Origin of the sequence: Pseudomonas sp. NFPP02 (assembly GCF_900119355.1) — a bacterium.
GTDB lineage: Bacteria > Pseudomonadota > Gammaproteobacteria > Pseudomonadales > Pseudomonadaceae > Aquipseudomonas > Aquipseudomonas paracarnis.
Window position 1 is genome coordinate 170724 of record NZ_FPJI01000006.1, and the last position, 161902, is coordinate 332625.

The following is a 161902-nucleotide window of genomic DNA, read 5'->3' on the forward strand; positions in this document are numbered from 1 at the left end:
ACCGGTCCGGTAACGCCCCGATATCTCAAATACCTTGCTCGCCCCCGACTCGTCGGTAAGGCGCACTAACTGGCGCAGCACTCCCTGGCTGTCGGTTACTCGATAAACACCCAACGTGTCGCGAGGCGCGTTCTTTATCAGCTGTTCACCCTCCGGGACGGCATATTGCGCCATTGGAATGAGTGAACGGGATCTGGGGAGTGGGGCGTTAACGGAGTCGCTAACCACAGGGGTGCCTGTGGACGTCCCAGGTTGTGGTTCGCGAGCGTTTGCCCTGGGGAGAGGCTGGGGCTTAAGGCGCGGCAGTTCTTTTTCTGCGGGCAGTGCAAAAGGGTCTTCCGGCACAGCACTGGCACCGTAGGAAAACACTGTATTGAGTAAGCCATCGAACGCTTTGGAGGCGCCCTCATCCCGCTCTGTCACGGTGTCGCCAGACGAGGTTTTTTCTGCCCCTAGCGCCACCTCGGTCAACCCGGCCGCCACCGCTGCGGCGGCTACGGGCGCGGCGATGGGCGCGAGTTTGACCAGCAGGCCGGCGGCTACGGTGATGTCGTTCAGCCACGTATCGCGAATCACCTCGCTGTCGGACTTGATGACTACATCGGCGTCACTGTTCATCCGCTCTTTGGCGGCCGTCGCCAATGTGGAAAAAACGTCGTCTTTAATGGCAGCGTGGCTGCGGTCAATCGCTGACCCCTTCAACTCACCACTGGCCATTTTCGCCAAGAGGGTGTCCAGGCCATCCTTCTTTTCGCCCACATGGGTGAACCACAGAATGGGCATCAGTACTTTTGCCGCGCGTTCAGCAAAGCTCTTGGTCTGGTCCTGGCGATAGATCATCGGGAAGTGAGCCGCCAGTGCTTCGCGTTTTGCAGGGTCCTTGGCTTGCTCGAGCAGCCACTGATCCAGCTTCTCAATAGAATCAAAGCGCAAGAATGCGGGTTCGGCGCCCGGTATATAGAGCACCTGCCGGCCACCGTCCGCAGCGCTGAATCTCACTATATCGCTGGACGTAACCCCGTGGAGGCTCAGGGCATGCGCTTGAACGTTGCCGTTTGCCGGTGCTTTGGCCTTGAGTTGTTCCACGGTGATCGGGGCGTTTTCATCGAGCGTAAGGTTGGACACGGCACCCATCACCAAACGGTAGTCGTCACGGGTGAACTGGTGCTCGGGCGCTTGCAAGGAACGTTCAAGAGGGGGTCTGCTCTCGGCGCTTTTCAATTGCTTGCGGGCCTGGAAGATGAATTCACCTTTGATCGTCGTCTCATACTCGTCGTTATGCGTGCTCCAGAAGTGGTCAATCTTCTGGGTCATTTGGGTCTGAAAGTCGGTTTTCCAGCTTTCATGCATCACTTGGGACGGCTTGAGGTCGATTTGATTGTGTTTGCCGTAGCCGTCTTTTTCGCTTTGCCCAGCAGGCTGGGTATACAGCCCCGCTTCCAGGTCCAGGTTGCCGGGCACCCAGTCGTGCTCGGAGAAGTTCTTCAGCAAGGCGTCGGGCAAGCGCAGCGAAGACCAGGGTTCTTGAAAGGTGTGTTCCCAGCCGGTCGCCGTGTCTGCGCTTTCGCCACCTTTGAAACGGTTCAAGTACACGGTGTCGGAGTCGATAGGTTTGCCCGTGAGTTTGAGCAGCAGGTCATCCGCCCACTTTTTGGCCTCTGCCCGCGTATTGGGCAGGTTGTCGGCGACGTCAACTGCCATGCGCTTGTAAGCCAAGGCTTGTGGTGCGGTGCTGTAGTAGTTGGCGGCGTTGTGTTTTTGCACCTGCAGCGCCTGTGGCGAGCGGCTGCTGGCAGGGCGCAGGCGGTCATCGGCGGGGATAGGATCGAAGGTGTCTTTGTGTTCCAGGTGCCTTATTTGTGTTCGAGCCTGTGACAGCTTTTGGGGAAGGGGCACACCTTCAAAGTTGGCCACCACTTTTGCGCTGACCTTGATGGAGTCCTTGCGCAGCCTCACACGTAAATCACCGTTATTTCCAGGGGCGATAACTTTTGCGGCGTCCAGCAATGGTCCTGAAATTTGTCCCCAGCCTGATGAATCCGAGAGATGGAAGGTTTTAGTTTTGCCCTCGACCTTGGCGGACAAGGTACCTGTAGACGGGTTGATTGAAAGCAAGGTGTCCGGGGCGAAGTGTTGTTCCTGCAGCCAGCCTTGTACCACGGCGTTTTCCAAATGCATGCGATACAGCCCAAGCCACTGGCCCAGAGTGCTCTGGGGCGGCACGGTTATAAGCCCGGCATTGCCGTATAACACCTTACGTTGTGCGGCCTCGAGATAGGCCTTGAGCAGTGCTGTTTCGTCGGGGTGGGCGGTTTTTGCAGCGGGCGGTGTCGCCTGCGCTTGAATGGCCGACGTCGGTTTGGCGACTACGAGTGGCAGCGATAACCTGTGGATTGGATTGAGTGACAGGGACATAAATTCGGCTCTCATTGTATGAATAAATGCCAGCACATCCCTGGTAGCTATGGCAGTAATGAGTCGTGGAAGCCGGGCACTTGATTCCTGCGAGATGTACTGCTGGATATGACGTGGCGCTAACGCGCAAAAAAAAGGCGCAAGCCCCGTGGGGTTGCGCCGTTGTCCTGTCTAAAAAAGTTACTGTAAAACTTCGATCACGCCGTCGGCGCTCATGTTGACCTGGCTGGTGCCGGCTTCCACTTCAGGCGTCGGTGCTGAATCGGCCATGGCGGCTTTCATCATCATGCCGCCATTGCGGGCGTAGGGCATCGGGTAGCCATTAGTGTTGAAGTTCAGGTTGACGATCTTGTAGCCCTTGCCACCGAGTGCATCGGTAGCCAGTTGCGCACGCGCCTTGAATGCAGCCACGGCATCTTTGAGCAGCGCATCTTCGCTGGCCTTGCGCGTGGCATCGGCGATGGCGAAGTCCATGCTGTCCATCTTCAGAGTGTTGAGCAGCTCGCCGGTAAGTTTGGACAGTGCCGGGAAGTCCGCGCTTTCCATACGCAGTTCTGCACGTTCACGCCAGCCAGTGATCTTCTGGTTCTTGCTGTCGTAGATCGGGTAGCTGTTGCGGCTGCCCTGGCGCAAGGTCACGCCTTTGACTTCGCGAGCCTGGCCCAGCGCCTGGTTCAGGGTGGTGGTGATTTCGGCCGCGAGCTTGGCCGGGTCGGCGTTTTGCGATTCGGTGTAAAGGGTGACGATCATCTTGTCGCGGGCCACTTCCTGGCTGACTTCGGCGCGCAGGGAGATCTGGTTGTAATTCAGTGCATCGGCGGCCATAGCCGGCAGGCTGGCCAGGGCGCTGGCGCTGAGGGTGAGAACAACTGCACTGCGAGTGAAACGAGACATGGAAGCTCCTGGGGATATTCGTGTTCGGTAAGACTGTAGACGTAGCCTTGGGGTTCGTCGGGTTTACCCAATACAAATAAATTTCAGCGTGGCGTGCGCTACCCTCACGCCACGCGAGGACCCTGTTACAGGGTGGCCCCTTTTGGAGTAAACGTCACAGGCTTGTAGCTGAAATTCCACCATTTGAACGGGTGATCGAAAATCGAATACGGGTTGGTCTTCACCGGCTTGAATTCTTTACCCGAAACGCCATCGTCGGGACTGGGATGATCGAAGGTTACAGGGGGTTTGCCACTTTCGTAGATTGTCTGGTTATCTCCCAGGATCTCTTCGGGCGAGTACCTGGCAGTCAGTTCACCTACATAGCCTTTCACTGGGCGTCCGGTGAGCCGCTGAAATTGAGCGGCGAAGGAGTTCTCGCCCTGCGCCCCGGAGTAACAGCTCAGAATGCGAATATTGTCATAGCTCTCCGGGAAGATGCCATTGCGCTTGAGCGTGTTGTACAACCCCTGCGGGGTGTGTTTGCCACCTTTGTAATAAATATGGGTGCCATCGCCATGGCCAATGATGTTGAGGCGATGCTCCAGGCCATTTTTATTCATGTCGGTGAAAATGTGCAGGTTGTCTTCGACTTTGACCAGGTTATCCTTGGTGCCCGTGAGGGTGACCAACTTACCGTCCGTCGACAGTGTTTCGGAGACCGGCGCCACAGGTTCCGATTCGGGGAGTAAGGAGGCAAAGTTATTGTCGACGTTAAGGTCGACCGAGGGCTTGCCCGGATGGGCATCAGTCACTGGCTGCCCAACAGGGCGTTGCGAACTGGCCGAGGCCCCTTCTTCCACCACTGTACCGGCCTGGGACACCAGGCGTGTGGCTACAGGCAGCGCGGCATTGAGCACGCCAAAAATCAAATGACCGACGCCGCCGGGTTTGCCCTTGGCCAAATCGTCGGCGCCAATGCCTGCTTCGGTGATACCCGAGGCGATGTACAGCCCATCCAACGCCAAAGCCACTTCGGGCACGGCGATGGCCACCGGGGCAAAGAGCATCGCGATCATGGCTGCCTTGCTGAGGCCCGACAGGATATTGGCTTTGGTGACGTCGGCATCGGAGGTGATCTGCGACTTGGCGTCGTCGAACGACCGATCGTATTGGCGTTGGCCGATCTGTTGAAAGACATCGGCGGTGGCGTCGATATCAGGGCCGGTATTTGAACGCCCGGTGGCGTTGAAGCGCTGGAGGCTCAAGGTCGTTGCAGGAGGCCAGGTACGGTGGTGCGCATATTTGGGCCACACGGCCATCCCTTTGAGCATTTCACGCACGCCGCTTTTGAACGGGCCGCTGTTCAAGTCCTTGAAGGTGAAGTGTCCTTCCAGTGCCTTGAGTTTTTCCGGGTCTGCGGCTTGGCTCGCCAACCACTGCTTCATTTGCTCTACGCTGTCAAAAGCGTGGATTGGCGAAGAGTTGCCCGGGATGACCAGCAGTGTGCGGTTGATCGGTTTGCCATCGGCACCCTGGCGGGTGTTTTTGTCGGTGATCACCATCAGGTCGGTGGATTTGTATTGCCCTACGCTCAACAGGCCTACGTCTAGTCCAGGATCGGGCCGCGTCGGGCGTGTGAGGTCGTTGAACAGCGTATCGGCCCAGGCCAGGGTGTTGCCAGGCAGCCCCGCTGCGCGCAGGACCAGTTGTTTGTCTTCCTGCGTCAGGCTGCCCTCCTGATGTTGCGAGTGTGCAGCTTTGACGAGTGCCGCCTTGGCCACAATAGGGTATTGACGGTCGTGCTTGTCCCAGAAGTCGTTAAGGAACTCGATGTAGGGGCGCTGGAAGTCGGTGGCCCAGACTTGCTCCTTGAAGTCCTTTGGCGACACTGACAGCTGGGTTGAAGGCGCATAGACCTGCGGGGTGCCGGGCGTGGAGGCGGTATAAATGCCTTGGTAGGTGTGGGTAATGTGGGCCGACTCGCGATTGGGGTTGAATCGGTCGGCGACGTCGAATACGCCTGGTGCAATATGGGGCAGGTGATCGACCAGCCTCACTGCTGGGCCGCCGGCATAATGAGGAACCAGCGCCCCCCTTCCTTCGGGCGTAGTCTGGCTGTTTTTTACCAGGGCGTCCGTCAGCGTAATCTGTTCGACCAGCTTGGCCGGGTAGGGCGGCTTGCCGGTAGTGTTGTAGTTGAACGTCGTCAGATACGTTCTGTCCGGGTCGATGTCCAGGTTCCACTTGTCTTTGAACAGTTGCTTGACCGTCTGCGCGGCATCTTGCGTTACCGACTTGAAGGCCAAGGCCAGGTTCTCGGCATTGCTGGCGCTGTCGATATTGATCCCCACATCCACGGGTACAATTGTTTTGTCATGGGCTCCCACCGTCTTGCCGGGGTCGTGGTTCACGCTGACGAGTTCGTAACCGTCACCACCGTTATTGGATAAATCCCTGCGCACGCTTTCCACGAGGTATTGCTCGTTGTTTGGGCTCTGGTCTATCGCACGTCGCTGGCGGCTAAGAGTGGCACCCGATGGCGGTTCAGCGGTGTAAGGCCTTTGAGTGGGGAGTGCGTTATTCATCTGCATGAAAGCGTTCCTGCGTGGCGAGGCATGATGATGCCCATCGGTGGGCGGTAGGCCTCTGGGTGGTCCGATGCTCACCTTGGTTCCTGTAAGTAATGCGCCAAATTATGTGGGCAGGAGAAGGCCGCGCTGTGGCAGTTTGCCGCATAAGCCCTGCCGTCCTCGTGTCTTGGTTATACTCGGTGCGATATACCTGCAGCGCTCATCAGGAGAGCTCATGCTCGCCGCCGTAAAACTGACTTCCGCCACCCGCCAGAACCTTTGGCGCCTGACGTTCATTCGCACCCTGGTATTGGCCGCACAGGCCGGTTCCGTCGGGCTTGCCTATTGGTTCGACCTGCTGCCGCTGCCCTGGCTGCAATTGGCCGTGACCCTGGGGTTCTCCACCGTATTGTGTGTGTTCACCGCCATTCGACTGCGCACCACTTGGCCTGTGACCGAGCTGGAATACGCCCTGCAACTGGCCTGCGACCTGTTTATCCACAGCGTGTTGCTGTACTTCTCCGGTGGTTCTACCAACCCCTTCGTCTCCTACTATCTGGTGCCTTTGACCATCGCTGCCGTCACCCTGCCGTGGCGCTATTCGGTGGTGCTGTCGGGCATTGCGCTGACGCTGTACACCCTGCTGTTGGCGCAGTTCTACCCCTTGCAGACATTCCCCATCGCCCGGGAAAACCTGCAGATCTACGGGATGTGGTTGAGCTTCGCCCTGTCTGCGGCAGTCATTACCTTCTTTGCCGCGCGCATGGCCGAAGAATTGCGCCGCCAGGAAGAACTGCGCGCCATTCGCCGTGAAGAGGGCCTGCGTGACCAGCAACTGCTGGCCGTTGCCACCCAGGCCGCTGGCGCCGCCCATGAGTTGGGCACGCCGTTGGCGACCATGAGCGTGCTGCTCAAGGAAATGACCCAGGACCATCACGACCCGGCCCTGCAAGATGATTTGAGTGTGCTGCAGGAACAGGTCAAGCAGTGCAAGTTGACACTCCAGCAACTGGTGCGCGCCGCCGAAGCCAACCGCCGTCTGGCGGTCGAAATGCAAGACGTCACCCAGTGGCTCGATGAGGCACTCAACCGCTGGCACCTGATGCGTCCCGAAGCCAGTTACCGTTTCAACCTGCTGGGCCAAGGCAGCGTACCGCGCATGGCGCCACCGCCGGACCTGACCCAGGCGCTGCTCAACTTGCTGAACAATGCAGCCGATGCCTGCCCTGAAGGCCTCGGGGTGCAGTTGGACTGGGACGCGGAAAACGTCACTATCAGCATTCGTGACCACGGCGCGGGCGTGCCGCTGGCCATTGCCGAGCAAATCGGCAAACCCTTCTTTACCACCAAGGGCAAAGGCTTCGGCCTGGGCCTGTTTTTGAGCAAGGCCAGCGTGACCCGCGCGGGCGGCTCAGTGAAGCTCTATAGTCATGAGGAAGGTGGCACGCTCACCGAGCTGCGCCTGCCCCGTGTCGCACGAGGAGATATCGATGAGTGACGAGATCCAAGTCGAAGGCGAAGAACTGCCGCACCTGTTGCTGGTAGATGACGACGCGACCTTTACCCGCGTGATGGCGCGCGCCATGAGCCGGCGCGGTTTTCGCGTCAGCACCGCAGGTTCTGCCGAAGAAGGCCTGACCATCGCCCAGGCCGACCTGCCGGACTACGCCGCCCTCGACCTTAAAATGGACGGCGACTCGGGCCTGGTGCTGCTGCCCAAGCTGCTGGAACTCGACCCGGAAATGCGCGTGGTGATCCTCACCGGTTACTCCAGCATCGCCACCGCCGTCGAGGCGATCAAGCGCGGCGCCTGCAATTACCTGTGCAAGCCAGCGGATGCCGACGATGTGCTGGCCGCCTTGCTGTCCGAGCATGCCGACCTCGACACCCTGGTGCCGGAAAATCCGATGTCGGTGGACCGCCTGCAGTGGGAACACATCCAGCGCGTGTTGACCGAACACGAAGGCAACATCTCCGCCACCGCCCGCGCCCTGGGCATGCACCGCCGCACGCTGCAACGCAAGTTGCAGAAGCGCCCGGTACGACGCTGAACGGCGACTGAACAACTCGCTTCAGGCTGCACGGACGCACGAACCGATCACCTATGATCGGTTCAAACGCCTGTGACTTTTTCCTACCGAGCCTGAACGATGAATCAGAATGCTGAATATCGCGCGGTCAACGACGCGGTGCGTGGGCAATTCTTCCGCCGAACCTGGGCGATGATCACACCCTATTGGTGCAGTGAAGAGAAGGGCAGGGCCTGGCTGCTGCTGGCCGCAGTGATTGGCCTGTCGCTGTTCAGCGTGGCGATCTCCGTGTGGATCAACCACTGGTACAAAGACTTCTACAACGCCCTGGAGAAGAAAGACACCGCGGCCTTCTGGCAACTGATCGGCTATTTCGGCGGGATCGCGGCGGTGGCGATACTCGGCGCGGTGTACCGCCTTTACCTGACCCAGATGCTGACGATTCGCTGGCGCGCCTGGCTCACCGAAAAACACTTCAGCCGTTGGCTGGCCCACAAGAATTATTACCAGCTGGAGCAGGGCGGCTACACCGATAACCCGGACCAGCGGATTTCCGAAGACCTTAACAACTTCACGTCCGGTACCTTGAGTCTGGGCCTTGGGTTGCTGCGTAACGTGGTCAGCCTGGTGTCATTCTCGATCATCCTGTGGGGCGTCTCGGGTAGCATCGAAGTGTTCGGCGTCACCATCCCCGGTTACATGTTCTGGTGTGCGCTGCTGTACGCCGCTGTGGGCAGTTGGCTGACGCACTTGATCGGCCGGCGCTTGATCGGCCTGAGCAATCAACAGCAACGCTTCGAAGCGGACCTGCGTTTTTCCATGGTGCGGGTGCGTGAGAATGCCGAAAGTATTGCCCTGTACAACGGCGAGCCGAATGAAAGGCAACGCCTGAGTTCGCGCTTCGGCAAGGTCTGGCAGAACTTCTGGGACATCATGAAAGTGTCCAAGCGCCTGACCTTTTTCACCGCTGGCTACAGCCAGATCGCGATCATCTTCCCCTTTATCGTCGCCGCGCCGCGCTACTTCACTGGCAAGATCGAGCTGGGCGAGCTGATGCAAATCAACTCGGCGTTCGGCAACGTACAAGAGAACTTCAGTTGGTTTATCAACGCCTATTCGGAGCTGGCGACATGGCGCGCCACCAGCGACCGTCTGCTGAGTTTCCAGCAGGCCATGAGCGACAACGAGCAACGCACGCCGGCGATCGACGTGCGCCCTGAAGGCGAGCGCCTGGTGATCAAGGACCTGGGCATGGACCTGGCCGACGGCCGCCATTTGCTCACCGACGCCCACATGACCGTGGAGCCTGGCCAGCGCGTCATGCTCAGCGGGCGTTCCGGCAGCGGCAAGAGCACTTTGCTGCGGGCGATGGGGCATCTGTGGCCCGCCGGTCATGGCAGCATTCGCTTGCCGGCGACGCGCTACCTGTTCCTGCCGCAAAAGCCTTACCTGCCGATTGGTACGCTCAAGGCCGTGTTGAGTTATCCACAGGACGACAGTGTCTATTCACCAGAACGTTATGCACAGGTGCTGGAAACCTGTCGCCTGCCCCATCTGGTCAGCCGCCTGGATGAAGCCAACCACTGGCAACGCATGCTCTCGCCCGGCGAGCAACAGCGCCTGGCCTTTGCCCGTGCGCTGTTGTTTGCACCGCGATGGCTGTACATGGATGAGGCTACCTCGGCCATGGATGAAGAAGACGAAGCAACCTTGTACCAGGCGTTGATCGATGAGTTGCCGGGGTTGAGCATCGTCAGCGTCGGCCACCGCAGCAGCCTCAAGCGCTTTCATGGGCGGCATGTGCGCATCGACGGTGGGCGGTTGCAGGAACAACAACTCACTTGAGTGCCTGCTCGCTCAATGTGGGAGCCGGGCTTGCCCGCGATGGCGGAGTGTCTGAGGCAGGTGTGTCAACGGGCACACCGCTATCGCAGGCAAGCCAGCTCCCACAGGGGCATGGTGTTGTCTGATGGTTCAGGCACCCAACAAAAAGCCCGGCAGATCATCGATCAGCCGGGCTTTTTGTTGCTCGAAGATGACTTACTTCTTCAAGCCGTAATGCTCATCCAACATGCCTGGAGCGTTCGGCGTCTTTGGCGCGTAGTCCCGTGGTGGCTCCTGGTTTTCCCGAGGCGGGGTCAGGCGTTCCCGTGGGGTTTGCGGTGCATCGGAATGCAGCGCGGCCAGCAGGCGCTGGCGGGTGATGTCGTCGAGGGCCAGGCGGTTAGCGCCATCGGCGAGGTGATCCTGTACTTCCTGGTAGCTCTGGGTGAGCTTCTTGACCAGGGTCGCGGTGCTGTTGAAGTGGGTAACAACCTCGTTCTGATAACTGTCAAAACGTTCCTGAATGTCATCCAGCTGACGCTGCGTGCGGTTAGGCGCGGCATTCGGCAGCAGGCGGGCAACCAGGAAACCAATGGCGACACCGGCAACCAGGGCAAGAGTCGGCAACAACCAAACTAAGAGCGAGTGTTCCACGAGTCCTTCCTCTATAAACGGCTTTGCTTTACGTTAACGGCTCAAACCTGCGCTGTATACCGCGATTAAGCTCGCAATGATGCCATGCACAGACTTTTAGCTAGACGAGTCGACCCCTTGAGAGGTCACGGAGTTCATCCTTGCTCATGCGTGAAACCCCCGTTTTGATCGATGGCCCGGTGGGCCAATTGGAAGCCTTGTACCTGGATCACCCCGAACCACGTGGCCTGGCGCTGGTTTGCCACCCTAACCCGGTGCAGGGGGGGACCATGCTCAATAAAGTCGTCTCGACCCTGCAACGCACTGCCCGCGATGCGGGTTTGATTACTTTGCGCTTCAATTACCGTGGCGTAGGTGCCAGTGCCGGTACTCACGATATGTCCACCGGTGAGGTCGACGATGCTGAAGCGGCCGCCACCTGGCTGCGGGAAAAGCACCCGGACCTGCCAATCACCTTGCTCGGTTTTTCTTTCGGTGGGTATGTGGCCGCCAGCCTCGGCGGCCGCCTGGAAGCCAAAGGTGAAAAGCTCGCACACCTGTTCATGATTGCCGCTGCGGTGATGCGCCTGCGCGATACCGACGCGTTACCGCTGGGCTGCCCGTTGACCCTGATCCAACCGGAAAGCGACGAAGTGGTTGACCCGCAGCTGGTCTACGACTGGTCCGCCGCCCTCAAACGCCCCCATGAGTTGCTGAAAGTGGCAGAATGCGGACACTTTTTTCACGGCAAGCTGACCGATCTCAAGGATCTGGTGCTGCCACGCCTTTCGAATTGATGACAAGCGATCACCCATGACGACCCGTACCCGTATCCTCACCGGCATCACCACCACCGGCACGCCGCACCTGGGCAACTACGCCGGTGCGATTCGCCCGGCGATCCTCGCCAGCGAAGACGCGAATGCCGATTCCTTCTACTTCCTGGCCGACTACCATGCCCTGATCAAATGCGATGACCCGCAGCGCATCCAGCGCTCGCGTATGGAAATCGCCGCGACCTGGCTGGCCGGTGGCCTGGATGTGAACCGGGTGACCTTCTACCGCCAGTCGGACATCCCGGAAATCCCCGAGCTGACCTGGCTGTTGACCTGCGTTGCCGCCAAGGGCCTGCTCAACCGCGCCCATGCCTACAAGGCCTCGGTGGACAAGAACGTGGAAAACGGTGAAGACCCGGATGCGGGCATCAGCATGGGCCTGTACAGCTACCCGGTGCTGATGGCAGCGGACATCCTGATGTTCAATGCGCACAAGGTGCCGGTGGGCCGCGACCAGATCCAGCACGTGGAAATGGCCCGCGACATCGGCCAGCGCTTCAACCACCTGTTCGGCAACGGTAAAGAATTCTTCACCATGCCCGAGGCGCTGATCGAAGAAAGCGTGGCCACCTTGCCAGGCCTGGATGGTCGCAAGATGTCCAAGAGCTACGACAACACCATCCCGTTGTTCACCAGCGCCAAGGACATGAAGGACGCGATCTCGCGGATCGTCACCGACTCCCGCGCGCCAGGCGAAGCCAAGGATCCGGACAATTCGCACCTGCTCACCCTGTACCAGGCGTTCGCGACCAAGGCCCAGGAAGCCCAATTCCGTGGTGAGCTGCTAGAAGGCCTGGGCTGGGGCGAGGCGAAGAACCGTCTGTTCCAACTGCTCGACGGCCAGCTCGGCGAAGCGCGCGAGCGTTACCATCAACTGATGGAGCGCCCATCGGACATGGAAGACCTGCTGCAGGTCGGCGCCAAGAAGGCCCGCGCTGTGGCGGCACCGTTCCTGGCCGAGCTGCGTGAAGCGGTGGGCCTGCGTTCGTTCGTCAACCAGGCGGCGGTGCCGGTCGTCACCAAGAAAAAAGCAGCGAAGGCTGCACGGTTTGTGAGCTTCCGTGAAGACGATGGCAGCTTCCGCTTCCGCCTGTTGGCGCCTAACGGTGAACAGCTTCTAGTTTCGCGCAAATTTTCTGATGGTAAGTTGGCAGGCGCTGCAACTAAAGATCTTCAGTCGGGTAAGGCACTGGATATTCGCGAAGAAGGAACCACCTTCAGCGTCTGGCTGGAAGGCTACTGCATCGCAGATGGGCCTTTCTTCGAAGAGATTTCATCTCGCGATGCCGCCATCGCCGCTTTGCGCGCTGCGTTAACCCCAATCGAGGATTAACCCGACCAAGGGTTGATTGCCATTATCCAGGGCCGTCGTTACAGTGTCGGCCCGTTTTTGTTGCCTTGCTAACGAAATTATGACGCCCCTAGAACGATATCAAGCTGATCTGAAACGCCCCGAGTTCTTCCACGACGCGGCCCAGGAAAATGCCGTGCGTCATTTGCAGCGCCTGTACGAGGACCTCGTGGCCGCGTCGCAAAGCAAGCCAGGGATGTTCAGCAAGCTGTTTGGCAAGAAAGACCACACGCCGGTCAAGGGCCTGTATTTCTGGGGCGGCGTGGGCCGTGGCAAGACTTACCTGGTAGACACCTTCTTTGAAGCGCTGCCGTTCAAGGAAAAGGTGCGTACGCACTTCCACCGCTTCATGAAGCGCGTGCACGAAGAGATGAAGACCCTGCCGGGCGAGAAAAACCCGCTGACCATCATCGCCAAGCGTTTCTCCCAAGAGGCCCGGGTGATCTGCTTCGATGAATTCTTCGTCTCCGACATCACCGACGCCATGATCCTTGGCACGCTGATGGAAGAACTGTTCAAGAACGGTGTGACCCTGGTGGCCACGTCGAACATCGTGCCCGATGGCCTGTACAAGGATGGCCTGCAACGTGCGCGCTTCCTGCCGGCCATTGCGCTGATCAAGCAGAACACCGATATCGTCAACGTCGACAGCGGCGTCGACTACCGCTTGCGTCACCTGGAGCAAGCCGAGCTGTTCCACTTCCCGCTCAACGAAGCGGCGCACGAAAGCCTGAAGAAAAGCTTCCGTGCGCTGACGCCGGAATGCACGCAAGCGGTGGAAAACGACAAGCTGATGATCGAGAACCGCGAAATCATCGCGCTGCGCACCTGCGATGACGTGGCCTGGTTCGAGTTCCGCCAACTGTGCGATGGGCCACGCAGCCAGAACGATTACATCGAGCTGGGCAAGATCTTCCACGCCGTGATCTTGAGTGGTGTGGAACAGATGGGCGTGACCACCGACGATATCGCCCGACGGTTCATCAACATGGTCGATGAGTTCTACGACCGTAACGTCAAGCTGATCATCTCGGCGGAAGTCGAACTCAAGGACCTCTATACCGGCGGCCGCTTGAATTTCGAATTCCAACGCACCCTGAGCCGCCTGCTGGAAATGCAGTCCCACGAGTTCCTGTCGCGCGGCCACAAGCCTTAATCAATCTCCGGCTCAATGGAGATCTAATGTGGGAGCCGGGCTTGCCCGCGATGGGGGTGTATCAGTCAACTTTAGGCAGGCTGATACACCGTCATCGCAGGCAAGCCAGCTCCCACAATGGTTTGTGTTGGCCTGGAGTCAGGCGGCCTGCTGAAATTGCTGGCGATACTGGTTGGGCGACAACTCCGTGTGCTGCCTGAACAACCGCGCAAAGAAACTCGCATCGTCGTAACCCACCTCGTAGCTGATGGTCTTGATGCTCTTGCGGCTGCCCGAGAGCAGGCCCTTGGCGGTCTCGATGCGCAGGCGTTGCAGGTAATGCAGCGGCTTGTCACCGGTCGCGGTCTGGAAGCGGCGCATGAAGTTGCGGATGCTCATGCCGTGTTCCCGGGCGACGTCTTCAAAGCGGAATTTGTCGGCAAAGTGCTCTTCAAGCCAATGCTGGATCTGCAGGATGATCACGTCCTGATGCAGCTTTTGCCCGCCAAACCCGATCCGCCCCGGTGAATAGTTGCGCTGCACCTCATAGAGAATGTCGCGGGCCACCGCCTGGGCGATGTTGGCGCCGCAGAAGCGTTCGATCAGGTAGATATAAAGGTCGCAGGCCGACGTGGTGCCACCGGCGCAATACAGGTTATCGGCATCCGTGAGGTGCTTGTCCTGATTGAGCTGCACCTTGGGGAAACGCTCGCTGAAGGCATTGAAGAAGCGCCAGTAGGTGGTCGCCTCCTTGCCATCGAGCAGCCCGGCTTCGGCCAGCCAGAACACCCCGGTGGCCTCGCCGCAGAGTACGGCGCCGCGGGCGTGCTGTTCGCGCAGCCACGGCAGCACTTGCGGGTAGCGCGAGCACAGGGCATCGAAGTCGTCCCAGAAAGCTGGCAGCACAATGATGTCGGCGTCTTCGAGGCCGCCGTCCACCGGCATGATCACATCGCTGAAGCTGCGCACGGACTGGCCGTCGGGGCTGACCAGGCGCGTTTCGAACCCTGGGGTCAGGCCCAGGCCTTGCTGTTTGCCATGGCGCAGGCTGGCGAGATGGAAGAAATCCTTGGCTTGCATGAGGGTTGAAGCGAATACCCGATCAATGGCCAAAATGCTGACGCGCCGCAACGGCGTGGAGATTTGGTTAGACATAATTTCATTTATTCTTATAGGGGAAAGTGGTCACCAGACGGCTGGATCGTCTTATTTTTTGTCGCATGTGTCCAGTGTCCCGTGACGCCTTCGGGGCATAGGCTCTGTGGGCTCGTCCTTGTCCGACAATCCACGCAGGTGACCCATGATCCCCAGAACCTTGTTCAGCTCGGAGCACGAACTCTTCCGTGAGAGCGTGCGCACCTTTCTCGAAAAGCACGCCGTGCCCTTCCATGGGCAATGGGAAAAGCAGGGCTATATCGAACGTAACCTGTGGAACCAGGCGGGGGAGGCGGGCATGTTGTGTTCCCACCTGCCAGAGGAATATGGCGGGCTGGGCGCGGATTTTCTCTACAGCGCGGTGGTGATCGAAGAAGTCAGCCGCCTGGGTTTGACCGGCATCGGCTTTTCCCTGCACTCGGATATCGTCGCGCCTTACATCCTGCATTACGGCAGTGAAGCACTGAAGCACAAGTACCTGCCCAAGTTGATCTCCGGGGAGATGGTCACGGCCATTGCCATGACCGAGCCGGGCGCCGGTTCTGACCTGCAAGGGGTCAAGACCAGCGCAGTGCTGGACGGCGATGAGTATGTGATCAACGGCTCCAAGACCTTTATCACCAACGGCTACCTGGCTGATCTGGTGATTGTCGTCGCCAAGACCGATCCCAAGGCTGGCGCCAAGGGCACCAGTCTGTTCCTGGTGGAAGCCGACACGCCGGGCTTCGACAAGGGCAAGCGCCTGGAGAAAGTCGGCATGAAGGCGCAGGACACCTCGGAGCTGTTCTTCCAGGATGTGCGCGTGCCCAAGGAAAATCTGCTGGGCCAGGCGGGCATGGGCTTTACCTACCTGATGCAGGAACTGCCACAAGAACGCCTGACCGTGGCGATTGGCGCGCTGTCTTCAGCCGAAGCGGCGTTGCAATGGACCCTCGAGTACACGCGAGAGCGCAAGGCGTTCGGCAAGGCGATTGCCGATTTCCAGAACACCCGGTTCAAGCTGGCGGAGATGGCCACCGAGATTCAGATTGGCCGCGTGTTTGTCGATCAGTGCATGGCCTTGCATCTGGAAGGCAAGCTGGACGTGCCCACGGCGGCGATGGCCAAGTACTGGGCCACGGACCTGCAATGCAAGGTGCTCGATGAGTGCGTGCAGTTGCATGGCGGCTACGGCTTCATGTGGGAATACCCGATTGCCCGGGCCTGGGCGGATGCGCGGGTGCAGCGCATTTATGCGGGGACCAATGAGATCATGAAGGAGATCATTGCGCGGGCACTTTGATTGTTAGGTGCTCTTGATTGATCGTTCCCACACTCCGCGTGGGAACGCCTCATGTGACGCTCCGCGTCACGACTCTGAAAGCGGACGCAGAGCGTCCAAGGCGGCATTCCCACGCAGAGCGTGGGAACGATCAGTGCGGATCAATCAAGGTGCTGGATTCGGATGATCCTTCTGAATCGCCTCAATCCCTTCCAGCACCTCTTTCGACAATTTCAGTTCGGCACTGGCGATGTTGCTGTCCAGTTGTTCCAGTGATGTGGCCCCAATGATATTGCTGGTCACAAACGGCTGCTGTGTCACAAACGCCAGCGCCATCTGCGCCGGGTCCAGGCCATGCTTGCGCGCCAACGCCACATATCGGCTGCACGCCGCTTCCGATTGCGGGTTGAAGTAGCGGCTGAAACGGCTGTACTCGGTCAGGCGCGCCTTGGCCGGACGTGCGCCGTCTTCATACTTGCCACTGAGCATGCCGAACGCCAAAGGCGAATAGGCCAGCAAGCCGCACTGCTCACGAATGGCAACTTCCGCCAGGCCCACTTCAAAGCTGCGGTTGAGCAGGTTGTAGGGGTTCTGGATCGACACTGCACGCGGCCAGCCGCGGGCTTCGGCCAGGGCGAGGAACTTCATGGTGCCCCACGGCGTTTCGTTGGACAGGCCAATGTGGCGGATCTTGCCGGCCTTCACCTGTTCATCCAGGGCTTCGAGCGTTTCCTCCAGTGGCGTGAGGTCGTCTTCGTCCTTGTGCTTGTAGCTCAACTGGCCGAAGAAGTTGGTGCTGCGCTCCGGCCAATGCAGTTGGTAGAGGTCGATCCAGTCGGTCTGCAGGCGCTTGAGGCTGGCGTCGAGGGCTGCGCCGATGTGCTTGCGGTTGTGGCGCAGGTGGCCATCGCGGATGTAGTCGATGGTGTTGCCGGGGCCGGCGATTTTGCTGGCAAGGATCCAGTCGGCGCGGTCACCACGGCTTTTGAAGTAGTTGCCGATGTAGCGCTCGGTGGTGGCGTAGGTGTCGGCCTTGGGCGGCACCGGGTACATTTCTGCAGTGTCGAGGAAGTTGATCCCCGCGGCCTTGGCCCGTTCGATCTGCGCGAAGGCCTCTGCCTCGCTGTTCTGCTCGCCCCAGGTCATGGTGCCCAACGCGATCGCGCTGACATTCAGATCGGTGCGGCCCAGCTGTCGGTAATCCATCGGGTACTCCTTCGGGGGAAAACAATCATAAAAGCAGGTTGAATTTTTTTTCGCAATCTGCATAATTGCCCACCTCTTTCTGCAGTGGAAGTGATGCGCCGCCTGCCGAAGAATCTTGCCGTTGAACGGACGCGCCGACCCGAGCCCCCGATAGCGTCTGTATCCGGCTGCCTTTGACCTTGTCAAAGTACGCACTATTCAGTAAGATCCGCCGTCTAAATTTACAGGCGGCCCCTGAGGCTATTAAAGAATGACAACTTTTACTGCAAAACCGGAAACAGTTCAGCGCGACTGGTTTGTCGTCGACGCCGCTGGTCAGACCCTGGGTCGTCTGGCCACTGAAGTCGCCAGCCGTCTGCGTGGCAAGCACAAGCCTGAATACACCCCGCACGTTGATACCGGCGACTACATCGTCATCATCAATGCTGAGCAGGTTCGTGTAACCGGCAACAAAGCAAGCGACAAAATGTACTACCGTCACTCCGGTTTCCCAGGCGGTATCAAGTCTTCCAACTTCGAAGGCCTGATTGCCAAGAAGCCTGAAGCCCCGATCGAAATCGCGGTCAAAGGCATGCTGCCTAAGGGCCCACTGGGTCGCGATATGTTTCGCAAGCTGAAAGTCTATGCGGGCGCTGTACACCCTCATGCTGCTCAGCAGCCCCAAGAACTGAAGTTTTAACGGAATAGTTCATTATGTCGGCGACTCAAAATTACGGCACTGGCCGTCGCAAAACCGCAACCGCACGCGTTTTCCTGCGTCCGGGCACTGGTAACATCTCGATCAACAACCGCTCCCTGGACAACTTCTTCGGCCGCGAAACTGCCCGCATGGTAGTTCGTCAGCCGCTGGAATTGACCGAGACCGTTGAAAAGTTCGACATCTACGTCACCGTTATCGGTGGCGGTGTAAGTGGTCAAGCTGGCGCAATCCGCCACGGTATCACTCGCGCTCTGATGCAGTACGACGAAACCCTGCGTGGCGCTCTGCGCAAAGCTGGCTTCGTGACTCGCGATGCTCGTGAAGTTGAACGTAAGAAAGTCGGTCTGCGTAAAGCGCGTAAGCGTCCGCAGTACTCGAAGCGTTAATTCGCTTTACGTTCCACAAAAACGCCCAGCCTCCTCACGGAGCTGGGCGTTTTTTATTGCCTGTGATTTATGCACATTTTTCGCCGTGACAACTTGCCACATCCGTAGACCCCCTATACTACAAGGCCTGGAGACGGAGCCCCGGGCAATTCCCTTGTCATACGTGGGGCTTTTCATTACCATCCGTCAAAATTTTTATAAGTAAAGATTCAACACTTAGTAGACGCCTGATTTAACAGGCCAAAAAGCTGATGGGAGAGGACTGAATGAGCAATGACGGCGTGAATGCAGGCCGGCGTCGCTTCTTGGTAGCAGCCACATCCGTGGTGGGTGCTGCAGGAGCGGTGGGGGCTGCGGTCCCGTTCGTGGGGTCATGGTTTCCCAGTGCCAAGGCGAAAGCCGCAGGTGCACCGGTGAAGGTGAATGTCAGCAAGATCGAGCCAGGCCAGCAGATGATTGCTGAGTGGCGCGGCCAGCCGGTTTTCATTGTTCGTCGTACCGAGGAAATCCTGGGGAATTTGAAGAAGATCGAAGGCCAGCTGTCTGACCCGACATCCGAAAAGTCCGACCAGCCCGCCTACGCCAAGAACGAAGCACGTTCGATCAAACCAGAGATTCTGCTGCTGGTTGGTCTTTGTACCCATCTGGGTTGCTCACCTACCTTCCGCCCGGAAGTGGCGCCTGTCGATTTGGGCAAAGACTGGGTCGGCGGTTATTTCTGCCCGTGCCACGGTTCCCACTATGACCTCGCGGGCCGCGTCTATAAATCCCAGCCCGCCCCCCTGAACCTGCCGGTTCCTCCTCACAATTACGAATCTGACGACATCATTGTCATTGGCCTCGACAAGGAGAACGCGTGATGAGCAAGTTCATGGATTGGGTGGATGCGCGCTTCCCCGCCACTAAAATGTGGGAAGACCATCTCAGCAAATATTACGCGCCGAAAAACTTCAACTTCTTCTACTTCTTCGGCTCCCTGGCCCTGTTGGTGCTGGTCAACCAGATCGTAACCGGCGTGTGGTTGACGATGAGCTACACGCCGTCGGCGGAAGAGGCGTTTGCCTCTGTCGAATACATCATGCGTGATGTCGAGTACGGCTCGATCCTGCGCCTGCTGCACTCCACCGGCGCGTCGGCGTTCTTTATCGTCGTCTACCTGCACATGTTCCGCGGCCTGCTCTACGGCTCGTACCAGAAGCCCCGTGAGCTGGTGTGGGTCTTCGGCATGTTGATCTATCTGGCGCTGATGGCCGAAGCCTTCATGGGCTACCTGCTACCTTGGGGCCAGATGTCTTACTGGGGCGCCCAGGTGATCATCTCGCTGTTCGGCGCAATCCCGGTGATCGGCAACGACCTGACCCAGTGGATTCGTGGTGACTACCTGATCTCCGGCATCACCCTGAACCGCTTCTTCGCCCTGCACGTGGTGGCCTTGCCGATCGTGATCCTGGGCCTGGTGGTATTGCATATCCTGGCGCTGCACGAAGTGGGTTCCAACAACCCGGATGGCGTGGACATCAAGAAGCACAAGGACGAAAACGGCATCCCGCTGGATGGCATTCCGTTCCACCCGTACTACACCGTGAAAGACATTGTCGGCGTGGTCGTGTTCCTGTTTGTGTTCTGCTCGATCGTGTTCTTTTTCCCGGAGATGGGTGGTTATTTCCTGGAGAAGCCTAACTTCGAACAGGCCAACGCCTTCAAGACACCTGAGCACATTGCCCCGGTCTGGTACTTCACGCCGTTCTACGCGATCTTGCGTGCGATCCCCGACAAACTCATGGGCGTGATCGCCATGGGCGCGGCCATCGCGGTGCTGTTCGTGCTGCCGTGGCTCGACCGTAGCCCGGTCAAGTCAATGCGCTACAAAGGCTGGCTGAGCAAGATCTGGCTGTGGGTGTTCTGCATTTCGTTCGTGATCCTGGGTGTGTTGGGTGTATTGGCGCCCACCCCTGAACGGACCTTGCTGTCGCAGGTCTGCACCTTCCTGTACTTCGCCTACTTTATTCTGATGCCGTTCTATACCCGGCTCGAGAAGACCAAACCGGTTCCGGAAAGGGTGACTGGCTGATGAAAAAATTACTCGTTGCATTCGTGCTTGCGGCGCTGCCGCTACTGTCCTTCGCTGCCGAACATGGTGCGCAGCTGGAAAAAGTCGATATCGATGTGTCTGACAAAGCCGCCATGCAGGATGGGCTGCGTACATTCACCAACTACTGCATGGGGTGCCACAGCGCCAAGTTCCAACGGTACGAGCGCGTTGCCGATGACCTGGGAATTCCCCATGAGGTGATGCTCAGCCATGCTGTGTTCACAGGCGCCAAGATCGGCGACCACATGAACATCGGCATGCAGCCGGCCGACGCCAAGACCTGGTTCGGCGCCGCGCCCCCCGACCTCACCCTGGTGGCTCGTGTGCGCGGTACCGACTGGCTCTACGGTTACCTCAAATCCTTCTACGAAGACCCTGCACGCCCCTATGGCGTGAACAACAAAGTCTTCCCGAACGTCGGCATGCCGAACGTTCTGGTCGGCCTGCAGGGGCGCCAGGTGGTAGGATGCAAACAGGTTCAGGTCGTTGAAGACGGCAAGAAGCAATATGATCCGTTGACCGGCACGCCGCTGACCCATGAAGCGTGCGATCAACTGACCATCGTGCCCAAGACCGGTACGCTGAACGAAGAGCAGTTCGACGAGAAGGTCAAGAACCTGGTGACCTTCCTGGCCTACTCGGCCAACCCGGTCAAACTGCAGCATCAGCGCATCGGTACCTACGTCTTGCTGTACCTGGCTTTCTTCTTTGTATTCGCTTATTTGCTCAAGCGTGAATACTGGAAGGATGTGCATTGATCCAACCGTAAGCAATTGCTGTTAATCTTGCGCGCCCAGCGGCATCTCTGAACACGTAGCGTCGGTTTGAACCGGACGTTACAGGGATGCTTTCTGGGCGCGCTCGTTTTTGAGCTTTCGATAATTTCAACAAGCGAGGAGGACCGCCATGGGCGTGACCAACCGGTTGGCCTGTTACTCCGACCCCGCCGACCACTATTCCCACCGAGTACGCATCGTGCTCGCAGAGAAGGGTGTCAGCGCCGAGATCATCAGTGTGGAGGCGGGCCGTCAGCCGCCGAAGCTGATCGAAGTGAACCCTTACGGCAGCTTGCCCACCCTGGTCGATCGTGACCTGGCGTTGTGGGAGTCTACCGTGGTGATGGAATACTTGGATGAGCGTTACCCTCATCCGCCTTTGCTGCCGGTGTACCCGGTGGCGCGTGCCAACAGCCGCCTGCTGATCCATCGGATCCAGCGTGACTGGTGCGGGTTGGTGGATGTGATCCTGGATTCGCGTTCCAAAGAAGCCGCTCGTGTGCAGGCGCGCAAGGAATTGCGCGAGAGCCTCACCGGCGTTTCGCCGTTGTTCGCCGATAAACCTTTTTTCCTCAGTGAGGAACAAAGCTTGGTGGATTGCTGCCTATTACCCATACTCTGGCGCTTGCCGATTCTGGGCATTGAACTGCCACGGCCGGCCAAGCCGTTGCTTGATTACATGGAGCGCCAGTTTGCGCGTGAGGCTTTCCAGGCGAGTCTGTCTGGTGCCGAACGTGATATGCGCTAAGGCTTAAGGAGCCGTTGATGAACTCCAGTCGACCTTACCTGGTCCGCGCGCTCTATGAGTGGATTGTGGACAACGATTGCACCCCGCACATGCTGGTCAATTCCGAATTTCCTGCGGTTCAGGTACCCCAGGGTTTTGCCAGTGACGGACAGATTGTGCTGAACGTATCGCCCAGTGCCGTGCGCCACCTGCACATGGACAACGAAGCGGTGAGCTTCGAAGGGCGTTTCGGCGGTGTGCCCCATACGCTGTTCGTGCCCATCGGTGCCATCCTCGGGATCTACGCCCGGGAAAATGGCCAGGGCATGGTGTTCGATCTGGAGTCGCCTTTGGAGGATGACGAAACGATCGAAGGCGAAGACGGTGATGATGTACCGCCACCGGATACCGAGCCGCCGCGCCCTAGCGGTCGGCCAAGCCTGAAAGTGGTGAAGTAGGCGGATTTCGCTTACACACCCGTCTGAAAAATGCCCCGACGTCGGTCGGGGCATTTTTTTTGCGTGAAGGATATGGATGAAAGTCGCGCCAGAACGGTGATCGTACAACCACCATGGGCTATGATGCGGTCTTTAGTTCGTCGAGAAAGATGGTTCATCATGGAAAACGCCAGCGCCGCCCCACGTCTTCCCCGCAAGCGCCGCAGCCTTGCCCAGGAATTGGTCACGGTGTTGTCCGAGCAGATCCGCGATGGCCAGCTCAAACGCGGCGACAAGCTGCCGACCGAGTCGGCGATCATGGACGCCCATGGCGTCAGCCGGACGGTGGTCCGTGAAGCCATCTCGCGCCTGCAAGCGGCGGGGCAGGTCGAGACTCGCCACGGTATCGGCACCTTCGTGCTGGACACGCCAAGCCCCAGCGGTTTTCGCATAGACCCGGCCACCGTGGTGACCTTGCGCGATGTGCTGGCGATTCTGGAGCTGCGTATCAGCCTGGAAGTGGAGTCTGCGGGCCTCGCGGCGCTGCGTCGCAGCGATGAGCAACTGGCGGCCATGCGTGCGGCCCTCGATGCCTTGAATGAAAGTGCGGCCCACGCCGGCGATGCGGTGGCGTCGGACTTTGCTTTCCACCTGGAAATTGCACTGTCTACCGGCAACCGCTACTTCACCGACATCATGACCCACCTGGGCACCAGCATCATTCCGCGTACCCGCCTGAATTCGGCGCGCCTGGTCCATGATGATCAACAGCACTACATGAGCCGCTTGAGCCGCGAACACGAAGAGATCTACGAGGCGATAGCCCGCCAGGATTCGGATGCGGCGCGGGCTGCGATGCGCTTGCATTTGACCAACAGTCGCGAACGACTGCGCCATGCCCATGAAGAGGCAGAGGCGCAGCGGGTCTGATCGTTCCCACGCTCTGCGTGGTAACGCCTCTATGGACGCTCCGCGTCCCGATGCGCGTGAATTTCTCAAGCCCTCGCAGGGTGACGCGGAGCGTCATAGGCTGTATTCCCACGCAGAGCGTGGGAACGATCATGCCAGCCGTTAGTTGACGGGTTGGTTTGGCTTGTAGTCTTTAAGCAGCAAGTACGTACTCCACCCCCACCAATCATTGGTCCAGTGCTTGTCGTTCAAATCGTTGACGTCCTTGCGCCGCAGCACCTTGTCCCCCTCCATCTTGAACAGCGGCGAGAAGTTATTCGCCGGGTTTTGCGCGGCGTTCAGGTCGGGCACATACAGCGGTGCCTTGAACTCAGCCGGGGAGGGCGCGATACCGCTGATGAAGGTTTCGAAGATTTCATCTGCCGAGGCCTGTACCGCCCGTTTGACCTGCACGCGATTGTCGGCGTCGATGCTGTCGAAGTAGCGCTTGTCGCCGTAGGCATGCCACTGAGCGCCCATGGCATTGCGCACCTTGAGCCCGAATTTGCTGTCTTCATCGTGCATGAAGCGGCTGATCAGCGAGCCGAGTTCTCCAGGCGTCACGACCGCTGCCAGTTGTTTGCGCGGTACCCGCAGGTGGCCGGCGGAAAACAGGTCGGTCAAAAAATGATCGGCAAAGCTGTTCATGGCGTAGGCCAATTCCAGGGCCTGGTCGGTGCCGGTCTGATGGGCCACTACTGCCTGTTGCAAGGCTGCCGTATGGCCGGCCAAGTAGGCGGACAGGGCCCATTCACCGAAGTGGTCGGCGTTGTCCGCTGCCAGCTTCAGGTAGCGGCCCAGCGGCACGAGGGCCGAAACAGCACTGCCCCCACCGGTAATACGGTTCCACTCCTCCGACAACGTATCTCCCAAGGCGTCATAGGCTTCATGAGGCTGTTTGCCGTCCTTGATCGCCTGGTTGACGGCGTTGATCTCCTTTTGCATCACCGCCAGGATCTTCTGCGCTTCTTCCCGTGAAGCAGGCAACACGGCAAGAGAATTGAAGGCCGCGGTGAAGCGTTGCACGCGCTCGGCCGGAGAATTGCCCTCGCTGATCGGTTGGCCGGGGATGCCATAGAAGTCGCCGCCCATGGCGATCACTTGGCCATAGGTCAGCGCAAGCCCGTTGGGCAGGTGCAGTTCGACTTGGCGCGCAGGAATGGCCGGGGCGTCCTTGACGAAGCGAAGCAGGGTGTCATCGCCGATGGCGGTGTGTTCACCGCCTTCGAAGCGCAGGGTAGGTGGTGTTTTTTCGGGTGCTGCGAGTTCAAGACCTGACATGTTAGCTCCTTGCTATGTCGTAGGAATCTTCCGTGATAACTGTATATGCATACAGCTTTCTGAATCATAGGTGAGAAATTTCCTACGTCAAGAGCCGCGTCTTAAGCCTTCGCGGGATGACGCCGGATGAATTGCAGTTGACGAATCTATTTATAGTTGTACGATGACGTACGACATCATCAAAACCAACAACAACCTTTCGTTAGAAAGTCTTCGCCCAGGGTGTTCGAATAATGAATCCACAAGAACTGAAGTCCATCCTCTCCCACGGTCTGCTGTCTTTCCCGGTGACCGATTTCAACGCCCAGGGTGATTTCCACCAGGCGGGTTACATCAAGCGCCTGGAATGGCTGGCCCCTTATGGCGCCAGCGCCTTGTTCGCCGCAGGTGGCACAGGTGAGTTTTTCTCCCTGGCGGCCAGCGAATATTCCCAGGTGGTGAAAACCGCCGTGGATACCTGTGCGTCCAGCGTGCCGATCCTGGCCGGTGTGGGCGGTGCTACCCGCCAAGCCATCGAGTACGCCCAAGAGGCCGAACGCCTCGGAGCCAAAGGGTTGCTGCTGCTGCCGCACTACCTCACCGAAGCCAGCCAGGACGGGGTTGCCGCCCACGTTGAAGCCGTGTGCAAGTCGGTCAAGATCGGCGTGGTGGTGTACAACCGCAATGTCTGCCGCCTGACCGCACCGCTGCTGGAGCGCCTGGCCGAGCGCTGCCCGAACCTGATCGGCTACAAGGATGGCCTGGGTGATATCGAGCTGATGGTGTCGATTCGCCGTCGCCTGGGCGACCGTTTCAGCTACCTCGGTGGCTTGCCGACCGCAGAGGTTTACGCCGCAGCCTACAAGGCCCTGGGCGTGCCGGTGTACTCCTCGGCGGTGTTCAACTTCATCCCCAAGACGGCGATGGATTTCTATCACGCCATTGCCCGCGAAGATCACGCCACCGTCGGCAAGATCATCGACGATTTCTTCCTGCCGTACCTGGATATCCGTAATCGCAAGGCCGGTTACGCGGTGAGCATCGTCAAGGCCGGTGCGAAAATCGTCGGTTATGACGCCGGCCCCGTGCGCACGCCACTGACCGACCTGCTGCCGGAAGAGTACGAAGCCCTCGCCGCGCTGATCGACAAGCAAGGCGCGCAATAAATTATCCACAAGGCCGCTGAGCAATCAGCGGCCTTTTGCGTCAGGAGAAGATTCGTGTCCCAGGCAAAGCGTTTTGAGAACTACATCAATGGCGAATGGGTAACCGGCGCCGACTACTGCACCAACATCAACCCCTCGGATGTGTCCGACGCCATTGGCGAATATGCCAAAGCCGACGTGGCCCAAGTCAACGCGGCCATCGACGCTGCCCGCGCCGCGTTCCCGGCGTGGTCCACCTCCGGTATCCAGGCGCGTCACGATGCGCTGGATAAAGTCGGCAGCGAGATTCTCGCCCGTCGTGAAGAACTCGGAACCTTGCTGGCCCGCGAAGAGGGCAAGACCCTGCCCGAAGCCATTGGCGAGGTGACCCGCGCCGGCAATATCTTCAAATTCTTCGCCGGTGAATGCTTGCGCCTGTCGGGCGATTACGTGCCGTCGGTGCGCCCGGGCGTCAACGTTGAAGTGACCCGCGAAGCCCTCGGTGTGGTGGGCCTGATCACCCCGTGGAATTTCCCGATCGCCATCCCCGCGTGGAAAATCGCCCCGGCCCTGGCCTACGGCAACTGCGTGGTGATCAAGCCTGCCGAGCTGGTGCCGGGCTGCGCCTGGGCCTTGGCCGAAATCATCTCCCGCGCCGGTTTCCCCGCCGGTGTGTTCAACCTGGTGATGGGCAGTGGCCGTGTGGTCGGCGACGTGCTGGTCAACAGCCCGAAAGTCGATGGCATCAGTTTCACCGGGTCTGTAGGTGTTGGGCGTCAGATCGCCGTCAGCTGTGTATCGCGCCAGGCCAAGGTGCAGTTGGAGATGGGTGGCAAGAACCCGCAGATCATTCTCGACGATGCCGACCTCAAGCAGGCCGTCGAGCTGTCGGTACAGAGTGCGTTCTACTCCACCGGCCAGCGTTGCACCGCGTCGAGCCGCTTGATTGTCACCGCGGGGATCCACGACCAGTTTGTCGCCGCCATGGCCGAGCGCATGAAGTCGATCAAGGTCGGCCACGCTTTGCATAGTGGTACCGACATTGGCCCGGTGGTGTCCCAGGCCCAGTTGGATCAGGACATGAAATACATCGACATCGGCCAGAGCGAAGGCGCCCGGCTGGTGAGCGGTGGCGGCCTGGTCACCTGCGACACCGAAGGCTATTACCTGGCGCCCACACTGTTTGCCGACAGTGAAGCGGCGATGCGCATCAGCCGTGAAGAGATCTTCGGCCCGGTGGCCAACGTGGTGCGCGTGGCGGACTACGAGGCGGCGCTGGCCATGGCCAATGACACCGAGTTCGGCTTGTCGGCCGGCATCGCCACCACCTCGCTCAAATATGCCAACCACTTCAAGCGCCACTCCCAGGCTGGGATGGTGATGGTCAACCTGCCGACGGCGGGGGTGGACTACCACGTTCCATTTGGTGGCCGTAAGGGCTCATCCTACGGTTCGCGTGAGCAAGGTCGCTATGCGCAAGAGTTCTACACCGTGGTGAAAACCAGCTACATCGGTTCGTAACACGCAGCACCCTCTCTGTAGGAGCGAGCTTGCTCGCGAAAAACTCAAATTCACCGCGTGCATCCTGAATGCCCGCGTAATCGTTGAAGTTCTTCGCGAGCAAGCTCGCTCCTACAGGGAGGCGCAACCAGGCAATACAAAATCATTACCCGCAAAAAAAATAATTAGTGGGAGTACTTCTACATGCAAGCGACCAAGCCGACCCACGTCCGCTATTTGATCCTGCTCATGCTGTTCCTGGTGACCACGATCAACTACGCCGACCGGGCCACCATCGCTATCGCCGGCTCCAGCCTGCAAAAAGACCTCGGTATCGACGCGGTCACCCTCGGTTATATCTTCTCTGCATTCGGTTGGGCCTACGTGGCCGGGCAAATTCCCGGTGGCTGGCTGCTCGACCGTTTCGGCTCGAAAAAAGTCTATGCCCTGAGCATCTTCACCTGGTCGCTGTTCACCGTGCTGCAAGGCTATGTCGGTGAGTTTGGCGTCTCCACTGCGGTGGTCGCGCTGTTTATGCTGCGCTTCATGGTGGGCTTGGCCGAGGCGCCGTCGTTTCCTGGAAATGCCCGTATTGTTGCGGCGTGGTTTCCTACGGCTGAACGCGGCACTGCGTCGGCGATCTTCAACTCGGCCCAGTACTTCGCCACGGTGTTGTTCGCGCCGTTGATGGGCTGGATCGTCTATCGCTTCGGCTGGCAGCACGTGTTTATCGTGATGGGCGTGATCGGCATTGTTTTCTCGCTGATCTGGCTGAAAGTTATCCACAGCCCGCGCCAGCATCCGATGATCAACGAGGCCGAGTTCAATCACATCGCCGCCAATGGCGCGATGGTCGATATGGATCAGGACAAGGGCAAGGGTAAGAAAACCGACGGGCCGAAGTGGGATTACATCCGCCAGCTCCTGACCAACCGCATGATGCTCGGCGTCTACCTGGGCCAGTACTGCATCAACGGCATCACCTACTTCTTCCTGACCTGGTTTCCGGTGTACCTGGTGCAGGAGCGTGGCATGACCATCCTCAAGGCCGGCTTCATTGCCTCGTTACCGGCGATCTGCGGCTTTATCGGCGGAGTGCTCGGCGGGGTGATTTCCGACTACCTGCTGCGCAAAGGCCATTCGCTGACCTTCGCACGCAAGGCGCCGATCATCGGTGGACTGCTGATTTCCAGCAGCATCGTGGCGTGCAATTACGTGGACATCGAATGGATGGTGGTGGGCTTCATGGCCTTGGCCTTCTTCGGCAAAGGCGTTGGCGCACTGGGTTGGGCGGTGGTGTCCGACACCTCACCGAAACAAATCGCAGGCCTCAGTGGCGGCTTGTTCAACACCTTCGGTAACCTGGCCTCGATCACCACGCCGATTGTGATTGGCTACATCATCAGCACCACCGGCTCGTTCAAATGGGCGCTGGTGTTCGTGGGCGCCAACGCGCTGGTGGCGGTGTTCAGTTACTTGGTGATTGTCGGCCCGATCAAGCGCGTGGTGCTCAAGGAGCCGCCTACCCAGGGCCCTGAGTTGACCAACCTTTCTCAAGCGCATTCCTGAGGTTCGTGTGATGCAGTTGATTGAACATGCCGACTCGCCGCGCTCGATCCGTTTGCACGAGCGCGACAATGTGGTGATCGTGGTGAACGATCAAGGGGTACCCGCCGGTACCGAGTTTCCCGACGGCCTGGTCACCGTGGATTTCATCCCGCAGAGCCACAAGGTGACGCTGGAAGACATCCCCGAGGGCGGCCAGATTATTCGCTACGGCCAGACCATCGGTTATGCCCTGGCGCCGATTCCTCGCGGCAGTTGGGTGCAGGAGGACCAGTTGCGCATGCCCACCGCACCGCCGCTGGACAGCTTGCCGCTGTCCACCGAGGTGCCTGAAACCCAGGCGCCCCTGGAGGGGTTTACCTTCGAGGGCTATCGCAATGCGGACGGCACCGTGGGCACGCGCAATATCCTCGGCATTACCACCACCGTGCAATGCGTGACGGGCGTGCTGGACCATGCGGTCAAGCGCATCAAGGACGAGTTGCTGCCCAACTACCCGCATGTCGATGACGTGGTGGCGCTGACCCACAGCTACGGCTGCGGCGTGGCGATTACGGCGACGGATGCCTATATCCCCATCCGCACCGTGCGCAACCTGGCGCGCAACCCCAACCTGGGCGGCGAGGCCTTGGTGATCAGCCTGGGCTGCGAAAAGCTTCAGGCAGGGCAGGTGATGCACGATAACGACAGCTCCGTGGACCTCAGCGAGCCATGGCTGTATCGCTTGCAGGATTCCAGCCACGGCTTTACTGAAATGATCGAGCAGATCATGGCCCTGGCCGACGTGCGCTTGAAAAAACTCAACCAGCGTCGCCGCGAAACCGTGCCGGCCTCCGAGTTGATCCTGGGCATGCAGTGCGGCGGCAGCGATGCGTTTTCCGGCATCACCGCCAACCCGGCGCTGGGGTATGCCTCGGATCTGTTACTGCGTGCCGGCGCGACGGTGATGTTTTCCGAAGTGACTGAAGTGCGCGATGCGATTTACCTGCTGACCTCACGCGCGAAGAACCCGGACGTTGCCCGCGAGCTGGTCCGGGAAATGGACTGGTATGACCGTTACCTGGCCAAGGGCGAGGCAGACCGCAGCGCCAATACCACGCCGGGTAACAAGAAGGGCGGGCTGTCGAATATTGTCGAGAAGTCGTTGGGCTCCATCGTCAAATCCGGCAGCAGTGCCATCAACGGCGTGCTTGGCCCTGGCGAGCGCTTCAAGGAAAAGGGCCTGATCTTTTGCGCCACACCGGCCAGTGATTTTGTCTGCGGCACCTTGCAACTGGCGGCGGGGATGAACCTGCACGTGTTCACCACCGGGCGCGGCACGCCGTACGGGCTGGCGATGGCGCCGGTGGTGAAGGTCTCCACCCGCACCGAGCTGGCCCAGCGTTGGCCGGACCTGATCGATATCGACGCCGGGCGCATTGCCACGGGGCGGGCGAGTATCGAGGAGTTGGGCTGGGAGCTGTTCCACTTCTATCTGGATGTGGCCAGCGGCAAGAAGCAGACCTGGGCAGAGCGGCATAAGCTGCATAACGACATCACGCTGTTCAACCCGGCGCCGATTACCTGAAACCAGGCGCTAACCTGTGGGAGCTGGCTTGCCTGCGATAGCGGTGCATCAATTATGATTGCATCGGCTGACATATCGCCATCGCAGGCAAGCCAGCTCCCACATTTGAATGGCGTTGCCCACACGAACCCGCTCGGACTGGCTTATCATTAGCCAACTAACGACGCCCACCAAGGTTCTCCCCGGCATGCTGGCAATCTTCCTCACCACCCTCACCATCACCGCGCCGGTGTTTGCCATGCTGTTCCTGGGCGTGTTTCTAAAGCGCATCAACTGGATCAATGACAACTTTATCCACACCGCATCGTCCCTGGTGTTCAACGTCGCCATGCCGGCGCTGCTGTTCCTTGGCATTCTGCATGCCGACCTGCACTCGGCGCTCAAGCCGGGCCTGCTCATCTACTTCTGCGTTGCCACCCTGGTGAGCTTTGCCGTGGCCTGGGGTTGGGCGATCTTTCGCTGCAAGCGCGAAGACCGAGGCATCTACGCCCAAGGCGCGTTTCGTGGCAATAACGGGGTCATCGGCCTGGCGCTGGCGGCCAGTATGTACGGCGACTACGGTATATCGCTGGGCGCGATCCTCGCCGCGCTGGTGATCCTCTTTTACAACACGCTGTCGACCATTGTGCTAGCGGTCTATAGCCCGGTGATCAAGTCCGACCCGTGGAGCATCTTCAAAAGTGTATTGGCCAACCCGCTGATTATCAGCGTGATCGTCGCTACGCCGTTCGCGTACTTCCAGATCGGCGTGCCCGGTTGGCTTGAGAAATCCTTGCAGTACCTGTCTGATACCACGCTGCCGCTGGCGTTGATTTGCATCGGTGGCACCTTGTCCATGGCCGCGCTGCGCAAGAGCGGCAACATGGCGTTGAGCGCGAGCCTGATGAAGATGATCTGGCTACCGGTGATCGCCACCCTGGGCGCGTGGTTGCTGGGGTTCCGAGGGCCGGAGTTGGGGATTCTGTTTCTGTATTTCGGCGCGCCGACCGCCGCCGCAAGCTTTGTGATGGCTCGGGCGGCGCAGGGTAATCATGAGCTGGCGGCCGCTATTATCGTGATCACCACGCTGATGGCGGCGGTGACCACGAATATCGGGATTTTTGTGTTGCAGGCGGGTGGTTGGATCTGAAATCGGCGGGCAGCTTGAGGCCCCATCGCAGCGATGCGGCGACCCGACAAGCCAGCTCCCACATGTGGACGTGTGAATACCCTCAAGTGTGGGAGCTGGCTTGCCTGCGATAGCTACAGGACAGTCACTGCTGATCGGCCTGATACGCCTCAATCACTTCCTGCGCCGCCCGAAACGCATCAATCGCCGCCGGCACCCCGGCATACACCGCGCAATGCAGCAGCGCTTCGCGGATCTCCTCCACCGTACAGCCATTATTCAGCGCACCGCGCACATGGCCCTTGAGTTCCTGCGGGCACTTGAGGGCGGTGAGGGCGGCGAGGGTGATCAGGCTGCGGGTCTTGAGCGGTAACCCTTCGCGGTTCCAGACGCTGCCCCACGCGTGCTCATTGACGAAGTCCTGCAGCGGTTGGGTGAACGCCGTGGCATTACCCAGGGCGCGGTCGACGAACGCATCGCCCATGACCTGGCGACGTACTTCAACCCCGGGTTTTTTCTGTTCGGTCATTGCGATTCCCTCTTGTGTTGGCGGTGCCAGGCGCGCAGTGAGGTGAACAACAGCAGAGCCCCTAACGCTGGCAGGACGTAATACAGCATCAATTGTTCAAGCTTGTTGGCCAGCGGCATGCCAGTGGTGAAGGCCATGACATGCAGACCGTACGCCAGGTACAGCCCCAGCAGCACCAGCCCTTCGATACGTGTTACCCGATAGCCGGTATAGAACACCGGCAGGCACAGGATGATGGCGCCGAGCATCACCGGTAAATCGAAGTCCAGGGCGTTGGGCGAGACCGACAGCGGCGTCGGCGCCACCAGTGCGGTAAAGCCCAGCACGCCGAGCAGGTTGAACAGGTTGCTGCCGATCACGTTGCCCACGGCGATCTCCCGTTCGCCACGCAACGCGGCGATCAGCGATGTGGCAAGGCACGGCAGCGAGGTGCCGACGCCGATCAACGTGAGGCCGATGACGCGCTCCGACAATCCGAGATCGCCCGCTACATCCACCGCTGCGCCGAGCAACAAATGCCCGGCCAGCACCAGCACCAGCAAACCGCCGAGCATCAGCAGCACACTGCTCAGCCATGGCGCCTTCGCCACGGTGTCCAGAGTGCGCGGGCGGCGGGAATGACGCGTCTGATAATGCAATACGCCAAGGTAGGCCACCAGCGCCACCAGCAGCACGGCGCCATCGAAGGGCGTCAGCATTTCGTTAGCCGCCAGGATAAATACCAGCAGGCCGGCGACGATCATCACCGGGATATCTACGCGCACCAGTTGCCGCGAGACCCGCAACGGAATGATCAGTGCGGACAAGCCCAGGGTCACGAGGATGTTGAAGATACTGCTGCCGATGACACTGCCCACAGCGATATCCGTGTTGCCGGCCAGCGTGGCCTGAAGGCTGACGGTCATCTGCGGCGCACTGCTGCCGAAGGCGACGATGCTCAAGCCGATGATCAGTGGCCGCACCTTGAGGCTCGCCGCCAGGCGTACCGCGGCGCGTACCAGGATTTCAGCGCCGATGATCAGCAAGATCAGGCCACCCACCAGTTCGAGCAGGCTCCAGGGTGAGAGGGCGTTCAATCCGAAAATGCTCAAGGCTGCCTCGATCAGTTGTTCAGGGCTTGCACGCGTACCCGTGCGGTACCGCTGCGCAGCATGCGCAGTTGCTCGGCAGCCTTGCGTGAAAGGTCGATCAGGCGGCCACGGGTATGCGGGCCGCGATCATTGATACGCACCACGACAGAACGGTTGTTGTCGAGGTTGGTCACCTTGACCTGCGTGCCGAAGGGCAGGCGCCGATGGGCGGCGGTCAAGGCGTTCTGGTTGAAAGGTTCACCGCTGGCGGTTTTCTTGCCATGGTGCTTGGCGCCGTAATAGGACGCGGTGCCGGTTTCGTCGTAGCCGTTGGGGTCGATGAGGCCGCTGGCGCAACCGGCCAGCAGGGAGGACAGGGCCAGGAGGCCGAGTAGACGCTTCATTTCAAGATGTCCCCGTTGGATCGTTCCCACGCTCTGCGTGGGAATGCAGCTGGTGACGCTACGCGTCACAAAAGCGGACGCGGAGCGTCCCGTGAGGCGTTCCCACGCAGAGCGTGGGAACGATCATGGATCAGCCTTCGAGCTTGCTTTTGAGCAGTTCGTTCACCTGTTGCGGGTTGGCTTTGCCCTTGGAGGCTTTCATCGCCTGGCCGACAAAGAAGCCGAACATCTTGCCGCGCTTGGCTTCGTCTGCGGCGCGGTATTGCTCGACCTGTTCGGCATTGGCCGCGAGCATTTCATCGAGCACGGCCGAGATCGCGCCGCTGTCGGTGACTTGCTTGAGGCCACGCTTCTCGATGATCTCGTCGGCATTGCCTTCACCGGCGGCCATCGCTTCGAACACGGTCTTGGCAATTTTGCCGGAGATGGTGTTGTCCTTGATGCGCAGCAGCATGCCACCCAGTTGTTCGGCGGTGACCGGCGCGTCGTCGATTTCCAGGCCCTGTTTGTTCAACAGGCTGCCCAGCTCGACCATCACCCAGTTGGCCGCCAGCTTGGCGTCGCCGGCAATGCTCACGACTTTTTCGAAGTAGTTGGCTTGTTCACGGCTGGAGGCCAATACGCTGGCATCGTAGACCGACAGGCCGAACTGCTCCTGGAAGCGCTCGCGTTTTTGCTGCGGCAGTTCCGGCAGGGTGGCGCGGATGTCATTGAGGAACGAATCCTCCAGCACCACCGGCAACAGGTCCGGGTCGGGGAAGTAACGGTAGTCGTTGGCTTCCTCTTTGCTGCGCATGGCGCGGGTTTCGTCTTTGTTCGGGTCGTACAGGCGCGTTTGCTGGATCACCTTGCCGCCGTCTTCGATCAGCTCGATCTGGCGACGTACTTCGCTGTTGATCGCTTTCTCGATGAAGCGGAACGAGTTGACGTTCTTGATCTCGCAGCGGGTGCCGAACTCGACCTGGCCCTTGGGGCGGATCGACACGTTGCAATCGCAACGCAGCGAGCCTTCGGCCATGTTGCCGTCGCAGATGCCCAGGTAGCGCACCAGCGCGTGGATGGTCTTGACGTAGGCCACGGCTTCCTTGGCGCTGCGCATGTCCGGCTCGGACACGATCTCCAGCAGCGGCGTGCCGGCACGGTTCAGGTCGATACCAGTGGCGCCCGGGAATTCTTCGTGCAGGCTTTTGCCGGCGTCTTCCTCCAGGTGTGCACGGGTGACGCCGACGCGCTTGATGGTGCCGTCTTCCAGGGGAATGTCCAGGTGGCCCTTGCCGACAATCGGCAGTTCCATCTGGCTGATCTGGTAGCCCTTGGGCAGGTCCGGGTAGAAGTAGTTCTTGCGCGCAAACACGTTGTGCTGGCCGATTTCGGCGTCAATCGCCAGGCCGAACATCACCGCCATGCGCACCGCTTCCTGGTTCAGCACCGGTAGCACGCCGGGCATGCCCAGGTCTACCAGGCTGGCCTGGGTATTGGGCTCGGAGCCGAACGTGGTGGCGCTACCGGAGAAAATCTTCGATTGGGTGGCGAGCTGGGTATGAATCTCCAGCCCGATCACAACTTCCCATTGCATAGTGTTCTCCTCAGAAGCCGGTAGGGGTGCGGGTGTGCCAGTCGGTGTTCAACTGGTACTGGTGCGCCACATTGAGCAGGCGGCCTTCCTGGAAATATGGTGCGAGCAATTGCACGCCCACCGGCAGGCCATCGACGAAACCTGCGGGCATGGACAAGCCCGGCAAGCCCGCGAGGTTGGCGGTGATGGTGTAGAGGTCTTCCAGGTATTCGGCGATCGGGTCGCCGGTCTTGGCGCCGATCTTCCACGCCAGGTTCGGCGCGGTCGGGCCGAGGATCACATCGACTTCTTCAAAGGCGGCCATGAAGTCGTTCTTGATCAGGCGACGGATTTTTTGCGCCTTGAGGTAGTACGCGTCGTAGTAGCCGGCCGACAGGGCGTAGGCCCCGACCATGATCCGGCGCTGCACTTCACTGCCGAAGCCTTCGCCACGGGAGCGTTTGTACAGGTCGGTGAGGTCTTTTGGGTTCTCGCAGCGGTAGCCGAAGCGCACGCCGTCGAAACGCGACAGGTTGGAAGAGGCCTCTGCTGGCGCGATCACGTAGTAGGCGGGAATCGCGTGCTGGTTGTTCGGCAGGCTGATTTCCTTGATCACGGCGCCAAGCTTTTCCAGCTCTTTGATGCTGTTTTGCACCAGTTCGGCGATACGCGGGTCGAGGCCAGCGCTGAAGTATTCCTTCGGCACGCCGATGCGCAGGCCCTTGATCGGGGTGTTCAGGCTGGCGCTGTAGTCCGGCACTGGCTCATCGATGCTGGTGGAGTCCTGTTTATCGAAGCCTGCCATGCCTTGTAACAATATTGCGCAGTCTTCAGCCGTGCGTGCCAGGGGGCCGCCCTGATCGAGACTTGAGGCGTAGGCGATCATGCCCCAGCGGGAAACGCGACCGTAGGTCGGCTTCAGGCCGGTCAGATTGGTGAAGGCGGCTGGCTGGCGGATCGACCCGCCGGTATCGGTGGCGGTAGCGGCCGGCAGGAAGCGTGCGGCCACGGCCGCAGCCGAACCACCGGACGAACCACCCGGGACGTGTTCCAGGTTCCACGGGTTTTTCACCGCACCGTAGTAGCTGGACTCGTTGGCCGAACCCATGGCGAATTCGTCCATGTTGGTCTTGCCAAGGGTCACGGCGCCGGCGGCGGCCAGCTTGGCGACCACAGTGGCGTCGTAGGGCGCCTTGAAGTTGTCGAGCATCTTCGAGCCGCAGCTGGTGCGAATGCCCTGGGTGCAGAACAGGTCCTTGTGGGCGATCGGTGCGCCGAGCAGCGCGCCGTTCTCACCGTTGGCGCGACGGGCGTCGGCGGCCTTGGCCTGGCTCAGGGCCAGCTCCTCGGTGAGGCTGATGAAGCTGTTGACCTTCGGATCGAGCGCGGCGATACGCGCCAGCAAGGTCTGGGTCAGCTCTTCGGAAGAAAACGATTTGTCGGCGAGACCGCGGGCGATCTCGGCCAGAGTCATGTGATGCATGAAAGGCTCTTTCCCTTTAGTCGATGACTTTCGGAACCAGGTACAGGCCGTTTTCGACCGCTGGCGCGATGGACTGGTAGGCCTCGCGATTATTGCGTTCGGTCACGACGTCTGCGCGCAGGCGCTGGCTGGCTTCCAGTGGGTGAGCCAGGGGCTCGATGCCGTCGGTATTCACGGCCTGCATTTGGTCGACCAGCCCGAGAATGCTGTTCAGGGCTGCGGTGGTCTGTGGAAGATCGGCATCATTAAGGCCAAGCGAGGCCAAATGTGCGATTTTTTCCACGTCGGAGCGTTCAAGCGCCATGGGATTCTCCAGTGGAAAACAGAACGGAGGGCGTCCGTGTGTTAGATTGTCGGAACACTACCGCATTTCTACGGTCATAAGGCCGCGATTGTGGGGGTTGGTGCACAGAAAGTCGGCCAATTTAGCACATTGGCGCCTTGCCCAAAATCCCTGTCGTTGTTAGAGTTTGCCGCACTTTTTTACCCACGCGTTGCCTAGGGTCCTTTCCCCATGTTCAAGAAACTGCGTGGCATGTTTTCCAGCGATCTCTCCATTGACCTGGGCACTGCCAACACCCTTATTTACGTGCGCGAGCGCGGTATCGTTCTGAATGAGCCATCGGTTGTGGCCATTCGGACCCATGGTAATCAGAAAAGTGTCGTTGCCGTTGGCACCGAGGCCAAGCGCATGCTCGGCCGTACACCAGGCAATATTGCTGCCATTCGTCCGATGAAGGATGGCGTGATCGCCGATTTCAGCGTCTGCGAAAAGATGCTGCAGTACTTCATCAACAAAGTTCACGAAAACAGTTTCCTGCAGCCCAGCCCTCGCGTGCTGATCTGCGTTCCGTGCAAGTCCACCCAGGTGGAGCGTCGCGCCATCCGTGAATCGGCCCTTGGCGCCGGTGCCCGTGAAGTATTCCTGATCGAAGAGCCAATGGCGGCTGCGATCGGTGCTGGCCTGCCGGTGGAAGAAGCGCGCGGTTCGATGGTGGTGGATATCGGTGGTGGTACTACCGAAATCGCCCTGATTTCCCTGAACGGTGTGGTGTATGCCGAATCCGTGCGCGTGGGCGGCGACCGCTTCGACGAAGCGATCATCACTTATGTGCGTCGTAACTACGGCAGCCTGATCGGCGAATCCACCGCCGAGCGCATCAAGCAGGAAATCGGCACCGCTTACCCAGGCGGTGAAGTGCGCGAAGTCGATGTGCGCGGTCGCAACCTGGCCGAAGGCGTTCCACGTGCCTTCACCCTGAACTCCAATGAAGTGCTGGAGGCTCTGCAAGAGTCCCTGGCCACCATCGTTCAGGCGGTGAAAAGTGCCCTGGAGCAATCGCCGCCGGAGCTGGCTTCCGATATTGCCGAGCGTGGCCTGGTACTGACCGGTGGTGGCGCCTTGCTGCGCGACCTCGACAAGTTGCTGGCCCAGGAAACCGGCCTGCCAGTGATCGTCGCCGAAGACCCGCTGACCTGCGTTGCCCGTGGCGGTGGTCGTGCGCTGGAAATGATGGATAAACACACCATGGACCTGCTCTCCAGCGAATAAGATTGCCTGGATGGTTCATGCTTCGTCGGCAGGCAGCACTTTGCAGTGCTGCCTGTTGGCGTTTATCTTCTTCAATCTGCATCCAGGCCGGTTTGATGCCGTATGAATAAAGAGAACATTTGCCTGGGAGGAGCGGCTTATTAAACCGCTTTTCGCCAAAGGCCCCTCATTGGGTGTGCGCTTATTGGTGCTGACCGTGCTTTCGGTCGCGCTGATGGTGGTCGATGCCCGCTTTGCACTGCTCAAGCCGGTGCGCAGCCAGATGTCGCTGGTGTTGATGCAGACCTACTGGATCACCGACCTGCCGCAACGTCTCTTCCAAGGCGTGTCCAGCCAATTTGGCAGCCGCACCGAACTGGTCGCCGAGAACGAAAAACTCAAGACTGAAAACCTGCTGTTGCAGGGGCGCATGCAAAAGCTGGCGGCCCTCACCGAGCAGAACGTTCGGCTGCGCGAGTTGCTCAATTCTTCCGCGCTGGTCAACGAAAAGGTCGAAGTGGCCGAGCTGATCGGCATGGACCCCAACCCCTTTACCCACCGCATCATCATCAACAAGGGTGAGCGCGACGGTGTGGTGCTTGGCCAGCCGGTGCTCGATGCCCGTGGCCTGATGGGCCAGGTGGTGGAGTTGATGCCCTACACCTCGCGGGTGCTGTTGCTGACGGACACGACCCATAGCATTCCGGTACAGGTCAACCGTAACGGTTTGCGCGCGATTGCCAGCGGCACCGGTAACCCGGAACGCCTGGAACTGCGCCATGTGGCCGACACCGCTGACATCAAGGAGGGCGACCTGTTGGTCAGCTCTGGCCTGGGCCAGCGCTTCCCGGCGGGTTATCCGGTGGCGACGGTCAAAGAGGTGATCCACGATTCCGGCCAGCCGTTCGCTATCGTTCGGGCGGTACCGACTGCCGCGCTGAACCGCAGCCGTTACCTGCTGCTGGTGTTCAGCGACAACCGCACCCCGGAAGAGCGCGCTAACGACGCTGCCCAGGCCCAGGAAGCGGAGGACCAGCAGAATGGCACCGCGCCTATCGTGCCGGCCACGGTGCCAAAACCTGCTTTTGTTGGCCCACCTGCACCCGCCCCAGCCACGTCACCTGCACCGGCAGCTGCAGCACCTGTGGCAACGCCGGCCAAACCTGCCGCGCATAACGCGCGCCCGGCTAAACCGACCGCCGCTCCGGCCACCACACCGCAGAGGGGGGACTAATGGCGGGTACTCATTCACGCAATGGCTGGATCGTCTGGCTGACCTTCGCCATCGGCTTGCTGCTCAGCGTCTCGCCGCTGCCGCAGTTCATGGAAATCCTGCGCCCGCTCTGGCTGGCCTTGTTGCTGGCGTTCTGGTCATTGAACCTGCCGCACAAGGTGGGCATGGTCACGGCCCTGTGCCTGGGGTTGGCCGAAGATGTGCTGTATGGCACCTTGCTGGGCCAGAACGCGTTGATCCTGACCCTGATTACCTTTCTGGTGCTGTCGCTGCAGCAGCGCTTGCGCATGTTCCCGATGTGGCAGCAGTGCCTGGTGATCCTGGTGATATTCGGCCTGGCGCAGTTGGTGCAACTATGGCTCAGCGCGTTGACCGGCAACCGCCAGCCGACCCTGGCCTTGGTTCTGCCGGCGCTGGTCAGCGCCTTGTTATGGCCCTGGATCAGTTTTGGCCTGCGTGGGCTGCGTCGTCGCTATAAAATCAATTGAATGGATTGCGAGGCTCTGCCTGGTTATCGAACCCCACAGGGAGAGTCTGCAATGAATTCGCTTTATCTGGCCTCGGGCTCCCCGCGGCGACGTGAACTGCTGGCCCAGATCGGTGTGCCCTTCACCCTGGTCAGCGCCGCTATTGATGAAACTCCCCTGAACGACGAACCTGCCGTTGCCTATGTCGAGCGCCTTGCGCGGGGCAAGGCGACGGCAGGTTTTGTCGCGCTTGGCCACACCTCGGGCACCTGCGTACTGGGGGCCGACACGGCGGTGATTGTCGATGGGCGGATCCTGGGCAAGCCGGTGGACCAGGCTGATGCACTGGCCATGCTGATGGCCCTTTCCGGTCGCGAGCATGAAGTGCTCACCGCCATCGCCCTGACCGACGGCCAGCAATGTGAAACCCGATGTGTCAGCAGCCGTGTACGTTTCCGCGAGGTTTCTGTGCGGGAGGCTACCACCTACTGGCACAGTGGCGAACCGCAGGACAAGGCCGGCGGCTATGCTATCCAAGGGCTGGGCTCGGTGTTTGTGGCCGGGCTGAATGGCAGTTATTCCGCCGTGGTGGGCCTGCCAGTCTGCGAAACCGCGCAACTGCTCGCCCAATTCGGCATACCCTGTTGGCAAAACCTTACCGTGTGCTGAACGCCGTATTCCAGCGCCAAGCCTTAAGCGAACGGTCACTATTGTGAAAACGCCTGAACGAGACCCAGCCATGAGTGAAGAGATTCTGATCAATATCACGCCGATGGAATCGCGCGTGGCGGTGGTAGAGAACGGTGTTCTGCAAGAAGTGCATGTCGAGCGCACCCAGAAGCGCGGGATCGTCGGCAATATCTACAAAGGCAAGGTGGTGCGCGTATTGCCGGGCATGCAGGCGGCCTTCGTCGACATCGGCCTGGACCGTGCAGCGTTTATCCATGCCTCGGAAATTTCCTTGCGCGAGGGCCCTGCGGTGGAAAGCATCAGCGCTCTGGTGCACGAGGGCCAGAGCCTGGTGGTGCAAGTCACCAAGGACCCCATCGGTTCCAAGGGCGCCCGCTTGACCACCCAGCTGTCGATTCCCTCGCGCTATCTGGTGTACATGCCGCGCACCGCCCATGTGGGCATTTCCTTGAAGATCGAAGATGAAGCCGAGCGCGAGCGCCTGAAGAAGGTGGTCAGCGACTGCGTCGCCGCCGAGGGCATCAAGGAAGCGGGCGGGTTTATCCTGCGCACCGCCGCAGAAGGCGCTGGCGCTGACGAGATCCTCATGGATATTCGCTACCTTCGGCGCCTGTGGGATCAGATCGACGCGCAGATCAAGACCATCGGCGCGCCCAGTGTTATTTATGAAGACCTTGGCCTGGCGTTGCGCACGTTGCGCGATCTGGTCAGCCCGAAGATCGAGAAAATTCGCATCGACTCGCGGGAAACCTTCCAGCGCACCACGCAATTTGTCGCTGAGTTGATGCCAGAAATCGCCGATCGCCTGGAACACTACCCCGGCGAGCGGCCGATATTCGACCTGTATGGCGTCGAAGACGAAATCCAGAAAGCCCTGGAGCGCAAGGTGCCACTCAAGTCCGGCGGCTACCTGGTAGTAGACCCGGCAGAAGCCATGACCACCATCGACGTCAATACCGGTGCCTTCGTGGGCCATCGCAACCTTGAAGAGACGATCTTCAAGACCAATCTCGAAGCGGCCACGGCCATCGCCCGTCAACTGCGCCTGCGTAACCTGGGCGGCATCATCATCATCGACTTCATCGACATGGAAGATGAAGAGCACCAGCGCCAGGTGCTGCGTACGCTTGAAAAACAACTGGAGCGCGATCACGCCAAGACCAACATCATCGGCATCACTGAGTTGGGCCTGGTGCAGATGACCCGCAAGCGCACGCGTGAAAGCCTGGAACAGGTACTGTGCGAGCCGTGCAGCAGTTGCCAGGGGCGCGGCAAACTGAAGACCCCGGAAACGGTTTGCTACGAGATTTTCCGCGAGATCCTGCGGGAGGCACGCGCCTATCAGGCCGAAGGTTATAGAGTGCTTGCCAATCAGAAGGTGGTGGATCGCCTGCTGGACGAAGAGTCCGGTAACGTCGCCGAACTGGAAAGTTTTATCGGTCGCACGATTCGCTTCCAGGTCGAAACCATGTATTCCCAGGAACAATACGACGTGGTGTTGCTCTGATCCCCAACTGTGCATTTTCTTCGAGACCGGCAGACCTTGATCTGCCGTCCGCTAACCGTTTTTTGAGGGTCGCCTGACATGGAGCGTCTGATACGCTTTTTTGCCGCCTTGACCCGTTGGGGCCTGGGCCTGTGTGCGTTGTTGCTGGTATTGGCGGCGGTGTATGTGAGCCTGGGGCGCGAACTCACCCCGCTGGTGGCCGAATACCGCGCCGAAGTCGAGGCCAAGGCCCAGGCTGCGCTGGATACGCCGCTGCATATCGGCAGCCTTGAAGGCCGCTGGAGCGGGTTTGCCCCGGTATTGCTGGCCCACGACGTCATGGTCGGCGAGGGCAGCAGTGCCTTGCGCCTGGACCAGGTGGAAGTGGTGCCGGATATGTGGGCCAGTCTGTTGGCCCGCGAAGTGCGTATCGCCCATCTGCAAGTCAGTGGTTTGCAACTGAGTGTCAAGGAAGACCAGGACGGCCGCTGGACCCTGCAAGGCTTGCCGGTGCAGGACGACCAGCCGTTGGACCCGCAACAACTGCTGACGCGCATGCAAATGGTCAAGCGCGTGTCGGTGCTGGACAGCCAGGTGACCCTGCAACCCTTCGACCAGGCACCAGTGACCGTGACCTATGTGGGCCTGAGCCTGCATACCGGCATGAGCCAGCAGCGTCTGGACGCTCGCCTGACATTGCCCGATGGCCAACCGTTGGCGGTCAGCCTGCGTAGCCGCATTCGTGCCAGCCAGTGGCAAGACGCTGAGGTCGATGCCTACCTGAGCCTGCCGCAAAGCGACTGGGCCAAGTGGATTCCCGCCAAACTGACCCAGCAATGGAAGCTGACGCAATTGAAGGCTGGCGGCGAGTTTTGGCTCAGTTGGGCCAAAGGCACGGTGCAAAGCGCGGCGGTACGCCTCAATTCGCCCCAAGTGAAGGGCAGTTACGCCGACCGTAAGCCGGTGCACCTTGAAAACCTGGCCCTGACCGCCTACCTGCAGCGCAGTGACGCTGGCCTCAAGGTGCTGTTTGATTCCCTGGCGATGAACATTGGCGAAACCCGCTGGGAGTCGCGCCTGCAATTGCAGCAAAGCCTGGCGACCGACAAGGAACAGGAAGTGTGGAAATTGCAGGCCGACCGCCTCGACCTGACCCCCATTACCCCGTTGCTCAACGCCTTGGCGCCGCTGCCAGACGGTTTCGCCAAGGCCGTCGAACACCTCAAAGCCACTGGCCTGTTACGCAATGTGCTGGTGGACTTCCGACCGCAAGACACCACCGACCGCAAACTCAGTTTTGCCGCCAACCTGGAGCGTGTCGGCTTCGATGCCTACTTTGGCGCGCCGGCCGCACGCAATGTGTCCGGCAGCATCAGTGGCGACCTGGGCCAGGGTGAGTTGCGCATGGACAGCAAGGACTTTTCCTTGCATCTGTATCCGATCTTCGCCAAGCCGTGGCAGTACATCCAGGCGAATGCGCGCCTGACCTGGAAGCTGGACAAGCAAGGCTTCACCCTGATCGCCCCGTATATCAAGGTACTGGGCGAGGAAGGCAAGGTGGCGGCGGACTTCCTGATTCGTCTGCATTTCGACCACAGCCAGGAAGACTACATGGACCTGCGGGTCGGCATGGTCGATGGCGATGGCCGTTTCACCCCCAAGTATCTACCCGCCGTGTTGAGCCCGGCGCTGGATGAATGGCTGCGCACGGCGATCCTCAAGGGCGCGGTGGACGAAGGCTTCTTCCAGTACCAGGGCTCGCTCAGCCACAATGCGCTGCCCGCATCGCGCAATATCAGCCTGTTCTTCAAGGTGCATGATGCCGAGCTCGCCTTCCAGCCGGGCTGGCCTCATGTGAACAAGGTCAATGGCGAAGTGTTTGTCGAGGAGAGCGGCGTACGCATTCTGGCGAGCAAGGGCCAGTTGCTCGACACCCAGGTCGAGGATGTCTACGTCAATATCCCCCACGCCCCAGCGGGCGGGGACAGTCATCTGCTGCTCACGGGCGGGTTCTCCGGCGGTTTGGGCGACGGCCTGAAGATCCTTCAAGAAGCCCCTATCGGCACGGCGTCTACGTTTGCCGGCTGGAAAGGCGAGGGCGACCTGCAAGGTAGCCTGGACCTGGACGTACCGCTGGCCAAAGGCACTGAGCCCAAGATCTTGGTGGACTTCAAGACCGACAAGGCACGTCTGCAATTGGCCGAGCCGCCGCTGGACCTGACCCAGCTCAAGGGTGATTTTCGCTTCGACAGCGCCAAGGGCCTGAGCGGGCAGAAGATCTCGGCCCAGGCGTTCGACCGCCCCATCACGGCGCAGATCTTTGCCGAAGGCAAACCGGGCAATATCAGCACGCGGGTGACTGCCAATGGCCAGGTCACCGTCAAGCGCCTTACGGACTGGTTGAAAATCAGCCAGCCGTTGCCGGTCTCCGGCGATATTCCGTACCAGTTGCAAGTGATCCTCGACGGCGCGGACAGCCAGTTGATGGTCAACTCCAACCTCAAGGGTGTCGCGGTGGACCTGCCGGCACCGTTCGGCATGCCCGCCAGCCAGGGGCGTGACAGCACCTTTCGCATGACCTTGCAGGGTGCTGAGCGCCGTTACTGGTTTGATTACGGCGAGTTGGCGAATTTCACTTTTGCCGCGCCGCCGGACAAGTTCAATGATGGCCGCGGCGAACTGTTCCTCGGCGACGGTGATGCCATGTTGCCCGGTGCCAAGGGCCTGCGCATTCGTGGCGTGCTGTCGGAACTGGATATCGATCCCTGGAAGAAACTTGTGGATCGCTACGCGGGCAATGATCCAGGTGGCAATGCCAAGCAGCTGCTCAGCGGTGCGGACTTCAAGGTGGGCAAACTGACCGGGTTTGGTACCCAGTTTGATCAGGTCAGCTTGCAGCTCGATCGCAAACCAGCGGCCTGGGGCTTGCAACTCGATAGCCAGCAAGCCAAGGGCGCGGTGAACCTGCCGGACGCCAAAGGCGCGCCGATTGCGGTCAACCTCAAGTATGTGAAATTGCCTGCGCCAGACCCGACCGCGCAGGCGGACGAAAACGCGCCGGACCCGCTGGCCGATATCGACCCAAAAAGCATTCCGGCGCTGGATATTGCCGTCGACCAGCTTTTCCAGGGCTCGGACCTGATCGGGGCCTGGTCGCTGAGGATCCGCCCCACCGCCAAAGGGCTGGCCTTCAATAACCTCGACCTTGGCCTCAAGGGCATGCTGCTCAAGGGCGCCGGGGGTTGGGAAGGTGCGCCAGGCGCCAGCAGCAGTTGGTACAAGGGCCGCCTTGATGGCCGCAACATTGCCGACGTGCTCAAGGGCTGGGGTTTTGCGCCTACGGTGACCAGCGAAGACTTTCATCTGGACGTGGATGGCCGCTGGCCGGGGTCGCCGGCCTGGGTCGGGCCCAAGCGGTTTTCCGGCAGCCTGGATGCCGCGTTCCGTAAAGGTCAGTTCGTCGAAGTGGAGGGCGGGGCCCAGGCGTTGCGAGTGTTTGGCCTGCTTAACTTCAACTCCATTGGCCGGCGTTTGCGTTTGGACTTTTCCGACTTGTTCGGCAAGGGCTTGAGCTACGACCGGGTCAAAGGCTTGTTGGCCGCCAGTAATGGCGTGTTCGTGACCCGCGAGCCCATCACCATGACCGGGCCTTCCACCAACTTGGAGCTTAACGGCACCCTGGATCTGGTGGCCGATCGCGTCGACGCCAAATTGCTGGTCACCTTGCCTGTGACCAATAACCTGCCGATTGCGGCGCTGATTGTCGGTGCGCCGGCCATTGGTGGTGCGCTGTTTTTGATCGACAAGCTGATCGGTGACCGGGTTTCGCGCTTCGCCAGTGTGCAATACAAGGTGCAAGGCCCCTGGAAGGATCCAAAAATCACCTTCGACAAGCCATTTGAAAAGCCAAACTGAGAGCCTGTGGAGTAGCATGGCCCCATGCCCTGTCTGGAGTGTCGGCCCATGTCCTTTGCGGTAATTCAAATGGTCAGCCAGAGTGACGTGCTGGCCAACCTCGCCCAGGCGCGTCGCCTGCTGGAGCAGGCGGCGGCCGATGGTGCGAAACTCGCGGTGCTGCCAGAGAATTTCGCCGCAATGGGGCGCCGCGACGTGGCCGACATTGGCCGCGCCGAGGCGTTGGGCCAAGGGCCTGTGTTGCCCTGGTTGAAACAGGCCGCCCGCGACCTCACCTTATGGATAGTGGCCGGCACATTGCCGCTGCCGCCCAAGGACCAGCCCCACGCCAAACCCAATGCTTGCTCGCTGCTGATCAATGATCAGGGTGAAATCGTCGCTCGCTACGACAAACTCCATCTGTTTGATGTGGACGTGGCGGATGCTCGCGGTCGTTATCGCGAATCTGACGACTATGCTTTCGGTAACCATGTGGTGGTGGCGGATACGCCGGTGGGCCGTGTGGGGTTGACGGTGTGTTACGACCTGCGTTTCCCCGAGCTGTACAGCGAGTTACGTGCGGCGGGGGCTGAACTGATTACCGCGCCCTCGGCCTTCACGGCGGTGACCGGGGCTGCACACTGGGATGTGCTGATTCGCGCACGTGCCATCGAAACCCAGTGCTACCTGCTGGCAGCCGCCCAAGGCGGTGTGCACCCAGGCCCACGGGAAACGTTTGGCCATGCGGCGATTGTCGACCCTTGGGGCCGAGTGCTGGCGCAACAGGATGAAGGCGAAGCGGTGTTAATGGCCGAACGCGATAGCAGTGAACAGGCGTCGATACGGGCGCGCATGCCGGTGGCCAATCACCGGCGCTTTTTCTCGCAGGGCGCGCAGCGGCCTGCTTCAGAACGATGAATTTAAGGCCAAACCTATGAGCGAGTTGTTGTCCTCAGTCAGTGATCACCTCCTGGCACCCGGTGGCGTGACCATCGAAAGCCTGCAAACCGTACTTGGCGATCTGGCCGGGCCGGGTATCGATGCGGCTGACCTGTATTTCCAGGGGCAGATTTCCGAGTCCTGGGCGTTGGAAGATGGGATCGTCAAGGAAGGCAGTTTCAACCTTGACCAGGGCGTAGGCGTTCGCGCGCAATCGGGTGAGAAGACCGGATTTGCCTACAGCAATGCGATCACCCTAGAGGCCCTGGGCCTGGCGGCGCGTGCCGCCCGTTCGATCTCCCGTGCCGGGCAGAATGGCACGGTGCAGGCGTTCAGTACCCAGGACGTGGCGCAGTTGTATGCGCCGGATAACCCCTTGGAAGTGATCAGTCGTGCGGAAAAGGTAGAGCTGCTCAAGCGTATCGACGCTGCTACCCGTGCCTTGGACCCGCGTATCCAGCAAGTGACCGTGAGCATGGCTGGCGTGTGGGAGCGCATCCTCGTGGCGTCAACCGACGGTGGGCTGGCGGCGGATGTACGGCCGCTGGTGCGTTTCAATGTGAGTGTGATCGTCGAACAGAACGGGCGCCGCGAGCGCGGCGGACATGGCGGCGGTGGGCGCACCGACTACCGTTATTTCCTTGCTGACGACCGTGCCATGGGCTATGCCCGTGAGGCGCTGCGCCAGGCATTGGTCAACCTGGAAGCGATTCCCGCGCCGGCCGGCACCTTGCCGGTGGTGCTGGGTTCGGGTTGGTCTGGCGTGTTGCTCCACGAAGCCGTGGGCCATGGCCTGGAGGGCGATTTCAACCGCAAGGGCAGTTCCGCCTACAGCGGGCGCATGGGCGAAATGGTTGCGTCCAAGCTGTGCACCATTGTCGATGACGGCACCCTGGCCGGCCGCCGTGGTTCGCTGAGCGTCGATGACGAAGGCACGCCGACCGAATGCACCACCCTGATCGAGAACGGCGTGCTCAAGGGCTACATGCAAGACAAGCTCAACGCCCGCCTGATGGGCGTGGCGCGCACCGGTAACGGTCGTCGTGAGTCCTATGCGCATCTACCGATGCCGCGCATGACCAACACCTACATGCTCGGTGGTCAAAGCGATCCGGCAGAAATCATTGCCTCGGTAAAACGCGGTATCTACTGCGCCAACCTCGGCGGCGGCCAGGTGGATATCACCAGCGGCAAGTTCGTGTTCTCCACCAGCGAGGCGTACCTGATCGAAGACGGCAAGATTACCGCGCCGGTCAAAGGGGCGACGCTGATTGGTAACGGGCCGGAAGCCATGAGCAAGGTGTCGATGGTCGGTAACGACCTGTCGCTGGACAGCGGCGTGGGCACGTGCGGCAAGGATGGACAGTCGGTGCCGGTAGGTGTTGGCCAGCCAACTTTGAAAATTGATGCGATTACCGTGGGTGGCACGGGATCGTAGGAGCCGGAGCTTCGGGTGGCGAAGACCGCCACCCGGGGAGGAGGATCAGCGCAGACCGCGTTGAGTCTCGTCCAGCTCACGGATGTACTTGAAGATTTTACGGCTGGTGGCCGGCGCCTTGTTATGCGCCAGCTCGTGCTGGGCCTGACGGATCAGGGAGCGCAATTGCTGGCGGTCCGCGTCCGGGTAGTCCAGTACGAATTTCTCCAGCACCGCGTCATCGCCCGAGATCAGGCGGTCACGCCAACGTTCCAGGTTGTGGAAGCGTTCGTTGTACTGGCGAGTGGAGGCATCGGTTTGATCGAGCAAAGTCAGAATGGCGTCAATGTCTTGGTCGCGCATCAGTTTGCCGATAAACGAGATGTGCCGTTTACGCGCGATATTCGCGGTGTGCTTGGGTGCATCGGCCAGGGCCCGGCGCATTTCGTCCGTCAGTGGCAGTTTGGCAACCAAATCCTTTTTGAGCGTTGTAAGGCGCTCGCCAAGGTCAACCAGAGCATGCAGCTCACGTTTGACCTGGGTTTTGCTTTTCTCCCCATCGAGGGAGTCGTCGTAAGAATCAACCATGGTGGCAGTCCGCAAAGAAACGCCGCCATGATAACCAGTCGGGGGCCGCTTGTCCGGCCCGGTCGCTCGATGGCCTTAACCGAAAGCAGAATTTGAGTGGAGAAAACCATGAGTGCAGCCCAAAGCGTCGGTCCACAAGCGTTACCGGCACTGCAGGAACAAGTCGAGCAGATCCTTGCCGAAGCCAAGCGCCAGGGGGCCAGCGCCTGTGAAGTGGCGGTGTCGCTGGAGCAAGGGTTGTCGACTTCGGTGCGCCAGCGGGAAGTGGAAACCGTGGAATTCAATCGCGACCAAGGGTTTGGCATTACCTTGTATGCAGGCCAGCGCAAAGGCTCGGCCAGCACCTCGGCCAGTGGTCCGGAGGCGATTCGCGAGACCGTCGCCGCAGCACTGGCGATTGCCAAGCACACCTCCGAGGATGAAAGCTCGGGCCTGGCCGACAAGGCGCTGATGGCCAAGGATGTGCAGGATTTCGACCTGTTCCATGCCTGGGATATCACCCCTGAGCAAGCCATCGAGCTGGCGCTGACCTGCGAAGCGGCAGCGTTCGATGCCGATGCCCGCATCAAGAATGCGGACGGCACTACCTTGAGCACCCATCAGGGTTGCCGCGTCTACGGCAACAGCCATGGCTTTATCGGTGGTTATGCCTCCACGCGTCACAGCCTCAGTTGCGTGATGATCGCCGAAGCCAATGGGCAGATGCAGCGTGACTACTGGTACGACGTAAACCGCCAAGGCGATTTACTGGCAGACCCCGCAAGCATTGGCCAGCGTGCGGCGCAACGGGCTGCGAGCCGCCTGGGTGCGCGCCCGGTGCCGACCTGCGAAGTGCCAGTGCTGTTTTCCGCAGAGCTGGCCGGTGGTTTATTCGGCAGCTTCCTGGGCGCGATTTCCGGTGGCAACCTGTATCGCAAGTCTTCGTTCCTGGAAGGCGCCATCGGCCAGAAGCTGTTCCCCGAGTGGCTGACCATCGACGAGCGCCCGCATCTGATGCGCGCGATGGGCAGTTCGTCGTTCGACGGCGATGGCCTGGCCACCTATGCCAAGCCGTTTGTCGAGAAGGGTGAGCTGGTGTCCTATGTGCTGGGTACTTATGCCGGCCGCAAGCTGGGCCTGCCAAGCACCGCTAACGCGGGCGGTGTGCATAACCTGTTCGTGACCCACGGTGATGAAGACCAGGCGGCGTTGTTGCGGCGGATGGGGCGCGGGTTGCTGGTGACAGAATTGATGGGCCATGGCCTAAACATGGTCACCGGTGACTACTCGCGGGGTGCGGCGGGCTTCTGGGTGGAGAATGGCGAGATTCAGTTCGCCGTCCAGGAAGTGACCATCGCCGGCAATATGCGCGATATGTTCAAGCAGATCGTTGCCGTGGGTAACGACCTGGAACTGCGCAGCAATATTCGCACGGGTTCGGTGCTGATCGAACGCATGACGGTCGCTGGCAGCTAATCCCTCCCGCACGTTCTGAAAGGCGCGCCATCGCGAAGATGGCGCGCCTTTTTTTATTGCCTTGTCACGGCAGGATTAATGGGCTGCTCTTGTTTTGATTCTCAATATCATTTAATAATAAATATCATTACCGAATGAGTGTGGCTCATGAGTTCTGTCCTGCATGAGGATCCCTATCTGGAAAGCTGGCGTTGGATGAGCCGCCAGATTCGCTGTGGCCTGGATCCCAATGAACCCCGCCTGATTGAGCACTACCTGAACGAAGGTCGGTATCTGGCGTGTTGCACCGCAACCCATCCGTGGACGATCGCTGAAACCTCATTTCGTTTGTTGATCGACACCGCCGCTGATGTCGCATTGCCCTGGCATTGGCGCTCCCTGTGCCTGGACCAGGCCTGGCAGCCACTGCGCGACCTGGAAAAACTCTCCCACTGTGCCTGCCGCCTCAAGCGCTGGCAGACCTTTGCCTGGCAATTGGCGAGCTGCGAATTACTGCCTTCGATTTCCGTTTCTGACTTGGTGCAAGGATCTAATGATGAGTGACACCCGTATCGAACGCGACAGCATGGGCGAACTGCATGTGCCGCAAGAAGCTTTGTATGGCGCACAAACACAGCGTGCGGTGAACAACTTTCCCATCAGTCATCAACCCATGCCGGCGCAATTCATCCGCGCCCTGATCCTGGCCAAGACAGCCGCGGCCAAGGTCAACGTCGAGCTCAAGCAAATCAGCGAAGGGCAGGGCAAGGCTATTGTCGATGCCGCCCAAGGCTTGCTGGAAGGCGACTACATGCAGCACTTCCCGGTGGATATCTTCCAGACCGGCTCCGGCACCAGTTCCAACATGAACGCCAACGAAGTGATCGCGACCCTTGCCAGCCGTTTGCTGGGCGAGGCGGTCAACCCCAACGATCATGTGAATTGCGGCCAGAGCAGCAACGACATCATCCCAACCACCATCCACGTCAGTGCCGCTTTGGTGCTGCATGAGCAAACGCTGCCGGCCCTGCTGCATCTGGTGCAAGTCATCGAGCAAAAAGCCGAGGCGGTTCACCCGTTCATCAAGACCGGCCGTACGCATTTGATGGACGCCATGCCGGTGCGCATGAGCCAGGTGCTGAACGGCTGGGCGCAGCAGCTCAAGGCCAATATCGGCCACTTGCAGGACTTGCTACCGGCGCTGCAAGCACTGGCCCAGGGCGGCACAGCAGTCGGTACGGGGATCAACGCGCACCCCGAGTTTGCCGGGCGCTTCAGCCAGCAACTTAGCCTGTTGACCGGGGTGAAGTTCACCCCCGGCAAGAACCTGTTCGCGCTGATTGGCTCCCAGGACACCGCTGTTGCAGTCTCTGGCCAGTTGAAAGCCACGGCGGTGTCGCTGATGAAGATCGCCAATGACCTGCGCTGGATGAACTCCGGGCCATTGGCCGGCCTGGGTGAAATCGAACTGGAGGCGCTGCAGCCAGGCTCTTCGATCATGCCGGGCAAGGTCAACCCGGTCATTCCGGAAGCGACCGCCATGGTGGCCGCCCAGGTCATCGGCAATGACACAGTGATCACGGTGGCCGGCCAATCGGGCAACTTCGAGCTGAATGTGATGCTGCCGATCATTGCCCAAAACCTGCTCAGCAGCCTGGAATTGCTGGCCAATGCCAGCCGGTTGCTGGCGGACAAGGCCATTGCCAGCTTCAAGGTCAATGAGCCCAAGCTCAAGGAAGCGCTGTCGCGCAATCCGATTCTGGTCACTGCACTCAACCCGATCATCGGCTACCAGAAAGCCGCTGAAATCGCCAAGAAGGCGTATCAGCAAGGCCGCCCGGTGATCGATGTCGCCCTCGAACACACCGACCTGCCTCGCAGCCAACTGGAAGTCCTGCTGGACCCGGAAAAGCTCACCGCCGGCGGCGTGTAATCAACGACCCTGCTTTGGAGGCTCACCATGGAGCACTGGAAACGCACGATCGAACGGGCCAATCGCTGCTTTATGGCAGGCGAGTTGGTTGACGCTCGCGAGGCCTATCTGCAAGCCCTGGCCCTGGCCCAAGTGTTGTTCGAACGCTGGGCGGATGCTGACGAAGCAGTGGCGGCCTGTGTCATTTCCCATCACAACCTGGCGGACCTGCACTTGCGCCTGAACCAGCCTGAGGAAAGCGCCGAATACCTCTGCGCTATCCATCAGCGCCTCTTGCAGACCATGCAGGACCCACGCCTCAGCCCGTCACTGCGCGAGGCCGCGTTGCGCCAGAGCAGCAAGACCTACGTCGAGCTGCTGAATTTCATCAGCGATCACGGCGAATACCCACGCACTCATCGGCTGCTGGGAAGTGCTGCGACGCCAACGTCCACGTCCCATTATGGAGCACATTGATATGACCTATACCTTGCCGGCCTTGCCTTACGCCTACGATGCCCTCGAGCCGCATATCGACGCGCAAACCATGGAAATTCACTACACCAAACACCACCAGACCTACATCAATAACCTCAATGCCGCGGTCGAGGGCACTGAGTTCGCCGGCTGGCCCGTGGAGAAGCTGGTGTCCAGCGTCGAAACATTGCCGGAGAAATTACGCGCTGCCGTGGTCAACCAAGGAGGCGGGCATGCGAACCACTCGTTGTTCTGGGCGGTCATGTCACCGACAGGGGGCGGCAAACCCGAGGGCGCGCTGGGCAAGGCTATCGACGAGCAATTGGGTGGTTTCGACAGCTTCAAGGAGGCCTTCACCAAGGCGGCGTTGACGCGTTTCGGTAGCGGCTGGGCCTGGTTGAGTGTCACGCCACAGAAAACGCTGGTGGTGGAAAGCAGCGGCAACCAGGACAGCCCGCTGATGAGCGGCAATACACCGGTCCTGGGCCTGGACGTTTGGGAGCACGCCTACTACTTGCAATATCAAAACCGACGACCTGAGTACATCAATGCATTTTACAGCGTCATCAACTGGCCGGAAGTTGCCGCGCGCTATCAGGCGGCCTTGGCCTGACACTCACTCCATAACAAGATCTAAGGCCGACTATGGGCACTCAAACACTGGCGATCGGTAGCGTACGAATGTTTCGTTATGCGTTTGGCACGCTGCTGCTATTGGCAGGTATTGCGTTATTGGTGGCCCATGGGCTGGCCTGGTTGAACCTGGAGGCGCGCATCCTGCGCGCTTTGCAGGGTGGAGCGATCTGCGCGCTGGGCACCGCGCTGGGCGCGGTGCCGGTGTTGGTGATTCGGCGCATGCCGATGGCGCTGAGCGATACCCTGCTGGGCTTTGGTGCCGGTGTGATGCTGGCGGCGACCGCTTTTTCCCTGGTCGTGCCGGGTATCGCCGCCGCTGAAAGCCTGGGGCTTTCACCTTGGGGTGCCGGTGGCTTGATCAGCTTCGGAATCATGCTCGGGGCGTTCGGCCTGTACCTCGTAGATCGCAAGGTTTCTGGCGCCAGCCCGGAAATGCTGGTGGGTACACCGGATAAACCGGTTATCCCGCCTCGTATTTGGTTATTCGTGTTTGCGATCATTGCGCACAACATCCCGGAAGGCATGGCTGTAGGTGTTTCCGCGGGCGGAGGCATGGCGGATGCCGACAGCCTCGCCATGGGCATTGCCTTGCAGGATGTACCTGAAGGGCTAGTGATTGCGTTGGTATTGGCTGGGGCGGGAATGTCGCGGATCAAAGCCTTCCTGATTGGCGCTGCATCGGGCTTGGTTGAACCGGTATTTGCGGTGCTCTGCGCATGGCTGGTGAGCCTTGCCGAAGTGTTGTTGCCGCTGGGTTTGGCGTTGGCCGCCGGGGCAATGTTGCTGGTAGTGACTCATGAAGTCATCCCCGAGTCGCGCCGCAATGGCCATGAAAAGCTTGCCAGCCTTGGGCTGTGCCTCGGGTTTTGCGTGATGATGGTGATGGATACGGCGTTGGGCTGAGGGTGGTTCCATGTGGGAGCGAGCTTGCTCGCGAAAAACCTGAGAACACTGCGTTAAACCAGGATGCCCGCGTTATCGTTGACGTTTCGCCAGCAAGCTCGCTCCTACATAAGGGGGTTATTCGCCTTCGTCGAAGTAGTTGTTGATCAACTCGACCAGTGCGGCCATTGCTTCGTCTTCTTGCTCGCCCTCGGTGCTCAGATGAATTTTTGTGCCTTTGCCGGCCGCCAACATCATCATCGCCATGATGCTTTTGCCATCTACCATGGACTCTGGCGTACGCCCAGCACGGATCTGGCAGGGGAACTGGCCGGCCACGCCGACGAATTTAGCCGACGCCCGTGCGTGCAGGCCCAGCTTGTTGATGATTTCAATTTCCAGAGCAGGCATCGCGCAGGTGTTCCTTTCAACTCAGGTCGCGGTGGCGAACCTGGACGTTCTTGAGGGTTTGTTGCAGCACCTGGCCCAGGCGCTCAGTCAGATAGACCGAGCGGTGGTGGCCGCCAGTGCAGCCAATGGCAATGGTGACATAGGCTCGATTGCTGGCGGCAAAGCGCGGCAACCATTTGAGCAGGTAGCTGGAGATATCCAGGAACATCTCTTCTACGTCCGGTTGTGCGGCCAGGTAGTCGATCACGGGCTGATCCAGCCCGGACTGGTCGCGTAACTCCGGTTTCCAGTAAGGGTTGGGCAGGCAGCGCACATCGAACACAAGGTCGGCATCTACCGGCATGCCCCGCTTGAAGCCAAACGACTCGACCAGAAACGCTGTGCCCGGCTCAGGCTGGTTCAGCAGGCGCAGCTTGATCGCGTCGCGCAACTGATACAGGTTCAGGTTGGTGGTGTTGATCTTCAGGTCGGCCAGGTCAATGATCGGCCCGAGCAGCTTGGTCTCGTCCTCGATGGCTTCGGCCAGGGAACGGTTGGCGCTGCTGAGGGGGTGGCGTCGACGGGTTTCGGAGAAACGCTTGAGCAGGGTCTCTTCGTCGGCATCCAGGTACAGCACATCGCAATGAATGTGCTTGGCACGCACTTCTTCCAACAGTTCCGGGAAGCGCGAGAGGTGGCTGGGCAGGTTGCGCGCATCAATCGAGACCGCAACGAGCGGCTGCGCCAATTCGGTATGGATCAGTGCACGCTCCGCCAGCTCTGGCAGCAGGCCGGCAGGCAGGTTGTCGATGCAATAGAAGCCGTTGTCCTCAAGCACATTGAGGGCGGTGCTCTTACCGGAGCCGGAGCGACCGCTGACGATGATCAAACGCATGATTACTGCCCGTTTTGTTCATCCAGGACAACTTGGTACAACGCTTCATTGCTGGAAGCGCTGCGCAGTTTGTCGCGTACATCCTTGCGGTCTAGCATGCTGGCGATCTGCCGTAGCAGTTCCAGGTGCGCATCGGTGGCGGCTTCCGGGACCAGCAGCACAAACAGCAGGTCGACCGGGGCGCCGTCGATGGCGTCGAAATCAATCGGAGCGTCCAGGTGCATCAGCGCGCTCACGGGTTTATCACAACCTTTGAGGCGGCAGTGGGGGATCGCGATGCCGTTGCCAAAACCGGTGGAGCCGAGTTTTTCACGGGCAATCAGAGCTTCGAAGACATCTTGCATCTCCAGATCCGGAATTTCCCGGGCGATCAGGTTGGCAATTTGTTCGAGGGCGCGCTTTTTACTGCCGCCCGGCACGTTCACGAGGGAACGGCCGGGGGTCAGGATGTTTTCAAGTCGGATCATGGGGGGAGAGTTAACGACCTGTACCTTGCATCAGGTGCAGATTCTTTTCCTTATGCTTTATGAGTTGGCGGTCGAGCTTGTCGTAGAGGGAGTCAATGGCCGCGTACATATCTTCATGTTCCGCATTGGCGACGAGCTTGGCATTCGGTACGTGCAGGGTGGCCTCGATTTTCTGCTTGAGCTTATCGACCTCCATGATGACCTGCACGTTGGTGATCTTGTCAAAATGCCCCGCAAGCTTGTTCAGTTTGCTCTCGGTGTATTCACGCAGGGGCTTGGTGACTTCCAGCTGGTGTCCACTGATGTTGACTTGCATACAGCTTCTCCTTCGTTGCCAGTGCATAAAGCGGTGGGCAGGAATACCCACCACTGGAACGCTGTGGCCCGCCCGTCACATCAACCGCTTACGCTCGCTGGAAGGCGCGATCCCTAGGGACTCGCGGTACTTGGCGACGGTTCGACGGGCGACCTGAATGCCTTGTGCCTCCAGTAAACCAGCGATCTTGCTGTCACTCAACGGCTTTTTCTGATTTTCAGCGGCAACCAGTTTTTTGATGATCGCACGGATCGCCGTGGACGAGCATTCACCGCCTTCAGAGGTGCTGACGTGGCTGGAGAAAAAGTATTTCAGCTCATAAATACCCCGTGGGGTATGCATGAATTTCTGCGTGGTAACCCGGGAAATCGTCGATTCATGCATGCCGACGGCTTCGGCGATGTCGTGCAGCACGAGAGGCTTCATGGCCTCGTCGCCGTACTCCAGGAAACCGCGCTGGTGTTCGACGATCTGGGTTGCGACTTTCATCAGGGTTTCGTTGCGGCTTTGCAGGCTCTTGATGAACCACCGCGCTTCCTGCAACTGGTTGCGCATGAAGGTGTTATCGGCGCTGGTGTCGGCGCGGCGCACAAAACCTGCGTATTGCGGGTTGACCCGCAGGCGCGGTACTGACTCCTGGTTCAGCTCCACCAGCCAGCGTTCGTTGTCCTTGCGCACAATGACGTCGGGCACCACATATTCGGCTTCGCTGGACTCGATCTGCGAGCCCGGACGCGGGTTGAGGCTTTGCACCAGTTCGATGACCTGGCGCAAGTCATCTTCCTTGAGCTTCATACGGCGCATCAGTTGGCTGTAGTCGCGACTGCCCAGCAGGTCGATGTAGTCACTGACCAAGCGTTGCGCTTCGGTGAGCCATGGCGTCTTGGCCGGTAATTGGCGCAGTTGCAGTAACAGGCACTCGCTGAGGGTGCGTGCGCCGATGCCTGCGGGCTCGAATTGCTGGATGCGGTGCAGGACGGCTTCGATTTCGTCCAGTTCGATATCCAGTTCCGGGTCGAAGGCCTCGAGGATCTCGTCGAGGGTTTCGTCCAGGTAACCCTGGTTATTGATGCAATCAATCAGGGTGACCGCGATCAGGCGATCGGTATCGGACATCGGCGCCAGGTTCAGTTGCCACAGCAAGTGGCTCTGAAGGCTCTCGCCCGCCGACGTGCGGGTAGTGAAGTCCCACTCGTCATCATCGCTGCTTGGCAGGCTGCTGGCGCTGGTCTGGTAGACGTCTTCCCAGGCGGTGTCCACGGGAAGCTCGTTGGGAATGCGTTCGTTCCAGTCGCCTTCCTCCAGGTTGTCCACCGTCGGGGCGGTTTCCTGATAGGAGGGTTCCTGCACGTCGGAATTGGGTTTTTGCTCGATGTTATCGGCCAGAGGATCTGCGTTATCGAAGTCGTCGCCTTCTTCCTGGCGTTCGAGCATCGGATTGGACTCCAGGGCCTCCTGGATCTCCTGTTGCAGGTCCAGGGTCGACAATTGGAGCAGGCGGATGGCCTGTTGCAGCTGCGGTGTCATCGTCAGCTGCTGGCCCATTCTCAGGACTAGCGATGGTTTCATGGCAGGGGCTTAACACCTTATTCGCCGGCGCAATGCGCCATCCACGACAGGGCGCGTGAGCGCCAAACATAAGCAAATTATATGCCTGATCTCGGGGCCTTTGCCTAGAGCGCGGTAACAATAAAAAAACCGAGGTTTCCATTGACTCCCGCACGCTCCAGGTAAGAGCGCGATACCCCTGTGTTTACAGGCGGAACTCGTGACCCAGGTACACTTCCTTCACCAGCTCGTTGGCCAGGATGGTTTCGGCATCGCCTTCGGCAATCAGCTGACCATCGTTGACGATATACGCGGTTTCGCAGATATCGAGGGTTTCGCGCACGTTGTGATCGGTGATCAGCACGCCAATGCCCTTGGCCTTGAGGTGATGGATGATCTGCTTGATGTCGCCCACCGAAATCGGGTCGACGCCGGCAAAGGGTTCATCCAGCAGGATGAATTTCGGCGCGGTCGCCAGGGCGCGGGCGATTTCCACGCGACGACGTTCACCACCGGACAAGCTCATGCCGAGGTTGTCGCGAATATGGTTGATGTGGAATTCCTGCAGCAGGCTTTCCAGCTCCTGGCGGCGGCCATCGCGATCGAGTTCCTTGCGGGTCTCGAGGATCGCCATGATGTTGTCGGCTACCGACAGTTTACGGAAGATCGACGCCTCCTGCGGAAGATAGCCGATACCTGCCCGTGCACGACCGTGCATGGGTTGGTGGCTGACGTCCAGGTCGTCGATCAATACGCGACCCTGGTCCGCCTGGACCAGCCCGACGATCATATAGAAGCAGGTGGTTTTGCCGGCACCGTTAGGACCGAGCAGGCCGACGATCTGGCCGCTGTCGATCGACAGGCTGACGTCGCGTACCACCTGGCGGCTTTTATAGGCCTTGGCCAGATGCTGGGCTTTCAGGGTTGCCATTACTCGGCCTTCTTCTTCGGCTGGATAACCATGTCGATGCGTGGGCGGGGTGCGGTGACCTTGTTGCCGTTGGCGCGACCGGCGTTAGCGATCTGCTTCACGGTGTCATAGGTGATTTTTTCACCTTCCGTGGAGTTGCCGTCCGGGCTCAGCACCTTGGCCTGATCAATCAGTACGATGCGGTTCTGCTGGGCGTGATACTGGATAGTCTTGCCGTAGCCTTTCATGGGGCCTGTATCGGTAGCGGACTGCTTCTGCTCGAAATAAGCCAGGTTGCCGACCGAAGTCACCACATCGATATCGCCGGTCTTGGTACGAGTCAGGGTCACCGTGTTGCCGGTAATCTTCATCGAGCCTTGGGTGATGATCACGCCGCCGGTGTAGGTGGCGACACCTTGCTTGTCATCGAGCTGCGCATCGTCAGCCGAGATGTGGATCGGTTGCTGGCTATCGTTCGGCAGAGCCCAGGCGCTCACGCTTCCCAGTGCTGCGCCCAGACCGAGCAAAATAGGGAGAGTTTTAACGAGCCTCATACTGTCCTCTTACGTTCGATAGCAGGTGTATCCTGCTTTCTTTCAAATACGCTTTCATTCCCTTGCCAGTCGATACACCGCCAGCGCCGTCGATTCTAACGTCTTGCTCGGTCTGCGCATATTGCTTCTGTGGGAATACGGTCATGCGACTGCTGGTAATGATGGTGTCGCGGTTCTGCGCGTCTGTACGTGCGACGCGAACCGAGTCGATCAGTTCAACTTCGGTGCCGTCAGGGTTGACTTCGCCACGCTTGCTGGTCACGTGCCAGGGAAATTCGGTGCCGCGATACAGGTTCAGGTCCGGATTGGTCAGCAGGCTGACTTCGGAAGCCTTCAAGTGCTCGACCTTGTCCGATGTCATCTCATACTGCACCTTGCCGTCGGGCAGATACTGAATGCTGTAGGCATTGGTGGCGTAATAGTCGATAAGGCCTTCGTCAACCTGTGCAACAGGCTTGTCGAGAAAGCGCTCCGGGCTGATATTCCAGTAGCCCACCGCCAGGAGCAGCGCGGCGATGACCCCGAATAACAGGAAGTTGCGAATCTTTTTACTCAGCATATAACGCTCTATAGGTAGGCGGCGTGGGCCGCTTCAAGACTGCCCTGGGCACGCAGGATCAACTCGCAGAACTCGCGGGCGGCACCTTCGCCGCCACGGGCGGTGGTGATGCCATGGGCGTGTTCGCGGACAAACGCCGCGGCATTTGCGACGGCCATGCCCAGGCCCACCCGGCGAATCACCGGCAGGTCTGGCAGGTCGTCGCCCAGATAGGCGACTTGTTCATAGCTTAGGTTGAGTTGGCCAAGAAGCTCGTCCAGCACCACCAGTTTATCCTCGCGGCCCTGATACAGGTGAGGAATACCGAGGTTTTGTGCACGGCGTTCCACAACCGGTGTTTTTCGACCGCTGATAATTGCGGTTTGCACGCCCGCTGCCATCAGCATCTTGATGCCTTGGCCGTCGAGGGTGTTGAAGGTCTTGAATTCGCTGCCGTCTTCGAGGAAGTACAGGCGGCCATCGGTCAGCACGCCGTCAACGTCGAAAATCGCCAGCTTGATTTCTTTACCGCGTTGCAACAGGTCGCTGTTCATTTACATCACTCCTGCGCGCAGCAAGTCGCCAAGGTTAAGGGCCCCGATCGGCCGGTCATCGTCGTCGACCACGATAAGAGCACCTATGCGGTGATCTTCCATGATTTTCAACGCTTCGGCCGCGAGCATTTCGGCGCGCGCGGTCTTACCGTGAGGGGTCATCACTGCGTCGATGGTCGCGGTATGGATATCAATGGTGCGGTCCAGGGTGCGACGCAGGTCACCGTCGGTGAATATCCCTGCCAGTCGGCCATCGGTTTCGACGATGGCAGTCATGCCCAAGCCCTTGCGGGTCATTTCCATCAGTGCATCCCTGAGCAGGGTGCCGCGTGGAACGCTCGGCAGCTCGGCGCCGCGATGCATGACATTTTCCACTTTCAGCAGCAGGCGACGGCCCAGTGCGCCACCCGGATGGGAAAATGCGAAGTCCTCGGCCGTAAACCCGCGGGCCTCCAGCAGTGCCACAGCGAGGGCATCGCCCATTACCAGCGCGGCGGTAGTGGAGGAGGTGGGCGCCAGGTTCAGCGGGCAGGCCTCATGGGCTACGTGCACATTCAGATTGACGTCGGCGGCCTTGGCCAGCGTTGACTCAGGGTTGCCAGTGAGGCTGATCATCTGGATGCCCAGGCGCTTGATCAGCGGCAGCAGGGTCACGATTTCGTTGGTAGTACCGGAGTTGGACAGGGCGAGGATCACGTCGTCCTTGGTGATCATGCCCATGTCGCCGTGGCTGGCTTCGGCCGGGTGCACGAAAAACGCGGTGGTCCCGGTGCTCGCCAAGGTCGCTGCGATCTTGTTGCCAATGTGGCCGGACTTGCCCATGCCGACCACCACAACGCGGCCCTTGCTGGCCAGAATAATCTCGCAGGCGCGCACGAAATCCGCGTCGATATGCGCCAGCAAGCCCTCTACGGCTTCAAGCTCAAGGCGTATGGTGCGTTGTGCGGATTGAATAAGGTCGCTGGATTGGCTCATGTCTGAAATCGTATAGCCTGACGAAAAGTCGGCGATTATAGCGGTAATGATCAATTCCCTCACGCAAGTTCGTCAGGCTTTGTGCGCGGGATAACTGAAAACCACCGTCGGTAACATAGCAAGCAACGTTTTTTCCCTGTCTCAAATCTGAACCAGCGCTGTTCCGGCCTTGGGGGCTCTGTACCAGCAGTGATATAGTTCGCCGCCAGTTCGGTCCGCCCAACCCATGTGCTCAACTATTGCGCATCTGTTGAAAACCAAAGTCGCACACATGGTGTCTGAGTGAAAGGCTGCATCCCAAGGAGATTAGATGAGTGCCGATAACGCCTACGCGGTCGAGCTGAAGGGTCTTACCTTCAAGCGCGGTACGCGCAGCATCTTCAATAACGTCGATATTCGCATTCCTCGCGGCAAGGTCACGGGCATCATGGGGCCTTCCGGTTGCGGCAAGACCACCCTGTTGCGCCTGATGGGCATGCAATTGCGCCCCAGTGCCGGGGAAGTGTGGGTCAACGGCCAGAACCTGCCAACGCTGTCGCGTAGCGATCTGTTCGATGCGCGCAAGCATATGGGCGTGCTGTTCCAGAGCGGCGCGCTGTTCACCGACCTCGATGTGTTCGAAAACGTAGCCTTCCCGCTGCGGGTGCACACCCAGCTGTCCGATGAGATGATTCGTGACATCGTGTTGTTGAAACTGCAGGCCGTAGGGCTTCGCGGCGCCATCGACCTGATGCCGGACGAGTTGTCCGGCGGCATGAAGCGCCGTGTCGCCCTGGCGCGGGCGATTGCCCTCGACCCACAGATCCTCATGTATGACGAGCCATTCGTCGGTCAGGACCCGATCGCCATGGGCGTGTTGGTGCGCCTGATCCGTCTGCTCAACGATGCATTGGGGATCACCAGCATCGTGGTTTCCCACGACCTGGCCGAAACCGCGAGCATCGCCGACTACCTGTATGTAGTGGGTGATGGTCAGGTGCTGGGGCAGGGTACGCCTGAAGAGCTGATGAACGCCGATAACCCGCGCATTCGCCAATTCATGACCGGCAATCCCGATGGCCCGGTGCCTTTTCACTTTCCGGCAGCGGACTACCGCTCAGATCTTCTGGGGAAGCGCTGATGCGCAAGACATCTCTTATCGAGAAGGTTCGCCTTTTCGGTCGCTCGGGCATCGACATCGTCGAAGTGCTGGGGCGTTCGACCATTTTCCTGTTTCACGCCTTGCTGGGGCGCGGCGGTATCGGCGGCGGCTTTGGCCTGCTGGTCAAGCAGCTACACTCGGTGGGGGTGATGTCCCTGGTGATCATCGTGGTCTCCGGCGTATTCATCGGCATGGTGCTGGCGCTGCAGGGTTTCAATATCCTGTCCAGCTACGGCTCGGAGCAGGCGGTAGGGCAGATGGTGGCCCTGACCCTGTTGCGTGAGCTTGGCCCGGTGGTTACCGCCTTGTTGTTCGCGGGGCGTGCAGGTTCGGCGCTGACCGCTGAAATCGGCAATATGAAATCCACTGAGCAGCTGTCCAGCCTGGAAATGATCGGCGTGGACCCGCTCAAGTACATTGTTGCCCCGCGCCTGTGGGCCGGCTTCATTTCCCTGCCACTGCTGGCAATGATCTTCAGCGTGGTGGGTATCTGGGGTGGTTCGTGGGTGGCGGTTGACTGGCTGGGGGTCTACGACGGCTCCTACTGGGCCAACATGCAAAACAGCGTGACCTTCACCGGTGACGTGCTCAACGGCATCATAAAGAGCATTGTCTTTGCCTTTGTGGTGACCTGGATTGCCGTATTCCAAGGCTATGACTGTGAGCCCACTTCAGAGGGGATCAGCCGTGCCACTACCAAGACCGTTGTATACGCTTCGTTGGCGGTACTGGGCCTTGACTTCATTTTGACCGCCTTGATGTTTGGAGATTTCTGATGCAAAACCGCACTGTGGAAATCGGTGTCGGCCTTTTCTTGCTGGCTGGCATCCTGGCTTTACTGTTGCTGGCCCTGCGAGTCAGTGGCCTTTCGGCCAGCCCTACCGCCGATACCTATAAACTTTACGCGTACTTCGACAATATCGCCGGTTTGACGGTCAGATCCAAAGTGACCATGGCCGGCGTCACCATCGGCAAGGTCACAGCAATCGATCTGGATCGCGACAGCTTTACCGGGCGGGTGACGATGCAACTGGACAAGAAGGTAGATAATCTGCCAACTGACTCCACGGCATCTATCCTCACTGCGGGTTTGCTGGGCGAGAAGTACATCGGGGTCAGCGTGGGTGGGGAAACAGCCCTGCTCAAGGATGGTTCGACCATCCACGACACACAGTCGTCGCTGGTGCTCGAAGACCTGATCGGGAAATTTTTGCTCAATACGGTCAATAAAGACGCTAAATGAGGAATCTGTTCATGATCTCTACCTTGCGACGTGGCCTGCTGGTACTGCTTGCAGCATTGCCGATGATGGCCAACGCGGCAGGTTCTGCCCACGATTTGGTACAGGACACCACCAGCAAAATGCTGGCTGACCTCAAGGCTAATAAAGAACAGTACAAGCAAGACCCTTCCAGGTTCTACAACGCGCTCAACACGATCGTTGGCCCTGTGGTCGATGCTGAAGGCATCTCCAAAAGCATCATGACGGTCAAATATTCGCGCAAAGCTACGCCTGCGCAAATGCAGACGTTCCAGGAAAACTTCAAGAAGGGGCTGTTCCAGTTCTACGGTAACGCTCTGCTGGAATACAACAACCAGGGCATTATCGTTGATGCGCCCAAGGACGAGTCGGGCGACCGTGCCGAAGTCGGAATGAAAGTCTCCGGCAGCAATGGCGCCGTGTACCCTGTGTCCTACACCCTGACGAAGATCAACGGTGAGTGGAAGCTGCGTAACGTGATCATCAACGGTATCAACATCGGCAAGCTGTTCCGTGATCAGTTCGCCGACGCGATGCAGCGCAATGGCAACGATCTGGACAAGACCATCAATGGTTGGGCCGGTGAAGTGGCCAAGGCCAAGGAAGAAACCGATAAAGCTGCCGGGAAGCCTGCGCAATGACCGAGTCGGCTGTTCGTATCGGCGACGCCGGCGAGCTGTTCCTCAGCGGCGTGCTGGATTACCGCACCGGGCCTGACCTGCGCAAGCAGGGCCAGGCGCTGATCAAGGCCAGCAAGGCGCCAGAGCTGGTGCTTGATTGCTCGGCGGTGACCAAGTCCAGCAGCGTCGGCTTGTCGTTGTTGCTGTGCTTCATGCGTGATGCCGAGGCGGCGAAAAAGCCGGTAAGCATCCGTGCGTTACCAGAAGACATGCGCGAAATTGCCGAAGTTTCCGGTTTGACCGAGCTGCTGGCGCATCCCTGATACACATTATTAAAGAAGCCCCCCGTCAGAGTCCTGCTATGCGGGGTTCGCAGGCGCGGGGCTTTTTTGTATGATGTGCGACCCGTGCGCACTGGGCGCCGATAGAGGTTGAGCATGCAGGCCCTAGAAGTTAAGAGCTTCCTTGAAGGAAAGCTGCCTGAAACGACTGTAGAAGTCGAAGGCGAAGGCTGCAATTTCCAGCTGAACGTGATTAGCGATGAACTGGCGGCATTGAGCCCGGTCAAGCGTCAGCAGCAGATCTATGCCCATTTGAACCCATGGATCACCGATGGCAGCATCCATGCGGTCACTATGAAATTTTTCAGCCGCGCGGCCTGGGCCGAGCGCACCTGAGCCCCCAAGGCGTCGAGATTCTTATGGATAAATTGATTATTACCGGCGGTGCCCGCCTTGATGGCGAGATTCGCATTTCCGGTGCGAAAAACTCCGCCTTGCCGATCCTGGCAGCGACCCTGCTGTGCGATGGCCCGGTGACTGTGGCCAACCTGCCGCACCTGCACGACATCACCACCATGATCGAGTTGTTCGGTCGCATGGGCATTGAGCCGGTGATCGACGAGAAGCTGGCCGTCGAAATCGACCCACGCACCATCAAGACCCTGGTCGCTCCGTACGAACTGGTGAAAACCATGCGTGCGTCGATCCTGGTGCTGGGCCCTATGGTTGCCCGTTTCGGCGAAGCCGAAGTAGCCTTGCCTGGCGGTTGCGCCATTGGTTCGCGTCCGGTCGACCTACACATCCGTGGCCTTGAGGCCATGGGCGCAGTCATCGACGTCGAAGGCGGCTACATCAAGGCCAAGGCGCCGGAAGGCGGCCTGCGCGGCGCGAACTTCTTCTTTGATACCGTCAGCGTCACCGGTACCGAGAACATCATGATGGCCGCTGCCCTGGCCAACGGTCGCAGCGTGTTGCAGAACGCCGCACGCGAGCCGGAAGTGGTCGACCTGGCCAACTTCCTCAACGCCATGGGCGCGAAGGTTTCCGGTGCTGGCACCGACACCATCACTATTGATGGTGTAGAGCGTCTGCACACCGCCACCTACAAAGTCATGCCTGACCGCATCGAGACCGGTACCTACCTGGTTGCCGCTGCCGTGACCGGTGGCCGTGTGAAGGTCAAGGACACCGATCCGACCATCCTGGAAGCCGTCCTGGAAAAACTCAAGGAAGCCGGCGCAGAGATCACCACCGGCGAAGACTGGATCGAGCTGAACATGCACGGCAAGCGGCCAAAAGCCGTCAACGTGCGTACCGCTCCGTACCCGGCGTTCCCGACCGACATGCAAGCGCAGTTCATCTCCTTGAACGCGATTGCCGAAGGCACCGGTGCCGTGATCGAGACCATCTTCGAAAACCGCTTCATGCACGTGTATGAACTGCACCGCATGGGCGCCAAGATCCAGGTCGAAGGCAACACTGCCATCGTTACCGGGATCGACAAGCTCAAGGGCGCGCCAGTCATGGCAACCGACCTGCGTGCCTCGGCCAGCCTGGTAATCTCGGCACTGTGCGCCGAAGGTGACACGCTGATCGACCGCATCTACCACATAGACCGTGGTTACGAGTGCATCGAAGAGAAACTGCAGATGCTTGGCGCGAAGATTCGCCGCGTACCGGGCTAGTCCCTGCTTGTGGCGAGGGAGCTTGCTCCCGCTGGACTGCGTAGCAGTCCCGCTCTTCGAGGGCCGCTTCGCGTCCCAGCGGGAGCAAGCTCCCTCGCCACGGTTTGTTGTTGACTGGTTTGTTTCAAATCGAGGCTGTCATGGCCTCGATCTGTGTCTGGCGCCGTTTGCGACCGGACAGCAATAGCCTGATGAAGGACTGACATTTCCCATGTTGACCATCGCACTGTCCAAGGGCCGCATCCTTGACGACACGTTGCCGCTTCTGGCTGAAGCGGGCATCGTGCCGACCGAGAATCCGGACAAGAGCCGCAAGCTGATCATCCCCACGACCCAGGACGACGTGCGCCTGCTGATCGTGCGGGCTACCGACGTGCCGACCTACGTTGAACATGGTGCCGCCGACCTGGGTGTTGCCGGCAAGGATGTGCTGATGGAATACGGCGGCCAGGGCCTGTACGAGCCCCTGGACCTGCGCATCGCACTGTGCAAGCTGATGACCGCCGGCCGCGTCGGTGATGTCGAACCCAAGGGCCGCCTGCGGGTCGCCACCAAGTTCGTCAACGTTGCCAAGCGCTATTACGCCGAACAAGGCCGTCAGGTCGATATCATCAAGCTCTACGGCTCCATGGAGCTGGCACCGCTGATCGGCCTGGCGGACAAGATCATCGACGTGGTCGACACCGGCAACACCCTGCGCGCCAACGGTTTGGAGCCCCAGGATTTTATCGCTGACATCAGCTCCCGCCTGATCGTCAACAAAGCATCGATGAAGATGCAGCACGCCCGTATCCAGGCGTTGATCGACACCCTGCGCAAGGCAGTGGAGTCTCGACACCGCGGTTGACTCCCCCGCGTAGCTGAAGAGCTACGCCCGTCTATCCGCCTCATAGCCAGAATTCTCAGGTGCCCAAGCGGAAACGACTGCTAGTTTAGGGCGCCTGAGTTTTTGCCAATTCTATTGAGGCCCTCGCTATGACCACGTCCACTGCAATTGCCCGACTCAACGCTGCCGACCCGGATTTCGCCCATCATCTGGATCATCTGCTGAGCTGGGAAAGCGTGTCCGACGACTCGGTCAACCAGCGGGTGCTCGACATCATCAAGGCCGTGCGTGAGCGCGGTGATGCAGCGCTGGTGGACTTCACCCGCCAGTTCGACGGCCTGGACGTGCAGTCCATGGCTGACCTGATCCTGCCGCGTGAACGCCTGGAGCTGGCGCTGACGCGCATCACCGCACCGCAGCGCGAAGCCCTCGAAGTCGCTGCGGCGCGGGTACGCAGCTATCACGAAAAGCAGAAGCAGGACTCCTGGAGCTACACCGAGGCCGACGGCACTGTGCTGGGCCAGAAGGTCACGCCACTGGACCGCGCCGGTCTGTACGTGCCGGGCGGTAAGGCGTCGTATCCATCGTCGGTGTTGATGAATGCGATCCCGGCCAAAGTCGCAGGTGTGACCGAAGTGGTCATGGTGGTGCCGACCCCGCGTGGCGAAATCAACGAGCTGGTGCTGGCTGCCGCCTGCATCGCCGGTGTGGACCGTGTGTTCACCATCGGTGGCGCCCAGGCCGTCGCAGCGCTGGCTTATGGCACCGAAAGCGTGCCGAAGGTCGACAAAGTGGTCGGCCCCGGCAATATCTACGTCGCCACCGCCAAACGCCATGTGTTCGGCCAGGTCGGTATCGACATGATTGCCGGTCCTTCCGAAATCCTCGTGGTGTGTGACGGCCAGACCGACCCGGACTGGATCGCCATGGACCTGTTCTCCCAGGCGGAGCACGATGAAGACGCCCAGGCGATCCTGGTCAGCCCCGATGCCGAGTTCCTCGACAAGGTCGCCGCCAGCATCAATAAGCTGCTGCCGACCATGGAGCGTGCCGAGATCATCGAGAAGTCGATCAACGGCCGTGGTGCGCTGATTCTGGTGCGTGACATGGAGCAGGCCATTGAAGTGGCCAATCGCATCGCACCGGAGCACCTTGAGCTGTCCGTAGCGGACCCACAGGCCTGGTTGCCATCGATCCGTCACGCTGGGGCGATCTTCATGGGCCGTCACACCAGCGAAGCCCTGGGCGACTATTGCGCCGGCCCCAATCACGTGTTGCCAACCTCCGGCACTGCGCGTTTCTCGTCGCCGCTGGGGGTGTACGACTTCCAGAAGCGCTCGTCGATTATCTTCTGCTCGCCACAAGGCGCTTCCGAACTGGGCAAGACCGCCTCGGTGCTGGCCCGTGGTGAATCCCTCAGCGCGCACGCACGCAGCGCTGAATACCGCATCGTCAAGGGAGAGTAAGGCATGAGCAAATTCTGGAGCCCTTTCGTCAAAGACCTGGTGCCTTACGTACCCGGTGAGCAACCGAAGCTGACCAAGCTGGTCAAGCTCAACACCAACGAAAACCCCTACGGCCCATCGCCCAAGGCGCTGGCGGCAATGCAGGCCGAGTTGAACGACAACTTGCGCCTGTACCCGGACCCCAACAGCGACCTGCTCAAGCAGGCCGTGGCCAGGTATTACGGGATCGATGCCGGCAAGGTGTTCCTCGGCAACGGTTCCGACGAAGTCTTGGCGCACATCTTCCATGGTCTGTTCCAGCACGATCTGCCGCTGCTGTTCCCGGACATCAGCTACAGCTTCTACCCGGTGTACTGCGGCCTGTACGGCATCACGTTCGACGCGGTGCCACTGGACGAACAGTTCCAGATTCGGGCCACTGACTATGCCAGGCCCAACGGCGGGATCATCTTCCCCAACCCTAACGCGCCCACCGGCTGCGTACTGGCGCTGGACGCGGTGGAGCAGATCCTCAAGGCCAGCCCGGATTCGGTGGTGGTGGTCGATGAAGCCTATATCGACTTCGGCGGCGAAACTGCCATCAGCCTGGTAGACCGTTACCCGAACCTGCTGGTGACCCAGACCCTGTCCAAATCGCGCTCACTGGCCGGTTTGCGTGTGGGCCTGGCCGTGGGCCACCCAGACCTGATCGAAGCGCTGGAGCGGGTCAAGAACAGCTTCAACTCCTACCCGTTGGATCGGTTGGCGATTGTTGGCGCGGCGGCCGCGTTTGACGACCGTGAATATTTCGAGAAAACCTGTCAGTGGGTGATCGACAGCCGCAACCAGGTCGTCGCGCAATTGCAGGGCAAGGGGTTTGAGGTATTGCCGTCGGCAGCGAACTTCATCTTTGCGCGTCACCCGCGGCATGACGCTGCAGGGCTTGCCGCCAAGTTGCGTGAGCAAGGGGTGATCGTGCGGCACTTCAAGCAGGAGCGGATTGCTCAGTTCTTGCGCATCAGCATCGGGACGCCGGAGCAGAACCAGGCGCTGATCGACGGGCTCGGCGAGCTCTGACAGACGCTGAAAATCAAACGTGGGAGCTGGCTTGCCTTCGATGACGGTGTAACAGTCGACCTATCTGTCGTTTGATACACCGTCATCGCAGGCAAGCCAGCTCCCACACTGATTTGCGTTTAGTCAGTTACAGCAGCGGCTCATCCGGCTTCTTGTTCTTCCAGCCATCATTGCCCGGCAGCAACAAATTCAAACCAATCGCCACCACCGCACACAGGGCGATGCCCTTGAGGCCGAAATCATCCGGGCCGGTGCCGGTACCGACCAGCACACCGCCAATCCCGAACACCAGCGTTACCGACACAATCACCAGGTTGCGCGCCTCGCCCAGGTCGATCTTGTGGCGAATCAGCGTGTTCATCCCCACCGCGGCAATCGAGCCGAACAGCAGGCACAGAATCCCGCCCATCACCGGCACCGGGATACTCTGCAGCAGTGCGCCGAACTTGCCGATGAATGCCAGGCTGATGGCAAACACTGCCGCCCAGGTCATGATTTTCGGGTTGTAGTTCTTGGTCAGCATCACGGCGCCGGTCACTTCGGCGTAGGTGGTGTTTGGCGGGCCGCCAAACATGCCGGCAGCCGTGGTGGCGATACCGTCACCCAGCAGCGTGCGATGCAGGCCAGGCTTTTTCAGGTAATCGCGGCCGGTCACGCTGCCTATCGCAATCACACCACCGATATGCTCGATCGCCGGGGCCAGTGCTACCGGGACGATAAACAGGATGGCCTGCCAGTTGAACTCCGGCGCGGTGAAGTGGGGCAGGGCGAACCACGGCGCAGCGGCGATTTTCGCCGTGTCGACCACACCAAAGTAGAACGACATGGCAAAACCCACCAGCACCCCGGAAATGATCGGCACCAGGCGGAAAATGCCCTTGCCGAACACCGCCACGATCAAGGTGGTGAGCAGCGCTGGCATCGAAATCAGCATCGCCGTCTGGTAGTGGATCAGCTCTGCACCGTCGCCGGACTTGCCCATGGCCATGTTGGCGGCAATCGGCGCCATGGCCAGGCCGATCGAGATGATCACCGGGCCGATCACCACGGGCGGCAGCAGCCGGTCGATAAAACCGGTGCCCTTGACCTTCACGGCCAAGCCCAGGAACGTATAGACGAAACCTGCTGCCATCACCCCGCCCATGGTCGCTGCGAGGCCGAACTGGCCCTTGGCGAGAATGATCGGGGTGATGAACGCGAAGCTCGATGCCAAAAATACCGGCACCTGCCGCCCTGTCACCACCTGGAATAGCAACGTGCCAAGGCCTGCGGTAAACAGCGCGACGTTTGGATCAAGACCTGTGATCAGCGGCATCAACACCAACGCGCCAAATGCTACGAAGAGCATTTGTGCGCCAGACAGGATCTGGCGCCAAAGCGGGTCGTTGAATTCATCCTGCATGTTCACGCGTCCTTCTGCTTGGTGCCGAAGATCTTGTCACCGGCATCGCCCAGGCCCGGGATGATGTAGCCGTGTTCATTCAGGCGCTCATCGATGGATGCGGTGTAGATCTGTACATCCGGATGGGCCTTCTCGACGGCGGCGATGCCTTCGGGCGCGGCCACCAGCACCATGGCACGGATGTCCCGGCAACCGGCTTTTTTCAGCAGGTCGATGGTGGCTACCATGGAACTGCCGGTGGCGAGCATCGGGTCGATGATCATGGCCAGGCGCTCGTTGATTTCCGGGACGAGTTTTTCCAGGTAGGTGTGGGCCTGCAGCGTTTCTTCATTGCGGGCCACGCCCACGGCGCTGACCTTGGCGCCCGGAATCAGGCTGAGCACACCTTCAAGCATGCCGATACCGGCGCGCAGGATCGGTACCACGGTAATTTTCTTACCGGCGATTTTCTCCACTTGTACGGGACCGGCCCAACCGGGGATCTCGTAGGTTTCCAGGGGCAAATCCTTGGTGGCTTCGTAAGTGAGCAACGCTCCGACTTCCTGAGCAAGCTCACGGAAGTTCTTCGTGCTAATGTCGGCACGGCGCATAAGGCCGAGTTTGTGTCGGATCAGCGGGTGGCGGATCTCGCGAGTGGGCATAGGAAAGGCTCCGGCGGCGGGCAAAAAAACCGGCCTAGATTAATCTATCCGAGGGTGTTGTCCTATAGACATCAAGTACGTTAGTCCATAAAGGCTTGATTGGAGCGCACGAGAAGCGTACCTTCGCCCGCTTTTCTTGCCACAGCACCCCCTTGGAGAGCGCCATGTCTGCTGATCTCGAGCATATCCGTCAAATCATGCACGAGGCTGACTGCCTGTACACCGAAGCGCAAGTCGAAGCAGCGATCGCCAAGGTCGGCGCGCACATTACTCGTGAAATGGCCGACACCAACCCGGTGGTCTTCTGCGTGATGAACGGTGGCCTGATCTTCGCCGGCAAATTGCTGACTCACCTGCAGTTCCCATTGGAAGCCTCTTACCTGCATGCCACCCGCTATCGCAATGAAACCAGCGGCGGCGACTTGTTCTGGAAGGCCAAGCCGGAAGTGTCTTTCATCGACCGTGATGTGCTGATCATCGATGACATTCTCGATGAGGGTCACACCCTGGGTGCGATCATCGACTTCTGCAAACATGCCGGTGCGCGCAAAGTGCACACCGCCGTACTGATCGATAAAGACCACGACCGCAAGGCTCGTCCTGAGCTCAAAGCCGATTTCGTCGGGTTGCCGTGCGTTGACCGTTATATCTTCGGGTATGGCATGGACTACAAGGGCTACTGGCGTAACGCCAATGGCATCTACGCCGTTAAAGGGATGTAATCGATGGCTCGCTTTCTTGATCAGACCTTATTTGCAGAGTTGGCCGAGAAAGCGGGCGATAGCCCCCGTGGCCGATACCACCATAATTTCCACCAGATGGAGGAGCCGTGTCATCGCCTCGCGGTGGCGCTGCAGCCGAGTACCTATGTGCCGCCTCATCGGCACCTGAGCGCCGACAAGGCCGAGACTTTGCTGGTGCTTCAGGGGCGCCTCGGTCTGCTGATATTCACCGATGCGGGTGAAGTGATCGCCAAACGCGTGATGCAGGCGGGTGGCGAGTGCGCAGGCGTCGATCTGCCACCGGGAGTGTTTCATGGCCTGGTGGTGCTGGAGCCTGACACGGTGATGTTCGAATGCAAGGCCGGGCCTTATCGACCGGTGGGTGAGGGCGAACTGGCTGATTGGGCACCGCGAGAAGGTGATGCAGGTGTGGCTGACTACCAGCGCTGGATGCTTGCTCAGTTCGACTGAACACTGACATCCAAATGTGGGCGTCTGTAGGAGCGAGCTTGCTCGCGAAAAACGTCAACGATAACGCGTGCTTCCTGAATAAACGCGGCGCCTTTGAGCTTTTCACGAGCAAGCTCGCTCCTACAGGTATTAGGGCGAGCCCCCTCCCACATCCGGCGTCGCGCAGGTAGACTTCAAACCCCGTGTAAATGTCTGCAGGCTGGAGTCGGTAATGCGTAAAGATAAGAAACAGGTGATTGGCGACGAAATCGGTGACGACCAGATCAAGTTGTTCCTGGACTTCGAGCCGGTTGATGCGACGTCGCCGTCCCTGCACAAACTGATCAAGGCCTATCGCGGCCTGCGTATCGACGACTTCGAGCGTTTCCTGGGCTTTTTCAAAGAAGCAGGCCTGGACCTGGACGGCAAGGACGAGCATGGCCAGACCTTCGTCGACCTGATCAAGGACCAGCGCAACGCCGCCGAGTACATCGAACTGATCGACAACGCCCGCGGCTGATTGTCCGAGCAAAAAAAACGCCCCGGCTTTAGAGTCCGGGGCGTTTTGCTTTTAACGGTAGGAGCGAGCTTGCTCGCGAAGAACCTGAGAGCGGCGCCTTAATCCACTTGCGCCGCGTTATCGTTGACGTTTTTCGCGAGCGAGCTCGCTCCTACAGGTTCCACCAGCTCCAGGCTGATGTTGTTCTGCGTGTTGATCTTGCGATACAGCTCGGCGTCCGTCTCCAGCACTTTCTCGCGCGCCGGGAAGATCTCGTGCAGCTTGGTGGCCCATTCACCGGCGGCTTTCTGCGGGAAGCAGCGCTCGATCAGCTCCAGCATGATCGAGACGGTGACCGAAGCACCAGGAGACGCGCCCAGCAGCGCCGCAAGCGAACCGTCCTTGGCAGCAACCAGTTCGGTGCCGAACTGCAGCACGCCGCCTTTCTTCGGATCTTTCTTGATTATTTGCACGCGCTGGCCGGCCACTTCCAGGCGCCAGTCTTCGGCTTTCGCCTCGGGGTAGAAGCGACGCAGGGATTCCAGGCGCTGTTCCATGGACTGGCGCACTTCGCTGACCAGGTACTTGGTCAGGTCCATGTTGTCGCGGGCCACGGCCAGCATCGGGCCGATGTTGCCGGCGCGAATCGACATCGGCAGGTCAAGGAACGAGCCGTGTTTGAGGAACTTGGTGGTGAAACCGGCGTATGGCCCGAACAGCAGGGATTTCTTGCCATCCACCACGCGGGTGTCCAGGTGCGGCACGGACATCGGCGGCGAGCCCACGGCAGCCTGGCTGTAGACCTTGGCCTGGTGCTGCTTGACCACTTCCGGGTTGTCGCAACGCAGCCACTGGCCGCTCACCGGGAAGCCGCCGAAGCCTTTGCTCTCTTCGATGCCCGAGGCCTGCAGCAACGGCAGCGCCGCACCGCCAGCGCCGAGGAATACGAACTTGGCATCGACGTCGCGGCTGTTACCGCTGTTCACGTCCTTGATACTCACGGTCCAGCCCGCGCCGTTGCGCTTGAGGCCGGTCACGCGTTTGCAGTACTTGACCTGGGCGTCCGGCGAGCTGGTCAGGTGGCTGAGCAACTGATTGGTCAGGGCGCCAAAGTTGACGTCTGTGCCGTTCATCACACGGGTGGCGGCGATTTTTTCATCGAGCGGGCGGCCCGGCATCATCAGCGGCATCCACTCGGCCATTTCGCTGCGGTCTTCGGTGTAGTGCATGTCCGAAAACGCGTGGTGCTGGCTGAGGGTCTCAAAGCGCTTCTTGAGGAAGGACACGCCTTTGTCGCCCTGCACGAAGCTCAGGTGGGGCACCGGGCTGATGAACGACCTGGACGAGCCAAAGGTGCCCTTCTTGGTCAGGTAAGCCCAGAACTGCTTCGACACCTCGAACTGGGTGTTGATGTGCACGGCTTTCTTGATGTCGATGGAGCCATCGGCGGCCTGCGGCGTGTAGTTCAGCTCACACAGCCCGGCGTGGCCGGTACCGGCGTTGTTCCACGGGTTGGAACTCTCCGCGGCACCCGAATCCATCAGCTCAACGACTTCCAGCGTGAGGCCGGGGTCGAGCTCTTTGAGCAGTACGGCCAGGGTGGCACTCATGATGCCGGCCCCTACCAGTACTACGTCGACTGCTTCGTTATGCGCCATTTAACGCGTCTCCAAAATCTGCAGCACCAAATTGACGGCATGGCTGCCAGGAGTGATGGGGCGGTTCACGTGTTGCCCCAGGTTACCCATGGCCAGGATCGCCATGTCCGATTCGCAATTCTTTGCAACTTCAGCACACGCTTCCTGCCGGGCTAATCTGCCTATGAACGCATTCATGGGCGCCTGTGGCAATTCGACTTATGGTCAAAGCGTGCGATTCGTGCAACCAATCCGTAGCGGACAGGCTCAAGCTCCGGTTTTTGAGGAAGGCTCGATCCTGTGTAATTGGGCTGACCCAGACGCTGATGGTGCTTGTACAAACGCCAAACTATTCATTTGCTCGCCACACTCTTGTGAAGTTGTGAAAACCCGTTTTTTCACGCTCTTTTGAAGACGTGAACCTCAAAAAAGGGCTGCCCCAGCCTGGCACCTGGCCCGTAAACCTCTGCCGACACGCGGCAAAACGGGCAAACAACTCAAGTGGCCGAGCGCAATGGCAGCTCTGGCAGATTCGATAAAAGACGGGGTGGTTTGCAAAGGAAACAGCAAGCACGCCAGCTTCACTCGATCTGTGTGGGCGGCTCTCTGTGGGCGATTTTGGGGCTAATGCCTGGGCATTAACGATGCTGCGAGGCCCGATCAGGAGACGTCCTTATAATCGGGGGGAGATTGTAGCGAAGAACGTCAGTGAAATGGGCGTGTTTTATGACTTTTATTAGGGGGCTGGTCAGGAGGCCAACGCTTGCCGGCGTCGTGGGCGAAAAACCTTTGGGCTGACCCGGGCGCTGGCCGGCAGTGGGCGGTGCATCCAGCCCAGGTGAGTCTCGGTCACTTCCACCCAGCCTTCACCGACGGGCGGCAGGCTGCACTGCTTGAAGGCCAGACAATGACCGTGGGCATCAAGCAGGGCAAAGTGGCGATGACGAACGTGGGACATGAACAGGGTCTTGAGAAGGCGCATGGCGGTGTACCTGGTGTGTTACATGCTTGAAGGTTGCCAGTGTGGCATGACACTGGGGTGACGAATTTATGCGAATTTGTAATTTGCGCAGGGGCTTCAGCCGCCGTTCAGGATCGCTGGTGAGTGGTGCGCGTGCACCGTTATACTGGCGTCCTGTCTGCACCTAGTCCTGGAGAAATGCGTATGTTGCAACGCCTGTTGTTCGGTTTGATCACTGTGACCAGTTTGACCCTTGTCGGCTGCGCCAACAGCCCGCAACAACTCAGCCCGCAACCTAAAGTCACCGCGCAGTTGGCGGCGGTAGGCCACGGCCAGCCGGTATCGGTACGCGTGGTTGACGGTCGCCCGTCGCCAACCCTGGGTTCGCGTGGCGGCCTGTATCCTGAGACCGCGTTGATTTCGGTGAACGGCCAGGATGTGCTGCCCAAGTTGCAGGCCCAGGCTGAAGCCGCTGTGCGTTTGCTGGGCTTTACGCCGACCAACTCGCCAGGCGTGCCGCAACTGACCGTGACCCTGGCCGAGCTGAAATACCAGTCGCCCAAAGACGGCCTGTATGTGACCGAGGCTTCCATCGGCGCTACCTTCAAGTCTGACGTCAGTGCCGGTACCCGCCGCTACAGTGGCCGCTACGCAGCCTCGCTCAACCAGCGGTTCGGCATGTCGCCCAACCAGGAAACCAACACCAAGCTGGTCAGCGACGTGCTCAGTGATGCCTTGACCCGCCTGTTCAAGGACCCAAGCATCGGTCAACTGCTCAGCGCGCAATAAGCCGCTCACAAAAAACCGGGCTCATCGCTGAGCCCGGTTTTTTTGTGCCCGTGGTTTTTGTCATGCGGCCGTATCGACATAAAAGTCCAGCATGCTCACACCGGTGAGCAGATCCAGCTCCGGCAGATCGGCATGCTGGTGCCCGCCGAGGGCGCAATACACCAGCCAATGGCGGTCCTGAACGTTGAACGCGAGACTGCCGATCAGCGCCTCCTGTTCCTCGCTCTGGGCGATCAAATACAGCCGATCCTGGTTTTGCGCATGCAACATGACAAGCTCCTCAAGCGTCGAAGGGCAACAGAGTGGCTTGTTAAGGTGACGTTCAGGTGACGGCGTAAATTACTGGATACATTAGCCGTCAATGGGGAAGGAGCATTAAATGCGCAGGAGGCGACTGTCGTTCAGGTGTGTACCTGGACTGATACCCGAAGACTGATTTACCGAGGTTTGCGATGGCGCTGCCCGCACTGCTCATTAATATTGTTGCCCTGTTGGTTGCCTGCTCGGGCGCCTGGGTGTTGTTCATCACCCGTCTGCATGCACAGCGTGCGATAGCTGACCTGGCCCTGCGCAGCGAAGAGCGCGCTATCGACCAACCGATGCTGTTTCTGGATACACGCACCGAACGGGCGCATCGCCTGGCGTACCGCGTCGGGTTCGCCTGCCTTGGCTTGGCCCTGGCCATCTCCTGGCTCAGCACCCGCTTATAATTCCACTGCGAAACCAAATGTGGGAGCGGGCTTGCCCGCGAAGGCGGTGTATCAGCCACTGAATCTTTAACTGAACCAACGCTATCGCAGGCAAGCCAGCTCCCACACTGGCCATGTACTGCCCGCAGAGTCAGCGCCTGCCACATATCCCCTGTGGGCTCACTATTACAGGGGGATCCCAGCCTTGACTCGGTATTGGTTGCGTACCGGCGTCGCATACTGCACCACCAGATAAGGCCGGTGCTCCGCCGGGCACTCGTTCAAGCGCCGCTCCCATTCCGCCTTCGCCTTGGCCAGCTCATCGGCCGGGAACACGTCCGCCGCCTTGGGCACCTGCAATTGCGCGTCGGCATCACTCCACTGCGCGTACGCCAGGTAGTGCACCGGAAACAAGCGGTAGCCACCGAGGATCTGCCGGTCCATTTCCGCGGCCAGCAGCTTGGTGTCTTCGAAACGCTCGGTGATCGGCGGCGCAAAGTTCACGTGCACTCGGCCTTTATAGCCGGTAATGCCCAAGGCAATGCTCACATCATCCTCTCCCGGTGCCTTGGTGTAGGTGCCGGTGGTGGCGCGGATATACAGCTCGCGGGCCTTGGCGGCATCGCAGGGGTCGTACTCGTAGCTGATGGACACAGGCGTCAGGTTCAACGACTGGATGACCTCGGCAAATGGCTCGTCCTTGCGGCTGACGTGGAACATCTTGAGGATCGCCGATTCGGTACGGTCATCGCCATCCTTGGCCCGGCCTTCAGCCTGGGCAATCCAGATCGACTGGCAGTCGTTGCGGATCGAATGGTTGATGTAGGCCGACAGCAAGTTGTAAGCCGCCATCTTCTCCTTTCGCCCGGTGATCGAACGGTGCACGATGAAGCTCTTGTTCAAGCGCATCAGGTCGCTGACAAACGGCTTTTGCAGCAGGTTGTCGCCGATGGCGATGCGCGGCGTCGGCAGGCCGGCGTGGTACACGGCGTAGTTGACGAAGGCCGGGTCCATCACGATGTCGCGGTGGTTGGCCAGGAACAGGTAGGCGGTGCCGGATTTCAGTTGCTCGACGCCGGTATAGGTCACGCCGTCGGTCGCCCGGTCAATGGTGTGGTCAACGTAGTACTCGACCTTGTCCTGCAGCGTGGCCACGGTGGTGACGCCAGCGAACTCGCGGCGCAGTTTGCGCGCAATCATTGGCTTGAGCAGCCAGCCCAGGGCGCCTGCAAAGCGCGGGAAGCGGAAGTGGGTCAGGATGTCCAGAAAGGCCTTGTCACTGAACAGGCGCGCCAGCACTGCCGGGACTTCGCTGTCGTTGTAAGGTCGGATGGTATCGAATTCGCCCATCATGCTCTCTTGTTAGAAACGGCTAGGGTAAGTAAAAGGAAATGTCAGGGTGCGGTCCGAATAAGGGGCCGGCCAAGAATAGCCCTGTAAATAGACCGGCGATTATACGCACAAGTCACCTAGGAGACTGCGATGCTCGAAACTGCGCTGTACGATTGTCCTTATTGTGGCGAAGCGGTCGAAACGACGGTGGATTTGTCTGGCGGGGACCAGACCTATATAGAAGACTGCCAAGTGTGTTGCCGGCCGATCACGTTCGACCTGCAAGTTCATGGTGAAGAGTGGATGCTTGAAACCCGCAGCGAAAATGAATAATGCGCAGCGGGAACGAATAAAAAGGTACGCCCATGCAGCGAATCTACGAACCGGAAAATCTGATGGAGGGCGAGTTGTTGCAGCAGATGCTTGCCAGTGAAGGTATCGAGGCGCACCTGGTGGGGCGCCATTTGCTCGGCGGCACGGGCGAGTTGCCGATATTCGGCTTGCTGGGGCTGGAGGTCGACAACGACCAGGCCGCCTGCGCCCGCGAACTGATCACCGCCTATATCGGCGCCCAACCCTTGCCCGGCGACGAACCCGACAGCTTCCCTGACGTGTTGGTCTGTTAGGCTGTCGGTCGGTTTACCCAAGAGTCGTGTTGCCCCATGTGTGGACGTTATGCCCTGTTTCGCTGGAACCCTGCCTTTGCTGCCTTGCCCGGCTTCCCCGCCGACCAGCAGGCCCAGTGGAACATCTCCCCGAATGATTCGGTGCTGATCCAGCGCCTGAGCGAGGGCCAACTCACCCTGGCGCGTGCCCGTTGGGGCCTCACACCGCCCTGGCTGACAGACCTGTCGCGCACCCCGGCCCACGCTCGCGCAGAAACCCTGGCCGAACAACCGATGTTTCGTGAAGCCTTCCGCTTGCGCCGTTGCCTGCTGCCCGCCAATGGCTTTTATGAGTGGCGCGGCACCCAGCGCAAGCGCCCGTACTGGCTCACGCCGGGGGAGGGCTCCACGTTGTTCTTTGCCGCAGTATGGGAAGCGTATCCGGTGCAGGAGCAGGTGTGGCTGAGCACGGCGGTGGTTACCCAAGCGGCGCAAAGTCAGCGGCGGCCATTGATCCTGGACGCGGCAGGGCAGGCCGCCTGGCTCGATCCCGAGACTCCGCTGCAGGTGCTACAGGGCCTGCTGGCGGCTGAGCCTGCCGTGCTGCGCGAGCGGGTGCTGGCCAATATGGTCAACGATCCGAAGCTCAATGGGCCGGAATGCCTGACCCCAGCATGAGCTTTGCCCGTCGGGCCGCGTTCGGATGTATCTTAAATTCAGCGGTTAAACGTCCAGGGTATCTGGCGCAGATACAAATGACCGCCTACGATACGCGCCATGTTTTCAGGGAGCGTGTTCATGAAGAAGTCATTGGTGGTAAGTGGTTTGGTTGCAGCAATGCTGCTGGCGGGTTGCCAGTCGGTCAATACCACCAGCGGCGGCGCCGTTGGGGTAGAGCGCAAGCAGTACATGTTCAGCATGCTGTCGAGCCAGGAAGTCGACCAGATGTATGCCCAGTCTTATCAGCAGACCCTGGGTGAAGCCAGCAGCAAAGGGGTGCTGGACAAGACCAGCGCCAACGCCAAGCGCGTGCAGGCCATTGCCAAGCGCCTGATCGCCCAGGCTCCGACTTTCCGCGCGGATGCGGCCCAGTGGAACTGGGACGTGAACCTGATCAAAAGCGATGAGATGAACGCCAACTGCGGGCCTGGCGGCAAGATCCTGGTGTACAGCGGCTTGATCGACAACCTCAAGCTCACCGATGACGAGCTGGCTGCCGTGATGGGTCATGAAATCGCCCACGCCCTGCGTGAACACGGCCGCGAAGCCATGTCCAAGGCCTACGGTATCCAGATGGCCAAGCAGGGCGCCGGGGCAATATTCGGTCTCGGCCAGGACAGCCTGGCACTGGCCGATACCGTCGCCAACTACGGCATGACCTTGCCCAACAGCCGCAGCAACGAAAACGAAGCCGACCTGATCGGCCTGGAGCTGGCCGCCCGCGCTGGCTACAACCCGAACGCGGCCATCACGTTGTGGAACAAGATGGCCAAGGCTTCGGAAGGCGCACCGCCGGAATTCATGAGCACGCACCCGGCTTCGGACAGCCGCATCGCGTCCTTGCAGGCGGCGATTCCGAAGGTGATGCCGCTCTACCAGCAGGCCAAGAAGTCCTGATCGACGCCGTGTAGGAGCGAGCTTGCTCGCGAAAAACGTCAACGATAACGCGTGTTGCCTGAATAAACGCGGCGCCGGTGAGTTTTTCGCGAGCAAGCTCGCTCCTACAAGCATCAGGGCAAACCATCTTCCGTGTTTGCCTTAGATCCAGCCGCTGCTCTGCATGGCCTTGTACACTGCAATAATCGCCAGCACGAAGAACGCCGTAGCCGCCAAGCGACGAATCAAGGTCAGCGGCAGTTTCTCCGCGGCAAAATTCCCCGCCAGCACCACCGGCACGTTGGCAATCAACATGCCCAGGGTGGTACCGATAATCACCAGCCACAGTTCCGGGTATTGCGCCGCCAGCATCACCGTGGCGATCTGGGTTTTGTCACCGATTTCGGCGAGGAAGAACGCAATCAAGGTGGTCAGGAAGGGCCCGAACTTACGGGTGGTACTGGCTTCGTCATCATCGAGTTTGTCCGGCACCAGGGTCCACAGCGCCGTGGCGCAGAAGCTCGCGGCGAGGATCCAGTGCAGCACTGCATCCGAGAAGAAACTCCCGAACCAGGCGCCCACGGCACCGGCCGCCGCATGGTTGGCCAGGGTCGCGGCAACGATGCCGGCGATGATCGGCCAGGGCTTGCGAAAGCGAGCAGCAAGGATGAGTGCGAGCAGTTGCGTCTTGTCGCCGATTTCGGCCAAGGCAACGATTGCGGTAGGAACGAGTAGTGAATCCAGCATCAGGTAGTTTCCAGGGGCGGGTCGACACGGCTATGACACGTACAGCCTTCCCGCCCCGGGTAAGGTGTGCGTGTCATAGGTCTTGTCAAACCCCGGTCCGTCTGTGCGGACTCCTGGGTCGCATACGCCATGGTCTGCTGACCAAGTATGTTGACGTATGCCGGACGAGCATGGCTCGTGGGAGACTACTCCCCTAGGACGCTGCGGATTCTGCCTAGGCAAAATCCATTCGGCAAGCGTTCTTTTTCAAACGTCCGTCAGGGGCGCTTGGCGCGGTAAATGCGAAAACCATTGCCTTCGGCCTTGATTGCGCAGATGCCCAAATGCTCTTCGATCAGTGGCTGGTACTTCAGGAAGCTATTGGCAACCAGGCGAAGTTCGCCACCTTTTGCCAGGTGTTTCGCTGCTTTTCGCAGCAGGTTCTCCGTGGCGAAATAATCGGTGTGTACGCCCACATGGAACGGTGGGTTGCTCAAAATCGCGTTCAAACCCATGGGCGCCGCGTCGATTCCGTCGCCGGTCAACACGTCGGCTTCCAGGCCGTTCGCTGCCAGCGTCAGGCGACTGCTGGCAGCGGCGAAGGCATCCACATCCAGCATCGTCACGGTGTTATGCGGGTAGCGGCGTTTGACCGCAGCCCCCAGTACGCCAGCGCCGCAACCGAAATCGAGCAGGTTGCCGCTGGGCAGCTTGTCCAAGTGCTCCAGCAACAACTCGGTGCCGCGGTCCAGGCGACCATGGCTGAACACCCCTGGCAAGCTCACCACCTTCAGCGGACCTTCGGCCAGGGGTACGTCGAAGACCTGCGCCAGGCTCTCAAGCTCCACGGCTTGCGGCGCGTTAGCGACAGTGACCTGCCATAGTTGGCAATGCCGTGCGCTATCGAGCTTGCGCGGTTTGCCGAACGGAACCATCTGCTTGGCGGCACTTTCGATCCCCCCCTTTTTCTCGCCCACCAGAAACAGCTCGGCGCCAGGCAGGCGCGCGGCCACGGCGTTGAGCAGGTAGTCGGTGAGGTCTTTGGACTTGGGCAGGAAAATCACCGCCGCATCAAAGGCGCGCTCGGGCACTGTCACGCCAAACTGGCTGCGTTCGGCGAAGCGCGCATCGAGCGCCGCCTGGTCACCGGCATGCCAGCACCAGCCGTGGGCATTGGGCAGGCGCCCAAGCAAATCGTCGGCAGGCAAACCTACGAGCAGCAGGTTGCCTTGAAAAAGTTCGGCCTGTCGAAGCAGTACTTCACTGCGCGGATCCATAGTCTGCTCCTTGAAAAGGGGCGCAGTTTATCAACTGACGACGCGCAGCGGGGCGCCGTTGAAAAAGCCCTGGGCGTTTTCCGTGAGCTGGCCAACGATACGCTGCCGTGCTTCGCGACTGCCCCAGGCGTTGTGGGGCGTGACGATCAAGCGTGGAATGTCTCCCGCCAGCAGCGGGTTGCCATTGACTGGCGGCTCGACACTCAGCACATCAGTCGCCGCGCCGCCAAGGTGACCACTTCGCAGCGCGTCGGCCAGGGCCTGTTCATTGATCAAACCACCGCGCGCAGTATTGACCACAAATGCGCCGGGCTTGAGCAAGGCCAGTTCACGGGCGCCGATAAAGTCGCGGGTGTGTTCATTGAGTGGGCAATGCAGGGTCAGCGCATCGACCTGGGTCAGCAATTCGCCCAGCGGCACACGGTCGGCGCGGGCAGGGCGCCCAGGTATCGCGCCGAGCATCACGCGCATGCCGAACGCTTCGGCCAGGCGTGCCACGGCACTGCCCAATTCACCATGGCCGAGCAGGCCGAGGGTTTTGCCTTCCAGTTCGACGATCGGATGGTCCAGCAGGCAAAACTGTTTGGCATGCTGCCATTTGCCAGCGGCCACATCCTGTTGGTAATCCTTCAAGCGCGTGGCGAGGTTGAGCAACAGCATGATCGTATGTTGCGCCACCGACGGCGTGCCGTAACCCTGGCAGTTGCTCACGGTAATCCCCTGGGCGCGGGCCGCTTCAAGGTCGATATTGTTGGTGCCGGTGGCCGACACCAGGATCAGCTTGAGCTCGGGGCAGGCCGCCAGGGTTTGGGCTGTGAGCGGGATTTTGTTGCTGATGGCGACTTGGGCGCCCTGCAAGCGCTCCCGCACATTTTCTGGCGTGGTCTGTTCAAACAACTGCAACTGGCTGAAGCAGTCATGCAAACCGCTGAGGTCGAGGTCGCCCAAGTCCAGCGAAGGGTGGTCGAGGAAGACGGCGCGGCGATTGTTCATGATCAACTGTACCTTTTGCGACGAGGTTCGAAGGCGTAATCTGCCGAGCCTATCAGATGAAATAATCAGTTACTTAATGGAGTGAGCATGTACGTCGCCGAGTTTTTGACCGTAGCCTTGATTCACTTGTTGGCAGTGGCGAGCCCCGGCCCGGATTTCGCCGTGGTGGTGCGTGAAAGCGTGACCCACGGCCGCCGTGCTGGCACATGGACGGCCTTGGGCGTCGGTTCGGCGATTTTCCTGCATGTGGGTTACTCGTTGCTGGGTATCGGCTTGATCGTGTCCCAGTCCATTGTGTTGTTCAATGCGTTGAAGTGGGCCGCAGCCGCGTACCTGCTTTACATTGGCTTCAAGGCCTTGCGCGCCCAGGCGGCCAAGCCTGCGGCCGAGGGCGAGTTGCACCGTGAAGCGGGCGAGCGCACCCCACGCGGCGCGTTTACCGCAGGTTTTGTGACCAATGGCTTGAACCCCAAGGCCACGCTGTTCTTTCTGTCGCTGTTCACCGTAGTGATCAACCCGCACACGCCGCTGGCAGTGCAGGCCGGTTATGGGGTGTACCTGGCGGTGGCGACTGCGTTGTGGTTTTGCCTGGTGGCCATGTTGTTCAGCCAGCAGCGCGTGCGCGCCGGGTTTGCAAAGATGGGTCATTGGTTTGATCGGACGATGGGCGCGGTGTTGATTGCCATCGGGGTGAAACTGGCCTTTACCAGCATGAAATAATCATTTTTCTCAAGTGAGCACAATCCAGATGTGGGAGCGGGCTTGCTCGCGAATGCGGTGCTTCAGTCAAAGATATACCGGCTGACACTCCGCATTCCCGAGCAAGCCCGCTCCCACATTGGGTTTCATTAGGTCCTCGGTAATGGCGTAACGCTAGCATTTACTGGCCCCTGCAAATCATTCCTTTGGCTGATTTGGCTGAAACATAAGCGCTCTACAGTGCAGGTCTTCAAGCCAAGACCGTGCAGTCATTAAAGGGATTCTTATGTTGCAGACCCGTGTTATCCCGCCCGCCGAAGGTGCGTACCAATACCCGCTGTTGATCAAACGCCTGTTGATGTCCGGGACTCGCTACGAGAAAACCCGGGAAATTATCTATCGCGACAAGCTGCGCTACAGCTACCCGACGCTGATCGAGCGCGTCGCTCGCCTGGCCAATGTGCTGACCGAAGCCGGGGTCAAGGCCGGTGACACGGTGGCGGTGATGGACTGGGACAGCCACCGTTACCTGGAGTGTATGTTCGCCATCCCGATGATCGGCGCGGTGATTCACACTATCAACGTGCGCCTGTCGCCAGAACAGATTCTGTACACCATGAACCACGCCGAAGACCGCTTTGTGCTGGTCAACAGTGAGTTCGTGGGGCTCTACCAGGCGATTGCCGGGCAGCTCACTACCGTCGACAAGACCTTATTGATTACCGATGGTGACACCCACACCGCCGAGCTGCCCAACCTGGTAGGTGAGTACGAAACCCTGCTGGCCGCCGCCAGCCCCACCTATGACTTCAAGGACTTCGACGAAAACTCGGTCGCCACCACCTTCTACACCACCGGCACCACCGGCAACCCCAAGGGCGTGTACTTCACCCATCGGCAACTGGTGCTGCACACCATTGGCGTAGCGACCATCATGGGCAGCGTCGACAGCGTGCGGCTGCTGGGCACCAACGACGTGTACATGCCGATCACGCCGATGTTCCACGTACACGCCTGGGGCTTGCCGTATGTGGCGACCATGCTCGGGCTGAAACAGGTGTACCCCGGCCGCTACGACCCGGAATACCTGGTGGAACTGTGGCGCAAGGAGAAGGTGACGTTCTCCCACTGTGTGCCGACCATTCTGCAAATGGTGCTCAACGCCAAGGCTGCGCAGAACGTGGATTTCGGCGGTTGGAAAATCGTCATCGGCGGCAGCGCCCTGAACCGTTCGCTGTACGAAGCCGCCAAGGCCCGAGGTATTCAACTGACCGCCGCGTACGGCATGTCCGAGACCGGGCCGCTGGTATCCTGCGCTCACCTCAATGATGAGTTGATGGCTGGCAGCGAAGATGAGCGCACCACCTACCGCATCAAGGCCGGTGTGCCGGGTCCGTTGGTCGAGGCGGCAATCATGGACACCGACGGTCGTTTCCTGCCCGCCGATGGCGAAACCCAGGGCGAACTGGTGCTGCGCGCGCCGTGGCTGACCGAGGGTTACTACAACGAGCCGCACAAGGGCGCCGAGCTATGGTCCGGTGGCTGGTTGCACACCGGTGATGTGGCTACGCTGGATGCCTTTGGCGTGATTGATATTCGTGACCGCATCAAGGATGTGATCAAGACCGGCGGCGAATGGATCTCCTCCCTGGCCCTCGAAGACCTGGTCAGCCGTCACCCCGCCGTACGGGAAGTGGCGGTGGTAGGCATTGCCGATCCGCAATGGGGCGAGCGCCCCTTCGCCTTGTTGGTGATGCGTGAAGGGCATGTGATCGATGCGCGAGAGCTCAAGGAACACCTCAAGCCTTTTGTCGAGCTGGGCCATTTGAGCAAGTGGGCGATCCCGAGCCAGATCGCCGTTGTTACTGAAATTCCCAAGACCAGTGTCGGCAAGCTCGACAAGAAACGTATCCGTGTCGACATCATCGAATGGCAGGCCAACAACAGCACGTTCCTGTCCACGCTCTAAACCCTCTCGCCGCGCCCGTTCGGGCGCGGCAATGCTCTATATCAAGCCTTTACTTGTGATTTGCCGAATTTCAGCCATTCTTCCCGCGTCGACCTTCGTCGGCGTGGCGAAAGGGTTGTGGCAGACAGGTTGGTGATGCAAATCACACTTTAGAGGGATCAAGCACTACCCCCCTCTGGCTATAGTCCCTTTCAGAGTTTTTCGCGGATGTTGCGCTTCGAGCCATGGAGGGTCGGTGGCGATGCGGCATTGGAATCGTTGTATCCCGGCCGTTACATCTGAAGAAAGGGCTCACTGCCATAACAATAAAATATGCACATGGAGTAGCGTCGATGACCTCAGTAAACCAGTTCTGGCGCCGGGCAAGACTGCCCTTGGCCGTCAGCCTCGCTTCTACGCTCGCCGGGCCGGCATTCGGCGTCAGTTTCAACATTGGTGAAATCGAAGGGAGCTTTGACTCGTCGCTTTCCGTGGGGGCGAGCTGGTCCACGGCCAAGCCCAATCGTGACCTGATCGGTGCCAACAACGGCGGCAAAGGTCTGTCTCAGACCTCCGATGACGGCCACCTGAACTTCAAGCGCGGCGAAACGTTCTCGAAGATCTTCAAGGGCATCCATGACCTGGAACTGAAGTACGGCGACACCGGTGTGTTTGTGCGGGGCAAGTACTGGTACGACTTCGAACTCAAGGACGAAAGCCGTCCGTTCAAGGACATCAGCGACAACAACCGCAAGGAAGGCGCCAAGTCTTCGGGCGGGCAGATTCTCGATGCATTCGTCTACCACAACTACTCGATTGCCGATGCGCCGGGTTCCGTGCGTTTTGGTAAGCAGGTCGTGAGCTGGGGCGAAAGTACCTTCATCGGCGGCGGCATCAACTCCATCAACCCGATCGACGTGTCGGCGTTTCGTCGTCCGGGGGCCGAGATCAAGGAAGGCTTGATCCCGGTGAACATGTTCTACGTGTCCCAGTCGCTCACCGACAACCTGTCGGCCGAGGCGTTTTACCAACTGGAGTGGGACCAGACCGTGACCGATAACTGCGGCACGTTCTTCTCGCAGCCGGACGTGATCTCCGATGGTTGCAGCAACAACCTGCGGGTACTGAACAAGCGTTCCACCATTCCTGCCGCCGCCCTGCCGACTCTGGGTGCCCTGGGTGTGGACGTGAACAGCGAAGGCGTGCTGGTGCGCCGCGGTCCGGACCGTGATGCACGCGACAGCGGCCAGTTCGGCGTGGCCATGCGCTACAACTTCGAACCGCTGGATACCGAATTCGGCGCCTACTTCATGAACTACCACAGCCGTGCGCCGATCTTCAGTGCGCAGGGCGCGCCATCGGCGGCCTACACGCGTCCGCTGGGGCCACTGGGGGCCTTGCGGCCGTTGATCGTGGCGGGTAGCTCGAACTACTTCGTCGAGTACCCGGAAGATATTCGCCTCTACGGCGTGAGCTTCTCCACCACCTTGCCTACCGGCACCGCCTGGAGCGGTGAGTTGAGCTACCGTCCGAATGCGCCGGTGCAGTTGAGCACCACTGACATTCTGTTCGCCGGCGTCACGCCGATCCCCGGCTTTGGCAATGCGTCCGTGCTCAAGGGCACGCCAGGCCAGGACCTGCACGGCTACAACCGCAAGGAAGTCACCCAGTTCCAGACTACTTTCACGCACTTCTTCGACCAGGTCATGGGCGCCAGCCGCCTCACCACCGTCGGTGAAATCGGCGTGACCCACGTGGGTGGCCTGGAAAGCAAATCCCAGGCTCGTTACGGCCGCGATCCGGTGTTCGGCCCAGGCACGCTGCCAGGTGGGTTCTGCAACGCCCTCAACAACTCCACCGCCAACGGCGCCGGCTTGCCCAACGCTGCTGGCCTGAACACCAATTGCAATAACGACGGCTATACCACCGCAACGTCATGGGGCTACCGCGCCCGTGCCATCTGGGAATACCCGGACGTGTTCGCAGGCGTGAACCTCAAGCCCAACGTGGCCTGGTCCCACGACGTCAAAGGTTACTCGCCAGGCCCTGGCGGCAACTTTGAAGAAGGTCGCAAGGCGGTCAGCCTGGGCCTGGATGCCGAATACCAGAACACCTACACCGCGAGCCTGGCGTACACCAACTTCTTTGGTGGCAAGTTCAGCACCGTGGATGACCGCGACTTTGTCGCCTTGAGCTTCGGCGCCAACTTCTAAGCACACTCTTTTCAAGTGGCATGTATTCAGGAAGACCAGAGCATGAAAATAACAAAAAGTCTGTTGCACGTGGGTGTGCTTGGGCTGTCGATCCTGGCGAGTAACGTCATGGCGGCAGTCTCGGCAGATGAAGCCGCCAAGCTCGGCACGACCCTGACCCCGATGGGCGCCGAGATGGCGGGTAACGCGGCCGGCACCATTCCTAAATGGTCGCCATTGCCGACCAATGCCGGCGCGGTGGACGCCCGTGGTTTCCTCGCCAACCCGTATGCCAGCGAGCAACCGCAGTTCACCATCACTGCGCAGAACGTCGAGCAGTACAAAGACAAGCTGGCCCCCGGGCAATACGCGATGTTCAAGCGTTACCCGGACAGCTTCAAGATGCCGGTGTACCCGACCCATCGCGGCGCCACCGTGCCGGCCGAGGTGTTTGCCTCGATCAAGAAAAACGCCACCACCACCAACCTGGTGTCCGGCGGCAACGGCCTGGAAAACTTCGAAACCGCCGTCCCGTTCCCGATTCCCAAGAGCGGCGTTGAAGTGATCTGGAACCACATCACCCGTTATCGCGGCGGCAGCGTGACCCGCCTGGTTACCCAGGCCACCCCGCAAACCAACGGTTCCTATAGCCTGGTGTACTTCCGCGACCAGTTCGTGTTCCGCGACAAGATGAAGGACTTCGATCCGAAAAACCCAGGCAACGTGCTGTTCTACTTCAAGCAGCAAGTGACTGCGCCAGCGCGCCTGGCCGGTGGTGTACTGCTGGTGCACGAAACCCTGGACCAGGTCAAAGAGCCGCGTTCGGCCTGGGTCTACAACGCCGGGCAGCGCCGTGTGCGTCGGGCGCCGCAAGTGTCCTATGACGGGCCGGGTACTGCCGCCGATGGCCTGCGCACCTCCGATAACCTCGACATGTACAACGGTGCGCCGGACCGCTACGACTGGAAGCTGGAAGGCAAGAAAGAGATGTACATCGCCTCCAACAGCTACAAGGTCGACGATCCCAAGCTCAAGTACGCCGACATCATCAAGGCTGGCCACATCAACCAGGACCTGGCTCGCTACGAGCTGCGCCGGGTCTGGCACGTGGTCGCCACCTTGAAGGAAGGCCAGCGCCACATCTACGCCAAGCGTGACTTCTACATCGACGAAGACACCTGGCAAGCAGCGGTGATCGACCACTACGACGGTCGCGGCCAACTGTGGCGCGTTGCCGAAGCCCATGCCGAGAACTACTACGACAAGCAAGTGCCGTGGTACGCCTTGGAAACCCTCTACGACCTGCAGTCCGGCCGCTACCTGGCCCTGGGCATGAAGAACGAAGAGAAGCAGGCCTATGACTTCGGCTTCACCGCCAGCACCAGCGACTTCACCCCAGCGGCCCTGCGCCAGGACGGCGTTCGCTAACCTCTGCTGATGCTCTCTGAATGATCGCTCCCACGCTCTGCGTGGGAGTGCTTCCTGTGACGCTCTGCGTCACGCCTCAAAAGTCGACGCGCAGCGTCGAAGTCTGCATTCCCACGCAGAGCGTGGGAACGATCATTCCTGGATGAGCGCGTTTTTTTTGAGTGCTCCGCGAGCAAGCTCGCTCCTGCTTCTTGCTTGGCGGCTGGAAGGGATATTTCTTGTCGCAGTTCTTTTTCAGCCATTTGTTGCAAAGATCTACAATCCCGCCGCTTTTACCGCTAGTCTGCGGACATCTGCAATGCCGACAACAGCCTTCTACAAGAGCCCGGCGATGACTGATCTGTCCCGAACCCATGGGCCTGCCAGTGTGGTGATGCCGACCCTGGAAGGCCGCTTCTACCGGCCCCCGCTGCCTGACGGCTACGTGCTGCGCCCGCGCCTGTGCGAACGGCTGAATGCGGGCCTTGATGGGCGACTGTTGCTGGTCAGCGCGCCTGCGGGGTTTGGCAAGAGTTCGTTGGCGGTGGAGTTCTGCCAGGGCTTGCCTGCCCAGTGGCAAAGCCTGTGGTTGGGCCTGAGCCCTCGGGACAGCGACCCCGGCCGTTTCCTGGAGCGGCTGCTCGACGGCTTGCAACAGTATTTCCCGCAACTCGGCGCCCAATCCCTGGGGTTGCTGAAAATGCGCCAGCGTCACCAACCCTTTGCCTTCGAAGAATGGCTCGATGGCCTGCTCGACGAACTGGCAGTGCACCTGTCTGCACGTTCGCCGTTATTGCTGGTGCTGGATGACTATCACCTGGCCCAAGGCCCGGTGCTGGATCGCTGCCTGCAGTTTTTTCTCAATCATTTGCCTGATGGCCTAGTGGTGCTGGTCACCAGCCGGCAGCGTCCGGACTGGCACCTGGCACGCCTGCGCCTGTCGCGGCACCTGTTGGAACTGCATGAGCAAGACCTGCGCCTGACCCATGACGAGTCCCTGGCGGTGCTGGATGGACACGGCAATGCATTGCGCGGCGAGGCGTTGGAAAACCTGATCCGCCGTAGCGAGGGCTGGGTCGCCGGCCTGCGCTTCTGGCTGTTGGCGGCCTCCGAAGCCGGCAGTGAGAGCGCCTTGCCGCAAAGCCTGCACGGTGGCGAGGGTCTGATTCGCGATTACCTGCTCGAAGAAGTCATCGACTGCCTGCCTGCGGAGGTACAAGCGTTCCTGTACGACACCGCACCTCAGGAGCGCTTTTGCAGCGAACTATGCGACGCCGTCCGCGAGGCCCATGACAGCGCAGAAATCCTGCGCTATTTGCAGGCTCATCAAGTGTTCCTGGTGCCGTTGGACGAGCAAGGCCATTGGTACCGCTACCACCACTTGTTCTCCGACCTGCTGCGCACCCGCCGCGAGAAAAGCGCCACCTTGCCGCCGGCCAGTTTGCACTTGCGCGCCTGTCGCTGGTTTAACGCCCAGGGCTTGATCGACGAGGCGGTGGAGCAGGCGCTGCGGGCCGGGCATCTGGATGTGGCAGCGAACCTGGTGCAGAACCTGTCCGAAGAGCAGCTGCTGGCAGAGCAGAATGTGGGCATGCTGTTGCGTTGGAAGATGGATTTGCCCGACAGCCTGCTGATCAGCACGCCACGTTTGATCGTGCTGTATAGCTGGGCGTTGGGGCTGGCGTGCCAATTGGATGCGGCACAGGAGCTGTCCAGTTACCTCAGCCGCTTCCTGCCGGCCCCGTCGGCCACCGCGCAAAAATCCATGTTGGCCCAGTGGTTGGCGCTGAGCGGGATTATTGCCCGTGGGCGTGGGGACCGTGAGCTGACCCAGCGCTATTGCCAAGAGGCGTTGGACAGCCTGCCGCAAAAGCGTTACGGCCAGCGCCTGATGTGCCTTTCGACCCTGTCCAACCTGGCGATCGTCGATGCCGACCTGTGGCGCGCCCGTGGCCTGAACCGCGAATCGTTGGAACTGGCGCAGCGCGTCGGTAACCCCTTGTTTGAAGCCTTGGCCCATTACGACCGGGCCCGGGTGCTGCAGGCGCGGGGGGAGATCCTGCGTTCCCTGGATGAAGTCCGCCAGGGCCTTGAGCGCCTGCATGGGCTGGCGCCCCAGCGCCTGTATGCCGTGCGCGCACGCCTGTCGCTGTACGAAGGCTACCTGCTGCTGGTGCGTTACCAGCCCGAGGCCGGCCTGGCGCGTTTGCGCGCCGGCCTGGCCGAGGCCCGTGCCTGCCGCGATATCAGCGTGCTGATCGGGCACTGCGTCATCGCCAGCTTCGAAGGGCGGCGTAGGGAGTTTGCCCATGCTTTTGCCGAACTGGCCGAGGCCGAGCGCTTGATGCACATCTGGGATGTGCCGCCGATCTATTACCTGGCGATGATCACCCTGATCAAATGCGAGTTGTGGCTGGCCCAGGGGCGCACTGACCTGGCCGACGCCTGGCTGGCCCGCCTGGGGCAGACCTACAACGGCGAGCACGCCGCGGCCGCCCCCGAGTTTCATCCGCACCTGCCGCAACATATCGAGCTGCAACAAGCTGCGCTCGATGCCACGCGCCATCAGCCCGACAGCGCGCTGCAACGCCTGGAAGCGTTGGCCCAACAGGCCCATGACAGTGGGCGCCAAATGATTGCCCTGATGGCGCTGGTCCAGCAGGTGCAGTTACTTCTGGATAATGGCCTGGAAGCCAAGGCCCGGCCGGTATTCGCCCGTGCCCTGGAAGCCGGTTCGGGCGGTGCGTTGCAGCCGTTTCAACGGTTGTTGGAGGGTTATCCGCAGTGGATGCGCGATCAGTTGGGCAAGGATTCCCATGGACTGCTCAATCAGAGCTTGCTGGCGTTGCTGCCCCAAGCCAGCGCAGTTGAAGCCACACCTCAACAGGAAACCCTCAGCACCCGAGAGCTGGCGGTGCTGCAACTGATTGCCCAAGGCTGTTCAAACCAGGAAATCAGCAACCAGCTGTTCATCTCCCTGCACACGGTGAAGACCCACGCCAGCCATATCAACAGCAAGCTCGGCGTGGAGCGTCGTACCCAGGCGGTGGCGCGGGCCAAGGCCATGGGGTTGTTGGCCTGAGCCCTGGGTTTATGGCGTGGTCGGGCAGCCTTTGAGTGAGGTGTCGACGGTCTGATTGATCAGCGCCGCGAAACGCTTGAGGTTGTTCTGATGCGCCACCACCAAATCGTCGATGCTCGGCCCGGCGGGTGATTGCAAGGTGGTGCGGCAGGTCAAGGCCGGGCGATCGCCATTGACTTGCCTCACGCGCCAGCGCACATCGAGCAATGCGTACTGCCCCGGTACCGAGTCAAACCGCTGCACGTCTACGCGCAAAGCCACGGCTTGCCGGGCATTGCTGTTGGCTAATTGATCCACCAAGGCGCTCCTCAGTTCATCGGCGAGGGTGGCGGCCCACCACTGGGTTTCAAGAATCGCCAGGCCGCTGTCGCCCTGGCGGATCACGATCTGCGCGCGGTCGACCTGAGGCGGCACGCTGATGCTCTCAATGCGCACACCGCCGGCCTCTGCTCGCGTACTCGGGCTCAAGTGCGCCGGGGTCAGGGTATGAAAAGCGATGGGTTCACTGCGGCAGGCACCGAGCAGCAGCAGGGTGCTCAGCAACGTGATCTTCAACGGCAATGTCATGGCGGCTCCAATGGTCATTTGCGGGGTGGCCCTTGCAGGTCCGTCGGTGCGGCGTTATCGGGGCGGCCGCGAATCAGCGACTCCGGATGCCGGCCCAGGTAATCCGAAAGCTCGCGCAGGGAGCGCGACATGCGCCCCAACTCGTCGAGGGTCTGGGTCAGTTGTTCACGCTGCGGCGAGTCTTCGGCCAGGGTTGAACTGGCCGATTGCAGGGTCTTGCTCACGTCGGCCAAGGTCGTCTGCACACCCGGCAGCGTCTTGGCGTTGAATTGCGCCAGGCCCTTGCGCAGTTCGACCAGGCTGGCGTCGAGGTTGCCGGCAATGCGCTCGACAGGCAGTTGGCTGATCTTGTTGACGATGCCTTCGAACTTCTCTTGCAGTTGTTCCAGGTTGCCCGGGATCGTGGGGATGCCCACGGGGCGCTGGTTCGGGTCGAACGCGACTTTCTCGGCCTTGGGGTAGAAGTCCAGGGCGATGTACAGCTGGCCGGTCAGCAAGTTACCGCTGCGGGCCTGGGCGCGCAGGCCGTTTTCGATGAAGGTGCCGATCAGGCGTACGCCGGCTGCCTCATCGTCAGGGTTATTGTTCATGGCCTTGAGCAACTTGGTGTGGGCCTCGCCGAGCAGTTGCGGGTAGATCACGATGCCGACATTGACCGGGAAAGTGCGTTTCTTCGCATCGAAATCCAGGTTGATCGATACAACCCTGCCGAACTCGACGCCGAGGAACTCCACCGGTGCGTCGACTTTCAGCCCGCGCAGGGCCTGATCGAAGCGCAGGACCATGTATTGCCCCTTGCCGTTGGGCGGGGCGAGGGCGCTTTGCTGGTCTTCGAACAATTCAAAGCTGCGACTTTCTTCGGCCGGTTTGTCATTGGGGTTGTAGGGCGGCGCCTGGAAGGCGATCCCGCCCATCAACATGGAGGACAAGGATTCGGTTTTCAGCGCGAAGCCATTGGCACCGACGCTCAAGTCGACGCCGCTGGCATTCCAGAAACGCGTGTTCTCAGTGATGTACACATCATTGGGCGCATGCACAAAGATTTCGACATTCACGCCCTTGCCCTCGTTGTCCAGCTCATAGGCCACTACCTGGCCCACCGGGATCTTGCGGTAATAGACGGGGGAGCCGATATCCAGGGAGCCCAAGGCCTGGGTGTGCAGGGTGAAGCGCTTGCCCGGCTCGCCGTAGGTGATGGGCGGCGGGTTTTCCAAGCCGGTGAAGTGTTTGGCGCGAGTCTCGGACTGGCCAATGTCTGCGCCGATGTAGTCGCCGGACAACAACGTGTCGATGCCCGACACGCCGCCTGCGCCGATGCGCGGGCGCACCACCCAGAATTTTGAATCTTCGCGGGTGAAACTTTCGGCCTGTTTGACCAGCTCGACGGTGGCATTGACGCTTTTCTGGTCATCACTCAGGGCCACGGCGGTTACCTGGCCGATCACCACGTTGCGGTATTTGACCTCGGTTTTGTTGGCAACCAGCCCGCTGCCGGTCTTGAAGTTGAGGACGATGGTCGGCCCTTGTTGCATGACGCTGTGAATCACCAGCGAGATCCCCACCAGTACGGCGACAATCGGCACGATCCAGACCAGCGAGACACTGAAACGACGCGTCTTGATCACGGGTTGCCCCGCAGGGGTGTCAGCCTTGGATGAGCTCATCCGAGGTCTCCTCGTTATGTGGATTTTCCCAGATTAGCCGGGGATCAAAACTCATGGCCGCCAGCATCGTAAACACGACCACCAGGCCAAAAAACAGAATGCCCAGGCGCGGTTCGATCGTGCCTAGGGCTTGAAACTTCACCAGCGCGGCCACCAGGGCAACCACGATGACATCGAGCATCGACCAGTAGCCGATCAGTTCGATAAACCGAAACAGCTTTGAACGCTCCTTGCGCGCCCACTGGCTATTACGCTGCACGGTGACCAGCAGCAGCCCCAGCGACAGGAACTTGATACCCGGCACGGCAATGCTGGCGATGAAAATGATCAGCGCAATGTCCCAGGCGCCATGCTGCCAGAACTCCAGCACGCCACTCATGATGGTGCTGTCTGCGCCCGAGCCGAGCATGGTGGTGTTCATCACCGGCAGTAAGTTGGCCGGGACATAAAAGGCGAGGGCGGTGAGCATGTAGGCCCAGGTTCGGGTCAGGGACTGCACCTTGCGCCGATGCAGTGCGGCGCCACAGCGATCGCACTCGGTGGGCTCAAGGCGCATGTCGCAGGGCTGGCCGCAGGTATGGCACAGGCACAGATTCAGCTCGCGGGCGGTGGGCGGTGAATTCATACGGTGTCCCACAGGTCGCGTACATCGCGCCCGGCAATGCGGATCAGCAACAGGCTCAGGGCGGCCAAGGCGAACAGGCCGGTGCCAGGGATCACATCCAGCATGCCGGCCAGCTTGAAGACCGCGACCATCGCGCCCAGCAGGCACACCTCCAGCATGCTCCAGGGCCGGAGTGCTTCGAGCCAGCGCATGCACAGCTTGAATGCCGGCGAGCGCTTACCGGCCAACGCGAAACTCAGCACCCAGATCAGCAACAGCAGCTGAAACACCGGCGCGATAATGATGGAAATCGCCGCGACCAAAGCAATGAACGTAATCGGCCCCAGGCTCAATGCAACGACTGAATCCCAGAGCGTCGCGCTGTTTTTCAAGCCCTGCAGGCTGATGCTCATCACCGGATAAAAGTTCGCAAAGGTCCACAGCACTGCGGCGGTCACCGTCAGGGCGAGGCGTTGCTGCACCGACAGGCCGTTATAGCGCTGCAGCACGCCAAAACAACGCACACACAGGGCTTTTTGATGTTTGGCGAGCGTGACTTTCTCGTACACGCAGTCGCAGTGTTCGCAGATGATCTGTTGATTCGCCATGGGTGTTGCTCCAAATGCGACTGACTGCAGCGGTGGACTTAATGGCGCTTGTGTAGCTTAGCAGCGGATATACCGCGCAATCGACTCCTTCCAGAGCAGGTGCAAGCTACACCATACTGCACTTGGAACGCGCCAGAGAGCTTGCAGGACACCCATGACTATTGAAAAACAACCGTTGATTCGCGAAACCTTTCCCGTCGGCCCGTTGCAGTGCAACTGCACCATCATTGGCGACCCGATCACTAAAAAAGCCATCGTAGTCGACCCCGGTGGCAATCACGAGTTGATCCTGGCGCGCCTTGATGCGCTGGGCCTGAAGGTGGTGAGCATTATCCACACCCATGCTCACCTCGATCATTTCCTCGCCTCCGGTCAATTGAAAGAAAAGACCGGCGCCACGCTGCATCTGCACAAAGATGATCAATTTCTATGGGACAACCTGGAAATGCAATGCCAGATGTTTCGCGTGCCCTACGTCCCGGTACCGTCGCCGGATCGCTGGCTGGAGCATGACGAAGAACTGGCCTGCGGCTGTGGCGTAGCCTTGCACACCCCAGGGCATACGCCGGGCTCGATGAGTTTCTGGTTCGCCGACGCCAAGCTGTTGATCGCCGGCGATACCTTGTTTCGTCGCGGCGTAGGGCGCACGGACTTATGGGGTGGCGACCAAGCGACGATCGTGCGGTCGATCAAGCAGCGCTTGTATACGCTGGACGAGGGCGCGACGGTGGTCACTGGGCATGGGCCGGATACGTTGCTGGGCGATGAGATGCGGGAGAATCCTTTCGTGCGTGCGTGATGGGTTGTCGGCTCTGATACAAACCGGTACAGACACACAGACACAGGCCCGAGCCAAAGACAGCTATGCTTTACGCTCCCCTCCACGGAATTTTTGCCGTTTGTCGCGTTCCAAACTCGGCACAGGTCCATTGCCAATGTCCTCTGCATCACAGAATGCAAAAGTAGGAGCTTCCTTCATGTTCACTCCGCGTCGTCTGCTTGTTGTCGCTACCGCCGTAGCCCTGTTGTCTGGCTGCGCCTCACCTAACCCTTATGACGGCAGCCAGGGACAGGCCAGCAATGGTTCCGAAAGCGGCATGAGCAAAACCGCCAAGTACGGCGGCCTCGGTGCGCTGGCTGGTGCATTGGCCGGTGCGGCCATCGACCATAACAACCGTGGCAAGGGCGCGCTGATTGGCGCAGTCGTTGCGGGTGCCGGTGCGGCGGGCTATGGCTACTACGCCGACCAGCAAGAGAAAAAACTGCGTGAAAGCATGGCGAACACCGGGGTCGAGGTGCAGCGCCAGGGTGACCAGATCAAGCTGATCATGCCGGGCAACATTACCTTCGCCACCAACTCGGACGCGATCTCCAGCAGCTTCTACCAGCCGCTGAACAACCTGGCCAACTCTCTCAAGCAGTTCAACCAGAACACCATCCAGATCGTTGGCTACACCGACAGCACCGGTAGCCGCCAACTGAATATGGACCTGTCCCAGCGCCGTGCGCAGAGCGTGGCCAACTACCTGACCTCCCAAGGCGTTAATGGTGCCAACCTGAGCGCACGCGGTGCCGGCCCGGATAACCCGATTGCCAGCAACGCCGACGTGAATGGCCGTGCGCAGAACCGTCGCGTCGAAGTCAACCTCGGCCCGATCCCTGGCCAGCAATACGGCCAGCCTGGTCAGCAGCAGGCGCCACAGCAGAACAACCAGTTCCAGGGCAATCCGTACCAGCAATACCAGTAAACCCTGGGCACTAAAAAGGGCGCCGTGCAGTCAATGCACGGCGCCCTTTTTTGATCGTTCTCACGCTCTGCGTGGGAATGCCCGCTCGGACGCTCCGCGTCCCACTGATGGCGCAAAAGTCGAGGCTTGTGCGGTGACGCGGAGCGTCACGGGATGCGTTCCCACGCAGAGCGTGGGAACGATCATTGCCAGCAACGCCGACGTGAATGGCCGTGCGCAGAACCGTCGCGTCGAAGTCAACCTCGGCCCGATCCCTGGCCAGCAATACGGCCAGCCTGGTCAGCAGCAGGCACCACAGCAGAACAACCAGTTCCAGGGCAATCCGTACCAGCAATACCAGTAAACCCTGGGCACTAAAAAGGGCGCCGTGCAGTCAATGCACGGCGCCCTTTTTTGATCGTTCCCACGCTCTGCGTGGGAATGCCCGCTCGGACGCTCCGCGTCCCACTCTTGGCGCAAAAGCTGAAGCTTGTGCGGTGACGCGGAGCGTCACGGGATGCGTTCTCACGCAGAGCGTGGGAACGATCAGGCAGCTTCGATCTACATCAGTCGATGTATTCGAATACCTTGACGATCTTCTGTACGCCCGACACACCTTGCACCAGGTTGGCGGCGCGGGTGGCTTCTGCCTGGGTCAGCAGGCCCATCATGTAGACGATGCCGTTATCGGTGACGATCTTGATTCGCGAGCCTGGCACTGCACTGTCGGTCAGCATCTGGGCCTTGATCTTGGTGGTCAGCAAGGCATCGTTGCTGATGGCCAGCAGAGTGATCGGGTCCATGACCTGCAGTTCGTTGTGGACCTTCTTGACGCGTTGCACGCCGGCAGCGGCTTGCTCGGCCTGGGCCTTGAGATCGGCGCGGGGTGTTTGGCCTGCCAGCAGGACCACGCCGTTGAAGCTGGTCACCACGATGCGCGAGGCACCGTTGCCCAGGTCGGTAGCAGCCTTGGCGACGTTGACCTTGACCTTGGTTTCGATCAGCGAATCATCAATGGTGCTGCCGAAGGTGCGTGTGCCCCGGTCGTCCTGAATAGGGGTGTCCCGTGTAGCGGTGATAGCCGAGCTGCAGCCGCTGATGGCGACGCACAGCGTAATGGCCAAAAGACTGAGGCGATTAACGGTCATTCTTCACTCCCGAACAGTTGGCTGTCGATCAGATCGCACAGGCAGTGGATCGCCAGCAGATGAACTTCTTGGATACGTGCAGTGACATTGGCCGGGACGCGAATCTCCACGTCCTCGGGCAGCAGCAGCGAAGCCATGCCGCCGCCGTCGCGACCGGTCAAGGCTACGACAATCATTTCGCGATCATGTGCGGCCTGGATCGCTTGAATAATATTCGCCGAGTTGCCGCTGGTGGAAATCGCCAGCAATACATCGCCCGGCTGGCCTAGGGCGCGGATCTGCTTGGAGAAGATTTCGTTGTAGCTGTAGTCGTTGGCGATCGAAGTGATCGTCGACGAGTCGGTGGTCAATGCAATGGCCGGCAGGCTCGGGCGCTCGCGTTCGAAACGGTTGAGCAGCTCGGAGGAAAAATGCTGGGCATCGCCAGCCGAACCGCCATTGCCGCACGAAAGCATTTTGCCTTCGTTGAGCAAGGCATTGACCATGACCTGACTGGCTTGCTCGATGTGCGGTGCAAGTACGTCCATCGCCTGTTGCTTGGTGTCGATGCTGGCCTGGAAAAGCTGGCGAATTCGGGATTGCATGTCCATCTGTGTGACCTTAAGTAGCGCGGCTGTTTGGCACAGGTAATGTGCAGCCCGCAATGCAAAGAGCAAAAGTGAGTGGTGAGGGTGCCCGGCGAATCAGCTGTCGAAGGCATTTTTAAGCCAGGTCAGATCAGCTGTGCCTGACGGGGTGCTTTCCATGGCAACCACATCGAAACGGCAGGGGCGGTCAGCCCAGTGATGCTCTTTTTGCAGGAAAAACTGCGCAGCGAGTATCAGCTTTTGACGCTTGCGCTCGTCGATACTGGCGAGCGCGCCACCCCATTGTGCGTGTTTTCTGTAGCGGACTTCGACGAATACTACTGTATCGCCGTCAAGCATGACCAGATCAAGCTCGCCGCGTTTACATAACCAGTTCTGCGCCAGAAGGCGCAGACCCTGTTGTTGCAGGTAATCGAGCGCATGCAGTTCGGCATCCTTGCCGCTTTGTGCGCTGGACCGCTGGGGCATCAGCGTGGGGTATCGGGCAGGCGCTGTATTTCGCCGCCGACGAACTTCGCCCACGGCATCTGGCGGTCCACGCGCTGGTTGGCGCTGATGCCCAGGTTGCCCGAGAGGCCGTCGACACGGGTGTCAGGCAGTGCCTTGAGCTGGCCCAGGCGTGGTGCCAGGCGGTAGGCATCGACGCCCATTGCGTAGAGGCGGCCCAGGCTGCCATTGGCTTGCGGCCATTGCGCCGCAACCTGGTTGCGCAGTGGGTCGGTGGTGTTGAGCAACCAGGGGGTTTCGCAGAACATCACGTTGGTCATGTCCAGGTACTGGTTACGGTCACCGCTGGCACTGAACACGTGGGAGGTTGCGTACACCGGCACATCGCCGGCGTATTGGAAGTTCAGGGTCGGCTTGATCTGCTGGGCCAGTTGCGGCGTTACGGCCAGGAAGATGAACTCGATGTCCTGGCGACGCGAAGGCTGGGCGGCTACGTCGGTGCCTACTGTGCTTTGCAGGCTCTTGGCGCGGCCTTCGCTCTTGCGCAGTTGGAACAGATCGGCGATCTGCTGGGCCAAGGCAACAGGCTGATCGACATATTCAACGCCCATGACGGTGCCGCCATTGGCTTCCCAATCCTGGCGGAACGCTTTGTAGACGCGCTCGCCCCATTCGCCACGGGGCACCATGGCGGCGGCACGGTGCAGGCCGTCGGCACGTGCACGGCGCGACACTTCGCGGGCTTCGTCTTCAGCGGCCAGGCCGAACTGGAACAACTGCGCCGGGCCTTGATCGGTCTCGCTGTAGTTCAGGGCGAGGGTGGTGATCGGCAGCTGCGGGCGTGCGCTGAGTTGCTTGACCAGCGGTTTTTCCAGCGGGCCGACCACCAGTTGCACGCCGGCGGCCTGGGCCTTGGCGTAGAAGTCGTCGAGGGAGCCCAGGCGCGAGCTGTCATAGAACTCGATGACCGGTGGCTTCTGCCCGGCTTGTTCAGCCTGGTAGTGAGCCGCCATGAAGCCTTCGCGCAGCGCTTTGCCCACAGCCGCCAGCGGCCCTTCCTGCGGCAGCAGCAGGGCGATCTTGTTCAGGGGCTGGCTGGCCAGTTCCTTGAGCTTGGTCAGCGGCGCTGGCAGTTGCACTGCAGCCGGGTGGCCCGGGTTCTGTGCGCGCCAGGTGTCGATGGCGGCTTGTTGTTGCTCCAGCGTACCGGCGCCCTTGACCGCCTGGGCCAGGGTGATCCAGCCATCGAGTGTCGGGTTGCCAGTGGCTTGCAGCTGTTCGGCTGGCAACGCGGCAATCAATACCCAGATGGCCTCGTGGTTGCTGTTGGCAGCCTCACCCGTCAGCAGGGGCGCCATGGACACCCGCTCGCGAGCGGCGGCGAGGGTCTGCCCATCGGCTTCATAGGCACGTGCATGTACGGTAGAGGTGCGGATCTGCTGGTCGGTCGGCAGTTCCTTCAGGCTTTGCAGGCTGGGGTGGTTCAGCGCTGCCAAGGCCGCCTTGGGCTGGTTGCGCCCCATGGCCAGTTCTGCGGCCAGGGTGCTGGCAAATACCTGCGCGGCTGGCTTCAGGGCGTCCAGGGGCACTTGCGCAAGGATCTGCGAGGAGCGGCCGGGGTTGTTCTGCTGGTAAGCCAGGTCTGCCGCGCTCAGGCGCAGCAACGCGGCTTTTTCTGGCGTCTTGGCGTTCGTCGCCTGTTCGAGCAGTTGCTCGATACTGGCATCGGGCGTGCGTGGCAGTTCGCCAAGACTTGAGGAGGGCGAACTGGCGCAAGCAGCCAGCAAGGCAGCGAGGCAGAGGGCGGAGAGCAGCCGCAGGCAAGCGATCATGTAAGTGTTCCTGATACCGATCAAATTAGCGTGGAAGTGTACCCAAGCACTGGCCCAGGCGCGATGTTCATGGCGTTAAACCGTGGATTTAGGTCGTGCAAATGTTGTGTTTAGCTAATGGTGGCTGAAACGGCATCGGCCGTGATGGCATATTTTCAAGGCGTCTACGCGCTACAATGTGGCTTTTGCCAACCATCGAGGTGTGCGCTTTGACTGCTCCAGGTCTTTTGAATTCCACTGCTGGCTCGCTTTTTGTGGTGGCGACGCCCATTGGCAACCTGGACGACATCAGTGCCCGGGCGCTGAAAGTATTGCGCGAGGTGAAATTGATCGCGGCAGAAGACACGCGGCACTCCCAACGGTTGATGCAGCATTTTGGTATCAGCACGCCATTAGCGGCCTGCCACGAACACAACGAACGTGAAGAGGGTAGCCGCTTTATCACACGTCTTTTGGCGGGTGATGACGTCGCGCTGATTTCCGACGCGGGCACGCCCCTGATTTCCGATCCTGGTTACCACTTGGTCCGCCAGGCCCGTGCCGCAGGTATCAATGTAGTGCCTGTTCCGGGAGCCTGCGCGCTGATTGCTGCATTATCGGCCGCCGGGTTGCCCTCGGACCGCTTTATCTTCGAAGGCTTCCTGCCCGCCAAGGCTGTAGGGCGTCGGGCGCGTCTGCAGGCACTTAAAGAAGAACCGCGCACCTTGATCTTCTATGAGGCTCCGCATCGTATCCTTGAATGCCTGCAAGACATGGAGCTGGTGTTCGGCGGTGAGCGCCTGGCCTTGCTGGCCCGAGAGTTGACCAAGACCTTCGAAACCCTCAAGGGGTTGCCGCTGGAGGAGCTGCGAGCGTTTGTCGAGGGCGACAGCAATCAACAACGTGGTGAATGCGTGGTGCTGGTAGCAGGCTGGACCGCGCCGGAGAATGAAGATGCGGTGGGCAGCGAGGCCATGCGCGTCCTCGATTTGTTGCTCAAGGAAATGCCACTCAAGCGCGCCGCCGCCCTGGCAGCGGAAATTACCGGCGTGCGCAAGAACGTGTTGTATCAGGTCGCGCTCGATAAGCAGAAGGCCGAATAGTTCCTGGGGCAAATCTGTATTTCGTCTGAACGTGATGGCAATGCCGCACTTTTAATACTTGTCCTCAAGCCGCCGTGCCGTTAACCTGCGCGGCGGAGAGTCGATTGGACAGTCGCTGCCCTCTATGAAAATTAGGGGGGGGAGGAAAGTCCGGGCTCCATAGGGCGAAGTGCCAGGTAATGCCTGGGAGGCGTGAGCCTACGGAAAGTGCCACAGAAAATAACCGCCTAAGCACTTCGGTGCCGGTAAGGGTGAAAAGGTGCGGTAAGAGCGCACCGCACGACTGGCAACAGTTCGTGGCTAGGTAAACCCCACTTGGAGCAAGACCAAATAGGGTCCCAAGGCGTGGCCCGCGCTGGGACCGGGTAGGTTGCTAAAGATGTCCAGTGATGGCCATCGTAGACGAATGACTGTTCAAGACAGAACCCGGCTTACAGATCGACTCTCCACCTTTTTTCCTTGCGTTCGAATCTCGTGCGCAAACCCGGTAGTAACGCAAGAATCCCTCCCTGCCAAATCATTGGCAGATGCATCTTCGTAATACCAAAAAAATCTTACTCTTAATAAATTACTTTAACTTTAGCCTCTAGCTCTCTGAGCCATTTGCCGTTGTTGAGTCAAAAACATCGCCAAACTCTCGTTTCTCCTCCTTTTGCACTCCTAAATCTCCGTTCTGTAAGGCTTTTCCTTGAATACGCGCCTTGACGGTGTGGTGGGCGCATTCCTATAGTGTGCGCAAGTGGCGGAAAGTGGCACAAAGTGGGTTTTTTGAACGTAAAACGCTAAAATTTGGAGAAACGCATCTGTGTTTCGCGGAGCTAACGCTATCAGTCTCGATGCAAAAGGCCGTCTCGCCATGCCGAGCCGGTATCGTGACGAGCTCATTTCGCGAAGTTCAGGGCAGTTAATCATCACGATTGACGCCGTTGACCCCTGTTTATGTGTTTACCCTCTCGATGAGTGGGAGTTGATTGAAACCAAGTTGCGCGCGCTGCCTTCATTGCGTGAAGAAAACCGCCGCCTCCAGCGTTTGCTGATCGGTAATGCCGTCGACCTTGAGCTCGATGGCAGCGGTCGTTTCCTGGTGCCGCCGCGACTGCGCGAGTACGCCAGGCTCGACAAGCGCGCAATGCTGGTAGGCCAGCTGAACAAGTTCCAATTGTGGGACGAAGATGCCTGGGATGCTGTGTCTGCAGCGGACCTGGCTGCTATTCAACAACCGGGCGCCATGCCTGATGAACTGCGTGATTTGATCCTGTGACTATTGATAGCGGCTTTAACCACATCACCGTACTGCTTGACGAAGCCGTTGAGGCTCTCGCCGTACGTGCCGATGGCTGCTATGTCGATGGCACATTCGGCAGGGGCGGGCATAGCCGGTTGATACTCAGCCAGCTCGGGTCCGACGGCAAACTCCTCGGGTTCGACAAAGACCCTCAAGCGATTGCCACCGGGCAAGCGCTAGCGGCCGAAGACGGCCGCTTTGTCGTTGTGCAGCGCAGCTTTGCCGAGCTGGGCGCCGAAGTCGGCGAGCGCGGTATGGCGGGCAAGGTGGCCGGGGTTCTGCTCGACCTGGGCGTGTCTTCGCCACAGCTCGACGACCCGGAGCGCGGCTTCAGCTTCATGAACGACGGCCCCCTCGATATGCGTATGGACCCCACTCGTGGGGTCAGTGCCGCACAGTTCATCGCCACCGCGCCGGTGGAAGAAATCGCCCGTGTGTTCAAGGAATACGGTGAAGAGCGCTTCGCCGGTCGAATGGCGCGTGCCGTGGTCGAGCGCCGCGAAATCCAGCCGTTCGAACGCACCGCTGACCTGGCCGAAGTGCTGAAGGTCGCCAACCCTGCCTGGGAAAAGGGCAAGAACCCGGCCACCCGCGCATTCCAAGGGTTGCGCATTCACGTCAATAACGAATTGGGCGATCTGGAAGCCGGCCTCGAAGCCGCTCTGGATGCTTTGGAAGTGGGCGGTCGCCTGGTGGTGATCAGCTTCCACTCCCTGGAAGACCGCATCGTCAAACTCTTCATGCGTCGTCTGGTAAAGGGCGAGTCCGATAACCTGCCGCGTAACCTGCCGGTGCGTTTCGAAGCCTTCGTGCCGAAAATCAAAATCCATGGCAAAGCGCAGTTCGCTTCCGAAGCCGAACTCAAGGCCAACCCACGTTCCCGTAGCGCCGTCATGCGTGTTGCGGAGAAATTGCGGTGAGCAAGCTTTTCGCCAAGCCCCTCCCGGGCGGCAGCTTCTTTATGTTGCTGCTGTTTGTCGGCGTGCTGGTGTCCGCGATAGCGGTGTCCTACAGCGCCCACTGGAACCGTCAGTTGCTCAATACCCTTTACGGGGAATTGAGCGTGCGCGACAAAGCCCAGGCAGAATGGGGCCGGTTGATTCTTGAGCAAAGCACCTGGACGGCCCACAGCCGTATCGAAGTGCTGGCTACCGAACAGTTGAAGATGCACATCCCAGGCGCGGCTGAAGTTCGCATGGTGGCGCCATGATGAAACTCGAAGGGGCACTCTACCCATGGCGCTTTCGCCTGATGCTCGGCTTGCTGGCATTGATGGTGGGCGCGATCGTCTGGCGCATCTTCGACCTGCAGGTCGTCGACCGCGACTTCCTGATCGGCCAGGGTGACGCTCGCAGCCTGCGGCACATCCCGATTCCTGCACACCGTGGCCTGATCACCGACCGTAACGGCGAGCCTCTGGCCGTCAGTACCCCGGTGACCACCCTGTGGGCCAACGCCAAAGAGCTGCAAGTTGCCAAGGACAAGTGGCCTGAACTGGCCGCTGCCCTCGGGCAGGACCGCAAGGCCCTGACCGAACGCCTGGAAGCCCAGGCCAATAAAGAATTCATCTACCTGGTTCGTGGGCTTACCCCTGAGCAAGGCCAGCAAGTGCTCGATCTCAAAATTCCCGGCGTCTACGGCATCGAGGAATTTCGGCGTTTCTACCCGGCCGGTGAAACCACCGCGCACATGGTGGGTTTCACCGACATCGATGACCACGGCCGCGAAGGGGTCGAACTGGCCTATGACGAATGGCTGGCTGGGGTTCCCGGCAAGCGCCAGGTCATCAAGGATCGGCGCGGCAGGCTGATCAAGGACGTCCAGGTCACCAAGAACGCCAAGGCTGGCAAGCCCTTGGCGTTGTCGATTGACCTGCGCCTGCAATACCTGGCCAACCGCGAACTGCGTAACGCGATCATCGAGAACGGCGCCAAGGCCGGCAGTCTGGTGATCATGGATGTGAAAACGGGCGAGATCCTCGCCATGGTCAACCAGCCCACCTACAACCCGAACAACCGCCGCAACCTGCAGCCGGCGATGATGCGTAACCGAGCGATGATCGACGTGTTCGAACCCGGTTCGACCATGAAAGCCATCTCCATGAGCGCTGCCCTGGAAACCGGCCGCTGGAAACCCAGCGACAAGGTCGAGGTTTACCCAGGCACCTTGCAGTTGGGCAAGTACACCATTCGTGACGTGTCCCGCACCGAGGGGCCAGTGCTGGACCTGACCGGCATCCTGATCAACTCCAGTAACGTCGGCATGAGCAAGGTTGCTTTCGATATCGGCGGCGAGACCATCTATCACCTGGCGCAAAAGATCGGCCTGGGGCAACCCACCGGCCTCGACTTCCCGGGCGAGCGGGTCGGTAACCTGCCGAACTACCGCGAGTGGAGAAAAGCCGAGACTGCCACGCTTTCCTATGGCTACGGCCTGTCGGTGACCGCCATCCAGTTGGCCCACGCGTTCTCGGTATTGGCCAATAACGGCCGTATGGTTCCGCTGAGCCTGATCCACGTCGACGAAGCGCCAAAAGCCACCCAAGTGATCCCGGAGAACGTCGCCAAGACCATGCAAGGCATGCTGCAACAAGTGATCGAGGCACCGCGTGGCGTATTCCGCGCCCAGGTGCCGGCGTACCACGTTGCTGGCAAGTCCGGTACGGCGCGTAAGACCTCGGTGGGCACCAAGGGCTATGCCGAAAACTCCTACCGTTCGTTGTTCGCCGGCTTCGGCCCGATGAGCGACCCACGCTATGCCATCGTCGTGGTCATCGACGAGCCTAGTAAAGCCGGCTACTTCGGTGGCCTGGTTTCGGCGCCGGTGTTCAGCAAAGTGATGTCCGGCACCCTGCGCTTGATGAATATCACGCCGGACAACCTGCCGCCAACGCAACAAGCCAACGCTGGTCCACCGGCTGCCGCTGTCAAAGCCAATGGAGGGCGCGGCTGATGTCTCTTAGCCTGAACAAGATTTTTGCCCATGCCGGCCACGATCTGCTTATTCGTGAGCTGACGCTGGATAGCCGTAATGTACGCGCCGGTGACCTGTTCCTGGCGGTACCTGGCGGCAAGCTCGATGGCCGTGCGCATATCGCCGATGCCCTGCAACGCGGTGCGGCTGCGGTCGCCTATGAAGTGGAAGGCGCCACCGTGCTGCCGATCACCGATGTGCCGTTGATTCCGGTCAAGGGCCTGGCAGCGCAGTTGTCCGACATCGCCGGGCGTTTCTACGGTGACCCGAGCCGTCAACTCAACCTGGTGGGCGTGACTGGCACCAACGGCAAGACCAGTGTGACCCAGTTGGTTGCCCAGGCTTTGGACCTGCTGGGTCAGCACTGCGGCATCGTCGGCACCCTGGGCACCGGTTTCTATGGCGCGCTGCAAAGCGGCCTGCACACCACGCCAAACCCGATTGCCGTACAAGCGACCCTGGCCGACCTGAAAAAGGCCGGTGCCAAGGCGGTAGCCATGGAAGTGTCTTCCCATGGCCTGGACCAAGGGCGCGTCACCGCACTGGCTTTTGACGTGGCCGTGATGACCAACCTGTCCCGCGATCACCTCGACTACCACGGCACCATGGAGGCGTACGCCGCCGCCAAGGCCAAGCTGTTTGCCTGGAATGACCTGAAGTGCCGGGTGGTCAACCTCGACGACGCATTCGGCCGCCAACTGGCGGGCGAAGGGAGCGACGCGCGCCTGATCAGCTATAGCCTGCAAGATGCCAGTGCCTACCTGTATTGCCGCGAAGCCCAATTCAATGATGAAGGCGTGCGCGCCACATTGGTGACGCCGCAGGGCGAGCACCACTTGCGCAGCACCTTGCTCGGGCGGTTCAACCTGAGCAACGTGCTCGCCGCTATCGGTGCACTGCTGGGCCTGGACTATGCCCTGGATGAAATTCTGCGCGTACTGCCAAAGCTGGAAGGCCCGGCTGGTCGCATGCAGCGCCTGGGTGGCGGTACACAACCGCTGGTGGTGGTCGATTACGCCCATACTCCGGACGCCCTGGAAAAAGTCCTCGAAGCGCTGCGCCCACATGCCAAAGGCAAACTGCTTTGCCTGTTCGGTTGCGGCGGTGATCGCGATCGCGGCAAGCGCCCGTTGATGGCCGAAATTGTCGAGCGCTTGGCCGATGGCGTACTCGTCACCGACGATAACCCGCGCAGCGAAGACCCGAGCCAGATTTTCGACGACATCCGTGTCGGTTTCAAAGACGCCTCCAACGTCACTTTTGTGGCTGGTCGCGGCGCCGCCATTGCCCAGTTGATCGCCGGTGCCGGCGCGGACGACGTAGTGGTGCTCGCGGGTAAAGGCCACGAGGACTATCAGGAAATCAACGGTGAGCGCCATGCCTTCTCCGATCTGGTCGAGGCGGATCACGCCCTGACCGCCTGGGAGGTCGCCCATGCTTAAGGCGATGACGTTCAGCGAACTGGCCCAGTCCCTGTCGGCCCGTGTGCTGTCGAGCGACTGCACATTCACCGGCGTCAGTATCGACAGTCGTAACATCCAGCCGGGGCAGCTGTTTGTCGCCCTGGCCGGCCCGCGTTTCGATGGTCACGACTACCTCAACGACGTTGCCGCCAAAGGTGCCGTCGGTGCCTTGGTGCAGCGTGAAGTGGCCGATTCTGCCTTGCCGCAATTGCTGGTACCCGACACCCGCCTGGCCCTGGGCCAACTGGGTGCGCTTAACCGTGCTGCTTTTGATAAGCCGGTGGCGGCCATTACCGGTTCCAGCGGCAAGACCACGGTCAAGGAACTGCTTGCTGGCGTCTTGCGTACGCGCGGGCCGGTACTCGCGACCCGTGGCAACCTGAACAATGATTTCGGCGCACCGCTGACCCTGCTCGAACTGGCCCCGGAACACACGGCGGCAGTGATTGAACTGGGGGCTTCGCGCATCGGCGAAATCGCCTATACCGTGGCGCTGACCCAGCCTCACGTGGCGATCATCAACAACGCCGGTACCGCCCATGTCGGTGAGTTCGGCGGCCCGGAAAAAATCGTCGAAGCCAAGGGCGAAATCCTTGAGGGCCTCGACGCCTCGGGCACTGCGGTACTGAACCTGGATGACAAGGCCTTCGAGACCTGGCGTGTACGCGCCGCCGGTCGCAAGGTCCTGACGTTTGCAGTGCTGAATGCCGCAGCCGATTTCCACGCCTCCAACATCAATGTCGATGCCCGTGGCTGCCCGTCCTTCACTTTGCACACCCCGCAAGGTGATGAGCACGTGCAGTTGAACCTGCTGGGTAACCACAACGTCGCCAACGCCTTGGCCGCCGCCGCTGCCGCCCATGCCCTGGGCGTGTCGCTGTTCGGTATTGCCACCGGCCTGGGCGCGGTGCAGCCGGTCAAGGGCCGCACCGTGGCGCAACTGGCTGGCAACGGCATGCGCGTGATTGATGACACTTACAACGCCAACCCGTCCTCCATCAATGCCGCTGTGGACCTGCTCAAAGGCTTTGATGGGCGCAAGGTGCTGGTGCTGGGCGATATCGGCGAATTGGGCGATTGGGCTGAACAGGGCCACCGTGAAGTCGGCGCCTATGCCGCCGGCAAAGTGGACGCGCTCTACGCCGTTGGCACAAACATGGCCCATGCGGTCAACGCTTTCGGCCCTGGCGCGCGGCATTTCCCGAGCCAGGCCGAGCTGATCCAGGCGTTGACGGCGGCTGAACATGACAAACACACAACCATTTTGATCAAGGGATCGCGCAGCGCGGTGATGGAAAACGTCGTCGCAGCCTTGTGTGGCTCAAGTACGGAGAAACATTAATGCTGCTGCTGCTGGCTGAGTATCTGCAACAGTTCCACAAAGGCTTCGCGGTCTTCCAGTACCTGACCCTGCGCGGGATCCTGGGTGTGCTGACCGCGCTGTCTTTGTCACTGTTCCTGGGGCCGTGGATGATCCGCACCCTGCAGAACCTGCAAATTGGTCAATCGGTTCGTAACGACGGCCCGCAGTCGCACCTGTCCAAGTCCGGCACGCCGACCATGGGCGGTGCGCTGATCCTGTCGTCCATCGGCGTCAGCACCTTGCTCTGGGCCGACCTGCATAACCGCTACGTGTGGGTTGTGTTGCTGGTGACCCTGCTGTTCGGTGCCATCGGCTGGGTGGATGACTATCGCAAAGTGATCGAGAAAAACTCCAAGGGGCTGCCAAGCCGCTGGAAGTATTTCTGGCAGTCGGTGTTCGGCCTCGCTGCGGCGATCTTCCTGTACACCACCGCGCCGAGTGCCGTGGAAACCACCTTGATCATCCCGATGCTCAAGGATGTGAGCATCCCGCTGGGTGTGGGCTTTGTGGTGCTGACCTACTTCGTGATCGTCGGCTCCAGCAACGCGGTGAACCTGACCGACGGCCTCGACGGCCTGGCGATCATGCCGACGGTGATGGTGGGCGGTGCGCTCGGCATCTTCTGCTACCTCTCGGGTAACGTGAAGTTCGCTGAATACCTGCTGATTCCGTATGTACCGGGCGCCGGTGAACTGATCGTGTTCTGCGGCGCGCTGATCGGTGCCGGCCTGGGGTTCCTGTGGTTCAACACCTACCCGGCACAAGTCTTCATGGGCGACGTCGGCGCACTGGCGCTGGGCGCAGCCTTGGGCACCATCGCGGTGATCGTTCGCCAGGAAATCGTGCTGTTCATCATGGGCGGTGTGTTCGTGATGGAAACCCTGTCGGTGGTCATCCAGGTGGCGTCCTTCAAGTTGACCGGGCGTCGTGTGTTCCGCATGGCGCCGATTCACCACCACTTTGAACTCAAGGGCTGGCCTGAGCCACGCGTGATTGTCCGCTTCTGGATCATCACCGTGATTCTGGTACTGGTCGGCCTTGCCACCCTGAAACTGAGGTAGAAACGAGTGTCCTTGATCGCTTCAGACCACTTCCGCATCGTTGTCGGCCTCGGCAAGAGCGGCATGTCCCTGGTTCGCTTCCTGGCGAACCGGGGCACGTCGTTTGCCGTGGCCGATACGCGGGAAAATCCACCGGAGCTGGTCACGCTGCGCCGTGACTACCCGCACGTGGAAGTGCGTTGTGGCGAGCTGGATGTCGAGTTTCTGTGTCGTGCCGACGAGCTCTACGTGAGCCCGGGCCTGGCCCTGGCGACACCGGCCCTGCAAGCAGCTGCGGCCCGTGGCGTGAAGCTGTCTGGCGATATCGACCTGTTCGCACGCAACGCGAAGGCGCCGATCGTGGCCATCAGCGGTTCCAACGCCAAAAGCACCGTTACCACTCTGGTCGGCGAGATGGCAGCGGCGGCGGGCAAGCGTGTGGCCGTCGGCGGCAATCTTGGCGTGCCGGCTCTGGACCTGCTCAGCGACGACGTCGAGCTGTATGTGATGGAATTGTCGAGCTTCCAGCTGGAAACCACCCACGACCTGGGCGCTGAAGTGGCGACGGTATTGAACGTCAGCGAAGACCATATGGACCGCTACAGCGGCCTGCCGGCTTATCACCTGGCCAAGCACCGAATCTTCCGGGGCGCCAGGCAATTTGTCGTCAACCGCCAGGATGCCCTGAGCCGTCCGCTGATGGGCGAGGGCATGCCCTGCTGGACCTTCGGTTTGGGCAAACCGGACTTCAAAGGCTTCGGCATTCGTGAAGAGAACGGCGAGAAGTACCTGGCGTTCGAATTCCAGAACCTGATGCCGGTACGCGAACTGAAAATCCGTGGCGCACACAACCAGTCCAATGCCCTGGCGGCCTTGGCACTCGGTCACGCGGTTGGCCTGCCATTCGACGCCATGCTCGCGAGCCTGCGCACGTTTGCCGGGCTTGAGCATCGCTGCCAGTGGGTGCGCGACCTCAATGACGTCAGCTATTACAACGACTCCAAAGCCACCAACGTCGGTGCAGCCCTGGCGGCCATCGAAGGCCTGGGTGCCGATATCGACGGCAAGCTGGTGCTGATCGCCGGTGGTGATGGCAAGGGCGCCGACTTCAAGGACCTCAAAGCGCCAGTCGCCGCCCATTGCCGCGCCGTGGTGCTGATGGGCCGCGATTCGGACCTGATCGCCGCCGCCCTCGGTGACGCTGTACCGCAAGTACGCGCAGCTTCCCTGGATGATGCCATTGCCCAGAGCAAAGCCCTGGCCCAGCCTGGCGATGCGGTGTTGCTGTCGCCCGCGTGCGCCAGCTTCGACATGTTCAAGAACTATGAAGAGCGCGGCCAACTGTTCGCCCGCGCCGTGGAGGCTTTGGCATGAGCCTCAACCTGAGAAACATCATCAAGCCATACCCGTCGCCGATCATTACCGGGCGCGGCATTGACCTTGATTTCCCTATGCTCGCCGGTTGCCTGGCGCTGCTCGGCCTGGGCCTGGTGATGATCACTTCGGCGTCCTCCGAAGTGGCTGCCGTGCAGTCGGGCAACACGCTGTACATGATGATCCGCCACCTGGTGTACCTGGTGATCGGCCTGGGCGCCTGCATCGTCACCATGATGATTCCGATTGCCACCTGGCAGCGTCTGGGTTGGCTGATGCTGATCGGTGCGTTCGGCTTGCTGGTCATGGTGATCGTCCCGGGCATTGGCCGCGAGGTGAACGGTTCGATGCGCTGGATCGGCTTCGGCGCGTTCAACGTGCAGCCTTCGGAAATCGCCAAGGTGTTCGTGGTGATCTACCTCGCCGGTTACCTGGTGCGCCGTCAGAAAGAAGTACGCGAAAGCTGGATGGGCTTCTTCAAGCCGTTCATCGTGCTGCTGCCCATGGCTGGCCTGCTGCTGATGGAGCCCGACTTCGGGGCCACGGTCGTGATGATGGGCGCCGCCGCCGCGATGCTGTTCCTGGGTGGGGTAGGGCTGTTCCGCTTCACCTTGATGGTGGTGCTGGCGGTGGCGGCCGTGACCATTCTGGTACAGGCGCAACCCTATCGGATGGCGCGTTTGATCACCTTTACCGACCCCTGGTCCGACCAGTTCGGCTCCGGCTACCAGTTGACCCAGGCGCTGATTGCCTTCGGTCGAGGCGAGTGGCTGGGTGTGGGCCTGGGCAACAGTGTGCAGAAGCAGTTCTACCTGCCGGAAGCCCACACCGACTTCGTGTTCTCGGTATTGGCCGAAGAGTTGGGTGTGGTGGGTTCGCTGTGCACCGTGGCACTGTTTGTATTCGTCTGTGTGCGCGCCATGTACATCGGCTTGTGGGCCGAGAAGGCCAAGCAGTTCTTCGCCGCCTACGTTGCCTATGGGTTGGCCTTCCTGTGGATCGGCCAGTTCCTGATCAACATCGGCGTGAACGTCGGCCTGCTGCCGACCAAGGGCCTGACCTTGCCGTTCCTCAGTTACGGCGGCAGCTCGTTGGTGATTTGCTGCGCCTGTCTCGGGTTGTTGCTGCGTATCGAGTGGGAGAGTCGCACCCACCTGGGCAGCGAAGAGATGGAGTTCAGCGAGAGCGACTTCGCCGAGGAGCCGACTCATGGGCGCTAACGTGCTGATCATGGCGGGCGGTACCGGGGGGCATGTGTTCCCGGCCCTGGCCTGCGCCCGTGAATTCCAGAACCGTGGCTATACCGTGCACTGGCTGGGTACGCCCCGTGGCATCGAAAACGAATTGGTGCCCAATGCCGGTTTGCCGCTGCATTTGATCAACGTCACCGGGTTGCGCGGCAAGAGCAAGTTGTCATTGCTCAAGGCGCCGTTCGTGTTGCTCAAGGCGGTCATGCAGGCGCGCAAGATCATTCGCGAGTTGAAGCCGGTGTGTGTGCTTGGCTTTGGTGGTTATGTGACCGGCCCTGGTGGCGTTGCGGCGAAACTCGCGGGCGTGCCGGTGATCGTCCATGAACAGAACGCCGTCGCCGGTACCGCCAACCGCCTGCTGGTGCCATTGGCCGCGCGGGTGTGTGAAGCCTTTCCGAAAACCTTCGCCGCCTCCGACAAGCTTCGCACCACCGGTAACCCGGTGCGTACCGAACTGTTCATGGCCATTGCGCGTGACGCGCTGGCCGGGCGCAAGGCTCACCTGCTGATCCTGGGCGGAAGCCTGGGTGCCGAGCCACTGAATAAATTGCTGCCTGAAGCCGTTGCGCAACTTCCTGAGGATGTGCGCCCGGAGATCTTCCACCAGGCCGGCAAGAACCACGATGAAGTCACCGCCGCGCGTTATCGCGAGGCCGGTGTAGAGGCCAATGTACAGCCCTTCATCAAAGACATGGCCCAAGCCTATGGCTGGGCCGACCTGGTGGTCTGCCGCGCTGGTGCGCTGACCGTCAGTGAACTGGCGGCCGCCGGTCTGCCGTCCTTGCTGGTGCCTTTGCCCCACGCCATCGACGATCACCAGACCCGCAACGCCGAATATTTGGCCGGGGAGGGCGCTGCCTTCCTGCTGCCGCAAAGAACGACTGGCGCCGCCGATTTGGCCGCACGCCTGACCGAGGTTTTGATGCAACCGGAACGACTCAACAGCATGGCGAGCACCGCAAGCCGCCTGGCCAAACCTGACGCAACCCGCACCGTGGTCGATATCTGCCTGGAGGTGGCCCATGGTTGAGAATCAGAAAGCCATGCCGCAACCCGAGATGCGCCGCATCCGTCGTATTCACTTCGTCGGTATCGGTGGCGTGGGCATGTGCGGGATTGCCGAAGTGTTGCTGAACCTGGGCTACCAGGTGTCCGGCTCGGACTTGAAAGAGTCGCCGGTCACCGAGCGCCTGAAGTCCTTTGGCGCACAGATCTTCATCGGCCACCGTGCCGAGAACGCCGCCGAGGCTGACGTGCTGGTGGTGTCCAGCGCCGTGAACACGTCCAACCCGGAAGTGGCGACCGCCCTTGAGCGCCGTATCCCTGTGGTACCGCGTGCCGAGATGCTTGCCGAGCTGATGCGCTATCGCCACGGCATCGCCGTGGCCGGTACCCATGGCAAGACCACCACCACCAGCCTGATCGCCTCGGTGTTCGCCGCCGGTGGCCTGGACCCGACCTTCGTCATCGGTGGCCGCTTGAATGCAGCTGGCACCAATGCCCAGCTGGGCACCAGTCGCTACCTGATCGCCGAAGCCGATGAAAGTGACGCGAGCTTCCTGCACCTGCAACCGCTGGTTGCCGTCGTCACCAACATCGACGAAGACCACATGGCGACCTACGACGGCGACTTCAACAAGTTGAAGAAAACCTTCGTCGACTTCCTGCACAACCTGCCGTTCTACGGGTTGGCGGTGGTGTGCCTGGACGACCCGGTGGTGCGTGAAATCCTGCCCCAGGTCAAACGCCCTACCGTGACCTACGGCTTCAGCGAAGACGCCGACGTGCGCGCAATCAATGTGCGCCAGGAAGGCATGCAAACCTTCTTCACCGTGCTGCGCCCCGATCGCGAGCCTCTGGACGTGTCGGTGAACATGCCGGGCAATCACAACGTGCTGAACTCTTTGGCGACCATCTGCATTGCCACCGATGAAGGCGTCAGCGATGAAGCCATCGTCGAGGGCCTGTCGCGCTTTGCCGGTGTGGGCCGTCGCTTCCAGGTCTACGGCCAACTGCCGGTCGAAGGCGGTGACGTGATGCTGGTGGACGACTACGGGCACCACCCGACCGAAGTTGCGGCCGTTATCAAGGCCGTGCGCGGTGGTTGGCCGGAGCGCCGGCTGGTGATGGTGTACCAGCCGCACCGCTACAGCCGCACCCGCGACCTGTACGACGATTTCGTCAATGTACTGGCCGATGCCAACGTGCTGCTGCTGATGGAAGTCTACCCGGCCGGTGAAGAACCGATCCCGGGCGCTGACAGCCGCAAGCTGTGCAACAGCATCCGCCAGCGCGGCCAGTTGGACCCGATCTACATCGAGCGTGGTGTGGACCTGGCGCCTATCGTCAAGCCGCTGTTGCGTGCTGGTGACATCCTGCTGTGCCAGGGGGCCGGTGATATCGGTGGCCTTGCGCCCAAATTGCTGGCGAGCCCGCTGTTTGCAGCCGCCGCCAAGGGGAAGTCGAAATGACCACTGATTACGGCTCCCTGTTTTCCACCCTTGAGCCTGCCGACTTCGGTCGCGTGGCCGTGTTGTTCGGCGGCAAGAGCGCCGAGCGCGAAGTGTCGCTCAAGTCCGGCAATGCGGTGCTTGAGGCGCTGCAAAGTGCTGGCGTGAACGCGTTCGGTATCGATGTGGGCGATGACTTCCTTGCCCGCCTGCAGGCCGAGAAGATCGACCGTGCCTTTCTCATTCTTCACGGCCGCGGCGGTGAAGACGGCAGCATGCAGGGCCTGCTCGAATGCGCCGGCATCCCTTACACCGGCAGCGGCATCCTCGCGTCGGCCTTGGCGATGGACAAGTTGCGCACCAAGCAGGTGTGGCACAGCCTGGGCATTCCGACCCCACGTCACGCCGTACTGTGCAGTGAAGACGATTGTATTTCTGCGGCCAAGGAACTGGGCCTGCCTTTGATCGTCAAACCAGCCCATGAAGGCTCCAGTATCGGCATGGCCAAAGTGAACTCGGCCGCCGAATTGATCGACGCATGGAAAGCGGCAAGTACCTACGATTCGCAAGTGTTGGTGGAACAGTGGATTTCCGGTCCCGAGTACACCATCGCCACCCTGCGTGGCCAGGTATTGCCGCCCATCGCTTTGGGCACGCCCCACACCTTTTATGACTACGACGCCAAGTACCTGGCTTCCGATACTCAGTACAGGATCCCGTGTGGGCTCGAAGCAACCAAGGAACAGGAATTGATGGACCTCACGGCGAAAGCCTGTGAGGCGCTGGGTATCGCCGGTTGGGCGCGGGCAGACGTGATGCAGGATGACCAAGGGAATTTCTGGTTCCTTGAAGTCAACACCGCACCGGGCATGACCGACCACAGCCTGGTTCCCATGGCAGCCCGTGCCGCCGGTCTGGATTTCCAGCAGTTAGTGCTGGCGATCCTGGCCGACAGCATTGAGCCAAGAGGCTAAACACATGAACGGCGCATCGCTTCGTCATCAGCCCCCACAAGCACCGAGCCGCAAGCCGGTGCCACGGGGTGCAAGCCGAATGGTGGCTAAAGAGCCGATGTCGGCGCGCCTGCCAAAAGCCAACTTTGGTTTTATCAAGGCGCTGTTCTGGCCGGTGCTGCTGGTGGTGCTGGGCTTTGGCACGTACGAAGGCGCGCAGCGTCTGTTGCCGTATGCCGACCGGCCGATCACCAAGATCAGCGTGCAGGGCGACTTGAGCTACATCAGCCAGCAAGCGGTACAGCAGCGCATCGGCCCATACCTGGCGGCGAGCTTCTTTACCATCGACCTGGCCGGCATGCGCTCGGAGCTGGAACAGATGCCGTGGATCGCCCACGCCGAAGTTCGCCGGGTATGGCCGGACCAGGTCACGATCCGCCTGGAAGAACAACTGCCCGTGGCCCGTTGGGGCGATGAAGCGCTGTTGAACAACCAGGGCCAGGCGTTCACTCCGCGTGAGCTGGCCAACTATGAACACCTGCCGCAGCTGTTCGGGCCGCAGCGGGCGCAGCAGCAAGTGATGCAGCAGTACCAGGCCTTGAGCCAGATGCTGCGGCCACTGGGCTTCTCCATTGCACGCCTGGAATTGCGTGAGCGGGGCAGCTGGTTTTTGACGACCGGGGCAGGCAGTTCCGGCCCGGGCATCGAGTTGTTGCTGGGACGCGACCGCTTGGTGGAAAAGATGCGCCGCTTTATTGCCATCTATGAAAAAACCTTGAAAGAACAGATTACGAACATTGCGAGCGTCGACCTGCGTTACGCCAACGGCCTGGCCGTCGGCTGGCGTACACCGGCTGCGCCCACGGCAGCACAACCCGCTGTCGCGAAGAATTAAGAAGAGGCAGGACCCATGGCAAACGTGCAAAGCGGCAAAATGATCGTCGGTCTCGATATCGGCACCTCCAAGGTGGTGGCGCTGGTGGGCGAGGTCGGGGAAGACGGCGCGATCGAAATCGTCGGTATTGGCACGCATCCGTCCCGGGGCCTGAAGAAGGGCGTGGTGGTGAACATCGAGTCCACCGTGCAATCGATCCAGCGCGCCATCGAAGAAGCGCAGCTGATGGCCGGTTGCCGGATTCACTCGGCGTTCGTCGGCGTGGCTGGCAACCACATCCGCAGCCTGAACTCCCACGGCATCGTGGCGATCCGCGACCGTGAAGTCAGCTCGGCCGACCTTGAGCGCGTCCTCGACGCTGCCCAGGCCGTGGCGATCCCGGCGGACCAGCGCGTGCTGCACACCCTGCCGCAGGACTACGTGATCGACAACCAGGAAGGCGTGCGCGAGCCCCTGGGCATGTCGGGCGTTCGCTTGGAAGCCAAGGTCCACGTGGTGACCTGCGCCGTCAACGCCGCACAGAACATTGAAAAATGCGTGCGCCGCTGCGGCCTGGAAATCGACGACATCATTCTCGAGCAGTTGGCCTCGGCCTACTCGGTCCTGACCGACGACGAAAAAGAACTGGGCGTGTGCCTGGTGGACATTGGCGGCGGCACCACCGACATCGCGATCTTCACCGAGGGTGCGATCCGTCACACCGCCGTGATCCCGATTGCCGGCGACCAGGTCACCAACGACATCGCCATGGCGCTGCGCACACCGACCCAGTACGCCGAAGAAATCAAGATCCGCTACGCCTGCGCCCTGGCCAAGCTGGCCGGTGCCGGCGAGACCATCAAGGTGCCAAGCGTGGGTGATCGTCCACCTCGCGAGCTGTCGCGCCAGGCCCTGGCCGAAGTGGTCGAGCCACGTTACGACGAACTGTTCACCCTGATCCAGGCTGAGCTGCGCCGCAGCGGCTACGAAGATTTGATCCCGGCCGGCATCGTGCTGACCGGTGGCACCTCGAAGATGGAAGGCGCGGTCGAATTGGCCGAAGAGATCTTCCACATGCCGGTGCGCCTGGGCGTGCCCCATGGCGTGAAGGGCCTGGGCGACGTGGTGCGTAACCCGATTTATTCCACCGGTGTGGGCTTGCTGTTGTACGGGCTGCAAAAGCAGACCGACGGCATTTCCCTGTCGGGCCCGAGCATCCGTGACAGCTACCGCAGCGACGACGAGGCGAAAGCGCCATTGTTCGAGCGGCTGCAGGCTTGGGTAAAAGGCAATTTCTAAAGATTTACCGCGACACCGCAACACCCGCAATAAGCAGTAGGCGAAAAAACTAGAGAAAATGAAAGGAGAGGGAACATGTTCGAACTCGTAGACAACATCCCCGCTAGCCCGGTTATCAAAGTAATCGGTGTCGGCGGTGGCGGCGGCAACGCTGTCAACCACATGGTCAAGAGCAACATTGAAGGCGTTGAGTTCATCTGCGCCAACACTGATGCCCAGGCGCTCAAAAGCATCGGCGCCCGGACCATCCTGCAATTGGGCACCGCGGTGACCAAAGGCCTCGGCGCTGGCGCCAATCCGGAAGTCGGCCGTCAAGCCGCCCTGGAAGACCGCGAGCGTATTGCCGAAGTGCTGCAAGGCACCAACATGGTGTTCATCACCACTGGCATGGGCGGCGGTACCGGTACCGGTGCGGCCCCGATCATTGCCGAAGTGGCCAAGGAAATGGGGATTCTGACCGTTGCTGTCGTGACGCGTCCGTTCCCGTTCGAAGGCCGCAAGCGCATGCAGATCGCCGACGAAGGTATCCGTCTGCTGTCTGAAAGCGTCGACTCGTTGATCACCATCCCCAACGAGAAATTGCTGACCATCCTGGGCAAGGATGCCAGCCTGTTGTCCGCCTTCGCCAAGGCTGACGATGTACTGGCCGGTGCCGTTCGCGGTATCTCCGACATCATCAAGCGCCCAGGCATGATCAACGTCGACTTTGCCGACGTACGTACTGTCATGAGCGAAATGGGCATGGCGATGATGGGCACTGGCTGCGCCAGCGGTCCGAACCGTGCACGCGAAGCCACCGAAGCGGCCATCCGCAACCCGTTGCTCGAAGACGTGAACCTGCAAGGCGCACGCGGCATCCTGGTGAACATCACCGCCGGTCCCGACCTGTCCCTGGGTGAGTACTCCGACGTGGGTAGCATCATCGAAGCCTTCGCGTCCGAGCACGCCATGGTCAAAGTCGGTACCGTTATTGATCCGGACATGCGCGATGAGCTGCATGTAACCGTGGTTGCTACCGGCCTGGGTGCAAAAATCGAGAAGCCTGTGAAGGTCATCGACAACACCCTGCACACCAGCCAGGCCAGCCAGGCAGCTGCCGCTCCAGCCCCTGCTCGCCAGGAACTGCCGTCGGTCAACTACCGTGACCTGGACCGTCCGACCGTGATGCGCAACCAGGCTCAGGCCGGTGCTGCGGCGTCCCGTAGCCCGAATCCGCAAGATGACCTGGACTATCTGGACATCCCGGCATTCCTGCGTCGTCAGGCCGATTAATGGAATGTATCAGGGCTATGAAGGTGATTGGTGTTCAGCAAAGGTCTGGTCTGCTATTATCGCCAGCCTTTGTTGATACCAGTTCGCAATTTGCGCTGAAGCGGTCCAAGCCATGATTAAACAACGCACCCTGAAGAATATTATTCGTGCCACAGGTGTAGGTCTGCACTCCGGGGAGAAGGTATACCTGACCCTCAAGCCTGCACCTGTCGACACCGGCATCGTGTTTGTGCGTGCCGACCTGGACCCTGTGGTGCAGATTCCTGCTCGCGCGGAAAACGTTGGCGAAACCACTATGTCGACCACATTGGTCAACGGTGACGTCAAAGTGGACACGGTGGAGCACTTGCTCTCGGCCATGGCTGGCCTGGGCATCGATAACGCCTACGTCGAGCTCTCCGCGTCCGAAGTCCCGATCATGGATGGCAGCGCTGGCCCCTTCGTATTCTTGATTCAATCTGCCGGCCTGGAAGAACAGGACGCAGCCAAGAAGTTCATTCGCATTCTGCGGGAAGTGACAGTAGAAGACGGCGACAAGCGCGCCACCTTCGTCCCGTTCGAAGGCTTTAAAGTGAGCTTTGAGATCGATTTCGATCACCCGGTATTCCGTGACCGCACCCAAAGTGCAAGCGTGGATTTTTCCAGCACTTCGTTTGTAAAAGAAGTCAGCCGCGCCCGCACCTTTGGTTTCATGAGTGACATCGAGTACCTGCGCAAGCACAACCTCGCACTCGGCGGCAGCGTGGAAAACGCCATTGTGGTCGACGCGGATGGTGTACTGAACGAAGACGGCCTTCGCTATGAAGACGAATTCGTGAAGCACAAGATCCTCGATGCAATCGGTGACCTCTACCTGCTGGGCAATAGCCTGATAGGCGAGTTCAAAGGCTTCAAGTCGGGCCACGCCCTTAACAACCAGCTGCTGCGCAAGTTGATTGAGCAGACAGACGCTTGGGAAGTCGTGACCTTCGAAGATGCCAGCACCGCACCGATCTCTTACATGCGTCCCGTTGCGGCGGTGTAAGTAACAACTCTCTTTCTTTAGTTTTGAAAGGCTGCCTTCGGGTGGCCTTTTTTTATGCCCGGCGAAGATCCAAATGTGGGAGCTGGCTTGCCTGCGATAGCGGCCTGCCAGTTAGCTTATAGGTAGCTGACCCACCGCCATCGCAGGCAAGCCAGCTCCCACACCTGACCTCATCAGTTTGAGGTTTTTGAAACATCCACTATCCGGTTACGGCCGCTGTGCTTGGCCTGATACAACGCCTGGTCAGCCTTGAGCAGCAGGTCTTCAAGGGAGATACGGCTGTGCTTCTGCCAGGTACTCAGTCCGATGCTCACAGTGATCGGTTGCTCATCCCCGGCCACTCTCGGCAAGTGCTGGACCCCCTTGCGGATATGCTCGGCGATCACCCACGCGCCCTTGGCGTCGGTATTGGGCAGCACCACCGCGAACTCTTCACCGCCATAACGCGCCGCCAGGTCGGCAGGGCGGCGGATATGGCTGGCGATCACATGCGCGACTGCACGCAACGCCTCATCGCCGCCCTGGTGACCATGGCGGTCGTTGAAGGCCTTGAAGTGGTCCACATCGATCATCAGTACGCTCAACGACTCGGTGGAGCGTTGTGCCCGGTCCCATTCCAGCCGCAAGCGTTCGTCCAGCGTGCGACGGTTGGCCAGGCCGGTAAGGGCGTCGGTGGCTGCCAGTTCTGACAGCACCTGTTCAGCCCGATGGCGGCGGCGCAACTCCATGCACAGTGCCCAAGTCAGCCACAACAGGCCCACGCACAACACTCCGGTCGCGATGCTGACCAGCCACGCCGCACGCCGCCAGGGTGCGAACATTTCATCGCTGGACAAGGCCACCGCCACGATCAGCGGCAAGTTGCCCACATTCGAAAAACTGTAGAGCCGTGCCTGGCGATCGACACTGGAGATACTTTGGAAGCTGCCGTCCCGTTCGCGCAGCATGCGCGCCACATTCGGGCGCTGGCTCAGGTCCTTGTCGACGATATCTGCTTCCAGCAGAGGCTCTTGCGCCAGCAGGATGCCTTGGTGGTTGAGCAGGTTGATGGTGCTGTTGCTGCCGATGTTCAAGCTGCTGAACAACTGATGAAAGTACGACAGGCGCATGGACGCGACCGCCACTCCCAGGAAACGCCCATCCGGTGACGAAACGCGACGGCTGAACGCGATGCGCCAGGGGTCGGCACACTGGCAGCGCGCCATGAACGGGCGGCTGATATACAAGCCCAGGTCGGGGTTGGTGCGGTGCGCCTGAAAATAGTCCCGATCGGCAAAGTTACCCAGCTTGGGCGTGAGCAGGGACGAATCGGCAATCACCTCGCCGGCCGGGTCCAACAGCAGGATATCGCCCTTGTAGGGCGCCGCTGCGGAACGATCAAACAGCACCAAGTGCCTGATGCTCTCTGAAACGTCTTGCAGGTCGGTGCGCTCGGTGGCGCTGATCAAGCCTTTGAGGGCCATGTCGTAAAGTTCGACATTGCGCAGCACGTCCGCGTCGATCAATTGAGTGATGGTATTGGCGGTGCGCTTGGCCGTCTGCAGGGTATTGGCATGTTCACGAATCAGCAGCGCAGTGACGACCCCCACGATCAGCAACACCGTGAGCGTACTGCCCAGGATCAGCAGGCGCTCCGGGCGGCGGTTGGGGCGGGTAAGGCTTGAACTCATCGGGCACACTTCTGCGTTGAGAATGCCCTTAGCGTAGTAGCAACTCTTAAATATGGCTGTAGGAGCGAGCTTGCTCGCGAAAACTCACAGACGCCGCGTTTATTCAGGAAGCACGCGTTATCGTTAACGTTTTTCGCGAGCAAGCTCGCTCCCACCTGTACTCAGAACACGTTGATCGGGTAATCCACGATCACACGGTATTCATCCACATCGCGGTCCACTGCAGAGTAGCCATTGCTGCCGCGATTGGTCGCCCATTGCAGGCGCACGGCCAAGTCCTTGGCCTTGCCGCCCTGCACCACATATTTCAGGTCGATATCGCGCTCCCAGTGCTTGGCGTCCTTGCCATCGGCGCTGTACCAGTTGCTGTAGCCACGACTGTTGGGGTCGACCTTGGTCAGGTCGGTCTTGCCGCTGATGTAGGACACGGCGGACGTCAGGCCGGGCACGCCGAGGCCGGCGAAGTCGTAGGCGTACTTGAGCTTCCAGGAGCGCTCGTTGGGCCCGTTGAAATCCGAGTACTGCTGGGAGTTGTCCAGGTACACGCTGTCGCCCTGGGTGATGTAGTCGAACGGCGTGTTGCCATTGACCCGCTGATAAGTCGCCGTGACGCTGTGGTTGCCCACGCCCACGGTGAAATGCAGGCTGTAGGTGTTGTTGTCGATATCCCCCAGCAGCGATTGGCCGGTGTCCTGGGTATGGTAGTAGTGCAGGCCGGGCGTCAGGCTGACCAGGTTGTTCAGGGCATAGGTGTATTCCACGTCGTAGTAATACTGGTGCCAGACGTCCTTGAGTTCGGAGGCGTACAGGTTGCTGGTCAGCCCCTCGATCCCGCTGAACGACACGCCAGCCCAGTCCAGATGCTGGCTGTCGGTGTTGGCGGGCAGTGTGCCGTAGCTGGTGCCGATGCGCCGATGGCCGCTCTGGTTGTAGAGCTTGGTAAAACTGGCCTGGCCACCTTCGATCATCCAGCCGTCAAAGCTGTGGTTGGTCAGGCTCACGCCACGGAAAGTCTGCGGCAACATGCGCGTCATGCCGCCGGCGATCACTGGGTTGTTGAGGAACAGGTCGCCGGCTTTCAGTTCGGTGTCGAAGGCGCGCAGCTTCAAGGTGCCGCCAGCCGTCGAGAACGAACCCGGCGCTTTGCCGTTGCCGCTGCCGTACGGAAGGATGCTGGAACCATCCGTACCACCACCGCCGTCGAGCTTGAGGCCGAGCATGGCATTGACGTCAAGGCCGAAGCCGACGGTGCCCTGGGTGTAGCCGGATTCGAAGGTGCCGATAAAGCCCTGGCCCCATTCCTTGCTGTCATCGGTATGAATATCGCGTCGGTCGCGGTTCATGTAGTAGTTGCGGGTGTTGATCGTGAGGTGTGAACCCTCGACGAAACCTTCGACGGGCGGGGCGTCTGCCGCGTGGGCAAGGGGGATGATCGTTGCTGCGATTGCGAGGAATAACGGGGTGAACGTCAGCGAGTTCTTCACCGGTGGAGCTCCTTTGGTCAATCATGAACGGCCAGTGTCGTGGGGGTGTGCCCGGCCTTTTTTCACGGCAAAAAAAAGCCGCTGAAGTCAGCGGCTTTAAGACAGATTCCCAGTGTAGAGCCCTGGAAATAAGTCGAGGGAAATTCGGGTGAGTGGTCAGCTGCCTTTGCCGTCGCGCTCATCGATGCGTCAAAGTAACGCAGGCGAGCGGTGCGATACAGAGTGTAACAAGATAATAACTATTGCCCAAACCGCAACAGTGAGGGCCATGGGATCTTCTGTGGGAGCTGGCTTGCCTGCGATGCAGACACCTCGGTATGCCAGGCCTACCGTGGTGATGCTATCGCAGGCAAGCCAGCTCCCACATTTTGACCGAGTTGTTTAGATCGGCAGGGTGATACCAAACGTATTGCCACCGCCTTCACTACGCACAAACACATCCCCCCCATGCATCAACGCAATCGCCTTGACGATGGCCAGCCCCAGCCCATGATTGGCCCCGCTGTTGCTGCGCGATGCATCCACCCGATAGAAGCGTTCGAACAGGCGTGGCAAGTGTTCGCTGGCAATGACCTCGCCGGGGTTGGTCACGCCAATCGTCACCTGGTGTGCCTGCACTTCAATGTGCACGTCGATGACGTGCCCCGGCGCCGTGTGTTGCACGGCATTGCTCAGCAGGTTGATCAGTGCGCGACGCAGGTGGGCCTTTTCGATCTGCACTACGGCATCGCCGTGCACGCGCACTTCGACCTGGGCGTCTTCGAGGATGAAGTCCAGGTAGTCGAGGGTGGTGGCCACTTCATCGGCCAGGGCACTTTCGATCAGCTTGGTGGCCTTGCTGCCCTGGTCGGCGCTGGCGAGGAACAGCATGTCATTGATGATCGAGCGCAGCCGTTCCAGCTCTTCCAGGTTCGATTGCAGCACCTCGAAATATTGCTCCGCCGACCGACCGCGAGTGAGGGCCACCTGGGTCTGGCCGATCAGGTTGGTGAGCGGCGAACGCAGTTCATGGGCGACGTCGGCGTTGAACGATTCCAGGCGCGAATACGCCTGCTCGACACGGTCGAGGGTGGCGTTGAACGAATTGACGAACTGGCTCAATTCCGGCGGCAGCGGCGACAGGTGCAGGCGCCCGGAGAGTTTCGGCGGTGCAAGCTTTTGCGCCTCATCCGAGAGTTTGCCCAGGGGCTTGAGGCCGATACGCGCGACCCAGAACCCCAACAGTGCCGCCAGTACCACACCGACCAGCGCCAGGCTGACCAATGCCACCAGCAAGTGATGCTGGGTGGCGCGGAAGTTCTCCGTGTCGATGGCAATCATGAAGCGCAGCGCCGGGCGCTGGTCCTTGGCTGCAAACTGGCTGACCAGCACCTTGAAGGGATAATCGTGACCCGGCAGGCGCAGGTCGCGCTTACCCGTGGCGCCCTCGGCAAAGGCACGAATCTGCGCATCCGGCTCACCGTATTCGTAGCTCGGGTCGCTGCTGACCACCCAGAAACGGATGCGCTTGTCTTCTTCCCCCAACAGCTTGAGCTTGGACCTGATCTTGGCCCAGTGCTCCGGCGTGCCGAAGCGATTGATCGACGACTCCAGCACGCTGTAGCGCGCATCCAGCTCGGCACCTGGCAACAACCCCAGGCCACGGTCGACCTGCTGGTACAGCGCGCCGCCGATCAACAGAAAGATCAGCAGCGCCACCAGGGTGAACATGCCACTCAGGCGCAGGGCGATGGAATTAGCGACCACTGTGGTTTTCCTGCATGCGATTCTCCAGCACATAGCCCATGCCACGAATGGTGTGCAGCAGCTTGTGTTCGAACGGTCCGTCGAGCTTGGCGCGCAGACGTTTGATCGCCACTTCCACCACGTTGGCATCGCTGTCGAAATTGATGTCCCAGACCATCTCGGCAATTGCAGTCTTGGACAGGATCTCGCCCTGGCGCCGCGCCAATACGCTGAGTAGCGAGAACTCCTTGGCGGTCAGGTCCAGGCGTACACCGTTGCGGCTGGCCTTGCGGCTGATCAGGTCGATCCACAGGTCGGCGACGGTGACCTGCACCGGTTCATGGCCGCCGCTGCGGCGGGTCAGGGCTTGCAGGCGGGCCACCAGTTCCAGGAACGAAAACGGCTTGCCCAGGTAATCATCGGCGCCTTCGCGCAGGCCGCGGATACGGTCTTCCACGCGCTCGCGGGCGGTGAGCATGATCACCGGCGTCTGCTTGCGGGCGCGCAACGCTCGCAATACGCCAAAGCCGTCCAGGCCGGGCAACATCACATCGAGCACGATCACCGCGTACTCATTCTCCAGCGCCAGGTGCAGACCCTCGACGCCTTCACGTGCCACGTCGACGGTATAGCCTTGCTCCGTCAGGCCGCGGTGCAGGTAGTCTGCGGTTTTTTCTTCATCTTCAATAATCAGGACGCGCATGACCGCCTCAGTGTGTGGTCGCCAGCGCCAGCGCTGGTTTGGGCCTGTGGAAAAGCCGTTCGAGGTACAAGTATATGACCGGAGTGGTGAACAGCGTCAGCGCCTGGCTCACCAGCAAGCCACCGACCACCGCGATGCCCAGCGGCTGGCGCAGTTCCGCCCCAGGGCCTGCGCCGAGCATCAACGGCACCGCGCCGAGCAACGCAGCAAGGGTGGTCATGATGATCGGCCGGAACCGCGTGACGCAGGCTTCATAAATCGCATCTTCGGGTGGCAGCCCGCGTACCCGCTGCGCCTCCAGGGCGAAGTCGATCATCAAGATACCGTTTTTTTTCACGATGCCGATCAGCAGCACCAGGCCGATCAAGGCCATGATCGAAAAGTCCTGTCCCAGCAGCCACAGCATGATCAGCGCACCGAGGCCCGCCGAGGGCAGGGTGGAAATGATCGTCAGCGGGTGCACAAAACTCTCATACAGCACACCCAGGATAATGTAGACCGCTACCAGCGCCGCGAGGATCAGCCAGGGTTGGCTGGCCAGCGAGCTCTGGAACGCCTGGGCCGCACCCTGGAAGTTGCCGATGATTGTGCTCGGCATCCCGATTTCGTTCTTGGCCTGGTCGAGCATGATCACTGCGTCGCCCAGGGCCACGCCGGGCGCGAGGTTGAATGACAGGTTGGCGGCGGGGAACATGCCGTCATGGCTGATGGACAACGGCCCGACTGTGGGCGGGTCGACTTTGGCCAAGGCCGACAGCGGCACCATTTCATTGGTCAGTGGCGAGCGCAGGTAAAAATAGTCGAGGCTTTCGGCCTTGCCGCGCTGTTGGCTGTCCAGTTCGAGTATCACTTGGTACTGGTTGATCTCGGTCTGGAACTCGTTGATCTGGCGCTGGCCGAAGGCATCGTACAAAGCCTGGTCGACATCGGTGGCGGTCAGCCCGAAGCGCGCGGCGGCCTGGCGGTCGATGCTGATATGGGTGATGCTGCCGCCCAGTTGCAGGTCGTTGGACAGGTCGCGAAACGCCGGGTTGGCGCGCAGTTTTTCGGTGAGACGCTGGGTCCAGGTGTTCAGCGTCGGGCCGTCGTTGCTCTTGAGCACGTATTGGTACTGGGCGCGGCTGGGGCCGGAGCTCAGGTTGATGTCCTGACCGGCGCGCAGGTACAGCACGATGCCCGGCACCTTCGCCAGTTGCGGGCGGATGCGGTCGATGAACTGGCTGGCGGACACATTGCGCTCACTGCGGTCTTTCAAGGCGATCCAGAAGCGGCCGTTGGCGATGGTCTGGTTGCTGCCGGTAACGCCCACCGAATGGGAAAACGCCTGCACCGCCGGGTCGGCCTTGACGATCTCGGCCAGGGCCTTGTGCTTGGCGACCATGTCCTTGTACGACACATCGGCCGCCGCTTCGCTGGTGCCGAGCACGAAACCGGTGTCCTGCACCGGGAAGAATCCCTTGGGAATGAACACATAGCCGACCACCGCCAGGGCCAGGGTTACCACGAAGATCGCGGCCATGCTGCGTTGGTGCGCCAGGGCACGGCGCAGGTTGCGCGCATAGCCGGCCAGCAGGCGTTCGCTGAAGCTGGGTTTGGCGTGGGCAGGGTGGGTAGGGGCACGCATGAACAAGGCGGCCAGCGTCGGTGCCAATGTCAGCGAAACCACCACTGAAATCAGAATGGTCGCGGTGGCCGTCAACGCAAACTCCTTGAACAACCGACCGACCACCCCGCCCATGAACAGCAGCGGAATAAACGCCGCCACCAGCGAGAAGCTGATGGATACCACGGTAAAGCCAATTTCACCCGAGCCCTTGATCGCTGCTTCGCGCTTGCCCAGGCCTGCCTCCAGGTGCCGATGGATGTTCTCCACCACCACAATCGCATCGTCCACCACAAAGCCCACGGCGATCACGATGGCCACCAGGGTCAGGTTGTTCAGGCTGAACCCCATCACATACATCAGGGCGAAACTGGCCACCAGCGAGACACCCAGCACCGCAGACACAATCAGCGTCGCCGACAGTTGACGCAGGAACAACGCCATCACCGCCACCACCAGCAGGATGGCGATCAGCAGGGTCATTTCCACTTCGTGCAGTGAGGCGCGGATAGTCTTGGTGCGATCGGTCAACACGCTGACCTGCACCGAGGCCGGCAACATGCCTTGCAGGCGCGGCAGCTCGGCTTGAATGCGGTCGACGGTGTCGACGATGTTGGCGCCGGGCTGGCGCGAAATCACCAGGTTCACCCCAGGCGTATCGCCGGACCAGGCTTGTACGTAGGCGTTTTCCGAGCCGTTGACGACGTTGGCGATATCACGCAGTTGAACCGGCGCACCGTTCTTGTAGGAAACGATCAGTTGGCCGTATTCCTCAGGGTGAAACAGCTGGTCGTTGGTCGACAGGGTGGACACGCTGTTGTCGCCATAGATCGCGCCCTTGGCCAAGTTGAGGCTCGACTGCTGGATGACCAGGCGTATATCGGCGAGCGTCAGGCCAATGGCCGCGAGCTTGTCAGGGGAGGCCTGCACGCGAATCGCCAAGCGTTGCTGGCCGGTGATGTTGATCTGGCCGACGCCGTCGATCTGGCTGATCTGGCGCGCCAGCAGGGTTTCCACGTAGTCGCTCAGCTCGGTGCTGGGCATGCTGCTGGAGCTGACGCTGAGGATCAACACCGGGCTGTCTGCCGGGTTGACCTTCCTCCAGGTAGGCAAGCTCGGCATGTCGCTGGGCAGCTTGCCGGACGCGGTGTTGATCGCGGCCTGGACTTCCTGGGCGGCGGTGTCGATGCTTTTTTCCAGGGTGAACTGCAGGGTCAAGAGGCTGGAGCCCAAGGCGCTACTGGAGGTCATCTGGGTCATGCCGGGGATGGCACTGAACTGCACCTCAAGAGGCGTGGCCACCGATGAGGCCATAGTGTCCGGGCTGGCGCCAGGAAGTTGCGCGGTAACCTGGATGGTCGGGAATTCCGCTTCCGGCAGTGGCGCGACGGCCAGGTTCGGGAAGGCAATAATCCCCAGCAACACCAACGCGAAGGTCAACAGCAGGGTGGCGACCGGGTGATCAACGCACCAGGCTGAGGGCGACCGGTTTGCGCTCATGGCTGCACCTGGGCGTCGGCGGTGTGGATCACTTGCGGCGGCTCCTTGAGCACCTCCACCTGCGCACCGGCCTTGAGTCGAGATTGCCCATCGCTGACCAGCACATCGCCGGCCCGCACGCCTTTGATGATATTGATGTCGCTGTTCTGGTAGGCGACTTGCACCGGTACCACCTCGACTTTGTCAGCGTTTACGCGGTACACGAAATGTGAGTCCAGCCCACGCTGCACCACGGTCGGCGGTACCACCAGGGCGTTCTTGTCGAGGGCCGTCTGGATTTTGATGGTCACCAGTTGTCCCGGCCATAGCTTATGCGCCGGGTTGCTGAACTCGGCCTTGGCCCGCAGGGTGCCGGTGGTGGAACTGATCTGGTTGTCGATCAGGCTCAGGTGGCCTTCGCCGAGCAGGTCGCCGGTCTGGCCATCGGTGTCGGCGCCCAGGTAGGCGTCGACGGTGGCCCGGGTGGGGGCGGCGATCAGGCCCTGCAAGGTTGGCAGCATCTGCTGTGGCAGCGAGAACTCAACGGCAATCGGGTCGAGTTGGGTGACGGTAAACAGCCCCTGGGTGTCGCTCATGCGCAGGAAGTTGCCTTCGTCCACGTTGCGGATGCCCACGCGGCCACTGACCGGGGAGCGAATCTGGGTATAGGAAAGTTGTACTTGAGCCGCATCAATGGCCGCCTGATTGCCCTGCACCGTGGCCTTGAGCTGGTTGACCAGTGCCTGTTGCTGGTCATAGGTCTGTTTCGACACACCGTCGTCGATGCTTAGCGCCTTGTAACGCTTGAGATTGACCAATGCCACTTGCAACTGTGCCTGGCTTTCGCCCAATTGCGCCTTGGCCTGGTCGAGGCTGGCGCGGATCGAGCGGTCGTCGATGGTAGCCAACAGATCGCCAGCTTTCACCGATTGGCCTTCCTTGACCAGCAACTGGGTGAGGATGCCGTCGATCTGCGGGCGAATCACCACGCTGTGCAACGACAGCACTGAGCCTATGCCGCTGACAAACCTGGGAACGTCCTGTTGCGCGACGCTCACTACCCGTACCGGGATCGCCGTGGCCGCTGCCAGGCGGGGCTTGGCAGGCCGTGTTACTGCCCAGGCGGCCACCGCCAATACCAAGAGGATGCCCACCATCAGGGCCGTGTTTCGTTTTGTTTGCATGGGAGGCGCCGGGGCGCAGTTGCACGTTTTAAGCTGCAAGCTGCCAGTTGAAGGTTGGGTAGCTGCTTTATAGCCCGGTAATGCGGTCAGCACGGTGACGCCAAACTGACAGCCGCGACAGCTAGCGCTTTTTACTTGTGGCTTGAAGCTTACCGCTTGCCGCTTTGCCCCCGTATACTGGCGCTTTTACGCCTATCGCTGCGCCGGAGCCCCTATGACTTCCCCAACCCAACCCCCTGTCGACGCGGCTGACCTCGTCGATTCGGCCACCGCCGACGGCGTTGAAAAAGCCGAGATCCCGGCGTTCAAGTTCCCCTTCAAACCGGGTGAGCTGGCTGGCGCCAAGAATGCCAGTCAGCCCTGGTACAAAGGCGGCGCCAAGAACGGCCATACCAAGACGCCAGGCATGGCGCCTCCGGGCACTCGCCGCTCCATGGGTAAACGCTAAGATTAAAGCGTTGCGTGCGTTATAGGCAGTTGCCTACATCGCCCGTGGACATTTCTGCTTGTAGGTCCGCGACCGATTCTTGAAAGCTTGCACAGCGTTTGCTTCGTCCCGATGACGCTCATCGGGGCGTGGTGAGTCAGCTTTCCGGAAAAGGACATTCCCGTGGCCCTGATACACCTTTGTGCGGTGCTTGCCCTCTTGCTCTCGACAAGTGTCGTTGCCGCCGACGTTCAACCGCGGCGTGAAATCCGTTTCGCCGTCGCTGCACATTTTCCGCCTTTTCAAAGCCGCAATTCCCAAGGGCAATTGGTGGGGCTGAACATCGAACTGGGCAATGCCCTGTGCGAGCAGCTCAATGTGCGCTGTACCTGGGTTGACCAGATCGTCATGGAAAATTTCCCCGCCCTTGAGGCCAGGCAGTTCGACGCGATCATGGGCATGGCGCCCACCTGCAGTCGACGGCGACGGGTGAGTTTCACCCGTGATCTCTACCCGATCACCACTCGGCTGGTGGCGCGTAAAACCTCGGGCCTGCGCCCTAATCGACGGTCGCTCAGGGGCAAGCGTGTCGGGGTGCTGGTGCGCAGTAATCGGGAAGCCTTTGCCCTGTCGCAGTGGGCGCCGGCAGGGGTAATCATCAGGAGTTTCTGGCTCAACGACCAACTGGTGCAGAGCCTGGTTTCGGGCGATATTGATGCGACCCTTCAAGGCGCCGTGGAGATCCGAGAGGCCCTGCTAGACACGCCCCAGGGCTTGGACTTCAATTTCATGGGGCCGCCTGTGTCATCTGGCCTGCTGGGTAATAGCGTGGCGATTGCGGTGCGAAAAACCGATACCGCGTTGCGTAATGAGCTTAATCACGCGTTTGAGCAACTGATGCACAATGGCGAATACCAACGCATCCTCCAGCCCTATCGCCTCGATGTGTTGCCTGCCCATCCATGAGCGCTATTGTGTGAGTGCAACTCTGTTCCCGAGAGGCGCCTATCTACCTGACACTCCGAGCTCCAAATGTGGGAGCTGGCTTGCCTGCGATGACGGCCTGACAGCCTGCGACTATCTAGCTGACACCCCACAGTTGGATCGAGGGGCGTCAGGGAAATTGTCGTCGAATGGTAGGCCGTCGCGGGAGCAAGCTCCCTCGCCACAGGGTCCAGCGTCGCGCTGAAGTTGAGTAGATACCTACGCCAAAATAAGGCCGTAGTAGCCTAAGCCGCCCTCAACGAGATAAACGCATAATTGGCCGGCACCTCGGTGGCAATGCGCGCCCCGGCATCCAGCACCTGTTCAGCGATGTCCATCCCCGACACATGAAACACCCATTCATTGGCCATTGCCGGCTGTTCAACCGCCTGTTCAATGGCCTGGGCAAACGCCTGCATGTCCGGCAAGTACGCGGTAAACCCGTCGCCCTTGAGTGCGGTCGTGCGAATGCCAAGCAACGCGCACACCGCTTCCTTGGTCTGCACGTCATCACGGTCGGCCTGGCGTGAACGGCGAATCAGTTCGGCCAGTTGCGCATCCATCAACTCACCACCGACGATCAGCGCAGGGCCTTGCTCCCAGGATTCCGGCGGGCAGTCCTTGGCGCTTGGGTTCAGTGGGATATGCGGGTTGATCTCCATCGGGTAGATGCGGCACACCAGCGGGCGCCGTTCGTAGATGCGGCAGCGGTTGTCTTCGTCAAGATTCCGGCAGCGTCCGGCGTTGTAGGCGGCAAAGGTAATTGCCACAAACGCCTCGGTATTGCCGCTGGGCACGATCACTGAACGGCGCTCGGCATGTTCCCGTTGTTGCAGGGGCAGGCCCAGGCCGTTACCCAGAAAGCCTTCCACCAGAACGATGACGTTACCGCCGTCCGCCGCCCAGCTGCGGGCTTCTTCGAGGGTCAGGGGCACATGATGGTCGCTGCAGCATTTACCGCAACCGACGCAGGAAAAGTGTGTGTTCATGGCGGATCTGTCACCAGGCAAGGTCAGAGGGCACGCTTGAGGGGTGACGGGTTTTTACCTCTATCTACCGCTCAAGGGCTCTGGAAGCAAGTTATGCGCCAGTGAGGATCAGCCCTTGGATACGATGTCGCGCAGCACAAATCGCATGCCCGCACTTTCATACAGTTGCCGGGCGCGCAGGTTGCTCTCCAGCACCTTGAGGTCCACATAGGGTTCACCGCGCTGCTTGAATACCTGGAAGCTGTGCAGCAGCAAGGCGCGGCCCAGCCCTTGGCCTTGGGCGCAGGGGTGTACGGCCAGGTTCTTGATAAAGGCGCTGGTCCAGCATTGGGCCACTGCGAGGACACCGTCGTGGTTACTGGCCACCAGACACAGCGTCGGGTCGTACTCGGCATCGGTGACGAACTGCTGGCGCCACTCCTCCAGGTGGCCGACACGGCCGCCGCCCTGGTCCTGGGTCATGCGCAGCACGGCATGGATCGCCGGGGCCAGTTCATCGCGATAATGATCCAGCCGGGTATCCGCTGGCCACTGCGGGGCGGGCAGGCTGCCGGTGAGGTCGCGACGCAGCAGCTGGTAATACTCGCCCAAGGCTTACAGGCCCTTTTGCGCCACGGTTTGTGCGGCGACGACCAGGCATTTGGTCAATTCTGGGGATGAGAATTTGGTGAGTACTGAGTCGGCACCGGCCAGGCGTGCTTTTTCGCTGTTCATCGCGCTGTCCAGGGAGGTGTGCAACAGCACGTAGAGGTCCTTGAAATCCGGGGTTTCGCGCAGGGTGCGGGTGAGGGCGTAGCCGTCCATCTCAGACATCTCGATGTCCGACACCACCACGTTGATCTGTTCAACCGTGCCTTGCAGCTCCAGCAACACGTCGATGGCTTCCTTGGCGCTGCGGGCGGTGTGGCAGGTCAGGCCGAGGTTGCGCAGGGTGTGGACCGATTGCTGCAAAGCCACCTGGCTGTCGTCCACCACCAGGATGCGGGCGTTGCCCAGCACTTCGGCTTCTTCCATGGTCAGGTCGGTCGGCGCCGCTTCAATCGGTGCCGGGGCGATGCCATGGATGACTTTCTCGATATCCAGCACCTGCACCAGCCCACCTTCCACCTGGGTCACCCCGGTGATAAACGCCCGATTGCCGCCGGAGCCGTAGGGAGGCGGGCGGATATCGGTGGTCAGGCAATGCACGATCTTGCTCACCGCCTGCACGTGCAGGCCCTGTTTGGAACGGCTGACATCGGTGACGATCAGGCAGCCGCCATCCGGGTCTTGCAAGGGCATTTCACCCAGGGCGCGGCTCAAGTCGATCACCGACAACGAAGCGCCGCGCAAGGTGGCGATGCCTTTGACGTGCGGGTGGGACTCCGGCAGCTTGGTCAACGGCGGGCAGGGGATGATCTCGCTGACTTTCAACAGGTTGATGGCCATCAGCTTGCCGCTGCGCAAGGTAAAGAGCAGAAGCGAGAGTGAGTCTGCGCGGGCTTTGGTGGTGGACATAAAAACCTTCTGTGGATCAGGGATGACGATCTATACACCGTTATCGACCTTGTCCTCGAAAACTGTAGGAGCGAGCTTGCTCGCGAAGAACTTCAAAGCGCCGCGTTAAAACAGATTTTGCGCGTTATCGTTGACGTTTTTCGCGAGCAAGCTCGCTCCTACAGTGGGGTGGGGTGTCAGCCCTTCCAGGCCTGTGGGTTCACCAGATCCTGCGGGCGTTGGCCCAGCAGGGCGCTGCGCAGGTTGTCCACGGCGCGGTTGGCCATGGCTTCGCGGGTTTCACCGGTGGCCGAACCAATATGCGGCAGGGTCACCGCATTGCTCAGCTGGAACAACGGCGATTCAGCCAGCGGTTCCTTTTCGTACACATCCAGCCCGGCACCACGAATGCGCTGGGTTTGCAGGGCTTCGACCAGCGCAGGCTCATCCACCACTGGCCCACGGGAGATATTGATCAGGATCGCGCTGGACTTCATCAACCCCAGCTCCCGGGTGCTGATCAGGTGATGGGTCTTGTCGCTCAACGGCACCACCAGGCAGACGAAATCCGCCTCGGCCAGCAACTGCTCCAGGCTGCGAAACTGCGCGCCCAGTTCCTGCTCCAGCGCGGTCTTGCGGCTATTGCCGCTGTAAAGGATTGGCATATTGAAGCCCAGGCGCCCACGCCGGGCCACGGCCGCGCCGATATTGCCCATGCCGACAATGCCCAGGGTCTTGCCGTGCACATCGCAACCAAACAAAGGCGCGCCCACGCTGGCTTTCCATTGGCCGGCCTTGGTCCAGGCATCCAATTCGGCCACGCGGCGGGCGCTGCTCATCAGCAACGCAAAGGCCAGGTCGGCAGTGCTCTCGGTGAGCACATCGGGGGTGTTGGTGAGCAGGATCCCGCGCTCATTGAAGTACGGCACGTCGTAGTTGTCGTAGCCCACCGACACACTGGACACCACTTCCAGCTTGCTCGCTCTTTCAAGCTGCTCGCGGCCCAGCTTGCGACCCACACCGATCAAACCATGGACGTGGGGCAGGGCTTCGTTGAACTGTGCATTGATGTCACCCAGCTTGGGGTTGGGCGCGATCACCTCGAAATCCTGTTGCAGGCGTTCGATCATCGGCGGGGTGATACGGCTGAAGGCCAGGACAGTCTTTTTCATGGCAGAACTCCACTCAACATGTGGGAGCTGGCTTGCCTGCGATGACGGTGTGTCAGCCACTATTGTATTGGCTGATTCACCGTCATCGCAGGCAAGCCAGCTCCCACAATAAATTTTTAGGGGGTGGGAAGCAGCATTTCAAAATCAGTTCGCCATCCGCACACCACCGCTCAACTCATACGCCACCAACTCCGCCTGGTGCGCCGCCAGAATTTCCGGCAACGAACCGCGCAGGTATTCCACCCAGGTCTTGATCTTCGCATCCAGGTATTGGCGCGAAGGATAGATGGCGTACAGGTTCAATTCCTGGGACCGGTAGGTCGGCATCACCCGCACCAGTGTGCCGTTGCGCAGCCCTTCGATGGCGGCGTACACCGGCAGCAGGCCGACGCCCATGCCGCTGGTGATCGCGGTTTTCATCGCATCGGCCGAGTTAACCAGGAAAGGCGAGCTGTTGATCGCCACGCTTTCCTGGCCTTCAGGGCCGTTGAAGGTCCATTTGTCCAGCTGGACCACCGGGCTGACCAGGCGCAGGCACGCATGGTTGAGCAAGTCCTGGGGCCGCTGTGCGCAGCCCTTGGCCTTGACGTAGTCCGGCGAGGCGCAGGCGATGCTGTAGGTGATGCCCAGGCGCTGGGAAACGAAACCTGAGTCCGGCAGTTCGCTGGCCAGCACGATGGACACGTCGTAGCCCTCGTCGAGCAAATCCGGCACGCGGTTGGCCAGGGTCAGGTCGAAGGTCACGTCGGGATGGGTGCGGCGATAGCGGGCAATGGCGTCAATAACGAAATGCTGGCCGATGCCGGTCATGGTGTGCACTTTCAACTGCCCGGCCGGGCGCGCATGGGCGTCACTGGCTTCGGCCTCGGCCTCCTCGACATAGGCGAGGATCTGCTCGCAGCGCAGCAAATAGCGTTTGCCGGCTTCGGTCAGCGCGATGCGCCGGGTGGTGCGGTTGAGCAAGCGGGTTTGCAGGTGGGCCTCAAGGTTGGAGACCGCGCGCGAGACGTTGGCCGTGGTGGTGTCCAGTTGCACGGCGGCGGCGGTGAAGCTGCCGGCTTCGGCCACGCAACTGAAGGCGCGCATGTTTTGCAAAGTGTCCATGGAGTGTTCTCAAGGGAGATAGCAAATTGTGACAGAAAGTTACGCTTTCAGTGATCCCTACCAACGGATTATCGCCTGAACGGTAACAAAGATTCACAGGAATGCCAGCTTATCGTCCTCCCTGGCGCCGCCTAGAATTGCGCCACCTCTCCCGCAACACCCTCTCAGGAATTCGCTTGCCGTGCCGCGTCGCATCAGCAGAGAGCTGAAGACTCTCAGTGTTTGGGCTTTAACGTCAGTCATCAGCGGTTGCATCGGAACCGGAGGAATCGCCCCGCAAGGCCAGGCGATCAACGCCAATAGCCTGGCCACCGACGCCGCGATCCAGAGCGCCGACCGCGACGCCCACTGGCCCACCGCCCAATGGTGGCAGGCCTACGGCGACCCGCAGCTCAACCGTTGGGTCGAACTCGCCACCCGCAACAGCCCCAGCCTGGCCGTGGCCGCCGCCCGCGTACGCCAAGCTCGGGCGCTGGCCGGCGTGGCCGAGTCGGCCGAGTCGCTGCAGATCAACAGCGACACCACCCTCAAGCGTCACAACTGGCCGAAGGATCAGTTCTACGGCCCCGGCCAATTGAGCGGCGCCAACACCTGGGACAACAATTCGTCCCTGGGCCTGAGCTACGCCCTCGACCTGTGGGGCCGGGAAAGCAACACGACCGAACGTGCGGTCGACCTGGCGCACATGAGCGCCGCCGAAGCGCGCCTGGCCCAGCTCGAACTGCAAAACAACGTGGTGCGCGCCTATATCCAGCTGTCGTTGCAGTACGCCAACCGTGACATCGCGGCCGCCACCCTGGCCCAGCAACAGCAGATCCTGGACCTGGCCAACAAACGCCTGGCCGCTGGGATCGGTACTCACTTTGACGTCAGCCAGGCCGAAACCCCGCTGCCGGAAACCCATCGCCAACTGGATGCCCTGGACGAGGAAATCGCCCTGAGCCGTAACCAACTGGCGGCGTTGGCCGGCAAAGGCCCGGGGGAGGGCGCGCAGTTGCAGCGCCCGACCCTGGCCCTCGCCGCGCCGTTGAAATTGCCCTCCAGCCTGCCGGCGCAATTGCTCGGCCAACGCCCGGACGTGGTCGCCAGTCGCTGGCAGGTAGCGGCCCAGGCACGGGGTATCGATGTGGCTCATGCAGGCTTCTATCCCAACGTCGACCTGGTCGGCAGCCTTGGCTACATGGCCACTGGGGGCGGCATGCTGGAATTCCTGGCCGGCAAGAAATTCAACTACAACGTCGGCCCGGCGATCACCTTGCCGATCTTCGACGGCGGCCGCCTGCGTGCGCAATTGGGTGAAGCCAGTGCCGGCTACGACATCGCGGTGGCCCAGTACAACCAGACCCTGGTCAATGCGCTCAAGGGCATCAGTGACCAGTTGATCCGCCGCGAGTCCATGGACAAACAGTCGGCCTTCGCCGCGCAGTCGGTGGCCTCGGCGCAGAAAACCTACGACATCGCCATGGTCGCCTATCAACGTGGCCTCACTGACTACCTCAACGTGCTCAACGCCCAAACCTTGTTGTTTCGCCAGCAGCAGATCGAACAACAGGTGCAGGCGGCACGCCTCAGCGCCCATGCCGAGCTGGTGACCGCCTTGGGCGGCGGCCTCGGTGCTGGCGATGATGTGCCCACGGCTGCCAAGACACTCCCAAGCAAGACTCCGGCGGCGCTCGCCGTGTTTGATCACTGAGTAGGCCTTGATGACTCCCTTGCCTGCACCGCTGCGCTGGCTGCATTCCCTTGAGTGGCGCCGTGGTTTCTTCGACTGGGCGCGCAGTGATGGCGTGACCTGGGTGTATATCTTCAAAGTGCTGGTCGCTGCGTTCCTGACGCTGTGGCTGGCCATGCGCCTGGAACTGCCGCAACCGCGCACAGCGATGATCACCGTATTTATCGTGATGCAGCCCCAGAGCGGCCAGGTGTTCGCCAAGAGTTTCTACCGTTTCCTAGGGACCTTGGCAGGCTCGGCGGTGATGGTGCTGTTGATCGCCTTGTTTGCGCAGAACACCGAACTGTTCCTGGGGGCGCTGGCGATCTGGGTCGGCATTTGCACCGCCGGTGCCACGCGCAACCGCAACTTTCGCGCCTATGGGTTCGTGCTCGCCGGCTACACCGCGGCGATGGTCGGCCTGCCGGCCCTGGCCCACCCGGACGGCGCCTTCATGGCGGCGGTGTGGCGGGTGCTGGAAATCTCCCTGGGGATACTGTGCTCGACACTGGTCAGCGCCGCCATCCTGCCGCAGACCTCCAGCGCCGCCATGCGCAACGCGCTGTACCAGCGCTTCGGCGTGTTCGCATTGTTCGTGACCGACGGCCTGCGCGGGCGCAGCCAGCGCGAAGGCTTCGAGGCCAGCAACGTGCGCTTTATTGCCGAAGCCGTGGGCCTGGAAGGCTTGCGTAGCGTCACCGTGTTTGAGGACCCGCACATGCGTCGGCGCAACGGGCGGCTCAGTCGCCTCAACAGCGAATTCATGAGCATCACCACACGCTTCAACGCCTTGCACCAATTGCTCGAACGCTTGCGCGCCGATGAGGCAGACCATGTGGTGGCAGCGATCAAACCCGGCCTGCAAGACCTGGCCGAAGTGCTCGACAGCTTCTCTGGCCGCGCCCTCACCAGCCCCGATGCCGCGCGCCTGGTCAACCAACTGAGCGCCTACAAGGACGGCCTGCCCGCCAAGGTGCGCAGCCTGCGGGCGAGCTTCCAGGAGGGCAACCCGACGGACGCCGAGCAGTTGGATTTCCACACTGCCTACGAGCTGCTGTACCGTTTCGTCGACGACCTGCACAACTACGCGCAAACCCACGCGTCCCTGGCCGAGCATCGCCATGCGCGGGAGGATTGGCACGAAGCCTACACGCCAAAGACCAACTGGTTGGCCTGTGCCGCTGCCGGGGTGCGCGCCTCGTTTATCCTGGTTGTGCTGGGCAGTTACTGGGTGGCCACTGCCTGGCCCAGCGGCGCCACCATGACCCTGATCGCGGCGGCCACGGTGGGCCTGTCTGCTGCCACGCCCAACCCCAAGCGCATGGCGTTCCAGATGGCCTGCGGCACCTTGATCGGCGCTTTGGTCGGCTTTGTCGAAATGTTCTTCGTGTTCCCCTGGATCGACGGTTTCCCGCTGCTGTGCGTGATGCTCGCGCCGGTGATCATCTTCGGGGCCTTTCTGTCTTCACGCCCGCAATACGCCGGTGTGGGCGTGGGCCTGCTGATCTTCTTCAGCACCGGTTCGGTGCCGGATAACCTAACGGTCTACAACCCTTACACCTTTATCAACGACTACATCGCCATGGTCATCGGCATGCTGGTGTGCGCGGCGGCGGGTGCGATCATCCTGCCGCCCAACAGCCGCTGGTTGTGGCGCCGCCTGGAGCAAGACCTGCGTGAGCAAGTGGTGTATGCCATCAGCGGCAAGCTCAAGGGCCTGGCGTCGAGCTTTGAAAGCCGCACCCGCGACCTGCTGCACCAGGCGTATGGCCTCGCGGCCGGCGAGCCGCAGGTGCAGCGCGATTTGCTGCGCTGGATGTTCGTGGTGCTGGAGGTCGGCCACGCGATCATCGAGCTGCGCAAGGAGCAGGCGATTTTGCCGGTGCACCCGGCGTATGCCGAATCGCAGCCGTGGCGCCAGGCGATCCGCGTGATGGGGCGCTCGCTGGTGCGGCTGTTCCTGCAACCCAGCGCCAGCAACCTGGAGCGCGGGTTGATTGCCGTCGACCATGCGATCAGCCGTGTGCAGGCCACCGACGAACCCTTCGCCCCGCACTTCGACACCTCGGCCCTGCGCCGTGTGAAGAGCTACCTGCACTTTATTCGCACCTCGTTGCTCGACCCGCAATCGCCTCTGGCCGCCCTCAAAGGAGCCCCGAATGCCTCGTGAAATTGCATTCCACGGCATCTATATGCCGACCATGACCCTGATGTTCTTGATCGCAGCCGGGCTGGCCTGGGCGATTGATCGCTTCCTGGCCGGGTTCGACCTGTACCGTTTCTTCTGGCACCCGGCGCTGCTGCGCCTGAGCCTGTTCGCTTGCCTGTTCGGCGCCCTGGCGCTGAGCGTCTACCGTTGAGAATGCCCCGATGAAAAAGTTTTTCAGCCTGCTCGCCACCTTGCTGGTTCTGGCGTTGGCGATCTGGATTGGCCGCACGTTGTGGGTGCACTACATGCAAACGCCGTGGACCCGCGATGGTCGGGTGCGCGCCGACATTATCAATGTGGCGGCTGACGTCACCGGCGAAGTGGTGGACGTACCGGTACGCGATAACCAGTTGGTGAAAAAAGGCGACCTGCTGATGCAGATCGACCCCGAGCACTACCGCATTGCCGTCAAGCAAGCGCAATCGCTGGTGGCCTCCCGCAAGGCCACCTGGGAAATGCGCAAGGTCAACGCGCACCGCCGCGCCGACCTCGACGCCCTGGTGATCTCCAGGGAAAACCGCGACGACGCCAGCAACATCGCCGACTCGGCTCTGGCCGATTACCAGCACGCCCTGGCACAACTGGAGGCCGCCGAACTCAACTTGAAACGCACGCGAGTGCTGGCGGCGGTGGACGGTTATGTCACCAACCTCAACGTGCACCGTGGCGACTATGCGCGTATCGGCGAAGCGAAGATGGCTGTGGTGGATATGAATTCGTTCTGGGTGTATGGCTTCTTCGAAGAAACCAAACTGCCCCACGTGAAGGTGGGCGACAAAGCCGATATGCAATTGATGAGCGGCGAGACCTTGAAGGGCCATGTGGAAAGCATCTCGCGCGGCATCTACGACCGCGACAACCCCGAGAGCCGTGAACTGATCGCCGATGTGAACCCGACCTTCAACTGGGTGCGCTTGGCCCAGCGTGTGCCGGTGCGGATTCACATTGATGAAATGCCGGAGGGCGTGTTGTTGGCGGCCGGGATTACCTGCACGGTGATCGTCAACCCAACACAAAACTAAAAAATGTGGGAGGGGCAAGCCCTAATGCCAGTCAGTCAAGGCTTTTGTAGGAGCGAGCTTGCTCGCGAAAAACTCATAGGCGCCGCGTTCATTCAGGAAGCACGCGTTATCGTTGAGGTTTTTCGCGAGCAAGCTCGCTCCTACAGTGGGCGATGTAAGCCCCCTCATACATCTAGACCCGCGTCAGGCTTTGATAAAGGTCTCATGCAAGTGCCGCCACAGCAGCGCGCCACTGGCCTGTTTCTCGAACACCACTGTGGCGCGGCGGTCGGTCTGGGTGCCACTGTCGTCAATCTGATGCTCGCGATACGTGACCGTCGCGCCGCGTGCATGCTGGTCGATGCCGGTCATTTCACTCAGGGTGATTTTCAGTCCCGGACGCATCCCGCCCAGGCGCGTGAACAAGGCATTGACCCCGGCCGTGTTGACCCGCGTACCGGTGGCGGGCGCCACCATGCTGAACTCGGGTGAGAAGCGCGCCAGCAGATTTTCCAGCGTGCCCTCAGGCGCAACGCCGGCAAACCATTGTTCGATCTCGACGTGGGTCTGGATCACTTCTTCAAAAAAATCGCTGTAGTCAATCATGTTTGGGCTCGCTGCAAGGGTGAAGCAGCGCGCGTACCCTGGAAGAATCCAGGCGCAACACTGCGAAAAGCGGCAACAGGGTCAGAGCTGCCGCCATCGTGAAGGTAATCGCGAAGGAATCCAAGGCCGACAGTACGGCACTGAGCACGGCGGCACCCACGCAGAAACTCACTTGCCGGTTCATGTTCCACAACGCGCTGGCGTGGCCCATGCGCTCGGCGGGAATATCCAGAAAGGCCAGGGTTTGTGCGGTGCTGCTGCACAAGCTGCCGCCCAGGCCCATCAAGACGTAGGCCGCAATAATCAGCGTCGGCTCGTTGAGCAGCAGGATACCGCCGCATTGCAGCGCCATGCCGGCCAGTAACAAGGGTTTGGGGCCGCAGCGATTGAAGAGTCGCTTGCTCAGGTAGATCGCCACGGCCGAGGCCAGTGCCCACGGCAGCATGAGCGCGCCGGTCTGGGTGGCGTCATACTCCAGGCCACGCACGTACAGGATGGCGATCAGGCTGGTGCCGATAAATACTCCCGGAATACACAGGTAAACCAGCATTGCCACGCGCAGCATCGGGCTGGCGGCTTGTTTGAACACACTGCCCAGGTCCAGGGGCGGGCGCTCGGTTAAAGGCACATCGGGTTTTATCCACAGCAGTGCCAGCAGCAGGGGCACTAGCGCCAGAGGCAGGTTGGCGTAGAAAATCCAACGCCAGGACAGGCTGTCCACAATCACCCCACCCAACGCCGGGGACAGCGCTGGCACCAGCAACGCCACCGACATCACCCGCGCTGTCAAATGGCTGCGCTCGGCCGCGGGAAAGTGTCGGTAAGCCATGGCTTGCCCCACCGGAATCAGTAAGCCGCCGCCGAGCCCCTGCAAGGCGCGCCAAGCTATCAACGCTTCGATGGAGCCAGCCTGGCCGACCATCACCGATGCGCCGGCAAACAGCAGCAGGCTGGTAGCGATCAGGGTGCGCTCGCCCATGAGCGCCGCCAACCACACACTCAAGGGAATGATCACTGTCAGCCCGAGCATGTAGGCATTGCTGATCCACGCTAACTGGGTGACCGAGGCGTGCAGTTCGCGGGCGATATCCGGGTAGGCGACGGTGGCGACAAACATGTTCACCAGGTCCAGGGCAAAGCCCAACAAAAAGATCCAGGCGACTTTCGAGCGGTAGGTCATGAACGCGTTCCTGCGAGTGGAGCCGGCAGGGTAGGCCGCACGCAGGGTTTGGGATACGTCGGTTTGCCTGCTAGTTTGTCAAAAATTTTTTGACAAAGGAGGGCGTCCACCATGGTCAGCCTGGACCGTTTTGACACTTTCAAGGCCGTGGTCGAGGCCGGCTCGCTCACCGCTGCCGCGGACCTGCTGGGCCAGACTCGCGCCGTGGTCAGCTTCAACCTCAAGCGCCTGGAGGCGGAACTCGGCGTCACCCTGCTGACCCGCAACACCCGCCAACTGGCACTGACCGACGCGGGTGAGCGCTTCTACCTGCGCTGCACGCGCATGCTTGAAGAGGCCCGCCTGGCGGTAGAAGAAGCCCGCAGTGAACATGCCCAGCTCAAAGGCACCCTGCGTATCACCACCACTGTCGAATATGCCCTGGCCGTAGTTGCTCCGGCGGTAGAAGCCTTTCGACGCCTGCACCCGGACCTGAATATCCACTTATCCACATCCTCCACCCACGCCGATCTGATCTCCGAGCGTTTTGACGTGGCGATTCGGCTGGGGCGCTTGCTGGACTCCAATCACCGCGCCGTGCAGTTGTCCACATTCGACGTGTTCGCCGTCGCGGCGCCGCAGTTTGCCGCAGTTCAAACCCTGGCTGAGTTGGAGCAGTTGCCCAGGCTGGGCCACGGCCGCTTGAGCGAACTGAGCGTCACCGACCCGGCAGGTCTCGAACACCCTTATCGAGCCGGCCCGTCAGCCTTGGTGGCCGACAGCGCGGCGGTCCTCCAGGCATTTGCGGTGCGCGGCCACGGTGTGGCGGTTTTACCGCAATGGTTGGTGCAGGGGGATGTCGACGCGGGACGCTTGGTGCGCCTGTTGGCGGACCACCGCTTTGCCCCGCAAGGGGTTTACGCGATGTATCCAGACACGCGGCATTTGCCGCTGAAGGTGCGGGCGTTCATTGATTTCATGAAACCTTAGAGCCTGCCGCCCAAGCCAAAGCGCTTCTTCAGCACCTTCTCCAACAACCCCTTGGGCAACAGCGCCGCCATCAACGGCAACGCGCGGCTGCCGTTGCCCGAACGCAACAGGCGCGGCGGTTGCGCTTGCTGCACCGCCTTGAGCACGTCTGCAGCAAACTCACTGGCCGGGGTTGGCTTGTCCTGGGACGCTTGGCTGCGTGCACGAATGCCCTCGCGCAATGGCCACCATGGCGACTGTTCCTGGATCAGTAACTCGGCCTGGGCGCCGGCATTCTTCGCAAAGCTTGTATTGATCGCACCAGGCTGCACTTCCATCACCCGCACGCCAAACGGTGCCAGCTCCATGCGCAGGGCGTCGCTCAACGCATGCACGGCGGCTTTGGATGCGCAGTAGGCGCCGGCGAACGGCGTCACCAATACGCCGGAAACACTGCCGATATTCACCACCAGGCCCTTGCTGCGACGCAAGGCAGGGAACAGCGCCTGGGTCACGCCGACGATGGAAAACACATTGGTTTCGAATTGGCGTTGCATCGCCTCGGTACCGCCGTCGAGCAACGGGCCCATGGCGCCGTAGCCGGCGTTGTTGACCAGTACATCCAGCTCGCTCAATTGCCCGGCCAGGAGTTGTAAAGCGGCGCTGTCATTGACGTCCAACTGCACAGCATTGAAGCCTGCGACCGCGAGGGCGGCGACGTCATCGGGTTGGCGGGCGCTGGCCCATACCTCGAAGCCTGCGCCTTTGAACGCGTCGGCGAGGGCGCGGCCGATGCCGCTGGAGCAACCGGTGATCAGTACGTTGGGCATGGGTCCATCCTTTGTCAGTCCGAGAAACTGCCTTGCAGGTGCTCGGCGCGAAATTCCAGGGTTTGTGGGCGATAGCCGGGGCGCAGCGGCGGGGTGGGCAGGCAGTCATCCCAGGTGGCGCCCGCCTGCAACTCGCCGGGGCCGCGATAGCGTGGGGCGGCGTAGACGTTGTCGGCCAGGTTGACCGTATCGCCCGGTGCGTAGGCGGCCACGCGCCAGCGCAGTTCGGTGAGCGGTACATCGTTGCCGTTGTTGAGGGTCAGTTTGAGCGGTCGGTCGGCTGGGCAGTCTTGCGGCGCGTAGGTGATGCGCAACTCAAGACGCGCCAGTTGTGACGCTTCGCGATTGTCCAGCCATACCACCCAAACCGCGACAAACCCCAGGCCGACGGCAGCGGCCAACGATACCGGCAGCGCCTTGGCCGGGTAGCGCAGCAGCAGGATCAGCCAGGTGATGATCAGGAGAACGCCGAAGAACATGGAGACCACCTCGAATAGGGAACGAGCATCCTAACTTAAGCGTAGGCGGGATGGGTTAGCTTGAGCATTGTGCTGGCCGCACGGACGCCATCGCAGGCAAGCCAGCTCCCAAAGGTTGACCCTATTCCAATGATGTACCCGGTCAAACTATGGGAGTGGGCTCGCCCGCGATGACTGACTTACTGAGCACAAGCATCGGCCTGCAAGCCATCAATGCAAGCTTCCACCAGAGCCAAGCCAGTTTCCGCCAACGGCAGGCTCGCCCAATTCAGGCAACTCGGGTGTTCGGCCGTTCCTCAGGCACCGTTCGTCGCTACTGTCAGAGTTCACAGGTTCTTTATTTTTTAGAACCACTCAGTTTGTTGGACATAGCGGTGTATCTCTACCTGAGGGAATGCGTGGGCATGGACAACGACTCGAGAACTGACCGTCTGCTTCTTACGTTGGTCAACGAGCCCGAACGGCAAGTGGGCCTGGAAAAAGTCAGCTTCATCACCGCGATGCAGCAATTGGGCATGGCGTCGGTGTTCGACATCATCGCCCAACCCAAGCCCCACTTCGTCCAACGCCTGGGTGAGATCTGCGAGGCGGATGGCGAGGTGGCCTATGACAATGCCATGTGCTATGCGGTGCAGATCGGTCGGCTGTACCGTGAGCACCAGGTATCCAACGGCAGAACCCAGTACCAGGGCCAGCAGACCGGTGTGCGTGCGCTGGTCGATGTCGGGCCGAGTTTCCCGAACCTGTTCAAGGAAAACTGGGATGAGTTCTGCAAAGTCGGCGCGATGGCGGCGGTCGATTCGCCGGTGGCCTACCTCAGCGCTCAATATCGTTTCGCTACGCGCACCCTGGAAGGCTCCGGCCAGGGTGATCGGCCCAAGATTCTGTTGAGGACTCGGCGGCCCGATCTGGAGGGGTTGATCATTGACCAGCAAAGCACCTTTACCCCCAGACCGATGCTGGAGTTGGTCAATGAGATACTCATGGCCGACATCGCCCGGTACCGGACAGGAAAGCCGGATGCCAACAAGCCGATTTACGACGTGCTGGCCGAGCGGCGCTATCCGTTCATGTTTCCGTATTACTACCCTCACCACCAATGCCGATTAGGGCTGGCCGAAAAGAAGCTTGAGTTGGGGGAGTTGAACTATCGCATCAGCTTGCAGTTGCCCATCAGCCAACGGGGCTTGAACGATTATGGCGTGGTGCAGAACACTGCAGCGCAAGCGCAACTGTTGATGTCGGGGTTAAGCCCTCAGCAACAGCAACTGTTGATCGAACCTTCATTGTTCACCACGTTTTATCTATCGAAGGCTCAGCTGACGCAGACCTGGGCAGGGCCGGGGACTTCTCATCTGAGTCCGCATTCGGCCATCAGGATTGCTTTACTGATATCCCCACAGTCAAGCCTGAAGTCTGTTGTGCCTCAGGCAGAAACCTTAGTCAACCAAGGGAAATTGACGAGCACGGCAACGATTGAATTCTCGGGGCCTGACGATACTAAACGAGAGGGTCTTTTCTGGATTAATTCTGGGACGCCGTTATATGCGAACACGGCTAATATTTGGACGCCTAATTATCTTCACCCCGCGAATACCTCAACAATCTGCACAGTTATCCGCTGGGGGGGAGAAGAACCGTTTCCTATCGAACCGGGCTATCGAGCCTCATTTACTGTCACCACCACCACGGGCACTACCACTAGGCCCGTTTCACTGGCGGTACTCAGCTTCACCATTGTCCTGGATGAGTACGTGACATGGACGGCCGAGCAGCAGGAGTTTTTTCAGCGCAGTTACGGTCTCCAAGGTATTGGTCACGTTGACAACCCACTGGTGCAGCTCGAGACCTTCATGCAACGTTCGGAGCTGGATGCCGAGCAGGTCGAGGCGCTTTTATCCCAGCGTCAGCATTTCCCCCACGTGTCTCCCAATTGCCCCAGCGGCAACCCACAATGGACGGGGGGCAATGGCGTCGGCAAGGCATACCCGCACGCCTCTCACTATGGCGCGTGTTATGTCAACGGCCATGGCAGCGAGCGTTATGACAGTGTTGTGCCTGCTACCGTTGTCTCGACGTGTGCGGACCAGTTCGACAATTCCATGGGCCTCAAGGAAACCACGCTCGGTAGCCGCACGGTCTGGTACCTGACTAAAACGTCCCCTCAACGGTTTGACCGCCTGCAACGCATGATTCGTCTGCAGCGCTGGCTGAAGAAAGACCTGGGTATGGACATGTCCTATGCCGAACTGGACACGCTGCTCATTTGCGCCATCCGCAGCGAGGGTGAACACAACCTGACCATGGACCTGAACACCAATACCCTGCGGGTCTTGGGTGTTTATCGTTATTTCAGCCGACGTTATGGCATCAAGCCCGAAGAATTTGCGGCGTTCCTCCACGATCTCACGCCTTACGCCACGGGTGACAAGGTGCCGCTGTTTGACCAAGTCTTTAACCCTGCTGCGCTGTTCGATACGCCGTTGGAACTCAATAGAGCCGCCTTTAATGTCAGTGGGACAGACGCTGCGAACAAAAAAATCGTCGCACAACTCTGTGCCGCGCTCGGCCTTGAGCCTACAGAGTCATCGCTTTCTCGCTTGGCCAACCAAACGAAGGATTTTGTTGGGCCGTTACTCCGCGACCTTGGCACCCTGTCCTCGCTCTACCGTCAGGCGCGTATTCCGCAAATGTTTGGCTTGTCGCCGGAGGAAGGCTGGGGCCTGGTGGATATGCTGGGGGGGCTGGAGTACCAGCGATTACTCTGTACCGGGCGCCTGCTACAACCCTCATTGTCGTCCCTCAGGCCATGGTCGTTGACTGCGCAGGGCGCCAGCGATATGAGCATCAGGCTGGTGCTGGTGGTTGATGCCGCGCATGAAGGTACCTTATTGCGTCTGCTGCCAGGTTCAGCCTTGTTTGTGCTGGCGGGGACCGACTTTGCATCAGCAGCTGGCACGCGGGTGTTTACCCTGGAACGGCAGCCCCAGCATTCAGACGAAGAAAACTTCGTGCGCAATCCTGACGGCAGTGCGCTTACGCTTGAACCGTTGAGCGCTGGTGGGACGTTGTCGCTCAGCGGCAAGCGCCTTTCAAGGACAGCTTGGGAGGTAATAACCAGCCAACCGTCTTCAGTTCACCACCTGCAAGTAAAGTGCGGCACGCTGCCTAAAAGACACCTACCGACCGTAGAGGCTTGGGAAGAGGATGCAATGGCGCCCGCGCCTGACGTTCTCGATGTGTTGATGCAGATGGATTGGGCCGTGAATTGGCTCAAGGACAGCAAGCAAAGTGTTACCGGGGTACGCCGCGCGTTGGGCCTGGAGCCTGGAGATTACCTGCCCCCCCAAGGCTTGGTGGACCGCTTGGGCATATTGGCCGCCGCGACGCGAGAGGTATTGATTACCGATGAGCAGATCTCGGCGCTGAATCTGCCTGTTTATGAACGGCCCAAGTCCGCTGCCGCACGAGAGCCCATCAAATGGCGCGAAGTGCTGCAGTATTTGCTGGACCCGCAGGGGCTGGTGAGGCCTGTTCCGCTCACAGGTCTCGAAGACCCCCATCATTACTTGCAAGAAGCGATTAACTATCGAGTGGGGCAGTTGAACCTCTTCCCTCACGAGCGCGAGCAGAGCGTGGCGAAGCTTGCCGACATGTTACTGGCCGGCCATGACCGCCAACTGCGGCTGATCGAAGGTTTGGCACAAGAAATGATCAACCTGCCGATGGACCGCACCCAAGTTGTACTGCGTTGGGCACAGACCTCGGTACACGCCCTGTTGTCAGCGGTGTTGGGGCTGGCTACCGCAGCCGCCACTGACTCATTGATCAATCAACTCGAGCGTGTATTGCGTCATGGGACAGTGGTGATGGACCTGCGGTTGAGCACCAGTGCCTTGCGTGTGTTTTTGCTTAATCCGCAATGGCTGGGAGTTCCGGGTAGAAATCTGGAGTTGAACCTCAAGAGCTTCTACCTGCTGAGCCGCTACAGTCAGTGGTTTCATGGCCAAAGCCAGGCGGAGGAGGCATTGCTGGGTTATTTCATCGCGGCCAACCCCGGGAAAACAGCGCTCAAAAACAAAACATTGCGCGCTGCAGTCAGCGACCAGGCCGCTTCCGTTTTGGCCAGGCTGTTGGGGTGGCGGCAGGACGACGTGCATGAGCTTTTCCAACTGCTGGCGCAAAAGCGCGCCTGCTCCATGGCCGACATCGACTGGATCCTGCGCAGCCAAGCCACCTGTGCCGCCAGCGGCCTGGCTGCGGCGGACTTGCTCAGGGCCACAGCCCTGCACGGCGACAGTACGGGTGTGGCCTGGCAAGCGGTAGGCAATGCGGTCATGGCTGCCCGGCGCTGAGCGCCTGCGCACTTTTACGATGAATAAGGAGCGAGCATGTCCAGCTCAATCGATAGCCAGCTCAACGAAACCCTGCGCGATGCCCTGGTGGCCTACTATCTGGATGAGGTGGTACCGAACGCAGCGGAGTTTGTCGACGCCCAGTTGAGCGACAAAATCAAGACCGCCAACGACCTCTACCAATACAAGCTGCTGGATGTGCAGGTCAGCCAGGCCGTGCCCACCAGCCCGGTGGCCTCGGCCATCGCCAGTATTCAGCAGTACATCAATGCCGCGCTGATGGGCATGGAGCCGGGCTATGAAACCAAAGTGATGGAAGATCACCTGATCAGGCAGTGGCGCGAGATCGACTGCCAATACCCCATCTGGGCGGCCAACCAGCAGTTGAGCTATTACCCGGAACTGTATATCGACCCCTCGTTGCGCCTGACCAAATCCAAGTATTTCCAGCAACTGGAAAACGACCTCAATCAGAACAAGATCGAGATCGACACCACTCAGGAAGCGGTGCTGTCTTATCTGGCGAGCTTTGAGGAAGTGGCCAACCTGACGATTATCAATGGTTACATCAATACCACCGATTTCAAGAATGGCATGTATTACTTTATCGGCAAGTCCCGGGCCGAGAGTGTGTACTACTGGCGCTCGGTGGATATGTCCCAGCGTACTTACATGAACCTCAACGGCACGGATCCCAACCGGCCAAAGTTCGATTATCCGCAGCCGGGGGCGTGGTCAGACTGGCACAAGGCTAACTTGCCGATTTCGGCCAGTGCGATTGAGCGCACCATCAGGCCAGTGTTGTTTAATAACCGCTTGTTTGTATTGTGGGTGGAGTGCGTGGATAACAACCCTGCTCAGATGACGGTTGAAGAAGGTTATCTCCCAGGTGGTACCCCCATACCGCCAGATCCGGGTTCACCGGTTATCAAAGTACACAGTAACCCGATGTTGCGCTTGAACATGGTCTACAAGAAGTACGACGACAGTTGGAGTATGCCGCAAACCGTCATTGAAGCCTGGAGTGAGTCACCGTTGTTCAAGACTACGGACTTGGCGGAGCAGGTTGAGAGCATTGCCGTGGCCGACAGTTCGACAATGCCGGAGTCGATGTTTGTGGCGATGTATATGGGGTATACCGCAGGTAATGCGACGGATGGTGCGGCGGATCAATATGCGTTTCTAAAAACGGCGATGATCGATAAGAACTTTAATGTAACGGCGCTGTTTCCCAATCGTGGGTATGTGCCCAGTATCGGAACTCGAAAGGAGATCAAGGCACCCCATGTCTTGAGGGTGGGAAGGTTATTTGCTCAGGATAATAAAGGGCGGTTTCAGTTCAAAGTGCCTGAGCTTAGTATAGCGCTGAAAAGTGTCGAGTCGCATCGGCCGCATCAAGAGCTGGATAACTGGAATTTTGAAGAGAGGCAGGTTTCGATTGTTAGCCCTTCCCGTGGGGATGATGTTACTTATGATAAGTCTACAGGGGAAGTGTTCTTTAAATCTAAAATATCAGCTGTATTTTCAAAGCCTCCGGATGTGACGTTTTCTATAACGGCTTTTGATTCGGAGACGCAAGATAGATATAAGCTTGAAATGGTTTTGCCCGCAAACCAAACGGCGGGCTATGAGACGCTTTTGAACGGTTCTAGAATTCAAGTGTTGAGTGGTTCGCAGTTTAGTGGTGGGGGGAGGTGTAGGGTTAGTTTGATATCTTCTCGTACTAATGGATACGTTGGAAGCGGGTTATTGTCTTATTTCTTGTGTGACACATATGATGTTCATCATTGTACTCTTGGTCTGCCGGATGCAAATGGTTTTATATCAATATCTTCTAAGATTGCTGTGCTGGTGCGTGATTATTTGATGCACACCGGTTTAGTATTAAAAACAGTGCAGACGGATTGGCCTGCTGGATTCCGTCACGCTGAGGTCCAGGAGTTTATAAGGCCCCCTACTTATGTTTTTCAGCACGTTATTCTGCGACCTCTGAATCTGAGTGATCCGATGGCAGCTAATCCTGGCGCGGCGTCACTTTGGCACTCCGGTGGATTCGCAGTAATAAATCCACCCGACACCCATACATTAAAGCTCCCCATTAACCCTGAAACCCTGTTGCCTGACTGGCCGGGAGCCTGGCCCATCGGCTCAAAAAAAATTCCGATTATCCATGGTATCAAGGTGTTCAACGGTACCACTTGGCAGGTTTTGGGACATGCCCTGAAAATGACCTACGTAGAACTGGAGCTTGTCGCGCAAGTCACCACACCGCTGATCGCCCCTCGCATCAACACCCGTGCCAGCCCAACTCTGGGCATCGCCGAATTCATCGATTTCACCAACTCTGGCATCAAGCTAAACGATGCCGGCACCGCTCCACGCCAACCCATCCGCATGAATACATTGTTTGCACGCGAGTTGATCAACCGCGCCAATATCGCCCTGGAAAACCTGCTGTCCTGGGATACTCAGCTCCTTGAAGAGCCCCCTCTCAATCCACCAGCGGCCATTAACCAGATGGATTTTCACGGTGCCAACGGCTTGTATTTCTGGGAGTTGTTCCTGCACCTGCCTTTCATGGTCAGCCACCGTCTGAACCAGGAGCAAAACTTCGAAGGCGCCGAACAGTGGCTGGGCTTTATCTTCGACCCTTCGCGCAAAAAAGACGAGAAGGGCCGTCCGGCCTACTGGAACGTACGGCCTTTGATGGATGACCCGGTAGAAATGGACTACGTGTCGCGCAAACCCGCCGATCCGGACGGTATCGCTAGCAGCCACCCGGTGCGCTATCGCAAGGCGATCTACATGTTCTACATCAAGAACCTGCTGGACCGGGGTGACGCCGCCTACCGGCAACTGACCCCCGACAGCCTCGTAGCGGCCAAGCTGTGGTACGTGCGCGTGCTTGACCTGCTGGGGCCGCGCCCTGATATCAACGTGGTGGACCATTGGCAACCGATCCCCCTGAAAACCCTGAGCGACGCCACCAACTCAAAATTGCGCGAGTTCGAACAGCGCCTGATCCGGCAGGACCAACTACGCGAAGAGAGTGCCGCGGCCAACGATGGCGAGTCGCTCTACCACTTCGCCGAACCGCCGCTGTACCTGCGCACTTTCGCGCCCGACCCTACCCTGCTTGATCTGGATAACAGATACCTGCGCTTGCCCTTCAACCGTGAGTTGGTCCAGAACTGGGATACCGCCGAGGCGCGCCTGGACAACCTGCGTAACAACCGTACGCTGGACGGCAAGCCGCTGATGCTGCCCTTGTTTGCCGCCCCCTTGAACCCGCGCGATCTGCTGGCGGCGTTCGGTCAGGGCGCGGCCTCCGGTGGTGCCGCGCGGTTGTTGGCCCAGGAGGTGCCACCTTATCGCTACAGTGTGATGCACAACCGTGCCAGCAGTGCTGTGGAAACCCTGATCCAATTTGGCAATACGTTGTTGTCATTGATCGAGCGCAAGGAACAGGCGCAACTGCAGGAGCTGCAATACCACCAGGCTTGGGAGTTCGCCCAGTTTGCCGTGGACCTGCAACAACAGGCACAAGCGATTGACCTTGAGCAGAAAAAAGCACTGGAGGCGAGTAAGGCGCTGGCTCAGGGGCGCCTGGATTTCTACCGTAAGTTGGCCGATGAAGTGGTGAATGCCGGTGAAAAAGCTGCTGCAGCGCTGCACTTGGAAGGGCGGGTGTTGGACAACATCAGTCAGGTGGCCAATGCCGTTGGCAGTGGCCTGAAGGCCCCCCCCAATTCGGCTGGCGGCGGCGGCGGGGCTCACGCGGGTTTGACTAATGGTGCCGTTGCCATAGCGTCCTCCGGGGGATGGCGCCTGGAGGGCGTCGCCGAAATGGTCAGTGCCTATTCTTCAGCCAGGGCGGCGATGCTCCATACCATTGCGGAGGCGACGGACCGCGCTGAAAACTTCCGCCGCCGCCACCAGGAATGGATGCAAGCCCGTGACCAAGCCACGCTGGAAATTGCCCAGATCGAGGCACAAATGCAGGTGCTTGAAGCACAGGCCCGCGCCACCACCCTGCAATTGAACCAGGCCCGCGTCGCCCAGGATCAGGCGTTGGCCAGCTATGATTTTCTGCGCACCCGTTTTAGCAATGCGCAACTCTATCAATGGCTCAACGGCCAGTTCGCGACCTTCTATTACCAGGCCTACGATGCCACCTTGGCGCTGTGTCTGGCCGCCGAAGCCTGTTGGCAATTTGAACTCGCCGACTTCAGCACGCGCTTTATTCAGGCGGGCGTCTGGAAGGACAGCTACCGAGGCTTGAGCGCCGGCGAGGCGTTGAAGTTGTCCTTATTGAAAATGGATTCGGCGTACCTGAGTCGCAATGAACGACGGCTGGAGATCACCAAGACGGTGTCCCTGCGCCAACTCAAGGACAAGGATCCGACCTCCGCCATCAATCAGGACTGGGACACCATCAAGCTTGGCCTGATAGACAACTGCCGCGTCGATTTCCAGCTGACGCAGCCCATGTTCGACAGCAATTACCCTGGGCATAGCGTGCGCCGGATCAAACGTATCAGCGTGTCGTTGCCTGTGGTCCTGGGGCCCTGGGGCCCTACGAAGACATTCACGCCACCTTGACCCAAACCTACAGTGCCGTGCAGATAGGCGACACCCTCAAGGAAAACCTGCGGGCCAGCCAGCAAATCGTTTTGTCTGGCGGGGTGGATGACGATGGGCTGTTCACTTTCAGTTTCGACGATGAGCGTTATTTGCCCTTTGAGGGTACGGGCGCTATTTCAAGCTGGGCGTTGGAATTCACCTCGACTGACGTTGCGGCGCGGAACCGCCTGTTCGAATCGCTGACCGACATCATCCTTAAGCTGCACTACACGGCCAAGGCTGGCTAGGAGGAGGCATAGTGAACCATGACGAGTCGCTGCAAATCGCCGCGCCGTCCCTGCCCAAGGGCGGTGGCGCCATCCAGAGTATCGGCAACGGCCTGGGACCGGTCGGTATCAGCGGTGGTGCATCGTTCGAGCTGCCCTTGCCAATCTCCCCCGGGCGGGGTTTTGCCCCGGACCTGACGCTGGGTTACAGCAGCACCAACGGCAACAGCTCGTTCGGAATAGGCTGGGGCAAGACGCCCAATGCGATCACTCGACGAACGTCCACAGGGGTGCCGGCGTATACCGATGAAGACGTGATCCTGGGGCCGGATGGGGAGCCCTGGATGCCGGAACGCAACCCGATGACGGGTACAGAGGTTTCAAGGGTCGAGACGGCCTATAACGGCTTGCCGGTGGGGCCTTACACCGTTGTACGCTACTGGCCTCGCACCGAAGGCGCATTTGCACTGATCGAGCGTTGGTCCGATACCGACGACCCGGGGGGGTTCTGGCTGATTCACAGTGCGGACGGCAATCTGCACCTGTACGGCAAAACCGCTGCTTCACGACGTGCCGACCCGGATGTCGATGCGCGTGTGGGGGAGTGGCTGCTCGAAGAAAGCCTCAACCCGCGTGGCGAGCATATTGTCTACCATTATCAGGCCGGCGATCACGCAGGTGCCCAGCGTTACTTGAGCAAGGTGCTTTACGGCAATGCGCTCGCCGATGACCAGCTGTATGCGTGGCGCGTTGAGGCTGGGCAAGGCGTGCTATGGCATTTTCATCTGGTGTTCGATCATGGTGAGCGTCCTACTGCCCTCATGACCGCTCCACCTTATGAGGCCACCCAGGCATGGCCTGGGCGCAGCGACCCGTTCTCCAGCTATGTCTATGGTTTTGAGCTCAGGACGCGACAACTGTGTCGGCAGGTGCTGATGTTCCACTGCTTTCCCGATGAGCCAGACATGGGGTCGGCGCCCGTGCTGGTGAGCCGACTACTGCTTGAATATCGGCCATCGTCACTGGGTTATAGCCTGCTGCATGCGGCCCATGAACAAGCCATTGACCGGGCCGGGAAGGTACAGAGTCGGCCGCCGTTGGAGTTCATCTATAACGCGTTCGAGCTCGCACCGGATCCCCAGCGCTATCAGCCATTTGAAACGATGCCGGGTCTTGACGACGGCCAGCGTTATCAATTTGTCGACCTGTACGGCGAAGGTTTTCCGGGCATTTTGTATTCTGACGATAAAGCCTGGTATTACCGCGCACCTATGCGGGCCAAGGCGGCGAGCCACCCTGACGACGTGGCCTATGACGATTGGCATGAGTTGCCAGAGATTCCGATAGCTGACCGCCTGCAAGCACCCCGGCAGTTTTTAAGCGACCTCACCGGTGATGGCTGCCTTGAATGGGTCGTAGCCCAGCCTGGGCTGTGTGGTTTTTTTACCTGCAACCCGGACCGCAGTTGGTCGAACTTCGCGACCGTGGATGCCTTCCCTCACGAGTTTTTTCATCCCCAGGGGCAATTGGCCAATCTGATGGGGGGCGGCTTGTCTGACCTGGCGATGATCGGCCCGCGCAGCGTACGTTTGTATGCCAACCAGCGGCAAGCGGGGTTTGCCCCCGCCACCCAGGTTAAGCGCAAGGAAGGCGAGGATGATCTGCCGTTGATCAGTAACGCCGCCACCGAGTTGGTCGCCTTCAGTGACGTGCTCGGCAGCGGCCAGCAGCACCTGATCCGCATCCGCCACGACCGGCTTGAATGCTGGCCCAACCTGGGGCGAGGCCGCTTTGGTAAAGGGTTCAGGTTCAGCACGCTGGGTTTTGCTTATGACGAGTTCGATGCATCGCGGGTCTTGCTCGCGGATCTGGACGGCTCCGGTGCCGCAGACCTGGTCTACTTGAAAGCCGAGTGCGCGCTGGTGTTCATGAACCGTTGTGGCAACGGCTTTGACGACGCCGTCGAGCTTCCTTGGCCCAAAGACGTTCGCTATGACAGATTTTGCCAGGTGAGTACCGCTGACCTGCAAGGGCTGGGCTGCTCCAGCCTGGTGTTGACGGTGCCGCATATGTCGCCCATGCATTGGCGGTATGACTTTGTCGCAGCCAAACCCTATTTGTTATGTGCAACCAATAACAACCAGGGCGCCGCCGCGAGCGTGAAGTATCGCAGTTCGGCCCAGGAGTGGCTGGATGAAAAGCAGCAATTGCTCGCGAGCAATCAACCGGCCGTGTGTCGTTTACCTTTCCCCGTGCCGGTGGTGAGTGAGCAGGTTCAATGTGACGAAATCACGGGTAATCGGCTGACGCAACGGTTCGAATATCGAAAAGGCTTTTACGACGGACAGGTACGAACGTTTCGAGGTTTTGCCCTGCTCCTGGCGACTGATACCGACGCTGCTGCCGAGGCATCACCGGAGTCGGGTTTCAGTGAGCCGGTATTGCGCAAGACCTGGTTTCATGTCGGACAAGTGATCGACCCAGCGTGCGATGAGTATTTCAACGGTGATCTGGCCGCTCACCCCTTGGGAGCAACCTTGCTTAGCCATTATCACGAAGCCGACGGTGTCGATGACCTTGTCGTACCCCAGGCCGATGAGTTGCCTGGCATGCTCCAAGCACTGGCAGGCCAGGTATTGCGTGTGGAAACCTATGGAGGGCGCAACGCAGGCGACGTCCCCTATAGCGTCGAGCAAAACCGCTACCTGGTACGCGTGCTGGATCGGCCAGTAGGCGGTCAATTCGCACCTTACAAGGTGATGCTGGCGTTATCGTTGGAGTCGATCGCCTACCAGTACGAGCAACAGGTCGATGACCCGCAGTGCCAGCACGGGATCAACCTGCGCTGGGATGCCTTTGGCAGCCTGACCCATGGCGTCAGGGTCAGTTATGCCCGGCGCCTGACGGCCCAGGATGATCCGGCCTGCCAGGTGGACCCGAATGAAATCACACCGCAGAAACGCTGGTGGTGTGATGCCCATGATTCGGCGCAGCAGGTTTACTACCTGAGTGAAAGCCTGGCGCGGTTTATTCACCTGACACACCCACAGGGCTGGCGCCTGGCCCTGCCTTTTCAGCAACGTGACAACGCGCTGGTGCTGGGTAAGGGCTCTGGTCCCAACGGCTTGCAACCCGACGCGATCAGCTATGAAGCCTTTATCGCGCAAACCGCCGCAAACCCCTTGAATCCCCAAGCTCAGCGAACACTGGTGGGGCAGTCGGTGCAGCGCTACCGGGACTTGTCCGGGGTTCACCCCTTACCGGATGGAGAGGCCATATTCCTGGCCTTGGCCGATGAGTTGGAAATTGCCGAGCTGGATGAGGCAGCGCTCAAGGCGTACGACTTGCTGCGCAATGACGAGGGTGAAATGCCGTTTGACCTGGAGCAAAAACTCCTGGAGGTCGGGTACCACAAAATGCGCCTGGTTCTGCCGTCCATCGACGGGGCGCAAGCGCCATTGTGGTCGGTCAAGCGCGGTTTCAATACCTACGCCGGCCTCGCGGGTTTCTATAACGTCATCACCGTGCAGCAAACCCGCAGTCATGGTGTGACCCATCTGAGTTACGACCCCTATGGCTGCCTGAATACTCGGGTACGCCTACCTGACGGCTGTGAGACGCGTGTGGATTCGATTGACTATCGCTTGCTGCAACCGGCGCGCATTATCGACCCCAATCAAAACACTCAGGAGGTGCTTTACGGGGCATTCGGCCAGGTGATCGCCACCAGTTTTTTCGGCACCGAACGTGGTCAACCCGTGGGCTTTGCGTCGCTCGATGACTACCGTCCTCCACTCGGCGGCACACCTGGCCAAATCATTGATGCACCGGCCGCGGCGTTGCAGGATGCCGCCACTGCGCACTTTGCCGACCCGTTCAGTTGGATGGGCCGAGTGCCTGACGCCGACCTGCAGGATCGCCAATGGCTGGACGAATGCGTAGCGCAGGGCGACTTGCTACCCAGCGGGCATATTCGTGTGTCGGCCCGTTTGCTCTCGCCATCCGATGCATTGACGCCCGCGCGACAACGCCTGTTGAGCTTGATCCCTCAGGTGCGCCGCGAGCCTGTTCACGCCGTTACCTTGCAGGCTGATCGCTACCCGCTCGATCCGGAAAAACAAATCCGCGTCGCCTTGAGCTGTTGGGACGGTTTCGGTCGCGCCTTGCAGAGCAAGCAAAAGGTCGAGCGCGGTTATGCCTACCATGTACAGGAAGATGGCTCGTTGGCGCTTGACGGCAATTGTCGGCCGGTGACGGTACAGGATGTTGAGCGCTGGCGGGTCAGCGAGCGGGTCGAGTACAACAACAAGGGGCTGATTGTGCGCATCTACAGGCCCTATTTTGCCGATCATCATCGCTACATCAACGATGTCAGCTTCAGGCAACACGGTTACAGCGACCGACAATTCTATGACCCGTTGGGCCGTCCTACTCGTACCGTCCTCGCCAAGGAGGACTACCTGCGGCGTCATACCTACTGGCCTTGGTACAGCATTTACGAGGATGAAAACGACACCTATGAAGAGGTGATGGCGATGAAAGAGGCCCGGGGGAAGACATTGCAATGACCGCCCTTGCGCTGCACCGGCAGACCCCAGGCCTGAGTGTGAGCGACCCTCGCGGGCTGACGGTGCGCACGGTGCGCTATTGGCGTGAGAGTGGGCGGGAGCAGGCGCAGGCAAGGAGCAGTCGTAGTGGCTTCGACGGTGCGGGCCGAGTCGTGGCCGAGTGGGACCCGCGTTTGGTGGAGCGGGCCAACCTGACGCAGGTTTACTCGCTCGGCAGCAAGGTACTGGGCTCCCACAGCCTTGATGCAGGATGGCGTGTCAGCCTGTTCACGCAGGCGGCTGAACAGGTGCAAGCGTGGGACGCTCGCGGTAATGAGCGACAGGTTGAATACGATAGTTTGCTAAGGCCTGTGGCGGTGTTCGAGCAAGCTGCGTGCGTCGAACGTCATCACTACGCCGATGCGTCGCCGCACTATGCCGCGCACAACCAATGCGGCCAGTTGATCCGCCACGACACCCCGGCTGGAACGCAGCACTTCAATGAGTTCGGCTTGACCGGCGCGGTGCTGGAACAGCATCAACACTTTCTGCAAAGCCTGGATATGCCCGATTGGCCACTGCCCCTTGATGAGAGAGATGATTTGCTTGAACAAGCAGCCGGTGCTCGCAGTACTTTGCAGTTCAACCCGGTGGGCAATGTGCTGGAGCAAACCGATGCGCAGGGTAATCGGCAGCGTTTCACTCACACCATCGACGGCCGATTGCGCGAGGCCTGGCTGCAGCTGAAAAACGCGACCGCCGCGCAGCGGCTGGTACATGACATTCACTACAACGCTCAAGGACAGATAGAACAGCAAACGGCAGGCAACCAGGTCACCAGTCGGTTTGATTACTGCCCGAAAGACGGGCGATTGAACCGTCTGAGCGCTGCCGGGCCTAGCGACGAACCGCTACAGGATTTGCACTACGTCTATGACCCGGTGGGCAATATCCTTAGCCTTGAAGACAAGGCCCTGCCGGTGCGCTTCTTTGCCAATCAACGCATCGAGCCGATCAACCGCTATACCTACGACAGTC

The 161902-nt window shown here is 60.2% G+C and carries 144 protein-coding genes, 1 other RNA gene, 2 pseudogenes and 1 riboswitch (1 of these 148 running past the window's edge); of the genes and pseudogenes, 91 read left to right on the forward strand and 56 right to left on the reverse strand.

Translation table 11 applies throughout. The annotated features are described in order from the left end of the window. The 3 genes from BT204_RS12820 to BT204_RS12830 form a co-directional block, all read right to left on the reverse strand. Window positions 1-2415: the 5' portion of a dermonecrotic toxin domain-containing protein gene (locus BT204_RS12820; RefSeq protein WP_072447047.1), read on the reverse strand. 930 nt of this gene lie to the left of the window's left edge; the window shows 2415 of its 3345 coding nt (coding positions 1-2415); it begins with the start codon at window positions 2413-2415; its stop codon lies off the left edge, out of view. Window positions 2416-2595: 180 nt separating this feature from the next. After that, window positions 2596-3309 (reverse strand): SIMPL domain-containing protein, encoded by a 714-nt coding sequence (locus BT204_RS12825; RefSeq protein WP_034126285.1) that lies wholly within the window; start codon window positions 3307-3309, stop codon window positions 2596-2598. 125 nt (window positions 3310-3434) lie between these two features. Then, entirely contained in the window at window positions 3435-5882 is a 2448-nt protein-coding gene (locus BT204_RS12830) for a dermonecrotic toxin domain-containing protein (RefSeq protein ID WP_125919866.1), read from the reverse strand. Window positions 5883-6096: 214 nt separating this feature from the next. Between BT204_RS12830 and BT204_RS12835 the strand changes: the two genes are divergently transcribed. The 3 genes from BT204_RS12835 (at window position 6097) to BT204_RS12845 (ending at window position 9736) form a co-directional block, all read left to right on the forward strand. Further along, window positions 6097-7359, forward strand: a complete 1263-nt coding sequence (locus BT204_RS12835; protein WP_003188495.1) for an ATP-binding protein — start codon at window positions 6097-6099, stop codon at window positions 7357-7359. Continuing rightward, on the forward strand, window positions 7352-7912 hold the full coding sequence (locus BT204_RS12840) for a response regulator transcription factor (protein WP_003171731.1): 561 nt from the start codon (window positions 7352-7354) through the stop codon (window positions 7910-7912). The genes BT204_RS12835 and BT204_RS12840 overlap by 8 nt, the downstream gene beginning before the upstream one ends. A 99-nt stretch (window positions 7913-8011) precedes the next feature. Continuing rightward, window positions 8012-9736 carry an ABC transporter ATP-binding protein/permease gene (locus tag BT204_RS12845; protein WP_072447049.1) on the forward strand — a complete coding sequence of 575 codons (1725 nt, stop codon included), beginning with the start codon at window positions 8012-8014 and terminating at the stop codon, window positions 9734-9736. A 195-nt stretch (window positions 9737-9931) separates the two neighbouring features. On the opposite strand, the gene BT204_RS12850 is transcribed toward BT204_RS12845, so the two are convergent. Next, window positions 9932-10369 carry a Z-ring associated ZapG family protein gene (locus BT204_RS12850; RefSeq protein ID WP_003171734.1) on the reverse strand — a complete coding sequence of 146 codons (438 nt, stop codon included), beginning with the start codon at window positions 10367-10369 and terminating at the stop codon, window positions 9932-9934. 146 nt (window positions 10370-10515) lie between these two features. Here BT204_RS12850 and BT204_RS12855 point away from each other — a divergent pair, with 146 nt between their 5' ends. The 3 genes from BT204_RS12855 to zapE all read left to right on the forward strand — a co-directional run bounded on the left by BT204_RS12855 (window position 10516) and on the right by zapE (window position 13691). Then, window positions 10516-11145, forward strand: coding sequence for an alpha/beta hydrolase (locus tag BT204_RS12855; protein WP_054919343.1), 630 nt, complete (start codon window positions 10516-10518; stop codon window positions 11143-11145). 16 nt (window positions 11146-11161) lie between these two features. Next, on the forward strand, window positions 11162-12517 hold the full coding sequence (locus tag BT204_RS12860; RefSeq protein ID WP_072447050.1) for a tryptophan--tRNA ligase: 1356 nt from the start codon (window positions 11162-11164) through the stop codon (window positions 12515-12517). Window positions 12518-12596: 79 nt separating this feature from the next. Further along, on the forward strand, window positions 12597-13691 hold the full coding sequence (gene zapE, locus BT204_RS12865) for a cell division protein ZapE (RefSeq protein WP_003188500.1): 1095 nt from the start codon (window positions 12597-12599) through the stop codon (window positions 13689-13691). 138 nt (window positions 13692-13829) lie between these two features. Here the strand turns inward: zapE and BT204_RS12870 are convergent, their stop codons facing one another. Continuing rightward, window positions 13830-14750, reverse strand: a complete 921-nt coding sequence (locus BT204_RS12870) for a GlxA family transcriptional regulator (RefSeq protein WP_169918830.1) — start codon at window positions 14748-14750, stop codon at window positions 13830-13832. 220 nt (window positions 14751-14970) lie between these two features. On the opposite strand from BT204_RS12870, the gene BT204_RS12875 reads away from it, so the two are divergent. Beyond that, window positions 14971-16107 (forward strand): acyl-CoA dehydrogenase family protein, encoded by a 1137-nt coding sequence (locus tag BT204_RS12875; protein ID WP_072447063.1) that lies wholly within the window; start codon window positions 14971-14973, stop codon window positions 16105-16107. A gap of 144 nt (window positions 16108-16251) precedes the next feature. Here the strand turns inward: BT204_RS12875 and BT204_RS12880 are convergent, their stop codons facing one another. Beyond that, window positions 16252-17292, reverse strand: coding sequence for an NADP(H)-dependent aldo-keto reductase (locus tag BT204_RS12880; RefSeq protein ID WP_072447065.1), 1041 nt, complete (start codon window positions 17290-17292; stop codon window positions 16252-16254). Window positions 17293-17542: 250 nt separating this feature from the next. Between BT204_RS12880 and rplM the strand changes: the two genes are divergently transcribed. From rplM to BT204_RS12920, 8 genes are all read left to right on the forward strand, one after another. Further along, complete coding sequence (gene rplM / locus BT204_RS12885; RefSeq protein ID WP_003188508.1) at window positions 17543-17971, forward strand: 50S ribosomal protein L13; 429 nt, start codon at window positions 17543-17545, stop codon at window positions 17969-17971. Between the two features lie 14 nt (window positions 17972-17985). Beyond that, entirely contained in the window at window positions 17986-18378 is a 393-nt protein-coding gene (gene rpsI / locus BT204_RS12890) for a 30S ribosomal protein S9 (RefSeq protein WP_002555064.1), read from the forward strand. A gap of 266 nt (window positions 18379-18644) precedes the next feature. Beyond that, window positions 18645-19238 carry a ubiquinol-cytochrome c reductase iron-sulfur subunit gene (gene petA / locus BT204_RS12895; RefSeq protein WP_003188524.1) on the forward strand — a complete coding sequence of 198 codons (594 nt, stop codon included), beginning with the start codon at window positions 18645-18647 and terminating at the stop codon, window positions 19236-19238. Next, a complete protein-coding gene (locus BT204_RS12900; protein WP_003188526.1) occupies window positions 19238-20449 on the forward strand; it encodes a cytochrome b in 1212 nt (403 codons plus the stop codon). The genes petA and BT204_RS12900 overlap by 1 nt, the downstream gene beginning before the upstream one ends. Next, on the forward strand, window positions 20449-21228 hold the full coding sequence (locus BT204_RS12905) for a cytochrome c1 (RefSeq protein ID WP_014716911.1): 780 nt from the start codon (window positions 20449-20451) through the stop codon (window positions 21226-21228). The genes BT204_RS12900 and BT204_RS12905 overlap by 1 nt, the downstream gene beginning before the upstream one ends. A 148-nt stretch (window positions 21229-21376) precedes the next feature. Beyond that, window positions 21377-21994 carry a glutathione S-transferase N-terminal domain-containing protein gene (locus BT204_RS12910; RefSeq protein WP_003188529.1) on the forward strand — a complete coding sequence of 206 codons (618 nt, stop codon included), beginning with the start codon at window positions 21377-21379 and terminating at the stop codon, window positions 21992-21994. 17 nt (window positions 21995-22011) lie between these two features. After that, complete coding sequence (locus tag BT204_RS12915) at window positions 22012-22431, forward strand: ClpXP protease specificity-enhancing factor (protein WP_014716912.1); 420 nt, start codon at window positions 22012-22014, stop codon at window positions 22429-22431. Between the two features lie 159 nt (window positions 22432-22590). Then, window positions 22591-23340 (forward strand): FadR/GntR family transcriptional regulator, encoded by a 750-nt coding sequence (locus BT204_RS12920; RefSeq protein ID WP_072447067.1) that lies wholly within the window; start codon window positions 22591-22593, stop codon window positions 23338-23340. A 141-nt stretch (window positions 23341-23481) separates the two neighbouring features. Here the strand turns inward: BT204_RS12920 and BT204_RS12925 are convergent, their stop codons facing one another. Beyond that, complete coding sequence (locus BT204_RS12925; RefSeq protein WP_072447069.1) at window positions 23482-24639, reverse strand: phospholipase; 1158 nt, start codon at window positions 24637-24639, stop codon at window positions 23482-23484. Window positions 24640-24872: 233 nt separating this feature from the next. On the opposite strand from BT204_RS12925, the gene kdgD reads away from it, so the two are divergent. From kdgD to BT204_RS12950, 5 genes are all read left to right on the forward strand, one after another. Continuing rightward, a complete protein-coding gene (gene kdgD / locus BT204_RS12930) occupies window positions 24873-25784 on the forward strand; it encodes a 5-dehydro-4-deoxyglucarate dehydratase (protein WP_003188537.1) in 912 nt (303 codons plus the stop codon). A gap of 54 nt (window positions 25785-25838) precedes the next feature. Beyond that, window positions 25839-27284: an aldehyde dehydrogenase family protein gene (locus BT204_RS12935; protein ID WP_072447070.1), complete on the forward strand. Its 1446-nt coding sequence runs from the start codon at window positions 25839-25841 to the stop codon at window positions 27282-27284. 183 nt (window positions 27285-27467) lie between these two features. Continuing rightward, entirely contained in the window at window positions 27468-28832 is a 1365-nt protein-coding gene (locus BT204_RS12940) for an MFS transporter (protein ID WP_003188541.1), read from the forward strand. A 10-nt stretch (window positions 28833-28842) separates the two neighbouring features. After that, the gene (garD, locus tag BT204_RS12945) at window positions 28843-30396 is read left to right on the forward strand and encodes a galactarate dehydratase (RefSeq protein WP_072447072.1); all 1554 of its coding nucleotides are present in this window, start codon (window positions 28843-28845) and stop codon (window positions 30394-30396) included. A gap of 187 nt (window positions 30397-30583) precedes the next feature. Further along, window positions 30584-31525, forward strand: a complete 942-nt coding sequence (locus BT204_RS12950; RefSeq protein WP_034126295.1) for an AEC family transporter — start codon at window positions 30584-30586, stop codon at window positions 31523-31525. Between the two features lie 124 nt (window positions 31526-31649). On the opposite strand, the gene BT204_RS12955 is transcribed toward BT204_RS12950, so the two are convergent. The 6 genes from BT204_RS12955 to gatC form a co-directional block, all read right to left on the reverse strand. Next, a complete protein-coding gene (locus BT204_RS12955; RefSeq protein ID WP_034126296.1) occupies window positions 31650-32033 on the reverse strand; it encodes a carboxymuconolactone decarboxylase family protein in 384 nt (127 codons plus the stop codon). Next, entirely contained in the window at window positions 32030-33109 is a 1080-nt protein-coding gene (locus BT204_RS12960) for a calcium/sodium antiporter (RefSeq protein WP_054897025.1), read from the reverse strand. The genes BT204_RS12955 and BT204_RS12960 overlap by 4 nt, the downstream gene beginning before the upstream one ends. A gap of 26 nt (window positions 33110-33135) precedes the next feature. Beyond that, window positions 33136-33507, reverse strand: a complete 372-nt coding sequence (locus BT204_RS12965; RefSeq protein ID WP_054897024.1) for a septal ring lytic transglycosylase RlpA family protein — start codon at window positions 33505-33507, stop codon at window positions 33136-33138. 130 nt (window positions 33508-33637) lie between these two features. Further along, complete coding sequence (gatB, locus tag BT204_RS12970) at window positions 33638-35083, reverse strand: Asp-tRNA(Asn)/Glu-tRNA(Gln) amidotransferase subunit GatB (RefSeq protein ID WP_054897023.1); 1446 nt, start codon at window positions 35081-35083, stop codon at window positions 33638-33640. Between the two features lie 10 nt (window positions 35084-35093). Then, window positions 35094-36545: an Asp-tRNA(Asn)/Glu-tRNA(Gln) amidotransferase subunit GatA gene (gene gatA / locus BT204_RS12975; RefSeq protein ID WP_072447074.1), complete on the reverse strand. Its 1452-nt coding sequence runs from the start codon at window positions 36543-36545 to the stop codon at window positions 35094-35096. 16 nt (window positions 36546-36561) lie between these two features. Continuing rightward, window positions 36562-36849, reverse strand: a complete 288-nt coding sequence (gene gatC / locus BT204_RS12980; protein WP_003188556.1) for an Asp-tRNA(Asn)/Glu-tRNA(Gln) amidotransferase subunit GatC — start codon at window positions 36847-36849, stop codon at window positions 36562-36564. A gap of 210 nt (window positions 36850-37059) precedes the next feature. Here gatC and mreB point away from each other — a divergent pair, with 210 nt between their 5' ends. The 8 genes from mreB to tldD all read left to right on the forward strand — a co-directional run bounded on the left by mreB (window position 37060) and on the right by tldD (window position 48224). Then, window positions 37060-38097 (forward strand): rod shape-determining protein MreB, encoded by a 1038-nt coding sequence (mreB, locus tag BT204_RS12985; RefSeq protein ID WP_002555108.1) that lies wholly within the window; start codon window positions 37060-37062, stop codon window positions 38095-38097. A gap of 139 nt (window positions 38098-38236) precedes the next feature. Continuing rightward, the gene (gene mreC / locus BT204_RS12990) at window positions 38237-39310 is read left to right on the forward strand and encodes a rod shape-determining protein MreC (RefSeq protein WP_072447076.1); all 1074 of its coding nucleotides are present in this window, start codon (window positions 38237-38239) and stop codon (window positions 39308-39310) included. Continuing rightward, entirely contained in the window at window positions 39310-39798 is a 489-nt protein-coding gene (mreD, locus tag BT204_RS12995; RefSeq protein WP_072447079.1) for a rod shape-determining protein MreD, read from the forward strand. Before mreC ends, mreD begins: the two co-directional genes overlap by 1 nt. A gap of 51 nt (window positions 39799-39849) precedes the next feature. Continuing rightward, window positions 39850-40446: a Maf family protein gene (locus BT204_RS13000; protein ID WP_054897022.1), complete on the forward strand. Its 597-nt coding sequence runs from the start codon at window positions 39850-39852 to the stop codon at window positions 40444-40446. 70 nt (window positions 40447-40516) lie between these two features. Then, complete coding sequence (gene rng / locus BT204_RS13005) at window positions 40517-41974, forward strand: ribonuclease G (protein WP_003188562.1); 1458 nt, start codon at window positions 40517-40519, stop codon at window positions 41972-41974. 78 nt (window positions 41975-42052) lie between these two features. Then, window positions 42053-45868, forward strand: a complete 3816-nt coding sequence (locus BT204_RS13010) for a YhdP family protein (RefSeq protein ID WP_072447081.1) — start codon at window positions 42053-42055, stop codon at window positions 45866-45868. Window positions 45869-45916: 48 nt separating this feature from the next. Next, entirely contained in the window at window positions 45917-46765 is an 849-nt protein-coding gene (locus BT204_RS13015; RefSeq protein ID WP_072447083.1) for a carbon-nitrogen hydrolase family protein, read from the forward strand. A 16-nt stretch (window positions 46766-46781) separates the two neighbouring features. Continuing rightward, window positions 46782-48224, forward strand: a complete 1443-nt coding sequence (gene tldD, locus BT204_RS13020) for a metalloprotease TldD (RefSeq protein WP_003188566.1) — start codon at window positions 46782-46784, stop codon at window positions 48222-48224. Window positions 48225-48269: 45 nt separating this feature from the next. On the opposite strand, the gene yjgA is transcribed toward tldD, so the two are convergent. Next, complete coding sequence (gene yjgA, locus BT204_RS13025) at window positions 48270-48791, reverse strand: ribosome biogenesis factor YjgA (RefSeq protein WP_003188568.1); 522 nt, start codon at window positions 48789-48791, stop codon at window positions 48270-48272. Window positions 48792-48899: 108 nt separating this feature from the next. Between yjgA and pmbA the strand changes: the two genes are divergently transcribed. The 6 genes from pmbA to BT204_RS13055 all read left to right on the forward strand — a co-directional run bounded on the left by pmbA (window position 48900) and on the right by BT204_RS13055 (window position 54153). Beyond that, window positions 48900-50246 carry a metalloprotease PmbA gene (gene pmbA, locus BT204_RS13030; protein WP_034126305.1) on the forward strand — a complete coding sequence of 449 codons (1347 nt, stop codon included), beginning with the start codon at window positions 48900-48902 and terminating at the stop codon, window positions 50244-50246. 147 nt (window positions 50247-50393) lie between these two features. Further along, complete coding sequence (locus tag BT204_RS13035; RefSeq protein ID WP_072447085.1) at window positions 50394-50789, forward strand: FagA protein; 396 nt, start codon at window positions 50394-50396, stop codon at window positions 50787-50789. Then, a complete protein-coding gene (locus BT204_RS13040; RefSeq protein ID WP_072447087.1) occupies window positions 50782-52158 on the forward strand; it encodes a class II fumarate hydratase in 1377 nt (458 codons plus the stop codon). Before BT204_RS13035 ends, BT204_RS13040 begins: the two co-directional genes overlap by 8 nt. A 27-nt stretch (window positions 52159-52185) precedes the next feature. Further along, window positions 52186-52614 (forward strand): hypothetical protein, encoded by a 429-nt coding sequence (locus BT204_RS13045; protein WP_003188573.1) that lies wholly within the window; start codon window positions 52186-52188, stop codon window positions 52612-52614. 1 nt (window position 52615) lies between these two features. After that, window positions 52616-53227 (forward strand): superoxide dismutase, encoded by a 612-nt coding sequence (locus BT204_RS13050; protein WP_034126308.1) that lies wholly within the window; start codon window positions 52616-52618, stop codon window positions 53225-53227. A gap of 32 nt (window positions 53228-53259) precedes the next feature. Next, entirely contained in the window at window positions 53260-54153 is an 894-nt protein-coding gene (locus BT204_RS13055; protein ID WP_072447089.1) for a ZIP family metal transporter, read from the forward strand. Between the two features lie 117 nt (window positions 54154-54270). Here the strand turns inward: BT204_RS13055 and BT204_RS13060 are convergent, their stop codons facing one another. From BT204_RS13060 to BT204_RS13105, 10 genes are all read right to left on the reverse strand, one after another. Continuing rightward, entirely contained in the window at window positions 54271-54543 is a 273-nt protein-coding gene (locus tag BT204_RS13060; protein WP_003188577.1) for an HPr family phosphocarrier protein, read from the reverse strand. Between the two features lie 16 nt (window positions 54544-54559). After that, window positions 54560-55417 carry an RNase adapter RapZ gene (rapZ, locus tag BT204_RS13065; RefSeq protein ID WP_034126310.1) on the reverse strand — a complete coding sequence of 286 codons (858 nt, stop codon included), beginning with the start codon at window positions 55415-55417 and terminating at the stop codon, window positions 54560-54562. A gap of 2 nt (window positions 55418-55419) precedes the next feature. Continuing rightward, window positions 55420-55884, reverse strand: coding sequence for a PTS IIA-like nitrogen regulatory protein PtsN (gene ptsN, locus BT204_RS13070; RefSeq protein WP_034126311.1), 465 nt, complete (start codon window positions 55882-55884; stop codon window positions 55420-55422). A gap of 10 nt (window positions 55885-55894) precedes the next feature. After that, entirely contained in the window at window positions 55895-56200 is a 306-nt protein-coding gene (gene raiA / locus BT204_RS13075; RefSeq protein ID WP_003171804.1) for a ribosome hibernation-promoting factor, HPF/YfiA family, read from the reverse strand. Between the two features lie 75 nt (window positions 56201-56275). Further along, window positions 56276-57769: an RNA polymerase factor sigma-54 gene (locus BT204_RS13080; RefSeq protein ID WP_034126312.1), complete on the reverse strand. Its 1494-nt coding sequence runs from the start codon at window positions 57767-57769 to the stop codon at window positions 56276-56278. A gap of 184 nt (window positions 57770-57953) precedes the next feature. Beyond that, entirely contained in the window at window positions 57954-58679 is a 726-nt protein-coding gene (lptB, locus tag BT204_RS13085) for an LPS export ABC transporter ATP-binding protein (RefSeq protein WP_003188582.1), read from the reverse strand. Beyond that, on the reverse strand, window positions 58679-59212 hold the full coding sequence (gene lptA / locus BT204_RS13090) for a lipopolysaccharide transport periplasmic protein LptA (RefSeq protein WP_032893554.1): 534 nt from the start codon (window positions 59210-59212) through the stop codon (window positions 58679-58681). Before lptA ends, lptB begins: the two co-directional genes overlap by 1 nt. Further along, window positions 59199-59771 carry an LPS export ABC transporter periplasmic protein LptC gene (gene lptC, locus BT204_RS13095; RefSeq protein WP_014716937.1) on the reverse strand — a complete coding sequence of 191 codons (573 nt, stop codon included), beginning with the start codon at window positions 59769-59771 and terminating at the stop codon, window positions 59199-59201. The genes lptA and lptC overlap by 14 nt, the downstream gene beginning before the upstream one ends. Window positions 59772-59779: 8 nt before the next feature. Further along, window positions 59780-60304 (reverse strand): KdsC family phosphatase, encoded by a 525-nt coding sequence (locus BT204_RS13100; RefSeq protein ID WP_034126313.1) that lies wholly within the window; start codon window positions 60302-60304, stop codon window positions 59780-59782. Then, on the reverse strand, window positions 60305-61279 hold the full coding sequence (locus BT204_RS13105) for a KpsF/GutQ family sugar-phosphate isomerase (RefSeq protein WP_072447091.1): 975 nt from the start codon (window positions 61277-61279) through the stop codon (window positions 60305-60307). It abuts the gene before it with no gap. 310 nt (window positions 61280-61589) lie between these two features. Here BT204_RS13105 and BT204_RS13110 point away from each other — a divergent pair, with 310 nt between their 5' ends. The 10 genes from BT204_RS13110 to hisC all read left to right on the forward strand — a co-directional run bounded on the left by BT204_RS13110 (window position 61590) and on the right by hisC (window position 69615). Beyond that, complete coding sequence (locus BT204_RS13110; RefSeq protein WP_003188590.1) at window positions 61590-62399, forward strand: ATP-binding cassette domain-containing protein; 810 nt, start codon at window positions 61590-61592, stop codon at window positions 62397-62399. Continuing rightward, window positions 62399-63196 carry a lipid asymmetry maintenance ABC transporter permease subunit MlaE gene (gene mlaE, locus BT204_RS13115; RefSeq protein WP_003188592.1) on the forward strand — a complete coding sequence of 266 codons (798 nt, stop codon included), beginning with the start codon at window positions 62399-62401 and terminating at the stop codon, window positions 63194-63196. The genes BT204_RS13110 and mlaE overlap by 1 nt, the downstream gene beginning before the upstream one ends. Next, the gene (gene mlaD, locus BT204_RS13120) at window positions 63196-63663 is read left to right on the forward strand and encodes an outer membrane lipid asymmetry maintenance protein MlaD (protein ID WP_003188593.1); all 468 of its coding nucleotides are present in this window, start codon (window positions 63196-63198) and stop codon (window positions 63661-63663) included. Before mlaE ends, mlaD begins: the two co-directional genes overlap by 1 nt. A gap of 11 nt (window positions 63664-63674) precedes the next feature. Further along, window positions 63675-64322, forward strand: a complete 648-nt coding sequence (locus BT204_RS13125; protein WP_054919319.1) for an MlaC/ttg2D family ABC transporter substrate-binding protein — start codon at window positions 63675-63677, stop codon at window positions 64320-64322. Continuing rightward, on the forward strand, window positions 64319-64624 hold the full coding sequence (locus BT204_RS13130) for an STAS domain-containing protein (protein ID WP_003188596.1): 306 nt from the start codon (window positions 64319-64321) through the stop codon (window positions 64622-64624). Before BT204_RS13125 ends, BT204_RS13130 begins: the two co-directional genes overlap by 4 nt. Window positions 64625-64738: 114 nt before the next feature. Next, entirely contained in the window at window positions 64739-64978 is a 240-nt protein-coding gene (locus BT204_RS13135; RefSeq protein WP_003188597.1) for a BolA family protein, read from the forward strand. A 23-nt stretch (window positions 64979-65001) separates the two neighbouring features. Further along, window positions 65002-66267 carry a UDP-N-acetylglucosamine 1-carboxyvinyltransferase gene (murA, locus tag BT204_RS13140; RefSeq protein ID WP_034126315.1) on the forward strand — a complete coding sequence of 422 codons (1266 nt, stop codon included), beginning with the start codon at window positions 65002-65004 and terminating at the stop codon, window positions 66265-66267. A 211-nt stretch (window positions 66268-66478) separates the two neighbouring features. Then, the gene (hisG, locus tag BT204_RS13145) at window positions 66479-67114 is read left to right on the forward strand and encodes an ATP phosphoribosyltransferase (protein WP_003188599.1); all 636 of its coding nucleotides are present in this window, start codon (window positions 66479-66481) and stop codon (window positions 67112-67114) included. Window positions 67115-67242: 128 nt separating this feature from the next. After that, window positions 67243-68559 (forward strand): histidinol dehydrogenase, encoded by a 1317-nt coding sequence (hisD, locus tag BT204_RS13150; RefSeq protein WP_054919317.1) that lies wholly within the window; start codon window positions 67243-67245, stop codon window positions 68557-68559. 3 nt (window positions 68560-68562) lie between these two features. Then, window positions 68563-69615 carry a histidinol-phosphate transaminase gene (gene hisC / locus BT204_RS13155; protein ID WP_054919315.1) on the forward strand — a complete coding sequence of 351 codons (1053 nt, stop codon included), beginning with the start codon at window positions 68563-68565 and terminating at the stop codon, window positions 69613-69615. 127 nt (window positions 69616-69742) lie between these two features. Here hisC and BT204_RS13160 read toward each other — a convergent pair whose 3' ends face one another. Beyond that, window positions 69743-71017, reverse strand: a complete 1275-nt coding sequence (locus BT204_RS13160; RefSeq protein ID WP_072447093.1) for a uracil-xanthine permease family protein — start codon at window positions 71015-71017, stop codon at window positions 69743-69745. Window positions 71018-71019: 2 nt separating this feature from the next. Next, the gene (gene upp / locus BT204_RS13165; protein ID WP_003188608.1) at window positions 71020-71658 is read right to left on the reverse strand and encodes a uracil phosphoribosyltransferase; all 639 of its coding nucleotides are present in this window, start codon (window positions 71656-71658) and stop codon (window positions 71020-71022) included. A 164-nt stretch (window positions 71659-71822) separates the two neighbouring features. Between upp and BT204_RS13170 the strand changes: the two genes are divergently transcribed. From BT204_RS13170 to BT204_RS13180, 3 genes are all read left to right on the forward strand, one after another. After that, window positions 71823-72380, forward strand: a complete 558-nt coding sequence (locus BT204_RS13170; protein ID WP_003188610.1) for a hypoxanthine-guanine phosphoribosyltransferase — start codon at window positions 71823-71825, stop codon at window positions 72378-72380. Between the two features lie 3 nt (window positions 72381-72383). Next, on the forward strand, window positions 72384-72851 hold the full coding sequence (locus BT204_RS13175; RefSeq protein WP_034126318.1) for a WbuC family cupin fold metalloprotein: 468 nt from the start codon (window positions 72384-72386) through the stop codon (window positions 72849-72851). 211 nt (window positions 72852-73062) lie between these two features. Continuing rightward, the gene (locus BT204_RS13180; RefSeq protein ID WP_003188614.1) at window positions 73063-73350 is read left to right on the forward strand and encodes a PA4642 family protein; all 288 of its coding nucleotides are present in this window, start codon (window positions 73063-73065) and stop codon (window positions 73348-73350) included. A gap of 98 nt (window positions 73351-73448) precedes the next feature. Here BT204_RS13180 and mqo read toward each other — a convergent pair whose 3' ends face one another. Both mqo and BT204_RS13190 read right to left on the reverse strand, forming a co-directional pair. Continuing rightward, a complete protein-coding gene (mqo, locus tag BT204_RS13185; protein ID WP_034126319.1) occupies window positions 73449-74987 on the reverse strand; it encodes a malate dehydrogenase (quinone) in 1539 nt (512 codons plus the stop codon). 727 nt (window positions 74988-75714) lie between these two features. Continuing rightward, the gene (locus tag BT204_RS13190; protein WP_072447095.1) at window positions 75715-75948 is read right to left on the reverse strand and encodes a hypothetical protein; all 234 of its coding nucleotides are present in this window, start codon (window positions 75946-75948) and stop codon (window positions 75715-75717) included. 183 nt (window positions 75949-76131) lie between these two features. Between BT204_RS13190 and BT204_RS13195 the strand changes: the two genes are divergently transcribed. After that, on the forward strand, window positions 76132-76716 hold the full coding sequence (locus BT204_RS13195; protein WP_034126321.1) for a YajG family lipoprotein: 585 nt from the start codon (window positions 76132-76134) through the stop codon (window positions 76714-76716). A 60-nt stretch (window positions 76717-76776) separates the two neighbouring features. Here BT204_RS13195 and BT204_RS13200 read toward each other — a convergent pair whose 3' ends face one another. Then, window positions 76777-76986 carry a hypothetical protein gene (locus BT204_RS13200; protein ID WP_003188620.1) on the reverse strand — a complete coding sequence of 70 codons (210 nt, stop codon included), beginning with the start codon at window positions 76984-76986 and terminating at the stop codon, window positions 76777-76779. Window positions 76987-77168: 182 nt separating this feature from the next. Here BT204_RS13200 and BT204_RS13205 point away from each other — a divergent pair, with 182 nt between their 5' ends. Then, on the forward strand, window positions 77169-77426 hold the full coding sequence (locus tag BT204_RS13205; protein ID WP_034126322.1) for a hypothetical protein: 258 nt from the start codon (window positions 77169-77171) through the stop codon (window positions 77424-77426). Between the two features lie 165 nt (window positions 77427-77591). Here BT204_RS13205 and BT204_RS13210 read toward each other — a convergent pair whose 3' ends face one another. Beyond that, a complete protein-coding gene (locus BT204_RS13210; RefSeq protein ID WP_175550969.1) occupies window positions 77592-78755 on the reverse strand; it encodes a 1-acyl-sn-glycerol-3-phosphate acyltransferase in 1164 nt (387 codons plus the stop codon). A 132-nt stretch (window positions 78756-78887) separates the two neighbouring features. Here BT204_RS13210 and BT204_RS13215 point away from each other — a divergent pair, with 132 nt between their 5' ends. The 4 genes from BT204_RS13215 (at window position 78888) to BT204_RS13230 (ending at window position 80959) form a co-directional block, all read left to right on the forward strand. Continuing rightward, entirely contained in the window at window positions 78888-79070 is a 183-nt protein-coding gene (locus BT204_RS13215) for a CPXCG motif-containing cysteine-rich protein (protein WP_034126324.1), read from the forward strand. 32 nt (window positions 79071-79102) lie between these two features. Then, window positions 79103-79363 carry a putative signal transducing protein gene (locus tag BT204_RS13220; protein ID WP_032893538.1) on the forward strand — a complete coding sequence of 87 codons (261 nt, stop codon included), beginning with the start codon at window positions 79103-79105 and terminating at the stop codon, window positions 79361-79363. Between the two features lie 36 nt (window positions 79364-79399). Further along, a complete protein-coding gene (locus BT204_RS13225; protein ID WP_034126325.1) occupies window positions 79400-80020 on the forward strand; it encodes an SOS response-associated peptidase in 621 nt (206 codons plus the stop codon). Between the two features lie 120 nt (window positions 80021-80140). After that, window positions 80141-80959, forward strand: a complete 819-nt coding sequence (locus BT204_RS13230) for a M48 family metallopeptidase (RefSeq protein WP_014716953.1) — start codon at window positions 80141-80143, stop codon at window positions 80957-80959. A 141-nt stretch (window positions 80960-81100) separates the two neighbouring features. On the opposite strand, the gene BT204_RS13235 is transcribed toward BT204_RS13230, so the two are convergent. From BT204_RS13235 to BT204_RS13245, 3 genes are all read right to left on the reverse strand, one after another. Beyond that, a complete protein-coding gene (locus tag BT204_RS13235) occupies window positions 81101-81685 on the reverse strand; it encodes a TMEM165/GDT1 family protein (RefSeq protein WP_054897011.1) in 585 nt (194 codons plus the stop codon). 88 nt (window positions 81686-81773) lie between these two features. After that, window positions 81774-81891: riboswitch (yybP-ykoY riboswitch) on the reverse strand. Window positions 81892-81942: 51 nt separating this feature from the next. Beyond that, window positions 81943-82941 carry a class I SAM-dependent methyltransferase gene (locus BT204_RS13240; RefSeq protein WP_034126326.1) on the reverse strand — a complete coding sequence of 333 codons (999 nt, stop codon included), beginning with the start codon at window positions 82939-82941 and terminating at the stop codon, window positions 81943-81945. A 30-nt stretch (window positions 82942-82971) separates the two neighbouring features. Beyond that, a complete protein-coding gene (locus BT204_RS13245) occupies window positions 82972-83937 on the reverse strand; it encodes a 2-hydroxyacid dehydrogenase (RefSeq protein ID WP_057976907.1) in 966 nt (321 codons plus the stop codon). A gap of 84 nt (window positions 83938-84021) precedes the next feature. On the opposite strand from BT204_RS13245, the gene BT204_RS13250 reads away from it, so the two are divergent. The 5 genes from BT204_RS13250 to BT204_RS13270 all read left to right on the forward strand — a co-directional run bounded on the left by BT204_RS13250 (window position 84022) and on the right by BT204_RS13270 (window position 93262). After that, entirely contained in the window at window positions 84022-84654 is a 633-nt protein-coding gene (locus tag BT204_RS13250; RefSeq protein ID WP_072447099.1) for a LysE family translocator, read from the forward strand. 265 nt (window positions 84655-84919) lie between these two features. Continuing rightward, the gene (locus BT204_RS13255; protein ID WP_072447101.1) at window positions 84920-86602 is read left to right on the forward strand and encodes a fatty acid--CoA ligase; all 1683 of its coding nucleotides are present in this window, start codon (window positions 84920-84922) and stop codon (window positions 86600-86602) included. A 332-nt stretch (window positions 86603-86934) separates the two neighbouring features. Then, window positions 86935-88794 carry a DUF1302 domain-containing protein gene (locus tag BT204_RS13260; RefSeq protein ID WP_072447102.1) on the forward strand — a complete coding sequence of 620 codons (1860 nt, stop codon included), beginning with the start codon at window positions 86935-86937 and terminating at the stop codon, window positions 88792-88794. Between the two features lie 42 nt (window positions 88795-88836). Beyond that, window positions 88837-90201 (forward strand): DUF1329 domain-containing protein, encoded by a 1365-nt coding sequence (locus BT204_RS13265; RefSeq protein WP_034126328.1) that lies wholly within the window; start codon window positions 88837-88839, stop codon window positions 90199-90201. A 331-nt stretch (window positions 90202-90532) separates the two neighbouring features. Further along, complete coding sequence (locus BT204_RS13270) at window positions 90533-93262, forward strand: winged helix-turn-helix domain-containing protein (RefSeq protein ID WP_072447104.1); 2730 nt, start codon at window positions 90533-90535, stop codon at window positions 93260-93262. A gap of 9 nt (window positions 93263-93271) precedes the next feature. On the opposite strand, the gene BT204_RS13275 is transcribed toward BT204_RS13270, so the two are convergent. The 4 genes from BT204_RS13275 to BT204_RS13290 are packed head-to-tail and all read right to left on the reverse strand — an operon-like array spanning window position 93272 to window position 96705. Next, entirely contained in the window at window positions 93272-93829 is a 558-nt protein-coding gene (locus BT204_RS13275) for a PqiC family protein (RefSeq protein WP_054897007.1), read from the reverse strand. A 14-nt stretch (window positions 93830-93843) separates the two neighbouring features. Continuing rightward, window positions 93844-95493: a PqiB family protein gene (locus BT204_RS13280; RefSeq protein ID WP_014716962.1), complete on the reverse strand. Its 1650-nt coding sequence runs from the start codon at window positions 95491-95493 to the stop codon at window positions 93844-93846. After that, the gene (locus BT204_RS13285) at window positions 95474-96118 is read right to left on the reverse strand and encodes a paraquat-inducible protein A (protein WP_014716963.1); all 645 of its coding nucleotides are present in this window, start codon (window positions 96116-96118) and stop codon (window positions 95474-95476) included. Before BT204_RS13285 ends, BT204_RS13280 begins: the two co-directional genes overlap by 20 nt. Continuing rightward, window positions 96115-96705, reverse strand: a complete 591-nt coding sequence (locus BT204_RS13290; RefSeq protein WP_034126332.1) for a paraquat-inducible protein A — start codon at window positions 96703-96705, stop codon at window positions 96115-96117. Before BT204_RS13290 ends, BT204_RS13285 begins: the two co-directional genes overlap by 4 nt. 154 nt (window positions 96706-96859) lie before the next feature. Here BT204_RS13290 and BT204_RS13295 point away from each other — a divergent pair, with 154 nt between their 5' ends. From BT204_RS13295 to BT204_RS13305, 3 genes and pseudogenes are all read left to right on the forward strand, one after another. Further along, window positions 96860-97504, forward strand: coding sequence for an MBL fold metallo-hydrolase (locus tag BT204_RS13295; protein WP_034126333.1), 645 nt, complete (start codon window positions 96860-96862; stop codon window positions 97502-97504). Window positions 97505-97682: 178 nt separating this feature from the next. After that, window positions 97683-98453 carry a YiaD family glycine zipper/OmpA-like lipoprotein gene (locus BT204_RS13300; protein ID WP_019816951.1) on the forward strand — a complete coding sequence of 257 codons (771 nt, stop codon included), beginning with the start codon at window positions 97683-97685 and terminating at the stop codon, window positions 98451-98453. Between the two features lie 184 nt (window positions 98454-98637). Then, window positions 98638-98796, forward strand: a pseudogene (locus tag BT204_RS13305) (cell envelope biogenesis protein OmpA); the annotation flags it as partial. Window positions 98797-98998: 202 nt separating this feature from the next. Here BT204_RS13305 and BT204_RS13310 read toward each other — a convergent pair. The 4 genes from BT204_RS13310 to BT204_RS13325 form a co-directional block, all read right to left on the reverse strand. Continuing rightward, window positions 98999-99580 (reverse strand): BON domain-containing protein, encoded by a 582-nt coding sequence (locus BT204_RS13310; protein ID WP_003188655.1) that lies wholly within the window; start codon window positions 99578-99580, stop codon window positions 98999-99001. Next, on the reverse strand, window positions 99577-100170 hold the full coding sequence (locus BT204_RS13315; RefSeq protein WP_007904374.1) for a phosphoheptose isomerase: 594 nt from the start codon (window positions 100168-100170) through the stop codon (window positions 99577-99579). Before BT204_RS13315 ends, BT204_RS13310 begins: the two co-directional genes overlap by 4 nt. Before the next feature lie 93 nt (window positions 100171-100263). Further along, a complete protein-coding gene (locus tag BT204_RS13320; RefSeq protein ID WP_054898902.1) occupies window positions 100264-100635 on the reverse strand; it encodes a YraN family protein in 372 nt (123 codons plus the stop codon). Next, complete coding sequence (locus BT204_RS13325; RefSeq protein ID WP_072447106.1) at window positions 100635-102446, reverse strand: penicillin-binding protein activator; 1812 nt, start codon at window positions 102444-102446, stop codon at window positions 100635-100637. The genes BT204_RS13320 and BT204_RS13325 overlap by 1 nt, the downstream gene beginning before the upstream one ends. 176 nt (window positions 102447-102622) lie before the next feature. Between BT204_RS13325 and rsmI the strand changes: the two genes are divergently transcribed. From rsmI to lpxC, 18 genes are all read left to right on the forward strand, one after another. After that, window positions 102623-103528 carry a 16S rRNA (cytidine(1402)-2'-O)-methyltransferase gene (rsmI, locus tag BT204_RS13330; RefSeq protein ID WP_087149550.1) on the forward strand — a complete coding sequence of 302 codons (906 nt, stop codon included), beginning with the start codon at window positions 102623-102625 and terminating at the stop codon, window positions 103526-103528. Window positions 103529-103624: 96 nt separating this feature from the next. Beyond that, window positions 103625-103978, forward strand: an RNA gene (gene rnpB, locus BT204_RS13335) — RNase P RNA component class A. 355 nt (window positions 103979-104333) lie between these two features. Continuing rightward, window positions 104334-104789 (forward strand): division/cell wall cluster transcriptional repressor MraZ, encoded by a 456-nt coding sequence (gene mraZ / locus BT204_RS13340; protein WP_004371993.1) that lies wholly within the window; start codon window positions 104334-104336, stop codon window positions 104787-104789. A gap of 2 nt (window positions 104790-104791) precedes the next feature. Next, window positions 104792-105733, forward strand: coding sequence for a 16S rRNA (cytosine(1402)-N(4))-methyltransferase RsmH (gene rsmH / locus BT204_RS13345; protein WP_096143177.1), 942 nt, complete (start codon window positions 104792-104794; stop codon window positions 105731-105733). Next, window positions 105730-106023 (forward strand): cell division protein FtsL, encoded by a 294-nt coding sequence (gene ftsL / locus BT204_RS13350; protein WP_003188663.1) that lies wholly within the window; start codon window positions 105730-105732, stop codon window positions 106021-106023. Before rsmH ends, ftsL begins: the two co-directional genes overlap by 4 nt. Beyond that, window positions 106023-107765 (forward strand): peptidoglycan D,D-transpeptidase FtsI family protein, encoded by a 1743-nt coding sequence (locus BT204_RS13355; protein ID WP_019816949.1) that lies wholly within the window; start codon window positions 106023-106025, stop codon window positions 107763-107765. Before ftsL ends, BT204_RS13355 begins: the two co-directional genes overlap by 1 nt. Next, entirely contained in the window at window positions 107765-109228 is a 1464-nt protein-coding gene (locus BT204_RS13360) for a UDP-N-acetylmuramoyl-L-alanyl-D-glutamate--2,6-diaminopimelate ligase (protein WP_054898899.1), read from the forward strand. Before BT204_RS13355 ends, BT204_RS13360 begins: the two co-directional genes overlap by 1 nt. After that, complete coding sequence (gene murF, locus BT204_RS13365; RefSeq protein ID WP_072447108.1) at window positions 109221-110591, forward strand: UDP-N-acetylmuramoyl-tripeptide--D-alanyl-D-alanine ligase; 1371 nt, start codon at window positions 109221-109223, stop codon at window positions 110589-110591. Before BT204_RS13360 ends, murF begins: the two co-directional genes overlap by 8 nt. Further along, window positions 110591-111673, forward strand: a complete 1083-nt coding sequence (mraY, locus tag BT204_RS13370) for a phospho-N-acetylmuramoyl-pentapeptide-transferase (RefSeq protein WP_003188670.1) — start codon at window positions 110591-110593, stop codon at window positions 111671-111673. Before murF ends, mraY begins: the two co-directional genes overlap by 1 nt. A 6-nt stretch (window positions 111674-111679) precedes the next feature. Then, entirely contained in the window at window positions 111680-113026 is a 1347-nt protein-coding gene (gene murD, locus BT204_RS13375) for a UDP-N-acetylmuramoyl-L-alanine--D-glutamate ligase (protein WP_034126339.1), read from the forward strand. Between the two features lie 8 nt (window positions 113027-113034). Continuing rightward, on the forward strand, window positions 113035-114246 hold the full coding sequence (gene ftsW / locus BT204_RS13380; RefSeq protein WP_161793210.1) for a putative lipid II flippase FtsW: 1212 nt from the start codon (window positions 113035-113037) through the stop codon (window positions 114244-114246). Then, on the forward strand, window positions 114236-115306 hold the full coding sequence (gene murG / locus BT204_RS13385) for an undecaprenyldiphospho-muramoylpentapeptide beta-N-acetylglucosaminyltransferase (protein WP_003188675.1): 1071 nt from the start codon (window positions 114236-114238) through the stop codon (window positions 115304-115306). Before ftsW ends, murG begins: the two co-directional genes overlap by 11 nt. Next, window positions 115299-116747: a UDP-N-acetylmuramate--L-alanine ligase gene (gene murC, locus BT204_RS13390; protein WP_003188677.1), complete on the forward strand. Its 1449-nt coding sequence runs from the start codon at window positions 115299-115301 to the stop codon at window positions 116745-116747. Before murG ends, murC begins: the two co-directional genes overlap by 8 nt. Beyond that, window positions 116744-117700 (forward strand): D-alanine--D-alanine ligase, encoded by a 957-nt coding sequence (locus tag BT204_RS13395; protein WP_072447110.1) that lies wholly within the window; start codon window positions 116744-116746, stop codon window positions 117698-117700. Before murC ends, BT204_RS13395 begins: the two co-directional genes overlap by 4 nt. 4 nt (window positions 117701-117704) lie before the next feature. Continuing rightward, window positions 117705-118574 (forward strand): cell division protein FtsQ/DivIB, encoded by an 870-nt coding sequence (locus tag BT204_RS13400; RefSeq protein WP_019816943.1) that lies wholly within the window; start codon window positions 117705-117707, stop codon window positions 118572-118574. A 15-nt stretch (window positions 118575-118589) separates the two neighbouring features. Continuing rightward, a complete protein-coding gene (ftsA, locus tag BT204_RS13405; protein WP_003188682.1) occupies window positions 118590-119852 on the forward strand; it encodes a cell division protein FtsA in 1263 nt (420 codons plus the stop codon). Window positions 119853-119927: 75 nt separating this feature from the next. Next, entirely contained in the window at window positions 119928-121124 is a 1197-nt protein-coding gene (ftsZ, locus tag BT204_RS13410) for a cell division protein FtsZ (RefSeq protein WP_003188685.1), read from the forward strand. Window positions 121125-121236: 112 nt separating this feature from the next. Next, entirely contained in the window at window positions 121237-122148 is a 912-nt protein-coding gene (gene lpxC / locus BT204_RS13415) for a UDP-3-O-acyl-N-acetylglucosamine deacetylase (RefSeq protein ID WP_003171886.1), read from the forward strand. A 173-nt stretch (window positions 122149-122321) separates the two neighbouring features. Here lpxC and BT204_RS13420 read toward each other — a convergent pair whose 3' ends face one another. The 6 genes from BT204_RS13420 to BT204_RS13445 all read right to left on the reverse strand — a co-directional run bounded on the left by BT204_RS13420 (window position 122322) and on the right by BT204_RS13445 (window position 131996). Then, on the reverse strand, window positions 122322-123818 hold the full coding sequence (locus tag BT204_RS13420; RefSeq protein WP_054898815.1) for a GGDEF domain-containing protein: 1497 nt from the start codon (window positions 123816-123818) through the stop codon (window positions 122322-122324). 161 nt (window positions 123819-123979) lie between these two features. Then, window positions 123980-125302 (reverse strand): OprD family porin, encoded by a 1323-nt coding sequence (locus BT204_RS13425; protein ID WP_034126341.1) that lies wholly within the window; start codon window positions 125300-125302, stop codon window positions 123980-123982. A gap of 381 nt (window positions 125303-125683) precedes the next feature. Continuing rightward, window positions 125684-127048, reverse strand: coding sequence for a heavy metal sensor histidine kinase (locus BT204_RS13430; RefSeq protein ID WP_054898816.1), 1365 nt, complete (start codon window positions 127046-127048; stop codon window positions 125684-125686). Continuing rightward, window positions 127038-127730, reverse strand: a complete 693-nt coding sequence (locus BT204_RS13435) for a heavy metal response regulator transcription factor (RefSeq protein ID WP_057976884.1) — start codon at window positions 127728-127730, stop codon at window positions 127038-127040. The genes BT204_RS13430 and BT204_RS13435 overlap by 11 nt, the downstream gene beginning before the upstream one ends. Window positions 127731-127737: 7 nt before the next feature. Continuing rightward, window positions 127738-130833 carry a multidrug efflux RND transporter permease subunit gene (locus tag BT204_RS13440; RefSeq protein WP_072447112.1) on the reverse strand — a complete coding sequence of 1032 codons (3096 nt, stop codon included), beginning with the start codon at window positions 130831-130833 and terminating at the stop codon, window positions 127738-127740. Beyond that, window positions 130830-131996 (reverse strand): efflux RND transporter periplasmic adaptor subunit, encoded by a 1167-nt coding sequence (locus tag BT204_RS13445; protein ID WP_060763539.1) that lies wholly within the window; start codon window positions 131994-131996, stop codon window positions 130830-130832. The genes BT204_RS13440 and BT204_RS13445 overlap by 4 nt, the downstream gene beginning before the upstream one ends. Window positions 131997-132210: 214 nt before the next feature. Between BT204_RS13445 and BT204_RS13450 the strand changes: the two genes are divergently transcribed. Both BT204_RS13450 and BT204_RS13455 read left to right on the forward strand, forming a co-directional pair. Further along, window positions 132211-132444, forward strand: a complete 234-nt coding sequence (locus tag BT204_RS13450; RefSeq protein ID WP_034126350.1) for a hypothetical protein — start codon at window positions 132211-132213, stop codon at window positions 132442-132444. 162 nt (window positions 132445-132606) lie between these two features. Next, the gene (locus tag BT204_RS13455) at window positions 132607-133389 is read left to right on the forward strand and encodes a transporter substrate-binding domain-containing protein (RefSeq protein WP_034126351.1); all 783 of its coding nucleotides are present in this window, start codon (window positions 132607-132609) and stop codon (window positions 133387-133389) included. Window positions 133390-133652: 263 nt separating this feature from the next. Here BT204_RS13455 and BT204_RS13460 read toward each other — a convergent pair whose 3' ends face one another. The 5 genes from BT204_RS13460 to BT204_RS13480 form a co-directional block, all read right to left on the reverse strand. Further along, window positions 133653-134396, reverse strand: coding sequence for a YkgJ family cysteine cluster protein (locus BT204_RS13460; RefSeq protein ID WP_054898819.1), 744 nt, complete (start codon window positions 134394-134396; stop codon window positions 133653-133655). Between the two features lie 108 nt (window positions 134397-134504). Next, on the reverse strand, window positions 134505-134987 hold the full coding sequence (locus tag BT204_RS13465) for a GNAT family N-acetyltransferase (RefSeq protein WP_034126353.1): 483 nt from the start codon (window positions 134985-134987) through the stop codon (window positions 134505-134507). A gap of 3 nt (window positions 134988-134990) precedes the next feature. Continuing rightward, window positions 134991-135893: a chemotaxis protein CheV gene (locus tag BT204_RS13470; RefSeq protein WP_014716988.1), complete on the reverse strand. Its 903-nt coding sequence runs from the start codon at window positions 135891-135893 to the stop codon at window positions 134991-134993. 176 nt (window positions 135894-136069) lie between these two features. Continuing rightward, window positions 136070-137044: a 2-hydroxyacid dehydrogenase gene (locus tag BT204_RS13475; RefSeq protein WP_072447114.1), complete on the reverse strand. Its 975-nt coding sequence runs from the start codon at window positions 137042-137044 to the stop codon at window positions 136070-136072. A gap of 144 nt (window positions 137045-137188) precedes the next feature. Further along, window positions 137189-138148 (reverse strand): LysR family transcriptional regulator, encoded by a 960-nt coding sequence (locus BT204_RS13480; protein WP_034126355.1) that lies wholly within the window; start codon window positions 138146-138148, stop codon window positions 137189-137191. 181 nt (window positions 138149-138329) lie between these two features. Here BT204_RS13480 and BT204_RS13485 point away from each other — a divergent pair, with 181 nt between their 5' ends. Genes BT204_RS13485 through BT204_RS13500 form a run of 4 tightly spaced genes read left to right on the forward strand, consistent with a single transcriptional unit; the run spans window position 138330 to window position 143090 of the window. Further along, window positions 138330-139841 carry an efflux transporter outer membrane subunit gene (locus BT204_RS13485; RefSeq protein WP_072447116.1) on the forward strand — a complete coding sequence of 504 codons (1512 nt, stop codon included), beginning with the start codon at window positions 138330-138332 and terminating at the stop codon, window positions 139839-139841. Window positions 139842-139851: 10 nt separating this feature from the next. Beyond that, window positions 139852-142029: an FUSC family protein gene (locus tag BT204_RS13490; protein WP_072447117.1), complete on the forward strand. Its 2178-nt coding sequence runs from the start codon at window positions 139852-139854 to the stop codon at window positions 142027-142029. Next, a complete protein-coding gene (locus tag BT204_RS13495; RefSeq protein ID WP_005784982.1) occupies window positions 142019-142219 on the forward strand; it encodes a DUF1656 domain-containing protein in 201 nt (66 codons plus the stop codon). Before BT204_RS13490 ends, BT204_RS13495 begins: the two co-directional genes overlap by 11 nt. A gap of 10 nt (window positions 142220-142229) precedes the next feature. Continuing rightward, the gene (locus tag BT204_RS13500) at window positions 142230-143090 is read left to right on the forward strand and encodes an efflux RND transporter periplasmic adaptor subunit (RefSeq protein ID WP_072447119.1); all 861 of its coding nucleotides are present in this window, start codon (window positions 142230-142232) and stop codon (window positions 143088-143090) included. A 183-nt stretch (window positions 143091-143273) separates the two neighbouring features. Here the strand turns inward: BT204_RS13500 and BT204_RS13505 are convergent, their stop codons facing one another. Together BT204_RS13505 and BT204_RS13510 are read right to left on the reverse strand one after the other, a co-directional pair. After that, entirely contained in the window at window positions 143274-143675 is a 402-nt protein-coding gene (locus BT204_RS13505) for a DUF4440 domain-containing protein (RefSeq protein ID WP_072447121.1), read from the reverse strand. Beyond that, window positions 143668-144855 (reverse strand): MFS transporter, encoded by a 1188-nt coding sequence (locus BT204_RS13510; RefSeq protein WP_072447123.1) that lies wholly within the window; start codon window positions 144853-144855, stop codon window positions 143668-143670. Before BT204_RS13510 ends, BT204_RS13505 begins: the two co-directional genes overlap by 8 nt. A gap of 111 nt (window positions 144856-144966) precedes the next feature. Between BT204_RS13510 and BT204_RS13515 the strand changes: the two genes are divergently transcribed. Then, the gene (locus BT204_RS13515) at window positions 144967-145824 is read left to right on the forward strand and encodes a LysR family transcriptional regulator (protein WP_054919259.1); all 858 of its coding nucleotides are present in this window, start codon (window positions 144967-144969) and stop codon (window positions 145822-145824) included. On the opposite strand, the gene BT204_RS13520 is transcribed toward BT204_RS13515, so the two are convergent. Next, window positions 145821-146633 (reverse strand): SDR family oxidoreductase, encoded by an 813-nt coding sequence (locus BT204_RS13520; RefSeq protein ID WP_072447125.1) that lies wholly within the window; start codon window positions 146631-146633, stop codon window positions 145821-145823. The two genes, BT204_RS13515 and BT204_RS13520, sit on opposite strands and share 4 nt — an antisense overlap. Window positions 146634-146647: 14 nt before the next feature. After that, on the reverse strand, window positions 146648-147112 hold the full coding sequence (locus tag BT204_RS13525) for a hypothetical protein (RefSeq protein WP_034126362.1): 465 nt from the start codon (window positions 147110-147112) through the stop codon (window positions 146648-146650). A 170-nt stretch (window positions 147113-147282) separates the two neighbouring features. Between BT204_RS13525 and BT204_RS13530 the strand changes: the two genes are divergently transcribed. The 5 genes and pseudogenes from BT204_RS13530 to BT204_RS13545 all read left to right on the forward strand — a co-directional run. Then, window positions 147283-151467 (forward strand): Tc toxin subunit A, encoded by a 4185-nt coding sequence (locus tag BT204_RS13530; protein ID WP_138763928.1) that lies wholly within the window; start codon window positions 147283-147285, stop codon window positions 151465-151467. A gap of 36 nt (window positions 151468-151503) precedes the next feature. Further along, window positions 151504-156069, forward strand: coding sequence for a Tc toxin subunit A-related protein (locus BT204_RS13535; RefSeq protein WP_275668961.1), 4566 nt, complete (start codon window positions 151504-151506; stop codon window positions 156067-156069). After that, complete coding sequence (locus BT204_RS28285; protein ID WP_275668962.1) at window positions 156066-156338, forward strand: Tc toxin subunit A-related protein; 273 nt, start codon at window positions 156066-156068, stop codon at window positions 156336-156338. Before BT204_RS13535 ends, BT204_RS28285 begins: the two co-directional genes overlap by 4 nt. Before the next feature lie 11 nt (window positions 156339-156349). Further along, on the forward strand, window positions 156350-160885 hold the full coding sequence (locus tag BT204_RS13540) for a SpvB/TcaC N-terminal domain-containing protein (RefSeq protein WP_072447129.1): 4536 nt from the start codon (window positions 156350-156352) through the stop codon (window positions 160883-160885). Next, window positions 160882-161902, forward strand: a pseudogene (locus BT204_RS13545) (hypothetical protein); the annotation flags it as partial. The gene BT204_RS13540 and the pseudogene BT204_RS13545, both read left to right, overlap by 4 nt.

Bases quoted from the DNA above. Each gene is read 5' to 3' on its own strand.
- BT204_RS12825 (WP_034126285.1), bottom strand. From the start codon at position 3,309: ATGTCTCGTTTCACTCGCAGTGCAGTTGTTCTCACCCTCAGCGCCAGC.
- BT204_RS12830 (WP_125919866.1), bottom strand. From the start codon at position 5,882: ATGCAGATGAATAACGCACTCCCCACTCAAAGGCCTTACACCGCTGAA.
- BT204_RS12835 (WP_003188495.1), top strand. From the start codon at position 6,097: ATGCTCGCCGCCGTAAAACTGACTTCCGCCACCCGCCAGAACCTTTGG.
- BT204_RS12840 (WP_003171731.1), top strand. From the start codon at position 7,352: ATGAGTGACGAGATCCAAGTCGAAGGCGAAGAACTGCCGCACCTGTTG.
- BT204_RS12845 (WP_072447049.1), top strand. From the start codon at position 8,012: ATGAATCAGAATGCTGAATATCGCGCGGTCAACGACGCGGTGCGTGGG.
- BT204_RS12855 (WP_054919343.1), top strand. From the start codon at position 10,516: ATGCGTGAAACCCCCGTTTTGATCGATGGCCCGGTGGGCCAATTGGAA.
- BT204_RS12860 (WP_072447050.1), top strand. From the start codon at position 11,162: ATGACGACCCGTACCCGTATCCTCACCGGCATCACCACCACCGGCACG.
- zapE (WP_003188500.1), top strand. From the start codon at position 12,597: ATGACGCCCCTAGAACGATATCAAGCTGATCTGAAACGCCCCGAGTTC.
- BT204_RS12870 (WP_169918830.1), bottom strand. From the start codon at position 14,750: ATGCAAGCCAAGGATTTCTTCCATCTCGCCAGCCTGCGCCATGGCAAA.
- BT204_RS12875 (WP_072447063.1), top strand. From the start codon at position 14,971: ATGATCCCCAGAACCTTGTTCAGCTCGGAGCACGAACTCTTCCGTGAG.
- BT204_RS12880 (WP_072447065.1), bottom strand. From the start codon at position 17,292: ATGGATTACCGACAGCTGGGCCGCACCGATCTGAATGTCAGCGCGATC.
- rplM (WP_003188508.1), top strand. From the start codon at position 17,543: ATGACAACTTTTACTGCAAAACCGGAAACAGTTCAGCGCGACTGGTTT.
- rpsI (WP_002555064.1), top strand. From the start codon at position 17,986: ATGTCGGCGACTCAAAATTACGGCACTGGCCGTCGCAAAACCGCAACC.
- petA (WP_003188524.1), top strand. From the start codon at position 18,645: ATGAGCAATGACGGCGTGAATGCAGGCCGGCGTCGCTTCTTGGTAGCA.
- BT204_RS12900 (WP_003188526.1), top strand. From the start codon at position 19,238: ATGAGCAAGTTCATGGATTGGGTGGATGCGCGCTTCCCCGCCACTAAA.
- BT204_RS12905 (WP_014716911.1), top strand. From the start codon at position 20,449: ATGAAAAAATTACTCGTTGCATTCGTGCTTGCGGCGCTGCCGCTACTG.
- BT204_RS12910 (WP_003188529.1), top strand. From the start codon at position 21,377: ATGGGCGTGACCAACCGGTTGGCCTGTTACTCCGACCCCGCCGACCAC.
- BT204_RS12915 (WP_014716912.1), top strand. From the start codon at position 22,012: ATGAACTCCAGTCGACCTTACCTGGTCCGCGCGCTCTATGAGTGGATT.
- BT204_RS12920 (WP_072447067.1), top strand. From the start codon at position 22,591: ATGGAAAACGCCAGCGCCGCCCCACGTCTTCCCCGCAAGCGCCGCAGC.
- BT204_RS12925 (WP_072447069.1), bottom strand. From the start codon at position 24,639: ATGTCAGGTCTTGAACTCGCAGCACCCGAAAAAACACCACCTACCCTG.
- kdgD (WP_003188537.1), top strand. From the start codon at position 24,873: ATGAATCCACAAGAACTGAAGTCCATCCTCTCCCACGGTCTGCTGTCT.
- BT204_RS12940 (WP_003188541.1), top strand. From the start codon at position 27,468: ATGCAAGCGACCAAGCCGACCCACGTCCGCTATTTGATCCTGCTCATG.
- garD (WP_072447072.1), top strand. From the start codon at position 28,843: ATGCAGTTGATTGAACATGCCGACTCGCCGCGCTCGATCCGTTTGCAC.
- BT204_RS12950 (WP_034126295.1), top strand. From the start codon at position 30,584: ATGCTGGCAATCTTCCTCACCACCCTCACCATCACCGCGCCGGTGTTT.
- BT204_RS12955 (WP_034126296.1), bottom strand. From the start codon at position 32,033: ATGACCGAACAGAAAAAACCCGGGGTTGAAGTACGTCGCCAGGTCATG.
- BT204_RS12965 (WP_054897024.1), bottom strand. From the start codon at position 33,507: ATGAAGCGTCTACTCGGCCTCCTGGCCCTGTCCTCCCTGCTGGCCGGT.
- gatB (WP_054897023.1), bottom strand. From the start codon at position 35,083: ATGCAATGGGAAGTTGTGATCGGGCTGGAGATTCATACCCAGCTCGCC.
- gatA (WP_072447074.1), bottom strand. From the start codon at position 36,545: ATGCATCACATGACTCTGGCCGAGATCGCCCGCGGTCTCGCCGACAAA.
- gatC (WP_003188556.1), bottom strand. From the start codon at position 36,849: ATGGCGCTTGAACGCTCCGACGTGGAAAAAATCGCACATTTGGCCTCG.
- mreB (WP_002555108.1), top strand. From the start codon at position 37,060: ATGTTCAAGAAACTGCGTGGCATGTTTTCCAGCGATCTCTCCATTGAC.
- mreD (WP_072447079.1), top strand. From the start codon at position 39,310: ATGGCGGGTACTCATTCACGCAATGGCTGGATCGTCTGGCTGACCTTC.
- BT204_RS13000 (WP_054897022.1), top strand. From the start codon at position 39,850: ATGAATTCGCTTTATCTGGCCTCGGGCTCCCCGCGGCGACGTGAACTG.
- rng (WP_003188562.1), top strand. From the start codon at position 40,517: ATGAGTGAAGAGATTCTGATCAATATCACGCCGATGGAATCGCGCGTG.
- BT204_RS13010 (WP_072447081.1), top strand. From the start codon at position 42,053: ATGGAGCGTCTGATACGCTTTTTTGCCGCCTTGACCCGTTGGGGCCTG.
- BT204_RS13015 (WP_072447083.1), top strand. From the start codon at position 45,917: ATGTCCTTTGCGGTAATTCAAATGGTCAGCCAGAGTGACGTGCTGGCC.
- tldD (WP_003188566.1), top strand. From the start codon at position 46,782: ATGAGCGAGTTGTTGTCCTCAGTCAGTGATCACCTCCTGGCACCCGGT.
- yjgA (WP_003188568.1), bottom strand. From the start codon at position 48,791: ATGGTTGATTCTTACGACGACTCCCTCGATGGGGAGAAAAGCAAAACC.
- pmbA (WP_034126305.1), top strand. From the start codon at position 48,900: ATGAGTGCAGCCCAAAGCGTCGGTCCACAAGCGTTACCGGCACTGCAG.
- BT204_RS13035 (WP_072447085.1), top strand. From the start codon at position 50,394: ATGAGTTCTGTCCTGCATGAGGATCCCTATCTGGAAAGCTGGCGTTGG.
- BT204_RS13040 (WP_072447087.1), top strand. From the start codon at position 50,782: ATGAGTGACACCCGTATCGAACGCGACAGCATGGGCGAACTGCATGTG.
- BT204_RS13045 (WP_003188573.1), top strand. From the start codon at position 52,186: ATGGAGCACTGGAAACGCACGATCGAACGGGCCAATCGCTGCTTTATG.
- BT204_RS13050 (WP_034126308.1), top strand. From the start codon at position 52,616: ATGACCTATACCTTGCCGGCCTTGCCTTACGCCTACGATGCCCTCGAG.
- BT204_RS13055 (WP_072447089.1), top strand. From the start codon at position 53,260: ATGGGCACTCAAACACTGGCGATCGGTAGCGTACGAATGTTTCGTTAT.
- BT204_RS13060 (WP_003188577.1), bottom strand. From the start codon at position 54,543: ATGCCTGCTCTGGAAATTGAAATCATCAACAAGCTGGGCCTGCACGCA.
- rapZ (WP_034126310.1), bottom strand. From the start codon at position 55,417: ATGCGTTTGATCATCGTCAGCGGTCGCTCCGGCTCCGGTAAGAGCACC.
- ptsN (WP_034126311.1), bottom strand. From the start codon at position 55,884: ATGATCCGACTTGAAAACATCCTGACCCCCGGCCGTTCCCTCGTGAAC.
- raiA (WP_003171804.1), bottom strand. From the start codon at position 56,200: ATGCAAGTCAACATCAGTGGACACCAGCTGGAAGTCACCAAGCCCCTG.
- BT204_RS13080 (WP_034126312.1), bottom strand. From the start codon at position 57,769: ATGAAACCATCGCTAGTCCTGAGAATGGGCCAGCAGCTGACGATGACA.
- lptB (WP_003188582.1), bottom strand. From the start codon at position 58,679: ATGGCAACCCTGAAAGCCCAGCATCTGGCCAAGGCCTATAAAAGCCGC.
- lptA (WP_032893554.1), bottom strand. From the start codon at position 59,212: ATGAGGCTCGTTAAAACTCTCCCTATTTTGCTCGGTCTGGGCGCAGCA.
- lptC (WP_014716937.1), bottom strand. From the start codon at position 59,771: ATGCTGAGTAAAAAGATTCGCAACTTCCTGTTATTCGGGGTCATCGCC.
- BT204_RS13100 (WP_034126313.1), bottom strand. From the start codon at position 60,304: ATGAACAGCGACCTGTTGCAACGCGGTAAAGAAATCAAGCTGGCGATT.
- BT204_RS13105 (WP_072447091.1), bottom strand. From the start codon at position 61,279: ATGAGCCAATCCAGCGACCTTATTCAATCCGCACAACGCACCATACGC.
- BT204_RS13110 (WP_003188590.1), top strand. From the start codon at position 61,590: ATGAGTGCCGATAACGCCTACGCGGTCGAGCTGAAGGGTCTTACCTTC.
- mlaE (WP_003188592.1), top strand. From the start codon at position 62,399: ATGCGCAAGACATCTCTTATCGAGAAGGTTCGCCTTTTCGGTCGCTCG.
- mlaD (WP_003188593.1), top strand. From the start codon at position 63,196: ATGCAAAACCGCACTGTGGAAATCGGTGTCGGCCTTTTCTTGCTGGCT.
- BT204_RS13125 (WP_054919319.1), top strand. From the start codon at position 63,675: ATGATCTCTACCTTGCGACGTGGCCTGCTGGTACTGCTTGCAGCATTG.
- BT204_RS13130 (WP_003188596.1), top strand. From the start codon at position 64,319: ATGACCGAGTCGGCTGTTCGTATCGGCGACGCCGGCGAGCTGTTCCTC.
- BT204_RS13135 (WP_003188597.1), top strand. From the start codon at position 64,739: ATGCAGGCCCTAGAAGTTAAGAGCTTCCTTGAAGGAAAGCTGCCTGAA.
- murA (WP_034126315.1), top strand. From the start codon at position 65,002: ATGGATAAATTGATTATTACCGGCGGTGCCCGCCTTGATGGCGAGATT.
- hisG (WP_003188599.1), top strand. From the start codon at position 66,479: ATGTTGACCATCGCACTGTCCAAGGGCCGCATCCTTGACGACACGTTG.
- hisD (WP_054919317.1), top strand. From the start codon at position 67,243: ATGACCACGTCCACTGCAATTGCCCGACTCAACGCTGCCGACCCGGAT.
- hisC (WP_054919315.1), top strand. From the start codon at position 68,563: ATGAGCAAATTCTGGAGCCCTTTCGTCAAAGACCTGGTGCCTTACGTA.
- BT204_RS13160 (WP_072447093.1), bottom strand. From the start codon at position 71,017: ATGCAGGATGAATTCAACGACCCGCTTTGGCGCCAGATCCTGTCTGGC.
- upp (WP_003188608.1), bottom strand. From the start codon at position 71,658: ATGCCCACTCGCGAGATCCGCCACCCGCTGATCCGACACAAACTCGGC.
- BT204_RS13170 (WP_003188610.1), top strand. From the start codon at position 71,823: ATGTCTGCTGATCTCGAGCATATCCGTCAAATCATGCACGAGGCTGAC.
- BT204_RS13175 (WP_034126318.1), top strand. From the start codon at position 72,384: ATGGCTCGCTTTCTTGATCAGACCTTATTTGCAGAGTTGGCCGAGAAA.
- BT204_RS13180 (WP_003188614.1), top strand. From the start codon at position 73,063: ATGCGTAAAGATAAGAAACAGGTGATTGGCGACGAAATCGGTGACGAC.
- mqo (WP_034126319.1), bottom strand. From the start codon at position 74,987: ATGGCGCATAACGAAGCAGTCGACGTAGTACTGGTAGGGGCCGGCATC.
- BT204_RS13190 (WP_072447095.1), bottom strand. From the start codon at position 75,948: ATGCGCCTTCTCAAGACCCTGTTCATGTCCCACGTTCGTCATCGCCAC.
- BT204_RS13195 (WP_034126321.1), top strand. From the start codon at position 76,132: ATGTTGCAACGCCTGTTGTTCGGTTTGATCACTGTGACCAGTTTGACC.
- BT204_RS13200 (WP_003188620.1), bottom strand. From the start codon at position 76,986: ATGTTGCATGCGCAAAACCAGGATCGGCTGTATTTGATCGCCCAGAGC.
- BT204_RS13205 (WP_034126322.1), top strand. From the start codon at position 77,169: ATGGCGCTGCCCGCACTGCTCATTAATATTGTTGCCCTGTTGGTTGCC.
- BT204_RS13210 (WP_175550969.1), bottom strand. From the start codon at position 78,755: ATGGGCGAATTCGATACCATCCGACCTTACAACGACAGCGAAGTCCCG.
- BT204_RS13215 (WP_034126324.1), top strand. From the start codon at position 78,888: ATGCTCGAAACTGCGCTGTACGATTGTCCTTATTGTGGCGAAGCGGTC.
- BT204_RS13220 (WP_032893538.1), top strand. From the start codon at position 79,103: ATGCAGCGAATCTACGAACCGGAAAATCTGATGGAGGGCGAGTTGTTG.
- BT204_RS13225 (WP_034126325.1), top strand. From the start codon at position 79,400: ATGTGTGGACGTTATGCCCTGTTTCGCTGGAACCCTGCCTTTGCTGCC.
- BT204_RS13230 (WP_014716953.1), top strand. From the start codon at position 80,141: ATGAAGAAGTCATTGGTGGTAAGTGGTTTGGTTGCAGCAATGCTGCTG.
- BT204_RS13235 (WP_054897011.1), bottom strand. From the start codon at position 81,685: ATGCTGGATTCACTACTCGTTCCTACCGCAATCGTTGCCTTGGCCGAA.
- BT204_RS13240 (WP_034126326.1), bottom strand. From the start codon at position 82,941: ATGGATCCGCGCAGTGAAGTACTGCTTCGACAGGCCGAACTTTTTCAA.
- BT204_RS13250 (WP_072447099.1), top strand. From the start codon at position 84,022: ATGTACGTCGCCGAGTTTTTGACCGTAGCCTTGATTCACTTGTTGGCA.
- BT204_RS13255 (WP_072447101.1), top strand. From the start codon at position 84,920: ATGTTGCAGACCCGTGTTATCCCGCCCGCCGAAGGTGCGTACCAATAC.
- BT204_RS13260 (WP_072447102.1), top strand. From the start codon at position 86,935: ATGACCTCAGTAAACCAGTTCTGGCGCCGGGCAAGACTGCCCTTGGCC.
- BT204_RS13265 (WP_034126328.1), top strand. From the start codon at position 88,837: ATGAAAATAACAAAAAGTCTGTTGCACGTGGGTGTGCTTGGGCTGTCG.
- BT204_RS13270 (WP_072447104.1), top strand. From the start codon at position 90,533: ATGACTGATCTGTCCCGAACCCATGGGCCTGCCAGTGTGGTGATGCCG.
- BT204_RS13275 (WP_054897007.1), bottom strand. From the start codon at position 93,829: ATGACATTGCCGTTGAAGATCACGTTGCTGAGCACCCTGCTGCTGCTC.
- BT204_RS13280 (WP_014716962.1), bottom strand. From the start codon at position 95,493: ATGAGCTCATCCAAGGCTGACACCCCTGCGGGGCAACCCGTGATCAAG.
- BT204_RS13285 (WP_014716963.1), bottom strand. From the start codon at position 96,118: ATGAATTCACCGCCCACCGCCCGCGAGCTGAATCTGTGCCTGTGCCAT.
- BT204_RS13290 (WP_034126332.1), bottom strand. From the start codon at position 96,705: ATGGCGAATCAACAGATCATCTGCGAACACTGCGACTGCGTGTACGAG.
- BT204_RS13295 (WP_034126333.1), top strand. From the start codon at position 96,860: ATGACTATTGAAAAACAACCGTTGATTCGCGAAACCTTTCCCGTCGGC.
- BT204_RS13300 (WP_019816951.1), top strand. From the start codon at position 97,683: ATGTTCACTCCGCGTCGTCTGCTTGTTGTCGCTACCGCCGTAGCCCTG.
- BT204_RS13310 (WP_003188655.1), bottom strand. From the start codon at position 99,580: ATGACCGTTAATCGCCTCAGTCTTTTGGCCATTACGCTGTGCGTCGCC.
- BT204_RS13315 (WP_007904374.1), bottom strand. From the start codon at position 100,170: ATGGACATGCAATCCCGAATTCGCCAGCTTTTCCAGGCCAGCATCGAC.
- BT204_RS13320 (WP_054898902.1), bottom strand. From the start codon at position 100,635: ATGCCCCAGCGGTCCAGCGCACAAAGCGGCAAGGATGCCGAACTGCAT.
- BT204_RS13325 (WP_072447106.1), bottom strand. From the start codon at position 102,446: ATGATCGCTTGCCTGCGGCTGCTCTCCGCCCTCTGCCTCGCTGCCTTG.
- rsmI (WP_087149550.1), top strand. From the start codon at position 102,623: ATGTGGCTTTTGCCAACCATCGAGGTGTGCGCTTTGACTGCTCCAGGT.
- BT204_RS13355 (WP_019816949.1), top strand. From the start codon at position 106,023: ATGAAACTCGAAGGGGCACTCTACCCATGGCGCTTTCGCCTGATGCTC.
- BT204_RS13360 (WP_054898899.1), top strand. From the start codon at position 107,765: ATGTCTCTTAGCCTGAACAAGATTTTTGCCCATGCCGGCCACGATCTG.
- murF (WP_072447108.1), top strand. From the start codon at position 109,221: ATGCTTAAGGCGATGACGTTCAGCGAACTGGCCCAGTCCCTGTCGGCC.
- mraY (WP_003188670.1), top strand. From the start codon at position 110,591: ATGCTGCTGCTGCTGGCTGAGTATCTGCAACAGTTCCACAAAGGCTTC.
- murG (WP_003188675.1), top strand. From the start codon at position 114,236: ATGGGCGCTAACGTGCTGATCATGGCGGGCGGTACCGGGGGGCATGTG.
- murC (WP_003188677.1), top strand. From the start codon at position 115,299: ATGGTTGAGAATCAGAAAGCCATGCCGCAACCCGAGATGCGCCGCATC.
- BT204_RS13395 (WP_072447110.1), top strand. From the start codon at position 116,744: ATGACCACTGATTACGGCTCCCTGTTTTCCACCCTTGAGCCTGCCGAC.
- BT204_RS13400 (WP_019816943.1), top strand. From the start codon at position 117,705: ATGAACGGCGCATCGCTTCGTCATCAGCCCCCACAAGCACCGAGCCGC.
- ftsA (WP_003188682.1), top strand. From the start codon at position 118,590: ATGGCAAACGTGCAAAGCGGCAAAATGATCGTCGGTCTCGATATCGGC.
- ftsZ (WP_003188685.1), top strand. From the start codon at position 119,928: ATGTTCGAACTCGTAGACAACATCCCCGCTAGCCCGGTTATCAAAGTA.
- lpxC (WP_003171886.1), top strand. From the start codon at position 121,237: ATGATTAAACAACGCACCCTGAAGAATATTATTCGTGCCACAGGTGTA.
- BT204_RS13420 (WP_054898815.1), bottom strand. From the start codon at position 123,818: ATGAGTTCAAGCCTTACCCGCCCCAACCGCCGCCCGGAGCGCCTGCTG.
- BT204_RS13435 (WP_057976884.1), bottom strand. From the start codon at position 127,730: ATGCGCGTCCTGATTATTGAAGATGAAGAAAAAACCGCAGACTACCTG.
- BT204_RS13440 (WP_072447112.1), bottom strand. From the start codon at position 130,833: ATGAGCGCAAACCGGTCGCCCTCAGCCTGGTGCGTTGATCACCCGGTC.
- BT204_RS13445 (WP_060763539.1), bottom strand. From the start codon at position 131,996: ATGCAAACAAAACGAAACACGGCCCTGATGGTGGGCATCCTCTTGGTA.
- BT204_RS13450 (WP_034126350.1), top strand. From the start codon at position 132,211: ATGACTTCCCCAACCCAACCCCCTGTCGACGCGGCTGACCTCGTCGAT.
- BT204_RS13460 (WP_054898819.1), bottom strand. From the start codon at position 134,396: ATGAACACACACTTTTCCTGCGTCGGTTGCGGTAAATGCTGCAGCGAC.
- BT204_RS13470 (WP_014716988.1), bottom strand. From the start codon at position 135,893: ATGTCCACCACCAAAGCCCGCGCAGACTCACTCTCGCTTCTGCTCTTT.
- BT204_RS13475 (WP_072447114.1), bottom strand. From the start codon at position 137,044: ATGAAAAAGACTGTCCTGGCCTTCAGCCGTATCACCCCGCCGATGATC.
- BT204_RS13480 (WP_034126355.1), bottom strand. From the start codon at position 138,148: ATGGACACTTTGCAAAACATGCGCGCCTTCAGTTGCGTGGCCGAAGCC.
- BT204_RS13490 (WP_072447117.1), top strand. From the start codon at position 139,852: ATGACTCCCTTGCCTGCACCGCTGCGCTGGCTGCATTCCCTTGAGTGG.
- BT204_RS13495 (WP_005784982.1), top strand. From the start codon at position 142,019: ATGCCTCGTGAAATTGCATTCCACGGCATCTATATGCCGACCATGACC.
- BT204_RS13500 (WP_072447119.1), top strand. From the start codon at position 142,230: ATGAAAAAGTTTTTCAGCCTGCTCGCCACCTTGCTGGTTCTGGCGTTG.
- BT204_RS13505 (WP_072447121.1), bottom strand. From the start codon at position 143,675: ATGATTGACTACAGCGATTTTTTTGAAGAAGTGATCCAGACCCACGTC.
- BT204_RS13510 (WP_072447123.1), bottom strand. From the start codon at position 144,855: ATGACCTACCGCTCGAAAGTCGCCTGGATCTTTTTGTTGGGCTTTGCC.
- BT204_RS13515 (WP_054919259.1), top strand. From the start codon at position 144,967: ATGGTCAGCCTGGACCGTTTTGACACTTTCAAGGCCGTGGTCGAGGCC.
- BT204_RS13520 (WP_072447125.1), bottom strand. From the start codon at position 146,633: ATGCCCAACGTACTGATCACCGGTTGCTCCAGCGGCATCGGCCGCGCC.
- BT204_RS13525 (WP_034126362.1), bottom strand. From the start codon at position 147,112: ATGTTCTTCGGCGTTCTCCTGATCATCACCTGGCTGATCCTGCTGCTG.
- BT204_RS13530 (WP_138763928.1), top strand. From the start codon at position 147,283: ATGACTGACTTACTGAGCACAAGCATCGGCCTGCAAGCCATCAATGCA.
- BT204_RS13535 (WP_275668961.1), top strand. From the start codon at position 151,504: ATGTCCAGCTCAATCGATAGCCAGCTCAACGAAACCCTGCGCGATGCC.